This is a genomic window from Mesonia aestuariivivens (assembly GCF_019311235.1).
GTDB classification, from domain to species: Bacteria; Bacteroidota; Bacteroidia; order Flavobacteriales; family Flavobacteriaceae; genus Mesonia; species Mesonia aestuariivivens.
Genome location: NZ_JAHWDF010000001.1, coordinates 173,015 through 401,621, shown reverse-complemented (window position 1 = coordinate 401,621; position 228,607 = coordinate 173,015). Strand labels below are relative to the sequence as shown.

Here is a 228,607-nt window from a genome sequence, read left to right as displayed (position 1 = left end):
TTCAGCTGAATCCTTTAATGCCAAAGTAAAGGCTTTTAGATCACAATTTAGAGGAGTGAGGAATACCGAATACTTCTTATATCGATTGATTAAATTATATTCTTAAAATCGTAAAAACCCAGATTTTGGACTTGATCCAAAAAAAGCCTCTCCTTTAAACAGGAAAAGCTTCTCATTGGTTGAAACACATCAACATAAAATACCAAATACTTAAATTTAGTACTCACAACACAACTTCGTAAAAAAAGCTCCAATGTTTCCATTGAAGCTTTTAGCAATTTTGCGGTCTGGACGAGACTCGAACTCGCGACCCCCTGCGTGACAGGCAGGTATTCTAACCAACTGAACTACCAGACCGTTGCGTCATTGCGAGTGCAAATATAAGACTGATTTTCGTTTCTGCAAACTAATTTTAAACTTTTTTTTAGCCCAACAACACGGAGTAAAATCAACCAGCTGAAATTCAATAAAATAAGCATGAAAAAAATTTAATTATTTTTAAATAAAAAATTCAAATCGGATTTAAAAGGCATCAATTAAAATTGATATCATAGAAATAAATCAAAATAGCCACTTTAATTCTATCCATAATATCGGCTTTTCGAGACTTATTTTAGAATCTACTTCTCTCTACCATATAGGTAGTAAGTACATCATCAAAAGAACGATGAATTTCTACTGGAACGTATTTAATTTGGTACTGCATACATTTTAGTCTAAGCCGATTAAAATAATCGCTAACAGCTGCTTCATAATTTTCTTTAACCGTTTCAGAATACAAGTTGATTCCTTCACCGGTTTCTACATCGATAAAGCGTTTAGGAACGTTGTCAAAATTGAATTGAAACTCTTTATCGCCATCATAGGTATGAAACAATACAAGCTCATGTTTATTATATTTTAAATGCCTTAGTGATTCAAATAAGCGCTCTTCTTCTTCATCGTCTTGAAACATATCTGTAAATAGAAAAATTAACGAACGTCTTTTCATTTTTTGCGCAATTTGATGTAAAAACGTATAAGTTTTGGTTTTTTTATTAGTGGGTTTATGTAATACCAATTCTTCTAATGCATGTAATAACATATGATGATGTCGCTCACTCCCTTTTTCTGGAGCATAATATTCATAAGTATCGCTATAAACACTTAAACCTACCGCATCGCGCTGCTTTTTTAAAATTTGCATTAGTGAAGCTGAAGCTAAAGCGGCAAAACCTATTTTATTTAGCTGATTAAGGCTTTGTTGCTTTAAGTTAGGATAGTGCATCGACGAAGAGTTATCTATAATTAAATGGCATCGTAAATTGGTTTCTTCTTCATAGCGTTTGGTATAAAGTTTATCGGTCTTAGCATACAATTTCCAGTCTATATGCTTTGTACTTTCTCCATTATTATAAATTTTATGCTCGGCAAATTCTGCCGAAAAACCGTGAAACGGACTTTTGTGCATTCCAGAAATAAAACCTTCTACCACTTGCTTTGCCAATAATTCTATATTGGTAAATCCATTACTTTTATTGACTTCGTCTTGTAAATTCATTTGAATTTGGTTTATAACCTACTAAAAATAAAAAAGGTTTGACTTACGCCAAACCTTTTTACAAAATATATCTTTATAATATTACAATAAAGCATCAATAGCTTCTGTGTATGTATTTTTAGGTGAAACCCCAACTTGACGATTCACTAATTCTCCATCTTTAAAAACTAGTACTGTTGGAATGTTTCTCACCCCGTATTTAGCTGCAAATTCTTGGTTTGCATCTACGTCTAATTTACCAACTACTGCTTTACCATCGTATTCTTTACTTACTTCATCAATGATAGGTCCAACCATACGACAAGGCCCGCACCAAGCAGCCCAAAAATCTACCATTACTGGCTTATCACTTTTCAATACGGTTTCTTCAAAATTTTCGTCTGTTATCTCTAATGCCATAATTTTTTGTTTTTTATTGATATACAAAAGTAAGGAAATATTTTAGTCCTTCCATCGCTTTTAGCATTACATTAGACTATTAAAAGATTGAATAATTTTATTTTAATCACATCTTCACTAGAGTTAACAAGAAAATTAATGATATAAAAAAAGCTAAGATCATAAGACTTCGGCTTTTCAAAAATTAAAATAATTATATTACTTAAAATTTACTTTGGGTGTCGATAAATTGACCACTTACAGTACTATTTTGATGTCTATTTAAAGTGCCATGAACATTGGCAGTAGAAGAATTTCCTTGAAATTCTAACGTAGAGTTTGCTCCCATATTTACATTACCATAAACAGTCAAATCACCATTGATTTGAAGTGTACCTCCACTACTCATATTTAAATTTCCATAAATCGTCACGCTTCCTTCAATTTGCGCTAAGGCATTAGATTTAACTTCAAAAGATAATAATGGGTTTGTTGTAGTTCCTTGTACTAATGAGCCACTCATAAAAAAGTTACCATTACTTGTAATACTGATTGCTTGACTTACAGCAAGGTTACCACAATAAGTTAAGTCTCCCTTTACTTGAATTCCGCTAACACTTGTTGTACCACTATAAGCTTTTTCTTGATTAGAATTAATACTCATCCAAGTTAAACCTGTATACGGCGGAAAATTTTCGCAAGCAATGCTTCCATCTATTGCAGAAGGAACGGTAGTTAAACGTTTAATAATTTTTAAGCCTCCACCACCATTAGCTACAAATAAATATTCCCCTTCACCTTTTACATAATTGGCAGAATCGTCTAAATCTAATATTCCTACATTATTCACATCGGTTACATCATTTCCTACTTCAAATAAACTTACCCCTGCAGATCCTTGGGCTACAATAATATAATTATCTATGGTAGTCACGGCATTTGTTACTACCTCTGCTGGATCTATAGTAGAAGGCAGACTATTCAGGGCTGGCAATGGCAAAGTATTAATTTGATTGCCTGAGTTTAAATCATATATTCCTACTCCATCGGTTCCTTCTGCAGCTAATAATTGATTATTATAAAAAGCAATGGTACGTTTTGCCTCCGGAACATCTTGAAGCGTCGAAAAATTTAAAGTTTGAGATAAGTTATTGGCATTATAAACATACACGCCAGTAGTACCACTTAAAGCAACTAATTGGTTATTGTTAATACCTACAGCTCTTAAATCTGTGATAGAAATACTATTTTGTAAATTTCCATTTTGGTTGTAACGAGCCAACACGCCGTTATCTCCTGAAACTCCATAAATTCTATTTCCATCAACGGTTACATCTACACCAGAAAATCCAGGCATATCAATTAAAGTGAGATCATTAGTTACAGGTAAATCTTGCACTAAGCCTATTCTAAATAGAAGCGCTGGATCTGTACCTTCAATACTTAAAGAAGGATTGGCTCCTGCCACAAATAAATTGCCGTTACTATACACAATCGCATTTATATCTGTATTAGGAAATATAACCTGACTAGCCAATAATGGGTTTTCTGGATCTGAAATATCGATTACATCAATAGCTCCTTTATATTCATCACCTTCAACATTATAAGACACATAAGCGTAATTTTCATGAATAGCGACTTGGGTCGCTTTAAGCAAGGTACCACCTATAGAAGGAGGATTTACGCTAGCAATAGTTATTAAAGGAAGATCTGTACTTGAAACTTCTTCATTAGTACTTAAAGTTCTTATTCTAGGTATTTCTGTAGGTTGAACACCTACATTTTTAAATCCTACAACCCCTAGATTTTCTGTACTTAAACGAGTTGCATCTGCATCTTGAATAATTATTTCTTCATTTTCTAATTGTTCAGCTAAAGATTCTGTTTGATACTCAGTCTGACACGACTGTAATAAAAAAATGAACGCTGCAGCAGCGCTAAAAAATAAGTAGTTGTTTTTAAACATAACAAAAAGTTTAATGACCTAATTAATACTTCTCCTGTTTTTATTATTTAGTAAACCCCTTACGAGTCATTTTCCCCCAGCCTTTTTTTCTGCTAAACAAATCTATATTGCCTCTTACAGAATACCACATGACTAAAGGATGATAACATAAAGGCTCTAAAAAAGAGGCTAGAATAAGTTTAAAAATATCTTTTACATTTTTATATTGCTGAAAAGAATATTCTTCAAAAAAAATAGCTGTAATTGAAAATAATACCGAAAGAAAATATATCACTATAAAAAAACTAATGGAATACATCCAATTTACTTGCTCTGTAAAAATAAGATATAAAAAAAACAAAATTCCAATAAATTCGATGAGTGGGGCCAACCACTCGAAGAAGAACCAATAAGGTGTGCTTAACAGTCCTAAAGTTTTATAATAAGGATTAAATAACATACGCCTGTGAATCCATAAAGTTTCGGCACAGCCTCGAGCCCAACGATTTCTCTGTTTAGAAAGAATAGTTAAATCTTCAGGAACTTCTGTCCAACATAACGGATTTGGAATAAAACCTACCTCGTAAGGAATTTTTTGTTTAATCATCATTTTTCGCATACGCACCAATAGCTCCATATCTTCTCCCACCGTATCTGTATTGTAACCGCCTGCTTCAATTACCAAATTTTTATCGAACATGCCAAACGCTCCAGAAATAATTAACAGACCATCTATGCGTGACCAGGCCATTCTTCCCATTAAAAAAGCTCTAAAATATTCTAAGAGTTGTGCCCTCGCAATAAAACTTTTAGGAAGTTCTACTTTTACTAATTTACCATCTTCTATAACGCACGAATTAGCAATACGAATAACACCACCTGCTGCTATTACTTTACGTTTAGTAGCATTAAGAAATGGTTTTACCAACTTCACCAAGGCGTCTTGCTCTAATACACAATCTACATCTATACAGCAAACTAAATGGTGTTTTGCCAAGTTAACTCCGGCATTTAAAGCATCTGCTTTACCGCCATTTTCTTTATCTATAACCACCAAACTTGCAAAAGAAGATAATTTAGACTTGTAAACTGCCCTCACTTTTGCTGTGTGCATAAAATTATAACGAGGTGAGGTATCTAATTTTAATTGAAAAGTAGTAATTAATTTTTCTAAACTATCGTCTGTACTCCCATCATTAATAATAATAATTTCAAAAGCAGAATAATTAAGAGTTAATAAAGAACGTACATTTTCTATAATGGTAACAGACTCATTATAGGCTGGCGCTAAAATAGAAATTGCGGGAAGGTTAGATGTTTTTAAAAGCGGAACTTCATTTTCAATAGCGTTATTCTGTTTATAGTCTCGTAATTCTAAGAATGAAAAAAAAGACGCTAATAGATAGCCTACATAAACAATTACACTATATAGTATAAATAACCAACTGAATATAGAAAATAGAAGATCAACATTAATCATTAAGAAGTTGATTTTAAATTATATTTAGCATTTTGAAAAGCAAGTTCTAAATATGGATTATCTAAATTAAGATTCAGATTAATTAGCATTTGATAGTCTCCCATTTGAGAAATAGCTTTTATTATTTCTTTTTGCACTAAAAAACCATCATCTTTTAAATTTTGAAGTATAAAAGGCAACGCATTAGATACGTTTAAGGTAGTTAGTGTACGAATAACTTCTTTTTTTATAGCTTGATTACCTTCATTAAGTTTAGGCATTAACTGTTCTATACTTTCATACTGATTAAACAACCTAATCATGCGGATATTAAAAATGCTAACGCTGGTTAATTTATGATTAATATAAGTAGCAAAATTTGGCACTTCACCTATATAAGAATACCGTAAACTATGTTCTATATGAATTTGCTCCCATAAGGTTAACTCTTGGGTTAACTCTTCTAAAAATTCTAAAGGTTTATCATTAGCTGTTTTAATGAAGTAAAGAATGGCTTGTTCTTTTATTTTTTGCCGTTTATGTTTTAAAAAAGGAACCATCAATTCATCATTTTTTATTTTCAATTCAGATAATATATGAATTGCTTTTACTTGATCTACCCACTTTCCTTTTGCTAAAACGTTAAATAAATAATTAGCTAAGCCTACTTCTTCAAAAAAAAACTTTAATCGCTCTATATATTCTCCGGTAAAGTTTTCAGTAAAAATCAAAAACTGTTCTAACGCCACCTCTCGTGCTAGTTGATCTTTTTTAAGATATGTGATAAATGTACTACGCTGCTTTTCTGAATATTCGTCTAAAAACAAGTATTCGTTAATCATGTTAGCCAGTTCTTTTTCAAAACTTTTTCTTTTGACTACGATTAACAATTTTCGATAACGTAGGCTTACAATAAAAAATACTAAAAAAACAATCATGAAAAAAAACAGCAATCCTGCTGTTATATTAAATTTCACAAAAAATGGTAAACCATTAAAACTAGCCCATAATTCTTTTAGCAGAGAGACGATTTTCATTATTATTGCAAGACTCTTTTAACTCGCAAGATAAGTTCATTAGGGTTAAATGGCTTGGCTATAAAATCTTTTACGCCTAATTGAAAGGCGTTCATAATCATTTTTTCTTGATTAGCTACAGATAAAACAATGATAGGAATAGACTCATAGTTGTTTTTTACAAACTCAATAAGTTCTATGCCGTTCATATATGGTAACATAATATCTGTAATAATTAATTGAAATTGATGAGCTGCTAATTCTTTTTGCGCCTCTCTGCCATCTAAGGCTATAATTACCTCATAACCTTCTCTTTGTAATTTAAATGCTACAGCATTGGCAACCATCTCATTATCTTCGACTACTAAAACTTTACTCATTACACTACAAATTTGGGTATTCTTTATTTAACTGATTTAAAATTAAATCGTATTGTTCTTTTAATCTAAGTACATAATTTGAGATTTCTTCTTTATTGTTAGCGTCTACCTCATAACATAATTCTTGTGCTAAGTCTGCTCCTATTTCATTATTCAACATTTGAAAAGAAGGTTTTATTTGATGCGCAGTTTCTTTAATTTTTTTTATATTTTCATCGGTCAAATTTTCTTTCCAGCTTATAAGTTCTTGCACTCTTTCGCCTACAAAATACTTAAAAGAAGCCAATGATTTTTTTATAAAATCTTCGTTTCCACTAGCCACTTCATTTAAATATGAAAGATTAAAAATATTAGATTGATTTGATTTAACAAAAGAATTAAAATTATTTTCTTTAATAATTGTTTCTACTATATTTTTTAGATCTTTCTCTGCATTTATAAAAGGTTTTTTTACAAAAAATGTATTTTCTAGATATTCTTCTACCGTCACAGGTTCTATATATGTTACTACAAATGAAAACTGTAAATCATTAATGTTTTGAATATAATTTTGTATTTGTACAGAGTTTAATGGTATTGTTGTAGAAGAAACTAAAACTAACCAATAATCTTCTAAATTGCTTTTTAGAAAATTAAATGCCTCAAAACAATTAGAGAAATATTCTACCTTCCAATTATGTTTTTGAGCTAAAGTTTTAAATTCTAAAATGTCGGATTTAGTATCTTCAATAAGTAAAATTTTATAATCATGCATATTTAAATAGTATTGTAATTAAACTTTGCGATCATTTTTTTTATTTCATTAAATTTTAAAGGCTTAGTTAATACTGCATTCATCCCACTATCTATACATTCTTTTCGCTCTTCTGCTAATATTCTTGCGGTAAGTGCAAAAATAATGGTGTGTTGAAAATCCTCTAAGGTACGAATAGCTCTTGTAGCTTCTAACCCACTCATTACAGGCATCTGTACATCCATAAAAATTAAATTAAAAAAAGATTTGTTGCATTTTTCTATTGCTATTTTTCCATTTTTAGCAAAACTTAAATGCGCAGTTGGTAAAATTTGAGATATAACTTCTGTAATTAATAAAGTGTTTACAGGATTATCTTCTACAATTAGCACCTCTAAATCTTTAGGAAGTTTGATTTGAGAATCAATTTTAAAAGATTCTTCTTGAAAATCATTAACCACTTTTTCCGTAGGCTGAATAAATTTTGCAAGGTCTTTAAAACTTATAGGCTTTTCAAAACATTTTGTAATGTTAAGTTCTTTACGAGCTTTAATTATAACTTGATCTTCTGCTATACTATGCAATAGCATCATATCTACATTTTCTAGCTCTTCTTTAAAATTATTTCTAACATAGGTTAAAAATTCTACACCACTCATAAATGGCATATTATAATCTGATATAATTAAATCAAAATCTTTGGTTTGCATTAAGGTCTGGATTGCTTCTACCCCATTAGGTTCTCTTTTACATTCTATTTGAAGCTGTTGCAGCATTCCTTCTAAAATTTCTAAATTTTGGTCATTATCATCTACTAATAATACTTTTTTATAAATAGACTTTTTAGGTGTATCAATTTCATTTGCTGCTATCAAATTAAACTTAACATCAAAATAAAAAACACTCCCTATATTTAATTCACTTCTAACCTTCAACTCTGCCCCCATTAATTTCAACAAACGATTGCTAATGGTTAACCCTAAACCTGTGCCTCCATACTTTCTAGTAATAGAGTTGTCTTCTTGATCGAAGGCGTTAAATATTTTTGAAAGTTGACTTTTCGCTATTCCTTTTCCTGTATCTCTAATAGAGAATCTTAACAGAACAGCTTTTTCTTTTTCTAGATGTTCTAAAACTTTTATTTTTAATTCTATCTCTCCTTTTTCTGTAAACTTCACAGCATTGTTTAACAGGTTTGTGATAATTTGCTTTAGACGAATATCATCAACACTCATTAGCTGATGTATGTTAGTATCGATATTCAATAAAACTTCAATTTTCTTTTTTTCAGCTTGAAATTTTATAATATCTACGGCTTCTTTACACAAATCATAAATATCTACTGGCGATAAATTTAATTCTAGCTTTCCTGCTTCAATTTTTGAAAAATCTAAAATATCATTAATAACATCTAATAATAAATTAGCTGAACTATTTACCGTTTTTAAATACCCCATTTGATTGTTAGTTAATGAAGTTTTCATCAGTAAATCTGTAAACCCTATTACTCCGTTAAGCGGAGTTCTAATTTCATGACTCATATTAGCCAAAAAATCTGATTTTGATTTACTAGCTGCTTCGGCTTTTAATCGAGCTTGTACTAATGTTTTTTCATGATTTTTTGAATTGCTAATGTCCTGAAAAAGACCATATAGACGCTTATTTTTCCCCTCGATTGTTTCTATAAGCCCAATACTTCTTACCCACCTTAAATTATCTTTTAAAGTCATAATTTGAAATTCATCATCAAAGGGCTCACCATTACTTAGCATTTGTTCTATTAAATTGATGATTTTAAGTCGGTCTTCAGGGATATAAAAGCTAATTCCTTGCTGCAAATCAACCACATAATCTTCAGGGGCTTCATGAATTTCTTTTGTTATAGAACTCCAATACACAGTATTCTTCTCTAGATCTACTTCCCAAATACCTATACCAGCAACCTCATTAATTTTATGAAGCATATTTTGCAACCTCAAATTTTCTTGATAATTTTCTTTAAATGAGGTTAAATTAATAGTATACATAAGTAAGCCTCCAATTTCTCCTTCATCAACATACCAGGGTTTTACTTCCCAAGAAATCCACTGAATGGTTCCGTCTTCGCGCTCAAAAGCAGTCTCATCACTAACATCTTCACCGCCATTTAAGCATTTTTGATGGTGTTCTTTCCATTCTGCAGGAATTTCAGGAAATACTTCATAATGAGATTTACCTATAATATCTCCTTTAAGGTTATAATCTGTTATCCATTTTTTTGAGACCGCCAAATACCGCATATCATTATCTAACATAGCGATGGCAGAAGGTGCTTGTTCGATAAAAGCCCTATTCATCTCATAACTTCTTTTTAAATCAAGCTCATTTTCTCGCTCAGCGGTCACATCCCAATTTGTCCCTAACATGTGTAAGGCCTTACCAGATTTATTGTAAATTACTTTACCTCTCGTTTTAATGTAATGCATAGAACCATCGGGCCAAAAAATGCGAAAAGTTTCATCAAATGTCTCTCCATGCTTTATGGCATACTCAAAACTTTTATCTACTCTTTCTATGTCTTTCTGGTGAATACATTTTTTAAAAATTTCAAGAGAAATACCCTTATCATCATGGTTTAACTTATACAACTTCATCATATTCTCATCACATGTAAAGTTTTGAGTAAGAAAATCGTATTCCCATATTCCTATAATTGAAGAATCTAAAGCTACCTGTAACTTTTCAGAGACTTCTTTATAATTTTTTTTAACCCTTACTCTTTCAGAAATATTAGTAAATGAAATTAATACATATAATTCATTGTCTAATAGAATAGAACTTAAAGAGAATTCTACGGGAAAAGTTTTCCCTGACTGATGCACAATTCTATTTTTAAGCTTTATATAATTAGGTAAAAAACAAGATTTATCGCCGTTTAGGTCTTTAAGAAAATTATCTAAAATTGCAATAAACTTATTTCTTTGCTTAAATGACATTAACTGATTTAAAGGCTTCCCCTTAAGTTCTTTTTCTTGGTAACCCACTAAGTCTAGCAATAAATCGTTTGATGCTATAATTTTTTTTTGTTTATCTACGAGTAATAAACACTCAGGAATACAACCAAAGTACTTGCAAAATATTGACACATCACTTCCCATACAATGACAGATAATTTATTAAAAATCTAATTTTTTCTAGAAAAGATAAGACATTTGAACAAAAAAACTGTATTCATGTTGCCTTTTATTTTGTGAAAATTCTAAATTGTTATAATAAATTTTAGCTCCAACTAGGTATTTTTTTAGATATAAATGCTGGTAAGCAGCTCCAACATTATAACTTTCTAAACTCACACGTTCTCCTATTTGGTTTTGCACAATAGTATTATCTGGAGAAGTACCATACCCCAAAGAGGCCTCCCAATAATCAAAACGGCTATTGGTATAATAACGCGTTCTAAAAGCAAAAACGGGATAAAAAGAATGATCTTGATAGGTAGAAAAGCTCCTTAAGTTTAACCAAAAAGAACCAAAATATTTACTCCCACCAATAACCAAGGCATAAAAATCTTCGGAACGTGTTTGTGTATATCTTGCCCCTAACTCTGCCTCCCAACCTTTATTAAAGTTATGAAAAAAAGAGTATCTAGCTTGTAACTTGGGGAAAATAACATGATCGCTATAGGCTAATGCTAAAAATGAATAATCTGATTTGCTAGTAAAAAAATAAGATTGAAGGTCAAACTGCAACCCATCTATTAGTAATTCACCATTAGAACGCCGGTGGTTATAATTAATGTTTGCGACTAACGAACCCCAAGTTCGTTCTCTCACATATTGAAACGTACTTAAATGCCAAGGCCCTTGTCCTTCTCTATCTATCGTTGTATACGTATAGAGCGCTCCTAGCCTATCTGTTTTTAATTTTGAAGCGAGTAAATAATAGTTTTGCGAAATTTCTGAATTCTCTGGAAACTTCTTTCTTGCTAGCTCTAAAAACCTTAATTGTTCTTGTGCATTTAATACGTAAGGAATTACTTCTATTTTTTTTTGATAGAAAGAAACTTCTTCAGGAAATTCTTTAATAGCCAAGGTTAACACACTATCGGTAGCTTGGTAAGCTTTTTCTTTCATTTCTAAAGAATACCAATAATTGTAAGCATCTTTATAGTTTGGAGCTTGTGCAATCACTTGTTGGTAATAATGCCTTGCGCTATCTAGTTGTGTGGTAAGTTGATGAGCTCTCCCTAAAAAAAGTTTAAAATCTACATAATCGGGGGCTATCTTAAGCCCCCTTCTAGCTTGTTTTTTTGCAGTCTCGAAGTTAGAATGATTTACTTCTTCAATAGTTTTAATTAACAAACTATCCACATCTACTTGTTGCGAATAAACTTTATAGAAATTACTTATAAACAATAAAAAACAAACTATTAAAAAGTTTCTCATGGGTTATGTATATAGTTTGCTCCTTAACCGTAAAAGCAAATAAAATTAAATCATAAAAAATGGAATATACATAAATTGTAATTGTTATAAAACTTTCAACACTTCTTGATTAATATATCATTAGTTCACTTTATACTTTAATTTTTGCTCTGTTAGCTCATCTAGTAATTCACGGCAAATTTTGACTTTTTGCTTTCGGCTAGGCATATTCAATTTCAAGCGTTCTTTTAACTCGTAAACCACAAAATTAATAGCGTGATCTCCGGTATAAGTAATAAATAAATCTTTTAAAGCTTCTATTTGCTCTTCTTTTAATTCATTAATATCTAATTGTATGGTTAGTTTTCTAGCCATACTTTCCATGACATCTTGCAATTGTTTAAATGCGTTAAACTGAATACGAGGATCGCCCGCTTTACCTGTATCTTTATTTACCCAACCTTGCTTAACGTATATTTTAAAATGAACAAAATTATTGGGCATTAAGAAGTGACGGTATTTTAAATATTCTTCGCCAAAAATTCTAAATTCATAAGATTCAATATAATCTTCTACCGTAAATGCTGCCCAACCTTTTCCCATTTTACTGGTACGGTGTTGCACATCACTAATTACACCAGCAAAAGAAAGTTCTCGCCCAGTTTGACTATGCAAATCGGCAAGATTTTCGAGTGTACTGTTACAGAAATAATCGATTTCATAACGAAAATCGTCTAGCGGATGTCCCGAAATATAAATTCCTACCACTTCTCGTTCTTTCTTCAATTTTTCCATAGTCGCCCATTCTTCACAAGGTGGTACTTGGGGTTCTGGTATTTGCACATCGCTCGCTTCTCCAAACAAACTTACCTGAGAGGAGTTTTGATTCTCTTGAAACTTAGAAGCAAATTTCATCACTTTTTCTAAAAAGGTAATTCCATCACCTTCGTCTTGAAAATATTGTGCTCTATGTGTAGGTTGAAAACAATCGAAGCCTCCCGCTAAAACAAGATTTTCGAAAGCTTTTTTATTGGCTGCCCGTAAATCTATACGCTTGGCCATATCAAAAATTGATCGATAAGGGCCGCCTTCTTTACTTTTTCTATTTTTAACAATAGTTTCTACAGCTCCGCTTCCTACTCCTTTTATCGCTCCCATTCCAAAACGCACGGCATTATCTTTATTTACCGAGAATTTGTAATATGATTCATTTACATCTGGTCCTAAAACTGGCAATTTCATACGTTTACATTCTTCCATAAAGAAAGTAACGTTTTTAATATTGTTCATGTTATTAGATAATACTGCCGCCATATATTCTGCAGGATAATGTGCTTTTAAATAGGCCGTTTGGTAGGCGATCCAAGCATAACACGTCGAGTGCGACTTGTTGAATGCATAACTTGCAAAAGCTTCCCAGTCTTTCCAAATCTTTTCTAATTTCTCAGGATCGTGACCTTTAGCAGCTGCTTGAGAAACAAACTGTGGTTTCATTTTATCGAGTACCGCTCTTTGTTTTTTACCCATCGCTTTACGCAATACATCGGCTTCACCTTTGGTAAAATCGGCTAATTTTTGCGATAGCAACATCACCTGCTCTTGATAAACCGTAATACCGTAAGTTTCTTTTAGGTATTCTTCCATATCGTCAAGATCGTAAGTAATCTCTTCTTCGCCATGTTTACGGGCAATAAAACTTGGGATGTACTCCATAGGTCCGGGACGGTACAAAGCATTCATCGCAATTAAATCTTCAAACACCGTAGGTTTTAAAGCCTGCATATGTTTCTGCATTCCAGGAGATTCATATTGAAATATTCCTACAGTTTCTCCTCGCTGGAAGAGTTTATAGGTTTCTTCATCATCTAACGGAAAATTTTCTGGATCTAATTCTATCCCGTGGCGACCTTTCACAATCTTAATGGTATCTTTAATAAGGGTTAAGGTTTTTAACCCCAAGAAATCCATTTTTAATAAGCCAGCACTTTCTACCACAGAGTTATCAAACTGCGTGACATATAAATCTGAATCTTTAGCCACCGAAACCGGAACGTAATTGGTAATATCTCCTGGCGTAATAATTACCCCACAAGCGTGAATACCTGTATTTCTTACTGATCCTTCTAAAATTCGTGCCTGATTTACGGTTTGCGCCTCAAGGTCGTCACCTTCAGATATATTAAGGAGTTCGTTTACTTTATCTACTTCTTCACTTCTAAACTTCGCTTTAATTCCTTTTTCATCTAATGCAAAAATTTTATGCAATTTCGACATATCTGGAATTAGCTTTGCAATACGGTCGGCATCACTTAGCGGTAAATCTAACACTCTGGCGGTATCCCGAATTGAAGATTTGGCAGCCATTGTACCATAGGTGATAATTTGCGCTACTTGATTGGCTCCATATTTCTTGATAACATAATCCATTACCCGACTTCTTCCTTCATCATCAAAGTCAATATCAATATCAGGCATACTTACACGATCTGGATTTAAGAAACGCTCAAAAAGTAAATCGTATTTAATGGGATCGATATTGGTAATCTTTAAACAGTAGGCCACGGCACTTCCTGCTGCTGAGCCCCGACCAGGACCTACCGAGACATCCATATTTCTAGCTTCCCGAATAAAGTCTTCTACAATCAAAAAATAACCAGGATAACCTGTATTTTCAATAACCGAAAGTTCAAAATCTAATCGATCTTTAATAGAATCGGTAATCTCTTCATAACGAGCTTCTGCTCCTTTAAAGGTTAAATGACGCAAATAAGCATTTTCTCCTCGTTTGCCGCCATCTTCTTTGTCTTTTTCATCTAAAAATTCTTCAGGAATTGTAAAGGCTGGTAACAATACATCTCTTGCTAAAACAAAAGGCTCTACTTTCTCTACCACCTCTTGAATATTGGTAATGGCTTCTGGTAAATCTTTAAAGAGATCTTTCATCTCTGTTGCCGACTTAAAGTAATATTCTTGATTAGGTAGACCATAGCGATAACCACGACCTCTACCTATAGGCGTAGATTGTTTTTCTCCATCTTTTACACATAATAAAATGTCGTGTGCATTCGCATTTTCTTTATCGCAATAATAGGTATTATTAGAAGCTATTACTTTAACCTCATGCTCTTTTGCTAAACGAATTAACACTTCATTCACCCGATCTTCATCTTCTTGTCCGTGACGCATTAACTCTATATACAAATCGTCTCCAAACTCTTCTTTCCACCATAATAAAGCTTCTTCTGCTTGCTTCTCACCTACATTTAAAACCTTACTTGGCACTTCTCCGTATAAATTTCCGGTAAGTACCATCACATCTTCTTTGTACTGTTTAATTACTTCTTTATCTATACGCGGCACATAATAAAAGCCATCGGTGTAAGCCTTAGAAGACATTTTGGCAAGGTTATGATACCCTTTTTTGTTTTTAGCCAAAAGCACTACTTGATAACCGTTATCTTTTCTGGTTTTATCGGTGTGATTTTCACAGACAAAAAATTCACAACCTACAATACCGGTCATTTCTCTACCGTCGTAAGTCTCTCCGTTTTCTTCAGCTTCTGCTCGTTTCTGTTTAACTTCATCATTATGTTTAGCTACCGCAGTAACAAAATGAAAAGCCCCCATCATATTAGCATGATCTGTAAGTGCGACTGCAGGCATTCGTTTCTCTGCTGCGGCTTTCACTAAATCTTGTACGCTAATGGTGGACTGTAAAATGGAATACTGACTGTGATTGTGTAGATGAACGAAATCTTCATCTTGCAATACTTCTATATTCTCTTGTATCTCTTGAGCTGAAAGTTCACTTTGCGGCTCTTTCTTCGCCATTTTCTTCCGAATCGCTTCGGAAGCTTTTTTCAGGTTAATGTGCTTTAATCCGATTAGTGGAATAGGCTTCGGATTTGCTTCTGAATAGTTTTCAAAATAATCTGGCGCAACATCTAATTCTTCAATCGTATAAATTCGTTGCCTTACTAATTCTAAAAAACAGCGTGTGGTAGCCTCTACATCGGCGGTTGCATTATGTGCTTCTGCAAAAGGCTCTCCAAATAAATGCTGATGAAGCTCAGTTAATGTTGGCAACTTAAATTTACCGCCACGCCCACCAGGAATCTGACAAAGTTTTGCTGTTGTTTCTGTACATGTATCTAAGACCGGAAGCTCAGTAAGATTTGTCTCTATACCTTCTCTGTAGAATTCGGCTCCCATAATATTCACATCGAAACCTACGTTTTGACCTACAATGAACTTAGTTTTATCTAAGGCTTGCTGAAAGCGATCTAATCCTTCTCGAAGCCTAATACCCTCTTCAGCTGCTAATTCTGTAGAAATACCATGAATTTGTTCAGCATCATAAGGAATATTAAACCCATCGGGGTGAATTAAAAAGTCATCGTGCTCGATCATAACTCCCAACTCATCATGCAGCTGCCAAGCAATCTGTATGGCTCTTGGCCAATTCTCAGAATCACTAATAGGTGCATTCCAACGCTTTGGCAATCCAGTAGTTTCGGTATCAAAAATTAAATACATGAGCAGTGACTATTTTGGAAATTTGAACCCCTAAAATTAGAAAAAGCTAAGCTTACTAAAAAGGGAAGTTATCAACAAAAAAAAGTCACTTCTAAATAAGAAAGTGACTTAAAATATAAAGAAATAATATTCTTCTAATAAGCTACATCAAATGTACCTGAAACTTCATAGGTTATGCTAGTATCTTGACTATCTTCACAAGTAAATGCAAATTCGCCAGCAATTCTATCTTCAGTAGTATCGTGTGTTGTAATTTCTAAAACAACGGAAGAAGAAACTATTGTTGTTATCTCTCCTAGGGTAGCTTCAAAGACCCAATCATCTGTATTTCCCAATTCAGCAGCATCAAAATTTCCTACGACAATATCATTAGGGATAAAGATAGTAAGCTCATTCATATCTGTTTCAAAAGCACTAATTTTAATAGTATCTGCTAGTTCTTCCGCAGTCAATTCTACATATTCATATTGTTGAGTATTTACTTCTGCTGTAAATAAATTTTCTTCAACAGGAGTACAATCTACTCCTTGAAGAATGGTTGCAATATCACCATCTGGATCTCCACAAGCACTTTTCTTAGCTTCTAAAGCCGTTTTATAAGCCGTACAAATTTCTACAAAGTTATCATCTTCAATCGTCACTTGGTTATAGGCGGCCTCAGCAATTTCAACCCCTACTCTTGCACTTATACAAAGATATTCTTCATAGTTTGTGACTGGAACGTCGAAAAAAGATCCCTTACTCACATTAATCGTATCACCATTAATGGCATTAAAATAAAACTCTCCAGATAAATAAGGCCCTCGTATTCTCGTGATTTCAATTAAACCATCTCCTGTAGTTCCTGTAGCATAGCTTTTAGAAGCATCAAAATTATAATTAGCTTCACTTTCAGAGCCTAGGCCCAGGACGTAAGATCCTATTTCAAATTTCGAAGCTTTTAAAGTAATCTCATCTCCACCAGTTTCCCCTGTTAGGGTCACCGATAAATCGTCATTTATTAAAGCTGAAGAAACATTAGATCTAAAAAAATTATTATTTAATTGACCTTGAATAGATGGCGTATTACTTTCTATATCATCACTACAACTGGCGGCAAAAACAACTAATACCAACAACAGGGTTAATTTTTTCATAAATTCAGATCTATTTTAACTATTTGAGTGTTACAAATGTAAAATAAAAATTAATAATCTTTTGTGTAAAAATAAAAAATTATATACTACCTTTGCAGACTCATTAATAACAGGGGTCGAGAACCCCAAAATTTAATTTTTATGCCTGTAAAATTAAGATTACAAAGACACGGTAAGAAAGGTAAACCTTTTTATTGGATCGTAGCTGCAGATGCACGCTCAAAAAGAGACGGTAAATTCTTAGAAAAAGTAGGAATTTACAATCCAAACACTAACCCAGCAACTATCGAATTAGATGTTGATGGAGCTGTAAAATGGTTACAAAACGGTGCTCAACCAACAGACACTGCACGTGCCATTCTTTCTTACAAAGGAGCTTTACTTAAAAATCACCTTGCTGGTGGTGTTCGTAAAGGTGCTTTGACTGAAGAACAAGCTGAAGAAAAATTTAACGCTTGGGTTGAAGAAAAAGAAGGAAAAATTAACGCTAAGAAAGATAATCTTACGAAAGCAGAACAAGATGCTAGAGACAAGGCATTTGCTGCTGAGAAAGAAGTAAACGAAAAGCGTGAAGCGGAAGCTAAAGCCGCAGAAGCAGAAGCTGCTGCAGTAACTGAAGAAGGTGAACCTGAAGCAGATGCTGACAAACAAGTTGATGCTGAAACTGCTGAAGAAGCAAAAGCTGAAGAAAAAAAATCTTAATAAATTAAAAGGTAACGATGCAAAAAGAAGATTGTTTCTATCTTGGTAAGATCGTTAGCAAATTTAGTTTTAAAGGAGAAATCTTAGTCAAACTTGACACCGATGACCCTGAAAGTTTTTTAGAGATGGAATCGGTTTTTATTGATATGAATAAAAACCTGATTCCATTTTTTATTGAAAAAAGTTCGCTACAAAAATCAAATTTACTTCGCATTAAATTTGAAGAAATTACTTCTGAAGAAGACGCAGATCGTATTCTTAAAAAAGAACTTTACCTTCCTTTATCATTTCTACCTGATCTAGAAGAAGATCAATTTTATTTTCACGAAATTATCGGCTTTCACGTTATTGACAAACGCTTTGGCGAGGTTGGTCTTTTAAAAGGCATCAATGATAGCACACCGCAAGCCTTGTTCGAAATAGAACATCAAGGCAAAGAAATCTTGGTTCCTGTTAACGATGATTTTATAGAAAGACTAGATAAAACCAAGAAAGAATTACATCTTAATGTACCTGAAGGACTTATAGAAATGTACTTGGATTAGGTTTTTTTAGGTAACAGGTTTGAGGAAAGATGCTATATTCTAAGTGTTAAGCAATAAAATTTGTATGTCAAAAGCATTTCAATTTAAACAGTTTAAAGTTGAACAAGACCAATGTGCGATGAAAATTGGCACCGACGGTGTTTTACTTGGTGCTTGGGCATCACTTGAAAAGCATCCATTTTCTATCTTAGATATTGGTGCTGGCACAGGAGTTATTAGCTTAATGCTTGCACAACGAAGTACTGCTGAACTTATTGATGCTATTGAAATTGAAGAAAATGCTTACGAGCAATGTGTTGATAATTTTGAAAACAGCAATTGGGGCGACCGCCTATTTTGCTATCACGCAGGCTTAGATGAATTTGCTGAAGAAATGGAAGATGAAACTTACGACCTCATCGTGAGCAACCCTCCGTTTTATGATGAAAATTACACCTCAGGCGAAAAAAATCGCGATTTAGCTCGCTTTACTGAAGCGCTTCCGTTTAAAGATTTAGCAAAATATGCTGCGCAATTACTTGCTGAAGACGGTAAATTTTACACAATTATTCCGTTTAAAAATCAACAAGAATTTATTGAACTTGCTGAACAAGAAAAACTTTTTCCTCAAAAAATAACTCAAGTAAAAGGCAATGAAAATTCAGTAATTAAAAGAAGTTTACTTCAATTTGGTTTTGAAAAAACAACTCCAGAAATTACTGAATTAATCATAGAAATTGATCGTCATATTTATACAGAAGATTATAAAAATCTAGTGAAAGATTTTTACTTAAATCTCTAATTTGATTTTTTCTTATTTCTAGAATTTCCAGTTCTTCTAGTATTAGGCTGATAAGATCTACTTTTAGGTTTTGATGGCTTTGAACTCTCCTGCGCTACACTGGCCTCTTCTTCATTAAACTCATGCTCGACAACTGGTAGACGCTGTTCTATAAGTTTCTCGATAGATTTTAAGTAAGAACGCTCATCCTGATCACAAAAAGCTATTGCACTTCCACTGGCTTTTGCACGCCCAGTTCTCCCTATTCGGTGAACGTACGTTTCTGCTATATTCGGCAAATCAAATTGCACTACTAACGAAAGCTGAGAAACATCTATACCGCGAGCAGCAATATCGGTAGCCACCAATACATTTATCTTTCCGTCCTTAAATCCGTTCAACACTTTTTGACGTTGATTTTGAGATTTATTACCGTGAATGGCAGCCGACTGGATGCCGGCTTGGCTTAGTTTTTTTACTATTTTATTCGCTCCGTGTTTAGTACGGGAAAACACTAACACAGTCTCAAAAGGTTCTGTTTTTAATAAGTGAACCAAAAGCTTTGTTTTGTTTTTCTTGGGCACAAAATATATAGCTTGATCTACACGCTCAGCAGTGGTTTGCTGTGGAGCAATATTTACACGCTCAAAATTTCCTAAAATTTGTTTTGAAAGATCGATTATCGATTTAGGCATCGTTGCCGAAAAAAATAAGGATTGTCTTTCTTGAGGCAACTTCTTTAAGAGTTTTTTAATGTCGTGCACAAAACCCATATCCAACATTTGGTCGGCTTCATCGAGCACAAAATGATTCACATTTTTTAAAGAAACAAACCCTTGATTAATTAAATCTAATAATCTTCCGGGAGTTGCAGTAAGCACGTCTACTCCATTTTTTAAGGTTCGTACTTGTGAGGCTTGCTTTACACCTCCAAATATAACCGCACTTCTAATATCGGTATATTTAGCATATGCCTTTACATTATCATCAATCTGAATCGCCAATTCTCGTGTTGGCGTGATGATAAGCACCTGTATTTTTCTTTGCTTTTTAGGCGGTGCTCCTTCTGCTAAATGTTGTAAAATTGGTATGGTAAAAGCTGCTGTTTTACCTGTACCTGTCTGTGCTGACCCCAGCAAGTCTTTTCCTGCTAATAATACAGGGATAGCTTGCGCTTGAATAGGTGTGGGTTGTGTATATCCTTTTTCGGCTAATGCCTTTAATATAGGCTCTATAATGCCCAATTCTTTAAATGTCATATCTTATTATAAGTCGCAAAGGTAGGGTTATTTTAGCAATTTATATAAAGTTGATTATTGGTTAATACGTATTGAAGATCGACAAAGTAGTATTCATTTTTTGAGTAATAGCTATAACTACGAGCGCAGCTGTCTACATATTTAGTTATGATTTCTTTTTGCTTTTTTGTAGTGACTTGATTGGTTAGCCTAGGTCTGGAAGTTGTTTGCTTTTTCTTACAAGAATTTAGCCCAAGAAGAACTAATAGAATTATGAGGCAACACTTTATTAAGACCATAAATTTTGATTTAATTATTTTCTATTCTACGTGAAAATCATATAAAGATATTAAGCTTACCAAATAAGAAAATAAAATGAGATATTATTGCTACATTATTACGCTTTCGCTAAATTTAGCCATAAAATTTTAAGAATTTCAAAAATAGTTTATGGCAGATTTATTTCAAGCTCCAGATTATTACCATATAGACGACTTATTAACAGATGAGCATAAAATGGTGCGCGATGCAGCTCGCGATTGGGTAAAAAGAGAAGTTTCTCCTATTATAGAAGAAGCAGCACAAAAGGCAGAATTTCCGCAATCTATTGTAAAAGGTTTAGCCGAAATTGGTGCTTTTGGTCCTTATATTCCAGAAGAATATGGCGGTGCAGGTTTAGACCAAATCTCTTACGGCTTAATTATGCAAGAAATTGAACGAGGTGATAGCGGCGTTCGCTCTACCGCATCGGTTCAGTCTTCTTTGGTTATGTATCCCATTTACCAATACGGAAATGAAGAACAACGTAAAAAATACCTCCCTAAATTAGCTTCTGGTGAATTTATGGGAAGTTTTGGATTAACAGAGCCAGATCATGGTTCAAATCCTGGAGGAATGATCACTAATTTTAAAGATAAAGGCGATTATTATCTATTAAACGGTGCAAAAATGTGGATTTCTAATTCGCCTTTTTGTGATATTGCTGTAGTTTGGGCTAAAAATGAAGAAGGAAGAATACACGGACTTATTGTTGAGCGTGGTATGGAAGGATTCTCTACACCAGAAACGCATAACAAATGGTCGCTACGGGCTTCGGCTACGGGGGAGTTAATTTTTAACGATGTAAAAGTTCCTAAAGAAAATTTGTTACCAAATAAAAGTGGATTAGGCGCTCCATTAGGGTGTTTAGATTCTGCTCGTTACGGCATCGCTTGGGGAGCAATTGGCGCAGCGATGGATTGTTATGATACAGCCTTAAGATATGCTAAAGAACGTATTCAATTTGGCAAGCCTATTGCTGGTTTTCAACTTCAACAGAAAAAACTGGCAGAGATGATTACCGAAATTACTAAAGCACAATTATTAGCTTTACGCCTAGGACAGTTAAAAAATGAAGGCAAAGCAACTTCTGCACAAATTTCGATGGCCAAACGTAATAATGTAGAAATGGCGATAAAAATTGCTAGAGAAGCAAGACAAATCTTAGGCGGTATGGGAATTACTGGAGAATATAGTATTATGCGCCACATGATGAATTTAGAAAGTGTAATTACCTATGAAGGAACGCACGATATTCATTTATTAATTACAGGGCTCGATATTACCGGAATTTCAGCTTTTAAATAATTACACCAATGATGCGATCCTGTAACAAGTTCAGCATGAAAAAAAATCATAGGTTTCGACAGATTTAGTAGACCTAAATCAAGAAAGCAAATCAAAGCAAGGGCAGCGTTTACAGCGTTTGCCCTTTTTTATGTACTTTTCGCAACACTTTGTTTTCAACTTCACTTCTTTCTTTGGCAAAACACCTTCTACCCGCAAGTAATCTTTAGATTGATTGGAATAAAAAATAAGAATATTAATCACCACAGTAAAAAAAGATTTTGTTCAATCTAGATTTTCTAGATTATTTACGCATTAAACTTTCATTTGAATTTTAATATACAAGAATCACGCCTTACTTTTGCACAAAATTTGAGCTATGAATACTGCCCATATCGAAGATGCCACAGAAGAGCTACGTGAGCAATTACTGAATCATTCTTTATACGAAAAAATTCAGACGCCTAAAGATCTACAGGTTTTTATGGAGCATCACGTATTTGCCGTATGGGATTTTATGTCGTTACTCAAAGCACTTCAGTCTAAATTAACAAATACAAACTTTCCTTGGTACCCAATAGGGAATCCTGAGGTTCGTTATTTAATAAATGAAATTGTGTTAGCTGAAGAAACCGACATCAATTTAGACGGAAAACGCCAAAGCCACTACGAAATGTATTTAGAGGCGATGGAAAAAGGAGGCGCGAGCACCAAAGCTATTGGCAACTTTATGGAGCAAATACAACACGGCACCGATATTTATTTAATCATTACAGCATCAGATTTACCCATTAGTGTTAAGAAATTTTTGAAATTTACTTTTGAAACAATTTATGCGAATAAGCCTCACGCCATTGCTGCTGCTTTTACTTTTGGAAGAGAAGACTTGATTCCTGGAATGTTTAATTCTATTATCACTAAAATTCAACAAAAGTTCCCGAAAGAAGATTTAAGGCTATTTAAATATTACTTTGATCGTCATATAGAATTAGATGAAGATGAACACGGCCCGATGGCATTAAAAATGATTGAAGAACTTTGCGGCGATGATCAAGTAAAATGGCAAGAAGTAGAAGAAGCTTCCATCAAAGCTCTACAAAATAGAATTGAGTTATGGAACGGAATTGAAGAACAACTAAGCAAACAAGAAGTCGTTGGCTAGATTTCTTTCTTCAGTATTTATCACGCTCTACTTTTTAGCTATGCTCAAACCTGTTGAGCATATTTTAGAGTATTGTTTTAATTACAATTACATTGTAAACGTTCTTTGTGTAAACAAAGAGAAACCACGTCTTAATTGTAACGGTAAATGCTACCTTATAAAGCAACTGCAAAAACAAAGCAGTGAAAATTCTCATAGAAAACGGCAAAGCATTCAATTAGAAAATTACCCTATTGGTTTTGTAGAAATTATTACAATTCATCAACCTCAACCGTTCAATTTTTATCATCAAAAAAATCACTTTTATTTTAATCATTATGACTATTTAGGTAAAAACATCCCGTTTCAGCCCCCAAGGATATAATTCTGCTTCATTTATAAAAGTTGAATAAGCATTTAAAACTTCAACATAAATTTTAATTATAATCAAATGGTAATCTCCTGCTTCAACTTCAAACTAGACAGCACATTCATTACCGCTATTTAAAAATCAATTCATGAAAAACATTTTATGGTTAGCGATGGCATTATTTTGCCTTCACCTCAACGCGCAAGAACACAATAATAAAGAAGAAAATTTATGGGATGCTCACCGCACTAGCAGCCATGCACCCATTGGGGTGATGGGTGACCATACACACCAAAAAGGTGAATTTATGATTTCTTATCGTAATATGAGAATGCAAATGAAAGACCTTCGTTACAATAATAACGACGTAACTAATAATTTTGTTTATCAAAATTATATGGTATCACCACAAGAAATGACGATGGATATGCATATGCTTGGCGCTATGTATGCACCATCTGATAAGTTAACCTTAATGGTAATGGCTAATTACATTACCAATGATATGGACTTAACTATGCGAATGACGAACAATATGGGAATGAGTATGGATACCGATTTCTCTACTAAATCTTCTGGTTTTAGCGATGTAAGCATAAGTGCATTGGTACAATTAATAAACGAAAACCAACAAGCATTACATGCAGAGTTTGGAGTTGGCATCCCTACGGGCTCTATAGACCAAAAAGATGAGACTGCAATGTCTAACGGTAAGGAAGTTATTTTACCTTACCCTATGCAAATTGGTGCTGGTTCATTTTCTACAAAATTAGGAATGACTTATTTATGGCAAGCCGAAAAATTAAGCGGTGGTGCACAAGCCAATGCTAAATTTTATATAAATGAAAATGATAATGATTACCGCTTAGGAAATCAATATTTAGCAACTTCTTGGTTAGCATTAGACGCTACCAGTTTTTTTAGTTTTTCGGTAAGAGCAGAAGCTAATTATGTAGAACAAATTGAAGGTAACAATCCAAACTTAAACCCGATGATGGTCACTACTGCCAACACCAGTAACATTGGCGGAATGCAATTAAACTATGCCCTTGGTACAAATTATTACTTTACAGCTAAAACTTTAAAAGGTTTGCGTTTGGCTGCAGAAATAAAATTACCAGCATACCAAGAACCAAACGGAATACAATTAAAACAAAAATATACGCTTAGTCTAGGCACACAGTATTCGTTTTAATTTTCAACTCGTTTTATTAATAACAAAAGCCTTATCACGTGATAAGGCTTTTGTTTTTTTATATTGAATATGTTATTTATTCTTCTGGCGCCAATTGCACTTTCAACCCTTTTAAATCGTGAGTAATTGGTATTTGACAACCTAAGCGACTGTTATCTTCTACATGAAAAGCTTCTGCTAACATCGCTTCTTCTTCATCTTGCATTTCTGGTAATTCGGTATCACTTAATACATAACACTGGCAAGAAGCACACATTGCCATTCCGCCACAAATCCCGATAGTTCCTTCGGGAGCGATCTCATATGAACGAACTACTTCCATAAGATTCATATTCATATCGGTTGGCGCATCAATTTCGTGGGTTTCTCCTTCACGATCAATAATGGTGATTTTTACATCTTCTTCCATACCTAATTAATCAATTGCTTTTACGACCGCTTTTGGCGCTTCTTTTTTAGTACCATCAAAACCAGTTACTCCTCCTACAGTAGTATACTTCATGACGTATTTCTTATCGGGATGTATTCTTTTATACGCACTTTGACACATTAAGGTAGCTTCATGGAAGCCACAAAGAATCAACTTTAATTTTCCAGGATAAGTATTTACATCACCAATGGCATATATACCAGGAACGTTGGTTTGATAATCTAAAGTATTATCTACTTTAATGGCATTTTTTTCAATTTCTAAGCCCCAATCTGCGATAGGACCTAATTTTGGAGAAAGCCCAAATAAAGGAATAAAATGATCTACCGCTAACTGAATTTCTTCGGTAGCTTCGCTTTTCTTTTTAATACTTACCGAAGATAAATGTCCATTTTCATCTGCCTGCAAACCATCGACCTCTCCTGGTGTAATTAAATTAATTTTACCTAGGTCTTTTAATTCTTTTACTCGATCTACAGAATCTAAAGCTCCACGAAATTCATTTCTACGATGAACTAAAGTAACTTCTTCAGCAATATCTGCTAGAAAAATACTCCAATCTAATGCAGAGTCTCCACCTCCAGCAATAACCACTTTCTTGTTACGATAAACCTCTGGATCTTTCACCATATAGGCGACACCTTTATCCTCAAAATCAGCGATATTAGGGATAGGTGGTTTTCTAGGTTCAAAACTACCCAAACCACCTGCAATAGCTACCACCGGTGCATTATGCTGCGTTCCTTTATTGGTCGTTACTAAAAAACTCCCATCTTCTAGTTTCTCAATGGTTTGCGCTCGTTCTGCCAAAGTAAATCCTGGTTCAAAAGATTTAATTTGCTCCATTAAATTATTTACCAAATCGCCAGCTAATACTTCTGGAAAACCAGGAATATCGTAAATAGGCTTTTTAGGATATAATTCTGAACACTGACCGCCAGGTTGCGGAAGCGCGTCTATTAAATGACATTTTAGTTTTAGCAATCCTGCTTCAAAAACAGTAAAAAGGCCGGTGGGACCGGCTCCTATAATTAATATATCTGTCTTAATCATAAATTTATTTCTTAAGAGAAGTTGCGATATTAACTTTTAAGACTTAATTAAAAAATGACAATCATCATCTTTTTCTGAAAAAGTATAAAAAACCTAAGCTTCTATATTAATTACTTTTTCAATTTGAGGAGCATATTTTTTTATCGTCATTTCTACGCCAGACTTTAAGGTCATTTGGTTAACACTACAACCTACGCAAGCTCCTTCTAATCGTACACGAACGACATTTTCCTGCTCATCAATTTCAATGAGTGTAATATCTCCACCGTCGTTCTTTAAAAAAGGTCTAATTTCTTCTAGAGCCTTTTCTACGTTATGCTTTAAGTCTTTGTTAATCGTCGTCATATCTCTATTTTTTTACGGCACTACAACCTGCCATGGTAGTGATTTTTATAGCTTCTGTAGGCGGAATATTATCATTTCTTCTAACGGTCTCCTGAACTACATTCTTTGTAATTTCTTCCATTGCCGAGGCAATAGCTGTACCTTTTTGTAATGCAGCAGGTCTACCTATATCTCCTGCTTCTCTAATGCTTTGCTCTAAAGGCAACTCTCCTAAAAATGGAACTTGTAAGTCATCTGCTAAATTTTTAGCTCCCTTCTCTCCAAAAATATAATACTTATTCTCCGGCAACTCGGCTGGGGTAAAGTAGGCCATATTTTCAACGATCCCTAATACCGGTACATTAATGCTTTCTTGCTGAAACATTGCCACTCCTTTTTTAGCATCCGCTAAGGCAACATTTTGCGGAGTACTTACAATTACAGAACCTGTAATAGGTAATGATTGCATAATTGAAAGGTGAATATCTCCTGTTCCTGGAGGTAAATCTATTAATAAGAAATCTAGCTCTCCCCAGTCTGCATCAAATATCATTTGATTTAAAGCTTTTGCCGCCATAGGTCCTCGCCAAATTACGGCTTGGTTAGGTTTGGTAAAAAAGCCAATAGAAAGAAGTTTAACTCCGTAATTTTCTACTGGTTTCATTTTCGACTTTCCATCTACGGTAACTGATAATGGCTTTTCACGTTCTACATCAAACATAATTGTTGCTGAAGGTCCGTAAATATCTGCATCTAATAATCCTACTTTAAAGCCCATATTAGAAAGGGTAACCGCTAAATTTGCAGTTACAGTAGATTTTCCTACCCCACCTTTACCTGAAGCTACCGCTACTATATTTTTAATTCCTGGGATTGCTTTTCCTTTAATCTCTGGATTTTTATTTTGTGGTGCGTCTACCTTAATGTTGACTTTTACCTTAGCTTTATTATAAACGTGTTCATGAATAGCTTTCATCACATCTACCTCAGCTCTTTTTTTAATATGCATTGCTGGAGTTTTCAAGGTTAAATCTACCTCTACTTCATCTCCAAAAATATTGACGTTTTTTACAACGCCACTTTCTACCATGTTTTGTCCTTCTCCAGAAACAGTAACTGTCTCTAAAGCTTTTAAAATATCTTTCTTATCTAATTTCATATAGCTATGATACGTCTTTATTTTTACCTCTTAATTAGAATTAATCTAAAATACAAATATACAGGTTAAGAGCGTAATTAAGAAGATCATCGATTGAATTTATCAATGCTAAATATAAGCGAATTCAATTTTAACTTTCATCTCCTTTAGGTTCCCATAAAACCTGCTCTAAATTCTGAACTTGGTTATTTTTAACAACTACTCCTTCACTTTCCAAAAGTTGTTGCATAAGGTTAGTTCCTTGAAAATGATGCTTACCGGTGAGTAAACCTTTTCTATTCACTACACGATGAGCTGGCACTTCTTCTTTTTCGCTAGCACCGTTCATCGCATAACCTACCATTCTAGCACTTTTTTTTGCGCCAATCGCTTTAGCGATAGCTCCGTACGTAGTTACTTTACCATAAGGAATTTGTTTGGCGACCTCATAAACTTTTTCAAAGAAGCTAGCATCACTCATGAAAAAGGTTTAAATATTTTTATAAGCGTAATGACAACCAAAACAAACATTAACCCAGCCATGAAGTAATTAGAATATTTACTAAATGATTGAGTATGTTTTTCTATTTTAGTAAAACCTATTACATACCCATAAAGTGTTGCGAGTGTTCCTAAACATGCTGCCGAAGCAAAAATTACCATATCTACCATATCGTACTTACCATTTTGAGGAGCAAAAGCGGTACTTAAGGCAACAAAATAAGGGATTGGAAAAACGTTAAAAACCGCTACGGTCAATCCTTTAAAGTAACTTTTACCCGCTTTATTCTGCTTATTAGTATTTATTTTTTTATTTTTTTTAGCCTGAATGAAAAAATAAATCATCAAAATTAGAAATACCACCAAGCCTACCCGAAGTAGCATTTTATTTACATACGGGTGACTTAAGATATATTTTGATAATAAAATAGCAAAAAATGATTGAATCAATACAATAGTAGAAGCACCAATCGCTACAAACAAACCGCTACGCTTACCTCTTTCTACGCAAGATTTGGCGACGGTCATATTCACTAAACCAGGAGGAATTACTCCACCCAATGCTGCTAAAAATGTAAATAAAAAAAGTTTAGATTCTTCCAAGAGTAATTATTTTACACGAAATTTAATGTAGGTTATTTTTTTATTTTCTTCAAGATACTGTTTTTCGTAGAAAGTTTGTATACCTACCACTTCTTTTGGTGAATATTCGTTTTTATACACGTCGTGATTGGCATGTAAAATTTCGTGCCCTTCGCCATGTAATAAGCCTAAGGTATAACCGTGCATAAATTCGCTATCGGTTTTTAAATTCACCACACCATCAGTATGAAGTATTTTTTTATATTTCTGTAAAAACTCGGTATTGGTAAGCCTATGCTTGGTGCGCTTGTATTTTATTTGAGGATCTGGGAAAGTAATCCAAATTTCATCAATTTCATTTTCAGCAAAAACAAGATCTATTAATTCTATTTGTGTTCGTAAAAATCCCACGTTATTCATTTCTTCTTCTAAAGCCGTTTTTGCTCCGCGCCAGAAACGTGCCCCTTTAATATCTATACCTAAAAAGTTTTTTTCAGGATACATTTTAGCAAGACCAACACTATATTCACCTTTCCCACAACCTAACTCTAATACAATAGGCAAATCATTTTTAAAAAATTCTTTTGCCCATTTTCCTTTCAATTTGAAATCTTTATTCGTAATTTCTTCTCGGCTAGGCTGAAGAACATTTTTAAATGTTTCATTTTCCTTAAAGCGCTTTAATTTATTTTTACTTCCCACAGGTATTATTTAATATTTTGGTAAAATTAAATAAAATAAAGCAGAGCCTAATAAAGTTATTTTTGATTATGCCGAAAAAAAAGATTTTAGTCGCTCCATTAAATTGGGGATTGGGACATGCCACTAGATGCATCCCTATTATTAACGCATTAGAAGCAAATAATTTTGAACCGATTATTGCTTCTGACGGAAGCGCACTTGCTTTACTAAAAAAAGAATTTCCTCACTTGAAGTTTTACGAACTCCCCTCGTATGACATTAGGTATGCAAAAAAAGGGTATTTTTTTAAATCGAAAATACTTTTAAAGACATTCAAAATCTCCAAAACAATTACTGAAGAACGCAAAATAGCATTAGAAATTTACACTAAAGAAGATTTAAGCGGAATTATTTCTGACAATAGACTTGGGGTTAATTGCAAATTTATACCCTCGGTATTTATCACGCATCAGCTTAATGTTCTTTCTGGGAAGACTACCTACTTTAGCTCTAAATTACATCAACGTTACATTAAAAAGTTTAAAGAATGTTGGGTGCCAGATCTAGAACAAGAGCCTAATTTAAGTGGAAAACTAGGTCATTTAAAAGAAAAAAATGATTTTCAATTAAAATACATTGGACCCTTAAGCCGATTAAACAAAAGAGAGTTACCAATAATTTACGATTTAATGGTGATGCTCTCTGGGCCTGAACCTCAACGCACGCTTTTAGAAGAAAAGTTATTGCATGAATTAAAAGATGATCCGCGAAAAATAATTTTTATTAGAGGAGTAATGGATGAGGTACAAACTAAAGAAACTCGAGAAAATCTAACCATTTATAATTTCTTAATAGGTAAAGCTTTAGAAAATGCATTTAACCAAAGCGAAAACATACTTGCTAGGTCAGGTTACACTACTTTAATGGATTTAGCCAAATTGGAGAAGAAGGCATTTTTTATTCCCACACCTGGGCAAACAGAACAAATTTATCTTGCTAAACGCTTACAAGAAAACAACATTGCTCCTTACTGCAAGCAACATCATTTTACTATTGAAAAATTAGAAGAAATAAAACTCTATCAAGGTTTAAGATTTGGCAATAGCATTCCTGAGTGGAGTGACATGTTTTCCCTTTTCTAGCGTAAAAGAAAATTCACTACCTACGCCAAAGTCACTTTCTACATATATTTTTTCGTGATGAGCTTCGAGAATATGTTTTACTATAGAAAGTCCTAAACCAGAGCCGCCTTCTTTACGGGAACCACTCTTATCTACCCGATAGAAACGTTCAAAAAGTCTAGGGATATTTTTTTGCTGTATACCTTCGCCGTTATCTGTAGTTCTTACAATCACCTTATTTTTAATAAGGTTTTCTACACTTACTTCGGTAGTACCGCCAGATTTACCGTATTTAATAGAGTTTACCACTAAATTAGTTACTACTTGCTGTATTTTATCTTTATCTGCAAAAACATACACAGGCGTTTCATAATCGATATCGAACGTTAAAGAAATGTTTTTCTTCTGAGCTTTCATTTCTAACAAATCAAAAACACTCTCGACAACTTCAATAATATCAAATTCTTCTTCAACTAAATGCAAGTCACCAGTTTCTAATTTGGTAATCATATCTAAATCTTTAACGATATAGATAAGACGGTCTAAGCCTTTACTAGCTCTGTTTAAATATTTATCTCGAACATTCTTGTCTTTTATAGCACCATCAATAAGAGTTAGAATATAACCTTGTACGGTAAACAGAGGTGTTTTTAATTCATGAGAGACGTTACCCATAAATTCTTTACGGTAATTTTCTCTAATTTTCAGGGTTTCTATTTCTAGTTTCTTCCCTTCGGCAAATTTTTCTACTTCACGCGTAAGCGTTGCCATATCTGTAGTGACTTGCTGTTCTTGTAACGAGGAAGATTCTAATAACGAAACGTTATCGTAAACTGCTTTTACTCGTCTATAAATAAAATGCTCTATCCTTAGTTGAATAATTAAAAAAGCAAAGCAATAAACGGTAATTGCAAACCCTACTACATACGGTAAATAAAAAGTAGCAAATAACACCTCGTGAACTACCAATAATAGGGTTGTAAATATGGTAATGAATAAGGAGGTATAAAATGCAAATTTATAGGAACGTTTAAACTCTTTTGCCATTAAATTACAAACTTATAACCCACCCCTTTTACGGTCTTAAACTTATTATCTCCAATTTTTTCTCGAAGTTTTCTAATATGAACATCAATCGTTCTTCCACCAACGACTACTTCATTACCCCATACTTTATTTAAAATATCTTCTCTTTTAAATACTTTACCAGGGTTAGAAGCTAATAAAGATAACAGTTCAAATTCTTTTCTAGGTAAAATAATTTCTTCTTTACCTTTTACAATTTTATACTCATCTCTATTAATGGTTAGATCTCCTATTGTAGTAATATTTTCTTCGTTTTCTTCTGACTTTAAGCGTCTTAAAAGTGCTTTCACCTTACTAATTAAAAGTTTAGGTTTAATAGGTTTGGTAATATAGTCGTCTGCTCCTGCATCAAAACCAGCTACTTGAGAGTAATCTTCACCTCTAGCAGTTAAAAAGGTAATGATGGTATTCTGCAAATCTGGAATTTTTCTAATTTGCTCACAAGCCTCGATACCATCCATCTCTGGCATCATCACATCTAATATAATTAAATCTGGCTTTTTCTTTTTAGCTAATTTAACTGCTTTCAATCCATTCTCTGCAGTAATCACCGTATAGCCTTCCGCAGAAAGGTTATAACCTACAATTTCTAAGATATCTGGCTCATCATCTACTAATAGGATGGTAATGTTCTGGTTTTCCATAATTAAAAAGGTGGTATTTAATTGGGCGTAAAAGTAAAGATAATATTAAAATCTCTAAGTTAACAAATCTTTTAGATAGATAACATTAATAACTTTTTCGTAACAGTAAAACCATAGATTCTTAACAAACCAATAACATTTATCATACACGGCTTAACTTCCTTTGCACCGAAAAGAAAACGATCACATGAAAACAATTATCAACACACTAATTTGCCTTGTATCAGCATTTTCGTTTGCACAAGGTACAGGTTCAATTGCCGGTCTTCTCAACGATAAAGAAACCGGAAACCAGCCCCTACCATTTGCTAACGTCACCATTAAAGGTACAGGAAAAGGTACCACTACAGACTTTGACGGACTTTACCAAATTGAAAATATTGAACCTGGAAGTTATACTGTTGTCTTTAGTTTTGTGGGTTATGAAACCTTAGAAGTACCCAATGTTAAAGTTGTAGCCAATAAAGTTACGACCATAAACTCTGGTTTAGGAGCAAGTGCAGCCGCTTTAGACGAAGTTCTTATTCAAGTAGTAAACAGTAGAGAAAAAGAATCTGCCTTACTTCTTGAGCAAAAAAAAGCGGTTGAAATGAAACAATCTATAGGAACTCAAGAACTTGCTCGAAAAGGAGTTTCTGATGCTTCCACCGCAGTCACCAAAACTACAGGGATCTCAAAAGAGGAAGGCTCTAGTAATATTTACGTTCGTGGTCTAGGCGATCGCTATAATTCTACTATGTTTAACGGCTTACCTATTCCCTCTAACAACTCTTTAAATAAGAATATAGATCTAGGTATTTTTTCTACAGATATTATCGAAGCTATCGATATTGATAAAACCTACGTCACTAGAAATTACGGAGATTTTGGCGGTGCAAGTATAAATATTGCTGGAAAAGACTATAAAGGACCTGGTTTTTTTGAAGTTAATATCGGTACTGGTGTGAATACGAATGCTATTGGCGTTGATAAATTTAAACAACAAGACGGACCTAATTTTACAGGGTTTTATGACAAAAACCCACCAGCCAATGCCTTGTCTGGATACAATTTTGATACTAGTTGGGAATTAAAAGATAGAGACCCAATCAATACAAGTTTAGGGTTTACTGGAGGTAAAAGTTTCGATCTAGGTACAGAAAGTAGAATAAGTCTTTTTGGGCATGCTTCATTTGGAAACGATTTTACTTACAAAGAAGGAATTGCAAGAGGTGGTATTTCTACTCAAGGGGTAGCAAGAAAGAATTTTGATTACGAATCTTATGACTATACCACAGGGAGTACATTTATGCTAAATTCTACTTATAAAATTAACAATGATCACAACATCAAGTACAACGGTTTTTATATAAACTCTACCAATCAAGCGCACGAAGAATACTACGGAACTATAGATGTATTTGATGAAGCTGCTAATGGGGGTGGTATCGTAAGAAGATCAACTTTTAAAAGAACTCAGTTACTAGTTAATCAATTATTAGGTGAACATAAGATAAAAGAAAATTTAAGCATTGACTGGGGAGCAACTTACAATTCTATGATTAGCTCTATTCCAGACCGCATGCAAAACACACTTAGACCAATAGATGACGATGGAGACCTAAGTATCAAAACCTTATCCGAACTCTCTGATGCAAATAATCATAGGTTTTATCAAGAGTTAACTGAAGATGAAATTGCGGGTAGGTTAAGTGCTACTTTTCAATTTGCGAAAAAAGAAAATGATTATAAAGGAAAAATAACTGCAGGATATAATATAAGGACTAAAGATGTTGCTTTTGAAGCAACCCAATATAACTTTTCTTTAAAAACATACAACAATCCTAACGATTACCCAATCGTAGACTTTAATAACTTGGATGAATTTTTTACACAATCCTCATATGATCAGAGTTTATTTCAAATAAAAACTTTATTTGGCGGATCTACAGAAAAACCAGAAACATATGATGGAGATTTATTTATAAACGCAGGTTATATTAATCTTCAATATAACTTTGGAAAATTAATTTTAAATACTGGTGTAAGAGTAGAGAATATTGAACAAAATATTGAATGGATAACTGCTATTGCTCCAGTTGGTGGTGAAAGCACTTTAAAAGAAACTCAGGTACTACCTAGCTTATCTTTAAAATATGAATTAAATAAAAAACAAAATTTAAAATTTGCCGCGAGTAAAACCTATACGTTACCACAATTTATAGAAAGAGCTCCGTTTCAATATGTAGATATAACTAATACATATTTTGGTAATCCAGATTTATATTCATCTACCAATTATAATGCAGATTTAAAATGGGAATTTTTTCCAAAATCTGGTGAGCTCATTTCTTTTGGAATTTTTGGAAAAATTATTGAAAATCCAATTAATGAAACCACTATCGCTTCTGCCACTAACGATATCTCTTGGGTAAATTCTGGCGATCAAGCAAAAGGTGTAGGTGCAGAACTTGAAGTAAGAAAAGATATCTTTTCATTAAAATCTGAAAATGATAATTTAGAAGAAAAATTAAGTTTTGGAACCAATATCTCTTATTTAAATACAAAACAAGATTTTGATGCAGAGAAAGTAAGAAAAGAAACAAACTACAGCGTACAATTTACAGAAGAAAATGGTCCACTAACAGGAGCTTCTGACTGGTTAGTTAATGGAGATATTAGCTATAGCAAAGAATTTTCACAAAGTATGGACATTATGGCTACCGCAGCAGTAAATTATTTCTCCGACAGATTATATGCTATAGGAAACAACCAAAGAGGAGGTTTAGAAGATAAAGGTTTTGTGACATTAGATTTAATTATCAAATCTAATTTAACCAAAAACTTTGGAATAGGTATTTCTGCTAAAAACTTACTTAACCCCACTGTTGAACAATTACAACAAACTCAAAATGTTTTAACAAGATCTTTCAACAAAGGAAGAACCCTCAGCTTTTCAGCTAGTTATAAGTTTTAAATATTTAGAATTAAGCCAATGTTAAGAACCTCCTTAAAAAAGGAGGTTTTTTTAATATACACTTAATGTTTACATAAACTCTAATACAAAGTTGTATCGTTCTTTTGCATCAAACAATCAAATTAAACACTAAAACAATGAAAAAATTCTTTCTTTCGGTTTTTGCTTTATCTGCACTATTTGTAACCTCATGTTCAGATGATGATGACAACACAAACAACGATGGTGACGAAGTAACTATCGACCCTTCAGATTTTCAATTAACATTAAATGATGGTGACGAGGCTGAGTTAGATGCTTCAAAAACATACCAATTAACTGGACCTGTTGTGGTTCAAAGTGGTGCTTCACTTACAATTCCTGCAGGTACTAAAATTTCTGCTAGCGGAGGAACTAGCGCATATATTGCTGTTGCTCAAGGAGGTAAAATTTTTATTGAAGGAGAAGCTAACAACCCAGTTGTTATGACATCTGCAAACGAGACACCAGCTCCTGGAGATTGGGGTGGTCTTGTAGTTTGTGGTAAAGCACCAACCAACAAAGGTGGTGATGGTGGACAAACTGCAACTGCTGAGGTTTCTAATTTAACTTACGGCGGTTCTGAAGTTAGCGATAATTCTGGTTCTATTAAATACTTAAGATTAGAATATACTGGAGCTGAGTTTAATGGAGATAAGCAATTTAATGGACTTTCTTTATTTGGAGTAGGTAATGGTACAACTGTAGATTACGTTCAATCTTATATGGGTAAAGATGATGGTGTAGAATTTTTTGGAGGTACTGTAGAAGGTAATCATTTAGTTTCTATAGGAAGTGGAGATGATTCTATCGATTTTGCTGACGGATGGAACGGATCAGGAAACTACTGGTACATCAAAGGCGGTACTAAAGCAGGTATTGAAGGGTCTAATAATGGTGATAATGGCGCTGCCACACCTATGACAGACGCAACAATTTCTAACGTATCTATCGTTGGAGGTGGCTCTGAAGGAGGTTTCTTCATTAAAGAAGGAGGCGGAAAATGGGCTATATCAAATGTATACATCAATGGTTACGAAAAAGGAATCTACATCAAACCTGCAACAGATGATCCAGAAGCAAACAGCCAAGTAGCTGCTGGAGAAATTACTTTCACAAACATTCAGTTTGATGAAGTAGATAATGTAACAGATTATGCTGGAGACACTTCTTTCATTACTGAAGGAACTTCTACAGGTGCTGGTAACGGTGCTGATATGCCAAGCTGGGCTGCAGGATGGACTATAGATTAACTAGTAATTAATACTATAAAAAGGCCTGTGCTAAAATGCACAGGCCTTTTTTATTTATGCTTCAAGAAATTAAAGATTCGGTAACATTTAAAAATTAAACAAATGCTTATATTTGTGATTCAATAAAACACTTTTTATTATGAAGAAAATTACTTTATTATTTGCCCTTATGATTTCACTTATTTCATTTGGACAAACACCAATTATTACCATGATAGCTGATGGAGACTGTTCTGGAGGAAACCCAAAAGTAGTAGAAATTTATGCTGATGGTGCTGTAGATTTTTCATTATATTCTATAGAAAAACAATCTAACGGAGGTAGCTGGGGCACAACGACAAGCCTTTCCTCATTTGGAACTGTTACAGATGATTTCATATATGTGTATAGTGATAGTAGCTCTCCTGAACTCTTCCCTTCTGAATATCCTTCTGCATCTAACGTTTTAAATGATGGTGTTGTAAATGTTAATGGTGATGACGGAATTAGAATTATCTTAGACAGTGACTCCTCTGTAATAGATCAATACGGTGTAGATGCTGTAGATGGTACTGGAGAATTTTGGGAATACAAAGATGGGTATGCAAAAAGAAATACTGGAACCACTGCAAACGGATCTTTTAATCAAGGAGATTGGACTTTCTATAACTTAGCTTTAGATGGACAAGGTAGCTGTCAAGGCGGTAATACCTTCGAATCTATTATAGGAATTGCTAGTTTTACACCAGGCACCGTTTCTTGCCCTTTAACTCTTTCTATAACAGATGTTACCTGTGACAATGTAACCTCAGGAACTGACACCTATACGGTAACCGGTACTTTTCAAGGTGGAGGTACAGAAACTTACAATTTCGTTATAAATGAAGGAACTATCACAAGTACAGATGACCCTGATACAATGGCGAGTGGAAACATTGTAGTTACAGGAATACCAGAAGGTACAGATTTCACATATACAATTACTAGTACGAGTTGTAGTATTACTAACACGATTACTTCTCCTGAATGTGAGCCTTCTACAAATGTTAGCTCTATTGCAGATTTAAGAGCAGGTACTATTGGTGAAACCTACACATTAACTAGCGAAGCTGTCCTTACTTACCAACAAAGTAACAGAAATCAAAAATATATTGAAGATGCTACAGCTGCTATTTTAATTGATGATAGTGAAGGTAATATTACCACAACTTACAGCATTGGTGATGGTATCACAGGAGTAACTGGTGAATTAAGTTCTTATAATGGAGTACTTCAATTTGTTCCTGAAACAGATCCTGGTGCAGCAACCTCTACTGGCCTTACTGTTTCTCCACAAATAGTAACTATTGCAGAATTTACTAATAACTACGCAGATTACGAATCTGAAATGATTGCTTTTGAAAACGTAAGCTTTACTGATGCTGATGGTACTGTGACATTTGCTACCGCTTCAAACTATATGCTTTCAAACGGAACTGATCAAATTACTATGAGAACTAACTTCTGGGATGCAGATTATATAGATGAAGTAATTCCAACAAACACATTAAATGTAGTAGGTATTGCTGCGCAATTTGATAACGGAACTGATCCTGTAACTCCGCAAATTTTCGCGACAGATGTAAACGCTACTTTAGCAGCAGATAAGTTTACAACTTCTCAATTTTCACTTTACCCTAACCCAGCTTCAAATGGTTTTGTTTCAATTCAAACAAAAACTACAGGAGCGGTAAACGTAGAGGTTTATAATTTATTAGGTAAAAGAGTATTAGCCGCTAAAAACATTAACAGTCAATTAAATGTTTCTGCTTTAACTACAGGAGTATATTTAGTAAAAGTTTCTCAAGATGGAGTTTCTGCTACTAAAAAATTAATTGTAAAATAAGCTTAACTTTTTATAATATTGAAAGCGCCCTACTCGGGCGCTTTTTTATTTTCTTATTTTTGCTGAAATTTTTAAATTCAAATGAAATTAGAAGAACAAATTTTCGGCATTAAAAATGAAGCAGATTTTGTAAACACAAGTCTTCAGGTTTTTCAATTTCAATACCAAAACAATGAGGTATATCAAAAGTTCTGTAAGCTTTTAAATATTCAACCTCAACACGTAAAAACACTTCAAGACATTCCGTTTTTACCCATAGATTTTTTTAAAAATCATCAAATTCTATCTTCTTCAAAAAATATAGAAGAAACCTTTACCAGCAGTGGCACCACCGGTAACTTAACAAGCAAACATTTAGTCACCAACCTTAACCTCTATGAGAAAAGCTTTATCAAAGCTTTTGAGGGGTTTTATGGCGCAATAGAAGAGTATGTCACCTTAGCACTACTTCCTGCTTATTTAGAGCGTAAAGGCTCTTCATTAATTTACATGGCGAACCATTTTATTCATAAAAGTAAACACCCAGAAAGTGGTTTTTATTTAGATGAATTAGAAGAACTAGCCACATTACTCAAAAAATTAGAGCAAGAAGGGAAAAAGGTGTTGCTTATTGGGGTTTCTTTTGCTTTGCTAGATTTAGTAGAACGAGAACAGTTTCAATTAAAAAACACCATTGTTATGGAAACTGGCGGAATGAAAGGCAGACGCAAAGAAATGATTAGAACAGAACTTCATGAAATTTTAAAAGAAGGTTTTGGCGTAGACCAAATTCATTCGGAATATGGAATGACAGAATTACTCTCACAAGCCTATTCTAAAGGTGAAGGCGTTTTTAATTGCCCAAACACCATGAAGCTTCTTATAAGAGATACAGAAGATGCTTTAAGTTATGTAGCCGAAGGTAAAACTGGCGGTATTAATGTAATAGATCTCGCTAATTTAAATTCTTGCTCATTTATTGCGACGCAAGATTTAGGAAAAAAAATTGGAGAAAATAGCTATGAAATCTTGGGAAGGTTTGATCATAGTGATGTTAGAGGCTGTAACTTAATGGTGCTCTAATTTGAAAATTGTTATTCTTATGTTAAGATGAAGTTTTTCTGTAATTAGTAAAGCTTTGCTTCGTCTTATTATATGCTAAGATGAAAGTTTTTTCATAATAGATTGGTTAGTTATTTAGAAAGCCCGGTGTGATTACCGGGCTTTTGCTTTTCTATAATTTTAAATAACTAAACCGCTTTAATAATATAGGTGTTTTTCTTCCCTTTATTAATAATTACATATTTATCATTAATTAAATCTGCTGTGGTTATGGTAAAGTCTTCTTTTACCTTTTCTTTATTTACAGAAACCGAGTTTGCTTTTAACGCTCTTCTCGCCTCACCGTTACTGGGTAAAAAATTAGTTTCTGCAGCAAGCGCAGCAATCATATCTAAGCCAGCTTCAATTTTAGCTGTTGCAACTTCTGCTTGTGGCACGCCGTCGAAAACATCTAAAAAAGTTTTTTCATCAAGACCTTTTAAATCTTCTGCAGTACTTTTTCCAAATAACACATGAGAAGCTTTAATAGCATTTTCTAAATCTTCTTTAGAATGTACCATTTCTGTAATTTCTTCAGCCAAACGTTTTTGTAAAACACGCGTATGTGGAGCTTCTTGATGTTGTTTGACCAAACCTTCTACTTCTTCTTTTTCTAAGAAAGTGAAAATTTTAATAAACTTTTCGGCATCTTCATCGCTGGTATTAATCCAATACTGGTAAAACTTATAAGGTGAAGTTCGCTCTGGATCTAACCAAATATTCCCTCCTTCAGATTTTCCGAATTTAGTACCATCTGCTTTTGTTATTAAAGGAGAAGTTAGCGCATAGCCTTTTCCGCTAGCTATTCTTCTTATTAACTCTGTACCCGTCGTAATGTTTCCCCATTGGTCACTACCTCCCATTTCAAGTGTACAATTTTTTGTCTTATATAGATGAAGAAAATCATAACCTTGTAACAGTTGGTAAGTAAATTCTGTAAAACTCATGCCTTCACTAGATTCTGAAGAAAGGCGTTTTTTAACCGAATCTTTAGCCATCATGTAATTTACAGTAATGTGCTTCCCTACATGCCTCACAAATTCTAAAAATGAAAATTCTTTCATCCAGTCGTAATTGTTTACTAACACAGCACCGTTTTCTTCTGTACCAGAAAAATCTAGAAACTTAGAAAGTTGCTTTTTAACCCCTGCTTGGTTTTTTCTTAAATTTTCTTCATCTAGTAAGTTTCGCTCTTGTGATTTTCCGCTTGGGTCACCAATCATACCAGTAGCTCCACCAATAAGCGCGTAAGGTTTATGTCCGCATCTTTGAAAATGCGCTAACACCATAATTGGCACTAAACTACCTATATGTAAAGAATCAGAAGTAGGATCAAAGCCTATATAAGCAGAACGCATTTCTTCTTGCAAATGCTCTTCGGTTCCTGGCATTACATCGTGTAACATTCCTCTCCACGTTAATTCTTCAACAAAATTTTTAGACATTATTTTAGGTCTTTAATATTATTTTTCAATTTAAAATACAATTGTTTGCCACTAAAATTTTAGCACTTACAATTATAACTAAGATTTACAAAGATAGGAGAAACTCAAAATTTTCCTATTTACAAGAGCCTGAAACTCGCTAAAATAATTTTTCAGCTTTTTAAGTCACTTTTTCCTTCTATAAAATTTCATTTTTTAAGAATGAAGAAGAAGATATCTTAGTAAAACAAAGTAAAAAACTTAAACAGTTTCTTATCTTTACCTTATGATTTTAGTTACAGGTGCTACCGGTTTAGTGGGTTCTCATTTATTAGCAGATTTACTGCTGCAAGAAAGCCAAATTAGAGCTTTATATAGAACTAAAAGTAAAATTAAAGCCACAAAAGAAATTATAAAATTTAGGTTAGGAAATGAAGCTGAAACCCTATTAAAAAAAATTGAATGGGTGCAAGCTGATATTACCAAAGTACCCGAATTAGAAGATGCTTTTGAAGGAATTAAGTTTGTTTATCATTGCGCAGGGTATATTTCTTACAACCCTAAACACTACCAATTACTTCGGAAAATAAATATTGAAGGTACCGCCAATGTGGTAAATCTATCGCTCTATAAAAACATTAAAAAGTTTTGCCATGTAAGTTCTATTGCGGCATTAGGAAGTGAACTTGGCGGTAAGAAAATCACCGAAAATTCACCTAGAAATAATGAAGCAGAGCACAACAACTATTCTATCTCTAAGTACGGAGCCGAAATGGAAGTTTGGCGCGCTAGCCAAGAAGGCTTACCTGTAGTGATGGTAAATCCTGGCGTTATTATTGGTGCCGGAAATTTTAACACAGGTAGCGGTATACTTTTTAGTAAAATAAATAACAAACTTTCGTTTTACCCGCCATTAGTGACAGGCTTTGTCGCGGTAGAAGATGTTACGAGGGCCATGGTGCTATTAACCTACAGTTCTATTGTAAATGAACAATATACATTGGTGGCAGAAAGTTGCTCTTTTAAGCAGGTTTTAGAAAATATTGCAGAAGAACTTGACCGACCAGTTCCTGATAAAGAGCTAAAACCTTGGATGGTTTTTATAGGCTGGCTATTTCAATACGTAGGAAGAAAACTGTTCAACACGCATCAAGAAATTGCTAAAAACGCTATTAAAGGAGCTTTTAGCAAATCTTATTATGATCATTCTAAAATTAAAAAAGAGTTGGATTTTAAATTTACTCCAATTAAAAAAAGTATTTCAAAAACTGCTCACTATTTTAAACTTACGCACTAAAAATCAGGATTAGTTTATCGTATCTAATATTCTTCCCTCTTTTAGTCTTACTTTTCTTACTTCATCATTTATTTTTTGCAATTCTTTGTTGGTATCTTTTTCTACCTCAATGAGCGAATCGTAAATATTTTTTTGATGTTCTAATCGTTCTTGAACTCGATCATAAATACGTTCATTTAATTTAAAGTTTTCGGCGTAATAAGCTGTACTTTTTGCAAACTGTAAACTATCTACACTGTATTTTTTAAATATTAAATCTTTGGTAGTAACTTCTCTTTTTTCAAATTCTATAGTAGAGTACCCTTCTGCTGCATCTAAACGTAAAAGATCTGTGAGTACATTGACCATTTGATCTTCTGGAATTAAATTTTCGGGCTGATTTGCATTTTCTACGCTTTGGCAAGAAAATAAAAAGCCAATCGTTAAAATAAATATACTATTTAGAAAAAACTTTTTCATGACCTATCAAAAGTTAGTCGTTCTGCATTTCTCACTCCCAGAACTTTAAAGTTCTTATACACTAATTTACCATTCACAAACGTATGTGTGATTCTAGATCTAAAGGTGGTTTTTTCAAAAGGAGACCAACCACATTTATATAAAATATTATCACTTTGTACCGTCCAAGGGGCATTTAGATCTACTAAAACTAAATCTGCTTTATAGCCTTCTTTAATATAACCTCGCTTTTCAATTTCAAAAAGAATAGCAGGATTATGACACATTTTCTCTACTATTTTTTCTAAAGAGATTTTACCTTTATGATAAAACTCTAACATAGCTGGTAACGCATGTTGTACTAAAGGCCCGCCACTAGGTGCTTTAGTGTACACATTATTTTTTTCTTCTTTAGTATGTGGAGCGTGGTCTGTCGCGATCACATCTAATTTATCATCTAACAATGCTTTAAAAAGTGCTTCTTGATCTTTCTTCGTTTTTACTGCAGGGTTCCATTTAATATGGGTTCCTTTCTCGTTGTATTGTTCGTTGTTAAACCATAAGTGATGAATACAAACTTCTGCAGTAATCTTTTTATCTTTTAAAGGCTTTTTATTGCTAAAAAGGGCTAGTTCTTTTGCGGTAGAAAGATGAAATACATGAAGTCTAGCGCCAGTCTTTTTTGCTAAAGCTACCGCTCTTGAAGAAGAGATGTAACAAGCCTCTTCACTTCTAATCTCTGGATGATAAATGATAGGAATATCATCTCCAAATTCTTCTTTATACTTGGCTAGGTTATCTTTTATAGTTTGCTCATCTTCACAATGCGCCGCAATTAACAAGGGGGAATGTTTAAAAATTTGCTCTAAAACTTTTTCATCATCGACAAGCATATTTCCGGTAGAAGAGCCTAAAAACAACTTTAAAGCTGCTGTAGTTTTAGGGTTAACCTTTTTAATTTCCTCTAAATTATCGTTAGTACCGCCAAACATAAAAGAATAATTAGCATAAGCCTTTTCAGCTGCGATAGCGAATTTTTCTTCTAACTTTTCTATTGTAGTGGTTTGAGGTATTGTATTTGGCATTTCTATAAAAGAAGTAATTCCACCTGCAATAGCTGCTTTAGAACCGTGTTCTATATCTTCTTTATGCGTTAAACCAGGTTCTCTAAAATGAACTTGATCATCGATTACACCAGGAAGCAAATACTTGCCTTCTGCATCATATACTTGAACATCTTGAGACTTTGCACTAATGCTATCTGCAACCTCAACGATGATATCATTTTCGATATACACATCACCTTCAAATACTTTACCTTCATTAACAATATTAGCATTCTTAATTAAAATCTTTTTCATATCTCTTTGCCAAATAAACTTTTAATTTTCATTTTAATCACCCCAAAAACGGCTTCAGAAATAATATTACCGCTTAATTTTGATTCTCCTTTTGTACGATTCGTAAAAATAACAGGAACTTCTACAATTTTAAAATTTCTTAAGTAGGCTTTAAACTTCATTTCTATTTGAAACGCGTAGCCTATAAACTGTATGTTATCTAAATTAATAGCTTCTAAAACTTCTCTTTGGTAACACACAAAACCCGCGGTAGTATCTTGAATGTTCATTCTCGTAATTAATTTCACATATTTTGAAGCAAAATAAGACATCAAAACCCTATTCATGGGCCAATTAACAACATTTACTCCAGTTAAATATCGTGATCCAATAGCCACAGCTGCTTCTTGCTTTACACAAGCACTATAAAGCCTAATCAAATCATTAGGATTATGTGAAAAATCTGCATCCATTTCAAAAATATACGCATAATCTCTGGCTAATGCCCATTTAAAACCATGAATATAAGCAGTACCCAAACCTGATTTTTGGGTTCGAATTTCAAGAAATAACTGTGTTGAAAATTCTGCTTGAAGTTCTTTAACTTTTTCTGCCGTTTGATCGGGAGAATTATCATCTACCACAAGCACATCAAAAGACGCCCTTTGGGAAAAAACATTACGTAAAATACGTTCAATATTTTCAATTTCGTTATAAGTAGGTATAATTACGAGCCGCCTCGACATGGGTGCAATTTTTGAGCAAATGTAATTATTTTTAAACTCTCCTATTTCTAATTTTTTAGCTATTTAATTTTAAATTTGTCAAAAAAAATAATTTGGAAGCGATAACGCGTTCTTTTTCTTCTAATGACTGGGTAAGCATAGTGCTATTTACAATTTTGCTATTACTCACCTTTTCTAAAATATACTTCACAGAAGACTTTCGAGACTTTTTTAGAATTTTTATCTCTAATAAGTATTTCACCTCTCATAAAAGAACCATATCTGTGTTTAATCTATTCAGTTTTATTTTATTTATAGGGCATAGTCTAGTTATTTCTCTTGCTATTTTTTATTTTTTAAAACTAACACCTAATACTACTATTACTAAAAATTCTTATTTATTATATATCCAAATTTTAGTGGGTTACAACATTTTAATTGGGGTGAAATATTTAATTGAAAAAATTATAGGAGAGGTTTTCACGATACATCGAATTTTAGATAATTACATTTTTTATAAAATCACTTATAAAAATTTGCTGTCTTTCTTAATGTTACCCTTTTTAATTATGTTAATATATAAATGGCAAAATTCTATGATTTTTGCTTATATCATCTTCGCTATATGGGGCATAGCTAATATTTTAATACTGTTAAAGTATTATTCAAAACAGCAAAAGCTGGTTTTAGGTAATTGGTTTTATTTTATTTTGTACCTTTGCACTCTTGAAATCGCACCTTATTTCATTTTGTATAAAGTGTTTACGAGTGCACAATGATTTCGATCTAAAAACACAGCGCTATGAAAGTTAAAACTATTTTAATTTCTCAACCAGAACCTAAGGTAGAGAATAGTCCTTATTCCGATTTAGAACAAAAACAAAAAGTAAAGATCGATTTTATTCCATTTATTCACGTAGACGGAGTACCTTCTAAAGAAGTTAGACAGCAAAAGATCGATTTATCTAACTTCACCGCCATTATACTTACCAGTAGAAATGCAGTAGATCATTTCTTTAGAATTGCAGAAGAAATGCGTTTTAAGGTTCCTGATTCTTTAAAATACTTCTGCCAAAGCGAAGCTGTCGCCTATTATTTACAGAAATACGTGGTGTATCGAAAGCGTAAAATTTATGTAGGTAAAAGAACCTTTCCTGAGTTAATGCCTTTGGTTAAAAAGTATAAAAATGAAAAATTTTTACTTCCTTCTTCAGACATGTTAAAACCTGCTGTCCCAAAACAGTTAGATAAAATTGGTATTACTTGGAAGCGAGGAGTTTTCTACAGAACTGTAGTTAGCGATTTATCTCATTTAGAAAAAGTTTTCTATGATGTAGTTGTTTTCTTTAGCCCCAGTGGCATTAAATCTTTATTTGAAAACTTTCCAGACTTTGAGCAAAAGAATACCAGAATTGCTGTTTTTGGTAATTCTACCATCAAAGCCGCAAAAGAACACGGATTAACTGTAGACATTAAAGCACCAACACCAGAAACACCTTCTATGACTATGGCCTTAGAAAAATACATTAAAGAGCATAATAAGAAATAATACTTTAAAAAAAGGGCATTTAAAAATGCCCTTTTTTTATTTATAATTATTGAAAATCACCTAAACGACGGGGCCTCCTTTTAAAATTTCATCATTAGCGTTATCTTCATATTTTTTAAAGTTATCATTAAAGAAAGAGGCTAATAAATGAGCTTTCTTATGGTAAGCTTCTTCATTCTCCCAAGTTGATTTTGGATTTAATACCTCTTTAGGTACTTGTGGACATTCTTTGGGCATTTCGAGACCAAATACAGGGTGGGTATGGTAGCCTACTTCATTTAAATCGCCTTTCATCGCTGCAGTAATCATTGCTCGTGTATATGTTAACTTCATTCTAGAACCCGTACCATAAGGACCGCCAGTCCAACCTGTATTTACTAACCAAACATTTACCCCAGATGCTTTCATTTTTGAACTCAGCATTTCTGCATACTTCGTGGGATGTAATGGCATAAAAGGAGCACCAAAGCAAGCCGAAAAGCTAGGGACTGGCTCTGTAATTCCTTCTTCTGTTCCTGCTACTTTTGCCGTGTAACCACTTATAAAATGATAAGCTGCTTGCCCTGGGTTAAGTTTACTGATAGGAGGCAAAACGCCAAATGCATCTGCCGTTAAGAAAAAAATATTTTTAGTGTTTTCGCCTACAGATGGAATTTGAATATGATCGATATGATCTATAGGATAGCTTACACGAGTGTTTTGAGTAATAGAAACATTTTTAAAGTCTACCTTACCTTGTTCATTCACAATTACATTTTCGAGGATGGCGCCAGGTTTTATAGCCTTATAAATAGCTGGTTCTATTTCTTCTGAGAGGTTAATTACTTTAGCATAACAACCGCCTTCAAAATTAAAAACCTTATTATCTGGTGTCCAGCCGTGCTCATCATCACCAATAAGTTTACGGTTAGGGTCTGCAGATAAAGTTGTTTTTCCTGTTCCTGAAAGACCAAAGAAAATTGAGGTATCTCCCTCTTCTCCAACATTGGCAGAACAGTGCATGGGTAAAACATTTTTCGCTACGGGAAGTATAAAGTTTAATGCTGAAAAGATTCCTTTTTTAATTTCCCCAGTATATCCGGTACCGCCTATTAAAGCGATTCTTTTGCTAAAGTTTAAAATGGCAAAATTATGCTGACGAGTTCCATCTTTATCTGGATTAGCATGAAAGCCTGGAGCATTAACGATGAGCCAATCTTCTTGAAAATTCTCTAGCTCCTCTTCTTCTGGACGTAAAAACATGTTGTAAGCAAACATGTTACTCCATGGAAATTCATTAATCACACGAATATTTAATCGATAATCTTGATCTGCACAGGCATAAGCATCACGCACATACAATTCTTTTTCAGCTAAATAAGTAATCATTTTATGATAAAGTGCATCAAACTTATCTTCAGCAAAAGGAATATTTATATTCCCCCACCAAACTTTATCTTTAGTTACGTTATCTTTTACAATAAAACGATCTTGTGGTGATCTACCGGTAAATTCTCCAGTGTTCACAGCTAAAGCTCCAGAATCTGTTTCAACCCCCATATTTTTATTGATGGAAATTTGATGTAATTCTTGTGGAGACAATTGATAATGAACAGCTGCTTTTTTAATTCCGTACTTAGATAACGAAAACGATTTCGAAACTAGGCTATTTGAAGGCATATATAAATAATTTGTTGTGTTTGTCTAACAAAAATAGAAATAAAATCTATAATCCCTAACAACTTCAAAGGTTTATTTATTTCTCATTTTCAACAAGTTAAACAACAAAACTAACCACGACAAGATTAAAAGAACACCCCCAAGTGGAGTCAAAATTGCAATACTTTTAAAAGAAACCCCTGTTATACTAGAGGTCGTTAGTAAATAAATAGAACCTGAAAACAAAACTACCCCTGTTAAAATTGAATAAAATGAAATATTCTTAGTTTTATTTGAAAAAATCGAAGTATTCGCAATTATGAGCGCTAAAAGTGCATGATAAAATTGATATCGTATTCCTGTCTCATAACTATTTAGCTCTTCAAGCGTTAAATAATGCTTTAATCCGTGAGCCCCAAATGCACCTAAAATTACAGCTAAAACTCCAAGTACAACTCCTAATATTAATAACTTTCTCTGCATCTATAATTTTTTTTAATGGTATTTTATTTAGTACTTTGATAGAACCACAAAATTAACCAAGTAAACTTAAACATGCGAAATATATTATTAATAGGTGCAGGAAAATCTACCGCTTCACTTATCAAGTACCTTACAGACAAGTCTAAGGAAGAAAAAATTAAAATTATTATTGCAGATCTTTCGTTAGAAAATGCTAAAAGTTTTGCAGGAAAGCATGCACATACTCAAGCCATTCAGCTTGACATTTTTAACACTGAAGAGCGCCAAAAAGCCATTCAAGATGCCGACATTGTGATTTCGATGCTTCCCGCTCGATTTCATATTGAGGTGGCTAAAGATTGTGTAAAATTCAATAAAAACTTGGTCACCGCTTCTTATGTGAGTGACGAAATGCAAGCTCTTGACGAAGAGGTGAAGCAAAAAGGACTCACCTTTATGAACGAAATCGGTGTAGATCCTGGGATCGATCATATGAGTGCCATGCAAGTGATTGACCGTATTCGAGCAAAAGGCGGAAAAATGCTCTTGTTTGAATCGTTTACTGGCGGTCTTGTCGCACCAGAAAGCGACACCAACCTTTGGAATTACAAATTCACTTGGAATCCTAGAAACGTAGTCGTTGCTGGCCAAGGAGGAGCTGCTGTATTTATGCAAGAAGGCCAGTACAAATACATTCCTTATCACCGATTGTTTAGAAGAACAGAATTTTTAAAAGTTGAAAACTATGGAAAGTTTGAAGGTCTTGCTAATCGTGATTCTTTAAAATATAGAAGTATATACGGATTAGAAAATATAAAAACACTTTACAGAGGAACATTACGCCGTGTTGGTTTTAGCAAAGCTTGGAATATGTTTGTACAATTAGGAATGACCGATGACACCTACACGTTAGAAGATTCAGAAAATATGAGTTACCGAGATTTCGTCAATTCTTTTCTACCGTATTCTCCAACCGATTCTGTAGAATTAAAAACGCGCTACAACCTTAAAATAGATCAGGATGATGTAATGTGGGAAAAATTATTAGAACTCGATATTTTTAACCGAAATAAAAAAATTGGAATTAAAAATGCCACGCCTGCCCAAGCACTTCAAAAAATATTAGAAGAAAAATGGACGCTAGCTGTCGATGATAAAGATATGATTGTGATGTACCATAAATTTGGTTATGAACTTGATGGTAAAACCAATCAAATAGATTCAACAATGGCGCTAATTGGTGAAGATCAAACCTATACCGCTATGGCAAAAACCGTTGGTTTACCCGTGGCCATTGCGACCCTAAAAATTTTAAATAAAGAAATTACCACAACAGGAGTTTTGCGACCAATCACTAAAGAAATTTACGAACCTATTTTAAAAGAGCTTTCCGAAAACGGAATTGTCTTTAAAGAAAAAGAGCGTAAATATCTTGGTTATAATGAAGATAATGTAGTAGGGTAAACTAAAACTCAAGAAAGCCGTTTTAAAAATTTCTTTCCAAACGGCTTTCTTATTACATAGATCAATTTAATGTACTCAACAAGGATTTGGGCATACAAAACAATCGTATCTTTATCGCTTTTCATAAAAAACTTTATAGCATATTCTTAGCTAACCCACACTGCCTCCATACTCAATCCACACAGAAACCACACTTTGCCATAAAAACAGTGGTCTTACTATAGAGGTATTGTAAAGTGAGCTTACCTTAAACTTAGGATAAACAAACCTTTATTGATAGGCCTATAACTATGTATACCCCAAGAGAGTTATCCTTTTTATAAAATGAATTGGAGTTATTCCAGACGTTATCTTTCAGACAAATAAAAATGCTTCTCATTTTTTATGAAAAGCATTTTATATAAATCAAGTTCTTTAAAATAAATTTAATCCCTACTTCCTAAAAATATTCCAACGAAGTAAAGTAGCGTCGCTAAAGAACCTACTGCCGCAACCACATAAGTTCTCGCTGCCCATTTTAAAGCATCTTTAGAACCTTCATATTCTTGCGGAGTCACAATGTTTTCTGCTTTTAACCAGGCCAAAGCACGGTTACTCGCATCGTATTCTACGGGTAAAGTGATAAAACTAAACAAAGTTCCCATTCCGAAAAGAATAATTCCTGCCAATAAAACCATTTGCCCGACTCCAAAAGAAACCGCTGCCATTAAAATAATTCCGCCCATAATTACAAACTGACTAAAACGAGAAGCCACACTGACCACTGGCACCAATGTGCTTCGCATCTTTAACCAACCATAAGCTTTTGCGTGTTGTACTGCGTGACCACATTCGTGTGCAGCGACAGCTGCCGCTGCGGCATTACGCTGATTGTAGACGCTTTCGCTTAAATTTACCGTTTTCTTTTGTGGGTTGTAATGATCTGTTAATTGCCCAGGCGTAGAAATTACTTTTACGTCGTAAATTCCATTATCCTCTAACATTTTACGAGCTATTTCAGCTCCACTCATTCCATTTTGTAAATGAACCTTTGAGTATTCTTTAAATTTCGATTTCAGCTTATGGCTCACATACCAACTCATCAGCATAATAAGTCCGATAAGCACATAATATCCCATCATAATTTTTTCTTTTTCAGTTTTAACAATAAGAAATCAAAAATCTAGCCAATTTAAATAAGTGACGTTTTGTCTTCTTGGGCATATCCCTTCGGGTCGGGCTGTACGCTATATCTTTTTTATGCTGCTTACTACATAAGCAACCTAAAAAAGGATGCCGCTTCCATCCCTTATGCAAAAAAACTAGTGTTCATTTTAAAATTTTAACTTAACTCAGATAAAACCCTTCCGACTTATTTCACTATCGCTCCATAAGCCACCTTCCCTTGAAAGGGAAGGAAGTTTATAATGATTTAAATAAAGTAAGATGAGATTCTGGATGAAGTCCGGAATGATGCAAATACTTATTATTGTTGAGAAAAATCAATAACCTATATAAAAAGTTCCCCTCCTTTTAAAGGAGGAGTGCCCGATAGGCTGGGGAGGTTTTGCGTTAGGGATAGCAATGAAAATCCCGCAGTCGCGCGTTAGCGAGACGAGGAATTGAAATGAATAGCCCGACCCGCAGGGAAACGCCCTAATTACAAACTTCTTCCCAGCCAAAAGCTTCGGCAATGGGTTGATAAACCACTTTTCCGTGTATTAGGTTAAGTCCTTTATGTAAAGCTTCGTCTTCTTGACAGGCTTTCTCCCAACCTTTTTCTGCCAGTTGAATCACATAAGGCAGCGTGACATTGGTTAATGCAACCGTAGACGTATGCGGAACAGCGCCCGGCATATTGGCCACGCAATAATGAACTACCTCATCGATAATATACACAGGATCTTGGTGAGTAGTAGCTTTTGTCGTTTCTATACAACCGCCTTGATCTACGGCCACATCTACAATCACGGTACCCGGATCCATATCTTTAAGCATATCTCTGGTGATAAGTTTAGGCGCTTTGGCTCCGGGAATTAAAACACCACCAATTATTAAATCGTGGGTTTTTATATGTTTTCGAATATTGTATTCATTGGAAAATTCGGTGACGACATGGCTGGGCATAATATCGTTCACGTAACGCAGTCGATCCATATTAATATCTAGAATGGTGACGTGCGCGCCTAAACCGGCTGCCATTTTTGCGGCTTGAATGCCCACCACTCCGGCACCTAAGACCAATACTTTACCCGGAGAAACTCCCGGAACGCCACCCAATAATAAGCCTTTTCCTTTGACGGGTTTCTCAAGATATTTTGCGCCTTGCTGAATAGACATTCTTCCCGCAACTTCAGACATTGGAGTTAACAGCGGCAATCTACCGTTAGCATCTTGCACGGTTTCGTAGGCAATGCAAACCGATTTACTATCGAGCATCGCTTGGGTAAGTTCTTGATCGGCGGCGAAATGAAAATAAGTAAACACCACTTGATCTTCTTTAATGAGACTGTATTCTTCAGGAATAGGTTCTTTTACTTTTACAATCATATCGCTTTCTGCGTAAACGGCATCGATAGAAGGTAAAATTTGCGCTCCTACGTGTTGATAATCTTCATCTGAAAATCCGCTAGCCACACCTGCGGTGGTTTGTACGTAAACTCTGTGATTTCGTTTGGTAAGTTCTAAAACTCCGGCAGGAGTCATCCCTACTCTACTTTCGTTGTTTTTAATTTCTTTAGGAACACCTACAATCATAACTGTTAGTTTTGGTTTCCTAAAAATAGAATTAAAATAAAGAATAAGGGTGTTCAACTTAAAAAAGTTTAAAACACCCTTACCAACCCCTGAAATTATAGGGTTATTTTACAATATTTATAATTTTACCAGGAACAATGATTACTTTTTTAGGGGTTGCTCCGTCTAATTGTTTTTTAGTACGTTCATCATTCATCACGATTTCTTCTAATTCATCTTTGGAAAGGTCTAGTGATAAATCCATGGTGAAACGCATTTTCCCGTTGAAAGAAACCGGATAAGTTTTAGAGCTTTCTTTTAAATGTTTTTCTTCAAATTTTGGGTAAGCGGCAAACGCAACGCTGCCTTCATTTCCTAACTTACTCCATAATTCTTCAGCAATATGTGGCGCGTAAGGCGAAATTAAAACGGCTAAAGGTTCTAGAATGGCTTTAGAAGTACATTTTTGTGAAGTCAATTCATTTACACAAATCATAAAGGTAGAAACAGAAGTATTAAAACTGAAGTTCTCAATATCTTCGATTACTTTTTTGATGGTTTTATGCAAGGTTTTTAACGAGTCTTTACTTGGTTCTGCATTGGTTACTGCAAACGCTTCGTCATTATGGTATAACTTCCATAGTTTTTTTAAGAAGTTGTGTACACCGGTGATTCCTGCTGTATTCCAAGGTTTGGCTTGCTCTAACGGACCCAAAAACATCTCATACATCCGCAAGGTATCGGCGCCATAATCTACACAAATATCATCTGGATTGACGACGTTACCCCATCTTTTAGACATCTTCTCAACCTCTCTTAAAGACAGAAATTTTTGATCTTCACTTGTTATTGGTTGGCCATTTATATCCAAATATATTGCATCTTTTAGCTCTACATCTCCTGAGTTTTTCAATTTTTGAATATTTAACTCATCCGTAACTCCTACTAAAAATTCTAAATTTATTCTTGGATTGCTATATCCAGTATATTGAGCGTATACAGATTCTTCATCTATTTCAAGTTTTAATGAATTCTTAATGATATGTACAAATTCTTGAGTAATTGATTTTATAACATCCAAACTATTAAGACTGTCTTGTATAAACCTTGTTCCTTTTTTTAATAGGTCTGCTGATATAAAAACACTTTTAGAGTTTTCAACCAAATCAGCCTTAACTTCATAATAATCATCAGGCAAATCTTTTAGTCCATCTAAATTCGAAACTAATCTGAAAATTGCTCTTGGTGGAATTGAACTTTCTCCCAAAATCATTCCTTGGTTGATGAGCTTTTTAAAAGGTTCTTCTACGGGAGCAAAGCCACGATCTTTTAAAAATTTAGTCCAGAAACGTGCGTACAGTAAATGCCCGGTGGCGTGCTCGCTACCGCCAATATATAAATCTACATTTTGCCAATAGTTTAAAGCTTCCGGTGAAGCGAAAACCTCATCGCGTTTTTCATCTTCCATATAACGGAAGAAATACCAAGAGCTTCCTGCCCAACCCGGCATCGTATTCAATTCTAAAGGAAATACAGTTTTATCATCAATTAAGTCGTTGCTTACCACTTGGTTCTTTTGTGTATCCCAAGCCCAAACATCGGCACGACCTAATGGTGGTTCTCCTTCTTCGGTGGGTAGGTATTTTTCAACTTCTGGTAACTGAATAGGCAAATGAGCCGTATCGATCATTTTTGGCATTCCGTTTACGTAATAAACAGGGAAGGGTTCTCCCCAATAACGCTGACGGCTAAATACCGCATCACGTAGGCGATAATTGGTTTTCCCATTACCTTGACCCATTTTTTCCAATTCAACAACCGCTCGTTTTAAAGCTTTTTTATAAGAAAGATCGTTTAAGAAATCTGAATTTGCGATCACGGTTCCTTCTTTATCGGCGTGTGCAGCTTCCGTAATATCGACGTCTTTAAAAATGTTTTTAATTTTTGGCATCCCTGGTTTTCCTTCGAAATGTTTTGCAAAATCGAAATCACGCTGATCCCCACAAGGCACGGCCATTACCGCTCCGGTTCCGTAGCTTGCCAACACATAATCACCAATCCAAATTGGCACTGGTTCTTTGGTGAACGGATGCTCAGCATAAGCTCCGGTAAATACTCCTGAAATGGTTTTTACATCGGCCATTCGTTCTCGCTCGCTACGTTTGGCTGTTGCTTCAACATACGCTTCTACCGCTTCTTTTTGCACGGGAGTAGTAATTTCTGAAACCAGCTCGTGCTCTGGAGCTAGCGTCATAAATGTTACTCCGAAAATCGTATCAGGACGCGTAGTGAATACTTCAATTGTATCTTGATGATCGTTCACTTTAAAAGTTACCGACGCTCCTACCGATTTTCCGATCCAGTTGCGCTGACTTTCTTTTAGACTCTCAGTCCAATCGATATCATTTAACCCTTGGAGCAAACGTTCTGCATAAGCAGAAATTCGCATACTCCATTGTTTCATTTTTTTTCGAACTACCGGATAACCGCCACGTTCTGAAACGCCATTTACAATTTCATCATTAGCCAAAACAGTCCCTAATTGCGGACACCAGTTTACCTCGGTTTCCGCTAGGTAGGTTAATCTATATTTTAAAAGAATTTCTTCTTGTTCTTTTTCTGAAAATGCATTCCAGTCTTCCGTAGAAAATTCAGTTACATCCTCATCGCAAGCCGCGTTGATTTGGCTGTTCCCTTCCGTAGCAAAAATTGCTCTAAGTTCTGCAATTGGTCTAGCTTTGCCTTCTGCTACATCGTACCAACTTTCAAAAAGCTGAATGAAGATCCACTGCGTCCATTTGTAATAATTAGGATCGCTGGTACGCACTTCTCTGCTCCAATCAAACGAAAAGCCTATTTTATCGAGTTGATTACGGTAACCAGCAATTTTATTACCAGACTTATCAATTCCTCCTTGTATATTAACTTTGGTTGTGTCTGCCGGATGTTGACCTGTTTGAATGGCATATTGTTCTGCCGGTAATCCAAACGAATCGTAACCTTGCGGATGCAGCACATTAAAGCCTTGATGTCTTTTATAACGTGCATAAATATCACTAGCAATATACCCTAACGGATGCCCCACGTGTAAACCTGCTCCCGACGGATAAGGAAACATATCTAACACATAAAATTTTTCTTTATCGCTGTGGTTTGTCGCTTTAAAGGTTTGGTGTTCTGCCCAATGTTTTTGCCATTTGGCTTCGATCTCGTTAAAGTTGTAGCTCATTTTTATGATTTATCGTGTTTACGAATGCTGAATTATGAAAGACAAAAGTACCATTAATGTACGAAAATGAAAAGTTTAGACGTTTTAAAGACTAGCGTTTAATTTACTTTATTATTTTTACAAAAAACTTGTGCGGCATCTATGAGTTCATCTTTTGAAAAATACCAGAAAAGACGATTGATTTCGTCTTACTTTTCTGTAGTAATAAGCATCTCTTTGGTTCTATTTTTACTAGGCCTTTTAGGGATTTTAGTATTGAATACTAAAAAAGTTGCCGATCACTTTAAAGAGCAAATCGCACTTACCGTATTCTTAAAAGACACCGCTAAAGAAGTAGAAATTGATCAGCTTGAAAAAAGTTTAGCACTTGCAGATTATACCAAAAGCACTCGCTTTATCTCTAAAGAAGATGCTGCCCAACAACACAGCAAAGAGATTGGAGAAGATTTTATGGAATTTTTAGGCTATAATCCGCTACAAAATTCAATTGATGTATTTTTTAATGCCGATTATGTTTCTGAAACACAAATCGCTGAAATTTCTCGTGACCTTTCACAGAAAGATTTTGTAGACGATGTAGTGTATGACAAACCTTTAATTGCTTTATTAAATGATAATGTAAAACGAATTAGTTTCTGGATTTTAGTTATTAGCGGAATTTTCTTATTTATTGCAGTCTTATTAATCAATAGCTCGATACGCCTTTCTGTTTATGCCAAACGTTTTACCATTAAAACAATGCAAATGGTCGGAGCCACCAAAGGCTTTATACGCAGACCTTTTATATGGAAAAGTGTTCGCTTAGGAGTAATTGGCGCCATTATAGCCTTAGCAGGAATGGGCGGGGTACTTTATTATGTTAACCAAAGTTTTCCGCAACTTTATATCTTAGCCGATAGAAATTTATTAATTGGTTTATTTGCCGCTGTTTTTTTTATAGGAATAATTATTAGTTGGATAAGCACCTTCTTTGCTACTCAACGTTTCTTAAATCTACAAACAGACGAGCTATATTATTAAAATTTTACACTGAATTATAGTTCAGTTTTAAATTAAAAAAATGGGAGAACAAAAACGCAAACAAGAACAAAAACCAGAACCTTACTTTATTTTCGAAAAGAAAAACTACCAATATATGCTAATAGGTATCGCAGTAATTGTGTTAGGTTTTATCTTAATGTCTGGTGGTGGTAGTGATGATCCCGAAGTTTTTAATCCAGAGATTTATAACTGGCGAAGAATCAGGTTAGCGCCAACATTGGTTTTATTAGGCTTTGGTATTGAGGTTTATGCCATTCTTTTAAATCCGAAGAATAAATAATGGATGTTTTAGACTCTCTAATTCTTGGTGTAATTCAAGGATTAACAGAATTTTTACCCGTTTCTTCTAGCGGACATCTAGAATTAGGTAAAGCCATTTTAGGTGATAACAGTGTGCCTGAAGAATCTTTACTTTTTACTGTAGTGATGCATTTTGCAACCGCACTAAGTACGATCGTGATTTTCAGAAAAGATATTTGGGAAATTTTACGCGGTTTACTTCAATTTAAATGGAATGAAGAAACAAAATTCTCGCTAAAAATCATCATCTCCATGATTCCCGCAGCCTTAGTGGGTATTTTATTTGAAGAACAATTAGAGCAACTATTTGGTGGCAGCGTTTTACTGGTAGGTTTCATGCTTATTGTGACTGCTGTTTTACTTTGGCTCGCCGATAAAGCCAAAAACACAGGCAAACCTGTAAGTTTTTCCAACGCATTTATTATTGGTATAGCGCAAGCTATTGCATTACTTCCTGGTATTTCTAGAAGTGGCTCTACTATTTCTACTTCTGTATTATTAGGTAACGATAAAACTAAAGCTGCTCGCTTTTCTTTCTTAATGGTGGTACCTTTAATTCTAGGTAAGATCGCTAAAGATGTACTCGACGGAAATTTAACGCATACCGGAAATAGTACTGGCCTTATTGTAGGTTTTATCGCCGCATTTATCTCTGGACTTTTTGCTTGCACCTGGATGATTTCTTTAGTGAAGAAAAGCAAACTGAGTTATTTTGCCATTTACTGCTTAATAGTTGGAGTAATTGCGATTGTGGTGAGTTACACTTAGGGCATTCCCCACTCTTCGTTTCGGGCCGGGGCTATTCACTATATCTTTTTTATGTTTCAACTCTCAAAATTCAAAATAAAAAAGGATGCTGTTTCCTATCGCTAATGCATGTAATAAATTACGATTTCAGAAGCTATCCAAAGTAAAACTTCTAGGGCTATATCCAACACAACTATTATTCAAAACCAATTGACTTTGTTTTAAATTATCTTTTTAGGCTACTTGCATTATAAATATTCTAAAGTCAACACAAAGAATTCATTTTGTAAATAGCAGCGAAAAGTTCATCTTTGGCACGAAATTAAAAAGCTATGACCTCTTTTACTGCAGAAGATTTTAAAAACGGACAAATTTTATTATTCGACAAACCCCTAGAATGGACTTCCTTTCAGGTGGTGAATAAAGTGCGTTGGCTTATTAGAAAAAACTGTGGTATCAAAAAAATAAAAGTAGGACATGCAGGAACATTAGATCCTCTAGCGACAGGCTTATTAGTGATTTGCACAGGGAAATTCACCAAAAGAATTGAAGAATTTCAAGGCCAAGAAAAAGAGTACACAGGCACGTTTACGCTAGGCGCAACTACACCTTCCTATGACTTAGAAACAGAGATCGACGCTACTTTTGCTACCGATCATCTTTCCGAAGAAAAACTTGTGCAAGCAACAACACAATTTACTGGAGCTATAGAACAATTACCTCCCATATTTTCAGCTTTAAAAAAAGATGGCAAACGCTTATATGAATATGCTCGAAAAGGAGAAGAAGTAAAAATTAACGCTAGAACTGTAACTATTTCTTCATTCGAATTAACAAAAATTGACCTTCCTAAAGTTGATTTTAGAGTTTCTTGCAGCAAAGGAACTTACATTAGAAGTTTGGCCCACGATTTTGGAAGAGCAGTAGAAAGTGGTGCTCATTTATCTGTTTTACGAAGAACCAAAATTGGAGATTTTAAGGTTGAAAATGCTTACACCATTGACGAGTTTATCGAAACCTTACCAAAACCAGAAAAACTTACTTAAACTATTAAAAACGTTTCCCTAAACTTATGCCTAATCTAGGATAAACTTCATAGTCATTACTATCGCCAAACAATCTACCAGCTCCAGTAAAAATCTCTCCTACATAATTATTACGCGTTAATAACTTAAACCCAATAGCGGCTCCTAAACCAAAATTAGTGGTTTTCTCATCTATTGCTTCAACCTGTGTTCTGACATAGTCTCCAGATTCATCATAATAATAATTGTAGTAAGTGTATTTATCATGATAAGTTGCTACAGCGGCATTCGCTTCTATAAAAAAACCAGCGTTTTGCTTTTTACCAAAAAATATTCTGTAGTATGGAGTAACTAAAAGTCGCAAATCTAAATCTTCAGGAGAATCCAAACCTACCCCTACAGAAAGACCAACACTAGTATTATCTTCTATAAAGTATTCGTAAGTTAATTCTGGGATTCCTGCAATTGCCATTGCTAAGTTAAATTTTAATTCATGTTTTTTAACTGACAGAGAGTCTTGCTCTTGCTGAGCAAACCCAGCAATACCTATAAAAAACGATACGATAAATAATGATGTTTTCATGAAACCGTTATTAAGTTATACCTAAGCAATATACATATATAATGGTTATGTTTTTTTATTTTAAAAAAAATTAAACTAGCGCTGCTCTATCTTCTTTTTGGAGTTTTTTAATAAGTTTGGTTGCTTCTTCGATATCGTCACAAGATAGTACTACTAAGGAATCTTTCTTTGCATTTCTTACAGCGTAGGCAAGCGCTTCTCCTTCATCTGGAATAACTATTTGAGGATGGTTAGGGCTTACAGAGCATATGCCCCTTTCAACCATCTTCATTAAATCGTCTTCTTTTTGACCTCTTAAATCTTTATCGCTTCTGATGATGACCTCATCAAACATTTGAGCTGCAATTTTTCCAATTTCAATATTATCCTCTTCCCGGCGATCGCCTATTCCAGCTATTATTCCTACTTTTTTAGATACACTCAAAGCATCTGTAAATTTCTTTAACGCTTTTAAGCCTGCGCGGTTGTGAGCATAATCTAACAATACTTGAAACTCTCTAAAATTATATAGATTTAATCTTCCTGGTGTTTGTGAAGAAGAGGGAATAAAAGTTTGTAAAGCTGCTTTCATATCTTGAATACTTATGTTTTGAGCATCTGCTGCTATAATTGCTGGCAATATATTTTGAATCATAAAAATGGCTTTCCCACCGTGCGTTAACGGAATATTTTCTGCTTTCATAATTCGCATACGTTTTGTACCCCTAAATAGAGTCACATATCCATTTTCATAGACAGCTGTCACTCCGCCATTTTCTTGTAATTCCTTTATTCTAGGATTGTTTTCCTCTAAAGAGAATAAAGCGAGATGACTAACTATATTGGCTCTCATTTCATAAACCTGATCATCATCGGCATTAAGAATAGAACAACCGTTAGGCATGACCGATTCTACTATAACAGATTTTGCTCTTGCCAATTGTTCTATGGTACGAATACCCTTTAAGCCCAAATGATCTTCGCTTACGTTAGTTACAATACCTATATCGCACTTCGAAAACCCTAAGCCAGAACGAAGCAAACCTCCTCTAGCACATTCTAAAACAGCAATATTAATGGTTGGATCTCTAAGTACAAACTCCGCACTTTGAGGTCCTGTACAATCTCCCTTTTTAATTAAATGATTATGAATATAGATACCGTCACTTGTGGTATAACCTACTCGACAACCTCTCATTTTCGCCATATGCGCAAGTAGTCTTGTAGTTGTGGTTTTACCATTAGTTCCTGTTATGGCTATAATTGGAATTCTTCCTGTATCATCTTTTTGTGGAAACAATTTATCTACCACCATAGCTGCTACATTTCTTGGTTTTCCTAAGGTGGGCGCCAAGTGCATTCTAAAACCTGGCCCGGCATTGACCTCTAAAACGGCTCCTTCTGTATGATCTAAGGGTTTACTAATATCTTGTGTCATGACATCTATTCCGCAAATATCCAAGTCTATTATTCTTGAAATGCGTTCTGCCATCGTTACATTTTCTGGATGTACAATATCGGTAACATCTTCGGCAGTTCCTCCGGTGCTTAAATTAGCTGTATCTTTTAAAACAAGTGTTTCATCTTTTTCTAATACAGCTGTTAGTTCATAACCTTTAGCCGCAATAATAGTTTTTGTTAATTCATTTATCGTGACCATCGTTAATACATTCTCATGACCGTAACCTCTTCTAGGGTCTGCGTTTAATTGATTGATAAGTTGTTCAATCGTAGAAATCCCGTCACCTATCACATGAGCTGGAGTACGTTTGGCTGCAGCAACAAATTCATTATTAATCACCAGCAGTCGATAATCGTGACCAAAGATTTGTTTTTCAACAATGACAGTATTCGATACTTTTTGAGCAGCAATAAATGCTTTTTGCGCTTGCTTTAAATTATTTATATCGACCGTTATCCCACGTCCATGATTTCCGTCTATTGGTTTAATAACTAAGGGAAAGCCAATTTGCTCACAGGCTTCTTTAAGTTCTGCTTTGGTTGAAATAATTTCTCCCCTTGGAGTTCTAACCTCTGCTTGTTCTAATAAATATTTAGTTTCTTCTTTATCACCTGCTATTTCTACTCCAATACAACTTGTTTCACTCGTAACTGTTGCTTGTATCCTTTTTTGTTTATTACCGTAACCCAGCTGGCAAAGAGAATTTTCGTTTAATCTAATCCAAGGAATACCCCTTTTTTCTACTTCAGCAATAATAGAACCTGTACTTGGACCTAAACGATCGCGATCACGCAATTCTCGCATTCGTTGTACATCTGCTTCTAAGTCATACGGTTTAGCATCTATAATTGCTTCACAAATTTTCACAGCAGCTTCTGCAGCATACCTGCCCACGCTTTCTTCGACATAAGAAAATACTACATGATAAACCCCTTTTTCTCCATAATCACGCGTTCTACCAAAACCAGTATCCATGCCCGCTAAAGTTTGAATTTCCAAAGCGATATGCTCGATAACATGCCCCATCCAAGTACCATCTTTCACTCTTTCTAAAAATCCGCCTTCGTGACCCTCGGAGCAATGATGTATATATAAGCTAGGTAATAAATGCTGAAGACGATCGTAAAAGCCTTCTATTTTATCAGAAGGTCTCTCCTCTAGGTCTTCAAGATCCAGTATCATGACAATCAACTTTTCTCTTTTAATTGACCAATAATTTGGACCTCTTAACGCGTTTATTTCTCTAATTTTCATGAGCTGGTATAGGTAAATATTTCTTTTATCTAAAAGTAGCTCTTCTCATCTCCAATTGATTTAATTTAGCAAACAAATAACATGTGATGAGTGAAAAAGGAATTTTAATTATAATAGGCGGCAATGAAGATAAAGGAATGGGTATTGAAACCAGCGAGCAAGACCATTTAGAGTTTATTGAAGAAAGTATTCTTGCCAGAGTTGTACAAGAAACAGGAGGTACCGAATCTCATATCGTAGTCGTACCTACTGCTAGTAGAATCCCGGAGGAAGTGGCACAAAATTATTTAGAAGCTTTTAAAAAATTAAATTGCAGCAACATATCGATTGCAGATATTAGAAATCGTGAAGATGCTGAAGATAAAAAGAACATTCATTTAATTGAACAAGCTGACTGTGTTTTGTTCTCTGGCGGAGATCAATCTAAAATCACTCATAAAATTGGAGGTACAAAAATTCATCAAATACTCTTAGAACGTTACAAGAATGAGAAGTTTGTCATTGCAGGAACCAGTGCTGGCGCTATGTGTATGTCACAAGAGATGATTACCGGCGGTGGAGGCAAAGAACTGTTTAATAAAGGTTCTGTGTCTATGGGGCAAGGACTTGGTTTTATCCCCAACTTAACCATAGATTCTCATTTTATACGCCGTGGTAGATTTGGCCGTTTAGCAGAAGCGGTATCTAGATTTCCGGAATATATAGGAGTGGGGTTAGCTGAAAATACTGGATTGGTGGTTAAAAAATGTAAAACTTTTGAAGTAATTGGTTCTGGAATGATTATTCTTTTTGATGCCAGCGAATTGAAATATAGTAACCAAAATGATATAAAAGTGGGAGAGCAAATGACCATTGTCGATTTGAAAACCCACGTTTTAGCTAGCGGATGCCATTTTAATTTAGATAAAAAAAGAGTAAAGATTTTCTCTAGCTCTACAGATTCCAAACCTTCTTAATCTTGATAGATAGCGATATGCTCGACACCTTTAGATGTTTTACAAGCTCTGTACATCCCTTCGGTATTAAATTGCATAGAGATATTTGCTTGGGTATCAATCGCGACTAAACCTCCATCACCTCCAATTTCTAAAATTCTCTTTTGTATAACTTCTTGCGTAGCCTCCTCTAAGCTTAGGCCTTTCATTTCGATAAGGCAAGAAACATCGTAAGCTACTACCCCACGAATAAAATATTCACCGCTACCTGTGCAACTTACCGCACAGGTTTTATTATTTGCATAATTACCAGCACCTGCAATACCGCTATCTCCCAAGCGACCAACTTTTTTATTTGTCATTCCTCCTGTAGAAGTAGCCGCAGCTAAGTTACCGCTACTATCTAATGCTACGCAACCAACAGTACCCATCTTAGAATTTTTGATTGCTGAATGATCTAACTGAAATTTTTCTGAATCTTTAATTTTTTGCCATTGTTGATAGCGTAATTCATTATAAAAATACTCTGGTTTGGCAAAATCTAATTTTAACTCTTCAGCAAAGTTGATAGCTCCTTCTCCGGCTAAAAACACGTGCTGACTTTTATCCATCACAGCTCGCGCTAACAATATTGGATTTTTAACTCCAGTAACCAAAGCGACTGCTCCAGATTGTCTGGTTTTACCATCCATAATTGCCGCTTCCATTTCGTGGGTTCCGTCTGCTGTAAAAACGCTTCCTTTTCCTGCGTTAAATAAGTCTGAATTTTCCATGACTATAACTGCAGTTTGTACAGCATCGGTGGCGTTACCCTTTTTTTCTAATACTTTATAACCTTTCTTTAAGGCAAGAGAAAGTACATTTTTATATTCTTTCTCTTTTTCAGGTGTCATTTCACCATTAATTAATGTACCTGCTCCGCCGTGAAGCGCAATTGCTATTTCCTGCACTATTGTTCTATTTTATAACTAAATATAAGCAAAGAAAATAGTTCATGATTATATTTTAAATTAATAAGTTAGAAATTTCTTTAGCGATAGCCTGCCCTTTATCTTTATTATACCAAACTTGTAATTGCTCTTTAAATTCCGTGTCTAATGAACCGTGTTCTGCTTTATAAGCCTCTACCATTTTAGTAGCGATTTGTGGTCGTGGGCCCCAATCTGCAATTACTTCTTTTGTGGATGGTTTATACATCACCAATTTCGGAATCGATTTTCCGCCGTTAGTTAGAAACTCATTCATTAAGGCTTCGTTTTGATCTCGTAACACTACTTTCATCTCTATATTGGGATTTAATGCTGCCAATTGATTTATTACTGGTAAACTATGTGCTGCATCTCCACACCAACTTTCAGCAATAACTACCCAGATTAGTTTTTCATGATAAGCTTTTAGTTGCGCTTCTGCTTCAGGAGAAATCTTTAGAGTTTTATCCCAGCGTTTCATGCGACGTAAATTAAGTTTAGAATATTCAGCTAAGCCATCCTCTTTTTGAAACGAGGTAGATTTGCCTTCAGCTAACAATTCTTCAACAAGTTTTAAGTATTGCTCATAGCTATAAGCTTGTTGTAAACTTTCTTCTATGAACTGATTTTGTACAGAGGTTTCCATTTGGTATAATTTTACTACAAAGCTAAGGCAGCGCTCGTAATTTTTAAATTACTTTTGCTAATAAATCTAAGAAAATGACTAAAAAAAGATGCGGTTGGTGTGAAGGTGATGCGCTTTATGAAGCTTATCACGATCAAGAATGGGGCGTTCCTGTTTATGATGATCAAATCATTTTTGAATTTTTAGTCTTAGAGACGTTCCAAGCAGGTTTAAGTTGGATTACTATTTTACGAAAACGTGAAAACTTTAGAAAAGCTTTTGATGATTTTAATTATCAAAAAATAGCTCATTATTCTGAAAAGAAAATTCAGCAATTACTCCAAAACGCTGGGATTATAAGAAACAAGCTTAAAGTGAGATCTACGGTAACCAATGCTCAGCATTTTATAGAAATTAAGCAAGAGTTTGGAAGTTTCAGCAACTACATTTGGAGTTTTGTAGATCATCAGCCTATTCAGAATCAGGTTAAAGATTATAAAAAGGCACCCACCACCACCACTATCAGTGATCGTTTAAGTAAAGATCTAAAAAAGCGTGGTTTTAAATTTGTAGGCTCTACGGTAGTTTATGCATACATGCAAGCTACAGGAATGGTTAACGATCATGAAGTTTCCTGTTTTCGTCATCAAGAAATTATAGGTTAATTAATTGTTACTAAATAATTATTTTTTTAAGTGTTTATTTTAGTTAGATTACTTAGTATTGTACGCTCTAGAAAACCAGAAATCAACTGTTCATTTTACTAGAATTGTAGAAACAACACTTCTTAAGTTTCTTCTATGTACTTAAAAAATGTTATCTAGCTTATCTTTAAAATGAATATCACCCATTGATTTTGTAGGTCATTTCTGGTCGTTCGATAAAGAGAAGGGACAAGCAACACTTATGATTATCTTATTTTCTAAAAAATTTAGATATTTATTTTTCTTTCTAATTCTACTGTTTGGAAAGCTTTCGGCTCAAGAAAATTTTATTGGCTACATTAATCCTGCAATTTCATTAACGCTAAAAAATGAAAGTCCTTGGTCATATACTTTTGGGATTGCACAACGTAATATTGTATATACTGATCTAGAAAATAGTAGTAATTTTAAAAAAGAAACAAAATTTCAAGGTCAGTTTTTAGAATTAAATCATACTACAAGTAGAAGAATTGGCGTTCACGGAAAATTTACTGCAGGAATTAAGTATCGTTTTATTGAAATTTTCACACAAAAGCATAATGAGACCCGCATTAATGAACAATATAGCTACAGCAAAAAATATGAACATTTTTCTATAGCTCATCGCATACGTCTAGCTCAAAGGTTTAGAAACTATACAACTTACCGTACACGGTATCGCTTTTCTTTTCAGGTTCCTTTAGCACCTAAAGAAGCCAGTAGTAATCAATTAGATTTAGTAACAAGCTTAGAAGGAGTTTGGGAAATGGGAAAAATAGAAACGCCAAATTTTGGAGTGAGGTATAGCAACTATTTAAAATGTCGTATTTATAAAAATACTGAGCTAAATTTTGGTCTTGAATATCGCTATCGAAATTTTACCCAGAACCCTTATACACAACTTTTTCTAATTAGTAGTCTAAAAATTACCATGTAAGTGATCTATAAATAATTCACGATCAATTTCATAAGCTCCTAAACTTTCTAAATGCGGCGTGTAAACCTGACAATCTATTAATTTCACGCCTTCTTGCGCTAATTGTTTTACTAAAGATATAAATCCATATTTAGAAGCATTGCTCACTTTTGCGAACATACTTTCACCACAAAATATATGTTTATCTCTAAGATAGATACCATATAAACCTCCTACCAGTTCTTCATCTTGCCAAACCTCAACAGAAGTTGCAATTTTTTGCTGATGAAGTTGCATGTAAGCAGTTATCATTTCTTCAGTAATCCAAGTCCCTAATTGACCATCTCGTTTAATCACCGCACAATTTCTAATTACTTTTTCAAAACACTGATTATAAGTAACCGAAAAAGTTCCTTTTTTAATCAATTGACGCATACTTTTAGAGACTTTAAGCTGCTCTGGATACAAAACCATTCGCGGATCTGGACTCCACCATAAAATAGGCTGTCCTTTTTCATACCAAGGAAAAATACCCGACTGGTAGGCCAGCAATAATCGGGATGGTGATAAATCTCCGCCAACTGCTAGTAGACCTTCAATATCTGTATTTTCTACTGAAGGAAAAATATTTTCGTCTCCTAAAATATGCATCTAACTGATAAATAATGATTTAACAACAATTAAAACAGCAATCTAATTGTTATTTATAAAAATTTCGTCGATATTTGAATTAACCTTTTGGGATAGAACTTTGTTCATCATTGCTTTTTTGAATTTGCCTCAAAAGGTTAATTTAACACCACTAGACGAAAAACCGACCTTAAGGTCGGTTTTTCTAATTATTCCCTAAAATTTATTCTTTAGAATGGTAAATCGTCGTGATCTTCTTCGTTAAAATCTTGTGCAGGTTCAAAATGATCTGCTGGTGGTGGCGTATTTCCTCCTCCTTGTGGAGCTGCTGGTTGTAAAGTTTCAATTCTCCACCCTTGAATAGAGTTAAAGTACTTCGTTTCTCCTTGAGGGTTTACCCATTCTCTTCCGCGTAAGTTAATCCCTATTTTAACTTGTTGGCCGGTATTAAAGTTATTTAGCAAATCACATTTATCTTGAATAAACTCTACTAAAATATGCTGCGGGTATTGCTCTTCTGTGGTCACCACAACCTCACGCTTTCTAAAACCATTATTCCCAAATGTTTTAGTCTCGTCAATTTTTTTAATTCTTCCTTGTACTTCCATAGTTTATTTTAATTCTTACTTTTTGCTAATAATATTTTCCAAGCGTTAAGTACTTCTTCTTTTTTGAGGTATTCTTTTGCGATGGCATGAATTTTCTCTAAAGAACTTTCCGTAACATATTCATTTAATTTATTTTCAACTAAAAATGCTTTCACTTCGTTTGCAGAAGGAGTGGTTTGTATGGTTGCTAATTTTCCTAGATCGTTACCGGTTAAGATTTTACTGGTTCTTATTTCTTGTGGCAAAGCATCTACACCCATACCCATAGAAGATACAGGTTTAGGAATTTCAAACAAACCTTGATTGGCTCTAGAATAATAGCTCCCACCCATTCTAGCTACCTGATCGAGTTTAAATTGATCTATTTTTTGATCATCATCTAATACTTCATCTGCAATGTGCATTTTTAAAATTTCACAACACACCAAATTTCCGGCTCCACCTTCTTCTCCTAACTTTATAATTTGGGTTACTTTGCACTCAAACTGTACCGGAGATTCTTTTACTCTATAAGGAGTAACCGTTTCAGAATCTTGCATGGTCAATCCTACTTTTTCAAACTCATTTACACCTTCAGCATAAGCGGTACTAGCTAATGACATTTGCTGCACGATATTATAATTAACCACATTGATCACAACTTCTTTGTTATCTTCAACATTTTGTAGCGTATGCTTGCTCGACTGATCACTAATTTTCAATACGGGAGAAAACACCAAAACCGGCGGGTTGGCACTCATCATATTAAAAAAACTAAAGGGCGCTAAATTAGGCTTGCCTTTAGCATTTACAGTGCTTGCAAATGCAATTGGTCTGGGACCAACACTACTCACCATTAAACCATAAAGTTTTTGGGTGGCAATATCTTTAGGACTGATTGATAACATGAGTTTTTAATTTTTACAAAGGTAACTATTACTAAGAGGAATTTAAAACTGTAATAAAACAATAATTAAATAGAAAAACCATTATATTTAAAATTCTTAGTCCCTTTAATTTATGATATTTTCTGACGAACACCGCTTTACTCGATGGTTTATCACCATTTCTTCTATTGCTATTGTAAGCATTTTTTTGTGGAATGTTTCTATATTTTTTAATCGTTTAAAAAAAGAAGAACGTGAAAAGATGGAAATATGGGTAAAGGCTTATTCTGAAGTTCTTAATAGTGACCTCAACGAAGATATCCCGATAGAACTAGAAGTGATGTCTAAAAACACTTCTACTCCCATGATTATATATCACCGAAAAGAAGATCTTTATGAAACTAGAAATATCGCTAGAGAATTAGCCAATGACCATGATAAATTACAAGAACTCGTCACAGCGTTTGCCCTCGATTACCAACCTATTGAAATTGTTTATGAAAATGAAGTTTTTGGAACCCTGTATTACGGCAATTCAAGCTTAATTAATAAACTTAAGTATTTCCCTATAGGCATTGTTGTTATTGTATTGCTTTATTTAGCGATGCTTTATTATTTCTATTCTACGGCCAAATCTCATGACCAAAGCTTACTCTGGGCAGGAATGGCAAAAGAAACGGCTCACCAAATAGGCACTCCTTTATCTTCTCTAGTAGGGTGGACAGAAATTTTAAAACAAGAAAATGTAGATCCATCTTACATTGAAGAAATGGAAAAAGATATTGTAAGGTTGCAAATCATTACCGATCGTTTCTCTAAAATTGGCTCTCTTCCAAATCTTGAACCCACAGATATTGTAGAAGAAACTAGAGATTCTTACGAGTACCTAAAAGCCAGAAGCTCTAAGCTTATTCATTTCAATTTAAAATTGCCCAAAGAAAATATTCAAGTAAGTTTAAATAAGCAACTTTTTAGCTGGACCATAGAAAACATTGTAAAAAATGCTATCGATGCTTTAAAAGGAAAAGGAGATATTGATGTTGAAATTACACAAGACGCCAAATGGGTTCATATTCTGATTACCGACACCGGCAAAGGAATTCCAAAAATAAAATTTAAAAAAATATTTAAACCGGGATATACTTCTAAAAAACGTGGCTGGGGACTAGGCTTGTCTTTAGCTAAACGAATTATAGAAGAATATCACGATGGTAAGATTAAAGTTTTAAAAAGCGAATTAGGCAAAGGCACTACTTTTGAAATTAAACTTAAAAAAATAGCTTAAAAATTTGCGGCTACTTCTTCTGCTATTGCTTTAAACTCTTCTTCATTAAGTTTTGTTTTAGAACCAAACGTAGCATCTTTCATCTCATTTAAAGGGATAAGATGTACATGAACGTGAGGCACTTCTAAACCAATTACAGACATTCCTACACGCTTACAATCTATTGTTTTTCTTAAAGCTAAAGCTACTTTTCTTGAAAACTTCATTAAACCCAAGTAAGTTTCTTCATCTAAATCAAAGATTTTATTCACTTCTTTTTTTGGAACGCACAAAGTATGACCTTTTGCATTAGGATTAATATCTAAAAAAGCGAAGAAATCTTCTGTTTCTGCTACTTTGTAACTCGGTATCTCTCCACTAATAATTTTTGTAAAAATTGTTGCCATGGTATATTTTTTTAATTGTATTGTTTATCAATTTATGTTTTCACATCTAAAGCATCTCTTAAGGCATTACCAATTAACATAAATGCCATCACCAAGCCCATAATTGCCACCCCTGGAATAATCGCTAAATAGGGTTTTCCTAAAATAATATAACTATAATGATCTTTAATCATAGAGCCCCAACTTGGCATAGGAGGTTGCGCTCCAATACCTAAAAAACTTAAGCCGCTTTCTATTAAAATTGCTGCTGCAAAATTTGCTGCAGAAATAACGATTAAGGGCGCTAACACATTTGGTATAATATGTTTGATGATTATTCTAGTATGACCAAAACCTAAGGCTCTAGCTGCGGTAACATATTGCATTTTTTTCACCCCCATTACTTGTCCGCGTACTACCCTAGCTACTTCTACCCACATGGTTAACCCTACTGCAATAAACACCTGCCAAAAACCTTTACCTAAAGCTAAAGTTATAGCGATCACCAATAATAGTGTAGGTATAGACCAAGTAATATTAATAAGCCACATAATAGCGGCATCTGTTTTTCCGCCAAAATAACCAGCAATTGCACCTAAACTCATACCAATCACTAAAGAAATAAATACGGCTACAAAGCCAATAGATAATGATATACGAATACCCACTAGCATTCTGCTTAATAAATCTCTTCCGTATTTATCGGTACCTAATAAAAAGGTTTTTTGCTGAATATATTTTGCTTCAATTTTTTTTGTTGAATTTTCTTCTGGAAAAGTTTCAGCTATATTATAATTTTTTTCTAATCCTTCTATTGCTCCCTCATGATAAGTAGTAACTTTTAGTTGATCTTTTTCAAAAGCGTATGAATTGATAGGAATTTCATTATTCACCATTTTTTTTCCGAAGAAAAGTTGAGACCACCAAGATTTTTCATTTGTACGAACTGCCGAAGGAATTTCTAACATAGTTACTGTAAAGCCGGGAGACTTAGAGTGTATAGGCAAATGCATTTGATTCGCATTTTCTGAATCATCAGGAGCAATAAGATAAGCGCCCAACGCCAAGAAAAAGAAAAGTAACACAAACCAGAAACTGAAAACGCCCCAGAAGTTTTTTTTAAACCTCTGGAGCGCTAATTGACTTAATGAGTTTGAAGAAGTATTCAACAGCAAATTATTTTTTATTATTTGCTAATTTAGATTTTTTCTCTACACTTTCTTTTAAATCTTCTAATACATTTACAGCTTCTTCTACATAAACATCTTTGCTTAAATTTTTATGCCAACGTGTTCTTTTTTCTTGGAGTGTACTATCTTGTACAAACATTTCTTTTTCATTAGGTAGCGCTTCAAAACTCAAGTTGGTTTTGTAACTAGTTATAGAATCAAAGTGTTTCGCTAACTCTTCATTTTCATTTATTTGCTGCACGTAAGTAGTGTAGTTTAATGGGTAAACATCTTCATTTCTCTGTTCACTAATCCATTTTGCACTTTCATCAATAAGCTGAAGTTGCTTACTAGCTGCCATTCGTTGCTTGCTTTTTTCTAATGTTTTATCAAAATCTGCATAACCGTCCCATTCTTTATAATTTGCAGGCTCAATTTGATCCCAAGGTAATGGGTTTTCTGTATCTTTTTCACCTATATCAATATAACTATAACGATCTGGCACCACTACATCACTTTTTACACCTTCTAATTGTGTAGACCCACCGTTTACACGGTAAAACTTTTGGGTAGTCATTTTTAAGGCGCCCATGTCTCCTAAATCACTATTGCGCATCCAACGGTTAAGATCGATCACGTTCTGAACAGTCCCTTTACCATAAGTTTGTTTGCTTCCTATAATGATAGCTCGTTTATAATCTTGCATTGCCGCTGCTAAGATTTCTGAAGCAGAAGCAGAAAGCTCATTCACTAAGATTACTAATGGCCCATCCCATAAAATTTCTTTGTCTTTATCTTTTAACACTTCTCGTTCTCCATTTCCAGATTTTACCTGAACTACAGGGCCTTTTTCAATAAATAACCCGGCAATATCTATAACTGTTGCTAGCGAACCTCCGCCATTATTTCTCAAATCTATCACAAGACCATCCATATTTTGGTCTTTAAGCTCAATAATTTCTTTTTTGATATCTGAAGCTGCGGTTCTATTTTTGGCATCATCCATATCAAAATAGAATCGTGGTAAATTAATTAAGCCATAATTACGATTATTCTTACTCACCATCGCACTTTTAGCATAGGTTTCTTCTATTTCTACCACATCTCTTTCTAAGATAATATCCTGAACAGTACCATCTACTTTTTTAACTGTTAAAGTAACTTTGGTTCCTTTGGGGCCTTTAATTAAATCTACCGCATCATCTATTGGCATTCCTATAATATTTACAGGCTCCTTTTCTTCTTCTTGTTTCACTTTCTGAATTAAATCTCCTACCTCTAACTCTTCACTTCTCCAAGCAGGACCTCCAGAGATAATCTCTACTACTTTAATATTATCCATCTTTTTTTGAAGCCTTGCTCCAATACCTTCTAAGCTTCCTGACATTTGAATATCAAAGCGTTCTTTATCTCTTGGCGCAAAGTAAAACGTATGCGGATCAAATTCTTCTACAATAGAATTTATATAAACGCCAAACCAATCTTTACGCTCTATATCTTCATTTAGATCGTAAAATTCATCTAATGAACTTTTAGTAGTTTCTCTTGCCTCTTTTTCTAATTCAGCATCAGATTTAGTCGAATAGCTTTCATCTTCCTTTGCTTTTGCTTCTTCCTCTTTCTTTAAATCGTAATACGTACTTAAGGTAGAAAACTTTAATTGTTTTCTCCATCTTTCTTTTAATTCAGCTTTAGATCCGGCATAATCAATTTTATCATAATCTGTATCTATTTCTTCTTCCTCGTTAAAATTAAAAGGCTTTGATAAAATTTCAGGATAATAAGCTTTTGTTTCCTTTAGACGATTTTCTAATTTAGAATAAGTCAGGTTGAAAAAATCGATTTGATGTGCATTGATTTGATCATCAATCTTATCTTCAAACTTTTGAAACTCTTTAATATCTTCTTTTAAGAAATAGCGTTTTCTTGCATCAATTCTATTTAAAAAACTTTTATAAACACTTTTAGAGAACTCATCATCAATGTCTTTAGGGTCATAGTGCCCTTTGCTTAACACAAATGAGATCAACTCAATAAGCACTTCATCTTTATCTGAGTCTGGATCAAACTCTTTGGTGGTAAAACTACAAGAGGCAACTGCCAGTAATAGCCCTAACAAAAAAACTTTATAATTCCTTTTCATAAATCTATTTAGGTTCATTAGCAAATTTCTATAATATCACTTTAAAAACTATGCCAAAATTTTTTATTGTCAGTTTTAAATTTCAGAGAAATTTTGGCAAGACATAAAATTAATATTTTTTTTAGTACTAACCTTATAAAACAATCATAATACTATTTACTCTGCATTATAGGTAAAGATTATTTTCGTTGGGAAAGAATTGTTTATTTTAGCATAAAAAAACAGTTATGAGTAAAGATAAGCCATTAATTTTAGTCACCAATGACGATGGGATTACCGCCCCAGGAATTAGACATCTCATTAACATTATGAAAGAAATTGGCGACGTAGTTGTAGTTGCACCTGATAGTCCACAAAGCGGAATGGGGCATGCTATAACCATTAACGATAATTTATATTGCGACCCAGTACAGTTAAAAGAAACAGAAGACCACCAAGAGTTTAGTTGTTCTGGGACGCCAGCAGATTGTGTAAAAATTGCAACTCAAGAAGTTTTAAAAAGAAAACCAGATTTGTGTGTTAGTGGTATTAATCACGGCTCCAACTCTTCTATTAATGTAATTTACTCTGGCACAATGAGTGCGGCGGTTGAAGCCGGTACCGAAGGAATTCCTGCTATTGGTTTTTCTTTATTAGACTATTCTCTTACCGCAGATTTTAAACCTACGACTAAATTTATAAAAACGATCACAAAAAGAGTGTTAGACGAAGGTATGCCACAAGGAATGGTTTTAAATGTAAACTTTCCTAAATTAACCGAAAAAGAAATTAAAGGCATTAAAGTTTGTCGCCAAGCAAAAGCACACTGGGTAGAAGAATTTGATAAACGTACCAACCCTCAAGGCAGAGACTACTATTGGCTCACCGGTAAATTTGTAAATCAAGACGAAGGTGAAGATACAGATGAATGGGCTTTAGAAAATGGCTATGTATCTTTAGTGCCCGTACAATTTGATCTTACTGCACATCATTACTTAAAAGAACTTAACACCTGGAGCTTAAATGATTAAAAAAGAAATAGTTATTGGCTTACTGGTAGGACTCTTTGCTAACCTTGCAGGAATTTACCTATACATCACACTTTTTTCTCCAAACGGACTAGAAGAGACGATTATTAAAGCTAGAGAAGAAGATTTTTTAGGAAGCATTATTGCCCTTGGAGCAATTGCTAATTTCTTACCTTTTTTTGTCTTTTTAAAGAAAAACCAACCTTATCGTTCTCGCGGTGTACTCATTGCCACTTTAATAGCAGCAGTAAGCATTGCCATTTTAAAATTTAATTAAGATGAAATATTACCTCATTGCCGGTGAAGCATCGGGAGATTTACACGCTTCTAATTTAATGAAAGCGATAAAAAAAGAAGACCCAAATGCAGAATTTAGATTTTGGGGTGGCGATCTTATGCAAAAACAAGGAGGTAAACTTGTTAAACATTATCGAGATTTAGCCTTTATGGGATTTGTTGAAGTTTTATTCAACTTAAAAACGATTTTTAAAAACATTAAGATTTGCAAGCAAGATATAGAAAACTTTCAACCCGATGTTATTTTGTTTATCGACTATCCTGGGTTTAATTTTAGAATAGCAAAATGGGCTAAAGAGAAAGGTTACACTACACATTATTATATTTCTCCGCAAATTTGGGCTTGGAAAGAGAACCGCATCAAAGCTATTAAAAGGGATATTGATGAGATGTATGTTATTCTTCCCTTCGAAAAAGACTTTTATGAAGACAAACATCAGTTTCCTGTACATTTTGTGGGCCATCCGCTTTTAGATGCTATAGAAAATAGAAATGAAATTTCTTTTGAACAATTCACCCAAAAACACCAATTATCTTCTAAACCTATTATTGCACTTTTACCCGGAAGCAGAAAGCAAGAAATCGCTAAAATGCTAAGCAATATGCTTCAGGTTACTAAAGATTTTGAAGATTATCAATTTGTAATTGCTGGAGCACCAAGTCAAGATCAATCGTTTTACGAGCCTTTTTTAAAGAAAAGTAATGTTTTCTTGATTATGAATAAAACCTATGACTTGCTAAGTGTTTCTACCGCAGCCTTAGTTACTTCGGGCACAGCAACGCTAGAAACCGCTTTATTTAACGTACCAGAAGTTGTTTGTTATAAAGGGAGTAGAATTTCTTATGAAATTGCTAAACGCGTAATTAAACTTGATTATATTTCTTTGGTCAATTTAATTATGAATAAAGAAGTGGCAAAAGAGCTCATTCAGCATGAATTTAATGTGAAAAATTTAAAAACTGAATTATCAAAACTATTAACTCCTTCTTACCGAGAACAATTATTTAATGATTATAGAGTTTTAAAAGATAAATTAGGAGGGTCTGGAGCAAGCCAGGCTACCGCAAAGCTTATCTATAAAAAAATTAATAAGAATGAATAAATTACTGTTAGCCTTTATATTATCGTTTACACTTATCTCTTGCGGAAGTAAAAAAAGAATTGCTTCTCACTCCCCAGCAAGCGGGCCCGTGAAAAAAAGTAGTTCTTATCGTTATGATCCTGTGCCTACAGCTACGCGAGTTGCAGATTATGCCTTAGACTTTCAAGGAACTCGTTATAAATATGGCGGAACTACTAAAAAAGGAATGGATTGCAGCGGACTTATTTATACTTCTTTTTTAAGTGAAAATATTAGGTTACCGAGAGTATCACGAGATATGGCAAAAGAAGGAAGATCGCTACACGCTAATGAAATTAATGTTGGAGATTTACTTTTTTTCCAAACCAATAAAAATAAAAATGTGATTAATCACGTAGGCCTAGTGGTTGAACTTGTTCCTGGAAGTGTAAACTTTGTACATTCAACAACCTCAAGAGGAGTAATTGTTTCTTCATTGAATGAACATTATTGGAACGATGCTTTTATTATCGCGAAAAGAGTTTTTTAGAAAAATAAATTATTTTTTACTAACTTTAAGTGGTAATGAAGTTAGTAAACCATCCCATTTTATTCATTACCCCACTTTTTATTCTTGGTATTGTTTTAGGGTTTCAATTTTTAGTTCCATTAAAATATACCTTAGGGCTTTTATGGCTTATACTTTTCTTATTTTTTACTAACTATTACTACAGTAAATCTAAGTTATTTTTTAGCCCTTTTCATACCCTTTTGGTTGGTTTTACAATGCTTACCATTGGGTTTACTATAGCTCAATTGCAACGTGTTGAAAATAAAAAGCAACATTACATTCATCAAAATTTAAAAGAAGAGCTTTTAATAGAAGGCGTTATTACAGATAAACTTAAGCCAAATCGTTATTATTTTAATTACTTATTAGATGTAAAAACACTCCAAAAAAAACCAACTGAAGGTAAAGTTCTACTCTCTATTAAAAAAGATTCTACTCAAAAAGGATTAGCAATTGGAAGCTCTATTATTTTAAAAGAAAAACTAAACGATGTTTTTGCACCACTTAATCCGCATCAGTTTAACTACCAATTATACTTAAAGAAGCAACAAGTTTTTAAGCAGGTGAGTACTGAAATTAATGAGGTAAATATTTCAGAAAATGAAGGTTTTTATTTTAAGAAGACGGCAGAAAAATTTCGTCGACAAATTCTAGAAAGTCTACATCAAAGCGGTTTTACAAAAAACCAAATTAATTTAACTGCTGCATTACTTTTAGGCCAAAGAAAAGAATTAAGTAAAGATATTTATCATGATTTTACAGCTGCTGGAGTGGTTCATATATTAGCAGTTTCTGGTTTACATGTTGGTATTCTTTTAATTATACTTAATGTTTTATTTACACCTTTAAAGAAATTAAAAGCAGGAAAGTGGATTGCTTATGGATTGAGTGTGATTTGTATTTGGGCATTTGCTTTGATTGTAGGCTGCTCACCATCTGTGATTAGAGCGGCATTAATGTTTAGCTTTCTAAATGCTGGGCTCATCTTCAATAGAAAAGGTTCTACATTTAATATGCTTTGCCTGTCGGCCTTAGTAATGTTAATTTATGATGCTTATCTTATATTTTCTGTAGGTTTTCAAATGAGCTACTTGGCCGTCTTGGGGATTATTAGTTTTCAACCTTTACTAAAAAATAAATTTTACATTAAAAACTGGTTGGGCAGAAAGTCGATAGATTTAATTTTAGTGAGCTTCTGTGCACAATTGGGAGTACTACCGCTCAGCATATTCTACTTTCATCAATTTCCTGCTATGTTTCTAATAGCTAATTTATTGATTCTATCTTGGTTATTTATTCTATTAAGTTTGGGGATTATTGCCATTATAGCATCATCTCTTCAATTAGAAATTCCTTTAATCTATGAGGGTTATGCAATGTGCTTAGACCTCTTATTATGGATTATTCATAAGATTGCAAGTATGGACGGTCTACTTCTTGAAAATATCTTTTTTACAAAAAAAATGATGCTTTCTTTATACTTATTCATCCTTTTAGTATTTCTAGTTATAAAATACTACAAAAAGACTTTTATTTACGCTGTGCTCTTATCAATGCTTAACTTTCAGTTTTTCTTTATTTATGAATTCTACAGGATTTATAAAATTGATAAGTTTTATATTCTGCATCAAAACAGAAAAACTCTTTTAGCAGAAAAAGAAAATTACCAACTCAACATTTACTGTAACGACAGCTTACATGGCTATTCTTTAAACACAATCGATAATTTTAAAACCGAATTAGCTATCAAACAAGCTAAACAATTTCCGATAAAAAACATTTATGCGATTACTGAAAATAAAAAACTATTAGTGATTGATAGTTTAGGAATTTACAAATTACCGAAAAACGTCAAGGTCAATTATATATTATTAAGTAATTCTCCAAAAATTAATTTAGAGCATGTGATTGAAGAATTAAACCCTGATCAGGTTATTGCCGATGGAAATAATTACCGCTCTTATGTGCAACGTTGGAGAAAAACTTGTGTAAAAAAGAAGCTCCCTCTTCACTACACAGGTGAAAAGGGAGCTTTCATCATTGATCGTTGAACATCTTAGCACATTTTCAACATCAAAATTTATATATTACTAAAAAGAACCTTCAAAATTAGCTTCATATTCTTGCCAAGCCTCGTTAGTAGTTAATTCTTTATAATCATCACTAGCTATCATTTTTAAGTAAATCTCTAAGTCTTTAGGCGTATGATAACCGGTAATTGGTGCAATAACATCAGACTTTTCATCAAAGAAAACCATGCTAGGATAACCCGAAACTTTTAAGGCATGGGCAAATAAATGTTGTGCGTTTCTACCTTTTCTATTAGGATCGTGGTTAGGATTGGTATAAACAAAATCTTGATAATCTATCTTTTCGGTTCCTTCTGCGTCAAATTTAACGGCATAGAAATTTTCATTTATAAATTTCACTACATCTTTATTATGAAAAGTATTTTTATCTAACAATTTGCAAGGACCGCACCACTCTGTATAGACATCCATAAAAATTTTCTTAGGCTCTTTTTTCTGTGCTGCTAAAGCCTCATTCATATTCATCCATTCAATTTCTTGCGCACTAACAGCTAGCGTTAGGAGAAGAACTATAATTGTTAACAAACTCTTTTTCATATTCATTTTTAATTTCAAAAACTATTCCAAAGCATATTTTGTAAATAGCTTTTTATTTTACTCCGTGCATTAGTTTTTTGAGTATCGGGTGTAATAAAGAAACAAGTATTCCAGCTACAATAGGTATAATTGTGAATATTAAAAAGAAAGTAGACAAGTCATAGTCTTCTTTAATGCTATCTACCATTCCTCCCAGTGAACCTGCTAATTTGTTACCTATAGCGATCGCTAAATACCACATCCCGAACATTAGGGCAATCATTCTACCTGGCACTAATTTACTTACGTAAGAGAGCCCTACTGGTGATAGACAAAGTTCTCCTAAGGTGTGGAATAAATAGGCCAATATTAGCCAAATCATACTCACTTTAATTCCAGGGTTTACCCCATCTGAACCGTAGGCTAAAAATGCAAAACCAACACCTACCAATACTAAGCCAATTCCGTATTTTAAAGCTGCAGAAGGGTTGTATTTACTTTCCCACCATTTTGAAAACATAGAGGCAAAAGTAATTATGAAAAACGAGTTCAAAATACTAAACCAAGATACTGTAATTTCAATAGAATCTGAAGAAAACTCTCTTCCTAACATCCATAGTACTAAGGCCCAAACCCCTAAAAAGCAAACCATAAGTACAACATTTGAACCTAAGACTCTTTTATGCGTTTGTTTCCATAGTAAAATTAATACCCAAGTTATGATCCCTAATGGAATAATAGTAAGCAAAGAATTAATGATATTGTAAATAAGTGCTGCATTCCCTTCTAAAGTTCTATCTACATAATCTCTAGCAAATAACACCAAAGAAGAAGCTGCCTGCTCAAAACATAAGAAAAACACAACCGTAAAGAATGCAAATATCACTACAGCAATCATACGATCACGAACCACTTTGGTATATCTTGAAATTCTAGAAACGATGAGCACCAAAAATAAAACCAAGCCAATAATAGCGAAACCTATAGGTCCTGATATAGAATCTATTCCTATTTCAAAAGGCATTTTTTCAGGAAGTAAATTTACATCACCAATTTTAGAGGTAGGGTCGTTAATTAAATATAAGAGACCAAGTGCTGCACTTATAATAATTAAGACTTTATCGAAAATTGAAAATGGATTTGCTTTGTAGTCTTTCTTTTCTTCTTCAGAAACTTCTACTTCTCTTCCTTTCTCAGGCACTCCTCCAATCTTACCAAAAAGTGGTTTTGCTAACCAAAACTGAAGTGTTCCTAATAACATAAATATACCCGCAAGACCAAAGCCCCAGCTCCAACCTAATTTTTCTGCCAAATAACCGCAGAGCATCATTCCGAAGAAAGCGCCAGCATTTACCCCCATATAGAAAATGGTATAAGCACCATCTTTTTTCTCTGGCAAAAATCTATACATTTCAGAAATAATAGAGGTGATATTAGGCTTAAAAAAACCGGTTCCTAAAATTAAAAAACCTAAACCTACATAGAGCATAATTTCTGTCTCTACAGCCATGGCGGCATGCCCTATAGTCATTAAAATAGCTCCAACGACTACTGCCCATCTATAACCAATAAGTCTATCTGCGATAATTCCTCCTAGGATGGGAGTTAAATATAAGAGCCCGGCATAGGTACCATATAAAGCTCCAGCATTTGCTGTAGACCATCCCCAACCAGGAAAATCGACACCGACCACTGCCATAGTCAAGAAGTTAACCAATAATACACGCATTCCATAAAAAGAAAAACGCTCCCACATTTCTGTGAAAAATAAAACAAAAAGTCCCGCAGGATGCCCTAAAACTTTACTTTTAAAGAACTCGTTATGCTCTGCTGATGCTACTACTTCTGCCATCTTTTATATTTCGATATTAATTTAATTCTGTTGTAAATTTTCTTCTATTTCGTAAGGCTCGTTGTCTTCTACCTGATCTAACTTACGTTCTTTATCTTCTGCACCATGCGTTAGACGCTTTAGCGGTTTTAAGATAGCTATCACTAACAAGCCAAAAATAACCGTAAAAATGGTTATTCCTAAGAAAATAGTTTGTTCTCCTACTTCTTCTGAGCCTTCTCCCAACAATCCAGCAACTTTATTTCCTAAACCTGTAGCTGCAAAATAAACTCCCATCATTAAAGAAGCATAACGTAGTGGAGCTAATTTTGTGATAAATGAAAGTGCAACTGGCGAAGCACATAATTCTCCTATCGTATGAAATAAATACGCTAACACTAACCAATACATAGCTGAGCTACCTTCTTCATCAAATTCCATGGAAGCGAATACCATAAACACAAAACCGAGTCCCATGATAATCACACCAATCGCCATTTTGAATAAGGAAGATGCTTCATGACCTTTTAATTTTCTTTTAGCCCAGAAACCAGCAACTACTGTAGCAAATATAATAATGAAAGCTGCGTTTAACCCCTGAAACATCGCCGCAGGAATCTCGTAACCCAGTAATACGCGATCTGTTTTATCTTGTGTATAAATATTCATTAAACCACCCGCTTGCTCGAAAGCTCCCCAGAATACAATCACAATTAAAAAGGAAAGTAATAAAACTAAGTAACGGTCTTTATTTATTTTCAGTTCTAAATCTTTGTAAATCATCATCATTAAAGCTGTAATTGCTGAAAGAAAGATGAATAATAATCCATAAGACCAACCCAATACGTACCAACCGTAAGCTGATAAAACTAATAAAAGAGCAGTAACTCCTAACTGAATCGGAGAGCTAAAAAGATCTTTATATAAATCTGGAATTGAAACTTCATTCGGATCTTTTTCGGTTGCTTGATTACCAACGTGAGTCAGAAATTTTTGTCCCCAAATATAAACGACCAAGCCAATCAACATAGCGATTCCCGCTAAACCAAAACCATAATGCCATCCATATTGTTGAGCAACGATTGCTACAGATGTTGTTGCTAATAAAGAACCAAGGTTAATCCCGATATAAAATATACTAAACCCTTTATCTCTTCTTATGTCTCCTTCTTTATATAAACCTCCCACTAACGTAGAAACATTAGGTTTTAACAAACCAACCCCTAATATAACTAGACCTAGCCCTGTGTAAAATGCCCAATCTTGTTCAATCGCTAAAACACCGTGACCAAAACAAAGAATAATAGCCCCATAGAGCACTGATTTTTTCTGACCAATAAGTTTATCGGCAATCATCCCACCTGGGATAGACATCACATACACTAACATGGTGTACCAACCGTAAAGGGCTAATGCTTCACCTTTATCCCATCCTAATCCGGGGTTAGCCTCTGTGGTTTTAGCAACCATATAAAGCGTTAGAATTGCTCGCATTCCGTAATAACTAAAACGCTCCCACATTTCGGTTAAAAACAAAATATAAAGCCCTACCGGATGCCCTAAAAGTTCTTTTTTATGAGCAGGAACTGTATGTGAAGTCATATCTCTTATGTTATATTATTATAAGTTTTCTTTTATAAAGTTGGTCATTTTCGTATAAAGATGAAGTCTTGTATTGCCTCCATAAATACCGTGATTTTTATCAGGATAAATCGCCCAATCAAACTGTTTATTAGCTTGCACTAAAGCCTCTACCATTTGCATGGTATTTTGCACATGCACATTATCATCACCACTACCATGAATTAGTAAGAAATCTCCTTTTAAACCATCTACGTGATTAATAGGCGAATTATCATCATAGCCTGAAGCATTTTCTTGAGGTGTCGTCATGTATCGTTCTGTATAGATGCTATCATAAAATCTCCAGCTTGTTACTGGCGCTACTGCAATAGCCATCGTAAAAGTATCATTCCCTTGAAAAATACAGTTTGAGGCCATAAAGCCACCATAGCTCCAACCCCAAATTCCTATTCTTTCTGCATCTACATCTTCTCTTGCTCCAAGTTTTTTAGCAGCTTCTATCTGATCTTCTACTTCAAACTTTCCTAGTTCTTTTTGGGTCACTTTTTTAAAATCTGCTCCTTTAAAACCAGTACCACGACCATCTACACAAACAATCATGTAACCTTGCTGTGCTAACATTTGGTACCAATAATCGTTAGAACCATAAAATGTATTGCTTACCGATTGTGATCCTGGGCCTGAATATTGAAACATTAAAAGTGGATATTTCTTTGTCGCCTCATAATCTTTCGGTTTAATTGTCCACATATTAAGTTCATTACCGTTCACTTCTAGTGTAGAAAACTCTTTATTAGAAAGTTGATAAGGCTTCAATTTTTCTAACAAAGCTTTATTATCTTTAATATCTCTTATCTTTTTTCCGTTTCTAGCTTTGTGAAGGGTAAACTCGTAAGGCATTGTTGCACTTGTGTATGAGTTGATAAAATAGGTGAAGTCTGCACTAAAGTCTGCATCATTAGATCCGCGTTTTTGAGTTAGCTGAACTTTATTCTTTCCGTTAGAACGTACTGAAAAAACATCACGATTTATGCTTCCGTTTTCGGTACTTTGAAAATAAATTCTACCGGTCGTTGCATCAAAACCATAATATTGCGTTACCTCCCAATTTCCTTTCGTCACTTGGTCTAGAAGTTTTCCAGTTTTGCTGTAGTGGTAAATGTGATTCCATCCGTCTTTTTCACTAGTCCAAATAAAGCTGTTATCATTTAAGAACGTAAGGTTATCGGTGATCTCTACATAAGCATCGTCGGTTTCTTCTAAAATAATTTCCGCAGTATTTTTTTCAGCATTAACAAAAATTAAATCTAAATTGTTCTGATGTCTATTCATGGCTTGCACGCTTAGCACCTCGGGATTATTTGTCCATTTAATTCTTGGAATGTATTCGTAGTCTTTCTTTAAGTCAACTGCTGAAGTTTTTTTGGCATCTACATCATACAAATGCAACGTAACCTCAGAATTTTTCTCACCAGCTTTTGGGTATTTAAAAACCTCTTGGGTAGGATATAATTGTTGACCGTAAGTGCCATACATATCCATAGAAAATTCTGGCACTTCAGTTTCATCAAAACGCAAAAATGCAATTTCACTTCCCGTTTTGTTCCAATCAAAAGCTCTTACAAATGCAAATTCTTCTTCATAAACCCAATCGGTAACGCCATTTATAACTTCATTTTTTTTACCGTCTGTAGTTACCTGTATAGTTTCTCCTGAAGAAAGATTTTTTATGTAAATATTATTTTTAAACACATAAGCTACTTTAGTAGCATCTGGAGAAAAAGTTGGCTCTTGTATTCTGTTTTCTGAAATGGAAGTAAGTTTTTCAGTTTCAAAATCGTATACATAGAAAATTCCGGTGGTTGAATGTCTATAAATCGATTGCACTTGAGTGGAAAGAATTACTTTATTTTCATTGTCACTTAAGGTATAATCTTGAAAAAAATCTAAACCATCAATATCCGCCGAACTAATAAGTGTTCTCGTTTTCTCTCCAGTTTCATAACTATAAACATCAACGTTCATTGTATTGCTTGAGCGATCAAAGTTTTTTACGGCATATTCTTTCCCATTATTTAAAGAACGTAGCGATTGCAAATACTCTTGCCTAAACTCGCCTCCCCAAATTTCTTCTAGCGTAATCTCTTTATTTTGAGCATTTATAAAGCCAGTAACCACTAAAAAAGTAGTCACAAACAAGTGTTGTAATTTCATACAGATTAGAGAATTCAAATTTTGAAGCTCAAGTTTACTAAAAAATCATTAAAAAACAGGTAATTTACATGTTAAATACTAATGTTTTGTTAAGGATATGTATAGCTATAATTAAGCTGAAATTAGTTTCTGAGTACTAGCTTCAACTATTTTGAAAGCGAATTGTATCTTTGCCATTCAATTGAATTAGACAAAACTCATGCAGCAAATAAAAGGCTTTTCTAAACTTAGTAAAGAAGAAAAAATAACTTGGCTTACTAAAAATCATTTCAGCAATTCACAAAAAGCAAAAGAAACTTTACAACTCTATTGGAATAAAGATGAAAAGCTACAAAAACTACACGATGAGTTTACCGAAAACACGGTATCAAATTATTATTTACCATTTGGTGTAGCTCCTAATTTTTTAATTAACAACGAGCTTTACACGATCCCAATGGCGATTGAAGAAAGTTCTGTGGTGGCAGCTGCCAGTAACGCCGCAAAGTTTTGGTTAGACAAAGGCGGTTTTAAGGCGGAAGTACTTTCAACACAAAAAGTAGGTCAGGTACATTTTAATTTTGCAGCTGAGACTAAGAAATTAGAAACATTTTTTCATCATGTTAAGCCCCAACTTATTCAAGAAGTAAAGGCGATTACTAAAAATATGGAAAAACGTGGTGGCGGAATCACTTCTATAGAACTTCGCAATAAAACGGCCGAGATTGAAAACTACTACCAACTGCATTGCACCTTTGAAACCTTAGATGCAATGGGGGCTAATTTTATTAACACGTGTTTAGAACAAATTGCCAAAACTTTTACTCATGAAGCTAATTTGTACGCTAATTTTTCTGAGGAAGAACAGCCAGAAGTGATTATGAGTATTCTTTCTAATTACGTCCCTGAATGCCTGGTGAAAGCAGAAGTAAGCTGCCCCGTAGAACAATTATCACCAAACGTAGCTGATGCCAAAAAATTTGCTCACAAATTTGTAGAAGCGGTTAAAATTGCCAAAATAGAACCTTACCGCGCCGTTACGCACAACAAGGGAATCATGAACGGAATCGATGCCGTAGTTTTAGCAACAGGAAATGATTTTAGAGCCATAGAAGCTTGCGCTCACGCCTACGCTTCAAAAAGCGGAAGCTACAGCAGTTTAACCGATGCTTCTATAGAAAATGGAATCTTTAGATTCTGGATGGAAATTCCTTTAGCGTTAGGCACCGTAGGCGGCTTAACAAGTCTTCACCCTTTAGTAAGGTTAGCTTTAGAAATGCTACAAAAACCATCGGCTAAAGATTTAATGAAGATCGTTGCTGTTGCTGGTTTAGCGCAAAACTTTGCAGCTTTAAGATCGCTAACAACTACAGGGATTCAGCAGGGACATATGAAAATGCATTTAATGAATATTCTTAATCAGTTTGAAGCTAATGAAACTGAACGCCAACAGGTAGTTGAACATTTTAAAAGCAACACTGTAACGCATAGTGCAGTGGTTGAAATTATTAAAAGTCTAAGAAATGAAAACTAAGTTTTACAGCCACGGCAAACTTTTACTCACCGCTGAATATTTAATTTTAGACGGCGCAAAAGCTTTGGCGGTACCTACAAAAAAAGGTCAGTCGCTACGCGTTTCTGAAATTGAAAAAAACAGAATCTCTTGGAAAAGTATTGATTGCTTTGGAAATACTTGGTTTGAACAAGAATATGAAATCACCGCAGCAGAATTTCTTCCGAAGAAGAAACTAGCAACTTCTAATAAGAAAGAGATCTGCCAAACCTTAGTGAAAATTCTTTCTTACTTACGAGAATTACAACCAGAATTATTTAAAGAAACTGGATACTCATTGACTACTGAATTAGAATTCCCTCAAGATTGGGGATTGGGTTCTTCTTCAACGCTTATCAATAATTTAGCGACTTGGGCAAAAATAAATCCTTACGAACTATTAGCGAATACTTTTGGAGGGAGCGGTTACGATTTAGCCTGTGCGAAACATTCAAATCCTATTTTGTTTCAACTTCAAGAAAATAAAAATCCTTTAGTCGAAGGAGTAAGATTTGCTCCTAGCTTTAAAGATGAATTGTTTTTTGTTCATCTAAATCAAAAGCAAAATAGTCGAGAAGGCATTGAGCATTATCGAAAGCAAGATTTAGCTCGAAAGAAAGAATGGATTAAAAAGATAAATGAAATAACCACTAAAACCTTAAATACGAGTTCTATTTTAGGCTTTGAAAATTTAATAGAAACTCACGAAAATATCTTAGCTAATATCTTAGGAATGCCAACCGTTAAAGAACGTCTTTTTAAAGACTATCCTCGAAGCTTAAAAAGTTTAGGTGCTTGGGGAGGAGATTTTATAATAGCCACCGGTAAAGATAAAGAAAAAGCTTATTTTAAAGAAAAAGGATTCTCCACGGTAATCGATTTTTCTGAAATGGTATTTTAAAATAAAAAACCGCTCCAAAAAGGAACGGTTTTTTTTATTTTAAAAGAACTCTTTTCTAATAGAAGTCTGCTCTATGATCTTCTATTTCTGCCGAACTCTCTAAGGCTTCATTCACTCTAGATAATGCATTTGCAGCTCTAGTGTTGCTTTCTCTATTAGCAAAAGTTTTATAAGAATTTAACGGAGTAACTTCATTCTTTTTCACTAACTCTACTACATAAACTCCTTTCTTACCAGCTAAAGGTTCTGTTGTTTCACCACTTTTTAATGAAAAAGCAGCTCCTACAACTTCAGGTTCACTTGTAGCTCCTGGTAAAGTTGGGTTACTTAATGTGATTGCATTAGCGGTTTGGACTTTTGTATTTTCGCTAGCAGCAATTTCATCCATACTTTTTCCTGAAATTTTATCTTCAATAAGTTTCGCTTGTTTTTCTTTTCTTAGAATAGGCGTAACTTCTGGTGATGCTTCTTCTGGAGATTGTAAACCTTTTTTATTTTTACCTGTAAGTTTAGCAACAACGTAACCTGAAGGTAAATCGAAACGTTTTACATCACCTACTTTAGTTTCTTCGTTAAAAGTCCACTTTACAATTGATCTTTGATTCCCTAAAGCGGCATTAAGATTTTCTTGCATCGCTTTAATATTAGTCACCTTTTTAACTTGATAGCTACTTTCTTCTGCTAATTTATCAAAATCTCCATCAGCTGCTTGCATTTCAAACTTAGTAGTTTCTGTATATAGTTCACTAGAAGTATCTTCTGATGGCTCTATACTTTTTGCAATGGTTGCTACTTGTATCGCTTTTTGCTTATTGTTAGCTTGCTCTACCATCACTACATGAAAACCTAATTGATTTTCTACAACTTCTACAGAACCTTTTGTGTTATTGTAAGCAAAATCTTTTACTTCTGGAGTTAGACGAGCGTTAGAATAACGATTCCATCCTAAATCTCCACCATTATCTTTAGATCTTGGATCGTCTGAATATGTTGGCGCTAACTCATCAAATTTAGCAATATCAGCTTTCACTACTTCAGCAATACTATCTGCTAAATTTTTAGCTTGTTCTTTGGTTTGCGTAAAATCTCCTTGGTCTATTGCAGAACCTTGATACGAAACTAAAATTCTTCTTAATTTAACTGAATCTGCGATTTGCTTTACTCCGGTTATTTTAGCATATTTCCAAAAACCGTTTTCTTTATATGGGCCGTAAGTTTGACCTTCTTCTAAATTAAATATCTGATTAGCATTTTCTGAAGGCAATGCAGATTTGAATTTAAAAGTAGCATCGTAAGGCATGTCTGAGTTTGAAGCTATAAAACGCTCTACATCTTCAGCAGCGTTAAAATTACTGACTTCTGCTTCTAACTCTTCTCTAGCCTCTTTTTCGTCTTTAGCTGAAGCTTTTTCTTCAAAATAAACGTACTTAATATTTGTGTTCGCTTCTTTTTCAAAACGTGCTTTATGTTTTTTGATGTAGTCTTTAATTTCTTCTTTAGAAACTTCTACATTTTCTGCATTAGCGTAAGGAAGCATCACATATTTTAAATCTACACTTTCATTTTGCAGTAAGTAAGCTTGTTCACCTTCAACTAAAGTTGCACCTACACCTGCTCTAATCATATTGTAGTAAATTTGGTTTTTGGCTTGCAATACAATTTGCTCTTCCATAGACTCCCATTGTGCATAAGCTTGTGGGGAAGTTGCTTTTAAATTGGCAACATATTCTTCTAAAACAGCACGATCAAACATTCCTGCTTGATTTGTAAAATTAGGGTTACCTGCATATACTTGTTTAAGCATCATATTAAACTGGTCGTCACCTACTAAGATGCCTGTTTTTTCTATCTGCTCTTTTAGTAATTCTTCTTGCAATGTCATATCCCAAACTTGATTTACAGCTTGAGTACTTGATACATTTCTTCTGTTACGTTGAAATCCTTCTACTTTTCTAGCAAAATCTTCTCGTGTTACATCTTCACCATTAATGGTAGCTATTGTATTTTGATTTTTCTGCCCGGAAAGTCCACCACTTTTAAACAAGTCTGCCAATACAAAAGAGAATAGGGCAAGAGCGATAATTATAATTAAGAAAACAGAACGTTGTCTGATTTTATTTAATACTGCCATTTTATATGATTTTTAACTAAATAGTGGGCGAAAATAAGATATTAAAAGAAAATATAAAACATATATGTCTTAAAAAGTAAACAATTAATCTTCTTCTAATATTTCTAACTCAACCAACTCTATTTTGGTGTTTGAAACTTCTACAATTGTGATTCTAAAGTTCTCTATATAAACCTTCCCTCCTTGGTCAGGTATTTCTTCGGTATGATTGACAATCCAACCGCCGAGGGTTTCATAATTATCACCTTCGGGTAAATTAAATTTATAATTTTCATTAATGTAATCTACTTCTATACGGGCGGAGAAACGATATTTATTTTCCGCTAATTGCTCTTCTAACAACACGATAGGATCATGCTCATCTTCTATTTCTCCAAAAAGTTCTTCTACAATATCTTCTACCGTCATCATTCCACTGGTTCCGCCATATTCGTCGATTACGACTGCTATACTTTTACGCTTTTTAATGAGCATGTTTAACACATCATTCACCAACATGGTTTCAGGCACATTAAGCACAGGCATTAGTATAGATTGAATATCTTTAGGATTTTTAAACATCTCGAAACTATGCACATAACCAATTATATCGTCACTTGTCTCTTTAAAAACCAATACTTTAGAGAGACCTGTCTCTGTAAAAATCTTAATTAAATTTTTAGGAGACTCTGTACTATCTACAGCTACGATTTCGTTACGCGGGATCATCACTTCTCTAGATTTCACTTCTGAAAACTCTAAGGCATTTTTGAAAATCTGAATTTCAGAATCAATTTCATCATGTTCTTCTACCGTTTCCATCTGTTCTGAAATATAGTTTCCCAACTCTACTTTACTAAATGCCAATTGCACCTCGTCTCCTTCGGTTTTAAAAAAAAGTTTCAGCATTAAATCTGAAATCCAAATGATAAATGCAGAAATAAAGCTAAATATGATGTAAAAGAAATAGGCTGGTAAAGCAAATATTTTTAAGAGGGAATTGGCGTAAATCTGAAAGAAGACTTTCGGTAAAAATTCAGCTGTAAAAAGAATAACTAGCGTAGATATTAAAGTTTGGCTAAAAATAAGTCCGTCTCTAATCCAATAGTTTAAAAAACTATTTTCAAAAGGCCCCATTTGGGTAAGCCAGTCTACCAATAGATCACCCATATAGAAACCATAAATTACTAAAGCAATATTATTACCCACCAACATAGTGGCAATAAATTTAGAAGGCTTTCGGGTAAGTCTATCCAAGATTTTAGCTAAAAAGTCTCCTTGTTTTTTTTCTATTTCTATATGTATCTTATTGGAAGACACATAAGCGATCTCCATCCCTGAGAAAAAGGCTGACAAGATAAGAGAAAAAACAATAATTATGATTTCTGTATGCATTAGCGCTTAGTACGTTCTTCTAACTTTTTTCTAAACCTTCGCTTAAAGAAATACATAAAGGCGGCTACAAAACCTAAAAATATACACAGGTAACCTCTACTTTCAGATTCTCCCCATATACGATAAGATTCAAAAAAGAAAAGTAGCGCAAATACCAAATAAGCGTATTCAAAATATTTAAAAAACTTCATTATTTTTCAGATTCGTCTATATATTGCACTCCAACATTGGAGCGTGAAATGAATTTATCAAAATTTTCGTTAGCATCAAAACCCTCTCCATCGTTTAACGCTCCGTTTGTCATTTGTATATTATATTTTTCATCAGAAAAAATCCAACTATTAGATTGATCCCAATATAATTGTTTAGCATTTAAAATGGTGCTATCTGCAGTCACAATTTTTACATTTCCCCTCAGGTCTATTAAATTTGTAGTATTGTAAATAATACCATAATCTGCTATAATATTGGTTTTCTCTTGCTTTTCATTAAAAAAATCTACTTCTACTCCATCAGGAAACTCCCGATATGGAAATTGAAGATTAGTAAAATCTAACATTTTAGGACTTCTAAGATTAGCTCTTACTTTACCGCTATCGGTATAAAAAAGATTAATCCCTTCCCCCACAGTTAGCGGAGCTTGATAATCTACATCAAATTTTCGCGCTTCATTTAAACCATTTTGACATGAAAAAAGCATTGTTGCAAAAACTAATGCAACAATGCCTTTTAAAATATGATGATATGTGATATACATAAATACTTTACTAAAGTGCAGGTACTCTTACACTCTCTCCTACCCAACAGCTAAAAGAAATACGACTTCCAGGTTTGTAGTCTGAAGTGAAAATATCTTGCTTTTGCGGAGCAGTAGCTCTATAAGATGCTGCTGTTTTAGTAGCTACAGATTTTAATGAAGGATCTACCTTATTAGCTCTATCTGCATATTCCGCTGCTAACCAATACACCGCTCTTTTTTCAAATGATGTTCCTCCACAGTTATTTGCACTTCCTGCGTACATAGCAGCAATCTTTAAATATGCTACTCCTAGAGAAGGTTGAAATTTAAGTGCTTTTCTATAAAAATTCCTTGCTTGAGACAAGCTTCCTTTTGCTTTGTATTTATTAGCAATTTTATAATACACTTTAGCTTTAGCCAAAGGTTCTACCTCTAACTCTGCCGATTGATTATAATATTCTAATGCTTTAGCGTCGTTACCACCTTTATCCGCTAATTGACCTAAATAATAAGCTGTTTTAGCTGAAGGCTCTGCAGTATGTAACGCTTCTACTAACTGAAAAAATAATGGATCATCACAATCTTTAGCAGACAATCTTCTGGCTGCTCTTTTTAACCATTCTGTATCGGTTTTCTTAGCCTCAAAATCTTTTTGGTATAACGGAATTAAGTTCTCACAATCTGCCTTTTCCCCTAACATAGAGTTAATTGATCCTTTTATCTTCATAAAGTTAGTCAAGTAGATTTCAGAATTACCTAATACTCTTTTCTCTGTAGAAGTTAATTCTTCTCCTGCTTCTTGCTTTTCTATTAAAGGTTCAGCCTGCTCTGCACGAAAAATTTCTTGACGCTCTATTTTCTGAATTAGCTCATCGTATTTAGTAAATACATCTTGAAGATCTTTCTTCCCAGATTCTTGTAATTTCACTACTAAATTAAAATAAGCATATAAAGCCTTTGGACTATTAAAAGATTCTTTATCTAATTCCCAAGCCTTATCAAAAGCATTGTACTGGTCTTCTATAGAACCTAATTCACTATCAAACTTTACTTGAGCAATATCTGAATAAACTTCACCTTTTGCTGTCTTGCTTGGAAAGTTTTCTAATCGTAATTCGTAATTCTTGATTAAAGCTTGTGCATATTCTTTTTGTTTTGCAGCATCACCTTCAGTTTCTTTAATAAATTGTTTAAACATGCGCTCACCATACTGGTAAACTGCTAAATTAATTTTTGGACAACTTTCAATTAAACTTTTATAATTAGGCAAGGCAGACTTATAATCTTTAATTTTCGCACTTTGCGAAAAAAGATTTAAAGTTGTATTGCAATCTACCTCTTGGGCGTTTGCTATCCCAAAGCTAAAAAATACTGCGGATAATAAAGCTAACAATCTGGTTTTCATAGTTGATTTTTATGTATAATTAATTAAACTTTCTTTGCTGAAACCATCTATCATTTAAAGATAAACTGATATAAAAACTAACAAATTTTTCTTCTACTAAACCAGCATCTGTAGTTCCTCTTTTTCCAAACTCGACACCTATGTTGGTATTTGTTAGTAATCTTCCTGCAGGCAAGCCTACTCCAAAAGATATGCCAAACTCATCAACGTCTTCTCCGTTAATCGTTAATCCAGTACCTCCATATCTTGCTCCAGCTCTATATACAATTCGCTTAAAGTAACTTGTAATATCATTATAGTTAGGTATAAAGTAACCACCAATTTTGTAGGTTGAAGCATCGTTATAAGAAACATTATCCAACGTAAAAGAGCGATTAGTAAACTCACTAGCACTTAATTGCTGAAACTCTGCACCTACAAACCATTTTCTAGGCTGCCCAATACCCGCTCCTAAACTTAACTCAGAAGGTAATTTTAAATCATCATCTGCTACATTTACTTCTTCTACATCTGCAATTGCTTCGGTATCATTAAGAATTCTTATGGTTGCTAATTCTCTAAAGTTATCTGATTTTAGATTGCTAGATGGCGCAAAACTAGCAGAACCTGTTAACTGTAATTTTTGATTAATCATTTTTTCGTACTGCGCTCCAAACTTCACATTAAATCCGCTTAAATCTGAACGGTTTATCTCTCTGGTCGCAAATTGAATCCCTGATTGTCGAATAATATTTTTATTTTGAATGTTACCGAAATTATAACTTCCTTCTACCCCTATTCTAAGATTCTTATTAACTTCATAACCGGCAGCCAAGAAAAGTTTATTTAGACCTCCCCTACCTGTAAAATCACTAATGACACTTTCGTCCTGATTTCTTAATTCATACCCCACAGAACTATAAGGTACAACGCCAAAACCAAAACCAAGTTTCCCTGCAGGAATACCAATCGCTAAATAATCTATATTAGTACTGGAAAGTTTGTCTTCTGCGGAAGTAGAAGATATAGTTGTGCTTGTATGAGAACCTGCGATCGTGTAGGTAGTAAGCGCTAAAGCTCCATAACCAGCAGGGTTCTGAAGGTTAACATGTATACTATCTGATACGATACTCAAACCTCCCATAGATCTATTTTCGGCTGTGCCTTTAAATTTTTTCACTCCAATTCCATAAAATGAATAAGGTGAAGAAGTGATTTCTTGAGCACTCAAAGTGACCGTAAAAAGTAAAATTGCTATTGTAACTAACTGTTTAATCATTAACTTTTATTAAATTCTAAAATTTGATTCAAACCTTCAAGCAAGAAATTTGAGGGGGCAAATATGCTATTTTTTACGTTCTTAGACAAAGTTTGACTATCCCCACCCGTTAAAATTACTGTTAAATCTTCAAATTTATTTTTATATTCAGTAATAAATCCATCTATTTCTAAGGCTGTTGCTTTCAAAACTCCTATTTCTAAACATTGTTGTGTGTCTTGCCCTAAAATTCCTACATCGTTATTTTCTAACTTAACGAGTGGTAATTTTGCGGTAAACTGATGCATTGCTTTTGCTCGCATATTTAAGCCAGGAGAAATAATACCGCCAAGGTACTCATTTTTATTATTTTTAAAATCGTAAGTAATGCAAGTGCCTGCATCGATAATCAACACATTTTCATTTTTATATTGATAAGCTGCAGCTGCCACCAAAGCTAACCTATCTATACCTAACGTACTTTTAGATGAATACTTATTTTCGAAAAAGACAGGAGTACTTGAAGAAAGTTGCAAAAAAATAGATTTTTCTTTCAACAACAACTTCCACTTTTGCGATTGTTTTTGAACACTACATAAGATTGAAAATTTTATTTCTGGATATTTTCGAAAAAAATATTGAACTTTTTTTTCAAAAAGCTCAAGTTCAAAAAACAACTTCTCCAGCAATATATTATCCTGAAAAACAGCAAATTTAACTAAAGTATTCCCTACATCTATTACTAAATTCATGCTTACTATTTAGATTACAAACATACAAAAAATAGATTTTTTTTGATTTTTTCTTGTGAGATTGTAAAAAGGAATATATATTTGCAACCGCTTAACGCACTGGTGCCTTAGCTCAGTTGGTAGAGCAAAGGACTGAAAATCCTTGTGTCCCTGGTTCGATTCCTGGAGGCACCACCGCAGAAACCTCGATCTTTGATCGGGGTTTTTTGTTTTAAGCCTTGTTGTACTTGACTTCCGAGAGTTTTTTATAAGTGTTTCAAAAAGTTTAAAAATCTTTTAGGTACAAATAAGGGTACAATTAAGCACAAAAAAAACCGCCCCAATTTGAAGCGGTAATTTAGTACATATTTTAATTTCTAAGCAGCCGTACCAGATCCTAAATATATACTGTTCGATAATTCTGTTTCATCTTCTGAAATAAAAGCCATAAACAGCTCTAAATTATCTCCCGAATAAGAAGAAGGTATTGTAATTATTTCTGCACCTGCATCTCTCTGAGCACCATTTAAAAGTGAAATTGACTCTTTTTTCAATGGATTATATGCTAAAAGCATCGCCTTATCGGTTGCATTTGCATTACCTTCATCCGAATTATCGTCCCAACTAAACTCTATTTGACCAGGAGTAGTTAAATCTGTACCAGCATTTAAAGGTTCTGATAGAGTCCCTCTACTAACGCTCGCATTTTGATAGTCTACTACAAAGTTAGGTGCTATACCATCAATCGCATTGTTCAAAATATAAGACATTGCAGCGTTAAATTCGGTTTTCTTGATAGCTAGCTTTTTATAGCCTACTTTAATAAACGGCTTCACAGCTTGCAAAAATTCTAAAGTGACCGTAAACTTGTTTCTTTGATTTACTTGCCCTGTAGTTCGTGGATTTGCTACACTGGAAGGTTTAATTCTCAAGTAATCGATACCTTTCCAACTACCACCGATTACATTTCCTACTTTTCCAGACAAACCGCCTAAAATTCCTTGATTAATCTTTCCCATTTTATTTACATTTTTAAATTAATACGTGATTGATTTGGAATTGATACGGAGATAAAACGGCTTAGAAGTTATTTAACTGCACAAATATCGCTATAAGAAAGCTTATTTCCCGTTTTTGGTCGCTCCCGACGGCGATTTACTATAAACGACTTTTGAACAACAGAAAAAAACTCCCTATTTTCTTCAATATTTTTTTTCAGCTAAAAAATATGCCCTTATTATTGGCAGCGTTGGATTGCTGTCAAGGTTTTTCTGAAAAAATAGCCTGTAGGATTTTTAGAAAAGCAATTGCCTTCAATTGCTATTTTTTCCGAAAACCCGTAGGGCTTGACCTTTATAGCAAATTGCGGTTGGCTTGAGGTAAGCTGCCTATATTTGCCATATTTTATAGCTTATTTCTTTCTAACACTTCATCGATTTCTTTTTGTTTATAATAAACTCTACTACCCAAACCATAACTTTTTAATCTTCCCGACTTAGACCAATTCCATAATGTACCCTGACTAATTTGTAAGTAAGCAGCTGCTTCTTTCCTACTTAATAGTTTGTTTTCTTGTTCTATATTACTTTCCAAAACAGCTTTAATTTTTGAGAATAACTTATCAGCGATTTTTTCTGTAAGCTCATCTACTGTAATTTCATTGATAATGATTTTCCTTTCTTCCATTTTATTTAATTTTATTCGTTTAATCTAAGGTATTTCTTTCGGCAGGTAATCTAAAAGGCGCGAGCCGACTGCGAGTTGAACAACGGGTGTGCTGGCTTTTGGTATGGAATACCGCCAGCGCTATGTTTGTAACACGTGTTTGGCGCTGTAATTGGTTCGGTGGGAAAGGAAAGGGCTGTTTTTTATTGCACTTATTTATTGATATTCAATTCTGCATCCTATTATTATTCGGATTTTTTAGTACCTAATTTTAAAACAGCTCTTTTGCGCGGTTTGCAATAAGGCTTGTTTTTTTATGACCATCGGAAATAAAACAAATAAGCTTTATGCAAATATGGGTGTTCCAATTACTGTGACAAACTATACCGCCCGTTGTGATCGCAGGCTCGCACATCAATAAGTAGCGATTGCACCCAATATAATATACTTGCGTAGCAAAACTTTATGGGTTTGGGTGCAAGAGTAGCTACGGGTGCTGTAGGAATGACGTGTGTGAAATACTACAAATGAATAGCTTTTGAAGCCTGAGGATGGAAGGCGTAAAAAGCGTATGAATGGTAGATGCAAGAGATTTTAGGTGATAGGTTTTTAGCTTATTTTGTTATTTCATAAAGTTCCTGAAATTATAATTTTTATTATATGCTCTTGCAGCTATGTATTATGGAACAAAACAGAATGACGGAAGCTCTCCTTATTACCTGCCACGGATTTTGTTGGTTTGTAATACATATTATTTTGAAAACGAATTAAAAGCGCAAAGGCAAAAAGTAAGGGCTGAAATACTGTCATTTATGGAAGTATTTTAGCTTTTACTGCGCGGAAAGCAAATGGGTATAGCTGTAATGCAATGGAAGTTATACTTATTTGCTTGGGGATTCTTGTTCTTTGAGAAAAAAACTAAATGTTTAAAATATTGATATTAGGCTATTATTCTATTTTTTAATGTGATAACCACCAGTTTTAGAAGAACCTATATATTCAATAAAATCTTCATCTTTCAATTTCTTAAGATAACGTTCAGCAGTAGATAAACCTTTATCAATTAGATTAGCTATATCTTTAGCTTTTAAATCAGGATTTTTTTTAATTATACTATAAATATTAATAAGTTCTCTTTTTACACCTTCACTTTGATCATTAAAAACAGTATTAAGCTCACCATTTACACCCTCACTTACACCTTCATTTACACCTTCACTATTTTTAAGTGTAGCCTTAAGATCTGGAAAAATAACTGTAGTAATATTATTTTTTTGTTTCCAGGAAGGTTTTTTAAATTTATTCTTTCTACAATCATTTATCATTCTTAAAGTACCGCTTCCAAGCATTTCAATGTACTTTCTTATAAAACATATTTTAGCTAAATCAGGATTACGTAATATAGAATTATGTTCTTTACTTAAATCACTTAAGGTAATACCATCAGGTAAACCACCATAATTAGCAATTTCTGTTCTATCAGAGAAAATAGAAATCTGTAAAAAACCATTCACAGAATTATAATCCCTATGTACCATTGCATTTAATAAACCCTCTCTTAAAGCTAATAAAGGATAATTATGCTTTTCTTTTCTTACTACACCATCAATAACAATATTTTTACCAAAAGTAACATCTAAAAAACTTAATACACCAGAAATATTACTAAACACATTACCATCAAAAATACGGTCATTTAAAAAGCTATCGCCTATTGTATCTGAAGGATATACCGTTACTCTAATTTTTGATTGCGGAATAAAGCGTGTAGGGGATTTGGCAAATAAAACGATGCAAGCATTGGTAAAATGACCATTTTGCAACAAACCTGTTTGAATCAAAAAGTCTTCTTCGTCTACAAATGTTTTTTCAGAGTTGTAAACTTGATAGTGATTAATAGTCTTTTTGATCTCTTGTTTATCTAAATCATCTAAAGTAGCACCCAAAACTGCTCTTCTTTCCCAATGAAAATCTGCTGCTTTACGTTCACTAATTAGTTCTTTTAAAATATCTTGATCAGATAGTTTTGTTCTATCATTTTCACGAGTGAAAATTTGACCTTTATATTGATAAGGTTTATTAGCACCTTCCCAAACGCTAATTAAAATAAGTTCTTTGTTTTTATATGTGATAACCTGTGATGAAATAGGTGCATTGGGCTTAATACCCTCTATCAATTGTTGCTGTATTCTATCTCTTACCTTAGCTGCATTTTCTACCCCAACAATTTTTTTATTATCCTCTACACCTATTAACATATCACCGCCTTGGGTGTTTATAAAAGCGGTTATTGTTTTAGCAATGGATGTTATATGTGCATTTGTTTTCAATTCTAAACGCACACTTTCTTCTTTTTGCAACAAATTGTTTATGACAAAATCACTCTGCATCTTTAGTCTCTTTTACACTAATTATACTCTCTACAAAGTCTTTATCTGAAAATTGAGTATTTATATAGGTCATCATCTCATCCAAACGGTAAAACTCTTGTGCCCAATTGCCATTTCTTAATGTTACAGGAATATGGTTTTCAATAACATAATTATAAATCTCGATAGTTCTTTCATCAAAAAAACTATTTTTAGCCACACCAACACCTAATTTTTTATATAAATCATCGTTTTTTTCAATTAATCCACTCTCATTTTTTAGTCTTAATTTACCTAATAATAAGCGACCAAAAGTTACATCTCTATGTACTAAAAACCAATAGGGTTTCTTTAATTCTATTGCCTTTTTAATTTCTTCAAATGTAATGTTCTTTTCACCGATATTACCTGTACCATAATAAGGTCTTATAATACCTAAAAACAAATCACATTCCTCAACTGCCTTTAAACAATTCTCTAAACTAGATAATTTAGGGTTTACTTTTATACTGCCATTATGAGAATTTAAAACCGTATAACCTAATAATTGTAATTGAGCTACTATTTGTGATAATTGATCTTCAAAGCCATACACGGTTGAACCTACCATTATTTTTATATCTCTTTTCTTTTTAGCCATAATTCTCTTGTGGTTCTGCGGCTTTATTGATATGCTCTTGTGCTTCTTTAACCGTTACTTGCCCATTCATAAGCATTGGTAATAACCAATCTCTTAATTCTGCTAATTTTTGGTTTTCTCGTAAGTTTTTTTGCTTTTTGGCGTGTAATGGTTTAATTTTTTGATAAAACTTTTCAACTATATTTTTCTCAGGAAGTATTGTTTTATAATTATTTACAAAGTTTTCAAACAGTAAGTTTTTAATACCGCTTGTTTTGCCTTCCCAACCAAATAATACGCCTGCATCATATAAACTTTGCCATTGGTAAACAAAATTAAATAAATAAATTTCATCCTTCAATGTAAGAGCTTTACAGAAGTTTGAGCAAATTAATGGATTATCAAATCGCTCTTGTGTTTCTTTAGTTATAAATGCCATTCTTCCTGTAGACTGCGTTGGGCTACCTCCTGATATTTCAATAATTAAATCACCTTCTTCTAATAATTTATGGGTGTTTTTTTCTAAAATAAAACGCTCTGGGGCTTTTACTTCTCCATTACCGTTTAAGCCGTTTAAATCCGCACCACGAATACAAGACACTTTTTCTGTATAATTACCTTGTTTTGAATCCTTACCCCAATCACCACTTTTATCATTTTCTATCCAATTTGCAATGGTTTTATCTACCCAGCCCTCAGGAATCTCTCTTTTCAACTCTTCATTATACACCATTTTACCACCTGAAGCCTTGTATGGTTTGCCATTTTTATCTGGGAAATCGAATTGCACAAACCAATACTCGTAAATAAGCTTTGCCATTGCTTCTAATTCAGTATTGATTTTATTATTGATTTCTATCTTTTCATCTAAATCGGATAAGACTTTGGCTATTTCTTTTTGCGTAGTAATTGATTTGGGGATTTCAATTTCCATCAAATCAAAAGAGTTTAGATTTATGGTATCAAAAACAGAACCTTGGCTTCTTTTTATAATATTTTTTACATAATTTTTAAGTGAATAGTACAAGAAATCTGTATTTGCTATATCTTTCTTTCCTCTAATTCCAAAACAGGATTGATTAAAACACATTGGCTTACCAATTTGAGCTAAAGCACCAACTGTTCCTCTTGCAGAAATTATAATATCTCCTTTATTAAGAAACTTTGTATTACTCTCATCAACTCCTTTTTCTGTAATTTTCTTTTCTGTATCATAAACAAAGCGTAGATCATTATTAAAATCTGTTACAGAAAGCCAACCAATATTACCGTTCCAATATTCAGTAACCTTAGTCTTCGGTGTGCCACCACTAATAATATCAATAATTGAACTTAAAGAAACTTTAATCATACTTCAAAGTTTTTAAGTTATTCTTAATATCCCTTTCTAAACTTTTAGATTTCAAAAACAAACTTTCTAAACTATTATCAAAAGAATTCAATTTATTTATAAAATCATCCGCAGAAATATCGATATATTCGATTTTTATTTCAAAATATTGTCCTGCACTTAAACTGTAATTTTTCTTTTTAATCTCGTCATATTTTACCACTACTGAAAAATCATCTTCCTGCTTTTTATAATTAAATGTATCGATGATATATTGTTCTTCTTCGTGACTTAATACCGTTTTTTGGTTTTTCCCTTCTTTAACTTTAGTACCAAGTTTTGAAGCATCTATTAGCACTACATCTTCCTTATTACTTTTATCTAAAAAAACAATAGACACGTTAGTACCGGTAGTTGCAAAAATGTTTGAAGGCATACTTACCACCCCTGCAAGCATTTTATTTTCAATGAGTTTTTCTCTTATTTTTTTATCAATACCACTTTGTGCCGTTATAAAACCTGTAGGCACTACTACTGCTGCTTTACCGCTAGGTTTTAAGCTGTGTATTATATGCTGTAAAAACAGGCTATAAATAGCCATTCCGCTCTTTTTACTTTTAGGTGTTTTAGGAATACCCGCGAAAAAGCGGTCGTTATTTTCTTTAGTATCTAAATCGTCTCTATACTCGCTAAAATCTAATTTAAAGGGTGGGTTAGAAACTATGTAATTAAACTTTTCTAGCTCATTATTTTCGTCTTTATGATAAGGTGCTAAAATGGTATTCCCGCGTATAACGTTTTGAAGAGAATGTACTAGGTTATTTAAAATTAAATTTAAACGCAAAAGTTTAGATGATTTTTTTGAAACATCTTGTGAATAAATAGTACACCTATCTTCTCCTATGGCGTGGGCTAAATTCATTAATAAAGTACCCGAACCCGCACTTGGATCGTAACACGTTACATTATTAGGATTATCTTCTGGTTTTACTAAAATTGCCGCCATAATTTTAGCTACCGCGTGTGGGGTATAATATTCTGCGTAAGTACCGCCACTATCATTATTGTAATCTTTAATTAAGTACTCAAATATCGTAGCGTAAAAGTCATACTTTTCATTAAAAATATGCTCAAAACTAAATTCTACCAATTGGTTAATTAGGGCTCTACAAAACGCATTCCTTTCTGAGGTCTCCACAATTTCACTTATACGCTCAAATAAGGGTTCTTTTGCACCTCCTGTAGTTTTTACCGCAAAGATCTCGTTATTTAACCTTGCAATATCCATTAAGGTATCATCAAAAGTTTTGGCAAAGTCTTTTTGGTTTTGTTCGTTATAAAGATGTGATATTAAATGATGTGGTTGTAACACTGCGGTATCTGCATTAAGTTGCAGGGTGAGCATTTCATAATTTTCATCTGAATATTCTTCTAAAGTTTTTTGTAAGTCTTCAGCTTCAACTAAATCTGGATTGAGCTGTTTCACCTCGTAAGTAAATTTATCGTTTAAAAACTTATATAAAAAAACCTGTGTAATTACTTTATATTCATCGCCATCATTCCCTAAACCGTAATTGGCACAAATGCCTTTTAGATTATCGATTAGGGATTTTACTTGATTTTGAAATGCTACGGTTGTTGTCATTTTATGCTATGCGGTTGTGAAATTCGTTTGTATATTCTTGTACTACTAAGTTGTTGATGAACTTAGATGTTTCTGGGTTTAAAGGAATATTGTTTTGTTTTACAAATTGATTAATAACTAAACGTATCATCATTTTATCTAAATACCCCTCATTCTCTAGTAATTTGCTGTTCTGTAATACTTGTAAATCTGCTTCCGATTTTACTGATTGTAAGGCTTCAAACAATTGCGTTTCTCTTTTGGTTAAACCACCCTTTTCCCTTAAACGTTTATGTATTCTGCAATATTTAGGATCGTTATTGTATTTAGCCTGCAAAAGTCGGTTTTGACGGTTTAATTCTAAAATTTTTGCGTGAATATCTTTTAAGGCGCCAATGTTAGCTTTCATTTCTTCTTGGCTTACCTCTTCAAGTTTTTTCTTTTTAAATAGGCGTTCTAATTCTTCATAGAGACTAACAAACTCAGGATCTTTCTTATCAAAATTATTAGCTAGTTCCTCTCTTGTTTTGCGTAAAGTATCTTTTAACTGATCTGCTAAGATTAGCTCTTCTTCACCTATTTTATTAAATTTAAAGATGATATCTTCTAGCGCAACATTTAAAAGATTTGTTGTGTCTGTGCTATTTTCTACTGCATCTTTTTGATTGATTAACTGTAAATGATTACTTGCTTCTCGGTATAAAATTGAGAGTTTTTTGAAATCTATTTTTTCTAATAACTCATAGTGACCGAATAGACGAATTAAATTATACAGACTTTTTGCATTACCCAAGGCTTTGACAATTTCTGTCATTTTCTTTGGGTCTGAAATTTCTGAAACCTGTTGAGAAAATATTTCAGCATTTTGCGTATCGAAATGAAATAATACTTCTTTTATATCTGCTATTTCCTCCTGAATTTCTTCTTTCGATTTAAAAATATTTGAATAATGTTCAATTTCATTCCCTAATACCTCTTGCAACTCATTAAAATAATCTCGATTTGTTTTATTGAATTCTTCTCTTATATCTGCAAAATCTACCACATAACCGTAGCGATAGTTTTTATAGGTTCTATTTACTCTGGTTAAGGTTTGTAATAAATTATGCTTTTTAATTATTCTACCGATATATAGTTTCTTCAAACGCTTAGCATCAAAGCCTGTAAGTAACATATTATAGACAAAAAGAATGTCAATTTTTCCTGCTTTAAAATCTTCAACTTGATCTTTTCGTTCTTCTTTTGTACCAATGTCGTGCAGTATTAATGCTGCTGTTTTTACTTTATACCTTTTTCTTTTGTTATCTCCGTATGATTCAGGTTCTTCTGCGGCTTGTGTAACAAGCTCTGGTTGTTGTCTGTATTTTTTATTAAAAATTTCAAACATCATTTTGGCTTGGTCTGAACTATCACAAACCACCATACCGCCAATCGAATTATCTGCATAAGTAAGTCTAAACGCCTCAAAATCGTTAACAATATAATCTAACATTGGCTCTACAAACTTATGATGCGCATAAATTTCTTTTTTAGAAATATTACCTTGTTGAATTTCTATGGCTTTTAAGGCTTCTTCAAGTACCATTTTATAATTGGTCTCAATTTCTTCCCTAATAAGTCTTAAAGTATAACCATCGGCAATTGAAGCATTGTAATAATACTTATGAATATAATCACCAAACAAACTTCTAGAGTTGTAGTCGTCACCCAATAACGGAGTTCCTGTTAAACCTATTTTAACCGCTTGTTTGTCTGATTGTTCTAGGTTAGCTAAAAAACTACCTTCTGGATTATAACTGCGGTGAACCTCATCTAAAAAATAAATACGTTGAACATTAATATCGTAATCCTGTTCTTTAATGATTTGCGCATCATCTGAGAATTTTTGAATATTTACAACAGTAATTTCTGGATTTCCTCTATCGTTTTTAATTGCTGATTTTACTTTAATATCCTTAGCAAATTCACTTCTAGAGTTAACAATATTAACCGTTAATCCCCTTGCTGAAAATTCTCTCTTCGCTTGTAGTAGTAAATCTAATCTATCTACAATAAAATAGAATTTAGGTATTATGTTTTTCTCTTGATAATAATCGGTTAGGTGCTTAACATTATAATAAGCTAATGCAGTTTTACCACTTCCTTGTGTATGCCAAATTATACCTTTACGAATATCCTTATCTAAGGACTTAGCTATTGCTTTTGTTGCGAAAATTTGCGGATAACGCATAATATGCTTTTCTAAACCTTTCACTTCATTTACATAAGCTATAGCATATTGTAAAGTAAATTTTAATCTATCTCTCGAAAATAAAGAGGTAGAAATTCTGTTAGTGGGTGTCTTAGGGCTTTTATTAGTTAAAAACTCAGGACTTCTTTTAATAATAACTAAGTTGTTATCTTTTAAAATTTCATCTTCTATTGCCTCGTCTTCTGGTTTTAAAAGTTTTGATAAATCGAAATTTTCTTCTTCACGAAAGAAATTAAAAATAGGTTTATGATAAGAAGCGGAAGCATAAAAAGCACCTTGTATTTGATCTAGATCGTTAGGGTCGTACTCCATATTATTAGAGAACACCATTAATTGAGTTATATTTATAAACCTTCTAAATTTTTTATTTTGAAATCTTTGATTTATTCTTTTTCGTTCCGCTAAAATTCCTTCTTTATTATTTGGCTTTTTAACTTCAATAAAAACCAACGGCAACCCATTTATCAATAGAATAATATCAGGTCTAAATTCATCCTCTCCGTTCTTGTAGGTTAATTCTGTAACTACATTGAAGGTATTATTTCCAAAGTTTTCAAAATCTATAATTTTATGCCCTTCTTGCTGAATTAATCGCTCATAGAACTGTCTCCCTAAATCTTCATTATCTAACATTAACGATATATCTGAAAGCAACCTTTGAGCTTCATCTTTTTCAATATCGTGATTGATTCTCTGAACGCTTTCTAAAAATATATTGGTAAAAATATTGGTTTCTTTGTCCCACTTCTGGTTCTTTAATGATAGGTATTCATACCCTAATCTTACCAAATGTAATATTGAAGGAATTTTAACCCTAGAGTCTTCGTTAAATTTCATTATTGTTTTCTAGATTTTGAAAGGGTTATAAAAATAGTAATGTTTTTTGGAATACTATAATTTAGTTGTAGAACATCAATGTCTCAATTGGCACTTCAATAAAATAGCTTAAATTATACTTACTTAAAAAATTATATAAAAAAAGACCTACAAAAATTGTAAGCCTTTTGTGCTGTTATACGATTAAAATCACTTCTAAACCAATACTCTTAGTTTAGGTTGATTTCTATTATTATCACAATATCTTTTAATCATATCTACAGGTATTGAGAAACCACTAGCCAATTGAAAGTCTGAATATGCTAATTCATTTTTGTGCATTGCGTACCCTTTTCTAAATAATTCTGGACTATCAATAAAAACATTTACCCCTTCATTTTTTGTTAAGCCTTTACGACTAAATTCAATATATAAATACCTATAAGTATCTTTTGTAATACAACCTAAATCTTTTGCTCTTCTTACAATAGAAGCCATAGAGGTTAACCAGTATTTTTTTAAACCTGCCAAATAAGAGAGTTTTAAATTATACAAGGAAGCTTTAATTGCCTCGGCAGGCATTAGAAATTCTGATGCAAAATCGTTTGCTTCATTCTCTAATTTTTTTTCTCTGTAATCTGGTATTGCTGGATTATTTACAGAATGCATCAATAAATGACCTAACTCGTGTGCTATTGTAAATCTTTTTCTATCGTTACTAAAGTTTTTATTAATAACAATAAGTGGGTAGCCATTATCTGTTACCAAAGAAACCCCATCAAACTTTTCTATAGCATCTAACTCTACTATTACAATACCATTTACCTCTAACAAATTACAAATATCTCTTACAGGCTCATTAGGCTTTAAACCTAAAAACTTTCTTGTATGTTTTGCAACATATTGAGGTGTGTAACCCTCTTCTAAATCTAAAGTTTTAAAAGTAAAATCTGGCCACATCAAAGAATCCGCCATTTCATCTACCATATAGCCAATAAGCTTATAACTTTGTTCTATATCTATTCTGTCCTTTTTAGTAATAGTTGTTCTTTTTCTAAAGTGTGCAGTTTCTGATTCATTGGATATGTTTTTACTTAAAAACTCAAATGGAAAATCTAAAAAGGACATTACTTTAATTAGTAGTTCATCTGATAAAGTGTTTAATCCTTTTTCAAACTTTGATAAGTTTGGCTGTGACAATCCAACAATCTTAGAAGATAACTCAGTTTGAGAATACCCTCTATATTCTCTCGCAAATGTTAACTGTTTGTGATTGATTTTCATCTTAAGATTTTGTTTTAGTTTAAAATAATCGGTCGTACTCGATTAGATTAATAAATAATTAGCCAATTTTTTTGTTGCCGTTTCTTATTATAGGAGCAGCAACTTTTCGAGATTGAGTAGAAGTCTTTACTGATGTATCTACAGTGATATCATTAGGTGTAACTATCCACTTTACTCGTTCTTCATCTAAATAAACCAATTTAGGTTCTGCAATATTACCAACTTTATCCTTTTTATAACCGAAAAATAATATTGGTTCCTCAACAAAATTTGCTTCACTATATAATGGAAGTGAAAGCTGTTGAGAAATTGCTAAAACCGATTTGGTTTTCACATTCATTGGTCTATTGTAATTATCCAATTTCTTGAATAAAACAATATAACCATTGGTACGAAGCGTAAATCTCTTGTATTTTCCGAACCTCCAGTGATTAGGGAAATACTTCTGAATAGATTGAATCATTTTTGAGTTCAATAATGAAGCTTCAAAAGCTCTAGCTCTAGCTTGAGGTGGAGTATTAGAAATCTCCATTTCGTAAAGTTCATAAGCCTCTCGAAACGCCTTAAACATTAAAGGAAGCTCTTTTTCTAAATCAAACTTTGCACCCTGCAAAGTTGCTAATCGTCTTTTATTTTGACGATAATTGGTTTTTTTTTCGTAATTTTGTAACATAAAATAAAAAGTATTTGAAATCGGTACGACCGAATATTTAATATCTCTGTTGGCGCAGAGATATTTTTTTACCTTACAAATATATAAAAATAAAATTATATTGTATTTTTTACTATATAATTTTTAAAATAAATTGTATAAATAAAAAAGACCTACACAAATTGCAAGCCTTTATTTCCTAAATTCCTCAATTCCTATGTTTAAAGTTTAGATAGGTTTAGATATTTACCGTGTTCTGGTCTGGATAAGTAACCCTCTTTAATAAACTCTGTAATATATGCTTCTGCTGTTTTATATTTTATATCTAAAGAATTAGCAACCTTGATATAAATATTTCTATCAAAATTTTTCGGTAAAAGCTTCAAGAAATTCTTCTTTCTTCTCGCCTTACTCATTTGCAATGTTTGTGGAAGTTTATCGTGAATAGCATTAGCGTGGATTATTAATACTTTTACCATCTCTAATGCAGAATTAAAATCATCATTTTCACATTTCATTTCACTAGTAATTGTTTTATTTTCTGCTCTTCTAATACAAGTTAAAATCATCATTAGACGAAACGCTATTAAACCTAATCTCCTAATAGTCGCTACATAGTCCTCTTCTTTATTTATTAAATTCTCTTTTTGTAATTCTTTAAAAAACTGATTGAAATTTCTTCTTTGCTCCACGGTTAAGCTAAATAAAATTTCTTCTTTCAATTTCAAATCTTTGTAATAGGTTAAAAATTCTTCGCCTAACTCCTTAAAATCATCCTCGGAATTCTTATTTGCTGAACTTGAAAATACATCTATCCATTGTGTTTTAGCTTCCATTTTGTAAAACATAAAACGACTAAACAATCCATTTTCTGCGTTAGGGAATAAACTAAACACCTGTTTTGGTGTTCCCGTTAATACCGTTGAAAGTTTAGGTTTCTTAATTTCTACATATTCACTATCTGTTTTTCTGTAGTAACTTATAGTTTCGTGCTGAAAAGCTTTACGAAAGCCATCACTATAATCGCCATAATCCTGTTTAAAAGTACCTGTTAACGTATCAGCTTCAGTTTCAAAAATTAAACCTTTCCCCTCATTGTTTTCCAATAATTGAAACATCCCTGAAGAGCTGTTATTTGCAGGTAGGAATAACATCTTCTCAATAGGAGCCTTTGGTTTCTCTAGTATTTTCTCTTTATCAAACTCTTTTAAATCTTTCTGATAACTTTCTTTTGCTTTTTTAGATTCAGTTCTTAAAAGCTGATGAACAGGATTAACAATTTCTTTTGCATATTTTATTTTACCCTTACCTGATGATGCTTTACCAGTAATGAATAGGTATAAATTACTATAGATTTTATGACCATCATATATACCTACAACATTTTCTAAACAAGCACTAATAGAAGTTAAACTACTTAGTAAAAAAATATCATTTTCAATTTCACTACGTGCATTTTCTAATACTCTTTGTAAAAATTTAGGGAGCTTAGGAACTAAGGAACTTGGGAAATTTGGTAATTTATTAGGAGCTTCTATTTCATTTTCTAGCCTAATGTTATATTGATGTGCGATGTAGTAAAATGAAGCAATGGTTATTTCTCCTCTTTTACTTCGTAAGCATTCTGAAAACTGTTTATTGCATTCAGCTTCAGAATAGTTGTCGTGAAATTGACTAAGAGTTTGATAATAATCTCTCCCCTCTTCTCCAAATTCATCAGCTAATGCAAAGCCTATATTAACCCAATCTTGATATACCTCTGTGATATCTGTTTGAAACTCTTCAATAAGTTGTAGATAAGCTTCTACCTTAGTTTTATTCTCAGTTTTCGTTTCGGTATAAACGTAATTTACCTCTGATTTTGTCTTCATTTTTAAGTTGATTTTAAATATTTCTGAATTGATATTTTGATATAAATTAGGATCGTAAGAAAAGAAACACAATCGACAAACATCTTTACCAGACGGATCAACTTTCAAGTTTAGCAATTCTCCATAATACTTACTTACTTGTTCAAACGCTACTTTATGATTTTCTGCGGAAGTATCTGTTTTAACTAATATTTTAAACCCTTCATCACTTGGGGTTATAAAACTCGCATAGGTATATACAGAATCATTTGCTCTCTCAACAGAATGTTGAAGCTGTTCTTTATCTTTTATATTATCAAAATCAATAATTATATATTGATTGTAAGCTTCTAAATTAATCTCTGACCTTGTAGGATTGAAAGTTCCAGAAGGTGTAAAAGCTAGCAAAGATTTCTTAGCTTTTTTATACGCTGGCTTCCCTTCTAGTTTTAGAGTAGCTCTTAAACTTTCAACTTTTGATTTAAATTCATCACTTTTTATACTTTCTAATACCGATTGAATACTTACGTTTTCTGATACTGTATAAAAGCCATTAATTATACTTACTGCTGCTTTGCTCATTTTCTTTTATTTATTAATTGATTTACTTTACTTCGTGGCTGTTCATAGTATTCTTGGTAAAGATTCATTACGTCTTGCATTGTATAGAAAATATTACCACTAATTTTAGAATAACCGATAAGATTAAGATCTCGCCATCGTTGTGCGGTTCTTGAACTTATTTTAAAGATTTTCATTAACTCTGCATTATCAATAATGATAAGTGAAGGATCGTTTTGAATTGCATTTTTCAGTTTTTGCAATACATTTTCTAAGTCTGCTTTAATTTGCTTCCATTCGTTATTGGAAAATTCTTCTAACTTTCCCATACTATTGCTCTTGATTTATTTGAACCATAGCTTCTTCTAACTCGCTCTTTTTATAGCGAATTAAATTCCCTAAACGGTAAGGATTAAGAATTCCTTTTTTATTCCAATCGGTAATTGTAACTAAGGAAATTTTAAGCAATTTAGCTGCTTCTTTCCTTGTCAAAAATTCCTCCTGAGGCTTGTTAAAAAGGTTGAGTTTTTCGACTAGGTTTACTAGTTCTTTTTTTACATCTGTTAAGATGCTTTCTTTTAATTCTTCGGGAGAGATCCCGTGGATTTCTGTCATAATTTTCTGCGACATAGTTGTATGATTTTTAAATTCTATCGCAAGAAAATAAATTAGTTATATGCAGAAAATATGGAAGGTATGCGAGATGTGTGGAGAAATATGCGGTTTGTATGCGCTCTAAAAATAACTAAATAGAAGATAAATACTCATCAACTCTATTCGTGTATTTTTTACCAGAGGACATAGAACGTGTCTCAAACTCTGAGTTATAATTTTTATTTAAAAAAGCTAAATATTCTGGCTTTTCAGTATGTTTCAAAAATAGCTTTTGACCATTATTACTTTGCCATATACCATTGAGTTTTGCTTGGTTATTCCGTGCGTTGATATTATCTAATTTTATCTCCATAAACTCAGCAAGTGAAATAAATTTTTGATAGCATTCATAGGATTTAAAAATTGGAGGATACCCATTGTTTTCTAAATCTTGTTTTTGTGATTGGGATTGAGAAGTTTTTACATTATCACTTTCAGACTTATTTTGAAGTTTTTCTTTAAGAAAGTCTATTTTTTTATTTTGATGCAAATCAAGAATATGTGTATCACTCTCTAAATAATTATGATAGAAAATTTTATGGTTTTTGCTATTAAAAAAATACCTATTAGATTCTGGATTTTCGAAATAATTAATTTCTGATTTAAAAAAATCTTTCTCTTCAAAGCCAGGATATTTTTTAATAAACCTTTCTTTTTTAGCAACTAATTCTTTAGCATATAGATCAAAACGTAAGTCAAAATATTCTAGCTCAAATTTTTCGTAATCGTACATTTTAATCAAGCATTTAGTAACAGCAGATTTACTTTGTTTAAAAAGTTGTTTTTTTTTATATTCTCGATTTACAGAATCTACTCTTTTTTTTAAATTATTGGAAGGTATTTTTATTACTGCGCTATTACTCCTTTCTGTTACGTTGATTAATTTAGTTGCGTATTCAGAATTTTGATATCTTATAATTGCATTTAGAACACCTATTTTTAAGCCATTAATTAATTTCTGATCTGTCATAGAGTTATTTTAAACATTAAAAAAACCGCTTTTTAAGATATGCGTAGCTCGTTCTTCATCTTTAATTCTAATATACTTATAAAATTCCTTTTCGGTGGTATGTCCTGTAAAATGCATTATATCATATACTGGCATACCTACTTTATATTTGTTTGTCGCAAAGCTTCGTCTTGCCGTATGTGACTTAACTAAGTTGTATTTTTTAATGTAGTCTACCTCTTGTTTTCCAGCTTTAGTGTATTCACATTTAATTTTCACTTCTAAAGAATCTAGTTCTAGCATCTGCCCTATCTGCTTGATGTAGTCGTTTAAATCTTTATCGGGTATTCTTTTTGGTGGTTTGCCTTTATGACGGCTATTCATAATATGCTTGATTTCTTTTGTCATAGGACAGTACACTTTACGCCCTCTCTTTTTGTTTTTCTTTTGAACAATCACAAAATATTCTTGACCATTAATCGTTTGAATATCTTCTTCTTTAAAGCTATTGTAATCACTTACTCGTTGACCCGTGTAGCAACCAATAAGAAAAATATCTCTAGCGTGTGAAAGTTTAGGATATTTAGATAAATCTTTATTATAAAATGCCTGAATCTCTTCATCAGTTAAATAAACCTCTGTGGTAATTTCTTTAGTTACCTTGAAATCTGAAGATTTGAATTTTTGATTATTGGTGTAACCTTCACTTACTGCATAGTTCATAAAGGTCTTAATCGTTTTGAAATGCTTACCTATGGTGTTTTTACTAAACTGTTTTTCTTTCTGAAGGTATTCGGTAAACTTTTTATGAAATGAAGAGTCAATTTCATCTAGTTCTAATTTTCTACTTAATTGTTTTTCGAAGCTTAAAATATGAGACTTAGCTTGTTTATAGGAGCGCAAAGTAACCTCTGCAATATTGCCGTCTTTGTAATCAATAAATTTTTGAATTAATTCTGAAAATGTTAGTTTTTCTTGAGTTTTACCAGGAGCTTCTTCACCCCTTAATTTAAGTTCTAAGCGGTTTTTAAGAAACTGCGGAGAAATGCTATCACTTTCTTCTTGAAGCTCTTCATAAACTTCCGTAATAGCGTTTTCAAGCTTATTAAGTTTACTATTATAATGATCTTTAAACTTAACAGTATTCTTATTTTTTACTCTTTGCTTATTAAAATCCCAATCATTGAAAGTTACTTTAATTCCTGAAGAGTATTTTAGTCGTTTATTGCCATAAGTAAAAAATAGGTAAATAGTAAAATTTTCCTTTTTGTTTTCTTCTGCTTTTCGCTTACTTTTGAATGCAAATCTAACCGTACCCTTTGCTCTTTCTACTGCTATCATAATGATTACCTTTACTATAAAGATACAAAAAAGGGTACAATTTAGGGTACAAATAAGTGTTTATTTATACATTACTTAGTTAATTATTTCTAATTACAGAAATCAAAAAAACCCCTATAAGTAAAGGGTTATAATAAGATATAAGTAAATTTAATATGTTTTAGTTAAGACTTAAACAGTACTGGAGGCACCACCGCAGAAACCCCGATCTTTGATCGGGGTTTTTTGTTTTATAGCTTTTTTTAGAAAGCCACTTTAAATAAAGTGGTTTTCTATGATTTATCTTTTCAACGTAAAATGAGATTTAAATTGTCTTTTCTCTCCACGATTATCATAATCTACTAGAAACCAATAATCGTTTGAAGGCATGTTTTTACCATTATAGCTCCCATTCCAACCTAACCCTGAAGGAGAAATAGTCGTAAGTAATTTTCCGAAACGATCAAAAATTGAAATACTAGCGTTAGGGTCAAATTTTAAATCTTTAATATTCCAAGTATCATTAAATCCATCTTGATTAGGGGTAAAAAATTTAATGAACTTAATTACATCTACTTTTTGTACTGTAGACCCACAATTACCATATTCCCCTTTCACCTCTACGGTATGCACGCCAGAATCGACATTGTAAAAAGTAGGTTCTTTTTGAAAATTTACTCCATCTAGACTGTAAAGATAAGTTCCTAAACCATTTAAAATTTCTATATTAATATTTGCTTCATCTTTAAAAGGTTCTGTTACAGTTAATTTAATTTTCGGTATTGCAGACTCTTTCACTTCTACAACGGCTGGTAAATAATTACAGTCTGCCCCAACTTCCGGCGTTAATTTCTCTACTAATGCTTCATAAGTACCAGCTTCGAAAGCTTCATATTCTGGACCTGTAGCAACTAAATTACCATTTAAATACCAGTTCACCTGAAAATCTGAAGTCTCTAAACTTGTTGTAAGAAGCACTGGGGATTCAACATCTCCGGATTCTACATTTCTACACAAAGTCCCTCCTTCGACATAAAGCTGAGGACGTTCATAAATGGTAATTTGTATTTCTTTTTCTTCAAAACATTCTGGGTAATCTACGGAATAAGCATAGACAAAAACATTTTTCACTCCAGGTTGATCAAAATACAAGTCATCTTGATTAAGTTTATTTTGAGCTCCAGCCTCCCAATAATAATTGATTTCAATTTCATTATCGCTCAAACTTGGCAATGTATAATCTCCACATCTTTCTATATCTTCAAGTCCACTCAAATCTGGTTTAACAACATAAACTTTAAAGCTGACTTCTGTTTCACATATAAATCTATCACCAGTCTTACCGTAAATAAAAATTTCACGATCAGAAGTAACTGCATATCCAGGATTAAGTCGATTACCTTGCCCCCCACTTTGGGTGTAGTAATTTCCTTCATTTAACGATGGTAACACATAAGAATCACAAACGTAAATATCTTCTACCTCTTCTATAGTTAAGCCGTCAATATAAATTGTAAAAAAATCTTCATTGTAACATCCTTGTAAATCTTCGTATTCATTGTAAATAAAAATAATTTGTGTTTGCTCAATTAAATCACCTGAAAACAATTGTTCTCCTTGCGCTAAAGACTCGGTATAATATTCTCCATTTTGAAGTTGAGGCAACTCGTAAGAATGGCAAGCATGAATATCTGTAAAGCTTGGCACTTCTGGTAAATCTCTTATTTCTACCGCAAACGAAGTTTCATTTTCACAGCCATCTTCTTCATTATTAATAAATATTGTTTGAGAAGATGTAATTATAGACCCCTCTGCTAAAAGCTCTCCATTTCTTCCTGCTTGTGTAAAATAATCTCCATTAGCAATTTGTGGCAACGTATAATCTTCGTTTTCACACAACAATACATCTACTAAACTATCTACTAACGGAATTGGTTTAACCTCAAGGTTAAACGAAGTACTATTAGTACAATTTGGCATGGTGGTAGTTTCGGCATAATAATAAATGGTTTGACTTTCTTCTATAAAAGTACCAGGAAGCATAACTTCACCTAAACCACTAGCTTCTGTAAAAAAATCACCTATTGAAAGTTGCGGCAACTGATAGCCTCCACAAACTACCAAATCTTGAAATTCTGGTAAGATGGTTATATTAAATTGTGATTGATTCTCGCAGAAATTATCTTCATTATAAATATAATAAGTTTTAGATTGTGTTATTTGATCTCCACCAGAAAGCATTATACCTGCTCCATTTTCTTGTGTATAGTAATTACCATTTTCTAAAGCAGGCAAGACATACCCCGAACACGTAACAATATCTTGAAGTTCATCTACGGGAGGCAAAGGTAAGATTTCAATATCAAAAGATTTCTCTCTACAAAATTCGCCATCAATTTCTGCATAAAAATAAATAATCTGACTCTCATCGATAATGGTTCCAGAAGGAAGCAACTCTCCGCCTCCGTTTGCTCCGCCAGCATCATCGTAAAACTGTCCAGCTGGAGGAAAAGGAATTTTAAATGACTCACAATGCACTAATTCTATAGAATAATCTACTATTAAAGAAACTTTAAAACTACTTTGATTAGTACATCCATTTTCATCTGGACCGTTAAAAATATAAATGGTTTGTGATTCTGTAACTTCGTAACCTTCAGTATATTGCTGACCACCGCCATCTGGCAAAGAATAATAATCACCGTGTTCAATTTCTGGCAAAACAAAAGAGTCACATTCAATTACATCTTCCAATTCAGAAACTGGAGGAGGCTCGTTTAACTGAAAAGTTAATGGAACAAGTTCAAAACAAAATTCTGGCGCCAAGGCTTGGACTCTCACCCAAAATGTTTGTATAGACTGATCTAGAGCTAGTGAATAGTTTTCATAATTCATTATAGGATTTTCGTTTGCAAATGCTTCTTCTTCAGAAATAAAATAAGAAAAAGTATAATCCAAAGGATCTTGAGGAGAAACGATAGCCGAGTTCTCACCATTAAGCGATACTTGAAGATTATTATCTGAAACTATACAAATATCTATAGACTCAGGAATATTAACATCTATAGATTCACCAATAATCAAATTAAAATCACCCACACTAGTACAATAATTACCAGTAATAGTATTATAAAGTTTTATATATATTGTTTGATTTCCTTCACTTTCGTAAGATGATATTTCTGAATCAGGAATAGGATTTAAATTATCTAAATTTTCCTGAGAGGCAAAGTAGTGTAAAACATAATTCTCATTATTAACATCTAAAGATTCGACAGAATTAACAGTGAGATCAAAATTATTACCCTCATCCGCATTACAAAGTTTTATATCTTCTGGCTCCTGAAAACTTAACGCCATAACTTCAACCTGTTCAGTAATCATACAATTGTTTCCTGTTTTTGTAATAGAAACCTCATATGTACCCGATTGCGTAGCCTGTATATAACTCCCTGTTTCTCCATCAAGTATCTCTCCATTATACATCCAAATATGATTGTATTGATCTGGATCTAATTCTGTACTAATTATTTCAGAATCTCCATCACAAATACTCACATTTTCTCCAAGATCTATATTTGAATCAAAACTCCCAGCTTCTAAAAATATAGCAGAATCAAAATTTGCATCATTAGAGTCTGCTATCACTAACCTAATTCTATAAGGTGTCCCTGGATTTATGGTTGAGGAGGCAGTCAGAACCTTTGTAAAACCCCTCATATTTACTGTTGAATTATTTGGATCATCAACATTATAAACATCAAATAAGTTTGGGTAGTCTGAATCACATGAGCTATTATAGGTGTTATCTTTAATATTATTAACCGATATGTGAATATTAGTATTTGGAATCAATGCTAAATTTTGAGTCTCATTAGTTTCTAAGTTGGTTAACAAGAAAGCAAAAACATCACTAGACAAACATTGCCATTGACCGTACTCATTAGAAGCAAATAAAAAATTGAAATTAAAATCACTAGACAACGGAACAAAATCAAACTCTAAAAATGCCACATCAGTAAGTTCAGAAGACTGTCCTGCTTGAGTATTTATAGCAACTAAATTAGCATCAGAGTTATTGTTAATTTGACTACTCAAACCAATACCTGTATACTGGCCTTGAGAAAGCTGAGCGTTTCCTGATCTAATGATAACACCTTCATTTAAAGGAAAATTACTTCCGTTTCCATTAAAAATAGTTGCAGATTGAGCTGAAGAAAATCTTGCATTAGATATTTCTATGCAAGCATTGTTAAATAAAACATTAACTAGTTCTGTTGCTGTTTTTTGCTCAGCAGGGATAGTTACTGTTTGTGAAAAAACGGCAAAAGAAAAAAATAAAATTAAGCGAGGTAATATCTTTTTCATATTTATTTTGGGATTTTAACAATCAAAAATTAATCAATCATCTAAATTCAAAATTATTTTATATCTGCTTTCTGAATTTAAAATTTCGACCAAGTGTATTGTAATTACGACCAAATGCAAGTTATCGGTTTTGTTATTTTGTAATTTATTCACAAAAAACTATTGAAAATCAAAAACTTACTTGAAATAAGACACCTCAATACTTTTAATGATTACTTAGTAAACTTTGACAACTGAAGAAATAAATTTTTAACTGAAGAGAAGAATTCTTTTTATATGTGATGAAGAGCAAAAACAACCAAAAATTCAGAATGAAGCTTTAGCTGCCGTTAATTGATTTATTAATTTTTAGTCTATAAAAATTAAACCACTGTAATTTTTATACCTAGAGCTTTAATTCGGCCTACTACTTTAGAAGAAATGCCACTATCTGTGATGATATGATGAACACTTTTTAGACTACAAATTTTTCCAAAACTCTTTTTGCCGAATTTAGAAGAATCTGCTAAAACAATTATTTTCTGACAAGAGTTGATCATCTTCTGGTTTAATGCAGCTTCTTCTAAACTTGTAGTGGTGCACCCATAATCTAAATCTATACCATCAACCCCAATAAATAATTGGTTACAAGAGATATAATCTAGAATTAAGCTAGCGTAATGACCAATTACAGAAGAAGAACTATGCCTTACATTTCCTCCTAATTGAATAACTTTATATTCGTGATGATTCAACAACTCAATTGCAACATTTAAAGAAGAGGTTATAATATTTAATTTACCTTGAATATTTATAGCTTTTGCTAAAGCTTGTACCGTAGTACCAGAAGCAATTAAAAAAGAATCGTTTTCAGAAATTAAAGCAGCAGCAGCTTTGGCTATTCTACTTTTTTCTTCAATAAAAACTTTTTCTTTCTCGTTAACAGTTCTATCTTTCATATAAGGATTCTCTAAAGAAGCACCGCCATGAGTTCTAAACAAAAGATTTTCATCTTCTAAGCGTTTTAAATCTTTTCTTATAGTAACTGCAGAGACACCTAGTTTCTCACACAAAAAAGAAACTTCTACATATTTATCTTTTTGAAGAATCTCTAAAATTTCTTGATGCCTTTTCATAAATATGAACTTTTAGCAGCAAATATAAAAAATACAATAGCTAAATGTTTCAAATTTAAATAGTAAAAATGTTGTGATTACAAAAATTGAAACAAAACGAAATCAAATTCATAAAAAAAGTATAATAAATAGAATTTTTATTAAACTTTAAGTTTCTTTTAGTTTCGTTTTGATATATATTTATTAAATTCGAAACCTATTCGTAATATATCAAAAAAATGAGTGATCAACATACATATGCTAGAGAAACAATACTTAACCAGACTAATACTAACGAAGAGTGGGACGTCATTGTAATTGGCGGCGGAGCGACAGGCTTAGGTACTGCTTTAGATAGTGTTACTCGTGGTTATAAAACTTTACTATTAGAAATGGCAGATTATGCTAAAGGAACATCTAGTAGAAGTACAAAACTAGTTCATGGTGGAGTTAGGTATTTAGCTCAAGGTGATATAGATTTAGTTAAAGAAGCTTTACATGAAAGAGGTTTATTAGCTAGAAACGCACCACATTTAGTTAAAAACCAAAGCTTTGTAATTCCAAATTACAAATGGTGGGAAGGTTTCTATTATACCGTAGGCTTAAAAGTGTATGATTTTTTAGCAGGCAAATTAAGTTTAGGGAAATCTAAACATATTAAAACGAAAGAAACCGTAAGCAGGTTATCTACACTTAAACAAGATCATCTAAAAGGTGGTGTAGTTTATCAAGACGGTCAGTTTGATGATTCTAGATTAGCGATTAATGTTGCTCAATCATGTCTTGAAGAAGGGGCAACACTATTAAATTATTTCAGAGTAAATGATTTAACAAAAGATGAAAAAGGAAATATAAATGGTGTAAAAGCTACCGATAATGAAACAGGTGTTTCTTATACATTTAAAGGTAAAGCAGTAGTTAATGCTACGGGTATTTTTACCGATGATATTTTACAAATGGATAATCCTGAAGCTCGAAAAATGGTAAGACCAAGCCAAGGAGTACATTTAGTTTTCGATAAATCTTTTCTACCAGGAGAAGATGCAATCATGATCCCAAAAACAGATGATGGGCGTGTACTTTTTGCAGTACCATGGCATGATAAAGTAATTGTAGGAACTACCGACACTATGCTAGATGAGCATAGCTTAGAGCCAAAAGCTCAAGAACAAGAAATAGAGTTTATTCTTAATACGTTTAACAAATATATTTCTAAACCAGTTTCAAGGAAAGACGTACTAAGTATTTATGCAGGACTTCGTCCTTTAGCAGCACCAAAAGATGATTCAGAAAAAAGTAAAGAAATATCAAGAAGTCATAAAATAATTGTTTCTAAAACAGGCTTAGTAACTATAACTGGGGGTAAATGGACAACATTTAGAAAAATGGCTCAAGATACTGTGAACAAGATTATCAATATAGGAAAGTTACCAAATAAACCTTGTAAAACAGAAAAATTCGCTCTTCACGGCGCTCAAGAAACAACAAGCCACGAAAACCATCTCTATATTTATGGAAGTGATCAAGAAAAGATAAAAAAACTTATGCAAGAAGATCCTGAGTTAGCTCAGAAGCTTCACGAAAGACTCCCATTTTTTAAAGCTGAAGTAGTTTGGGCTGCTCGACAGGAAATGGCAAGAACTATTGATGATGTCTTAGCTCGAAGAGTAAGAGCTCTATTTTTAGATGCCAAAGCTGCTATAGAAAGTGCTCCAATAGTTGCAGATCTTTTAGCTAAAGAATTAGGTAAAGATGAAAGTTGGAAACAAAATCAAATTGAAACTTTTACCAAAATCGCTAAAAACTATACAATATAATCAATAATCTCAACAACCTAATCTCTAAATTTTAGAGATTAGGTTGTAACTAAACTAAATCTTATGAATAAATATATTCTCGCGATAGATCAGGGAACCACAAGTTCTCGAGCTATCTTATTCAACAAAAAAGGGCAAATTCACTCAGTAGCTCAAAAAGAATTCACACAATATTTCCCTAAACCAGGATGGGTAGAACACGATCCTGCAGAAATTTGGGCTACCCAAGCAGGGGTTGCTGCAGAAGCTACGACCAAAAAAGGATTAAATGGTAAAAATATTGAAGCCATAGGAATCACGAATCAACGCGAAACCGTTGTAGTTTGGGATAAAAATACAGGAGAAGCAGTTTACAATGCTATTGTTTGGCAAGATAAAAGAACTGCTAAATATTGTAATGAATTAAAAAATAGCGGAAAAGCTAAAATGATTCAAGAAAAAACAGGATTGGTTATCGATTCTTATTTCTCTGGAACAAAAGTAAAATGGATTTTAGATAACGTTGAAGGAGCACGCAAAAAAGCAGAAGCAGGAGATCTTCTATTAGGAACCATAGATACTTGGTTAATTTGGAATTTTACGAAAGGAGATCTTCACGTAACCGATGTCACCAACGCCTCTAGAACATTATTATTTAACATTAACACTATGGAATGGGATGACGAGCTGTTAGAGTTGTTCGAAATTCCAAAAAGCATGCTACCCGAAGTTAAAGATTCTAGTGAAGTTTACGGACATACTAAAACCACTATTTTTGCTTCTAAAGTACCTATCGCAGGAATTGCGGGAGACCAAATGGCTGCACTTTTCGGACAGATGTGTACCAAAAAAGGAATGGTAAAAAGTACCTATGGTACAGGTTGTTTTATGTTAATGAATATTGGAGAAAAACCAATTATCTCTAAAAACAACTTACTAACCTCAGTTGCTTGGAGGATTAATGGTAAAACCGAATACTGTTTAGAAGGTAGCATTTTTATAGGTGGTGCCGTTGTACAATGGCTACGTGATGGTCTTGGGATTATCAATAAATCATCTCAAGTAGAACAGTTGGCAAGTTCAGTAGAAAGTTCAGAAGGTGTTTATTTTATTCCAGCTTTTGCGGGTCTTGGAGCTCCATATTGGAACCAAGATGCCAAAGGAACCATGTTCGGAATCACAAGAGGAACTACAGACGCGCATATCGCTAGAGCATCTTTAGAAGCAATTGCGTATCAAACCATGGATATTTTAAAATCTATGAAAGCCGATTCTAAAATAGAAATTAAAGAACTTCGAGTAGATGGAGGGGCGTCGGTTAACGATATGCTCATGCAATTTCAATCTGATGTATTAAATACCACAACCGTTAGACCTAAAGTAACCGAAACAACCGCATTAGGAGCTGCGTATTTAGCAGGTTTAGCAGTTGGTTACTGGAAAGATACCGATGAAATTCAAAAAACTTGGGAAGAAGATATTAAATTTCAACCTACCGAAAATCAAGATGATGTAAAAAAAGGAGTTAACGGCTGGTATAGAGCTATTGAAGCTTTGCAACATTGGAGTGATAACAACGAAGAAAATCAATAAGAATGACACCATTTATAGCAGAAATTTTAGGAACAGCTATTCTTATTCTATTAGGGGGTGGTGTAGTTGCAAATGTAAATTTAAATAAAACAATTGGTCAAGGCAGTGATTGGATTGTGATTACTACAGGTTGGGCTTTAGCCGTTTTTGCAGGCGTTGTGGTTGCAGGCCCTTATAGTGGCGCTCACCTTAATCCAGCAGTAACTATTGGCTTAGCGGTTGGAGGAATATTTCCTTGGGCAGATGTGCCCACCTATTTAGCAGGAGAATTTATAGGGGCTATGTTAGGATCTTCTTTAGTCTACCTCATGTATAAAAATCATTTTGATGTCACAGAAGATGGGGCAACCAAAAGAGCCGTTTTTTGTACCGCTCCCGCAATACCAGATACATTTAGAAATTTAATAAGTGAAATTTTAGGAACTTTTGTATTAGTAATATGTGTATTTTATTTTGCAGAAGCTTCTTTTGAAATCGAAGCAGGAACCACTACTAAAGTTGGTTTAGGAGCTATTGGAGCTATCCCTGTAGCTTTTATTGTTTGGGCAATTGGACTTTCGTTAGGAGGAACAACTGGTTATGCTATAAACCCTGCACGAGATTTAGGACCAAGAATCGTTCATGCCCTATTACCTATTAAAGGCAAAACAGATAGTGGTTGGGGGTATGCTTGGATTCCTGTAGTTGGCCCTTTAATAGGTGGATTAGTTGCCGCGGTATTATTTTTAATTTTAGGTAAATAAATAAGTATGAAATCATTTAAATACATTGCAATATGCTTCGGAATTTTCTTTTGTCAATCCACTTTTGCTCAAGATCAAGACAATATTATTGAAGAAAGAAACGAAGAGAAATTGGAAAATGAAGAAAAGAAATTATTCAACTTTAATCTTCAAATTAAAAACATGCATTTATGGAGAGGTTTACATGTAAGCAATTCACCAGTAAGTGTGGCAGACATTAATTATACTTCTAAAAACGGTTTTTTTAAAGCTGGACTTTGGGGAGGAAGATCTTTTAATGGAGAATATACAGAATATGATTACTATGTAAGCTTTATGCATAAAGGCTTTACCTTAGCTATATGGGATATTAACAACACCACAGATTATCCAGACGTTGGTTTTTTTAATTACGACAGAGCAGAAACTTCACACTTTATAGATGTAAGTTTGGCTTATCAGTTTCAAAAAATTCCTTTAAAAGTTTCTTGGGCTACGGTTGTACAAGGTAGAGATACTTATGTAGATGATGATGGAGAATTAAAAAATGCGTTTACTAATTATGTAGAAGCTAGTTATATTTTCTTAACTAAAGAAAACTGGTCACTCGCAGGCTTTGTAGGTGGTTCTTTCTCATTTTTAAGTGAATCAAATTTTTATGGTGATCACCCTAACGTGAGTAATGTAGGAGTAATCTACAATAGAGATGTAGAAATTTTAACTTACACCTTACCTGTTTCGGCAACTGCTTCGTGGAATCCTTTACAAGAATATGGAGCAATTCAAGTTGCCGTTAACCTTTTTTAGGATTTTTTAAAAAGGCAATGATTTAAAGCATAGAAGTCGGCTAGTTAGTCGATTTCTATTCTTTATAAATATTCTATTTTTACTAGCTTTTCTGAAACCTCCCAGAGATGCTTTGCTTTTTTTTTATCTTTTGAAATAGAATTTGAACTGACCACCGCTGGCTTCCCCGAAAATTGTTTAAACCCTGAAGGACCAATAAATTCACCGCCACTTAATGTATGATCTTCAATTGCTTTCAACTCAGATTGCGCTCCTCTTTTTGCAGATTGCGTAAACGGATATACAAACGGAATCAATATTTTCATTATTCCATTAAGATGTCTAAAAAGATTAGTTCTAGAAACCCCAGGATGCACTGCAATTGATTTGATTGAATAATCTTTATTTTTCAACCTTCGGTCTAATTCGTAGGCAAACATTAGACACGCCAATTTACTTTGTCCGTAAGCTTTTTGTTTATCGTATTTTTTTTCAAATTGTAAATCATCAAAATAAATATCGCCCCATTGATGAGCCAAACTACTTAAACTTATTACTCTCGCATCTATTGTTGAATTTGTCAATTGCTCTAACAAAAGACCGGTTAATAGAAAATGTCCTAAGTAATTAATCCCAAATTGCAATTCAAAACCGTCTTTTGTTGTTCCATAAGGTGGCATCATTAAACCAGCATTATTTACTAAAATATCTAAATACTTATAATTGGCTTTAAACTCTTCAGCAAATCTTCTTACAGAATCTAAATGAGCTAAATCTAGTTTTATTAACTTCAACTTTGCCTTTGGGTTTACTTTTAATATTTCTTTTTTAGCCTGTTCTGCTTTAGATAAATCTCTACATCCCATAATCACTTCTGCACCTTTAGCTGCCATATATTTAGTGGTTTCAAAACCTAAACCTGCATTTGCACCGGTAACGATTACAATTTTGCCTAATAAATGTTTTGCTTTGCTCATGGTTGATTTGTGAAGAAATTTTATCCTATTTCATCTAAAATATGAAGAATACAGAATGATTTCTATGATAATCATTAAATTAAGAAAATTTTAAATATATCAATCGTTTAAGCTAGCAATATCAACACCTAAATTTCAAAAGTTTACCACGCTATTAACATCAAAACTAAAACTTACAGGCTAACTTTAAGTATTCAAAAAAAAAAACAGAAAAGATTATGTCAAAGAAGGTTGCAGATATATTAGTAGAAATGTTAGTGAATGCGGGCGTAAAAAGAGTTTATGCTGTAACTGGCGACAGCTTAAACCCTGTTAATGATGCTGTTCGTAGAGATGGCCGCTTAACTTGGATACACGTTAGACACGAAGAAGCGGGCGCTTATGCAGCTTCGATGGATGCTGAATTGGATGGTATTGGTTGCTGCATGGGAAGTAGCGGTCCTGGTCATGTTCATTTGGTGAATGGTTTGTATGATGCCAACAGAGCAGGAAATCCCGTGATTGCCATTGCATCTACCGTGACTACAGATAAATTAGGAACCGAAAACTTTCAAGAAACTAATGTCACCAAACTTTTTGACGATTGCAGTAAGTATTGCTTTATGGCAAATACTCCCGTTCAGGCCATTCACGGTTTTCAATCGGCTATTCAACATGCCATTCAAGATAAAGGAGTTGGCTTAGTAGGATTACCAGGAGATATAGCTTCTGCAGATGCTCAAGAAATAACTACCTCTCAACAAAATTATTATACTACGTCTAGAATTTTACCTTCTGAAGAAAAAATAGATGAGTTAGCTGAAGTGATTAATAGCAACAAAAAAGTCATGCTATTTGCTGGTCACGGATGCCGATACGCTCAGGAAGAAGTCATGGCACTATCGAAAAAATTAAATGCGCCTATGGGATTTAGTTTCCGCGGAAAAATTTTCTTCGATAAAGAAACCAACCCTTATGCGGTTGGTCTTAACGGACTTCTAGGTAGTAAATCTGGCTTTAAAGCAATGCACGAGGCTGATGCTTTAATTTTACTAGGAACAGATTTTCCATATACCGATTTTCTTCCAGAAAAAAACACCATCATTCAAATAGATACTAAGCCAGAACGTATAGGAAGACGCGCTAAAGTAGATTATGCATACCACGGAACCATAAAAGACACGCTTCAGGCCGTTCTCCCTAAAGTGGAAACAAAAACTGATGATGAGTTTCTAAAAGAAATGCGAAAAGTTCATCTCGATTTAGAAGAAAAATACCAAAGCTACGTAAAAGAAAAAGGCGACGATGAAAAAATTCATCCTGAATATGTAGCCGCACTTATCGATCAATTAGCCACAGACGATGCCATTTTTACTGTCGACACCGGAATGTCTGCCGTTTGGGCTGCTCGTTATTTAAAAGGAAGAAAAAACAGATACCTCACCGGTTCTTTTAACCACGGTTCTATGGCAAATGCTATGCCTATGGCAATTGGTGCAGGTTTAGGACATCCAGATAGACAAGTAATTGCCCTTTGTGGCGATGGCGGGCTTACGATGCTTTTGGGAGATTTAATGACCATTAGTCAATACCAAATTCCCGTTAAAATTATTGTTTTCAATAACCGTAGTTTAGGAATGGTAAAATTAGAAATGGAAGTAGAAGGCTATCCCGACTGGCAAACAGATATGGAAAATCCTGATTTTGTAAAAGTAGCTGAAGCAATGAATATAAAAGCTTGGGAAGCTAAAGAACCAAACCAAGTAAATGCTGCCATTCAAGAAGCTTTTTACCATGAAGGACCTGCATTAATTAATATTTATACAGATCCTGCTGCACTTGCCATGCCTCCAGAAATTAAATTTGAACAAATAAAAGGTTTTGCTAAAAGTATGAGTAAACTAATGCTTAACGGCAGAAGTGCAGAAGCAATAGACAATGCTAAATCTAATATTAAATATTTAAAAGAACTTTTTTAGCGTCTAACCACTAGATTTTTTAACCCAAGTTAAGTCATCAAGTTAAAAAAAGTTAAAGACTAATTTCAGTTATATATTTTAAACAAATAAAACTGTAAATTGAAAAAAAATATTAAAATGAATACAGTAGAAATTAAAGCATACGGCGCAAAAAGTAATGATGCCGATTTAAAACCATTAGATATTAATAGAAGGGAAGTTCTAGCAGGAGATGTAAAAATAGACATCTTGTATTGCGGGGTTTGCCATAGTGATATTCACCAAGTAAGAAACGATTGGGGCAACTCAAAATATCCCGTAGTTCCTGGTCACGAAATCATCGGTCGTGTTTTAGAAACTGGTACAGATGTGAGCAAATTTAAAGAAGGTGATCTGGTTGGTGTTGGTTGTTTAGTAGACTCTTGCCAAGAATGTTCTTCTTGTAAGGAAGGTTTAGAGCAATACTGTGAAAACGGAATGGTAGGAACCTATAACGGAAAAGACAAACATTTAGGAGGTCATACTTTTGGCGGCTATTCAGAAAGTGTTGTAGTTCGTGAAGAGTTTGTGCTTAAAGTACCAGAAAATATTGATGCTAAAGCTGCCGCTCCACTTTTATGTGCAGGAATAACCACTTGGTCTCCACTTCGCCATTGGAATGTTAAAAAAGGAGATAAAGTAGGCGTTATTGGCTTAGGAGGTTTGGGCCATATGGGCGTAAAATTTGCTAACGCTCTTGGCGCTAAAGTAGTGATGATTACTACTTCAAAAAACAAAAGCGAAGATGCCAAGCGACTAGGTGCAGATGAGGTACTTATTTCTAAAGATCAAGAACAAATGAAAGAACATGCTAATTCATTTGATTTCTTATTAAATACCGTTCCTGTGAAGCACGACCTTAATCCTTACATTAATCTTCTAAAAAGAGATGCTACTATGGTATTAGTTGGAGCAATTGAACCACTTGAAGAAATGCACGGTGGATTGCTTATCGGAAAGAGAAGAAGTGTAGCTGGTTCTGTAATTGGAGGAATTAAAGAAACTCAAGAAATGTTAGATTTCTGTGGTGAGCATAATGTAGTTTCAGATATTGAAATGATTAATATGCAAGACATCAACGAAGCTTTTGAACGCGTCACAAAATCTGATGTAAAATACCGTTTTGTAATTGACATGAAATCACTTAAAAATTAAATTTTTCATTTAACTAAAAACTATAGTGAGCCTAAGATCTTTAAAAGATGTTAGGCTTTTTTATGGGCGCAACCTAAAGGTCGGGCTGTACGCTAAATCTTTTCTTGTTTCAAAAAACAAGAAAAGGATATCGCTGCCATCCCTTGCGCAAAAAATCAATAAAATAGTTACCTTAGACCTTCATTAAAAAATAAACTATGGGAATTTTCTCTTCACTATTAGGCAATGCCGGAGCAATAGACAAAGAAACTATTCAGCAGAAATATGCTAAATTGCTTACCTCATCAGAAAAAATTGAAGTGGGTTTCAAAATTTTTAGAGATACATTTATTTTCACTAACAAGCGTCTTATTCTTATTGATGTTCAAGGACTCACTGGAAGTAAAACCTCTTACTTTTCTGTAAGCTATCGCAGCATCACCAGATTTAGCATTGAAACCGCCGGAAGTTTCGATTTAGATGCAGAATTGAAGATTTGGATTTCTGGAGAGCAACACCCTAGCATTGCTAAAAAGTTTGATAAAAGAGTAGATATCTACGAAGTACAAAAAATTCTGGCCGAGTACACACTTTAAGCTTCGAAGATTTATCTGAAAACAAAAAATCCCTGAAAGTTGAAACCTTCAGGGATTTTTTATACGATTTTCAAATTTATTCTACTGGCTCATTTTTTTGATAAGCATCACTATGTATATTTGCGACAGCTCTCCCTGACGGATCATTCATGTTTTTAAATGACTCATCCCATTCCAAAGCGGTTGGTGTACTACACGCAATAGAAGGCACAGATGGCACAGATAATGCAGCAGCATCACTAGGGAAATGTTCAGCAAAAATAGTTCGGTAATAATATTCTTCTTTGCTACTAGGTGGCTGTATTGGGAATTTAAAGTGTGCGTTGGACAATTGCTCATCGCTAACTTTTTCATTCACCATTTCCTTTAAGGTATCGATCCAGCTATAACCTACTCCGTCGGAAAATTGTTCTTTCTGGCGCCAAGCAACACTCTCTGGCAAGTAATCTTCAAAAGCTTTACGCAACACCCATTTTTCCATTCGCTCCCCGTTAATCATTTTATCTTTTGGGTTAATACGCATCGCAACATCCATAAATTCTTTATCTAAAAATGGCACACGCCCTTCAATTCCCCAAGCACAAAGTGATTTATTTGCTCTTAAGCAATCGTACATGTGTAACTTATCCAATTTCCGAACAGTTTCTTCGTGAAACTCTTTATCGTTTGGTGCTTTATGAAAGTAAAGATAACCTCCAAAAATCTCATCGGCACCCTCGCCTGAAAGTACCATTTTAATTCCCATAGATTTAATAGCACGCGACATTAAATACATAGGTGTAGAAGCTCTGACAGTTGTAACATCATAGGTTTCTAAATGATAGATTACATCTTTAATCGCATCTAAGCCTTCTTGAATGGTGAATTTAATTTCGTGATGCACAGTATCTAAATGATCGGCTACTTTTTGTGCTGCCGCCAAATCTGGAGAACCTTCTAAACCAATAGCAAAAGAATGTAAACGTGGCCACCAAGCCTCATCGGTATCTTGACTTTCAATACGTTTTTGTGCATATTTTTTTGCTAAAGCTGAAGTAATAGAAGAGTCTAAACCTCCCGATAATAACACTCCGTAAGGAACATCACTCATTAATTGACGATGGACGGCTTTTTCTAAAGCTTCTCTTAGTTCTTGAATATTAGTTTCATTGCCTTTTACATTTTCATAATCCATCCAATCTCGCTGATACCAACGCTGAAAACCTTCTTCTTTACTAGATAAATAATGCCCAGGAGGAAATAATTCAATTTTCATGCATTTACCTTCCAAAGCTTTTAATTCTGAAGCTACATAAAAGGTTCCGTTTTCATCCCAACCAATATAAAGTGGGATAATCCCCATATGGTCACGAGCGATAAAGTATTCATCGGTTTCAGCATTATAAAGTGCAAAACCAAATATCCCATTGAGATCATCTAGAAATTTAACCCCTTTTTCTTGATAAAGAGCTAATATAATTTCGCAGTCAGAATTGGTTTGAAAGTTATAATTACCATTTAGCTGATTTCGTAGTTCTAAGTGATTATATATTTCACCATTAGCAGCAAGTACCAAATTACCATCTTCAGACAACAAAGGTTGTTTCCCTGAAGTGGGATCTACAATCGCCAAGCGCTCATGCGCCATAATGGTATTCTCGTTACTGTAAACACCGCTCCAATCTGGCCCACGGTGACGAATACATTTCGCCATTTCCAGTAACTGAGGTCGTAACGTTTCAGAGGCTTCCTTTAAATCGAAAGCGCAAACAATTCCGCACATAAAGTTACATTTTAAAAAATTAGTAAATAATTAGCTCTATTAATTGAGCCTATTTTAATAGTCGAATTAGCTAATATAAAATAAAAAGTTTAGAAGAAAGTCTCGACAATAGCGGTTTTCTAAACATTTGCGGCATCCTCAAAAAATCATTCCATATAAAAAGAATAATTCATTAGAATCAATAGAAAATTGAAAAACTAAACATCCGAAATTAATTAATATAATTATAGCATTTCATTAAGACTCAAAAAGAAGCAATAATTGTAAATTTAAGCAAAATTAAATAGTATGAGTAAGTTCAAAGATAAAACAGTAATCATTACGGGTGGTTCAGGAAGTATAGGTTTTGTAACCGCTAAAGAATTAGCTCAACAAGGAGCTAAAGTTTTGTTAGTAGATATCGATGAAAAAGCTTTAAAAGAAAAAGAAGCTGAAGCAAAAAGGGAAAATTTAGAGATTTCTTATGTAGTAGCAGACGTTTCTAAACCTGAGCAGGTAAAGAATTATGTAGATACTTGTATTGAACGCTATGGAAAAATAGATTTCTTTTTTAATAATGCAGGTATAGAGGGAAAAGTTGCACCAATGAGTGAATATCCTGACGATGTATTTGACAAGGTGATGGAAGTGAATGTGAAAGGTACTTATTTGGGGATGAAATATGTAAGTCCTAAAATGGAAGATGGCGGTAGTATTGTTATTACATCATCTGTAGCTGGACTCCAAGGATCTCCAAAAATGGTTCCTTATGTAACCTCTAAGCACGCGGTTATTGGTATTATGCGGACTGCCGCTTTAGAATTAGCTGAACGTAAAATTCGTGTGAACACGGTGAATCCAGGATCTGTAGATAATCGTATGATGCGTTCTTTGGAAGATGGTGTAAATCCTGGTCACGGTAATGAAGTTAAAGAAGCTTATACCGCAACTATTCCGTTAGGAAGATATGCTACTCCAGAAGACATTTCTCATATGGTTTGTTACTTGTTTTCTGATGACAACACCTATGCAACTGGACAAACGTTTGTTGTAGATGGTGGAATGAAAGCTTAACTAGTAGTTATAATTTATATAAGGGGAATTTAGCATTCCCCTTTTTTTATTATCTTGAAATTATGAAAGCAATATTTATTACCAAGGCTGGAGGACCAGAAGTTCTTCAATTAAAAGAAACTGAAAAACCTTCTCCTAAAGCAAACGAAATTCTCATTAAAATTAAAGCTGCGGGAGTTAACCGAAGCGACATTCTTACCAGAGAAAATCCTGATGCTTACGGGAGTAATTTACCATCTGCTCAAATACCAGGTTTAGAAGTTGCAGGAACCGTAGAGGCTTTGGGCTCTAAGGTTACTAACTTTAATTTAAATGATCGTATTTGTGCTTTAGTTGCCGATGGTGCTTATGCAGAATATATTTGTGTAGATGAGCAGCTATGCTTAGAAATCCCTAAAAATCTTAGTTTTATCGAAGCTGCTTCTCTACCCGAAGTTATTTTTACCGTTTGGTTTAATTTATTTCAACAAGCAGAACTAAAAGAAGGGGAAAAATTACTGATTCATGGCGGCACCAGCGGCATTGGTGTTATGGGACTTCAGCTAGCCAAAGCTTTAAATATAAAAACTTACACAACTGCTGGTTCTACTGAAAAAATAGAATTTTTAAAAAATTTAGGCGTTACCAAAGCCATCAATTATAAGAAACAAGATTTTGCTGAAGTTTTAAAAGATGAAAAGATAGATGTGATTTTAGATATGGTTGGTGGAGATTATACTCAAAAAAATCTAAGCATACTTCAACCTAAAGGAAGACTAGTACATATTAACGCCATGAAATCTAAAGAAGTCACGATAGATTTATGGGATGTGATTTCTAAAAACTTAAAACTCACAGGAAGTTTATTAAAACCTCAACCGCTTGCGGTAAAAGCTAAAATTGCAAAAGAATTAAAAGAAAGCGTTTGGCCATTTTTAAATTCAGGAGAAATAAAACCAGTAATAGATCAAACTTTTCCACTTGATAAAGCGGGAGAAGCTCACAAGTTAATGGAAAGTAGTAGCCATGTAGGTAAAATTGTTTTAGAAATTAACCGCTAATTTTTTGTCGACTCGTCTTCGATTCCACATCACAGAAATACAGATAAGTGCGCCTAAGAAGGCGAGAACAGCTCCTACAGCTTGAGGTGAAGTATATCCTAATCCTTTTTCTATAGGGATACCTCCCAAAAAGGCTCCTAAAGCATTACCAATATTAAAACCAGCTTGCATACTAGCCGAAGCTAACATTTCTGCTCCTTTAGCAGATTTTATCATTAGCATTTGTATAGGAGCAATTACAGAAAAAGCCACCGCACCAGTTACAAAACTCATTATTAACAACAAAAGCTGATTTTCTGCTACCCAAATAATGGTAAGTAAACACGCTACCATCGTAAAAAGCAACACCATACCTGCTTTTACAGGAGAAATTTTATCGGCTAATTTTCCTCCTATAAAATTTCCTAAAGTCATTCCTAAACCAACACCCATTAGAATAAATGTCACCGTAGAGGTTTCAAAATCACCAACTTCTGTAAGCAATGGTTTTATATAACTAAACCAAGCGAAAAAACCTCCTGTACCTATTGCTGTGATTAAAAGTACCAACCAAGGTTCTACATGCTTAAATACTTTTAATCCTTGCTTTGGGTTGTCATTTTTATTTTTTTCAAGATTAGGCATCCAAAATACTAAAGCTACTATAGCTAACAAACCTATAATTGCTACAATTAAAAAACTATAGCGCCAAGACAAACTCTGCCCCACATAAGTACCTAACGGAATACCAACAATATTTGCAAATGCAAGACCACTAAACATCATAGCTACGGCGCTAGCTTCTTTACCTTTTTTGGCTAATTTACCTGCCACTACTGCTCCTACCCCAAAGAACGCACCATGTGGTAGTCCCGAAAGTAAACGAGTAACTAAAAATAAATTATAAGAAGGAACTATTACCGAAAGACCATTAAAAATGGTAAACAAAACCATTAAACCTATCAAAAGTTTTTTGGGCGGAAAGTTACCTGCCATAAGTATTAAAAGCGGCGCACCAATCACAACCCCTAAGGCGTAAGATGAAATAAGATAGCCTGCTTCGGGAATAGATACAGATAAGTCTGACGCAATTTCTGGTAATAATCCCATCATTACAAATTCTGTCATCCCGATACCAAAACCACCTATAGCTAAGGCGATTAAACTTTTTTGTAGATTCATTATTGCTTCAGTTTGAAGCTGCAAAAGTAACAGGAATTATTTCAAATTACATCATAAAGTTTTTGATTAATTTGACTCTATTTTAGTTAATTGAGTAATTTTTAATAATTTTTCTTTAGTAATAGGTTTAATGAGATAGCCTTTTAATGAATTATATTGTTTGGCTTTTTCTAGATCTGAATAAGCGATAGATGAAGTGGCTAAATATATATTAGCATTTTCAATCCCATCTTGCTCTAAATGCTCTAAAAACTCCCATCCATTCATCTTCGGCATATTAATGTCTAAAAGTAATACATTGCTTCTAGATTGGTTTTCGGAAAAATATTTATACGCATCTTCTCCATTAAAAAATGTTTTGATGGAAATATTTTCATCTATTCTTTGAATAAGCTTCTTTGTTAAAAGTTGATAAACTTTATCATCATCTACAATACAAATTTCCATAACTATTTTTTAAAATACAGTCTAAAAACTGAGCCTTTGTTTAATGTACTCTCTATTTCTATTTTACCGCCTAGTGCTTCCATTTGATTATTACTAACAAACAAGCCTATGCCTCTAGAGTTTTTAAAATCTGTAAAGGTTTCATACATACCGAAGATTTGATTTTTATTAGATTCTAAATCCATCCCTATTCCGTTATCTTTAATCTCTAGTATTTTATATTTTTCGTCTTCTTTATAATTTAATATTATTTCTGAATTTTTATTTGGATCTCTATATTTAATAGCATTTGAAACAATATTTAAGATAACACTTTCTAAATAAGCTGCATTAAAATGTAAGATAACCCCGCTTGGAATATGCTCTTTAATTGAAATATTGTGAGTTTTAATTTCTCTTCTTAAAATATTTTTAATTCTATTTAACACAAATTTCAGCTCAACATCTTCGCCTATACCTCCGTTGTTTTTTTGTATGTGAATTACCTCATTCAAATCTGTTAAAGTATCGTTTAAAGAGACGGCAACTTCAGCTAAAAGACCAAACATTTCTTGCTTCTCCTCGTAAGTTTCTAACTCTTTTATTAACTGTACTATTGATTGAATATTGCTTGAATGGGATCTTAAATTATGTGAAACGATATAAGAGAAATTAAGTAAACGTTCATTTTGTTCTACAACCGTTTGGTAAGAATGTTGTAGATTAATTAGAGTTTCTTTCTTTTGCGTAATGTCTAAAACTATTCCTTTTAAAATAAGATTTCCGTCTTTGTCTTGGTAACTTTCTGAGCGGTTTAATACGTGTAATTTTTCTCCGTTATCTTTTTTTAGCCGAACTTCAAAAGTTTTTCCTTTTTTAGTATTTAAACAGGTCTTCATAATTTTTTTATACTCTTCTACATCATCTTCGTGAATACGTTCTAAAGAAGTTTGTGAAGTAAGTTGGGTTGTTTTTGCAACACCAAAAATCTTATAGGTGTTTTCAGACCACACGATTTCGTTCGTATTAGTATTCCATTCCCAATACCCTAATCCAGAAAGTCTAATGGCCATTTCCATTCTTAGACTTAATTCTCGAAGTGAATTTTCAGATTCTTTTAAAGAAGTAATATCTTCTAGTAATAGTATATGAGTATTTTTATGATTAACCTTAAAACTAGATTTTGTAATTCTCACCTCTTTTTTTTCTAGATTCTTACAAATTAATTTTGCTTCAAACTTATTTAATGGTAATCTCTTTTCTTCTTTTCTATCACTTTGAATAATAATATCTGAAAATTTCAACTTTGCAATATCACAAAATCTATATCCTGAACTATTTAAAAATTCAGTATTAACTTCTAAAAAGTTTTCATGATCGTCTAAATAAATAATTCCCATGCCTGCTTCTTGAAAAATCGCTTTGTATTTAAGTTCAGAATCAAGTAATTTTCTAGCCTGAATTTTAATATATTTTTGAAGCTGCAAAGGTTTTTTAAGTAAAAAATAAGTTAGAATAGCGAATCCTAAAGCAAGAAAAAAACCGAAAATTATAAATGGAGATGAAGCAAGGTAGGGAATAGATAAGTTATTTTTATGCAAATAAAGCACCCAATCTGCATCTTCTATAACTAGTTTTTCTGCTTTAGAAATGTCAAAATTTTCTCCGCTTTTCACTAAATACTTACGCTCTTCGCTATTAGGTTTTGTCTTAGTGAAAGCATAAGAAAACTCTTCTTTTTTTAAATTATTGATTCCTGAAATTTCCAAAAAATTTTTAAAATCTATAATAATAGCAGAATAACCCCAAAATTTACCTTCAGTATAAATAGGTAATCTACCTATAATTACGTAGCCACCTTCTTTTAGATTAATTGGACCTGCAAAATATATTTTGGCCACATCAATAGCTTTAATGGACTCTTCTCTTGAAGATTCATGTTTTAAAACATCTAGCCCTAATGCATTTTTATTATTTTCATAAGGATAAATATATTTAACCACCCCACCAGGAAGAAGCTCTAAAGCGTCTATATTTTTATTAGCCTCAAACAATTTCTCTGCCACGTATTCAAAATTTTTAGGCTCTCCCTTATCATCTATAGTTAGGGCTAAAGAAAGTGTAGTGACGTAACTACTTTTAAAAACTTCATTAATTTTATCTTCTATTTCCGCTAATATTTTTTGTGATTCTTTATGCTCTTTTTCGGTATTAATAACCATCTCTTTCTCTGCAATTAGAATGGTTAGAGAAAAAATAACACTAAAAGATAATACTGCTAGTAAATATGGATGCCTGTAAAACCAATTACTTTTGTCTTGGCTATTTATTAAACTCATTTAGTTTAAAATATTATAAAAAAATACAGCTAATCTAATGAATACCATATATTTCTATAAAATATATTAACAAGTTAATTTAGTTTTTTTAATAAGTTTTTTTTTAATCCTATTTTTTTACCTTTAAACTTTAATCTTAATAAAATATCATGTCGAAAACATATTATGATCCGTCAGATTTAAGAAAATTTGGTGAAATTACAGAATGGAGTGAAGAACTAGGTAAAAAATTTTTTGATTACTATGGAAGCGTTTTTGAAGAAGGCGCACTTTCTGCTCGAGAAAAATCTTTAATCGCTTTAGCGGTAGCTCACGTTGTTAAATGCCCATATTGTATAGATGCCTATACAAAAGATGGTTTAGAACGTGGCATTACGAAAGAAGAAATGATGGAAGCCGTTCACGCAGGTGCCGCTATTGAAAGCGGAGCTACCTTAGTACATGGTGTACAAATGATGAATAAATATAAAAAACTATCTATGTAAATTAAAACTAAAGATACCCATTTTTCGTTATCTATAATAACCTAAAGATTCATCTAAATTTATGACAACTAAATCACTTTCAGCAAGAAACAACGAATTATCAGATGCTAAAAAACAATTAGAGTTTTTAAGCTCTGGCCTGTTTGCAGAAGGTGAATTACCTACATTTAGAGATCAATTAAAAAAGCAGTTTCCGCTTAAGCCTAAAGCTTTAGAAATTTTACAAATTAACTTGGGTTATATGTGTAACCAAGTTTGTTCACATTGCCACGTAGATGCTGGTCCAGATCGAAAAGAAATTATGACGATAGAAACGATGCAGCATTGTCTAGAAGCAATTCAAAAAACAGGAGCACACACGTTAGATTTAACGGGAGGCGCACCAGAAATGAATCCGAATTTTCGCTGGTTTGTAGAAGAAGCTGCTAAAGCAGGTATCAAAGATTTTATTGTAAGATCTAACCTTACCATCATTGTTGCCAATAAAAAATATTACGATTTACCAGAATTTTTTAAAAAACATAATGTACACGTCGTTTCATCACTACCATTTTACAAAAAAGAAAAAACCGACAAGCAACGGGGTAATGGAGTTTTTGATAAATCTATAGAAGCTTTACAAATGCTTAATGCAGCTGGCTATGGAATAGAAAACAGCAAGCTAAAGTTAGATTTGGTTTACAATCCTTCTGGAGCTTTTTTACCTAAAAATCAAAAAGCGATGGAAAGTGATTTTAAAAAAGCACTCAAAGAAGATTTCGACATAGAATTTAATTCCCTATTCGCTATTACCAATTTACCAATAAGCAGGTTTTTAGAATACTTAATTGCTTCAGAAAATTATGAAGACTATATGTATGAACTAATCAACGCTTATAATCCTGAAGCCGTACAAAATGTAATGTGCAGAAACACACTTTCTGTAAGTTGGGATGGTTGGCTTTACGACTGCGACTTTAATCAAATGTTAGAATTAAAAGTAAATAGCAACATAAAACACATTAGTGATTATGATGAAAAAGAAATACAGAATAGAAGTATAATTACATCTCAGCACTGCTATGGTTGCACTGCCGGAGCAGGAAGTAGTTGCCAAGGAAGCGTGGCGTAATGAAGATTTTAATCAACATCTTATTTTTTGTTAGTTTTGTTAGTTTTTCACAAAATTCAATAAGCTTTCTCCTCGAGCGCAATACCAAAAACACCATCCCTTTTATTTCTGTTGAACAATTAAAATCTAATCAAAAATCTTTTACTTTATTAGATAGCTGGAAAAAAGAAGAATACAACGTTAGTCATCTTGAAAATGCAATTTGGGTAGGTTATAAAAAATTTTCTGCTCAAGAAATTCAACAAAAAATTAAAGACAAAAGCACTGCTATTGTAATTTACTGTTCTTTAGGAATAAGGTCTGAAAAAATAGGAGCCAAACTTAAAGAATTAGGCTATACTAATGTTCAAAATTTATACGGTGGTATTTTTGAATGGAAAAATAAAGGATATCCTGTTTTTAATACTAAAAAAAAACAGAAAAAGTATACGCCTTCAATAAATGTTGGTCAAAATGGCTTCATAATGCTGAAAAAGTGTACCCATGAAAAATAAAGACGTTTTACTTATTTTTACCAAAAACCCAGAAATGGGCAAGTGTAAAACAAGGTTAGCAAAAAGCATTGGCAAAAAAGCCGCCTTATCTATTTACAAAAAATTATTACAACATACCGCTCAAGTTGCTCAAAAAGCAAACTCAGATAAACAAGTTTTTTATTCTAAAGAAATTATTCAGAAAGATCATTTCAAATCAAATTTATTTCAAAAAAAACTTCAAAATGGAGATCATTTAGGTGCAAAAATGAGCAATGCTATTGCTGATGCTTTTAAAGAAAATTACGAGAAAGTAATAATTATTGGTAGTGATTTATACGACCTTGAAGTTAATGATATTTATAAAGCTTTTCAACAATTAGAACAATCAGACTACGTGATAGGTCCAGCAAAAGATGGAGGCTATTATTTATTAGGAATGAAAAAATTTACTCCTGAAATTTTTCAAGACATCAATTGGAGTACCGCTACAGTTTTACAGGAAACTCTTCAATTATTACAAAATAAAAAAGTAGCTTTATTAACCGAAAAAAATGACATAGACACAATTGAAGATTTAAAAAATATTCGTGTCTTTCAGCAATATTTAAATTCATGAGACATATAGAACAAACCGTAAAATACCTTAAAAACAAAGGCTTTGAAGCCCCTGAAGTTGGTATTATTTTAGGAACAGGTTTAGGTAAACTTTTAGAAGAAGTAAATATTTTAGAAGAAGTAAGCTATAACCAAATCCCTAACTTTCCTACAGCTACCGTAGAGTTTCATAAAGGCCATTTAATTTACGGCGAATTAGAAGGTAAAAAAGTAGTAATCATGCAGGGTAGATTTCATTTATATGAAGGTTACAGTTTACAAGATGTTACTTTTCCTGTAAGAATTATGCATCACTTAGGCATTAAAAAACTATTAGTTTCTAATGCTTCTGGCTCCATTAATACAACATACAAAAAAGGTGAACTTATGCTTATTGATGATCACATTAATTTACTTGGCGGCTCTCCCCTAGCCTTTAAAGGAGTTTCTCAGCACGGAGAACGTTTCGTAGATATGAGTTGCCCTTACGACAAGAAAATGAGTGATAAAATTGAAAAAATTGCTCAACAACACTCGATCAAATTACATAAAGGCGTTTATGCTTCTGTTTTAGGACCTCAACTTGAAACACGTGCAGAATATAGAATGCTCAAAACCATTGGTGCAGATGCAGTAGGAATGAGCACCGTACCAGAGATTATTGTAGCCAACCATTTAAAGCTACCCGTTGCAGCTGTTTCAGTATTAACAGACGAAGGTGACCCTGATAATTTAGAACCAGTAGACATTAAAAGTATCATCGCGATGGCAGCTAAAGCAGAACCCGATATGATTATTTTGTTTAAAGAGTTAATCAAAGCAATAGAGGTATGAGCTATTTAGAAACCACCAAAAACGTTTATAAAGAAGCTGCACTTACTCCAGATGTTGGTCTTTGCTGTACCACAAACCCTATTTGGGAATTACCAGGATTGAAAATTCCTAAAATCATGCAAGAAATGAACTACGGTTGCGGCAGTACCGTTCATGCACGAGATTTAGTAAATAATCCCAAAACCTTGTATGTAGGTGTTGGTGGCGGAATGGAGTTATTACAATTTGCTTATTTCTCTAGACACAAAAATGGAGTAATTGGTATTGATGTGGTAGATGAAATGCTCGAAGCTTCTAGAAATAACTTTAAAGAAGCTGAAAAATTAAACCCTTGGTTTAAGTCTGAATTTGTAGCTCTTAAAAAAGGTGACGCGCTAAATCTTCCAGTTGAAGATAATAGCATTGATGTAGCTGCACAAAATTGTTTATTTAATATCTTTAAAACAGAAGAACTAAAAAAAGCAATTGCAGAAATGTATCGCGTACTCAAACCTCATGGCAGGTTAGTGATGAGCGATCCAATTTGTGAGCAAGAGATGAATAAAACCCTCCGTAACGACGATCGTTTACGCGCTTTATGTTTAAGTGGAAGTTTACCCTTAAATGAATATGTAAAAATGCTCACTGATGCTGGTTTTGGAACTATTGAAATTAGGGCAAAAAAACCTTACCGTATTTTAGATACTAAAAATTACCCTACCCAAGAACGCATTTATATTGAAAGTATAGAAGTTGCCGCCATTAAAGACCCTATGCCAGAAGATGGCCCTTGTATTTTCACAGGTAAAGCAGCTATCTATTATGGTGACAATAAATTTTTTGATGATCAAAAAGGTCATATTCTGCTCAAAAACCAACCCATTGCAATTTGCGACAAAACAGCTGGCGCACTAGCAAACTTAAATAGAGAAGATATATTTATTAGTGAATCTACTTATCATTATGATGGTGGTGGTTGCTGCTAAACTTTAACTAATACTTATAAAAAAAGCCTCTTCAAAATGAAGAGGCTTTTATACTTTTAACTTAAACTTAATCTCTTGAGATTTCTAAAATTTCAAAAGTTATTGTACCGTTAGGCACTTGTATATCGGCAGTATCACCTACCTTTTTACCCAATAATCCTTTACCAATAGGAGAATCTACAGAAATTTTCCCTGCTTTAAGATTAGCTTCACTTTGGGCTACCAACTTATATTTCACTTCCATTCCGTTAGTTGTGTTTTTAATTTTAACGGAACTGTGTATTAGTACTTTAGAGGTATCTAATTGCGACTCGTCTATCACTCTGGCATTGGCAAAAACTTCTTCTAGTTTAGAAATCTTCATTTCTAATAAACCTTGCGCTTCTTTAGCCGCATCGTATTCGGCATTCTCACTTAAATCTCCCTTATCTCTAGCATCAGCAATGGCTTGAGAAGCTGCAGGACGTTCAACATCTTTCAGATGATTTAATTCATCTCTTAATTTTTTAAGCCCTTCTTCGGTATAATAAGATACTTTACTCATAACTTCTTCGTTTATATATACAAAAAGAATCCCACTCTCATGGGATTCAATTAAAACAAAGATAATAAATTTTAACAAGCTTAGCAATTATGTTAACTTGCGCCACAAATTTTTATATGATGAAGAAGATTTTTATATTTTTATTTGCCGCTACTCTTTTAAATGCCTGTAGTAGTGATGATAACAACAGAAGAAACAATCCTAATTTATTAGATGTAAATGTAAATTTTACGGTAGATACCAGTTTACCACAATATAATAGTTTAAACTTCCCTAATGATCCTATTTATATTAGCAATTATGGAAACGGAGGCATCATTTTAATGAATACAGGAAGTGGTTACTTAGCTTGGGATAATAGCGACCCCAACCACCCCAGAAATAACAACTGTATCTCTATGCAAAGAGATGGATTAACTTTAGTTTGCGATTGCGAAGGAAATACCTACGATATATTTACAGGTAATTTTATCGAAGGTACAGATTTAGAGTATACACTCTATAATTACCGTGTTACAGAAACAAGTCCCGGAATTTTAAGAGTTTCAAACAATTAAGAAATAGCTCTCCACCATGGAGTTATTCGTAATTTCTTCTCTAAAAATAGCGGCTCCCCAATTTGTAGAGTCGCTATTTTTTATTTAATGCTTATGCTGTATGTAATTATCTATGACTGAAACCTGTTCTATTCCATACTCATTTGCACTTTCAAGGGCTCTCGTCAATAAAGTTATTAGAGACGTATAGCCACAAAAAGCAGGATCTACCAAAATATCGATGCCTTTACCATGAATCAAATAAGAAGAATAGCCAAAACTAAGTTGTTTTGGCTTAAGTTAAATTAAAATGAAATTCAAAAAAAAGGCTTTCCGTTTCCAGAAAGCCTTAACATTGGTTGGTTAGTTGGTAATATCTATTAGAATTTTAAAGTCATTCCAGCTAAAAAGTTGATGGTTGCTTGAGGATAGTAGCCTACATAACCACTATCATAATAACCATTAGAAATATATTTCTCATCAAAAACATTATTGACTAATCCTGTAAATAGAACTTCTTTAAAAAGAGGAGCGTTTTGCCAAACATACTGAATATTTATATCGTTTACTACGTATGCTTTTAATTTAGAACCTTCTAATTCTAGATTACTCATATATTGATCTCCCACAAACTTAGTTAGTAAATTTAATTTGAAATTTTTAAATGGTGTAATCTGGATCATGTTACCTGCGACAAGGTTAGGAGAAAATGTAATATCTGTATCTCCAAAATTTTTCTGCTCTCCCTCGTAATCTGCTACGAAATCTTGATTTTTATTTTGGCTTATTGCTATATTAGGTCTTAAGGTTAAATATTCATTTACATAAATATTAGCATCTATTTCTAACCCCAAACGATAGCTTTCTCCGCTATTCTTTCTAAGTGCTGCGCCTTCATCATCTATTTCTCCAGTTAATACCAACTGATCGTTGTAACTCATATAATAAAGGTTAGTATTTACTTGAGTTTTATTCGACTTAAAACGCCAACCCAACTCATAATCTATTAATTGCTCTTCAGTAGGAGCTTTTTCTCCACTTACAAATGCATCTTCATAATCAGATCTTGCAGGTTCACGATGAGCCACAGCCACAGAACCATACAGTTGATTTTCTCTATTAATTTGATAGGTTAAACCTCCCTTAGGGTTGAAAAAAGTAAAATTAGCATTTATAGGAAAGTTATCTATTTTTTGTGTTGGTCCATCTCCTTCATAATTAATAGTCCTTAGCTGCAAATCTCCGAACGCTGCTAATTTATCTGTTATTGAAACCGTAGCTTTGGCATATACATTAAAGTCTGTTTTTACTGCATTATTTTTATAAAATGGCTCGTATGGATCGTTGTTCTGAGCAAATCTTGTGTAGATTACTTCACCAAAATGATCGCCATCATAACGATTCCATCCTCCACCAAGTACCACATCTACATTTGAGTTTTGGTAGTTTGCACTAAAAGTGGTTCCGTAAAAATGATTATCTAACCAACTGGTATTTACTAAATCTGATTTGGTTACTTCTTCACCGTTTGCGGTAAATGGCTCTAAACCAAAGTTATTTAAAGCTTTATTTACCTCATATTCTTCATAATAACCTTTTCCTCTGGTATAATGAAAAGCTAGATTAGATGACCAATTTTTATTGTAGGTTTGATTCCACAGTAACTGGTAATGGTCTTGTTGGTAATTATCGGTTTGATTGTCATAGAACTTTTCATTACCATTTTCATCAGTATACTTTCCGGCAGGATTATAAGTTCTCCCGAGCGAATCAATTTCTTTTTGAGTCACACCATACCAAGCTTGGTAAGTTCTCTCTTTTCCGCCAAACATAACTGCCTTTACTAATGTACCGCCATCTATATAAGCTCCTTGTAAAAAGTAAGATTTTAATTCAGATGCTGCGCGATCTATATAACCATCGCTTTTAATTTGTGAAGCTCGCCCAGAAAATTCCCAATGATTATTAAATAGACCGGTACTAAATTTTGCCGTATGCTTTCTTGTGCTATAAGAACCGTAACTATTTGCTACCTCTGCATAAGCTTCTTCACGATAACGATCTGTTAATATATTAAGACTGGCTCCAAAAGCTCCAGCTCCGTTTGTAGAAGTACCTACCCCACGTTGCAACTGAATATTTTCTGTAGATGAAGCGATATCTCCCAAATTAACCCAAAATGAGCCTTGACTTTCAGAATCGTTGTAAGGAATACCGTTAATAGTTACATTCGTTCTTGTAGCATCGCTACCACGAACGCGTAAACTTGTATATCCCACTCCGTTTCCAGCATCTGTTGTGGTTACTACAGAAGGCAAATAATTCATCAATACAGGAATATCTTGCCCTAGATTACGCTCTTCAATTTCTTCATTACTTAAATTGCTAAATGTAATGGGAGAAGTGGCATCTACTCGAATAGAAGATAAGAATACCTCATCTAAAGCTTCGTGAGCATTGGTTAAATCGACATCTAAAGTTTGATCTTCTGTTAAAACTACTTCAATTTCTTTTTGATTTCCGTAGCTAAAAATTAGCGTGTAATTACCTTTGGGTAATTTTAATGAGTACTTACCTTCAAAATTTGTAAAGGTTGTTTCTTTACGATTTTTAAGGCCTACACTTGCACCAGGTAAAGGTTCCTTTTCTGAGGTCACAATTCCGCTCAACGTAAAGTTTTCTTGAGCCAATGCGGGTAGACTTATTAAACATAAGCCTAACACAAATAATACATGTTTCATTCGTAATAAAAATTTACGAATAAAAGGGGCTATTATTCTTAGGTTAATTAATAAAATAAAAAATCCTGAAAAAACTTCATCTTTTAAAAGTTCATTCAGGAGTTACATACTAAATTCTAGAAAAACCGCTAGCAAGTTTTTCTTATCCCTTGGCAGCATTACCTGCCCAGGTTCTTTGGGTATGATCTCAGCCTTTCGGCACCCCTTTGAGATTTACGGCAAACTTATAAGTTATTTTTTAATTTACCATAATTTTAAGGAGTTTTATCGGTGTAGAAATTATTTTTGTTTATTGTGAAAAATACGAAACAATCCATCACCTTTAAAGTACTATTTGGGTACATTTTACTCACTATTTTTGCCGTAGTGACTGTTTGGTTTATTTATGGGAAAGTTGAAAACCTTACCAAGACCAATAGAATTGGAAATATTAATAATAAACGGCTCATTTTAATTAGTGATGTGGTCACCAATTTATATAGTGCAGAAGGTATTAGCAGAAATATTGTACAAAATCAACATCCTGAAAAAATAGATGTTTTCAATAATCAATTAGATACGATTTCCGTTCTTTTAAATTCATTAAAAGCTACCTATCCCACTGAAGATTCTACGGTAGTAGATTTAGATAGTATTGGGCAACTACTTACCTTAAAAAAGCAAAACTTACTTGAGTTGCTTAACTTGAGGAAGAAAAATGGAAGCGAAAATTATTATGATCGTGTGTTAAATGAACTCGAAAAAACGAACTCTATTTTCGAAGACGACAATTATGATGAGCGATTAAAAAGCTACAAACCTCACGTAAGAGAAGTTTTGGTAAAGTATTTAGAATACGCCAAAAAAGATAACGCTAACCGACTTACACATCAATCTGCAGATTCATTAATTAATACGATGAAAAATGTGTTGAGCCGATTAGAAAATGAAGAGATAGCCTACCAAAACTCTGTGCTTTCTAAAGAGAATGATCTTTTAGAAACAGATCAAGACCTAAGCATACAAATAAGAAAATTACGTTCTCAAATAGAACAAGAAGAGGTTCAAAAATCTCTATCGCAAGTAGCCTCTGCACAAGAAATTTTAACAGAGACCTCTAATTTAATTATCATTTTAGGAGTTGCATGCGTACTCACCATTTTACTTTTTGTTTTTTTAATTTTAAAAGACACTAGTAGAAGTCAGAAATACAGAAGCGAATTAGAAGAGTCTAAAGCTTATGCCGAATTATTACTCAAGAGAAGAGAACAATTTATGGCAGCTGTCACGCACGATTTACGCTCTCCTCTAACCTCGATTAAAGGTTATTCTGATTTGCTATTAAAAACTGAAATTTCTGAAAAACAACAACATTATTTAGAGAAACTTCAAAAATCATCGCTCTACATTTTACACTTAGTTAATGATTTGCTAGATTTTTCTAAACTAGAATCCGGCAAAGTAAAAATTGAAAAATTACCATTTACCCCTGCTAATTTAATTAAAGACAGTATAGATGGTATTATTCCTTCAGAAGATACTAAAAACTTAAATGTAGAACTTAACTTAGAAGCTTCTCTTGAGCAAGCTTATTTATGTGATCCTTTTAGAATTCAACAAATATTAATGAATTTAATAGGCAATGCTTATAAATTTACAGAAAAAGGAAAAATTAGTATTATCGGGAGTTTAGATACCTCATCAATCACCACTAACAAGTTAAAAATTGTCATTAAAGACACTGGAATTGGAATTTCAAAAAAACAAGAACAAATTATTTTTGATGAATTTTCTCAAGCTAAATCTTCTATTGAAAAAAAATATGGCGGCTCAGGATTAGGATTAGCGATTACTAAAAAACTAGTAAATTTATTAGATGGAGAGATTTTTCTAGAAAGCAAATTAGGTAAAGGCAGCACTTTTACCTTACTTATTCCGGTAGAAAATGCAAAGCATACCGCCACAACTAACTCTACTAAAGATATTCACATTAAAGATACCCACGGGAGAAAAATTTTCATTTTAGATGATGATCCTACTCAGTTAGCTTTAACTGCTGAAATTGTGAGTCAAGCTGGTTTTGAGTTCAGTACTTCCAACTCACCTGAAAACGCACTCAAAGATCTTAAAAAAGACAATTACCATCTTATTTTGAGTGATATACAAATGCCAAACATGAATGGTTTTGAATTGATTAGAATTTTAAAAAAGAATAAAAAATTTAAACATATTCCTGTGATCGCATTATCGGGCAGAACAGAAATTAGAAGGAAATTTTATATCGAAAAAGGATTTACTACTAATATCATTAAACCGTATGAAGCTAGAGAGCTACTTATTAAAATTGTTAAAATTTTAAATTTACCTTATGAAGAAATAAATAACGTAAGCTTGTTGAAAGCTAATAAACAAGAGAAGACTTCAAATTCTACAGCGCTGTATGATCTTCATGATTTAAAAGTATTTACCGACGGTGATCAAGAATCTTTACGTGTACTTCTAAATACTTTTATAGAAAACACACAAGTAAATTTACAGGGACTTCAACAAGCTAAAGAAGAACAAGAGCTAAAGAAAATTGCATTTACAGCTCACAAAATGCTTCCTATGTTTCGACAAATTAAAGCTGAAAGTGTAATTAGTCTTATCGAAAAATTAGAGCAACAAAATAAGCTAAACCTTAACAAGTCAGAAATTTACCTATTGGCAGAAAAAGCCGTAGAGAAAACAGCTTTATTATTAACCGAATTGAAAAAAGAACTTACAGTTTAATATCGTATTGCTTCAATTTATTATAAAGTGTTTTCCTGTCAATATTTAGTATTCTCGCCGCTTTACTCTTATTACCATTAGCTTGTTCTAAAGCATCGAGAATGAGTTCTTGCTCATTTTTATTTTTAAATAAACTGTAACTTTCTTCTTCTTTAACATCGTTATGCATTTGCATAGGCAGCGCTTCTACTTCTATAATTTTCCCTGTAGAAAGTAAAACCGATCTTTTAATGGTATTTTGCATTTCACGTAAATTACCAGGCCAAGAATAGGTATTTAATAAAGCTAAGGCTTCATCTGAAAAACCAATAATCTCTTTATCTAATTCATCATTCGCTTTTTCTAAAAAGTAATCTGCAAACAGCATGAGGTCATCTTTTCGTTTTCTAAGAGCAGGAACCTGAATACTAAATTCATTTAACCGATGAAAAAGATCTTCTCGAAATTCCCCTTCAGCTACAGCTTTCTTGAGGTCTTCATTAGTAGCGGTAATTACTCGAATATCTACCTCTATTTCTTGATTACTGCCTACAGGTTTAATTTTACGCTCTTGTAAAGCGCGGAGTAATTGTACTTGCAATTCGTAATTTAGATTTCCTATTTCATCTAAAAATAACGTACCACCGTTGGCAGCTTGAAAGTGACCCGTTTTATTATTGACCGCCCCAGTAAAAGAACCTTTTATATGACCAAAAAATTCGCTCGATGCAATTTCTTTAGGAATAGCCCCACAGTCTACCGCAATAAAAGGCTTATTAGCTCTTTTGCTCTGATCGTGAATATTTTTAGCTACATACTCTTTTCCGGTACCGCTATCTCCAATAATTAAAACTGACATATTGGTGGGTGCGACCAATTTAATATAATCAGTTAGTTTTTTTGAAGCATCGCTTACGCCAGAAACATAACTTTTAATGGTTTTCTTTTTTTCTTTAGCAGGTTTTGGCTTCTCTTCAACTTTTGAAGGCTCTTCTTTTTCACTTTCTAAAGCTTTATGAATTACCTGAAGCATTTTTTCAGGATTAATAGGCTTAGAGATATAATCAAAAGCTCCCATTTTCATAGCGTTAACCGCTAAATCTACTTCTGCATAACCTGTCATTAAAATTACTTTTGTTGCCGGAAAATTATGCTTTAGTATTTCTAAAATCTCATTACCATCTTTATCTGGCAGTCTCACATCTGTAAGTACAATCTGAAATTTTTGTGCATTAATTTTGGCGACAGCATCGTTACCAGTATGAGATATATATACATCAAAACCTTTCTTTTTTAAAAAAGTTTCGAGCATTTGACAAAATGCAACGTCATCTTCAACAATAAGTATTTTCGCCATAATTAAAATATGCTTGTAGCCGCAAAATTAGAAAATATGAGCACTTCCATTAGTAAAATAATCATAAAAAAAAGCGGTCTTTAAAAGACCGCTTTTTAAATAAATGCAAAATCACTAATTGCGGGATATAAAAAATTTAAAATTCCCATGAAAAACTACTATAATCCACCTCTACTCAATTCAATTAAGATTTGCATTCTATTACTTTTAGTAAACGTAACATTAAAAGTGTTTTTTTGCAGCTATTCTGTGGGTTTTATCCAAGCTCCTTCTGCATTAGCATAGACTGTTCTTGTAGTAGCTTCTGTAGTTCTAATTTGTAATTTGAATTCTTCATACTGATTAACTTGTGCGCTAATTACCTCTGCGCTAAAATCATTTTTAACAGCAGAGATTACAGGTTGTGGCAATTGACTCACATCTACAGGTTGATAGATAACTTTATCTTTTCTGAATTCAAATTCTACATTTTGTTCAGTTTTTTTTTGTGCGTTAACCGATGTACCTATAAAAATTGTAAAAATAACTGCTAAAACTGTAGTAAACTTTTTCATAACTAAGTGTTTTCTATAATATTAGAAAAAGTTATACCAAAAGAACAAAAAAACATTCAAAACACTATATACCAAAATGTTACATTTTTAAATATCGTTTAAAACTTGTAGAAAAAAAATAAGTCTACAGTAAAACTGTAGACTTAATACACATATTTAATACCTAAATACATTACAAGAGCGGACTCTTTCTATTAGTCTTTTTATCTGATTGTATTTTTTTATTTTTTAATCGTTTTAATTTTGCAGCCTTTGAAGGTTTAGTTTTTTTTCGTGGTTTAGAAGATCTCAACGCTTCTTCTAAGGCATTAAAAAACCTTCCAATGACAATTTCTTTGTTTTTGTGCTGACTTCTAGTATGGTCTGCACTTAGCTGTAGAACGTTATTCTTAGTTAATCTATTTTGAAGTTTAAATAACAACCGCTCCTTTTGCTCTTCAGAAAAACATTCAGAATTAATCAAACTCCAATTTAAGACTACTTTTGTACTTGTTTTATTGGCGTGTTGACCTCCTGGACCAGAGCTTAAAACAGCTTTAAAATTTACTTCTTTTAAAACATGATTTCTATTAAACATCTAATTATACTTGGTGATTTTCGCTAAGTAAATCTACCACATTTTTTACAGGATTAAACGTAATTACAGGCACTTCTATAAATATAGTATTCCAATAAGCCATTCCGCCATTCCATAATCCTGGCAATTCTAATGCTTTTAAATTTCTCCCGAATTTAGATTTTTTTGTAATAAAACCTTTCTTAGGATTTACGTATTGGGTTAAATCGAATTTCTCTCCTTTATAATTTCTCACAGAACAAACTAAATCTACTGGATTAAAGTGTGTTGCATTTTTAGATATTTTGTACTGCTCTGGATTTTCATTATCCATTTGCGCACCTTCTACAATTTGTAAAGAGATATTATCTTCCCCATCTTTTACCCAAAATGGACCACCACCAGGAGCTCCCTGATTTACTACCATACCGCAAACCCTAATTGGCCTGTCTAAAAACAGTCTTACATCTTCTTCAGATTCTAAGGTAGTTTTAACACTAAGCTTTTCATTTAAAAGATTATTAGCAGCGGCTAAAATGTGCTTATTGAAACCATCGATATCGATTCTCTTTAGAATCTCAAATATTTTTTCTTGCACATTTATTAATTCTCCAGCTAATGCTTTTTTATGTTTAGCGATTAAATCTACATGTTCTTGCTTAATTACATTATCAATATTTTTAATGAATATAAGATCCGTATCTAGATCGTTTAAATTTTCAATTAACGCACCATGTCCACCAGGTCTAAATAAAATTTCTCCTTGGTCATTTCTAAAAGGCTGGTTTTTAAAATCTACTGCTATAGTGTCTGTTGCTTTTTTCTGAAAAGAATACTCAACCTCAAACTTAGTAGATGTTGCTTTCTCTACACGTTCTTTAATTTTTTCAAATTCAATTTTAAATTTTTCTAGATGTTCTTCTGTAACTGTAAAATGAAGCTTAGCGATTCCCTTTCTTTTAGAATATTTAGAAGCTTCAAATAAATGTTCTTCAAAAGCGGTTAATGTATGATTTTCATATTTATGAAAAGGAACTAAGCCTTTAGGAAGATTACTAAAATTAAGTCCTTGTTCATCGAGTAAGGTTTGAACAAAGATGTGATTTTGCTCATCACTAGATAATTGAGAGTAATTTTGATGGTTTTTCTTTGCTTCCTTTACAACATCGTTATAAAAAGGAAAATTTTCTTTTTGATGAAAAAAATCTCTTAGTAAATTAGATTCTTGAGCTGCGATAAATTCTGAAAGTGAGCTCTCTTGCGCATCAAAATCTTTTAAGAATTGGTGCAAAACTTTAAACATACGTGTAGCTGCACCACTAGCTGGTATAAATTTTATTACATCTAACTTCGAGTCTTCATATTTTCTAGAAAAGAGTTCTATTTCTGCTTCGCTAAAAGACTGTATTCCGTCACTAACACTCGCAGCACTAACCAACTCTACTTTAGGAATACCTTCTTGAAAAGTTGCTAATTGATTTTTCACAGTGTTTACCTCTAAACCGTGCTTTTTTATTTGAGCTATATCATCATTATTTAAAACTGCTTCCTCTATCATTTAGGCTGAATTATATTATTACTAAAACTAAAATACACTTAGACTTTAAAATAAAAAATGTTATCAAAATCTAACTATATTTAATATAACTTTATTACAATTAACCTTAATTATTGTAATATGTACATTTAATTATTTTCTATATAATGGATTTTAAAAATACAATTTCTTTAGAAAATGAATTTTACTTTATCAAAACATTAATAATATGGGGGTAAGTTTTGACATTATTTTAATAGTTACCACTATTAAAAAATTACGTTAAGTTTTCTACGGGTTTGTAAAGCAACTTTTTCCACGAAAAATACCCATAAAAAGCGATTACCGTAAGAACTAAATACAAAACGGCACTAAACATTAAGCCTTTATAAAAGTATAGTGGCACTGAAATAATATCTCCGATAATCCAATAGATCCAATTTTCAATTTTCTTTTTTGCCATTAACCACATTCCTACAAAGAAAATAGCGGTGGTGAAAATATCTGTATAAGAATACCAGGCCTCCCATTTATCGAAGCTTTCATACAGCAGAGTAATTCCTAAAACGGTTGCTATAAAAATTAAAACTGTTTGTTTTTGTTCGCTTTTTGTTGTTTTGGTAATTGGAGTATGATGCTGACCATCTACTTTTCGTGTCCAAACATACCAGCCATAAATGCTCATTAAAAAATAATAGGCATTTATCAACATATCTCCTAATAACCCATAATATTGAAGAATATAAACATATAAAAAAGTGCTTACCAACCCCGTTGGATAAACCCATATATTATTCATTTTAGAAAAAATAACACTTAAAATCCCGAAGACTACTCCAGCTATCTCTAAAACCACTAAATAAGTAGGGATGTCTTGGTATTGTGCAAAAAGCCAATCAAAAATTTCGGTCATAAGTTCAGTAAAATTTTAACGGCAATAAATGTCTTGAATTTATTTTAAACTTTCTAAAATTTCACCCTGTGAATTTAAAACTTATTAAATTATAAAGAGTAACCCCTTCAATTACTAAAAAATTTAAAATAATTCTACAAGTAAATCTCATTCACTCCCTATGAATTAACAAGTTATCTAAAATAAAGCTTGACTGAAAAATTTCAGAACCAACAAAAATCATTCAGCTAAAAGCGTGTAAACGCAAGTAAAGCCTTCAAATTCTAAGTATTTTAAGTTGAAGTTTGTTTGTTCACCTTTATAGTTTAATCGTGCAGAAAGCTCTTCATCTCCAAAAGAGAAATCTTCTACATACATATGGTGCAAAAATAATAAACCAGAAATTCCCATTAATTTATAAATTCCTTCTTTAGCTCCCCACACAATGGTAAGTTTTCTAATTATTGCTTCTTCATTCGCGAGCGTGTGGTACTCTTCTAAAGGTGTAAATTTAGGTGCAATTTTTAAAATTTTATGGCGTTGCTTTTCAATATCAATCCCGATGGGTTTTTTGCTTACAATTATTCCAGAAAATTCAAATGAATGGGTGATGGAAATATATTTACCATCTTTTAAATGTGGTTTTCCTTGCTCGTCATAATACAAATCAAAATCAGTATATCCGGCTTCTGCTAATAAATGTCGAATACTCATAAAACCACGTTGATGAATTTCAGACTTCATCTTATCTACTCGATTCTGACAATTTTCAGTTAACTTAATATCTTTTGATAACCATTCTAGCGACTCTTCAATCTTCCAAATGAAGACGTTAGTATGTTCATTAACTGTTATAGTTTTATAAAGAGCCATAAAATTTATTAGATATTATGTATTTTTGTACCAGAAAAATTGCGAATTAACAAATATAAGAATATGAGTACGAAAACAGTGCCTTACACGGCGTATAAAGTAAAAGATATTTCCCTTGCAGATTGGGGTCGTAAAGAAATAGAACTTGCTGAAGCAGAAATGCCTGGACTAATGTCTTTACGTGAAGAATATAAAGATGAACAACCGTTAAAAGGCGCTCGTATTGCAGGATGTTTACACATGACTATCCAAACTGCAGTTCTTATCGAAACCTTAACAGCTTTGGGTGCAGAAGTTACTTGGAGTTCTTGTAATATATTCTCTACCCAAGATCAAGCTGCCGCTGCTATTGCTGCTAGCGGAGTGCCTGTTTACGCTTGGAAAGGGATGAATGAAAAAGAATTTAACTGGTGTATCGAGCAAACCCTTTTCTTTGGAGAAGATCGCAAACCACTAAATATGATTTTAGATGACGGCGGAGATTTAACCAATATGGTTTTTGATAAGTATCCGGAATTAGCCGAAGGCATTCGCGGGTTATCTGAAGAAACCACTACCGGCGTTCACCGTTTATACGAACGTATGAAAAATGGGACTTTAGTAATGCCAGCCATTAACGTAAATGACTCAGTTACTAAATCTAAATTCGATAACAAATACGGATGTCGAGAAAGTGCTGTAGATGCTATTAGACGTGCTACAGACGTGATGTTAGCCGGAAAACGCGTAGTTGTTTGTGGTTATGGTGATGTTGGTAAAGGTACTGCTCAATCTTTTAAAGGTGCAGGATCTATCGTTACCGTAACAGAAATTGACCCAATTTGTGCATTACAAGCTGCTATGGACGGTTTTGAAGTAAAAAAATTAGAAAATGTACTTGATAAAGCAGATATCGTTATTACCACTACTGGTAATAAAGATATAGTTCGTGGAGAGCATTTTGAAGCGATGAAAGACAAAACCATCGTTTGTAATATTGGGCATTTTGATAACGAAATCGCTGTTGCTTGGTTAAATGATAATCACGGTGATACTAAAGTTGAAATTAAACCACAAGTAGATAAATATACCATTAATGGTAAAGATATTATCTTATTAGCTGAAGGCCGTTTAGTGAATCTTGGTTGTGCAACTGGTCACCCTAGTTTTGTGATGAGTAACTCATTCACCAACCAAACCTTAGCGCAAATCGAACTTTGGAATCGTCCTGAACAATACGAGAACAAAGTGTATATGCTACCTAAACATTTAGATGAAAAAGTGGCTGCTTTACACTTAGAAAAAATTGGAGTTGAATTAACTGAACTTTCTAAAGAACAAGCTGAATATATCGGTGTTGAAGTACAAGGGCCGTTTAAACCTGAATACTACAGATACTAATTATTTATTAGTAATTCACAATAGAAAAAGCCCGCTAATTGCGGGCTTTTTCATTGAAAGAAAACGTATTTAAGACTTATTATTTGGGTATCTCACATCTATAAGTTACTTCACCTTTCCAATTTACAGCTTGCACCAACATCTTATTGGGTAATAAGCTTACAATTAAAAATCCTTGTTCAGATTTCGAGAACTTCGTAAAATCTGATATTCCTGTTGGCCTCACTTCAGACCCTGCACCAGAAACAAAATGATGTGTTTTTACATCTTTCGGTTTTAAATGCTGGATGTCGTGTTCGTGCCCTGCAAAGTAAGCAGGAACATTGTATTTTTCAAATAAACTTTCTAAATGATGTCTTACATAAGGTTCATCATCCACCCTCTTTCCTGAGGTGTATAATGGATGATGACCAATTACAATATTCCAATCTGCAGTAGAGTTTTTCAAGGTTTTCTCTAGCCATTTTTTCTGCTTCGAAGAATCTTGTGTTTTTACTTGTGCATATTTTTCAGCATTATAATAATCGTCCTCAAACGGATTGGTATCTAGAAAAATAAACTTTGCTTTAGATTTATCATCTTCTAGCGTTTTTTCAACCTCATAATAATGCGAAGGCATTTTCCAACGCTGACTTATATTGGTATAATCTATTTGCGCTTGAATATTACCACGGTAACCGTGATTACCTAAAACTACGTACCAAGGGCAAAACAAATTAGAACCGTAATAAATATCTTCATAACTACTTTTCAAAAAAGGATCATCTACAGAAGCAATCCCATCGGGATAAAAATTATCTCCCACAGAAATGATAAACTCAGGCTCTAAAATAAAACCAGCTTGCTGCATAATACTGGCAACTTCGGCTTGTTTAAAATGTCCGTTTCTTCCCCAATCACCAATTACATAAAAATGATAACCGTCTTCTTCAACCTGAAGGTTTTTTAAATTTTCATTTTCGTTTTGATTGTAGTATTTTTTTTGCGCGCTAACATTAAGCGTACTTAGGAGTATGCAAAAAATAATTAAACTACTTAGCGTCAATAATCTTCGATAAGTCATAGAAATAGAAATTTTTATTATCATTCATAGCTACGAAAAGTCCGTTAGGAAACTTTTCATTTAAATATCCTGTGTAAACTTCACAACCATCGGTTTCTGTGGTACCTAAGTTTTTAGCGAATAAAAATTCGTTGGTTTTTCGATCGAAGAAATTAAAGGTATGTTCTTGTTGATCTGAAACAATAATATAACCTTCCCTGTTTTTATAAGTAGCAATCGCAATCCCTTCTATATCTCTGTTAAACGTTTCTGCTCCAAAACAAGAAAGCTCTGTATTATTAACATTTGGTTCTGCTTGGTATTTGCGAACACAAACTTTTTCATCTGCATAATAAATGTAGCCCAACTCTTCATCTACTGCAATAGCTTCAATTTCTTTTTCACCACTAAAGTTACCGAATTCTCTCACTAGCTTAAATTCAATATAGTCTCCTGCAGGCACCAATTCAAACTGATGTAAGTAATTGGTTTTAGGTCCGTTTTTTCTTCCTACTATTGCGTAAGTTTTATTGGTTTTTGGGGATTTATAAATTGAAATTCCCATAGGAAGGCTCCACTCATTCTCACGTTTCTCTTGAAAAACTTTAAAACCACCTTGATCTAAAGGTTTCATATCTGGTACAGAAAATAAACGTATTTGCTCGCGTTCTCTTTCGGTAAACATCAGAATATCGGTAGTTACAGAATCGTTGATTTTCACATTGTATGCTACATCTACATTATTGGGGCGTTTCATCCCACGAAGGGTTTTCGCTTCAATAATTTTTCCGTCTAAATCAAAGGCATAAATTGCCCCATCCGTATCTTTATCGGTACCAAAAACAATACTTTCTTCTGTATTATTTTTATTCACCCAAATGGCAGGATCGTCGGTATCGTGTAAAGTAGATTCGGTAATAAGATCTGGTTTAATTTCTGGTAATTCTGGTCCGCAAGATGCGAAAGCGATACTAGCAATTGCTATTAGTATTTTTTTCATAAGTAAATATTTAGGGTATAAATTAGTTATTGCTCAAAGTTTCTAATCGAGCAGTAACTAATTATTCTAATGTTTAATATAAATTGAATTTTAGACCTACGGTTAGTCTTCTTTCATAATATTCCATTTGCATTGTTCTACTGCTTACACCTTGGTAATAACGTAAAGGTTGATTGGTAATATTATTTAAACTTGCGTAAAGGCTTAAGTTTTTAGTGAATGAATAATTTACATTAAAATCTAAGAAGAACTGATGATCATAGTAACGATCTTCAAAATCATTGCCTCCTAATTCATCTAAATATGCATCAGAGAAATTACCTGAAAGTCTTGCGCTAAATTTTTTATCTGAATATGATAAGGACGCATTAAACATATTTGGAGAAGAACCTGGCAAATCTAACTCTCCACGCTCGTCGCCATCTTCGTTTCTAATTCCGTTTGCGGTAGAATGTAAATATGTATAGTTGGTATAAATGCTAAAGTTTTTTGCAAAACCTGGCAAGAAATCTAATTGCCGCTGAAACGATAACTCTACACCGAAAATACTTGCATCATCGCCATTTAAAGGCTGGTATTTATCGTAACCCGTTGCTTGATCTTCAACAACATAAGTATAAACAAAATCATTAATATCTTTATAAAAAACACCTCCCGAAAGTAAACCTACACGTCCAAAATAGTGTTCTGCCATAAAATCGAAGTTCATCGAGGTTGTGGGATTTAAGTTTGTGTTTCCTAAAGTAATTTCTTCATCTTCATTATTTATAGATTCGTAAGGCACCAAATCTAAATAGTTAGGTCTAGAAAGTGTATTGGTCCACGCTAAACGCAACACAGTTTTTTCATTTAAATCGTACTTAAAATGTAAGCCTGGTAAAATATTAGTATAATCACTTTTTGCTTTAATTTTCATAGCTCCTGTAAACTCACCTTCTTCATTATAATTCACTTCGTTTCCGGTACTTTCTATTTGAGTAGCTTCTACACGTACACCAGCTAGAAGACTTAATTTATCTGATAGCTTTTGGTTAGCCATCACATAACCAGCATAGACATTTTCTTTTACATCAAAGTTTTCACTTAAATATTCATCTTTAACATCTTCTTTATCAAAAAGATCTGAATTATTTAAATCTAAACTTCCTAAAAATTCAGGTGAAGCAAATACTCCTGGCTGATATTGACTACCAGCTAAGAATCCGTCTCCTGCATAAGTTTTAGTTCTAACGTCCCCTAAAGAATTAATATTATCTGCTAGCGGACTGTATTCAAAGAAATTGTTGTCTCTATTTTTATTTTTAAACCTTCCACGAATTCCAAATTTGATGATGCCATCTCCGTTTCCAAAAAAGTCTGAAGCCAATTCTGCATTTGCAAAAACATTAATATCTTCTTCTTCGGTATATTGATATTCTTCGGTTAATTCGTCTAATTGAAAATTGCCTAAATCTGGGCTTTCTACTGCAGAATGCAATGGTTTTCTTGTATTAACTCCATTATTCACCTGATATTCTGAAGCATAAACCACGTAACGTTCATTTGGACGTTCTTCTGAAGCTTTTGCATAAGCTCCCATCCAATCTACTTTTACGTTTCCAAAAATATGATCTCCGCCCAAGGTGTAGTTTTGCATACGCTGATCTTCTAACCTACGGTTTTGGGTTCTTCCGCCAGGAATGCCACCTTTTGTTTCTCTGGTAATTTCTGCAGGAAAACGAGTTAAATTTCCATTGGTTACTTCAAAATCTCCTGCTTCAATATCTTCACCATCTAAAATTTCTGAAGTCATCGCAAATCTATTTTCACGATCATCTCTCCAGTTATACATCGATTTGAAATAAATAGAATTATTAACATTAAAACGGTAATCAAAATTGGCAGAAAAACTACGTCTTACTCGTTGCACCAAATATTTTCTAGTTTCAAACTTTTCAGCATAAGGGGTTACTGCCACCTCTTCTAAATTATCTGGATCGCCAGCATTATATTCAAATTCATTATTCCAATCTGCTTCTACGTTATCAGATCCAAAATCATTGTCATTAATAGATGCTGAAAGCATATAACCAAACTTGCCGTTTTTAGTACGATCTCCCACTAAAAAAGATCCGTTTAAAATACGCTTGTTGGTAATAAAATTCATCCCTGAACCAACGGTAGCTGAAAGTCTAAAACTTTCTGGAGAAGATCGAGTTACTAAATTTACAGAACCTCCCAAAGCATCTGCATCCATATCTGGAGTTACTGCTTTACTCACTTCTATTGTTTGAATCATATCTGATGGAATTAAATCCATCTGAACATTACGATTATCACCTTCTGCTGAAGGAATTCTGCTTCCGTTTAAAGTAACCGAATTAAGTTGTGGTGCTAAACCTCTAATAATAATATTTCTAGCTTCTCCTTGATCTACTTGCATGGTAATACCAGGAATACGTTTGGCGGCATCACCAATATTAGCGTCTGGAAATTTCCCTATTTGATCTGTTGAAACAATATTGGTAATGTTTGTTTTGTTCTTCTGCGAGTTTAAAGCTTTGGCTTGAGCGCTTAAACCGTTCCCAATAATTTGAACCGTTCCTAAAGTAGTTTCCGCAGCATTTAAAACAAACTTTACAGATAGTGTCTTATTTTTTTCTACAATTACTTCTTGCGATAGGGTTTCGTATCCTAAATATTTTACGTCTAATTCATACGTTCCTACAGGAATATCTAACAAGGTAAATTCTCCGTCAAAATTAGTGACCGTCCCTTTTTTGAGTTCTTGAATCATCACCGATGCGCCAGGAACATAAATTCCGTTTTCATCTGTAATTGTACCTCTTACTACGCCTTCTTGAGCAAGTAAAAAGCTAAAATTGAAAGCAACAAATAATGTTACAAGTGTAATTTTTAAGTTCATTGGTAGTTAAATTAAGTTGACTATTAGAAACAGTACAAATCTATATTTATCAGTAGATTAAGAGTTCTTTTAGATAGCAACAAATGATGAACAAACAGATAAATGTATAGCTACTTTAAGGCAACAATTAAGATTTATTTACATTACACTAACAATTAATAAAGAGAGGGTGAAATTTTTACAAATTCATAAGAAAATGTACCAATTCTTGTTTGGAATTTATAGGAAGTTTTTTTCTTAAACGGTACCTCGCTACTCGAACACTATCTGGAGTGACTCTTAAAATTGAAGAAATTTCTTTTGAAGAAAGATTTAACCGAAGTAGCATCGCCAAACGTAATTCTGAAGAGGTTAGTTTAGATGTCGCCACTTTAGCAAGATCTTTAAAAAATTGCGGATGCACATCTTCAAAAAAGTTCATAAACTCATCCCATTCATCTTCTTGCTGTAGGGCAAAATCTAATTCTTTAGCTAGTTCTTTAATTTTAGTTTGGGTATCCATTTTTGAGCGATTACTCATCTTTTTTAGGGTAGCGGAAAGATCTGACAGTAACTTATTCTTCTGCGCAATATTTAAACTGTATTTTGAAAGTGAAGCCGTTTTTAATTTAATTTCATCTTGCAACTTTTTCTCTTCTATAGCTTTTTTATCTAACTCTGCTTGTAAAACAAGCTGCTCATAAGCTTGCAGCTTAGATTTTTCTTTTCGTTTTCTATTAATAAATAAAAATGAGAGTCCAGAAAAAAACAAAACTGCTCCTCCGCCCAATAATATTAAATTTTGATTGGCTTCGTTTATTTTATTTTGTTCGGTAAGCAACTCGATTTGAGTTTCCTTCTTTTCTGTCTCGTAAAGGGTTTGGAGTACATTTAATTGCCTAAAATTTTGCGTATAAAATTCACGCTCTTGAATTTGATTATATGCATATAAATGTTCATAAGCCTTTTGATGGTCTTTTAGCAAAACATAGGTTTTAGCTAAATCTTTATGAGCACTTCCTATTTGGTGCTTATCTTCAAAATTTTCAGCTAATTGAAGTGCTTTTTGCGTATAACTTAAAGCTTGGGGGTAACGCTGTGTTTTACGATATACATCACCTATATTATTAATCACGTTAACTTGCTGAACATTTTTTACATTTTGATAATAGTCATTAGCTTTTAAAAAATAACTCAGCGCATCGTCATATTGGTTTAAATCTTCATAAACACTTCCTATATTTTCGTAAACTATAGCTATGCCTTCGGCATCTTCTAATTCTTCAAACAATTCTAAACTTCGCTGCTGATGCTGCAAAGCTTTTAAGTAATCTCTTTTTTTTTCAAAACAAGTTCCTAAAATCTCTTCTGCAATAGCTTCAGCCCTAAAAAATTGATATTGCTGCGCACTCGCTATACTTTGCAATAAAAAATTTTCTGCCTTCTTATAGTTTTTGAGAGATAGATAAATATAACCTATACGATTTTTCAATATTATTTGAAGGGAATCCTTTTTATCTTGCTCGGCAACTTTTAAAGCAGAAGTATATTGAGCTATAGCTTCTGTAAAAACTTCAGATTCTTTAAAAAAATCGCCTAACTGAAGATGCTTTTTTGCTAATACATTTAAAGCACCGTCTTTTTTTAAAACCTCTAATTCTTGTGTTAAACGAGTTAAAGTTGAGTCTTTAAATCTAGAATTCTCGTCTAGATTAATTTGTTCTTTGGCTTGAAGATTTACACCGACAATAAGAATAAAAAAAAAAGAAAAATAAACATTCATCTTCAGAAGCATTAGTCTCGAATTTTATAATTTGATAAAATTATAATGATTGTATTAATTGTATATTAAACAAATATTAACTTATGTTTATTAAAATTAAAAACACAAGCGTAACTAATTGATATACAAACACTTAACATATTGTTAATAACCTCTTTAAATCTTTTTCTTCTTTTAAGAAAATAAAATATAATCATCCTGTAATTTAGTGAACCCGTTTTTATTCAATTGATTTTTCGCAGTAGTCTGAGAACAAAAACGTTAACAATTTAGGGATAAAAAATAATCTAAATTCTACATAAAGTTATGGCCATTTTTGACAAAAGAGTTAACTACAAACCGTTCGAGTATCCAGAAGTTTTAACATTTACTGAAGCTATCAATAAGACCTATTGGGTACATAGTGAAATAGATTTTACCGCAGATACACAAGATTTTCATTCACATTTAAATCTTGGCGAAAGAACCGCAATAAAAAATAGTTTATTAGCTATTGCGCAAATTGAAGTTGCTGTCAAATCGTTTTGGGGTAAAATTTACGATCATTTTCCAAAACCAGAATTTAATGGTTTAGGAAGCACTTTTGCTGAATGTGAATTTAGACATTCTGAAGCGTATTCCCGTCTTTTAGAAGTACTGGGTTATAATGATGAGTTTAGAGACCTATTAGAGGTTCCAGTAATTAAAGAGCGTGTAGATTATCTTTCTAAAGCACTTAAAGACGCCAATTCTCAAGATGAGAAAAAATATGTAGTTTCTCTTATCTTGTTTTCGATCTTAATTGAGAACGTCTCGTTATTTAGTCAATTTGCGATTATTTTATCTTTTACCCGTTTTAAAGGATTAATGAAAAATGTAAGTAACATAATTGCATGGACTTCTGTAGACGAACAAATTCATGCCAATGGTGGTATCTATATCATTAATAAAATTAAAGAAGAATATCCAGATTTCTTTGATGAAGCTACTATTACTCACATTAAAGAAACCGTTAAACATTCTTTAGAAGTAGAAAGCAAAATTTTAGATTGGATTTTTGAAAATGGCGAATTAGAAAATGTAAAGAAAAATGACCTTCTCAACTTTATGAAATTCCGTATTGACGATAGTATGGAAAAAATTGGGATGGATAAAATTTACCATATAACTGCAGAACAATATGCGCCAATGCGCTGGTTTGAAGAAGAAGTTTTCGCGAATAGCCTAGATGATTTCTTTGCCAAGCGACCTGTAGATTACACCAAACACGATAAAAGTATTACTGCCGAAGACTTATTTTAAATTTTTTAAAAACTGACAACTCCTATGTTCACAAGCGAATTACCTTTAATAAACGATAATGATTCCCTAAGAAAGAAACTTTGGTGGAAAAATGAAGAGAGCGAACAAATACTAAACCGTGGTTACCTTTTAAAGGGAGAAACGGTAGAAGGCGCGATCGACAGAATTACTACTGCCGCAGCTAAAAGACTATACAAACCAGAATTAAAAGAGTCTTTTCAAGAAATGATTGAACGCGGTTGGATGAGTTTAAGCTCACCAATTTGGGCAAATATGGGAACCGAAAGAGGCTTACCTATTTCTTGTTTTAACGTACATATTCCAGATAATATAGAAGGTATTACTCATAAGCTTGGTGAGGTGATTATGCAGACTAAAATTGGCGGAGGTACTTCTGGTTATTTTGGGGGGTTAAGAGCACGTGGGAGTGCAGTTACAGATAACGGTAAAAGTAGTGGAGCGGTAAGTTTTATGAAGCTTTTTGATACCGCTATGGATACCATTTCACAAGGAGGAGTTCGTCGCGGAGCATTTGCCACCTATTTAGATATAGACCACCCAGATATTGAAGAGTTTTTAAAAATAAAGAATATAGGTAATCCTATTCAAAACCTTTTTAATGCCGTTTGCGTTCCAGATTACTGGATGCAAGAAATGATTGATGGAGATCCAGATAAACGTAAAGTTTGGGCTAAAGTATTAGAAAGTAGACAACAAAAAGGTTTACCATATATTTTCTTTTCAGACAATGTAAACAGAAATAAACCTCAAGTATACAAAGATTTAGGCATGCAAATTAATGCCAGTAATCTATGTTCTGAGATTATGCTTCCTTCTTCTGAAGAAGAATCTTTTATCTGCTGTTTATCTTCTATGAATCTAGAGTTATATGATGAATGGAAAGACACAGAAGCTGTTAAATTAGCTACCTTTTTCTTAGATGCTGTTTTAGAAGAATTTATTCAAAAAACTGAAGACAACTATTACCTATCTTCTGCTAATCGTTTTGCAAAACGTCACAGAGCATTAGGATTAGGAGTATTAGGATGGCACTCATATTTACAAAAAATGAACATTCCGTTTGAAGGGATGGAAGCAAAAGCAAAAACCACAGAAATTTTTAAACATATTCGCGCTAAAGCAGACAAAGCTACAGAAGAATTAGCAAGAATTTACGGAGAACCTGAGGTTTTAAAGGGTTACGGAAGAAGAAACACCACTACATTAGCGGTTGCTCCTACCACCTCATCATCTGCTATTTTAGGACAAACTTCTCCAGGAATTGAACCTTTTAGTAGTAATTATTATAAGGCTGGTCTTTCTAAAGGGAATTTCATTAGAAAGAACAAATACTTAAAACAATTGCTTCAAGAAAAAGGAATTGATAATGAAGATACTTGGAGAAACATCATGCTAGACAATGGTAGTGTTCAGAAACTTAATGAACTTACTGACCATGAAAAAGCTGTATTTAAAACTTTTAAAGAAATTAGTCAGTTAGAAATTATCCAACAAGCTTCTATTCGTCAAAAGTATATCGACCAGTCACAAAGTTTAAATATTAATATTCCTTCAGCTGTACCAATTAAAGAAGTAAATAACTTATTAATTGAAGCTTGGAAGTTAGGAGTAAAAACACTTTACTACCAAAGAAGCCAAAGTGTTTCTAAAGAAATGGTAAACAACCTAGTAAATTGTAGTAGTTGCGAATCTTAATTGTTCAATACTTATAAAGTTATGAAAAAGGTTGTCCTGTTGGACAGCCTTTTTACTTATTTGCCCATATACTTAGCATAAATATGCATTTAAAATTTGTTTCTTCATATTCCTTAACATTTATCTTTATAACCATTATAAATAATGATATTCAACTAACGCACTTAAACTTAGCTTAAAGATTTCTTCACGTAAGCTAGAAATACAATTAACACTAGCAGAAACATTTATAGGTAGTTTTAACAAATCAAAAAAACTAAAACCTATTAAACATGATTACTTTTAAACGATTGCTTTTAAATTTTATGCTGCTTACTGCTACAGCTACATTTGTTACTTCTTGTGAAGTAGAAGACGGAGTTGACGGTACCGATGGAGTTAACGGTTCAGATGGTGCAAACGGCTCAGACGGTGAAGATTTTACACCAGAACCAGCAATGTTTTCTAATAAGTCTAACTTAGAACCTCTAGTGGCAATGATGCCACAATTTAACTATGTAAATGCCTATTCTATTCTTAGTTCATCAGACACACTCAGTAATGATTTCAAACTAGTTGGTGCTCAAGATGGAGCAGGACTTTTAAAAGATCCTAATAGTGATGGCTATATGTACATCGTTAATGCAGAAGATACCTATGCGGTTTCAAGAATTATGCTTGATAAGTACTTAACACCAGTTAGTGGCGAGTGGTTATTAAACTCTAGTGTTGCAGATTATGCAAGACAGTGTAGCGGTACAATGTGGGAAGCAGAAATACACGGCGGTTCTCAAGATTTATTTCTATCTGCTTCAGAAAGTATAAATTACGATGTTAAAGGTATAGATCCTTATATGACACCAGAACCTGGTGCAGATTTTGGCTTAGATGCTTTAGGTGAGTTTTCTTGGGAAAATGCAGTACCATTACCCAAAGTTGCATATCCAGGAAAAACCGTAATTATTGGCGGTGATGATGATTCTAGCGGCTCTGAAGGGCAAGTAGCACTTTACTTATCAGAAAATGGAGATGCAGATTTAGAAAACGGTAAAATTTATGTACTTCGTTTTAAAGAAATTTCTGATGGAAACAATGGAAAAACAACGGTAAATACAGGCGAAATATACAATGAAAGTAACCTTGATTTTCAACAAACTTATGCAGTTGAATTTGTAGAAATTGCGAACGGAAAAGATTTCACTAAAGATGAAATGGAAGATGCATGCGTTGCTGTTCAAGCTTCAGCTTTTATGCGTGTAGAAGATGTAGATTATCAAAAAGGATCTGCGTCTAACAACCGTAACGTGTATTTTGCAGTAACAGGCCGCGGCCCAGGCAGAGGAACTTATAATGACTGGGGAACCGTTTACAAGCTAGAGTTAGATGAAAACAATCCGCTTGAAGGACAGTTAACACAAGTTGTTAGTGGTAACACCAGTAGCAATAATGCAGACGGTAATGTATCTGTATTACAAAGTCCTGATAACATTTGTGTGACAGAAAACTTTGTCTACTTTCAAGAAGACCCTAACTCTTTTGACAGAGGTCATTCGGCATATATTTATCAATCTGATTTGAATGGAAACAACGTTAACCCTGTACTCGAATTTGTAGTAAGACAAGATCTTGCAGAAAATGGTAGCACAGGCTTAAGTGGTGAATACGGAGCTTTAACAGATATATCAGAAAAAGTTGGCGTACCAGGTACATTTATGCTTAACCTGCAACCACACTATTGGAAAGATGAAAGTTTTAAAGGTAGAGACGGACATACATTTACCGATGGAACTTACGAAGACAACCAAGGCGGTCAAATAGTTTTACTACAAGGTTTACCTAGATAATACGTTTTATAAAATAAATTAAACCTCCGTTTTTAACGGGGGTTTTTCTATAGAATTAAACTTACAAATAATGAAAATTCCATTGAAAGTCAAACTACTTAAAGTTATGGTTGTTTTCAGTGTAATAGCTGCGTGCAAAAATGAACAGAAAAACAAAAAGACCGAAGCTTCACTAACAAAAGTAAACTGGTCTTCTGCACAAAACTATTATCTAGAAAACAGCACCAAAACACTAAAATATTTAGATAGCTTGAATAACACCTCTGTAAAATCAGCTAAAGCAAAAGCTTATTTTATAAAAACTCGTGAAGCATTTAAAGAAGCAGAACCTTACGCATCATACTTAAAACCAGAAGTAGGTCATCAAGCAAATGGTCCAGCTTTACCTAGGCTAACAGAAGATACCCAACGCGTACTTTTACCCATAGGGCTTCAAAAAATTGAAGAATCAATTTATGAAGGCGGTGTTTCTGAAAATGATTTTAAACGCGAAATAGAATTAACGCGTGGTCTTATGCAAGTCTTACACGATGCCATCGAAAAAAGAGAACTAAATGCTCAACGTTTTTTTATTGCCACTCATCAGCAACTCATGAGAATCGTAAGTTTTGGAATTACTGGTTTTGACACCCCAGTAAGCGGTTTAGGCCTTAAAGAAACAAAAGCATCCTTAAAAAATTTACTTACCGTCTATAAGCTAAGTATTCAAAAAACCATAAAGATTAAAGAACCTAAACTTGATGAAAAGTTTCAGCAACAAATAAGTCATGCAATAGGTTTTATAGGTAAAAATCCAGATTTTAACAGCTTCGATCGATATACATTTCTAAGAGATTATTTTAATCCTGTTATGCGTAGTTGGGTTGACATTAGAAAAACTTCAGCAATTTGGGAACCCGTAAACAACAAGCCTTTTAATTTTGACGCGCCTACTTTTTTTGAAGACAAATCATTTAATGTAGATTACTTTCGTAAAGCAACAAATAAAGCTCCGTCACAAGCAAAGATAACATTAGGAAAGCGACTTTTCTTTGATAAGAATTTATCGCATTCAGCAAACATGGCTTGTGTAACCTGTCATCAACCGTCAATGGGCTATGCAGATGGTTTAGTTGCCAATGTTAATAATATAGGAAACCCTTTAAAACGCAACTCTCCAACCTTAATTAATTCTATTTTTCAAAAAGGCTTTTTTTGGGATGGCAGAGCGGGGAGTTTACTGGCTCAAATTTCAGGAGTTTTTACTAATAAGGAAGAATTTAATAGTTCTGTACATGAATTTTCAGACAAAATAGCTAAAGATTCTAGCTACATTAAAGACTTCGAAAAAGCTTTTGGCAAGAAAGTGAAATGGACAAATACAGAAACCATTAAAGCACTTTCTGCATACATTTCTACCCTTAACGGATTTAGCTCTAAATTTGACAAAAACATAAGAGGAGAAGAAAAAAATTTCACGCCACAAGAGCAATTAGGTATGAATTTATTTATGGGGAAAGCTTTATGCGCAACGTGTCATTTTATGCCCTTAACTAGCGGAACAGTACCTCCTTTTTTCTCTGAAACAGAAAAAGAAGTTATTGGAGTGCCAGAAACTGCATCAAATAAAAAGCTCGATAACGACACAGGTTTCTATTTTATGTATAAAGAACCTATACAGAAAGGAATGTTTAAAACTCCCACGGTCCGAAATGTTGCTTTTACAGCCCCGTACATGCATAACGGAGTTTATGAAAGTTTAGAAGAAGTTATTAATTTTTACAACAAAGGTGGCGGCGCAGGATTAGGTTTTAACTTACCTCATCAGACTCTTCCGTTTGATAACTTAGACCTTTCAGAAAAAGAGCAACAAGCTTTAGTTGCTTTTATGAAAACGCTGACTGATCTTCCTGAATAAAAAACATCTTGATAGATTATCGTCATAAAAAAAGCGTTTGAAAACTTCAAACGCTTTTTTTATTGATAAATATGAATTACTTAACAGCTGCAAGCGCTTCACATTCATTAGCATACATATGACTTTCTAACATAGCTAAACCAGTTTCTCTAGAAGTTGTAGGGTCTACTTGCACATCTTTGTTTGGCAAGTGAACAATATACATTCCATCTTTAAATGAAGATAGTTTAATTTCTTCTCCATTTTCTTTAATAGCTGTCCAAGATTTTTCAGAAGGGTTATAAACTAAATCTACTTTTTTACCTTGTTTAGGTCCGTCAAGAACTTCAATATTCATTTTATTCTTAGTTGCAGTTAACCTTACTTGATTACCTTCATGCTCGATGATTTGAGTTTCAACTTCACCTTCAGACATTGCAATTGGATTAGAACCAGACCAAAATTCAATTACATTAAAAATAATGGTATCTCCTAAGAAGAAAAGTCCATAAACAGGTACAATATTTAGTCCCCAAAATAATAAGTTATTCACAAATTTACTATCACTCACCCCCATGTTCCAGTCTTTTAAGTTATTAAAAGCACTAAAAGAACCTAAACAGCTTGAACACAATAAACTAAGCGATAATGTTGAACAAATTAGAAATTTTTTCATAATTAAAATATATTTGATTAGTTTTTAAATGTAACAAATACTTTCTAGCTAAAATGTTTAAAACTTGTTAAATAGATTTTAGCTATAAAAAAAGCTGCAATCAAATAATGATTACAGCTTTTTTTATAGGACTAAAAAAGTATCTTAAGCTTCGAAAGGCTCGATAGATACATAAGATTTATTATCTTTTTTCTTAGTGAATTTTACAAGACCATCTACTTTGGCGTGCAAAGTATGATCTTTTCCTGCATAAACATTTTCACCTGGATTGTGTGCAGTACCTCTTTGTCTTACGATGATATTTCCAGCAATAGCAGCTTGACCACCAAAAATCTTAACTCCTAATCGTTTTGATTCTGATTCTCTACCATTCTTAGAACTACCAACTCCTTTCTTATGTGCCATCTTATTTTAGGTTTTTAGTAGATTAATATTATTTACTTAAAGCTTCAACTAATTCCGCTTTTTTCATTGAAGAATAACCTTCAACTCCTTTTTCTTTAGCCATTTCTCTAAGTTCAGCAACAGTATGCTTGCTTAAATCATCAGAAGATTCTGATTTGGCTTCAGATTTTGGCGCTTCTTTTTTAGCTGAAGTAGATTTTTTTCCTCCTTCTAAAGTAATATCACCAATAACTATTTCTGTTAAAGATTGACGGTGACCGTTTTTCTTGCGGTAACCTTTACGTCTTTTCTTTTTGAAGACAATAACTTTATCTCCTTTAAGGTGACGTGAAATTTTTGCTCCAACAAGAGCTCCTTTTATAGCCGGGGCGCCTAAAGTAATGTCATCACCTTCACTAGTAAGAAGAACTTTATCAAAAGAGATGCTATCTCCTTCTTCTCCTGCTAAACGGTTAACAAAAACCTTTTGGTCTTTTGCAACTTTAAATTGCTGCCCTGCTATCTCTACAATTGCGTACATAGCGTAACGTTTATAAATTAATTATTAAAAAATGTTTGCAAATATACTTCTAAATAATTAAAATACAAATGTTAGAGCTAAATAAAACTAGTATTTAGTATCTCTACCATGATCAGAAACAGTATACTTTCTTCCTTGAGAGGTGTTCCAGGTGTCTTTCATAATTTGCATTAATGACAAACTTAACACTACTGTAGTTGCCAATCCCATTAAAAATACAATAAAACTGGTTGTCCCTACACCTACTTCATAGCCAGCATTCCAATTCACCAGCATTTTATCTATAAAACCAGGCTCTATATTACTGGCATAAATCGCAAAAAATACACTAAAAATAATAGTTGAAATAAAACCGGTGACTACTCCAACACTAAATCCTTTTTGGTAAGTAAACGATTTTAATTGATCTTTTTGAAATTCATTTTTACAAACCCTTATCGCTAAATAAAGACCTATTCCCATAACAGCAATATTTATCGCACTATAGAATGGTTTTAAATGTAAATTAAATATTGAAAGTATGAGAAAAACAATAATTAACAAAACTCCAATGCCTAAGCCATATTTTACTGAAATTGATTTCATTTTCATAATTTTTTAATTTTTCAACAATAAATTTCTGTAAAAGGAATTAAAATTCATAATAACAAGTTGTTAATTTTATAATTTATAAATATTTTTATTTATATAATGTAACAAATCTTTACTTTTGATGTCAAACACATAGAACAATCACTAAAATCTAATTAAAAATGATAAAAAAAATTAGCTTAGCTGCTTTCACTCTTCTTTCTGGCTACTTGGGATTTTCTCAAGAAGTAGAATTTACAGAGTATGAATTAGATAATGGCCTAGATGTTATTTTGCATCAAGACAATACTGCTCCAGTAGTAACTGTTGGTGTAATGTATCACGTTGGGGCTAAAGATGAAGAAGCGGGAAGAACAGGATTTGCTCACTTCTTTGAACATCTTTTATTTGAAGGTACAGAAAACATAGCACGAGGAGAATGGTTTAATATCGTTGCCGCCAATGGTGGTAGTAATAATGCAAACACAACTCAAGATCGTACCTATTATTATGAAACTTTCCCGTCTAATAATCTAGAATTAGGTTTATGGATGGAATCTGAACGTATGGTACACCCAGTAATTAATAAAATTGGAGTAGATACGCAAAACGAAGTCGTGAAAGAAGAAAAAAGAACACGTATCGATAATGCTCCTTACGGAAAAATTATATACAGTACAGGCATAAGCCCATATATGTTTGATAAACACCCTTATAAAAATTCGGTTATCGGAACAATGGAAGATTTAGATGCCGCTCAATTAGAGGAGTTTAAATCGTTTTTCGATAAATACTATGGACCTAATAATGCAACACTAGTGGTAACTGGAGATATTGAAGTAGACCAAACTAAAAAATGGATTAAAAACTATTTTTCTACCATTCCTTCAAAACCAGAAGTTGAACGTGTAAATATTAAAGAAAGTCCTATTACAGAAGAAATTATAGCGAAAGAATACGATAACAACATTCAAATTCCTGCGAAGCTTTATGTATATAGAACGCCCTCTATGAAAGAAAGAGACGCCTATGTTTTAGATATGATTTCTTCCATCTTAACAGACGGAAAAAGCTCACGTATGTATAAAAAAATGGTAGATGAAGACAAAGAAGCACTTCAAGTTCTTGCCTTCCCAAGATCTCAAGAAGATTATGGCACTTATGTAATGGGAGCCTTAGCAATGGGAGAAACTCCATTAGCTCAATTAGGAGAATCTATGGATGAAGAGATTAAAAAGTTACAAACAACATTAATTTCTGAAAAAGAATACCAAAAACTACAAAACAAATTTGAAAACAGATTTGTAAATTCTAACAGCAGTGTTGAAGGGATTGCTTCTTCTCTTGCTACTTACCATACACTTTATGGAAATACAGATTTAATTAATGATGAAATCGAAATTTATAGAAATATAACTCGAGAAGACATTAAAGAAGTAGCTAATAAATATCTTAAAAAGAATCAACGTTTAAATTTAGATTATTTACCAACACCAGAATCTAAATAATAACAGTAAAAAGCTTTAAAAATGAAAATTAAAATATTATCAATTTTTATCATGTGCTTCATGGTTATTGGTGCTCAAGCACAGGTAGACAGATCTAAACAACCAGAAGCTGGGCCAGCACCTAAAATTAATTTAGGGAAACCAAGAATGTTTAAGTTAAAAAACGGCTTACAAGTAATGGTCGTTGAAAATCATAAACTCCCAAGAGTAAGAGCAAGCCTGATGATAGATAACATGCCTCATGCTGAAGGTAAAAAATTAGGCGTAAAATCTCTTTACAGCGCGATGATGGGCAACGGAACCCAGTCGATGAGTAAAGATGAATACAATGAAAAAATAGATTTCTTAGGTGCCAATGTAGGCTTCGGAACAGAAAGTGCTTATGCAAGCTCACTTTCTAAGTTCTTCCCAGAAGTTTTAGAACTAATGGCAGACGGTCTTTTAAATCCAAACTTTAGTGAGGATGAATTTAAAGATCAGAAAGACAGAATCATCGAAGGACTTAAAGCCGGAGAAAAAAGTGCTTCATATATAGTTGGCAACGTAAGTGATGAATTAGCCTATGGTAAAAATCATCCCTACGGAGAGTTTGAAACAGAAGAAACTGTAAATAAAGTAACCTTAAACGATGTTAAGGCTTACTACAATAATTTTATTTCACCTAAAAACGCTTATTTAGTTGTCGTAGGTGATGTTAATGATTCTGATGTAAAAAAATTGACTAAAAAATATTTAGGTAATTGGAAAGAAAGCACTCCTCCTTCTGCAGCTTTACCTGCAGTACCAAAAGTACAGTATACACAAGTTAACTTTATAGATGTGCCAAGTGCCGTGCAAAGTGAATTACGTGTACAAAACACTGTAGATCTTAAAATGTCAGATGACGATTACTTCCCAATTTTAGTTGCCAACCAAATATTAGGTGGTAGCTTCGGGAGTTATTTAAATATGAATCTACGTGAAGAACATGGTTATACTTACGGAGCTCGTTCTTACACAGGAACAGATAAATATGTAAGTAAATTTACAGCTAGTGCAAGCGTAAGAAACGCAGTAACCGATAGTGCTATTGTTGAAACCTTAAAAGAGATTAACCGAATCAAAACTGAAAAAGTTGATTTTGAAGATTTAAACAACGCTAAAAACAAATTTGCAGGAGATTTCGTTTTAAAATTAGAAAACCCTTCAACTATCGCTAACTATGCTTTGAACATTGAAACCAACGATCTTCCTAAAGATTTCTACGAAACATTCTTAAAAAGAATTAATGCAGTTACTCAAGAAGATATTTTAAGAGTAGCTAATAAATATTTTAAAACAGACGCAATGCAAATTGTTGTTGCTGGTAAAGGAAGTGAAGTAGCAGAAAATCTCGAGAACATTACTTACAAAGGAAAAACTATTCCTGTTTTTTACTTTAACAAAGAAGGTGAAAAAGTAGAAAAACCAGAATATAATAAAGAAGTGCCAGAAGGCATGACTGTAAATAATGTTTATAACGCTTACATCAAAGCTGTAGGCGGAAATGAAGCCGTGAACAAAATTAATAGCATCGCTATGACAGGTAGTGCGTCTGTTCAAGGAATGAATATTTCTTTTAATATGAAACAAACTAAAGCTGGAAAAAGCGCACAAGTAGTTTCTATGAACGGAATGACGTTAAGCAAAAATGTTTTCGACGGTAAAACAGGTTATACTGAAGCACAAGGACAAAAAATAGATTATACCGAAGAGCAAATTGCAGACGCTAAAGCCAGCGGTGGTTTATTTCCAGAATTAACCGTTGCTGAAGGTGCAAAACTTACTGGTATAGAAAAAGTAAACGGTAAAGATGCTTATGTAGTACAATCTTCTGAAAAGACAAAAGATTTTTACGACACAGAATCTGGTTTAAAAGTGCAAACCGCAACTACCGTTAGCCAAGCAGGTCAGACAATGACTAACACAACTGGTTTAGAAGATTACCAAGAAGTAAACGGAGTTAAATTTCCTCACGTGATGAAAGTAAGCTTCGGACCACAAGAAGTTGAAATGAAAGTCAATGAAATTAAAGTAAATGAAGGAGTGTCTGACGCAGACTTTGAGTAATTTAATTTTAAAATAATTATTATAAAGCCGATTCTTTTAGGGTCGGCTTTTTTATTTTCTTTTTTCGGTTAGACATATAAACACCAAATAAGATAACCATACCCGAAATCACTTGTAAAAATCCGAATTTCTCTCCATCTAAAATCCCCCAAGATAATGCCACAATAGGAATTAAATAGGTTACTGATGTCGAAAAAACTGGATTTGAAATTTGCACCAATTTGTTAAATAAAACTTTAGCAATACCAGTACCTACCACAGAGAGAATAGCAATATAAACAATTGCGGTTCGCGTGGAAGCTTCATTTAAATTTTCAGAGGTGAAAAAATCAGCAAAATAGAGCACTATCGTAGCAGGAATCATTAAAACACTAAAACAGCCTACTGTAATACTAAGCGCAGGAACATCTTGCAAGTAACGTTTAATTACGTGTACATTAATAGCATACATAGTTGTCGCCACTAAAGGAAGAAAAGCATAAATTAAGTCTTGAGAACTATTTATATTAGCGCCGCTACCAATTAACAATACAGACCCTAACAAACCAATTACGACCCCGATAACTTGCTTTTTAGTAGATTTAATTTTAAATATTAAAAAACCAAAAATAATCGAAAGTATAGGTACGGTAGAATTTAATATAGATACGATAGCACTGTTTATTTTCAATTCAGCAAAAGCAAATAAAAATGCAGGAAAGAAAGTCCCCAATAAAGCAGAAACTACAATCCATCGCCACTGATGTTTTTTTATTTTCCTTAAACTCTTAGCACCTATTAAGAGCAAAAATATTCCAGCTAAAAATGTACGCAGTGCACCTAATTGCAAAGGCGTTAAACCTAAAAGTCCTTTTTTTATTAAGATAAACGAGCTTCCCCAAACTAAAGAAAGCGCCACCAAATAAAACCATTTAAGTTTTTGATTATCCATAGCTAGCTTTTTTTTGCAAAAGTCTAACTATTTATTGGAACGCAAAATATTAAGATTTTTAATTTTTAGAATCTGCCCATTTAACGGTTTCCATAATGTGCCGAATATCATTTGCAAGATAATCTGCCGCTGGAATAATACTATCATAATTAGGCTGTGTTTTAAAATAAATTGAACCCGTTAAAAAATGATGAACGCTGTCTGTGAGGTAAAATTGAGCCTGAGAAGCGGCATCACCTTTTACCTCGTAAAATGTACCATAAGTATGATTTTTAGCATTTACATAAGTATCTCCTTCAATCTCATCGGCTTTAATAGTATGCTGTAGAGGTAGTTTTTGACCATCCATTAATAGAGCTTGTAGATTATTATGGACAGGCCTGTATGTGATAAAGATTGTACCTTTTAAATCTGGATATTCTAGATCTACCCAACAAGGATTATTAGTCTTAGAAGCTTTTACCTGTACTTGCTTATTAATTTCAAAAGTATAAGGGCAGGGCAACTGAATCTTTTTATAAGTAGCTTCTGGATACTCTAATGCTAAATAAGCTTTAGGTTTAGGTTGGTAACTTTTTTCACAGCTTACTAATAGAAGAAGAAAAATTACATTAACTATTATTAGCCTCATACCCAATATTCAATTTAACTTGTTTAATACGCTTATTTTCTATAGCCTCGATGGTAAACGTATAATTTTCAAAAATTAATTTCTGATTTTTCTGCGGAAACTCTCCCGATATTTCTAAAAGAAAACCTGCTAGTGTTTCTGCCTCTCCTTTTTTCTCTTCAAAATATACAGGATCTTCTAGTTTAATTACTTTATAAAAATTTTTTAAAGGAGTTTTTCCCTCAAAAACATAATTATATTCGTCTAATTTAGAAAATATTAAATCTTCATCATCAAACTCATCACTTATATCTCCAACAATCTCTTCAATGATATCTTCCAAAGAAATGAGTCCGCTAGTGCCGCCATACTCATCAACCACAATTGCTAAATGATTTTTCTTATCTTTAAAATCGTTTAGCAAATCGTCTAGTTTCTTATTCTCAGGCACAAAATAAGGTTCTCTCAACAAACTTTGCCATTCAAACTTTTTCGTATCAATATATGGCAATAGGTCTTTAACATACAGAATACCTTTCACATTATCTATATTCTCCTGATAAACAGGAATTCTAGAATACCCGTTTTCTGTCACTTCAGCAATTACCTCTTTAAAATCTTGCTCAATGTTTAAGGCAAAAACATCTATTCTAGGCTTCATTACCTGTTTGGTTTCAGTATTTCCAAAAGAGACAATTCCTTTTAAAATCTTTTGTTCTTCTTTTGTAGTATCTTCTTCAGAAGTTAGCTCTAAAGCCTGAGAAAGTTGATCTATACTTAAAGCAGAACGCTGTTTACCTAATCTATTATGAATTAACATCGTTACTTGACGCATAGGAATACTAAATACACTTAATAATTTATCAAGCATAGATAAAGGATAAGCCATAAAATTAGAAAAAATCACTTTATTTCTATTGGCGTATATTTTAGGAAGAATTTCTCCAAACAGCAAAATAAGAAAGGTAACAACAATTACTTTTAGAAAAAAGACTACATCTAACTGAAAATAATATAAATCTATAGAAGAATTAATATTTTTAAACCAAATATCACTAAGCGACTCAAACAGTAACACTACGGCAATATTCACAAAGTTATTAGCCACTAAAATGGTTGCTAATAACTTTTTAGGGCGGTCTAACAAGCGTATTAAAATTTGCTGTTTTGCAGAGACATTACCGTCTTTTACATCAAAGTCTGAAGGTGTTAACGAAAATAACGCAACCTCTGAACCAGAGATCATAGCCGAACAGACCAAAAGCAACATAAGCATGATTACTCCAAAAATATGAGAGAAATCAATTACAGAAAAATAGATAAATAAACTGGAAGGGTCAGGGTCCAAATTTTTAGATTTAGTTTAACTTAAAATGGAAGATCATCTTCTTCCTCTTCATCCATCTGGGGTGGATTTACAGCTGCCGAACTTGGAGCTTGATGCGCCTGCTGTGGTCTTGCTGAATTCATCTGGCCTTGCGGCTGAGCTCCTGCGCCTTGGCTTTGCTCTTTAGGAGTTAAAAATGTGAACTCTAAGCATTGAACCTCTGTAGAATAACGATCCATACCTTTGTCATCGGTCCATTTTCTAGTTCTTATTCTACCTTCAATATAAACCTTATCACCTTTACTCAGGTATTTTTCACAAACTTCTGCCGCTTTATTACGCACTACAATATTATGCCACTCGGTATTGCTCACACGCTCACCAGTAGTTTTATTTACATAATCTTCATTAGTAGCTAAAGGAAAGCGACCTATACAACCGCCACCTTCAAAATAATGCATTTTTACTTCATCTCCCGTATGCCCAATAAGCATTACTTTATTTAACGTTCCTGATGCCATTTTTTTGCTTTTAGTAAATGTAAGAAAAAAGTCTTATTTTGTAAAATTGAAATTCTCTATAAAATTTTCTATTAATACCGGAACCGGATATAGCGTTATATCTGGGTAAGCTATTACTTTAAAAGTTTTAGTTGAAACTGCTTGCGGCAGTTCATTTACAGTAACTACCCAAAACTTGACCATTAATTTACGATGCGAAAGTACGTGTTTTATAGGTTTTTTATTGAATAAATTTATTTTTTTGAAATTATCTCCCAGCAACTCTCTCACCTCTGGTAATTCTTCAAATTCTTTCTCACTCACCTCTTTCGGTGTTTCTAAAAGCGGAAATTGATATAAATTTTTCCAAATCCCGTTTCCTTTTCTCTGCTGAATCACGGTTTTCCCTTCTTTTAAAATCACCAAATAATTAAAATATTTAGTAAGCACTTTTGTTTTTTTCAACTTCACTGGAAGCTCATTTATTTTTCCCTGCTGAAATGCCTGACACTCTAATTGAAAAGGACAAGTTATACAATATGGACTTTTAGGCTTGCAATGTAAAGCTCCAAATTCCATAATGGCTTGATTGTACAAATCTGGCTGAGATTTGTCTAATAGTTTTTCGGCTAAAATTTTAAACTCTTTAATCCCTTCTGTAGAATTAATAGGTGTATCTATACCAAAAACACGCGATAAAACCCTGTAAACATTTCCATCTACCACAGCAACAGGTTCTTTAAAACAAATAGAAGCTATAGCACTTGCTGTATAATCTCCCACTCCTTTTAGCTTTTTCAATTCTTTATAAGTATTAGGGAATTCACCATTTAACTCTTGCGCTACATGTTTTGCGGTAAAATGAAGGTTTCTTGCTCTAGAATAATACCCTAAGCCTTGCCATAGTTTTAGCACTTTTTCTTCTGAAGCTTTGGCAAGATCAAAAACCGTAGGAAATGCCTCTACAAATTTTAAATAATAAGGTAAACCTTGCGCTACTCGAGTTTGCTGTAGCATAATTTCACTAATCCAAATGTTATAGGGATTCTTTGTTACTCTCCACGGCAGTTCTCGCTGATTTAATAAATACCATTCAATCAATAATTTACAAAAATTCATTCCCATAATTGTTAAAATACAATGATAAAAGTTTATTTCGTTACTATTTAAATCTTTAGGCTTGATTAATTGAATATTAAATTAGTATATTTGCGCCCTTGAAAAATGTAACCCTATTTATAACAAAAATAATTGTAAAATGACGAAAGCAGATATCGTAGCGAATATTTCAGAGAAATTAGGAATGGAAAAAGGTGATGTTCAAGCTACAATTGAGACTTTTATGGAAGAAGTGAAAACTTCTTTAGAAAGCGGAGATAATGTTTATTTAAGAGGTTTCGGAAGTTTTATTATCAAAACTCGCGCAGAGAAAACCGGAAGAAACATCTCTAAGAACACTACAATTAAAATACCTGCACATAATATCCCTGCATTTAAACCTGCAAAAGTTTTTGTTGAAGGAGTAAAAACAAACGTAGAAGTAAAATAAAACGAATTATTAATTTTTAAAATCTTTATTTATGCCAAGTGGTAAAAAGAGAAAAAGACATAAGGTAGCAACGCATAAGCGTAAGAAAAGAAGAAGAGCTAACCGTCACAAGAAAAAGTAGTTTCTAACTACTTTTTTTATTTGAAAAAAGTTCATTGACATTGAAGTGTTGTTCACACTTCTCCAGGAAATCAAAATCCTGTGAAAATTATTGTTTAATCCATCTATACTTACCTTATTTAGGTTAGGTATGGATAAAAATCTAATATGCATGAATGATGAATAAGGAATTAATTATTAGATCCAATTCCTCTGCTATTGATTTTGCCTTATTAAAAGATGGAAAACTAATTGAATTACACAAAGAAGAAAATGACAGAAATTTTTCTGTAGGCGATATTTATTTAGCCAAAATCAGAAAAGCTGTTCCTGGCCTTAACGCAGCCTTCGTAAATGTTGGCTATGAGAAAGATGGTTTTTTACACTATCATGACTTAGGGCCGCAAATTTCTTCTTTGCAAAAATTCGTAAAACGTGTAAGCACAGGTAAATTAAAAGATTATTCGCTTAAGAATTATTCTTTTGAAAATGAGATTGATAAAGACGGAACTATTAGTGATGTCTTAAAATCAAATCAATCGATTTTGGTACAAATCGTTAAAGAACCTATTTCTACCAAAGGCCCTAGAATAAGCAGCGAGCTTTCCTTAGCAGGAAGGTACGTGGTACTTGTTCCTTTTTCTAACCGTATTTCAGTTTCGCAAAAAATTGAAGACAAAGAAGAGAAAGACCGTCTAAAAAGACTTGTTAAAAGTATTAGACCAAAAGGCTTTGGTGTTATAATTCGTACCGTTGCAGAAGGCAAAAAAGTAGCAGACCTCGACAAAGATCTTCAAAATTTGATGAATCGTTGGACGGGGATGTGTAAAAAACTGTATAAAGCCAGCACTCCCTCTAAAGTATTAGGAGAACTTAACAGAGCAAACTCTCTTTTAAGAGATTTGTTTAATGAAAGTTTTACTTCTATTTGCACAGATGAAGAAGCACTCTATACGCAAATTAAAGATTACGTTACTGAAATTTCGCCAGACAAAGAGTCTATCGTAAAACAGTATCAATCTAATGTTCCTATTTTTGAAAAATTTGGTATCGAAAGACAAATAAAAACAGGCTTTGGCAAAACCGTCTCGATGAGCAAAGGTGCCTATCTCGTTATCGAGCATACAGAAGCTATGCACGTTATTGACGTAAACAGTGGTAACCGCAGCAATAAAGCCAAGAACCAAGAAGAAACTGCTCTTGAAGTTAACTTAATTAGCGCAACAGAAGTTGCCAGACAATTACGCCTAAGAGATATGGGCGGTATAATTGTGGTTGATTTTATAGATATGAATAAAGCAGATAACAGAAAAGCGCTATATAATCATTTAAGAGATGAGATGAGCGATGATAGAGCAAAACACAAAATTCTACCCCCCACAAAATTTGGATTGATACAAATTACAAGACAACGTGTAAGGCCAGAGATGAATATTAAAACCCGAGAGAAAAATCCTAACGGAAATGGAGAAATAGAAGCTCCAATCGTGGTGATTAATAAGATTAACGCAGACTTACAGAAATTAATTAAAAAAGGTCATAAAAAGATGTCTATAACAGCACATCCTTTTGTGGCAGCCTACTTAACAAGAGGCATTCCATCACCCAGAAGTAAATGGTTTTTTGATCATAAACGATGGGTAAAAATTTTACCAAGAGATGCTTACACGTATTTAGAGTATCACTTTCACGATCATAATGGGGAAGAGATCATTTAAAATTTTAAACGCCTTTCAGTTGATACTGTTAGGCGTTTTTTTATTGATTATACTACACATAATACTTATATTCTATTTATTTTTGTTGGTGATGAATAAGAAAGAAAAACAAACGACTTATACTGTAAAAGAAGCCACGTTAAAAATGATGAAGTTTTGCGCCTACCAAGAACGCTGTCATCAAGAAATAGAAAAAAAACTAACCGAAATGCGCATGATTCCAGAAGCGCGTCAACAAATTATCTACACTCTTATTCAAGAAAATTTTCTAAATGAAGAGCGTTTCTCACAAAGTTTTGCTAGAGGCAAATTCAACCAAAAGAAATGGGGGAAAATTAGAATCGTTAGAGAATTAAAACTCAGAAAGATTTCTAGATTTAATATCGATACCGCACTAAAAGAAATACCTGAAGCTGCCTATTTTGATACATTTGAAAAACTCTGTACTAAAAAATGGGAAAATACCAAAGAAACCAATCTGCTAAAGAAAAAAAAGAAAGTTGCCGATTACCTTTTCTACCGAGGTTGGGAAAGTAATTTGGTTTATGAAAGACTGAGAGAGCTTGCGCAAGAAGAATGATAGATTTTATATTACTAAAAAAATTACTATTAATGAAATTTATTTTTTTCTATTGCCATAGCATTCTTATGATCTATCCAAGCTTGTCCTTTGAGCTTACGCATTAAATTATCGAAATTTCTCATTACAGCAATATTATATATTGCCTTGGATAAATTTTTAGGGTTTCTTGCAACGGCACGCAAACTCATCGAAAAACCAGGAGTGATATATTGCATATAATGCCAATAGCCTTCTGGCATATAAAGTACCTCTCCATGATTTAAATTAGCTTCAAAACCTTCTGCATATCGCAAAGCTGGCCATTTTTTATAATCTGGATCTGAGAAATCTATATCTTCCCTAGTAATTAACGAATGAGGGACTTTATACAAATACTTACTTTGTTTTTGATCAAATAAAATTACACGCTTTTTCCCTTCAAAATGAAAATGAAATATATTAGCTAAATCAATATCATAATGCATAAATGTATATGAATTTTCACCACCAAAAAAGAGCATCGGTAAACTTTTCATTAATTTCACTCCAAAGTCAGGGTAATTAAAATCTTCTTGTAATGAGGGTACTTCTTTTAAAATATTCCACAAAAAAATTCTATATTTTGTAGGCTTCGTTTTTAGCAAATCTACATAATTCGCCATTTTCATTTTAGCATGAGCTTCATTAAAACCTTCGTCATGACGTACTGGTCTATCGTCATACAGCGGCACGGTTTTATCTCCGGCAACTTCTTTCATATAATCTAGCGACCACTTAGAGTATGCAGGCCAGTCTTCTATAAAATTCTTTATAATAACTGGTTGCTGAGGTTTAAAATATTGTTTCTGGAATTCTTCTTTGGTGATTCGGCTGAATCGATCTATAGATTTAAGCTTCATTCTCTTTCATTATAATTCTCAGTCTTTCATCAATTAGATTGCAAAATTAGCTCTAATCCTATAGATGTAAAAAAAATTATATATATTTTAAATAAATATGAATTCATGATTATAAAGTTGTCATTAAGATCAATTTTAATCAATAAAAAAGAGACCAATTGGTCTCTTTTTTATCTATAATGTTCACGAAAAAATTAAGCTTTAACTTTTTTATTTTGAGCTTCTAGGTTTCGATCGATCTGATGACCCGGTCTTGTCCATTTTGGTTTTTCGCCAAGCGCACCTATCTTAGAATCTTCTTTTTCTACCGTTTTTCGCTGTTCGTGTTTTTCGAAAGGTTTTTGAACATTTAAGCCTAATTCTTTAAACATTAACATATCTTCATTAACGTCTGGGTTAGGCGTAGTTAATAACTTATCTCCCGCAAATATTGAATTAGCACCGGCAAGAAAACACATGGCTTGTCCTTCTCTACTCATATCTGTTCTTCCCGCAGATAATCTAACTTGAGTTTGCGGCATTACGATTCTAGTAGTCGCAACCATTCTTACCATTTCCCAGATAGAAACTTTTTGCTGCTCTTCTAGCGGTGTTCCTTCTACAGGAACCAGTGCATTAATAGGTACAGATTCTGGTTGAGGACTTAATCTTGCTAAAGAAACCAACATTCCTGCACGATCTTCAGCCTTCTCTCCCATTCCTATAATCCCACCACTACAAACGGTAACATTTGTTTTTCTAACATTATCTAAGGTTTCAAGTCTATCTTCATAACCACGCGTAGAAATTACTTCTTTATAATATTCTTCAGAAGTATCTAAATTGTGATTATACGCATACAAACCTGCTTCTTCTAAACGTTTGGCTTGATTTTCTGTAAGCATTCCTAGCGTACAACAAACTTCCATATCTAGTTTATTAATAGTTCTCACCATCTCTAAAACATTGTCAAATTCAGGTCCATCTTTTACATTACGCCATGCTGCTCCCATGCAAACACGAGAACTCCCAGAAGATTTAGCTCTTAAGGCCTGTGCTTTTACTTGATTTACACTCATGAGCTCGTTACCTTCTAAATCTGTATGGTAACGTGCTGCTTGTGGGCAATAGCCACAATCTTCAGGACAGCCACCTGTTTTTATTGAAAGTAAAGTAGAAACTTGTACGGTATTAGGGTCATGAAATTCTCTATGTACTGTAGCAGCATCATAAAGTAATTGCATTAAAGGTTTATTATATATTTCTAGAATTTCTTCTTTTGTCCAGTTGTGTTTTGTTGCCATAAAAATCTAAATTGATATTCAAAAGTACTAAATCAATAGGTTTATATCATCGTTTCATTAAAAATTTAGCATTGTTTAAATCTTGCTAATTATTAATTATCTAATTTACTTATAATTACACTTACCGCATTACCTCCAAAACCCACAGCATTCACCATCACTGTATTTATGTTTTCTGAAATAGACTCTTCATTTAAAAAAAACGGATTCGGAATAAATTGTTGATGCTGAATCATTAAAATAGCCATTTCTAAACTCATCCCTCCAGAAGCTCCAAACGTATGCCCTATTAAAAATTTATTTGAAGTTATTAATGGAATCTTTTCTGGAAAAACTGCTTTTATAGCGTTAATTTCTGCCCAATCTCCCTTGCGTGTTCCAGGTGCATGAGCAACAATTGCATCTACAGTTTTTAAATTTGCCTCTTTTAGAGCCTTTTGCATTGATTGCTGTAAACATTTTGCCTCTTTAGAAATAGATATATTATGTGTTAGTTTTTCTGAGGCATAACCGAGTCCTAAAATTTGAACAATCGCATCTTCTTTGCTTTTACTCACAAAAAATGAAGCCGAAGCTTCTCCCAAAATCATTGTGTTTTTTTGCTTATCAATTTCTAAACTTCTGTTGGGCCAAATTTCACGTTCATTATAAAGAGCATATAATTTAACGGCTTTCATTTGAGCAATTGTAAATTTTGTTAATGGCGCTTCACTACCCCCAACAATAAACTGTTTTGCCATACCACTTTTTAACCAAGCGGCTGCATTTAATAAACCATGAAGCGCTGTAGAACAGGTTATAGAATGACTAATTTCTGGACCACTACTTCCCAGATCTTGTAAGACCCAAGAAGATATATTTCCTAATGTCGTGGTTGGCGATGCTAAGGGAGAGGTTTTACCTTCTTGTAAATACTGTTGATGGTATTTCTCAAACAAACCTGTAGCCCCGCGAGAAGAACCAATATTGACTCCAATATCTGTGTTTTTTTCTAAATTATGACCAACTTGCCTCGCAGTTATAATGGCATATAATACCGAGGGGTCTAAATTTTCATAACGAGTACTTTCTTCTTGCAGTTGTTTTACTAAAACTTTCCCTGCTTGATTGAGTTGAGAAACATAAGTTTTTTCATCTTCAAAATCTTCAGCAGTAAATAGAGGCAAAGCCTGCAAGTAACTTCTCCAAATTTCTTCTGGATGATTACCCAATGCAGAAATAGATGAAAATGAATTAATATATAAATTATTTTTCAAGAGCTAACTTTCTTTTTGACGCAAATATCTAAACAACTAAACGCATAAAAAAAAACTTCGAACATTAAATGCCCGAAGTTTTAAAATTAGGATACCCCAAACCTAATTTAATATAACTCTTTTAAATAAAAATTATACTGTAAATATGATACATTTTTAAATAAAAACAAAATAATTTAAAATAATCTCACTAATTAGTCATAAATAAAATTAATATCCCTAAATATTTTTTAAAATATCGAGTAAACCTATAATTGCAATGTAAATTTTATTTAATTGAATTTCTGTAATCACATACGGGCAAGCAATATAAACCGTATTACCCAATGGCCTTAGGTAAATACCTTTACTCATAAAAAAGTTATAAATTCTATCTCGTAAATTACCATACCTAGAATTTTCAACCGCTAAATCCATCGCAAAGATAGTCCCTAAACATCTGGTGTTTTTAACTAAGGGATTTAAATTCATTTTTTTTGCGAAAGCTAAATGTTGCTGATGAATTCTTTCAATATTACTTTGTATTTTTTCTGAAGTTAACAACTCGATACCTGCCAAAGCCGCCGCACAAGCTAACGGATTTGCCGTATAGGTATGCCCGTGAAATAAGCCTTTCGCAATATCTTCATCATAAAAAGCATCGAATACTTTTTGCGTACAAGAAGTGGCTCCCATCGGCAACAAACCAGCAGTTAAAGCTTTTGACATACAAACAATATCGGGTTTTGTTTCAATATAATAAGAAGCGAAGTTCTTTCCTGTTTTTCCGAAACCGGTCATCACTTCATCGGCAACCATAACTATATCTCGTTGTTTGCAAAACCTCAATATTTCATTTAAACCTTCAGCATCGTGGATTTTCATCGCTGCGGCACCTTGTACTAGAGGTTCATAAATAAATCCAGCTAATGGGGTTTGCTGATGAATTTCTTCGATTTGCTTTAAAATTTCATCGGTATTTTTTCCATTTGGCACAGGAATGCGTTTTACCGCTATAAAATGATCTTGAAAAGCGCCATTGTAAACCGAAAGATCTGAAACCGACATTGCCCCAAAAGTATCGCCGTGAAAACCTTCTTCGAAAGCTAACATTACTTTACGATCGTTTTGCTGATTATAATGATATTGCAAAGCCATTTTAATTCCAATCTCAGTCGCAGTAGAGCCATTATCGTTGAAGAAAATTTTCTGCTGCCCATCTGGTAAAATTTCAATAAGCGCTTCAGAAAGTTCTACAGCAGGTTGATGTGTAAATCCGCTAAAAACTACCTGATCTAAATTTTTCATTTGCGCAGACACTTTCTCTGTAATGTATTCATTACAATGACCGTATACAGCCGTATACCATGAAGATATACCATCTATGTATTCTTTCCCATCATGATCGGTTAACATAACTCCTTTTGCGCTTTTGATAGGCAGCATCTCTTTTTTCACTTTATGCTGTGTAAGCGGATGCCATATATGTTGCTGATCTCTTTCAATTAGATTACTCATAGGTTTTGTAAGTTTTCGCGAAATAAATTAGCGTATTCTCTTATTACATTTTTATCAAAATAAGGTTCTTGTTCTATTCTACCAATTATTGGTACGCCAGCCATTTTTGTTATAATGTTTTCGGTACTTGCCTGTTTTTCACCACTAAAAATAATACCTGCACAAGTAAGCCCTCTTGTTTTTAATGCCTCTATTGTGAGTAATGTATGATTAATACTGCCTAAATAATGGCGAGAAACCACAATTATTTTATCGTCTTGGTGCATTAAATCTGCAATTGTTTCTGTATTATTTAATGGGACTAATAAACCGCCAGCTCCTTCAATCACTAAATTATCATTTGTAGAAATTGGACGTTCTATGGTTTCAGCTTTAATTTGAACATGATCCTTCTCTGCAGCTGCATGCGGACTCATAGGGGTTTTTAGCGCATAAGCATTAGGAAAAAATTGAGTGATTTTATTACTAACCAATTGCTGAACTTTATGAGTATCTGAGTTTTCTAAATCACCAGCTTGAATAGGCTTAAAATAATCGGCTTTTAAAGCTTCTGTAACTATTGAAGAAGCTACAGTTTTACCAACTTCGGTACCAATTCCGGTTACAAAAATATGTTTCATTCTAAATTATATTAATTTATAAAAGTTCATTTTTTAGACATTGCAAAACTGAGGTGATTTCTGCTGAAGTATTATAACTATGCAAACAAAATCTTAATCGCTCTTGCCCCTTTTTTACCGTTGGCGATAAAATAGGCTTTACTAAAAAGTGCTGTTCTTGAAGCGTATTGGCTATTTGTTTTACACGGTCATTACCACTTATTACACTACATTGAATAGCAGAATTGCTTTGAATAAAATTTGATTCTAATTTTAGTTCTTTTAATTGTTGCTTAAAAAAATCTATATTTTGATGAAGTTTTTTTATGGCTGAAGTGCTTAATAATTCTTGATAAGCAGAAGAAATAGTAGCCACCGCATGTGGAGAGTTTGCTGTCGTATAAATAAAGCTTCGTGTAAAATTAACAATGAAGTCTTTGAGTTCTAAGCTTCCTAAAACGACCGCTCCGTGTGCACCAAGACCTTTTCCGAAGGTAACAATTCTAGCAAAAACCTGATGATGTAAATTTTGTTGTTGAAGTAAACCTTCACCGTTTTCGCCAAAAACTCCTAATGCGTGAGCTTCATCTACTATCAAAAAGAACTGCTTTTGATCACAAAACTCTAAAAACGATTTTAAGTTAGGACTATCACCATCCATTGAAAAAACAGATTCTGTCACTACAAAAACAGCTCCTGAGGCATTTATTTTTTCAGCTTTATTTTTTAAATCTCTTAAATCATTATGCTTAAACTTATATGATTTTGCTAAACTTAGCTGCAGCCCATCACGGATGGAGGCATGAATAAACTCATCGTAAAAAACCACATCGCCACGCTGAGGCACGCTAGAGAAAAATCCTAAATTAGCATCATAACCAGAATTAAATAAAATAGCACTCTCAGCTTCATGAAATTTAGCAATCTGTGCTTCTGTATTTATATGAATTTTAAGATTTCCAGATAATAATCGGGAACCTGTAGCATTATTTTGTTGTAGCTGATGTAGCGCTAGAAAAGCTAAGGATTGCTGGTAAATTTGATCGTTTTTAGAAAAACCTAAATAATCATTAGAAAAAAAATCTACTCCCTCGGCTGAATAGGAAAGTGTTCTAAACGAATGATTAGCTTTTCGCTGCTGAAGTTTTTTACGTATTCCTTGAGGATGATTTGACACTTATAAAAGATCTCGTTCTCGAATTTTTTTCTTTCGTTTTTCATCTTCATCTTCATACTCTTCACCACTAGATAAGCGGTGTGAGTTGGGTTGATATTTACCTTCTAACTCGTCTGTAATAGATTTTTCCCAAAGTTTATTACCAGAGAAGTAAGAAGCTCTCCCTATTAAATGCGCACCTACGGGTGAAGTTAAGATGATAAATAAGATAATAGCCAATACTCTAGAGGTAACCGAGAGATTATCAAAGTATATAGCTGCACTGGCTAAAATTAAACCTACACCTAAGGTTACAGCTTTTGTGGTTACCGAAATTCTTAGGTAACTATCTGGCATTCGTACAAAGCCTACGGCTGCTAAGAGAATAAACAACGCTCCTAAACTCGATAATATTACAATAAAAACATCACTCATCTCCCTTGCTTTTTTCTCTTTTTTTACGATTTCTTTTCTCTAAATAATAAGAAAATGCCACCGTACTTAAAAAGGCGATTAATCCCAAAATCATTGCAATATCTAGAAATGTAGATTGGTTGTATACAATACTATAAATAGCAATAAGTGTGATACCTATAGTTATTAGTAAGTCTAAAGCCACTACTCGGTCTGCTATACTTGGCCCTATCACAAATCGGCAAAACACCAACAATACAGAAATGGCTAATACAGGTAAAATTATATAATATAGATACTCTTCTATCGTCATCTTAAAATCTCTAATAAACGTTTTTCAAATCCGTTTTTAATATCATCAATAAATGCTTGCTTATCTTTTAAATACATAGCATGCACATACAGCACCTTTCTATCGTCGGAAACATCTAAGCTTAATGTACCTGGAGTTAAAGTAATTAAGTTTGCCAATAAGGTTATCTCTAAATTAGTTTCAGCTTCTAAAGGTACTCTTACAATACCTGGCGTCATGTAAAACTTTGGTGTAACTACATCATAAGCAACTTGCAAATTGGCCTTTAATAATTCCCAAAGGAAAAATAAAATAAAAGAAATAAGCTTAGGGATTATTTTAAAATACTTGGCATTACCTCTTCCTTTAGTGATTACGTACATAATTATAAAACTAAGTACAAAACCAAACACATAGTTTAGAAAAGCAAAGTCTCCCGTAATGGCAACCCAGATAAAGGTGAGTAATATGTTAGATAAAAATCTGTTTTTCATCTTATTTATTTTGCGGCATTACAGCTTCTATATAAGAAGTATTATCAAATAATTCTGAAGCTATTCTGCTTGATAGTTGCTGAATATGTTCTGCTCCAAAACCAATATATAGAGAAACTCCAGTCAACATAATGATTGGTGCAATAAATTGCACTTTCTTTAGGTTTGTCATTTTTTGATAATAAAGAAAGTGCTTTCTTACAGGTAGCTCTTCTCCTTTTTTCCAAAAAACTTCAGACCAAAGTCTAGCAATAATAATTAAAGTAAGTAAACTTCCAAAAATAATTGCTCCCAATAAAATATAATTCTTTTGTTCTAAAGTAGCTAAAATCAATGAAATTTTTGGCCAAAAACCAGAAAATGGTGGCACCCCGATTAAAGACAGAAAAGGAATAAACATTAAAAAGCTAAGCTTAGGAAATTTATCATATAGATCTCCTAGATACTTCATATTATTAGTTCCTTTAATACGATAGATTAAGCCACTAATCATGAATAGATTGGTTTTCACCATAATATCATGAATCAAGTAAAATACCATTCCCGTTAATGCAACTTTTGTAAACATAGCTAAACCTCCAATCATAAAACCAATATGACAAATAATTAGGTATGAAAATGCTTTTCTCACGTTTCTCTGAACCAATGAACCAATAGCTCCGCTAAACAGCGTTAAGACTGCTATCACCATAAGTATTTCATCTAAAAATACATCTTTCAAGAAGATAAGACTGAAAATTCTTATCAATGCATAAACTCCTACTTTCGTTAGCAAACCACCAAAGATAGCAGCGACCGCAGAAGGTGGCGTATGATAAGATGCCGGCAACCAAAAGTAAAGTGGGAATACAGCCGATTTAATTCCGAAGCCTACTAAAAATAAAATAGCAGCTACTTCTACTAATCTTCGATTTTCTAATTGCGGCACTAAAACCGCTAAATCTGCCATATTTAAAGAACCTGCAAGTCCGTAAAGCACAGCTATTGCTGTTAAGAATATGATTGATGCTAAAATATTTAATGTAAAATACTTCACGGCGCCTTCAATCTGTGCTTTTTCTCCTCCTAGGGTGATTAATACAAAAGAGGAAATAATAATAATTTCAAACCAAACATATAAGTTAAAAATATCTCCAGTTAAGAAAGCTCCCGTTAACCCTAATAATAAAAAATGGTAAATAGAAAAATAGCCAAACCTTAATCTTGCGGGTATTACTGAAGCTGAAGAGTATAAAGAAACCGCTAATCCTGCGATAGAGGTTAACAGTACCAAAGTTGCCGAAAGTGTATCTGCAACAAAGGTGATGCCGTAAGGGGCTTCCCAATTTGCTGCTTGTACGGTTTGCGTTCCAAAATTCCAAACTTCATAAAATAATAAAGCTGAAAGAAACACCGCAATGCAACTTCCCACGATGCTAATTACTTTTTGAGTTTCTATTTTTGTCCAAAAGAACATCAAGAGAATACTCAAAAATAATTGAAACAATAGCGGATATAATAAGAGTTGTTGCGTCATTTATCTAATATCTTCTTCAATAGTATTCATCTCATCTAAATCGTCTGTTTTCACCGCTTGATAAGCTCTTTTTATCAAGATAATGGCAAAAGACTGCAAACCAAAACTAATCACAATAGCAGTTAATATTAAAGCTTGCGGCACTGGATCTGCATAAATTTCAGTAAAAACTTCAGAGCCTTTTGGTATAATTGGCGGATGTCCCTTGGTTATTCTCCCTAATAAGAAAATAAGAAGATTAGCTCCGTTACTAATAATAATTAAGCCAATAATCAGTTTTACCAAGCTTCTGCGCAGCATCATATACAAACCTGCGGCATAAAGTAAACCTGTTATTATCGCTAAGAGAAACTCCATATTAAGCTGATTCTGAAATTGTAAAAATAATAGTTAATGTAACTCCCTGCACTACAATATACACGCCTATATCGAAAAATAAAGCGGTGCCTAATTTTCCTAAAACAGGAATAGCGTCGTGCATCCAAAGGCCCGTCATAAAAGGTTCATCAAAAACCAATACAGGTAAAGCTCCGCTTAAAAAAGAAATCGCTAAACCAACAGGCATTAAAAAACCTGGATGAAATTTCAATAACTTCTTGGTATCTTTTAGTCCGTTTGCAAAAGCATGTAATACAAAAGCAATAGACGCTATTAAACCCCCAACAAAACCACCTCCTGGCAAGTAATGCCCTCTTAATAAAATAAATATAGAGAACAACAATAATATTGGTAATAGATAATTAGAAGCTGTTCTTAGAATAAGTGTTTTCATAATCTTAAAAGGTTATTTTTGATAACGTTCAACACTTTTTAATCTTAGTTTTAACAAACCGAAAACGCCAATCGCAGAAATAGCTAATACTGAAATCTCTACCATCGTATCTGCCCCTCTAAAATCTACCAAAATTACATTGACAACATTTTTTCCATGAGCTAATAAATATGAATTTTTTGCATAAAAATCGCTAATTTCTGAATTTACAGGCTGTGCAAGTACTTCTAATGCTAAAATAGTAATTAAAGCACCAAAAGCAATTGATAATACGCCATCTCTAATTCTAACTTTAAAATCTGATAATTTTAAATATTTAGGTAATCTATACAATACTAACACAAACAAAATTACGGTTAATGTGTCTATCGCAAACTGAGTCATCGCTAAATCTGGCGCGCTATAGAACACAAACAATAAACAAATTGAATACCCCATGATTCCCGTAGCCACAACCGCTGCCAATCTAGACTTCGCAAATACAATTAAACCTATAGCAAAAACTAATACAAATAGAATCACTATTTCATAGATCGTTAACTTTGCAAATGAAGCATAATCAATGTGATAAGTAGTACCACCAATTAAGGTGAAACCCATCAACATAATTAAAAATAAAATTATTGTTGAAACATAATTTCTTAAATATCCATTCTGAAAAGTTCTTGTCCAAAATGCAGAAAACATCATAAAAACAGTATTTACACCTTCCATAATAGACTTAGGTGAAATCTTTTCAAAACGTGTTATTGAATGTTCTAATTTCTGAGAAGGCTTCAGTAGAAAATAAAGTAAAATACCAGCTCCAATCGTTAAAGCACTCAACCCTAAAATTGGGGTAAACCCATGCCAAAGTTTCAAATGTACTTCAGCAGCATCTTGCCCTATAGACCATAAAATAGGCTTCACTAAAGCATCTTGAATGAGTACCGGAAATAAACCGAATATAAAACCTAAACTTCCTAACAAAACTGGGGGTAACCATAAAAAAATAGATGGAAATTTCACCTTTTCAAATTTCTCAGGAAGTTTACCTACAAAAGGCTTAATACCCGCCACATAACCCGCATAAGAAATAAAAACGTTGGTTAGTACCGCTAATATGGTTAATAAAATAGCTGAATGTTCAAAATGAAAAGTACCTTCGTAGATTAAATCTTTACCTACAAAACCTACACTTGGCGGAATGCCAGCATTAGAAATTGCAGCTAAAATTCCGGCTATTGCTACTGGCAACATGACTTTTCTCAACCCAGCAAGCTCTGTCACATTTCTGGTTTTTGCTTGATGATCTACTACTCCAGTCATCATAAAAAATGTAGCTTTATATAAAGCATGCACAATAATAAACACTCCCGCTGCCAAATAAGATTCTTGTGTACCTAAACCAATTAGAAACACTAATATCCCTAAAGCAGAAATTGTAGTATATGCTAAAATACCCTTCATATCTGTTCTAAATATAGAATGAAAAGCTGCATACAACATAGTGATACCTCCAACAATCATTAACGTAGTATTCCAAAATTGAGTATCACCCATTAATGGACTTAGCCTAAACAATAAATAAATTCCTGCTTTTACCATTGTTGCAGAGTGCAAGTAAGTAGAAACTGGAGTTGGCGCCTTCATAGCTCCTGGTAACCAAAAATGAAATGGAAATTGAGCAGATTTTGTAAACGCAGCTCCAAAAATTAAACATGCGGCTAAAATATAATGTTCATGACCTTGAATAAGATCTTTCTGACCAAGCATTTCTGCAATACTAAAACTGCCAGATATATTCCCTAAAACCAAACCTCCAGCAAGCAATAATAATCCACCAACTCCTGTTATACCTAAAGCTGTTAATGCAGATTTCCTTGAGGCTTCACTGTCATTGTTAAAACCTATAAGAAAGAAAGAACTGATACTCGTTAATTCCCAAAAAACAAATATAGAAATAAGATTATCAGATAACACGAGCCCAAGCATAGCCGCCATAAATACACTCAAGTAAGCATAAAAACGATCTAGATAAGGATGTCCTTTTAAGTAACTTGAAGTATAAGCAAAAACGAGCGTTCCTATACCTGTAATTAATAAAGTAAACAATAGAGACAATCCGTCTAAAGTAAAGCTAAGATTTACTCCTAGTGATGGTATCCACTCATAGGTTTTATAGATGAAATTCTGATTTGAAATATCGCCGATAAATCGAATAAAATAAATAAATAAACCTAAAGGGATTAGGGTAGGCAGTAAAGCAAGTTTATTAATCACTAATCTCTTCCCTCCAAAAAATAGAAGAATAGCAAAAATAAAACCTGTTAAAATGGCTATCAGCATATTTTTTTTTAAAAACTAGAACAACAAATATACAGTTTATATTCGATTTTTAAACACCTAAAGCCTTTTCTAAATAAGGGTTTAACAAGTTCATAACATTGTTGGGTTTACGGTAAAGTTAGAAACAATCCAAAAATAAAATCTAAAAAAATTATTGATAAACAATAATTTACTTTTTATGCGAATTACAAAAATTCTTAAAATCATTATTAGTTTTCTAGAGCTTATATTAGCGCTAAACTTTTATAGTTTTATCCTAATATTAATTATTTCACTTTTCACATTAAGCACCGACATTATTCAACATATTGTCACTTCTCCTGAAAACAGAACAACAGCATCTATCGTAATTGGATTAGTTAATTATGTTGGTGTTGCTGGTTTTTATTTTGCGGTGGTTTATTTAAAAAGAGTAGTAAAATAACCTTCTTAAAGAAAGAATATTTATAAACGAAAATATAAAATCTTTAAAGCACTCAGGTATTTACGCTACCGCAAGTTCTCTAATAGCTTTAATAGCAGTTTTTTCAACAAAAATTATTTCAACTGAACATCAAATTTCACCAGAAAAATGGCAAATGCATTTGATCATTTTCACGCTTGTAACTGGCATAAGCTTTATTGTAATGAGTAAAATCTTAGCTGAATCTACAAAACTGAAAGAAGAGAATGAACTTACCATCTAAATAAAACACATCAAATGTCTATTACTATTAATTTAGATGAAGTTTTGCAGCAGCTTAAAATGAAATCTAAAGATTTAGCAGATAAAATTGGGATTACCACTGCCAACCTTTCGATTTTAAAAACAGGAAAAGCGAAAGCAATTCGGTTTTCTACGTTAGAAGTAATTTGCGAAGCATTAGATTGCCAACCAGCAGATATTTTAAGCTACGAACCTGATTAGAACCAAGCTGCCCAAGGAATCATTGCCAACATTGCAATAAGCGCTAAAGGATAAAATATAGCTAGCATCTTAAATTTAGGAGCCGAAGACAATTTCTTTTTATGCTTAGAATATCCTATTGTAATAAAAGTAATTGCAATAATCATCATTAACGGGTGCTCTACATTATACAGCCTTAACGTACTATCACTCATGATATCTTTTACAGGCACACCTTCGGTAAACCAAACTATTTTATCGGAGACAAAAAATAAAACGATCCCTATTAATAATTGAATATGCGTACAAATAAGAGCAAATAACGACACTCTAAAATCTTTAGGACCATATGACCGTTTAGAAATCACTCCAGTTATCGCGTTAATCGTTGCCAAGATTACAACTAACAATACTAAATATGCCCAGTAAGAATGAAGGTAATAAATTGCTCTATACATAATTTTTATTTTGAATTGTAAAGGTAATTTTTTTGCATAAAAAAACCGCTACAAATCGTAGCGGTTTTTTTGTACTTAACTAAATTTATTAAAAACTATATTTTGCAGAAAAATTCCAAGTAGTTCCATTTCCGTAGAAATAACCATAGTTATCACTCTGACTAATATATTCATGATCCAAAATATTATAAACGTTTCCTGTAAGAATGAATCTTTGATCACCAAAATCAAAACTATAAGAAGCTCCCAAATCAAATAAAGAGTAAGAATTTAACTCTTCTGACTTATAAACTTCATTATTTAAACTTGCAAAAGCTACATCTTCTACATCTACGAAACCATATAAATCTGTATAATAATTCCAATCTAAACTAACTGATAATTTATTTGGGATAGCCTGAAAGTTTGCACCTAAACCAGCTGAGGTCTGTGGAGCTTGCCCAACTTTAACGTCTTTTAAATCTACATTTGTAGTCTCTACTAGACTATTATCGTTATCATCAATAATTCTAACAGGAGTTGAGCCATCGTATACCCAATCACCAACAGTTGCATAACCTCTAACCATCCATCTGTTACCAAGATTGTACTTAGCATCAAGCTCTAAACCTTGATGAACTTGAGCTATGTCTGTAAATATAAACCTTGCGTTTTGAATATCTTGATATTCTCCTGTAGCTCCTAAAAATCTATTTTCCCAACTTGTATAGTAAGCATTTAGGTTTACCTGAAACCCATTTGTTTGAAAACGATAACCCGCTTCAAAACCAACGATTTTTTCATTATCTACTTCTGGCTTAGCTATTTCAGTATTATCATCATAATTATTGAAGATATTATCTAAAAATGGTTGTCTAGAGTAATCTCCGGCGTTTGCAAAGATTGTATGTCCTTCAGAAAACATCCAAGAAGCTCCAGCTTTTATATTATATCCTGCTTTATTTAAAGTTTCAGATTTTTTTGTTCCCTCAAAGTTACCTCTATCTTCTCTCTTATAAGATTGATTTGAATAAGCTCCTTGAACAAAAGCAGATACTACATCATTTGCCCATTCAACTTGAGCAAACCCTCCTTGATAATTAATATTTTCTGAATAATCATAATCTATTCTATCACCTTCATCTGCATAATTAAATAAAGAAGACCATGGACCTGGATTAAAAGTTTTGGTTACAATATTATTTTCATTTCCTCCAAAATTTTCCTGAACACCGTCAAGACCTAACAAATCTGTAATTTGTCTAAAGTGATCTCCTTTATAGAATCTAATATCTGCACCTACATTAACAGTAAGTTCATCAGTTAGAATATTCTCATAATTAATTACAGAACCATACCAAGCATGATTATTAACAGATCCTCTCATTACTGTACCCTCACGATCACCAGGTCTTGCATATCTCTTCCCATTAGCATCGGTAGAAAGTGAAGCATTGTAAACATTTTGAACATAAGACCAATCAATTAAACCATTACTTGCAGAATAAGCACCTCTTTGTAAATCTTGATCTCCGTTAGGGTAACCATTTATGTAACCAGGTCCATTACCGTAGGTTCCTGTTCCCCCTCCTCTACCAAAAGAAGCATATAACACAGTAGAAAGATTTGATTTCTCAGAAATATCCCAATCCCAATTTAAATTAACGATTGGTTTATGGTAATAATTTCTTCTTGAACTTAAATAATCTCCATTATTAAATCCATAATTATTATTGTATTTAAGCCCGTATCTATCATATAAGGCTGCCCCTTTAGAATAGTTTTGATCATGCCATTGGGGAGCACCCGTCAATAAGAAATTGAAATTATGATTTCCTGCTTTTTTACCTACAGAAAAGAAATAATTTTGTCCTTGACCTTTAGTTCCATTAGCCCACTTGCTATGTGCCTGCCAGTAATCAAGTAAAAATGAAAAGCCCCAACCATTGTCATTAAGACCTGTATCATAAGAAACAGTACCTTTCATATAACTACCATTTCCAACCATAAACCTAGCAAATCCACCTTCGGTTTTATTAGTTGCTTTAGTAACAATATTTACTGTTCCTCCTACAGAAGATATCGCTAATTTTGAAGATCCAAGCCCCCTTTGTACTTGCACAGCACTAGCAATATCAGCTAAACCTGACCAATTAGACCAATACATATTCCCATCTTCCATACCGTTTATTGGCTGACCGTTTAGCAAAAATGCTGTATTAGATTGACCAAAACCCCTAACAAACATTTGAGAATCTCCAAAACCACCTGAAGCGTTAGAAACATAAACGTTAGGAGTGTTCTTTAAAATTTGAGGAAACTCAACATTACCCACAGCTTTTCTTTGAATTTCTTCGCTAGTAACCGTAGAAGCAGCGATTGGTGTTTTTCTTCCTTGCTCTAAATCAATCACACCTCTTCCTACTAAAACAATTTCACCTAAAGCATTTTGATCTGCTTCTAAACTAATAGCTCCAAGATCTAATACTTCTCCATTTTGAATAGAAAATTTAATTCTTTTTTGAGAAAATCCCACATAAGACACTACTAAAGTACCTTGTTCTTTCTCTACTTCTAGCGAAAACATTCCATTGAAGTCTGTTGTGGTTCCGTTAGATGTACCCGCAATCATAACATTTGCTCCGGGCATAGGTAAATTTGAATCAGGGTCTGTTACCACCCCCTTAATTGTACCTTGAGCAAAAATTATACTCGTTGCAAAGAGCAACATCATTGTAAATAATTTTTTCATTTTGCAGTTCGAATTTAATTAATTGTTTGCGATGCAAAAGAAACAACAAATGTTCTTTTGCGCTTTAACTTGTTATTAAAAACCTTATCTTCAATGTTAAAGAATTGTTAAGCAAATATACTACGTGAAAATGTTTTAATGAAATTTTATAAAATTTTCTTAGGTATTTTTTTAAACGGCACACTATCTAACTCTTCTTTAAGTCTCTCTATATGAAGGTAATAACTAGGTTTCAACTCTTCTTTTAATGGCTCTGAACTCGGAAGGTTCTGCTTGTAAGGATCTACTTGTCTACCATTTACCCAAAAGCGATAACATACATGAGGACCAGTAGCCAAACCAGTTTGACCTACAAACCCAATAACATCTCCTTGTTTTACGCGCTGTCCTACTTTAGCATTTCGTTTAGACATATGTAGGTATTGAGTAGTGTACTTATCGTTATGTCTTACTTTTACATAGTTTCCATTTCCTCTGGTGTAACTGGATTTGATAACTATACCATCTGCAGTAGACCAAATTGGGGTTCCAGTAGGTGCAGCATAATCTGTCCCCTTGTGAGCTTTCCATCTTTTTTGTACAGGATGAAATCTTCTTTTAGTATATCTAGAAGAGATTCTAGAAAATTTTAAAGGTGCTTTTAAGAAGAAACTTTGTAGAGAATTAGCTTCATTATCATAATATTTAGCAAAACCACTTACACTATCTTTCCCGAACTCGAAAGCGTAGTAAGGATTATCGTAATGCGTTAATACAGCAGCTTCAATATTTTCAACTCCTGCATAAACAGTATCATTTATATATTTTTCGTTATAAATAAGCTTAAATTGATCGCCTTTTTGAATTTTAAAAAAGTCTATTTTCCACCTATAGATATCGGCAATTTTATCAGCTAAAAGTATGCTTAGCCCCTCATGATCCATCGCTCCAGAAAGTGATGAAGTAATCACACCAGAGGCAGTTTTCCTTTTAACTGTAACTGGCTTTTTTGCAGTAAAAGCTTTTATAGTATCTTCTAAATCAACAACCGTATAATTGATGCGATCATTTTCATAAATAAATGCTTTGATAGCGGCCGAAGAATCTTTTGCTTTTAAAATGGTATAAGGCTTACCTGCAACAATTCTTGCTGGATTAAAGGTATCTTTCACCGTTTCTGAAATTCTAAACACTTCACCTCTAGTTACCCCATTAGCATCCATAATAGCTCCAAAACTATCACCTAAACGAATGGTATCTCTTACAACTCTATAATCATTTAAAAGGTAACCATATTCTCTAATCTGTGGAGGAACTTTTTTTACAGGCCTATTCTCTTCAGGTCTACTTTCGTTAGTTTTTTTCTTTTCGCAAGAAAAAATAATTGTAGAAAGAATAAGCGCTGCAACCAAATATATGTTTCTCAAAGTACCATCATTTTTTAAAACCGCAAAAATATTTAAAGCTATAGACGTACACAACTATAATTTTTTTGAATTTATTAGGAAGAAAACTAATCTACAATTACTTTAAAAGAATGCCTTAGCCCTTTAAACTCCTCTAAATCTGCCTCTAAAGAACCTACTGCTAGGTTAGCTTTTATTTTTAAAGGGATTTTGTTATGGTCATCACTTACCCAAAAAGTAAGACTTTCTTCTTCTTTAAAAATACGATCTGCTTGAACATAGGGTCTAAATTTTAGTGAATTAATTTTACCAAATTTAGTTTTTAGTACTTCCCGACCTAGAAAGACTGTTTTAAATTTATGGATTTCATCGTCAAAAAATAAATCTACAAACAACTCATCACCTTCTTTTAAGTGATTTACATCTATTTTATTTCTTAAGAAATAAAAAACAGAGAGCATATCTTGTACATTAGCTTTAGTCTCAAATGTGTTTTCTGTATCTTTTTTAAGATCTTTTACTTTTGCTTTTTTTAATTTTTGATCAAAATAGATAAGTCTATTCTTCTCATAGCCGCCTTCATTTATATTTCTCACAAATTTTAAAGGCAGATTACTCGATTTATCTATGTAAGTTTCATAAGTATCATCTACTCCAAAAAACACGTGCATTAACCCAGTAGATTTTCCTTTACCAATTACGTGATAAACTTGATTAGAATTATAATTCTCTTCATTCACCTCTAAAGTGGCATAACTAGCATTAAACCAACCGTAATGAATTCTAAATTTAAACCATTCTCCACCTTGGTAAGATTTTTCTTGTGCATTTGCCAAAGAACCCCATAGCATTAATAAAGCAAGTAAATAAAATGTTTTTTTCATACTCTAAGTTTAAGTTTATGTGTGGTTTATGACTCTAATTTCAAATACTATTCCAAAGGTATCAAAAAAGAAAAAGCCTCATCAAAAAAATTGATGAGGCTTGTCCTTATTAACCAACTAAAACTTAAATTTATGAAAAAAATCTTTTTTCAAAGCATTTTTGGTAACCACTCCGAAAATGCTGTGCAAAAATATCACAGTTCTAACTACCCCACAACCCTTTTTTTTCTTTTAACTATTTACCATGCAAATAATTACAAATATTTAAATTTATTTGATGATTATTTAATGTTTTCTTAAAATCACAACGTTCCTCGCAAGCTTTGCTCTCGTTCTATAGATTCAAACAAGGCTTTAAAATTACCCGCTCCAAAGCCTCTAGCTCCCATTCTCTGAATAATTTCAAAGAAAAGTGTTGGTCTATCTTCTACTGGTTTAGTAAATATTTGTAACAAATAGCCTTCTTCATCTGCATCGATCATAATACCAAGACTTTTTAACTTTTCGATATCTTCGTGTAATTCGTGACTAAATTCTGCTAACCTTTTAGGTACGTCTTTATAATAAGCTTCTGGCGGAATGGATAGAAATTCAACCCCACGAGCGCGTAAATCTGCCACGGTTTTAATAATATCGTCTGTGGCTACAGCAATATGCTGTACTCCCGGTCCTTCATAAAAATCTAGATATTCTTCAATTTGAGACCTTTTAATTCCTTCCGCAGGTTCATTTATAGGAAATTTTATTCTCCCGTTACCATTACTCATCACTTTACTCATTAAAGCAGAATAATCGGTATGTATTTGTTTATCATCGAATGATAAGAAATTCACAAAACCCATAACATCTTCATACCACTTTACCCAAGTATTCATTTCATTCCAACCCACATTTCCTACCATATGGTCTATGTATTTCAACCCTACTGGTTCAGGGTTAAAATCTGTTTTCCATTCTCTAAAGCCTGGCAAAAAAGCACCGTTGTAGTTTTTACGCTCTACAAACATATGTACAGTTTCTCCATACGTATAAATACCTGCTCTTACCACTTCGCCGTGTTCATCTTTTTCAACAGTAGGTTCCATAAAAGATTTTGCACCTCTAGATGTGGTTTCTTCCCAAGATTTCTTAGCATCTTCTACCCAAAGCGCAACTACTTTTACCCCATCTCCATGTTTTACGATATGGCTGTTTGCTGGATGCTCAGAGTTTAGGGGAGTCGTAAGCACTAATCGTATTTTATCTTGCTGAAGCACATAAGAGACGGTGTCCCTACTTCCGGTTTCTAATCCTTTATACGCTTTAGATTGAAAGCCGAAAGCGGTCTTATAAAAGTGTGCTGCTTGTTTTGCATTTCCTACATAAAATTCTACGTAATCTGTTCCTAGAAGCGGCAAAAAATCTTGTGCATCTTCAAATATTTTTTCTAGACCGTAGTCTACATTCTTTATTTCTTTACTCATTTTTCTAAGTTTTAAGGTATTTAATAATTAAAATTCTAAAGAGTCCAATACTAAAGTGTCTTCCAAATTTGTTGACTCATCATACTCTTCTACTTCATACTTATAAGTTTCATCTTGATAAATAGAATCTTGATCCCAATTATCAAATTCTCCTAACTCTTGATAATTATCATATAGGCCAAATAACATCGTAGAAAATAATGCTCCGTAAATTATAAAATAGATACTGTAGCTCAGCGAAATAATTCCGCTCAAAACAATCGCTACCATATTTACAATTTTAGCGTTATTAACATTACTCACGCTAATTGGATCATAAATTTCTGGCTGCAATCGATAAAGACTCAGACTTTTATTTGCTGAAATTAAACCTATGATCGATAGTATTAAAGCAACATAAGTTAATAACCCACAACAGCAACCTACAACTACGATTACCAATGCAATAATGCCCAAAGTCATTGCAGAAGAGTCTGCAGGAAGTTTATTATTATTCATTAACTACTCGTGTTTATGATCTAACCAAGATTTATGATAAAAATCATCGGCAATTTTCATTCCCTCTTCGGTTACTTGTAGAGGTCTAAAAGTATCTACCATTACAGCTAACTCTTCGGTTTCGGTTTGCCCAATACTACGTTCTACTGCTCCTGGGTGGGGTCCGTGAGGAATTCCCGCTGGATGCAATGAAATATGACCAGCTTCAATATCGTTTCTACTCATAAAATCTCCATCTACATAGTATAAAACCTCATCACTATCTATATTGCTATGGCTGTAAGGGGCTGGGATAGATTCTGGATGATAATCGTATAAACGCGGACAAAATGAACACACCACAAAAGCATCGGTTTCAAAAGTTTGATGCACTGGTGGCGGTTGGTGTATTCTACCTGTTATGGGTTCGAAATCGTGAATAGAAAACGCATACGGATAGTTGTATCCATCATAACCAACTACATCAAAAGGATGAGTTGCATAAACGGTATCAAAAATTTCTTTATTCTTTTTAATTTTAATTAGAAAATCTCCTTTCTCATCGTTGGTTTCTAATTCATAAGGTTGGCGCAAATCTCGCTCACAAAAAGGCGAATGCTCCAACAACTGTCCAAAATGATTTCTATATCTTTTTGGCGTGTAAATAGGTCGATGCGATTCTACAATAAACAATCGGTTATTCTCATCGTCAAAATCGATTTTATAAATTGTACCTCTAGGGATTAACAAATAATCACCGTACTTAAAATCTAAATTCCCTAAATGAGTTCTAAGTTTACCACTTCCTTTATGAATAAAAATCAGCTCATCACAATCAGCATTTTTATAAAAATACTCTTGCGTTGTATTTTGTGGCGAAGCTAAAATTATAGTACAATCTTGATTGGTAAGTACAGCCTTTCTGCTTTCTAAATAATCTGGGGCTGGCACGACTTGAAAACCTTTAAATCGATACGACTTAAGGTTATTTTCGATAGCAATTTTTGGAGCTACATTATAACTTCCTTTAATTTCTTTTACCTGAGTAGGTCGATGTTCGTGATACAGGTTAGACGACATTCCATCAAAACCAATGGTACCAAACAGTTGTTCGTAGTAGAGGCTTCCATCGGGTTTTTTAAAAATTGTGTGCCGCTTATGGGGTATCTTTCCTAATTTATGATAAAATGGCATAATTTACTTGTGGTTTTTACAAATATCGCAATTTTTTTTCGTTTAATTCAAACGTTTAAAACACTTGTTCCTAAAATTTTTCGATACTTAAAATCTATTCCCTCATTAATAAAATTGAAGCCTATTTCTGTAATGAAAGGAACACTATTTCGATTAATGTATGGAACTGAATTTTAGATAAAATCTATTTACTTTTTCACTGAAAGGGAAATTAAGGGTTTTATCACTTCACCTGAACCAATTTAAAATGAAAGATATAAAAGTAGGCATTCTCGATCAATCTATTGTTCGGCACGGCGCCACCGCCCGTGAAGCTTTATTAGAAACCATTGAAACCGTAAAACTTGCTGAAGACTTAGGTTATAATCGCTTCTGGGTTTCAGAACATCATAACTCGCCTTCCATCGCCGGTTCTGCCCCAGAAGTGCTGATGGTGAAATTGGCAGATGCCACACAACATATAAAAATTGGTAGTGGCGGTATTATGCTACCTAACCACAGCGCTTTTAAAATGGCTGAGAATTTTAGAATGTTGGAAGCTCTTTTTCCCGGGCGTATTGAAATGGGAATGGGTCGCGCACCCGGCGGCGACCGCATAAGTGCGATGTTACTGAATCCTTCCAATACTTTCAAAGAAGAAGATTATCTGAAGCAACTCGACCATTTACAGCATTTTTTTAGAGATACTGCAGCAACAGAAAACGGTAGGATTTATGCTATTCCGCAGGCAGAAAGTGTTCCCGACCAATGGATTTTAAGCTCTAGTGGGGGAAGTGCCAAAGTAGCGGCTGAAAAAGGATTAGGTTTAGCCATTGCCAAGTTTATTAATGGAAATGTCCCGCCTGAAGTAGTCAAAATTTATCGGGATAATTTTAAACCTTCAGAAAGTTTACAAGAACCTAAGGTATTGCTTTCTTCTTTTGTAATGTGTGGAGAAACCGAACAAATTGCGGCCAATATGCGAAAGTATATGGATTACACTTTGGTACAGTTTGAAAAAGGGAATTTCGGAAAACGTCCGGCGTTTAAAGAGGTCGAACAATATGAATTTTCTGCCTACGAGCAACAACGCATTGAAGCCAATAGCAACCGAATCATCTCTGGAACGCAAAACCAAGTAAAAGCAGAATTAGAAATGCTTGCCGAAACTTACGATGTGGATGAACTGGTCATCACCACGATGAGCTACGATAAACAACTTCGGTTAAAATCTTTTAAGCTAATTGCGGAAGCGATGGGGTTGAAGCCTTAAATTTTTAAAAACAAGCTTACTTAATATAAAACGTCCGGCAATTGCCGGACGCTATTTAAGAGTGATTCCTTATTTATTCTTAAAAGGTAAATTCAACCCAAGGAATACCTTGCCAAACTATACTTATATCTAACCTATAACGATTGCAATTCTCTCTTCCGATTACATAAATACTCGCATCAGTAAGAAAAGCATATGAGCAGTTTTTTTCCAATGTGATGTTAATTATCAGTTCATAGATTCCAATTTCTTGATTATAACCCATATAATACCTATTTGATGAATCCCCTTTCTTTCCCTTATTAATTAACACTTCATTCGCTGAGAATAATTCTTCAAAATGAAACACCAATAGTGGTGATTTATCATGGGTCTCCATATAAAAATCTACTTCATCCTCTAAATAGGTGTTATTCGAAAATAAACTTAGGGATAAAGTTAATTCATCCCCTACTTCATATACTTCTTGTTCCGGTGAAAGGGTAATTAAGCCATCGACTAAAGCGCTTGCGCCCATATCGTCACAGTTTTCTCCTCCTGGGCAAACACCATTCATAAAAAACATAGGCTTATTATCCCGAAAAGTCTACAAGAGTTTTTAAAGTTGTGGAATAGCTGCTAAATAATTATTCTTCAACTGTAAACTCAATAATTACATATTCGCTCCATTCTATATTTGTAGCTATCAGATATTCATTGCAATCACTTTTACCTTTAAAAATTATATAATCATCACTAACGATGGAATAAAAAGCTATTCTATCTAAAATAATTAATATTTATAATTATCTTCCGACTCATCTTTATCCAATGTTAACCAATTATCAAATTCACCCTGATTTCCCGAAATAAATTCTAACCTATTATCTTTAGATAGTTGCTTAAAACCTATCATTGTTAATTTAGGACTATCGCCTTCTATTACATTGTGAATATTCAATTGATCTCCAAAATAATTATTAACCACTGGTATCGTTAGCTTTAGCGTAATAGTATCTGACTTTTGATAAACTTTTTTTCAGGTATTAATTTAATTCAGACCATCAATTCTTACACTATTACCCATATCGTCACAGTTTTCTTCTCCGGGGCAAGCCATACATAAAAAACATAGGCTAATTACCCCGAAAAGTCTAAACAAGTTTTTAAAGTTGGGGAACACAGTATCCATAGCTATTAAATGATTGATGAAGACCATTGATCATTGTAGGATTGTTGTTTAGCAAACGATTTTTAAGGTCGCAAACATCATGTGTATTGCTCCCCAATACGTTAAAGATAGCTGAAAGGTCAAAATCATTACTCCCCGGTAAATTAACATTATCATTTATATTATTAATAAAGTCACCACTTCCATCTAATCTTTGTGAAAAGGTGAAATTTCCTACACTAATTTCATTTCTGTTATCTAACAAATCCCAAAACAATCCATGTAAAAACCAACTTCTATCGTCTCTTCTTTCATCCTGCATGGGTCTATCATATACATCAAAATTTTCCATGTATCCTTCAATACTGTTGGTGTTTCCTGGGGCATCGGCAGGAAAAAAAGCAGAAAGGTTATTTTGTGATGTGTAAAAAGATTTATTATAATAAAAATTGGTTATCTTAAATTCAGTAAAATTCCCCGAACCTTCTACTAGAGCAATTCTCGCGCCGGCTTGATAAGAAGGCTGGCTTCCATCGCTATAAGGGTCACCTATACCATTGGCTATCGTAGCCCCAAAGTTTTTTGCCCAGAACAATCTTCCTGCCCTACGGGCGTGAGAATAATGTCCTGATTCATGAAAAACCAATTGATGTACACGAACGGTATTACTCTTTCCCGCACTACCAACTTTCTTGTTTTTTAGACCTTGAAATACAATATCTGGTCTTAAATGTGGCGGCACCAAATTGATAGCAGAAGTAGTGGCTCCTGCAGTTATATTTTGCCACACATTAGCCTGCCCAACATTAGCGAACAGCGCTATATCTGCCAGGTTTTTATATCGGTATAACATTGGGGTAGAAGATGCTCCTCCACGAGCCCAAGCCCAAACATTAGCTTTACTAATAGATAGGTTGATCGCATTTTGGTTACAATAGTCTATATATTTTTTTAATCCATTATGTACAGTTCCTTTAAACCAAAGATGCCCTCCTCTCAAGTATATCCCGAATAATTCAGAATTAGGTTCGGTATAAGCTATTGTTTTGGTACGATTATTTCCTCCGCGTGTAAGCGTCATAAGGTGATCGAATACTTGGATACCCAAAACCTCATTCCAAGTTTTTCGGATGGTTGCCGTATAGCCTCGCCATTTAAGACGAATCCTTACTTTGCCTCTATATTTTTAGAAGCTGTAAAATTTCCTGAATTATCAGTATAGGTATATCTCCACCAAATTCCTCTTCCTGTACTCACCTTCACTTTCATTAAATCTTCCGGCATATTAGTATTTGTATTTTCAACACGTATGCGTCCTTTTGGAGTATAACGTTTACCAAATAGCCTTGCAGCTTGCTGTTGTTGCCTAGATTCATTCAAATATCTTGGTAAAGTCTCTTTGGTTAGCTCAATTTCATCTGCTCTTAAATCTTCTTCCCATCCGGCAAAAAACAAAGCAACTGTTTCTACATCATATTCTTCTTCATCCTCAGGATAATATACAGGGTCAATAACCTCGTAAGGTAAGCTTTGTGGCAATTGGTAATCTACAGGAATAACTGTAAAAATTGGATGATAAAGATCGTCTTCTGAAGTAGGCTCGACATAATAATCACCTTCTTGTAAGACTTCATAGTCTAATGGGAAATCATGTAATACAGGTATATTTTCTAAATCACTTTTATCTAAACTACCTAATAAAACGAGTTCTTTTTCTTGTGGAAGAATTTGTATATAATAGTGCGTAGCTACTACTCTTTTTATCTTAAATGGAGAATCTGATACGTACAGGTTATAATAATCAAAAGCTGCCTGCATATTCTTTACTGTATAAGGGTTTATTAATTTTTCACCCAATTTAATCTTGGTGTGTACATCGGGTTTATCTTTTAATTCTTCAAGCGAAAAATTAGCTTCTGTAGGAGCGAAAGAATTTTCCTCTAAACCCTCATGATCCTCGCTACATGCATAGCATAGCCACTTAAAATTATAACTAAGCCAAGTAATAATTTGTTTTTCATCTGTTCTTTTATTTTTTTAAACATATTTTAATTATGACCTAATTTTGGCTTCTCTTTTTGCTTTGAAGATTTTGGCTTGATTTTAATTTACTTACAATCAAAAAGTTAAAGCTAATATAGTTTAAAAATCAATATGCAAAACATTGGTCTTTATTCTTTTAATAAATAAAACTATGATTTAAAAAAGATTGCAAAAACGGGTTGTTATGAGGCTTTAGAAAAGTTTTAGAGTATATTTTCTAACTATAAACAACAGGGCATCGAAGCGAAAAATAAACAAATCATCTAGAAAACACAAGACCAAGTAAAAACTGAATTAGAGCAAGTCGCAGCAACTTACGATGTGGATGAACTGGTCATCACCACGATGACCTACGATAAACAACTTCGGTTAAAATCTTTTAAGCTAATTGCGGAAGCGATGGATTTATAGCCAGAATTTGCATCAACAAGTCAATACTTTAAAAGAAGAATTTTATGAGTTTTTCTTGTGAAGTAATTTTTCTACAAGTAATATTGTCATAAAAGCAAAGGTGTAGGCAGCCATATCTTTCCAATCGAAAGATGAGCCAACCAATATGGCTGTAGATCTAGATTTTGTAATATTCAATAGCTGTAAAACATTTAAATATTGCCCTATTTCGATAAGGTAAGCTAAAATTAATACGGCTATTGCTACGTATAATTTTTTCAACTTTAAAAATGAACAAATAAAACTGTAGATCACAAAGACAATAATATAATCTCCAAAGACACCACGTATAAAGCCACTGCTAAAAAATCTTTCGATCATTACTTCAACTAAAAAGAAAAAAATATTTGTAGTTGAATTTCATCCTATTAAAACCAAAACCCTAAACTAAAAAACCATTGACTTTCTGAAAGTTCTGGAGCGTAAGAATATTTCACTTCTATTGGCCCCAACAACGTTTCTATACCATAACCTAAAGCTACCCCTGTATAATCTGGCAAAGAAAAAACATTACCAGAACTATATAGACCGTCTTCTACATTGGCAACATTATAACTCGCGATGATATGATTTTTAGAAAAAACCTCATAATCTATCTCTACTAAACTTTTTACGTAGCTATCACCAGATATCGACAAAAAATCATAACCAAGCAAAGGTTTCACATTGTTAATAAAGCGATTACCATAGCCGCCTAAAAAGAAATCTAAACCATTCATTTTTGAATCGCCAAATCGAATTCCGGTCTCAGATTGTATACGTAAAGAAAATTTATGTAAAGGAGAAAAAGCATAACCCGCAGAGCCTTTTAAAATTGAAAAAGGCTCAAAACCAAAGGAAGATTTTGAATCTAACAAATACCAGTGAAAATCTCCTTTAAAATGAGCGCCATGGGCAGGAAAATAGGCATTATCATATTTATCGTATTCTAAATATCCAAAGGCGCTAAAAAGGTTGCTTTGCTCAAGAATCGTAACTGGAAACTCTTGATTGTTTTCATTCTCTACGATGGTTTCTGTTTCTAGTTTGGTGTATTTATGCTCGCCGCCCAATCCAAATTTAAATTCTTTAACAAAATAGGTTTCCACATAAAATTGATTGGTGAGATCTGAATATTCCACCTCTACCTTGTTCACATTAAAATCTCCTAAATTAAAATTATCCTCTACAAAATTAAAAGGCACACCTTGCTTAAATTCATTATACCTTGAATTTAAACCTATACTCCAATAACTTCCTTTATCAATATAATAACTAAAATTATACCTAAAATTATCACCAGCTACTAGGTCTACCGACGTAATATCATTTTTAAGGAATAAACTTTTTTGAGTGAAATTTACTAAAGCTGCACTCTTATATAATTCATCATAATGCAAAGCTCCTCTCACCCAAGTATTAATTTCATTTTCATGAATGGTTAAAACAAGGTTTGATTTTCCTCCTCTTTTAGGCGATAATTTATATTCTATCTTTTTAAAATTTCCAGTGGCCGATAAATTATTAATTCCTCTATTTAATTCTCGGTAAGAAATTTTAGTATCGGAGTCTATTTTTAGTTTTCCGCGAATATAATTTCTAGGATAGTTATTATTCCCGTTAATATGAATTTGCCCAATATAGATTGAATCAGTAAGCATAAGTTTTTCCTTCTCTACCGAACTTTTAAGTTGACGCTGAGTTATTTTTTTTAATTCATCTAAAAATTTTTCTGTTTCTAGCTCACCTTCTTTAATAATAGCACTGCCTTGATCAAAAGATAAAATAGAAAAATCTTTTATATTAGGTTTAATATAGAGATCGGTCTTTTGACGCTTACCCTCCATAGCATGAATGGTTCTAAAATTATTAATTTGGGTAAGAATTTCAAAAGCCGTTTGCAATTGTGTTCTATCTGCTAAACTATCTTGAACATCTACTCCTATCACATAATCTATACCTCTTTTTTTTATTTCATCTATCGGATAATTATTGGTGACGCCTCCATCGGTAATTAATTGTCCGTTTATTTCTACCGGGCTAAAAAGTGAAGGAATTGAGCCGCTGGCTGCCACCGAACGCGCCAAAGAACCATGATCTAAAACTACCTCTTTTCCTGTTTCTATATTGGTGCCTATACAAAAAAAAGGGATTGGCAATTTGCTGAAATCTTCAATTTGAGCTACAGGAGTGGTTAACTGCATCATCAAATTATATAAGTTTTGACCTTTAGATAATCCCGAAGGGAAACTGAGTTTGAAATTTTTAAAAGGTAAGGCAATGGCATAACGTTCTGCGTCTTTTTTTTCGTTAAAAGACTTTACTTCCCTTGGTAATTCATCTTGAATTAATTTATTGAAATTAGTAAGTTTAAAAATAGAATCTAATTGTTCTGGTGAATACCCCGAAGCATATAACGAACCTATTATGGCTCCCATGCTAGTGCCACCAATATAATCGATGCGCACTCCAGATTCTTTAATTATTTTTAAAGCACCAATATGTGCCAAGCCTTTAGCTCCACCACCACTTAATACTAACCCGACTTTTAAATCTTCAGACTGAGCTTTAGCCTGACTAAACGCAAGCATACCCAACAACAAAAATAAAAGCCTGAAAATTTTCTTCATAATATATTTAAGAATGGTAATGGTTGTAAATTATGGTTGCTTTTGCATTGCCTATAATTTCTACTAGTTCTTTTTTCTCTACAGTTTTTATGCGTTTTACAGACCTAAAATGTTTTAATAATTCTACCGCGGTTTTCTCTCCTATCCCAGCAATACTTTCTAATTCTGTCCCTAAAGCTGCACTACTTCTTTTATTACGATGAAATGTAATTCCGAATCTGTGCGCCTCATTACGTAATTGTTGAATAATTTTTAGCGACTCTGATCTTTTATCTAAATATAACGGAATAGAGTCTCCCGGATAAAACAATTCTTCTAAACGTTTTGCAATCCCTATAATGGCTATTTTACCTCGCAAGCCTAAATCGTTTAAGGCTTTTACTGCTGAAGAAAGCTGACCTTTCCCCCCATCAATAATAATAAGCTGCGGCAAAGGTTGTTCTTCCATTAATAACCTTCTATACCTCCTAAACACCACTTCTTCCATCGAAGCAAAATCATCTGGACCTTCTACGGTTTTAATATTAAATTTACGATAGTCTTTTTTGCTGGGCTTTCCGTTTTTAAAAACTACACAAGCGGCAACAGGATTTGTGCCCTGAATATTAGAATTATCAAAACATTCTATATGTCTTGGTTCTACCGATAGTCGTAAATCTTTTTTCATCTGCGCCATTAAGCGATTTACGTGACGGTCTGGATCTACAATCTTCATTTGCTTAAAACGCTCTTGCCTAAAGTATTTTGCATTTCGCAATGATAAATCTACAATGGCTTTTTTATCCCCAAGTTTAGGAACCGTTACTTTTACCTCTTCACCAGCATTTATAGAAAAAGGTACAAATATTTCTTTAGAAGTAGAATTAAATCGCTGTCTAATTTCTATCACACCTAATTCTAATAAATCTCTATCAGATTCATCTAATTTTTTCTTCATCTCGATGGTATGTGATCTAATAATACTTCCATGAGAAAGTTGAAGGAAATTTACATAACCATACCCTTCATCACTTACAATACTAAAGACATCTACATTATTAATTTTAGGATTTACAACGGTAGATTTACTCTGGTATTTTTCTAAAACATCTATTTTTTCTTTTATTTGCTGTGCTTCTTCAAACTCCATATTTTCAGCGTGCAGTTTCATTTGCTCTCTAAATTGCTGAAGGGAATCTTTAAAGTTTCCTTTTACAATTTGCCGAATATGCTCTATATTTTTGGTATATTCTGTTTCTAATTGATAACCTTCACAAGGACCTTTACAATTACCTAAATGATATTCTAAACAGACTTTGTATTTACCATCTTGAATTTTTTCTTCGGAAAGATCGTAGTTGCATGTTCTTAGTTTATATAAACCTTTAATTAGCTCTAATAAGGTGTTTACGGTTTTAAAACTGGTGAAAGGTCCATAATATTCGCTCCCATCTTTAATGATTCTTCGAGTTGGGAACACACGCGGAAAGCGTTCATTCTTAATGCAAATCCACGGGTAGGTCTTATCATCTTTCAGCATCACGTTAAAACGCGGCTGGTATTTTTTAATTAAATTATTCTCTAACAGTAGCGCATCAGTCTCAGAATTAACCACAATATGTTTAATGGTGACGATCTTTTTTACCATTACCTCTATACGGTGGCTATCGTGCTTTTTATTGAAATAAGATGAGACTCTTTTCTTTAGGTTTTTAGCTTTGCCTACGTATAAAATCTTATCATTTTTATCAAAATATTGATAAACGCCAGGACTATTGGGCAACGTTTTAATTTGTATTTCTACAGAAGGTGTATCCATACTTCAAATATAATTGATGTTTTTGTGGTATAAATAAGAGTTGAATTATAATTCATAAAAAAAATAGCTTTTTGTTTTTCACATAAAATTAAAGAAGTCTTTTTTAAAATTGTTTAGATTTGTTAACATGACGAATAAAACTAAAAAAATTATTGGGAGAGTTGATAAAGCTAATTTCCCAGAACTTAATCTCAATGATATTGCTATTAAAATAGATAGCGGAGCTTATACTTCATCTATACACTGTGAAGATATTCATGAGAAAGATGGTGTTTTGTATTGTAATTTCTTAGATAAAGAACATCCAGATTACAACCATAAGCCTCTAGTTTTTAAAGAATTCAATACCATTCGAGTAAAAAGCAGTAATGGGATTGCTCAGAAAAGATACGAAATAAAATCTACCTTAAAAATTTTCGGTAAAGTTTATAAAATATCGCTTTCTTTGAGCGACCGAAAAGAAATGAAATTTCCTGTTCTTATTGGCAGAAAGTTTTTAAATGGTAAATTTATAGTAGATCCACAATTAAAAGATATATCCTTCAACTTACAAGAACATTAAATTATGAATATTAAAATCTTATCTAGAAACCAAAACCTATATTCTACGCAACGTCTTGTAGAAGCAGCCAAAAAACGCAAACATGAGGTTGAAGTGATTGATCCTTTAAAATGTGATATCGTTATTGAAAAAAGAAAACCTAACGTATATTACAAAGGTGGTTATATAGAAAATGTAGATGCGATAATCCCAAGAATTGGCTCATCGGTTACCTTTTACGGTACTGCCGTTGTTCGTCAGTTTGAAATGATGGGAGCTTTTACTACTACAGATTCCGAAGCTTTAGTACGCAGTAGAGATAAATTAAGAAGCTTACAAGTCTTATCTAGAGCAAGAATAGGTTTACCTAAAACGGTTTTCACCAATTATTCTAGAGATGTTGAAGGCGTAATTAAACAAGTTGGCGGCACTCCTCTTGTCATAAAGTTACTTGAAGGAACACAAGGATTAGGAGTGGTTTTAGCTGAAACAAAAAATGCAGCACAATCTGTGATCGAAGCTTTTAATGGTTTACAAGCTCGCGTCATTGTACAAGAATTTATTAAAGAAGCCAAAGGTGCAGATATTAGAGCTTTTGTAGTTGATGGTCATGTGGTAGGTGCCATGAAAAGACAGGGTAAAGAAGGAGAGTTTAGATCTAATTTACACCGTGGTGGTACTGCAGATGTTATTCAACTTACCGATGAAGAAGAAATTGCAGCCGTAAAAGCAGCAAAATCTATGGGATTAGGGGTTGCTGGAGTAGATTTATTACAAAGTAGTCGCGGACCTTTAATTTTAGAGGTTAACTCTTCTCCAGGGCTTGAAGGTATAGAAAAAGCTACTGGTAAAGATATCGCAAAAACGATTATTAGATATATAGAAAAAAACGTTTAGGCTATGGCTAGCATAGATGAACAAAATGTTCTTACCTTATTAAACCGAGAAATAAAACCCGGACAAAGTGCTAAAGTTAACTTTAACACGGCTAAGTTATATACGCAAACTACAGTAGAAGTCCCTATTATTATAGAGCGTTCTATGCAACCAGGCCCTGTAGTTTTAATTACTTCAGGCATTCACGGCGATGAAATTAATGGAGTAGAGATTGTAAGACAAGTTATCGCTAAAGGCATTAATAAACCAGCTAAAGGAACCATTATTTGCATTCCAGTGGTTAATGTTTTTGGCTTTTTAAATATGCAACGTGAGTTTCCTGATGGGCGTGATTTAAATCGTATGTTTCCCGGTTCTAAATCTGGACCTCTTGCTAGCAAAGTAGCTTACCAATTTGTAGAAGAGATTTTACCTATAGCAGATTACTGCTTAGATTTTCATACTGGAGGATCTAGCAGGTTTAATGCTGCACAAATTAGAATTGATAAAAGTGACAATGAGCTTATAAAATTGGCACATATTTTCAATGCTCCTTTTATTGTCTTTTCTAAAACCATTGCCAAATCTTACCGTAAATCTTGTATGCAATTAGGCAAACCCGTATTGTTATTTGAAGGCGGAAAATCTTCTGATAGCAATAAAGAGATTGCAGAAATCGGGGTTCAAGGCATTCAACGAGTACTATCACATTTAGAAATGTTACGGGAGGAGTTTACTCCGTTTCAACCTAAACAAAAATCGATCATTATAGAAGATAGCGCCTGGATGCGTGCTAAATATAGCGGGTTACTTCATGTAAAAATTCCTATTGGTAAGAGAGTTGAAAAGGGTGAATACATTGCCATTATTACTGATCCTTACGGAAGTTTTAGACATAAGGTAAAATCTACTCAATCTGGTTATATTATTAATGTAAACCAATCACCTATTGTATATCAAGGAGACGCAATTTTTCATATTTCAAAAGATAAATGATACTAAAAAAGGATATACGTATTGCTTATAAAAAGAAAAGAGAACAACTTTCTGATGCCGAAATAGAAGAAAAAAGTTTAACCATTGCCAATCAAGTGTTAGAGCTGTCTATTTGGGACTATTCTTTTTTTCATCTTTTTCTTTCAATTCAACATTTAAAAGAAATAAATACCGAATTCATACTTCATATTCTTAGCGGAAAAGACAAAAACATCGTCGTCGCCAAAACCGATTTTTCTAATTTGGCGATGAAGCACTTTTTACTTACCGATTCTACACCTTTAAAAATTAATAAATACGGAATTCCTGAACCTACCGATGGAATTGAAATTTCAGATCAACAAATTCAAGTTGTATTTATTCCGCTTCTAGCTTTTGATGAAAAAGGAAATAGAATTGGCTACGGAAAAGGTTTTTACGATCGTTTTTTGAATGAATGTAAAAAAGATGTTGTCAAAATTGGTCTATCGTTTTTTGAAGCTATTGAACATATTGAAGACACTAACGCTAATGATATTCCATTAGATTATTGCGTGACGCCAGAAAAAGTGTATCAGTTTAGTTAAGCTACTTTTTTTCTTCTTCTTTAGGAAAAGCCTTTTTATTGAAGATAATTAATAAAGCTACCCCAACAGTAATAGCAGAATCTGCGATATTAAAAACAGGTTCAAAAAAAGTAAAATACTGACCGCCCCATACAGGAATCCATTCAGGTAAATAGCCACTCCATAATGGGAAATAAAGCATATCTACTACTTTACCGTGAAAAATAGTACCATATGCTCCTGCTTCTGGTAAAAATGTAGCTAGTTGACCGTGACTATCGTTAAATAAAATTCCGTAGAAAACAGAATCTATAATATTACCAAAAGCTCCAGCAAAGATTAATGCGATCGCTGTGACCAAAATAGCAGAGCCCTTTTTTCTTACAGAATCCCAAAGCCAATATCCAATACCGCAAATTGCTACGAGCCTAAAAAGAGTAAGAATAAGTTTACCATATTCCCCAGGTATTTTTGCTCCCCAAGCCATGCCTTCATTTTCGACAAATAGTATTTTAAACCAATTAAAAACCTCAACTTCTTCTCCTAAAACAAAATGAGTTTTTATGTAGATCTTAGATACCTGATCGATGATAAGAATAAGTATAATAAAAAGAGTAGCTTTCTTTAACGACATTTACATTGCTTTTTGGTGGTAAAAATACATTTTTTATTGAATTTTTCTCACTTCAATATCTCCATAAATAGATTTCACTTCAATTAAATTTCCAAAATCTAAAGATGGGCTCATATATAGTTGTCCATGATTGGTGTTTGCTTCTAGATTAGCTTGAGTAGTTTCTATGTGAACGTTACCCGTAAAAGTGTTTATTAGAGCCTTACCAGTAAACGCTTTTAACTGCACATCTCCAGATTTTAGTTCGGCTTCAAAATGTTCAAATTTTCCTGCAGCATAAACATTAGCTATGTTAGAAATTACCATAAATTTTAATCCTTCAGGAAGGATAATTTTTAAATTCACCGCATAAACTTTATGGGCACTGAGTTTATCATAACCACTTGTGAGTCTTTCTTTATAGGTCGATGCAATTTTTAAGGTTTTTAAATCTCTTTTTACAATTACTGCTATATCATTAAAATATTCACCTTCAGAAAATGTAAATATTTGTACCTGTTTAACAGCAGGTATAGTTTTTACTTCTATTTTAAAGATTTCATCTGCAGCAAACTCAATCTTTTGTAACCCTTTAGCCGAGAAGGTTTTTAAAGCTTCACGCTGAGCATTAGATATAAACCCAGATAGAACAATAACTATTAAGAATATGTATTTAAAATTCATCTTAAATTTAAAACAAAAAACGCTCCAACTTTGGAGCGTTTTCATTTCTATATTAAGCAGAAAATTATTTCTGCATATTCTTAGCTTCTATACTAAGTGTAGCGTGAGGCACTAACATTAATCGCTCTTTCTTAATTAACTTACCCGTTACACGACAAATACCGTAGGTTTTATTCTCAATACGAATCAATGCATTTTTAAGGTCTCTAATAAACTTTTCTTGACGAATAGCTAATTGTGAATTAGATTCTTTACTCATCGTTTCACTACCTTCATCAAAAGCCTTAAATGTAGGAGATGTATCATCTGTACCGTTATTGCTATCGTTCATATAAGCACTTTTATATAAATCTAACTGCGCGGTAGCCTTTTGAATTTTATCTAAAATTAGATTTTTAAATTCTTCTAACTCTTTATCTGAGTAATGTTCTTTAGCACTTATCTCTGTTGCCATAATTTTAATGTTTATTAATCGATAACTGGGTATTTACATCATCAAAACTAATTACTGTCCCGTTATCTAACTCTTCTGCTAGTTCGAGATTAGCAGCCAAAGTTTCATTTTTAATATATTCTATATTATCTTGAACAGCGCTCTCGACCACCCCGTCCTTTTTTATTAAAATATCTATTTTATCTGTCACTTCGAAGCCAGAATCTTTACGCAAATTTTGGATTCTATTGACCAATTCTCGTGCTATCCCTTCTTTCTTTAAATCTTCATTTATAGTAACATCTAAAGCTACGGTTAATCCACTGTTGCTGGCTACTAACCAACCTTCAATATCTTGTGAGGTAATTTCGACATCGTCGAGCCGCAAAGTAGTCATTTTTCCATTAACGGCAATGCTTATTTCCCCATCTCGCTCAATAGCAGTAATGTCACTCGGTTCAAGTTTATTTACAGCTACAACAACGTGTTTCATCTCTTTACCAAACTTAGGACCTAAGGTTCTAAAATTAGGCTTGATATTCTTCACTAAAATCCCTGAAGCATCATCAATCATTTCAATTTCTTTCACATTCACTTCAGACTTAATTAAATCTGCTACTTGTAAAATTTGCTCTTTAACGCTATCTTCTAAAACAGGAATCATAATACGTTGCAAAGGTTGTCTTACTTTAATCATTTCTTTCTTTCGCAGTGATAATACTAGCGAAGAAATAATTTGAGCCATTTCCATCTTACGCTCAAGAGGTTTATCTATATAAGACTCATCTTGAACTGGGAAGGCGGCCAAATGTACACTTTCAAAATCTTCTTTTTGTGTAGCTTTCGTTAAATCTTTGTAAAGTCTATCCATATAAAAAGGAGCAATAGGTGCACCCAATTTAGCTATGGTTTCTAGACAGGTATAAAGGGTTTGATAGGCAGAAATTTTATCTTGCTCATAATCGCCTTTCCAAAAGCGTCTTCTACTTAAACGCACAAACCAGTTACTTAAATTTTCTTGAGCAAATTCTGAAATAGCTCTGGCTGCTTTTGTAGGCTCGTAAGTATTATAAAAATCGTCTACTTTACCAATTAGCGTATGTAATTCTGAAAGTATCCAGCGGTCTATTTCTGGTCTTTCTGCCAACTTCACATCTTCTTCTGCGTAAGTAAACTCATCTATATTCGCATATAGTGAGAAAAACGAATAGGTATTATATAAAGTACCAAAGAACTTTCTACGAACTTCAGCAATACCTTCAATATCAAATTTTAAATTATCCCATGGGTTAGCATTGGCAATCATATACCAACGAGTAGCATCTGGACCAAATGCCGCTAGGGTTTCAAAAGGATCTGCTGCGTTGCCTAAACGTTTAGACATTTTTTGTCCGTGTTTATCTAACACCAATCCGTTAGAAACTACATTTTTGTAAGCAACATCATCAAAAATCATAGTTGCTATTGCGTGTAGTGTATAAAACCAGCCACGGGTTTGATCTACTCCTTCTGCAATAAAATCTGCTTTTTTATCTCCCGCCTCTACTTGTTCTTTATTTTCGAACGGGTAATGCCATTGTGCATACGGCATAGAACCAGAATCAAACCAAACATCTATTAAATCGGCTTCACGTTTCATAGGTTTTCCTTCCGCAGAAACTAAGGTAATTTGATCGACTACATTTTTATGAAGGTCTACTTTTTCGTAGTTTTCTTCACTCATATTGCCGACTTCAAATTCTGCAAAAACATCAGCTTTCATCAATCCAGCATCGACTGCCTTTTGCATTTCGGTTTTCAATTCAGCAATAGAGCCAATTATTTTTTCTTCTTTTCCGTCTTCAGTTCTCCAAATTGGAAGCGGAATACCCCAGAAGCGAGAACGTGACAAATTCCAATCGTTTGCATTGGCTAACCAATTACCAAAACGACCTTCTCCAGTAGATTTTGGTTTCCAATTGATCTCTTTATTTAACTCATGCATACGATCTTTTACCTCGGTCACTTTTATAAACCAAGAATCTAACGGATAGTATAAAATAGGCTTATCGGTACGCCAGCAATTTGGGTAACTGTGTACATATTTTTCAACATTAAAAGCTCTATTTTCTTCTTTTAATTTAATAGCAATTTCTACATCTACCGATTTTTCTGGCGCGTCTTCTTCATCATAATATTCATTTTTCACATATTTACCAGCAAGCTCATCCATTTCTGGTCTAAATTTACCTTGTAGATCTACCAGCGGTACTAAGTTACCGTTTTCATCTTCTACCAACATTGGTGGAATTTCGGGAGTTGCCTGTTTGGCAACCATAGCATCGTCTGCTCCAAAAGTTGGTGCTGTGTGAACAATACCGGTACCGTCTTCTGTAGTTACAAAATCTCCAGAAATAATTCTAAAAGCATCTTCAGGATTACTATGTGGCTGTGCATATGGCAATAATTGCTCATACTTTATACCTACTAAATCTTTTCCTTTAAAATCATTCAATACTTGGTAAGGAATTTTTTTATCTCCCTGCTTGTAAGCTTTTAAAGCTTCTTCATTTTCAACTAAATGAAACTTTTTATTGAAATTTTTGCTCACTAAGCTTTTCGCCAACACAATATTAATTGGCTCGAAGGTGTATTGATTATAGGTTTTTACCAATACATAATCAATTTTTGGACCTACGGTTAATGCCGTGTTGCTTGGTAACGTCCAAGGAGTGGTTGTCCAGGCGATAAAGTAAACCGGCTCATCTTGAATTTCGTCAATTTCACCTAACACTGAATTTTCAAAAGCTTCGTTTTTAGATGCTTTAAATTGCGCTGTAATGGTGGTATCGGTAACATCTTGATAAGTTCCTGGCTGATTTAATTCGTGAGAGCTTAAACCTGTTCCTGCTTTTGGAGAATACGGTTGTATGGTGTAGCCTTTATAGATTAAATTTTTCTTATAAATTTCAGAAAGCAACCACCAAACGGTTTCCATATACTTAGCCTTATAGGTAATATAGGGATCTTCCATATTTACCCAATAGCCCATCTTCTCTGTAAGGTTAGACCAAACATCTGTATAACGCATCACTGCATTTTTACAGGCGTCGTTATATTCTTCTACAGATATTTTTTTTCCAATATCTTCTTTTGTGATGCCCAATTCTTTCTCTACGCCAAGTTCTACAGGTAGACCGTGAGTATCCCAACCAGCTTTACGTTTTACTTGATAGCCTTTTTGAGTTTTATAACGGCAGAAAATGTCTTTAATACTTCTTGCCATCACATGATGAATACCCGGTAAACCGTTGGCAGAAGGCGGACCTTCAAAAAAAACAAACGGTTCTTTACCTTCACGGGTAGTTATACTTTTTTCAAAAATATCTTCTTGCTTCCAAAAATCTAGAACTTCTTCTGCTAATTTAGGTAGGTCAAGTGCTTTATATTCAGTAAACTTCTTACTCATCTGTACTCATTTTCTAATGACTCGCGAAATTAATGATTTTTAAGAAATAGCCTTTAAATTATGTATAAAAAATAGCTAGATTAATATGAACATTAAAGTATGCTGAAAAAAAACTTAATATTTCATAAATATGAAAATAAAAGCTACAATTTATTTAAGCATTATATATATTTGCGCCTTAAAATTGTAAATTATGTCATTTTCAGATTTATTTGGTACAGGAGAACACACAAAAAATCTTGGCCATTTTGCAGCTATTGTTAACTTAGCAGCGGTTGATGGAGAGATTAACGATGAAGAAAAAGTGGTCTTAGAAAGTTTAGCTAGAAAGCTTGACATTCATGATAGTGAGGTAAAAGAAGTGATGAAAAGTCCAGAGAAATTTCCAATTACTCCTCCTCACACTACAGAAAAGAGACTTGAGCGGTTATACGATCTACTCACAATTATTTTTGCCGACCATGATATGGATGAGCAAGAAGAATTTCTTTTAAAAAGATATGCTGTTGGTTTAGGTTTCTCTTCGCAAACCTCTAAACAGATTATTGAACGATCTATCAAAATTTTAGGGAAAAGACTAAGTTTTGACGATTACCAATATTTATTAGACAGAAAGTAAGTTTTCACTTACTTTCTGCTTTTTTATTTTGTTTTAGCGTTTTGCAAAAACTCTTCAGCTTTCTCTACCATATTTTTGCTTCCGCAATAAAATGGAGATCGCTCGTGAAGTTCTTCAGGTTTTATATCCATAATTCTTCGCTCCCCATCACTAGCCTTACCTCCGGCTTGTTCCGCTAAAAACGCCATAGGATTGCATTCATACAATAGTCTTAATTTTCCGTTAGGGTATTTAGAACTACTGGGGTAAATATAAATTCCGCCTTTAATCATATTTCTATGAATATCAGAAACTAATGAGCCTATATACCTAGAGGTGTAAGGCCTATCACCTTCTTCTGCTTGACAATATTTAATATAATCTTTTACACCTTTTGGAAATTGCGCATAATTCCCTTCATTCACAGAATAAATATTTCCATCTTCAGAAAATTTCATATCAGGATGAGAAAGGTAATATGTACCAATAGCAGGGTTTAATGTAAAGCCATTTACACCATGCCCAGTTGTATATACTAACATCGTTGAAGTTCCGTAAACAATATACCCAGCAGCAACTTGCAAATTACCTGGTTGCAGAAAATCTTCCATGGTTACTGGTGTTCCTATTGGAGTCACACGACGGTAAATAGAAAAAATAGTTCCTACAGAAACATTTACATCAATGTTTGAGCTACCATCTAACGGATCCATTAAAACTACATATTTATTTTTATGATCGTTATTGTGTCCTTGAATGGTGATATACTCATCGTTTTCTTCAGAAGCTATCCCGCAAACGATTTCGCGATTTGTTAAAGTTTGAATAAAACGCTCGTTTGCATAAACGTCTAATTTCTGTTGTTGTTCTCCTTGTATATTCGTGTCTCCAGCAGCTCCAGTTATATCAACCAAGCCTGCTTTATTCACCTCATGGTTAACTACTTTCGCCGCTAAACGAATAGAATTAATCAATCTAGAAAGCTCTCCCGATGAATACGGAAAAGCTTGCTGGTTTTCTATAATAAATTCACCCAGCGTTTGGTTTTTTTTTGCCATTTTGTTTTGTTTCTCTAACAAAAATAGAAAAAAAGTGATTGGATTGCTATTTTTGTTGACAAACTAAAAAATAATGGAGATTCAAGTTAGAAAGGCCACAAAAAGTGATATGCCTTCAGTTTTAAAATTAATTAATGAATTGGCGGTTTATGAACGTGAACCAAATGCTGTTCAAGTAACCTTAGAAGATTTAGAAAGAGATGGCTTTGGAGAAATACCGCTTTTTAACTGTTATGTAGCCGAAACCAGTACTGAAATTGCAGGAATGGCTTTATTTTATAACAGGTATTCTACCTGGAAAGGTAAAACAATTCATTTAGAAGATTTAATTGTTAATAAAGAATATAGAGGCAAAGGTATTGGAATGAAACTTTATAAACAGTTAATGAAGTTTGCTTTAGAACAAGATATACAACGGGTAGAATGGGTGGTTTCAGATTGGAATACACCGGCAGTAAACTTTTATGAAAGTACTGGCGCGACTATATTTTCAGATTGGAACACCGTGCAGTTTGATCAAGAATCGATTAAAAAGTTTCTAAACAGTTAGTGATTTATGAAAATTTTCAAATTTGGAGGTGCGTCTATAAAAGATGCTAAAGGTGTAAAAAACGTAGCCACAGTTTTGCAGGAAACAGGAATAAGCCATAAAGTGGTTATTATTTCTGCGATGGGAAAAACGACTAACGCTTTAGAGAAAGTAATTTATAATTATTTTGAAAACACTTCACTTTTAACAACAAGCATTCAAGAAGTAAAAGCTTATCACCTCCAAATTTCTCAAGAATTATTTCAAAATCAACAGCATCCAGTTTTTCAAAAGATTATTCATTTCTTTGAAGAATTAGAAACTTTTTTAAACCGAAACAAATCCCCCAATTACGATTTTGTGTATGATCAAGTAATTTGTTTTGGTGAATTAATAAGCACCACCATTGTTAGTGAATATTTAAATTTCATAAGCATTGAAAATAATTGGTTGGATGCCAGAAATTTAATTAAAACCGACGCCACCTATCGAGATGCAAAAGTAAATTGGACTTCTACTGAAGATAAAATTCAGAAGAAAATAAACAAAGACAAACTCTATATTACACAAGGTTTTATTGCTTCAGATGCTCATAATTTCACCACCACTTTAGGACGGGAAGGAAGTGACTATACTGCCGGTATTTTCGCATATTGCCTTAAAGCAGTAGATGTAACAATTTGGAAAGATGTGGCTGGAGTTCTTAACGCAGATCCTAGAGTTTTTAAAAACACCCAGCTTTTAGAAGAAATAAGTTATGAAGAAGCAATAGAATTGGCTTTTTATGGCGCTTCAGTAATTCATCCTAAAACGCTTCAGCCTTTACAAAAAAGAGAAATTCCACTTTTCGTAAAATCATTTTATCAGCCAAAAAATAAAGGCACCGTGGTTGGTAAAGGAAAAATCATTAAACCTTACATACCTTGTTTTATTGTAAAAAAAGATTTGGTTTTGTTATCCTTGTCTGCGTTAGATTTTTCATTTTTTGTAGAAGAAAATATTAGTGAAATTTTTGCGCTATTTCATAAATACCAAATTAAAGTAGACCTTATTCAAAATTCTGCAATTAGTTTTTCGGTATGTGTAGATAATAAATTCAACAATGTAGACAAATTAATCACCCACTTAAAAGCGAAATTTAAAGTGAAATATCATAAAGGTGTGTCGCTATATACTATTAGGCATTTTACAGAAGAAGCTATTAATCTGTTAGAACAAGACAAAACAATTTTATTAAAACAGCTTACTCGCCAAACCTTACAATTGGTTACTAAAGCGTAAAAACATTGATTGGTTAAAATTACTATCTTTGCCTTAAAACGTTTACTCAATATGGGGTTTATCTCTGCGAAGGAAGTGGCCAAAGGGCTAAGTTTAGAAAAGTTTGGTTTTTTAGGGACAGTACTTGGTGCTAGCCTTATGAAACTAACCAAACTTAGTCATTTTAACAAGGTATATGAAGATAGAAAGCATTTAGATGCACCGCAATTTATAGATTCGATTTTAAATTACTTAGAGGTAGATTTTGAAATCCCTGAAAAAGATTTAAAAAGAATTCCTAAAACAGGTTCTTTTATAGCAATTTCTAATCATCCGCTTGGCGCTATAGACGGAATGATTTTAATGAAAATTTTAATCGAAAAGCGCCCAGACTTTAAAATTATAGCTAATTTTTTATTACATCGTTTAGATCCATTAGCGCCTTATATATTACCCGTTAATCCTTTTGAAGATAGAAAAGATGCTCAATCTAGCGTAAAAGGTTTAAAAGAATCTATTTTGCACCTTCGCAACGGTTACCCATTAGGTATTTTTCCGGCAGGAGAAGTTTCTACGCATAAAGAAGATAAGATTATTGTAGATCGCCCTTGGTTACCAGAAGCGATGAAGTTGGTTCAAAAATCTGAAGTTCCTGTAGTTCCTATTTATTTCCATGCCAAAAATAGCGCTGCATTTTATCGTATTGCTAAACTGAATGATTCTTTAAGAACAGCCAAGCTGCCTAGCGAAATGCTATCTCAAAAAAACAGAAAAATAAAAGTAAGAATAGGTAATCCTATCTCTGTTAGCGATCAAAAAGATCATCAAGAATTAGATGATTACACTAACTTTATTAGAAGAAAAACGTACATGCTTTCTAGCGGCTTTAATAAAAAGAGTTTGCTTAAAAATATTCCTACACAAATTAAAATACCTCGTTCTCCGAAAGAAATTGCCGGAGAAACCGAAGAATATTTAATGGAAGCCGAAATTGAGTTTTGTAGAGAACACGACAAAAGGCTTCTACAAAGCAAAAACTACGAGGTATTCTTAGCCAAAAGAGAGCACATTCCTAATATCGTAACCGAAATTGGGCGTCTACGTGAAATCACCTTTAGAGCGATTGGGGAGGGAACAAATAAATCTACAGATTTAGATGAATTTGATGATTATTACCATCATCTATTTCTCTATGATAATGAAGCACGTAAAATCGTAGGTGCCTACCGAATGGGATTTGGTAAAGAAATTTTTCCTGCTCACGGAATTGATGGGTTTTATATGCAACAGCTTTTTAGATTCGAGCCAGAATTACATAAACTAATGAGCGAATCTATTGAGATGGGAAGGGCTTTTGTGGTTAAAGAATATCAGCAAAGACCAATGCCTTTATTCTTATTATGGAAAGGGATTATTCATTGTACACTACGTTTTCCTGAACATAACTACCTAATTGGCGGAGTAAGTATAAGCAATAAATTTTCAGATTTCTCAAAATCAATGATGATTGAATTTATGAAATCTCATTATTACGATCCCTACGTGGCGCAATACATTCGACCTAAGAAAGAATATAAAGTCAAATTAAAAGATGCCGATAAAGACTTTGTGTTCGATGAAACGGAAGCAGATCTTAATAAATTTGACAAGATTATAGACGAGTTAGAACCCGACAGCTTAAGAATGCCAGTTTTACTTAAGAAATACATCAAGCAAAATGCAAAAGTGGTGGCCTTTAACGTAGATCCTTTATTTAACAATTCTGTCGACGGTTTAATGTATATTAGAATTGCCGATTTACCAGAATCTACCGTTAAACCTGTTATGGAAGAGTTACAAGAAGAGCTTGAAAAAAAACTAAGTAACAACAGCAATTAAAAAAAGCAGTGATTGACTAATTTTCACATTAACATTTGAAGTTATAGAAAATATAGGCAATCTGTTAATCCTTTGTTATTTAAGCTTTCTTTGAGATAGCCTTTCCTGTTTCCTTCTTAACTTAGAAATAAAAAATTATGGAAACTATTTTAATAGCCGGGGCTAACGGTAAAACAGGAAGAGAAATTGTAAATATTTTACAAGATCATCCAAGTTATGAACCTGTTGCTATGGTTAGAAACGAAGAACAAAAAGCTTACTTTGAAAACCAAAATGTAAAAGTAGAATTAGGAGATTTAGAAGGAAACCTCACAGAAGTTGTAAAAGGCAAAGATCGTGTCATATTTGCTGCAGGAAGTGGTGGTAATACAGGTAAAGAAAAAACAACCGCAGTAGATCAAGAAGGAGCAATAAATCTTATTGACAGAGCTAAAGCCGCGGGAGTTAAAAAATTAGTAATGTTAAGCTCTATGGGCGCAGACAATCCTTCTCAAAATGAGGATTTACAACATTACCTAGAAGCTAAACAAACCGCAGACAATCACCTAAAAGCTAGTTTTCTAGATTACAGCATCGTAAGACCTGGAGCTTTAACAGATGGAGAAAAAACCAACAGAATTAAAGCTAAAGAGAAATTAAATGAATACGGAGAAATTTCTCGTAAAGACGTCGCACAGGTAATGGTAGACTGTCTTTCTCCAAATACACTTCAAAATAAAACTTTCGAAATTCTGAAAGGAAGTTTAGCAACAGAACTTGCACTGCAAGAAGTATAATTAATCTTTGCTAAAATGTCTAACCACCAACTCGCTTTCTTACTCGCCAGAATCACGTTAGGAATCAATTTTTTCTTACACGGTTTGGTGAGGACTCCTAAAATAAATGCATTTACAAGCGGACTCACAAAAGGTTTTGAAAGCACAATGTTACCTTTAAGTTTAGTGAGATCTATAGCGTATGCGATCCCTTTTATAGAGATTTTTCTAGGAGCTTTTATCATTCTAAAGTTAGCGAGTAAAAAAACATTAGCAGCAACCGCAATTTTCATTATGATGTTAATTGCAGGTTGTGCTTTTAAAGAAGACTGGAGTGCAGTAAGTACTCAAATGCTTTATGCGCTTTTTGTATTTCTTTTATTGAATAATTTAAAATACGAAGTTTGGACAGTAAAGACGAGCAGTTAGTAGATACAATTGATTATCAAGATGGTAGTTTTGAGAAGTGACGTAAGAGAATATAAAATACAGATAAAGAATTTAGAAAATAAACTATAAACTTCAGTTTAAAAGCGAAGCGGTCTAAGTTCTTATATCTAATAAAATAAAAAAATGGATTATCAATTAAAAAATAAAAAAGTATTTATTTCTGGTTCAACCAAAGGTATTGGCTTTGCAACAGCAAAAACCTTAGCTCAAGAGGGTGCCGAGGTAATTATAAACGGAAGGTCTCAAAAACGAATTGATGAAGCAATTTTAAAGCTTAAAAATGAAGTTAAAAACGCAAAAATAGCTGGGATAGCTTGCGATTTTTCTAAAAAAGATGAAATTGATTCTTTAATAAAAGAAATTGGGCAAGTAGATATTCTTATTAATAATGTGGGAGTTTTCAACCCAAAAGATTTCTTTGAAATACCAGATGAAGAATGGCAATCGTTTTATGAAATTAACGTCTTGAGCGGAGTTAGACTTTCAAGAGCCTTTTTGCCGAAAATGATTTCAAATGATTGGGGAAGAATTATTTTTATTTCGAGTGAAAGTGCTTTAAATATCCCTACGGAAATGATTCATTATGGTATGACTAAAACCGCACAATTATCAATTTCACGAGGAATTGCCGAACTAACCAAAGGAACAAATGTGACCGTGAACAGCGTATTACCTGGACCAACATTTTCTGAAGGTGTGAAAGAAATGGTTAATGGGAATGAGAATAACAAAAAAGAAATAGAAGAAGAATTTTTTAAATCAGAACGCCCTAGTTCCATTATTCAACGTTTTGCAGATCCGCAAGAAGTGGCAAATATGGTAGCGTATGTTGCAAGTCCGTTATCTTCAGCAACAAATGGCGCTAGTCTGAGAGTTGAAGGTGGCGTAGTGAAGTATATATAGTAGTTAAAATTGAAAAAATAGAGCCTAGAGAATAGACTGAGTTAAAGGTCTAGCATCTAGATGCTAAAAGCAAAGCTACCTAAAATCTAAAATAATATGGGAATAGAAGAATTTGATGTTTTTGTAATTGGGACCGGAACTGCCGGAAAAGGCGTAGCTAAAGATTGTGCCGAAGCCGGTTGGAAAGTTGCCATTGCCGATAATCGTGAATATGGTGGCACTTGCCCCAATCGGGGTTGCGACCCTAAAAAAGTTTTGGTAGGAATTACAGAAATTATCGAACGTTCTCAAAATTTAATGGGTTTAGGGATTTCTAAAATGCCTGAAGTAAGCTGGGAAGATTTACAGAAATTCAAGTATAAATTTACTGGGGCTATTCCTGCAGCGACCGAAAAAGATTTGGCAGCACTCGATATAAAAATGTATCATCAATCTCCTAAATTTTTAGATAAAAACACTTTATCTGTAGAAGGGAAAACGGTAAAAGCAAAAAAGATCGTCATTGCTACTGGAAATAAACCAATGCCTCTTCCTATTCCTGGGAAAGAATTATTACTAACTAGTGATGATTTTTTAGATTTAGAAAAACTTCCAACATCAATGATTTTTATTGGTGCTGGTTATATTGGGATGGAGTTCGCACACATTGCTGCTCGTCTTGGCGTTGAAGTAACTATGATAGATACTCAACCACGCCCATTATCTAATTTTGATGAAGATATGGTGGCTCATCTTACCGAAGCTTCCGAAGCTATTGGTATTAAATTTATTTTCAACGCCAAAGCCTCTAAAGTAGAAAAACTTAGAAAATATACAGAAGTAACGGCTGAACTGAAAAACGGAGATAAAGTTTCAGCAAAAGCAGAGTTGGTATTTAATACTGCTGGGCGTGTACCTTCAATAGATGAGTTAGATCTTGAAAAAGGAAATGTTGCTTACACCAATAAAGGGATTACAGTAAACGAACATTTACAGAATTCAACCAATAAAGATGTTTACGCCTGTGGCGATGTTTCTAACAGTGAAGGTTTGCCGCTAACGCCTCTCTCTTCGCAAGAATCTCGCGTCGTTTCAACTAACCTCTTAGGAAAATATAATAAAACCGAAGCTCATTATCCTCCACAACCTTCAGTGGTTTTTACGTTGCCGAATGTAGCTTCCGTAGGGCTTTCAGAACAACAAGTAAATGAACAAGGTTTAGATTATGTAATTAAGTATAAATCTGTACCTAGCTGGTTTAATTCTAAGCGAATTGCCAATCAACACTACGCCTTTAAAGTTATTAAAGACAAAAAAACAGAGAAAATTCTTGGTGCTCATCTAGTTGGTCCCGATGCCGGAGAAATGATTAATATGTTTGTCATGGCAATGGGTGGCGATCTTTCTTGCCAAGATCTTAAATCAATGATTTTCGCTTACCCAACTTGGAGTAACGATATTAAGGGTATGACTT

General features: G+C 33.3%; 198 protein-coding genes and 2 tRNA genes (1 of these 200 only partly in view). 75 read left to right on the top strand and 125 right to left on the bottom strand.

Annotated features, from left to right (window positions below; translation table 11 throughout):
• Nucleotides 1-283 precede the first annotated feature (283 nt).
• From KW502_RS01675 to KW502_RS01620, 12 genes are all read right to left on the bottom strand, one after another.
• A tRNA-Asp gene (locus KW502_RS01675) sits at nucleotides 284-357 on the bottom strand.
• 256 nt (nucleotides 358-613) lie between these two features.
• Complete coding sequence (locus tag KW502_RS01670) at nucleotides 614-1,540, bottom strand: DUF58 domain-containing protein (protein ID WP_219038790.1); 927 nt, start codon at nucleotides 1,538-1,540, stop codon at nucleotides 614-616.
• A gap of 81 nt (nucleotides 1,541-1,621) precedes the next feature.
• Nucleotides 1,622-1,939 carry a thioredoxin gene (trxA, locus tag KW502_RS01665; protein WP_219038789.1) on the bottom strand — a complete coding sequence of 106 codons (318 nt, stop codon included), beginning with the start codon at nucleotides 1,937-1,939 and terminating at the stop codon, nucleotides 1,622-1,624.
• Nucleotides 1,940-2,141: 202 nt separating this feature from the next.
• Nucleotides 2,142-3,887, bottom strand: coding sequence for an LVIVD repeat-containing protein (locus KW502_RS01660; protein ID WP_219038788.1), 1,746 nt, complete (start codon nucleotides 3,885-3,887; stop codon nucleotides 2,142-2,144).
• A gap of 43 nt (nucleotides 3,888-3,930) precedes the next feature.
• A complete protein-coding gene (locus tag KW502_RS01655; RefSeq protein ID WP_219038787.1) occupies nucleotides 3,931-5,346 on the bottom strand; it encodes a glycosyltransferase family 2 protein in 1,416 nt (471 codons plus the stop codon).
• Nucleotides 5,346-6,362, bottom strand: coding sequence for a HEAT repeat domain-containing protein (locus KW502_RS01650; RefSeq protein WP_219038786.1), 1,017 nt, complete (start codon nucleotides 6,360-6,362; stop codon nucleotides 5,346-5,348). The genes KW502_RS01655 and KW502_RS01650 overlap by 1 nt, the downstream gene beginning before the upstream one ends.
• A 2-nt stretch (nucleotides 6,363-6,364) precedes the next feature.
• The gene (locus KW502_RS01645) at nucleotides 6,365-6,721 is read right to left on the bottom strand and encodes a response regulator transcription factor (RefSeq protein WP_219038785.1); all 357 of its coding nucleotides are present in this window, start codon (nucleotides 6,719-6,721) and stop codon (nucleotides 6,365-6,367) included.
• A gap of 4 nt (nucleotides 6,722-6,725) precedes the next feature.
• Entirely contained in the window at nucleotides 6,726-7,475 is a 750-nt protein-coding gene (locus KW502_RS01640; protein WP_219038784.1) for an Hpt domain-containing protein, read from the bottom strand.
• A gap of 2 nt (nucleotides 7,476-7,477) precedes the next feature.
• Entirely contained in the window at nucleotides 7,478-10,591 is a 3,114-nt protein-coding gene (locus tag KW502_RS01635; protein WP_219038783.1) for a response regulator, read from the bottom strand.
• 36 nt (nucleotides 10,592-10,627) lie between these two features.
• A complete protein-coding gene (locus KW502_RS01630; RefSeq protein ID WP_219038782.1) occupies nucleotides 10,628-11,878 on the bottom strand; it encodes a YaiO family outer membrane beta-barrel protein in 1,251 nt (416 codons plus the stop codon).
• A gap of 120 nt (nucleotides 11,879-11,998) precedes the next feature.
• The gene (gene dnaE / locus KW502_RS01625) at nucleotides 11,999-16,393 is read right to left on the bottom strand and encodes a DNA polymerase III subunit alpha (RefSeq protein WP_219038781.1); all 4,395 of its coding nucleotides are present in this window, start codon (nucleotides 16,391-16,393) and stop codon (nucleotides 11,999-12,001) included.
• Nucleotides 16,394-16,527: 134 nt separating this feature from the next.
• Complete coding sequence (locus KW502_RS01620; protein WP_219038780.1) at nucleotides 16,528-17,529, bottom strand: DUF6252 domain-containing protein; 1,002 nt, start codon at nucleotides 17,527-17,529, stop codon at nucleotides 16,528-16,530.
• Between the two features lie 141 nt (nucleotides 17,530-17,670).
• Between KW502_RS01620 and KW502_RS01615 the strand changes: the two genes are divergently transcribed.
• The 3 genes from KW502_RS01615 (at nucleotide 17,671) to KW502_RS01605 (ending at nucleotide 19,557) form a co-directional block, all read left to right on the top strand.
• Nucleotides 17,671-18,231, top strand: coding sequence for a 30S ribosomal protein S16 (locus KW502_RS01615; RefSeq protein WP_219038779.1), 561 nt, complete (start codon nucleotides 17,671-17,673; stop codon nucleotides 18,229-18,231).
• A 17-nt stretch (nucleotides 18,232-18,248) separates the two neighbouring features.
• Nucleotides 18,249-18,776 carry a ribosome maturation factor RimM gene (gene rimM, locus KW502_RS01610; protein WP_219038778.1) on the top strand — a complete coding sequence of 176 codons (528 nt, stop codon included), beginning with the start codon at nucleotides 18,249-18,251 and terminating at the stop codon, nucleotides 18,774-18,776.
• 64 nt (nucleotides 18,777-18,840) lie between these two features.
• On the top strand, nucleotides 18,841-19,557 hold the full coding sequence (locus KW502_RS01605; protein WP_219038777.1) for a tRNA1(Val) (adenine(37)-N6)-methyltransferase: 717 nt from the start codon (nucleotides 18,841-18,843) through the stop codon (nucleotides 19,555-19,557).
• Here the strand turns inward: KW502_RS01605 and KW502_RS01600 are convergent.
• Nucleotides 19,554-20,795 carry a DEAD/DEAH box helicase gene (locus KW502_RS01600; protein ID WP_219038776.1) on the bottom strand — a complete coding sequence of 414 codons (1,242 nt, stop codon included), beginning with the start codon at nucleotides 20,793-20,795 and terminating at the stop codon, nucleotides 19,554-19,556. The genes KW502_RS01605 and KW502_RS01600 overlap by 4 nt on opposite strands.
• 429 nt (nucleotides 20,796-21,224) lie before the next feature.
• Between KW502_RS01600 and KW502_RS01595 the strand changes: the two genes are divergently transcribed.
• The 4 genes from KW502_RS01595 to KW502_RS01580 all read left to right on the top strand — a co-directional run bounded on the left by KW502_RS01595 (nucleotide 21,225) and on the right by KW502_RS01580 (nucleotide 25,085).
• Nucleotides 21,225-22,400, top strand: a complete 1,176-nt coding sequence (locus tag KW502_RS01595; protein WP_219038775.1) for an acyl-CoA dehydrogenase family protein — start codon at nucleotides 21,225-21,227, stop codon at nucleotides 22,398-22,400.
• Between the two features lie 358 nt (nucleotides 22,401-22,758).
• On the top strand, nucleotides 22,759-23,541 hold the full coding sequence (locus KW502_RS01590; RefSeq protein WP_219038774.1) for a DUF3050 domain-containing protein: 783 nt from the start codon (nucleotides 22,759-22,761) through the stop codon (nucleotides 23,539-23,541).
• Nucleotides 23,534-23,905: a hypothetical protein gene (locus KW502_RS01585; protein WP_219038773.1), complete on the top strand. Its 372-nt coding sequence runs from the start codon at nucleotides 23,534-23,536 to the stop codon at nucleotides 23,903-23,905. The genes KW502_RS01590 and KW502_RS01585 overlap by 8 nt, the downstream gene beginning before the upstream one ends.
• A 133-nt stretch (nucleotides 23,906-24,038) precedes the next feature.
• Complete coding sequence (locus KW502_RS01580; protein WP_219038772.1) at nucleotides 24,039-25,085, top strand: transporter; 1,047 nt, start codon at nucleotides 24,039-24,041, stop codon at nucleotides 25,083-25,085.
• A gap of 76 nt (nucleotides 25,086-25,161) precedes the next feature.
• Here the strand turns inward: KW502_RS01580 and KW502_RS01575 are convergent, their stop codons facing one another.
• The 7 genes from KW502_RS01575 to trmB all read right to left on the bottom strand — a co-directional run bounded on the left by KW502_RS01575 (nucleotide 25,162) and on the right by trmB (nucleotide 29,815).
• Complete coding sequence (locus tag KW502_RS01575) at nucleotides 25,162-25,494, bottom strand: 2Fe-2S iron-sulfur cluster-binding protein (protein WP_219038771.1); 333 nt, start codon at nucleotides 25,492-25,494, stop codon at nucleotides 25,162-25,164.
• Nucleotides 25,495-25,500: 6 nt separating this feature from the next.
• A complete protein-coding gene (locus tag KW502_RS01570; protein ID WP_219038770.1) occupies nucleotides 25,501-26,568 on the bottom strand; it encodes an NAD(P)/FAD-dependent oxidoreductase in 1,068 nt (355 codons plus the stop codon).
• Between the two features lie 93 nt (nucleotides 26,569-26,661).
• The gene (locus tag KW502_RS01565) at nucleotides 26,662-26,913 is read right to left on the bottom strand and encodes a NifU family protein (RefSeq protein ID WP_219038769.1); all 252 of its coding nucleotides are present in this window, start codon (nucleotides 26,911-26,913) and stop codon (nucleotides 26,662-26,664) included.
• Nucleotides 26,914-26,917: 4 nt separating this feature from the next.
• Nucleotides 26,918-28,051 carry an Mrp/NBP35 family ATP-binding protein gene (locus KW502_RS01560; protein WP_219038768.1) on the bottom strand — a complete coding sequence of 378 codons (1,134 nt, stop codon included), beginning with the start codon at nucleotides 28,049-28,051 and terminating at the stop codon, nucleotides 26,918-26,920.
• A gap of 130 nt (nucleotides 28,052-28,181) precedes the next feature.
• On the bottom strand, nucleotides 28,182-28,511 hold the full coding sequence (locus KW502_RS01555; RefSeq protein ID WP_219038767.1) for an MGMT family protein: 330 nt from the start codon (nucleotides 28,509-28,511) through the stop codon (nucleotides 28,182-28,184).
• Nucleotides 28,508-29,134 (bottom strand): LysE family translocator, encoded by a 627-nt coding sequence (locus KW502_RS01550; RefSeq protein ID WP_219038766.1) that lies wholly within the window; start codon nucleotides 29,132-29,134, stop codon nucleotides 28,508-28,510. Before KW502_RS01550 ends, KW502_RS01555 begins: the two co-directional genes overlap by 4 nt.
• A 6-nt stretch (nucleotides 29,135-29,140) precedes the next feature.
• Nucleotides 29,141-29,815: a tRNA (guanosine(46)-N7)-methyltransferase TrmB gene (trmB, locus tag KW502_RS01545; RefSeq protein ID WP_219038765.1), complete on the bottom strand. Its 675-nt coding sequence runs from the start codon at nucleotides 29,813-29,815 to the stop codon at nucleotides 29,141-29,143.
• Nucleotides 29,816-29,883: 68 nt separating this feature from the next.
• On the opposite strand from trmB, the gene KW502_RS01540 reads away from it, so the two are divergent.
• Nucleotides 29,884-30,936, top strand: a complete 1,053-nt coding sequence (locus KW502_RS01540) for a glycosyltransferase (protein WP_219038764.1) — start codon at nucleotides 29,884-29,886, stop codon at nucleotides 30,934-30,936.
• Here the strand turns inward: KW502_RS01540 and KW502_RS01535 are convergent.
• Both KW502_RS01535 and KW502_RS01530 read right to left on the bottom strand, forming a co-directional pair.
• The gene (locus tag KW502_RS01535; protein WP_219038763.1) at nucleotides 30,883-31,962 is read right to left on the bottom strand and encodes a sensor histidine kinase; all 1,080 of its coding nucleotides are present in this window, start codon (nucleotides 31,960-31,962) and stop codon (nucleotides 30,883-30,885) included. The genes KW502_RS01540 and KW502_RS01535 overlap by 54 nt on opposite strands.
• Nucleotides 31,962-32,645, bottom strand: a complete 684-nt coding sequence (locus KW502_RS01530) for a response regulator transcription factor (RefSeq protein WP_219038762.1) — start codon at nucleotides 32,643-32,645, stop codon at nucleotides 31,962-31,964. The genes KW502_RS01535 and KW502_RS01530 overlap by 1 nt, the downstream gene beginning before the upstream one ends.
• A gap of 187 nt (nucleotides 32,646-32,832) precedes the next feature.
• Here KW502_RS01530 and KW502_RS01525 point away from each other — a divergent pair, with 187 nt between their 5' ends.
• The 4 genes from KW502_RS01525 to KW502_RS01510 all read left to right on the top strand — a co-directional run bounded on the left by KW502_RS01525 (nucleotide 32,833) and on the right by KW502_RS01510 (nucleotide 39,798).
• Nucleotides 32,833-35,601 (top strand): TonB-dependent receptor, encoded by a 2,769-nt coding sequence (locus KW502_RS01525; RefSeq protein WP_219038761.1) that lies wholly within the window; start codon nucleotides 32,833-32,835, stop codon nucleotides 35,599-35,601.
• Between the two features lie 137 nt (nucleotides 35,602-35,738).
• Complete coding sequence (locus tag KW502_RS01520; protein ID WP_219038760.1) at nucleotides 35,739-36,872, top strand: beta-helix domain-containing protein; 1,134 nt, start codon at nucleotides 35,739-35,741, stop codon at nucleotides 36,870-36,872.
• A gap of 139 nt (nucleotides 36,873-37,011) precedes the next feature.
• Nucleotides 37,012-38,736 carry a T9SS type A sorting domain-containing protein gene (locus KW502_RS01515; RefSeq protein WP_219038759.1) on the top strand — a complete coding sequence of 575 codons (1,725 nt, stop codon included), beginning with the start codon at nucleotides 37,012-37,014 and terminating at the stop codon, nucleotides 38,734-38,736.
• Between the two features lie 81 nt (nucleotides 38,737-38,817).
• The gene (locus KW502_RS01510; protein WP_219038758.1) at nucleotides 38,818-39,798 is read left to right on the top strand and encodes a LuxE/PaaK family acyltransferase; all 981 of its coding nucleotides are present in this window, start codon (nucleotides 38,818-38,820) and stop codon (nucleotides 39,796-39,798) included.
• A gap of 167 nt (nucleotides 39,799-39,965) precedes the next feature.
• Here KW502_RS01510 and tyrS read toward each other — a convergent pair whose 3' ends face one another.
• Nucleotides 39,966-41,261 carry a tyrosine--tRNA ligase gene (gene tyrS / locus KW502_RS01505; RefSeq protein WP_219038757.1) on the bottom strand — a complete coding sequence of 432 codons (1,296 nt, stop codon included), beginning with the start codon at nucleotides 41,259-41,261 and terminating at the stop codon, nucleotides 39,966-39,968.
• A 265-nt stretch (nucleotides 41,262-41,526) separates the two neighbouring features.
• Here tyrS and KW502_RS01500 point away from each other — a divergent pair, with 265 nt between their 5' ends.
• Nucleotides 41,527-42,537 (top strand): SDR family oxidoreductase, encoded by a 1,011-nt coding sequence (locus tag KW502_RS01500; RefSeq protein WP_219038756.1) that lies wholly within the window; start codon nucleotides 41,527-41,529, stop codon nucleotides 42,535-42,537.
• A 9-nt stretch (nucleotides 42,538-42,546) separates the two neighbouring features.
• On the opposite strand, the gene KW502_RS01495 is transcribed toward KW502_RS01500, so the two are convergent.
• Genes KW502_RS01495 through KW502_RS01485 form a run of 3 tightly spaced genes read right to left on the bottom strand, consistent with a single transcriptional unit; the run spans nucleotide 42,547 to nucleotide 45,061 of the window.
• The gene (locus tag KW502_RS01495; RefSeq protein ID WP_219038755.1) at nucleotides 42,547-42,996 is read right to left on the bottom strand and encodes a DUF4296 domain-containing protein; all 450 of its coding nucleotides are present in this window, start codon (nucleotides 42,994-42,996) and stop codon (nucleotides 42,547-42,549) included.
• Nucleotides 42,993-44,336 carry a dihydroorotase gene (locus tag KW502_RS01490; RefSeq protein WP_219038754.1) on the bottom strand — a complete coding sequence of 448 codons (1,344 nt, stop codon included), beginning with the start codon at nucleotides 44,334-44,336 and terminating at the stop codon, nucleotides 42,993-42,995. Before KW502_RS01490 ends, KW502_RS01495 begins: the two co-directional genes overlap by 4 nt.
• Nucleotides 44,333-45,061 (bottom strand): polyprenol monophosphomannose synthase, encoded by a 729-nt coding sequence (locus KW502_RS01485; RefSeq protein ID WP_219038753.1) that lies wholly within the window; start codon nucleotides 45,059-45,061, stop codon nucleotides 44,333-44,335. The genes KW502_RS01490 and KW502_RS01485 overlap by 4 nt, the downstream gene beginning before the upstream one ends.
• 140 nt (nucleotides 45,062-45,201) lie before the next feature.
• On the opposite strand from KW502_RS01485, the gene KW502_RS15570 reads away from it, so the two are divergent.
• Both KW502_RS15570 and KW502_RS01475 read left to right on the top strand, forming a co-directional pair.
• Complete coding sequence (locus tag KW502_RS15570) at nucleotides 45,202-45,819, top strand: DUF4271 domain-containing protein (protein WP_369412503.1); 618 nt, start codon at nucleotides 45,202-45,204, stop codon at nucleotides 45,817-45,819.
• A gap of 23 nt (nucleotides 45,820-45,842) precedes the next feature.
• Entirely contained in the window at nucleotides 45,843-46,589 is a 747-nt protein-coding gene (locus KW502_RS01475; protein WP_219038751.1) for a uroporphyrinogen-III synthase, read from the top strand.
• 60 nt (nucleotides 46,590-46,649) lie between these two features.
• On the opposite strand, the gene pckA is transcribed toward KW502_RS01475, so the two are convergent.
• Both pckA and KW502_RS01465 read right to left on the bottom strand, forming a co-directional pair.
• A complete protein-coding gene (gene pckA / locus KW502_RS01470; RefSeq protein WP_219038750.1) occupies nucleotides 46,650-48,248 on the bottom strand; it encodes a phosphoenolpyruvate carboxykinase (ATP) in 1,599 nt (532 codons plus the stop codon).
• 72 nt (nucleotides 48,249-48,320) lie between these two features.
• Nucleotides 48,321-48,710, bottom strand: a complete 390-nt coding sequence (locus KW502_RS01465) for a DUF423 domain-containing protein (RefSeq protein ID WP_219038749.1) — start codon at nucleotides 48,708-48,710, stop codon at nucleotides 48,321-48,323.
• A 51-nt stretch (nucleotides 48,711-48,761) separates the two neighbouring features.
• Here KW502_RS01465 and KW502_RS01460 point away from each other — a divergent pair, with 51 nt between their 5' ends.
• Complete coding sequence (locus tag KW502_RS01460; protein WP_369412502.1) at nucleotides 48,762-50,153, top strand: saccharopine dehydrogenase family protein; 1,392 nt, start codon at nucleotides 48,762-48,764, stop codon at nucleotides 50,151-50,153.
• 425 nt (nucleotides 50,154-50,578) lie between these two features.
• Here the strand turns inward: KW502_RS01460 and KW502_RS01455 are convergent, their stop codons facing one another.
• The 3 genes from KW502_RS01455 to KW502_RS01445 form a co-directional block, all read right to left on the bottom strand.
• On the bottom strand, nucleotides 50,579-51,274 hold the full coding sequence (locus KW502_RS01455) for a zinc metallopeptidase (RefSeq protein WP_219038747.1): 696 nt from the start codon (nucleotides 51,272-51,274) through the stop codon (nucleotides 50,579-50,581).
• Between the two features lie 514 nt (nucleotides 51,275-51,788).
• Complete coding sequence (ald, locus tag KW502_RS01450; RefSeq protein ID WP_219038746.1) at nucleotides 51,789-52,889, bottom strand: alanine dehydrogenase; 1,101 nt, start codon at nucleotides 52,887-52,889, stop codon at nucleotides 51,789-51,791.
• 103 nt (nucleotides 52,890-52,992) lie between these two features.
• A complete protein-coding gene (locus tag KW502_RS01445; RefSeq protein WP_219038745.1) occupies nucleotides 52,993-56,097 on the bottom strand; it encodes a leucine--tRNA ligase in 3,105 nt (1,034 codons plus the stop codon).
• A gap of 141 nt (nucleotides 56,098-56,238) precedes the next feature.
• Between KW502_RS01445 and KW502_RS01440 the strand changes: the two genes are divergently transcribed.
• The 4 genes from KW502_RS01440 to truB all read left to right on the top strand — a co-directional run bounded on the left by KW502_RS01440 (nucleotide 56,239) and on the right by truB (nucleotide 59,231).
• Nucleotides 56,239-57,117, top strand: coding sequence for a cell division protein FtsX (locus tag KW502_RS01440; RefSeq protein WP_219038744.1), 879 nt, complete (start codon nucleotides 56,239-56,241; stop codon nucleotides 57,115-57,117).
• 40 nt (nucleotides 57,118-57,157) lie between these two features.
• The gene (locus KW502_RS01435) at nucleotides 57,158-57,418 is read left to right on the top strand and encodes a DUF3098 domain-containing protein (protein WP_219038743.1); all 261 of its coding nucleotides are present in this window, start codon (nucleotides 57,158-57,160) and stop codon (nucleotides 57,416-57,418) included.
• On the top strand, nucleotides 57,418-58,206 hold the full coding sequence (locus tag KW502_RS01430) for an undecaprenyl-diphosphate phosphatase (protein WP_219038742.1): 789 nt from the start codon (nucleotides 57,418-57,420) through the stop codon (nucleotides 58,204-58,206). The genes KW502_RS01435 and KW502_RS01430 overlap by 1 nt, the downstream gene beginning before the upstream one ends.
• Before the next feature lie 311 nt (nucleotides 58,207-58,517).
• Nucleotides 58,518-59,231 (top strand): tRNA pseudouridine(55) synthase TruB, encoded by a 714-nt coding sequence (gene truB / locus KW502_RS01425; RefSeq protein WP_219038741.1) that lies wholly within the window; start codon nucleotides 58,518-58,520, stop codon nucleotides 59,229-59,231.
• Between the two features lie 4 nt (nucleotides 59,232-59,235).
• Here truB and KW502_RS01420 read toward each other — a convergent pair whose 3' ends face one another.
• On the bottom strand, nucleotides 59,236-59,793 hold the full coding sequence (locus tag KW502_RS01420) for a hypothetical protein (protein WP_219038740.1): 558 nt from the start codon (nucleotides 59,791-59,793) through the stop codon (nucleotides 59,236-59,238).
• A gap of 70 nt (nucleotides 59,794-59,863) precedes the next feature.
• Nucleotides 59,864-62,488: a cyanophycin synthetase gene (gene cphA / locus KW502_RS01415; protein ID WP_219038739.1), complete on the bottom strand. Its 2,625-nt coding sequence runs from the start codon at nucleotides 62,486-62,488 to the stop codon at nucleotides 59,864-59,866.
• Nucleotides 62,489-62,574: 86 nt separating this feature from the next.
• Between cphA and KW502_RS01410 the strand changes: the two genes are divergently transcribed.
• Nucleotides 62,575-63,444: a cyanophycinase gene (locus KW502_RS01410; RefSeq protein WP_219038738.1), complete on the top strand. Its 870-nt coding sequence runs from the start codon at nucleotides 62,575-62,577 to the stop codon at nucleotides 63,442-63,444.
• On the opposite strand, the gene KW502_RS01405 is transcribed toward KW502_RS01410, so the two are convergent.
• Both KW502_RS01405 and KW502_RS01400 read right to left on the bottom strand, forming a co-directional pair.
• A complete protein-coding gene (locus tag KW502_RS01405) occupies nucleotides 63,441-64,373 on the bottom strand; it encodes an isoaspartyl peptidase/L-asparaginase family protein (RefSeq protein ID WP_219038737.1) in 933 nt (310 codons plus the stop codon). The genes KW502_RS01410 and KW502_RS01405 overlap by 4 nt on opposite strands.
• 55 nt (nucleotides 64,374-64,428) lie before the next feature.
• Nucleotides 64,429-65,037 carry a thioredoxin family protein gene (locus KW502_RS01400; RefSeq protein WP_219038736.1) on the bottom strand — a complete coding sequence of 203 codons (609 nt, stop codon included), beginning with the start codon at nucleotides 65,035-65,037 and terminating at the stop codon, nucleotides 64,429-64,431.
• Nucleotides 65,038-65,111: 74 nt separating this feature from the next.
• On the opposite strand from KW502_RS01400, the gene KW502_RS01395 reads away from it, so the two are divergent.
• Both KW502_RS01395 and KW502_RS01390 read left to right on the top strand, forming a co-directional pair.
• The gene (locus KW502_RS01395) at nucleotides 65,112-65,681 is read left to right on the top strand and encodes a DNA-3-methyladenine glycosylase I (RefSeq protein WP_219038735.1); all 570 of its coding nucleotides are present in this window, start codon (nucleotides 65,112-65,114) and stop codon (nucleotides 65,679-65,681) included.
• A gap of 241 nt (nucleotides 65,682-65,922) precedes the next feature.
• Complete coding sequence (locus KW502_RS01390; protein ID WP_219038734.1) at nucleotides 65,923-66,636, top strand: DUF2490 domain-containing protein; 714 nt, start codon at nucleotides 65,923-65,925, stop codon at nucleotides 66,634-66,636.
• Here KW502_RS01390 and aat read toward each other — a convergent pair.
• From aat to KW502_RS01375, 3 genes are all read right to left on the bottom strand, one after another.
• Nucleotides 66,619-67,266 carry a leucyl/phenylalanyl-tRNA--protein transferase gene (gene aat / locus KW502_RS01385; protein WP_219038733.1) on the bottom strand — a complete coding sequence of 216 codons (648 nt, stop codon included), beginning with the start codon at nucleotides 67,264-67,266 and terminating at the stop codon, nucleotides 66,619-66,621. The genes KW502_RS01390 and aat overlap by 18 nt on opposite strands.
• Before the next feature lie 209 nt (nucleotides 67,267-67,475).
• Entirely contained in the window at nucleotides 67,476-67,853 is a 378-nt protein-coding gene (locus KW502_RS01380) for a DUF3127 domain-containing protein (RefSeq protein ID WP_219038732.1), read from the bottom strand.
• Between the two features lie 8 nt (nucleotides 67,854-67,861).
• Nucleotides 67,862-68,740, bottom strand: a complete 879-nt coding sequence (locus KW502_RS01375) for a flavin reductase family protein (protein WP_219038731.1) — start codon at nucleotides 68,738-68,740, stop codon at nucleotides 67,862-67,864.
• Between the two features lie 112 nt (nucleotides 68,741-68,852).
• On the opposite strand from KW502_RS01375, the gene KW502_RS01370 reads away from it, so the two are divergent.
• Nucleotides 68,853-70,004: a sensor histidine kinase gene (locus KW502_RS01370; protein ID WP_219038730.1), complete on the top strand. Its 1,152-nt coding sequence runs from the start codon at nucleotides 68,853-68,855 to the stop codon at nucleotides 70,002-70,004.
• Here KW502_RS01370 and KW502_RS01365 read toward each other — a convergent pair.
• Genes KW502_RS01365 through KW502_RS01355 form a run of 3 tightly spaced genes read right to left on the bottom strand, consistent with a single transcriptional unit; the run spans nucleotide 70,001 to nucleotide 73,681 of the window.
• Nucleotides 70,001-70,390 carry an HIT family protein gene (locus KW502_RS01365; protein ID WP_219038729.1) on the bottom strand — a complete coding sequence of 130 codons (390 nt, stop codon included), beginning with the start codon at nucleotides 70,388-70,390 and terminating at the stop codon, nucleotides 70,001-70,003. The genes KW502_RS01370 and KW502_RS01365 overlap by 4 nt on opposite strands.
• 32 nt (nucleotides 70,391-70,422) lie before the next feature.
• Nucleotides 70,423-71,538: an ABC transporter permease gene (locus tag KW502_RS01360; RefSeq protein ID WP_219038728.1), complete on the bottom strand. Its 1,116-nt coding sequence runs from the start codon at nucleotides 71,536-71,538 to the stop codon at nucleotides 70,423-70,425.
• A 7-nt stretch (nucleotides 71,539-71,545) separates the two neighbouring features.
• Nucleotides 71,546-73,681, bottom strand: a complete 2,136-nt coding sequence (locus KW502_RS01355; RefSeq protein ID WP_219038727.1) for a carboxy terminal-processing peptidase — start codon at nucleotides 73,679-73,681, stop codon at nucleotides 71,546-71,548.
• A 227-nt stretch (nucleotides 73,682-73,908) separates the two neighbouring features.
• On the opposite strand from KW502_RS01355, the gene surE reads away from it, so the two are divergent.
• From surE to KW502_RS01330, 5 genes are read left to right on the top strand one after another with little or no spacing between them, the layout of a single operon-like run.
• Nucleotides 73,909-74,691 carry a 5'/3'-nucleotidase SurE gene (gene surE / locus KW502_RS01350; protein ID WP_219038726.1) on the top strand — a complete coding sequence of 261 codons (783 nt, stop codon included), beginning with the start codon at nucleotides 73,909-73,911 and terminating at the stop codon, nucleotides 74,689-74,691.
• Nucleotides 74,684-74,965 (top strand): hypothetical protein, encoded by a 282-nt coding sequence (locus KW502_RS01345; protein WP_219038725.1) that lies wholly within the window; start codon nucleotides 74,684-74,686, stop codon nucleotides 74,963-74,965. Before surE ends, KW502_RS01345 begins: the two co-directional genes overlap by 8 nt.
• A 1-nt stretch (nucleotide 74,966) precedes the next feature.
• Entirely contained in the window at nucleotides 74,967-76,088 is a 1,122-nt protein-coding gene (lpxB, locus tag KW502_RS01340) for a lipid-A-disaccharide synthase (protein ID WP_219038724.1), read from the top strand.
• Nucleotides 76,081-76,596 carry a C40 family peptidase gene (locus tag KW502_RS01335; protein ID WP_219038723.1) on the top strand — a complete coding sequence of 172 codons (516 nt, stop codon included), beginning with the start codon at nucleotides 76,081-76,083 and terminating at the stop codon, nucleotides 76,594-76,596. The genes lpxB and KW502_RS01335 overlap by 8 nt, the downstream gene beginning before the upstream one ends.
• Before the next feature lie 35 nt (nucleotides 76,597-76,631).
• Complete coding sequence (locus KW502_RS01330) at nucleotides 76,632-78,668, top strand: ComEC/Rec2 family competence protein (RefSeq protein WP_219038722.1); 2,037 nt, start codon at nucleotides 76,632-76,634, stop codon at nucleotides 78,666-78,668.
• A gap of 39 nt (nucleotides 78,669-78,707) precedes the next feature.
• Here the strand turns inward: KW502_RS01330 and KW502_RS01325 are convergent, their stop codons facing one another.
• From KW502_RS01325 to KW502_RS01310, 4 genes are read right to left on the bottom strand one after another with little or no spacing between them, the layout of a single operon-like run.
• Nucleotides 78,708-79,244 carry a thioredoxin family protein gene (locus KW502_RS01325; RefSeq protein WP_219038721.1) on the bottom strand — a complete coding sequence of 179 codons (537 nt, stop codon included), beginning with the start codon at nucleotides 79,242-79,244 and terminating at the stop codon, nucleotides 78,708-78,710.
• A 52-nt stretch (nucleotides 79,245-79,296) separates the two neighbouring features.
• A complete protein-coding gene (locus tag KW502_RS01320; protein ID WP_219038720.1) occupies nucleotides 79,297-81,075 on the bottom strand; it encodes a peptide MFS transporter in 1,779 nt (592 codons plus the stop codon).
• Nucleotides 81,076-81,096: 21 nt separating this feature from the next.
• Entirely contained in the window at nucleotides 81,097-82,656 is a 1,560-nt protein-coding gene (locus KW502_RS01315) for a peptide MFS transporter (RefSeq protein WP_219038719.1), read from the bottom strand.
• Nucleotides 82,657-82,674: 18 nt separating this feature from the next.
• Entirely contained in the window at nucleotides 82,675-84,852 is a 2,178-nt protein-coding gene (locus KW502_RS01310) for a S9 family peptidase (protein ID WP_219038718.1), read from the bottom strand.
• Nucleotides 84,853-85,051: 199 nt separating this feature from the next.
• On the opposite strand from KW502_RS01310, the gene KW502_RS01305 reads away from it, so the two are divergent.
• Together KW502_RS01305 and KW502_RS01300 are read left to right on the top strand one after the other, a co-directional pair.
• A complete protein-coding gene (locus KW502_RS01305) occupies nucleotides 85,052-86,365 on the top strand; it encodes a hydroxymethylglutaryl-CoA reductase, degradative (RefSeq protein ID WP_219038717.1) in 1,314 nt (437 codons plus the stop codon).
• Complete coding sequence (locus KW502_RS01300) at nucleotides 86,355-87,284, top strand: GYDIA family GHMP kinase (RefSeq protein ID WP_219038716.1); 930 nt, start codon at nucleotides 86,355-86,357, stop codon at nucleotides 87,282-87,284. The genes KW502_RS01305 and KW502_RS01300 overlap by 11 nt, the downstream gene beginning before the upstream one ends.
• Before the next feature lie 55 nt (nucleotides 87,285-87,339).
• On the opposite strand, the gene KW502_RS01295 is transcribed toward KW502_RS01300, so the two are convergent.
• The 7 genes from KW502_RS01295 to KW502_RS01265 all read right to left on the bottom strand — a co-directional run bounded on the left by KW502_RS01295 (nucleotide 87,340) and on the right by KW502_RS01265 (nucleotide 94,922).
• The gene (locus KW502_RS01295; RefSeq protein WP_219038715.1) at nucleotides 87,340-89,415 is read right to left on the bottom strand and encodes a peptidylprolyl isomerase; all 2,076 of its coding nucleotides are present in this window, start codon (nucleotides 89,413-89,415) and stop codon (nucleotides 87,340-87,342) included.
• Between the two features lie 84 nt (nucleotides 89,416-89,499).
• The gene (locus tag KW502_RS01290) at nucleotides 89,500-90,789 is read right to left on the bottom strand and encodes a hemolysin family protein (RefSeq protein WP_219038714.1); all 1,290 of its coding nucleotides are present in this window, start codon (nucleotides 90,787-90,789) and stop codon (nucleotides 89,500-89,502) included.
• A complete protein-coding gene (locus KW502_RS01285) occupies nucleotides 90,789-90,980 on the bottom strand; it encodes a hypothetical protein (RefSeq protein WP_219038713.1) in 192 nt (63 codons plus the stop codon). The genes KW502_RS01290 and KW502_RS01285 overlap by 1 nt, the downstream gene beginning before the upstream one ends.
• Complete coding sequence (lptC, locus tag KW502_RS01280) at nucleotides 90,980-91,546, bottom strand: LPS export ABC transporter periplasmic protein LptC (protein ID WP_219038712.1); 567 nt, start codon at nucleotides 91,544-91,546, stop codon at nucleotides 90,980-90,982. Before lptC ends, KW502_RS01285 begins: the two co-directional genes overlap by 1 nt.
• 10 nt (nucleotides 91,547-91,556) lie before the next feature.
• Nucleotides 91,557-92,933 (bottom strand): hypothetical protein, encoded by a 1,377-nt coding sequence (locus tag KW502_RS01275; protein ID WP_219038711.1) that lies wholly within the window; start codon nucleotides 92,931-92,933, stop codon nucleotides 91,557-91,559.
• Nucleotides 92,934-92,952: 19 nt separating this feature from the next.
• Entirely contained in the window at nucleotides 92,953-94,191 is a 1,239-nt protein-coding gene (gene bamG, locus KW502_RS01270; RefSeq protein ID WP_219038710.1) for a BamG family beta-barrel-assembly machinery protein, read from the bottom strand.
• A complete protein-coding gene (locus tag KW502_RS01265) occupies nucleotides 94,191-94,922 on the bottom strand; it encodes a type III pantothenate kinase (RefSeq protein WP_219038709.1) in 732 nt (243 codons plus the stop codon). Before KW502_RS01265 ends, bamG begins: the two co-directional genes overlap by 1 nt.
• Before the next feature lie 101 nt (nucleotides 94,923-95,023).
• Here KW502_RS01265 and KW502_RS01260 point away from each other — a divergent pair.
• Nucleotides 95,024-95,096, top strand: a tRNA-Phe gene (locus KW502_RS01260).
• Nucleotides 95,097-95,278: 182 nt separating this feature from the next.
• On the opposite strand, the gene KW502_RS01255 is transcribed toward KW502_RS01260, so the two are convergent.
• From KW502_RS01255 to KW502_RS01180, 16 genes are all read right to left on the bottom strand, one after another.
• Nucleotides 95,279-95,920 (bottom strand): DUF6266 family protein, encoded by a 642-nt coding sequence (locus tag KW502_RS01255; protein WP_219038708.1) that lies wholly within the window; start codon nucleotides 95,918-95,920, stop codon nucleotides 95,279-95,281.
• Between the two features lie 385 nt (nucleotides 95,921-96,305).
• Nucleotides 96,306-96,587 carry a helix-turn-helix domain-containing protein gene (locus KW502_RS01250; protein WP_219038707.1) on the bottom strand — a complete coding sequence of 94 codons (282 nt, stop codon included), beginning with the start codon at nucleotides 96,585-96,587 and terminating at the stop codon, nucleotides 96,306-96,308.
• Between the two features lie 932 nt (nucleotides 96,588-97,519).
• The gene (locus tag KW502_RS01245) at nucleotides 97,520-98,926 is read right to left on the bottom strand and encodes an RNA-binding domain-containing protein (RefSeq protein ID WP_219038706.1); all 1,407 of its coding nucleotides are present in this window, start codon (nucleotides 98,924-98,926) and stop codon (nucleotides 97,520-97,522) included.
• A gap of 19 nt (nucleotides 98,927-98,945) precedes the next feature.
• On the bottom strand, nucleotides 98,946-99,575 hold the full coding sequence (locus KW502_RS01240; RefSeq protein ID WP_219038705.1) for a DUF4062 domain-containing protein: 630 nt from the start codon (nucleotides 99,573-99,575) through the stop codon (nucleotides 98,946-98,948).
• Nucleotides 99,568-100,905: a restriction endonuclease subunit S gene (locus tag KW502_RS01235; RefSeq protein WP_219038704.1), complete on the bottom strand. Its 1,338-nt coding sequence runs from the start codon at nucleotides 100,903-100,905 to the stop codon at nucleotides 99,568-99,570. Before KW502_RS01235 ends, KW502_RS01240 begins: the two co-directional genes overlap by 8 nt.
• On the bottom strand, nucleotides 100,898-102,529 hold the full coding sequence (locus KW502_RS01230; RefSeq protein WP_219038703.1) for an HsdM family class I SAM-dependent methyltransferase: 1,632 nt from the start codon (nucleotides 102,527-102,529) through the stop codon (nucleotides 100,898-100,900). Before KW502_RS01230 ends, KW502_RS01235 begins: the two co-directional genes overlap by 8 nt.
• Before the next feature lies 1 nt (nucleotide 102,530).
• Nucleotides 102,531-105,596, bottom strand: coding sequence for a type I restriction endonuclease subunit R (locus tag KW502_RS01225; RefSeq protein WP_219038702.1), 3,066 nt, complete (start codon nucleotides 105,594-105,596; stop codon nucleotides 102,531-102,533).
• A 195-nt stretch (nucleotides 105,597-105,791) separates the two neighbouring features.
• Nucleotides 105,792-106,859 (bottom strand): helix-turn-helix domain-containing protein, encoded by a 1,068-nt coding sequence (locus KW502_RS01220; RefSeq protein WP_219038701.1) that lies wholly within the window; start codon nucleotides 106,857-106,859, stop codon nucleotides 105,792-105,794.
• Nucleotides 106,860-106,917: 58 nt separating this feature from the next.
• Nucleotides 106,918-107,532 (bottom strand): hypothetical protein, encoded by a 615-nt coding sequence (locus KW502_RS01215; RefSeq protein ID WP_219038700.1) that lies wholly within the window; start codon nucleotides 107,530-107,532, stop codon nucleotides 106,918-106,920.
• A gap of 200 nt (nucleotides 107,533-107,732) precedes the next feature.
• On the bottom strand, nucleotides 107,733-109,943 hold the full coding sequence (locus KW502_RS01210) for a DUF3987 domain-containing protein (protein WP_219038699.1): 2,211 nt from the start codon (nucleotides 109,941-109,943) through the stop codon (nucleotides 107,733-107,735).
• The gene (locus KW502_RS01205) at nucleotides 109,940-110,251 is read right to left on the bottom strand and encodes a helix-turn-helix domain-containing protein (protein ID WP_219038698.1); all 312 of its coding nucleotides are present in this window, start codon (nucleotides 110,249-110,251) and stop codon (nucleotides 109,940-109,942) included. The genes KW502_RS01210 and KW502_RS01205 overlap by 4 nt, the downstream gene beginning before the upstream one ends.
• A gap of 1 nt (nucleotide 110,252) precedes the next feature.
• Complete coding sequence (locus KW502_RS01200; RefSeq protein ID WP_219038697.1) at nucleotides 110,253-110,552, bottom strand: helix-turn-helix domain-containing protein; 300 nt, start codon at nucleotides 110,550-110,552, stop codon at nucleotides 110,253-110,255.
• Nucleotides 110,553-110,667: 115 nt separating this feature from the next.
• On the bottom strand, nucleotides 110,668-111,546 hold the full coding sequence (locus KW502_RS01195; protein ID WP_219038696.1) for a hypothetical protein: 879 nt from the start codon (nucleotides 111,544-111,546) through the stop codon (nucleotides 110,668-110,670).
• Between the two features lie 9 nt (nucleotides 111,547-111,555).
• On the bottom strand, nucleotides 111,556-112,866 hold the full coding sequence (locus tag KW502_RS01190) for a site-specific integrase (protein WP_219038695.1): 1,311 nt from the start codon (nucleotides 112,864-112,866) through the stop codon (nucleotides 111,556-111,558).
• 279 nt (nucleotides 112,867-113,145) lie between these two features.
• Entirely contained in the window at nucleotides 113,146-117,213 is a 4,068-nt protein-coding gene (locus tag KW502_RS01185; protein ID WP_219038694.1) for a T9SS type B sorting domain-containing protein, read from the bottom strand.
• Nucleotides 117,214-117,575: 362 nt separating this feature from the next.
• Nucleotides 117,576-118,328 carry a DeoR/GlpR family DNA-binding transcription regulator gene (locus KW502_RS01180; RefSeq protein WP_219038693.1) on the bottom strand — a complete coding sequence of 251 codons (753 nt, stop codon included), beginning with the start codon at nucleotides 118,326-118,328 and terminating at the stop codon, nucleotides 117,576-117,578.
• 218 nt (nucleotides 118,329-118,546) lie between these two features.
• On the opposite strand from KW502_RS01180, the gene KW502_RS01175 reads away from it, so the two are divergent.
• The 4 genes from KW502_RS01175 (at nucleotide 118,547) to KW502_RS01160 (ending at nucleotide 123,225) form a co-directional block, all read left to right on the top strand.
• Complete coding sequence (locus tag KW502_RS01175; protein ID WP_219038692.1) at nucleotides 118,547-120,124, top strand: glycerol-3-phosphate dehydrogenase/oxidase; 1,578 nt, start codon at nucleotides 118,547-118,549, stop codon at nucleotides 120,122-120,124.
• 63 nt (nucleotides 120,125-120,187) lie between these two features.
• A complete protein-coding gene (glpK, locus tag KW502_RS01170; RefSeq protein ID WP_219038691.1) occupies nucleotides 120,188-121,696 on the top strand; it encodes a glycerol kinase GlpK in 1,509 nt (502 codons plus the stop codon).
• A gap of 2 nt (nucleotides 121,697-121,698) precedes the next feature.
• On the top strand, nucleotides 121,699-122,439 hold the full coding sequence (locus KW502_RS01165; protein ID WP_219038690.1) for an MIP/aquaporin family protein: 741 nt from the start codon (nucleotides 121,699-121,701) through the stop codon (nucleotides 122,437-122,439).
• Nucleotides 122,440-122,445: 6 nt separating this feature from the next.
• Nucleotides 122,446-123,225: a hypothetical protein gene (locus tag KW502_RS01160; protein WP_219038689.1), complete on the top strand. Its 780-nt coding sequence runs from the start codon at nucleotides 122,446-122,448 to the stop codon at nucleotides 123,223-123,225.
• 62 nt (nucleotides 123,226-123,287) lie between these two features.
• On the opposite strand, the gene KW502_RS01155 is transcribed toward KW502_RS01160, so the two are convergent.
• The gene (locus KW502_RS01155) at nucleotides 123,288-124,181 is read right to left on the bottom strand and encodes an oxidoreductase (protein WP_219038688.1); all 894 of its coding nucleotides are present in this window, start codon (nucleotides 124,179-124,181) and stop codon (nucleotides 123,288-123,290) included.
• Nucleotides 124,182-124,399: 218 nt separating this feature from the next.
• Here KW502_RS01155 and KW502_RS01150 point away from each other — a divergent pair, with 218 nt between their 5' ends.
• The 3 genes from KW502_RS01150 (at nucleotide 124,400) to KW502_RS01140 (ending at nucleotide 127,887) form a co-directional block, all read left to right on the top strand.
• Nucleotides 124,400-126,139 (top strand): thiamine pyrophosphate-dependent enzyme, encoded by a 1,740-nt coding sequence (locus tag KW502_RS01150; RefSeq protein WP_219038687.1) that lies wholly within the window; start codon nucleotides 124,400-124,402, stop codon nucleotides 126,137-126,139.
• A 117-nt stretch (nucleotides 126,140-126,256) separates the two neighbouring features.
• Entirely contained in the window at nucleotides 126,257-127,312 is a 1,056-nt protein-coding gene (locus KW502_RS01145; RefSeq protein WP_219038686.1) for an NAD(P)-dependent alcohol dehydrogenase, read from the top strand.
• A 197-nt stretch (nucleotides 127,313-127,509) separates the two neighbouring features.
• Nucleotides 127,510-127,887 (top strand): PH domain-containing protein, encoded by a 378-nt coding sequence (locus KW502_RS01140; protein WP_219038685.1) that lies wholly within the window; start codon nucleotides 127,510-127,512, stop codon nucleotides 127,885-127,887.
• Between the two features lie 76 nt (nucleotides 127,888-127,963).
• Here KW502_RS01140 and asnB read toward each other — a convergent pair whose 3' ends face one another.
• Nucleotides 127,964-129,649 (bottom strand): asparagine synthase B, encoded by a 1,686-nt coding sequence (asnB, locus tag KW502_RS01135; RefSeq protein WP_219038684.1) that lies wholly within the window; start codon nucleotides 129,647-129,649, stop codon nucleotides 127,964-127,966.
• A 288-nt stretch (nucleotides 129,650-129,937) separates the two neighbouring features.
• Here asnB and KW502_RS01130 point away from each other — a divergent pair, with 288 nt between their 5' ends.
• Both KW502_RS01130 and KW502_RS01125 read left to right on the top strand, forming a co-directional pair.
• A complete protein-coding gene (locus tag KW502_RS01130) occupies nucleotides 129,938-130,702 on the top strand; it encodes an SDR family NAD(P)-dependent oxidoreductase (RefSeq protein WP_219038683.1) in 765 nt (254 codons plus the stop codon).
• Between the two features lie 62 nt (nucleotides 130,703-130,764).
• Entirely contained in the window at nucleotides 130,765-131,742 is a 978-nt protein-coding gene (locus KW502_RS01125) for an NAD(P)H-quinone oxidoreductase (RefSeq protein ID WP_219038682.1), read from the top strand.
• On the opposite strand, the gene KW502_RS01120 is transcribed toward KW502_RS01125, so the two are convergent.
• From KW502_RS01120 to KW502_RS01110, 3 genes are all read right to left on the bottom strand, one after another.
• The gene (locus KW502_RS01120; RefSeq protein ID WP_219038681.1) at nucleotides 131,725-132,903 is read right to left on the bottom strand and encodes an MFS transporter; all 1,179 of its coding nucleotides are present in this window, start codon (nucleotides 132,901-132,903) and stop codon (nucleotides 131,725-131,727) included. The two genes, KW502_RS01125 and KW502_RS01120, sit on opposite strands and share 18 nt — an antisense overlap.
• A 66-nt stretch (nucleotides 132,904-132,969) precedes the next feature.
• Nucleotides 132,970-133,350, bottom strand: coding sequence for a response regulator (locus KW502_RS01115; RefSeq protein ID WP_219038680.1), 381 nt, complete (start codon nucleotides 133,348-133,350; stop codon nucleotides 132,970-132,972).
• A 2-nt stretch (nucleotides 133,351-133,352) separates the two neighbouring features.
• Nucleotides 133,353-135,668, bottom strand: a complete 2,316-nt coding sequence (locus KW502_RS01110; RefSeq protein ID WP_219038679.1) for a PAS domain S-box protein — start codon at nucleotides 135,666-135,668, stop codon at nucleotides 133,353-133,355.
• Between the two features lie 149 nt (nucleotides 135,669-135,817).
• Here KW502_RS01110 and KW502_RS01105 point away from each other — a divergent pair, with 149 nt between their 5' ends.
• The 6 genes from KW502_RS01105 (at nucleotide 135,818) to arsM (ending at nucleotide 140,133) form a co-directional block, all read left to right on the top strand.
• A complete protein-coding gene (locus KW502_RS01105) occupies nucleotides 135,818-136,153 on the top strand; it encodes an arsenosugar biosynthesis-associated peroxidase-like protein (protein ID WP_219038678.1) in 336 nt (111 codons plus the stop codon).
• Nucleotides 136,154-136,214: 61 nt separating this feature from the next.
• The gene (gene arsS, locus KW502_RS01100; protein WP_219038677.1) at nucleotides 136,215-137,264 is read left to right on the top strand and encodes an arsenosugar biosynthesis radical SAM (seleno)protein ArsS; all 1,050 of its coding nucleotides are present in this window, start codon (nucleotides 136,215-136,217) and stop codon (nucleotides 137,262-137,264) included.
• Complete coding sequence (locus tag KW502_RS01095) at nucleotides 137,264-137,758, top strand: rhodanese-like domain-containing protein (protein ID WP_369412501.1); 495 nt, start codon at nucleotides 137,264-137,266, stop codon at nucleotides 137,756-137,758. Before arsS ends, KW502_RS01095 begins: the two co-directional genes overlap by 1 nt.
• Nucleotides 137,748-138,356 (top strand): TIGR04282 family arsenosugar biosynthesis glycosyltransferase, encoded by a 609-nt coding sequence (locus KW502_RS01090; RefSeq protein WP_219038676.1) that lies wholly within the window; start codon nucleotides 137,748-137,750, stop codon nucleotides 138,354-138,356. The genes KW502_RS01095 and KW502_RS01090 overlap by 11 nt, the downstream gene beginning before the upstream one ends.
• Nucleotides 138,353-139,168 carry a purine-nucleoside phosphorylase gene (locus tag KW502_RS01085; RefSeq protein ID WP_219038675.1) on the top strand — a complete coding sequence of 272 codons (816 nt, stop codon included), beginning with the start codon at nucleotides 138,353-138,355 and terminating at the stop codon, nucleotides 139,166-139,168. The genes KW502_RS01090 and KW502_RS01085 overlap by 4 nt, the downstream gene beginning before the upstream one ends.
• On the top strand, nucleotides 139,165-140,133 hold the full coding sequence (gene arsM, locus KW502_RS01080; protein WP_219038674.1) for an arsenosugar biosynthesis arsenite methyltransferase ArsM: 969 nt from the start codon (nucleotides 139,165-139,167) through the stop codon (nucleotides 140,131-140,133). Before KW502_RS01085 ends, arsM begins: the two co-directional genes overlap by 4 nt.
• A 67-nt stretch (nucleotides 140,134-140,200) precedes the next feature.
• On the opposite strand, the gene greA is transcribed toward arsM, so the two are convergent.
• Nucleotides 140,201-140,677, bottom strand: coding sequence for a transcription elongation factor GreA (greA, locus tag KW502_RS01075; RefSeq protein WP_219038673.1), 477 nt, complete (start codon nucleotides 140,675-140,677; stop codon nucleotides 140,201-140,203).
• Nucleotides 140,678-140,793: 116 nt separating this feature from the next.
• Between greA and KW502_RS01070 the strand changes: the two genes are divergently transcribed.
• Nucleotides 140,794-141,234 (top strand): hypothetical protein, encoded by a 441-nt coding sequence (locus KW502_RS01070; RefSeq protein WP_255553935.1) that lies wholly within the window; start codon nucleotides 140,794-140,796, stop codon nucleotides 141,232-141,234.
• Between the two features lie 359 nt (nucleotides 141,235-141,593).
• On the opposite strand, the gene KW502_RS01065 is transcribed toward KW502_RS01070, so the two are convergent.
• On the bottom strand, nucleotides 141,594-143,954 hold the full coding sequence (locus tag KW502_RS01065) for a TonB-dependent receptor (protein WP_219038672.1): 2,361 nt from the start codon (nucleotides 143,952-143,954) through the stop codon (nucleotides 141,594-141,596).
• A gap of 294 nt (nucleotides 143,955-144,248) precedes the next feature.
• On the opposite strand from KW502_RS01065, the gene KW502_RS15565 reads away from it, so the two are divergent.
• Nucleotides 144,249-146,705 (top strand): hybrid sensor histidine kinase/response regulator, encoded by a 2,457-nt coding sequence (locus tag KW502_RS15565; RefSeq protein WP_219038671.1) that lies wholly within the window; start codon nucleotides 144,249-144,251, stop codon nucleotides 146,703-146,705.
• Here KW502_RS15565 and KW502_RS01055 read toward each other — a convergent pair.
• From KW502_RS01055 to KW502_RS01030, 6 genes are all read right to left on the bottom strand, one after another.
• Complete coding sequence (locus KW502_RS01055) at nucleotides 146,695-148,041, bottom strand: sigma-54-dependent transcriptional regulator (RefSeq protein ID WP_219038670.1); 1,347 nt, start codon at nucleotides 148,039-148,041, stop codon at nucleotides 146,695-146,697. The two genes, KW502_RS15565 and KW502_RS01055, sit on opposite strands and share 11 nt — an antisense overlap.
• A 242-nt stretch (nucleotides 148,042-148,283) precedes the next feature.
• Nucleotides 148,284-148,595 carry a hypothetical protein gene (locus tag KW502_RS01050; RefSeq protein ID WP_219038669.1) on the bottom strand — a complete coding sequence of 104 codons (312 nt, stop codon included), beginning with the start codon at nucleotides 148,593-148,595 and terminating at the stop codon, nucleotides 148,284-148,286.
• Nucleotides 148,596-148,767: 172 nt separating this feature from the next.
• The gene (gene arfB, locus KW502_RS01045; protein ID WP_219038668.1) at nucleotides 148,768-149,172 is read right to left on the bottom strand and encodes an alternative ribosome rescue aminoacyl-tRNA hydrolase ArfB; all 405 of its coding nucleotides are present in this window, start codon (nucleotides 149,170-149,172) and stop codon (nucleotides 148,768-148,770) included.
• A gap of 4 nt (nucleotides 149,173-149,176) precedes the next feature.
• Complete coding sequence (locus KW502_RS01040; RefSeq protein ID WP_219038667.1) at nucleotides 149,177-150,709, bottom strand: DUF4301 family protein; 1,533 nt, start codon at nucleotides 150,707-150,709, stop codon at nucleotides 149,177-149,179.
• Nucleotides 150,710-150,965: 256 nt separating this feature from the next.
• A complete protein-coding gene (gene pnuC / locus KW502_RS01035; RefSeq protein WP_219038666.1) occupies nucleotides 150,966-151,601 on the bottom strand; it encodes a nicotinamide riboside transporter PnuC in 636 nt (211 codons plus the stop codon).
• Nucleotides 151,602-151,820: 219 nt separating this feature from the next.
• Entirely contained in the window at nucleotides 151,821-152,453 is a 633-nt protein-coding gene (locus KW502_RS01030) for a 4'-phosphopantetheinyl transferase family protein (protein ID WP_219038665.1), read from the bottom strand.
• Between the two features lie 63 nt (nucleotides 152,454-152,516).
• On the opposite strand from KW502_RS01030, the gene ahcY reads away from it, so the two are divergent.
• Complete coding sequence (gene ahcY, locus KW502_RS01025) at nucleotides 152,517-153,833, top strand: adenosylhomocysteinase (protein ID WP_219038664.1); 1,317 nt, start codon at nucleotides 152,517-152,519, stop codon at nucleotides 153,831-153,833.
• Between the two features lie 79 nt (nucleotides 153,834-153,912).
• On the opposite strand, the gene KW502_RS01020 is transcribed toward ahcY, so the two are convergent.
• The 4 genes from KW502_RS01020 to KW502_RS01005 all read right to left on the bottom strand — a co-directional run bounded on the left by KW502_RS01020 (nucleotide 153,913) and on the right by KW502_RS01005 (nucleotide 160,554).
• The gene (locus tag KW502_RS01020) at nucleotides 153,913-154,896 is read right to left on the bottom strand and encodes a metallophosphoesterase (RefSeq protein ID WP_219038663.1); all 984 of its coding nucleotides are present in this window, start codon (nucleotides 154,894-154,896) and stop codon (nucleotides 153,913-153,915) included.
• Nucleotides 154,865-155,875, bottom strand: a complete 1,011-nt coding sequence (locus KW502_RS01015) for a phytase (RefSeq protein WP_219038662.1) — start codon at nucleotides 155,873-155,875, stop codon at nucleotides 154,865-154,867. Before KW502_RS01015 ends, KW502_RS01020 begins: the two co-directional genes overlap by 32 nt.
• A gap of 73 nt (nucleotides 155,876-155,948) precedes the next feature.
• Nucleotides 155,949-158,780 carry a TonB-dependent receptor gene (locus KW502_RS01010; protein WP_219038661.1) on the bottom strand — a complete coding sequence of 944 codons (2,832 nt, stop codon included), beginning with the start codon at nucleotides 158,778-158,780 and terminating at the stop codon, nucleotides 155,949-155,951.
• 178 nt (nucleotides 158,781-158,958) lie between these two features.
• Entirely contained in the window at nucleotides 158,959-160,554 is a 1,596-nt protein-coding gene (locus KW502_RS01005; protein WP_219038660.1) for a tetratricopeptide repeat protein, read from the bottom strand.
• Between the two features lie 294 nt (nucleotides 160,555-160,848).
• On the opposite strand from KW502_RS01005, the gene KW502_RS01000 reads away from it, so the two are divergent.
• From KW502_RS01000 to KW502_RS00985, 4 genes are all read left to right on the top strand, one after another.
• Entirely contained in the window at nucleotides 160,849-161,823 is a 975-nt protein-coding gene (locus tag KW502_RS01000; protein WP_219038659.1) for a ribonucleotide-diphosphate reductase subunit beta, read from the top strand.
• 24 nt (nucleotides 161,824-161,847) lie between these two features.
• A complete protein-coding gene (locus tag KW502_RS00995; protein ID WP_219038658.1) occupies nucleotides 161,848-163,539 on the top strand; it encodes a ribonucleoside-diphosphate reductase subunit alpha in 1,692 nt (563 codons plus the stop codon).
• 272 nt (nucleotides 163,540-163,811) lie between these two features.
• Complete coding sequence (locus KW502_RS00990) at nucleotides 163,812-165,362, top strand: PhoX family protein (RefSeq protein WP_255553933.1); 1,551 nt, start codon at nucleotides 163,812-163,814, stop codon at nucleotides 165,360-165,362.
• Nucleotides 165,363-165,432: 70 nt separating this feature from the next.
• Nucleotides 165,433-167,259, top strand: a complete 1,827-nt coding sequence (locus tag KW502_RS00985; RefSeq protein ID WP_219038657.1) for a cytochrome-c peroxidase — start codon at nucleotides 165,433-165,435, stop codon at nucleotides 167,257-167,259.
• 76 nt (nucleotides 167,260-167,335) lie between these two features.
• On the opposite strand, the gene KW502_RS00980 is transcribed toward KW502_RS00985, so the two are convergent.
• From KW502_RS00980 to KW502_RS00965, 4 genes are all read right to left on the bottom strand, one after another.
• Nucleotides 167,336-167,914, bottom strand: coding sequence for a DUF3332 domain-containing protein (locus tag KW502_RS00980; RefSeq protein ID WP_219038656.1), 579 nt, complete (start codon nucleotides 167,912-167,914; stop codon nucleotides 167,336-167,338).
• Between the two features lie 144 nt (nucleotides 167,915-168,058).
• The gene (rpmA, locus tag KW502_RS00975; protein ID WP_073148896.1) at nucleotides 168,059-168,319 is read right to left on the bottom strand and encodes a 50S ribosomal protein L27; all 261 of its coding nucleotides are present in this window, start codon (nucleotides 168,317-168,319) and stop codon (nucleotides 168,059-168,061) included.
• Nucleotides 168,320-168,347: 28 nt separating this feature from the next.
• Complete coding sequence (gene rplU, locus KW502_RS00970; protein ID WP_219038655.1) at nucleotides 168,348-168,839, bottom strand: 50S ribosomal protein L21; 492 nt, start codon at nucleotides 168,837-168,839, stop codon at nucleotides 168,348-168,350.
• A gap of 87 nt (nucleotides 168,840-168,926) precedes the next feature.
• Nucleotides 168,927-169,424, bottom strand: a complete 498-nt coding sequence (locus KW502_RS00965) for a DUF4199 domain-containing protein (RefSeq protein ID WP_219038654.1) — start codon at nucleotides 169,422-169,424, stop codon at nucleotides 168,927-168,929.
• A gap of 167 nt (nucleotides 169,425-169,591) precedes the next feature.
• Between KW502_RS00965 and KW502_RS00960 the strand changes: the two genes are divergently transcribed.
• Nucleotides 169,592-170,917, top strand: a complete 1,326-nt coding sequence (locus KW502_RS00960; protein ID WP_219038653.1) for a M16 family metallopeptidase — start codon at nucleotides 169,592-169,594, stop codon at nucleotides 170,915-170,917.
• A 21-nt stretch (nucleotides 170,918-170,938) separates the two neighbouring features.
• Entirely contained in the window at nucleotides 170,939-173,005 is a 2,067-nt protein-coding gene (locus KW502_RS00955) for an insulinase family protein (RefSeq protein ID WP_219038652.1), read from the top strand.
• Between the two features lie 19 nt (nucleotides 173,006-173,024).
• On the opposite strand, the gene KW502_RS00950 is transcribed toward KW502_RS00955, so the two are convergent.
• The 5 genes from KW502_RS00950 to mutY are packed head-to-tail and all read right to left on the bottom strand — an operon-like array spanning nucleotide 173,025 to nucleotide 177,492.
• Nucleotides 173,025-173,936 (bottom strand): DMT family transporter, encoded by a 912-nt coding sequence (locus tag KW502_RS00950; RefSeq protein ID WP_219038651.1) that lies wholly within the window; start codon nucleotides 173,934-173,936, stop codon nucleotides 173,025-173,027.
• A 58-nt stretch (nucleotides 173,937-173,994) separates the two neighbouring features.
• Nucleotides 173,995-174,567 (bottom strand): gliding motility lipoprotein GldD, encoded by a 573-nt coding sequence (gldD, locus tag KW502_RS00945; protein WP_219038650.1) that lies wholly within the window; start codon nucleotides 174,565-174,567, stop codon nucleotides 173,995-173,997.
• The gene (locus KW502_RS00940; RefSeq protein ID WP_219038649.1) at nucleotides 174,548-175,894 is read right to left on the bottom strand and encodes a gliding motility-associated protein GldE; all 1,347 of its coding nucleotides are present in this window, start codon (nucleotides 175,892-175,894) and stop codon (nucleotides 174,548-174,550) included. Before KW502_RS00940 ends, gldD begins: the two co-directional genes overlap by 20 nt.
• Before the next feature lie 20 nt (nucleotides 175,895-175,914).
• Entirely contained in the window at nucleotides 175,915-176,394 is a 480-nt protein-coding gene (locus tag KW502_RS00935; protein ID WP_219038648.1) for a single-stranded DNA-binding protein, read from the bottom strand.
• Between the two features lie 33 nt (nucleotides 176,395-176,427).
• Nucleotides 176,428-177,492 (bottom strand): A/G-specific adenine glycosylase, encoded by a 1,065-nt coding sequence (mutY, locus tag KW502_RS00930; RefSeq protein WP_219038647.1) that lies wholly within the window; start codon nucleotides 177,490-177,492, stop codon nucleotides 176,428-176,430.
• Between the two features lie 139 nt (nucleotides 177,493-177,631).
• Here mutY and KW502_RS00925 point away from each other — a divergent pair, with 139 nt between their 5' ends.
• The 3 genes from KW502_RS00925 to KW502_RS00915 all read left to right on the top strand — a co-directional run bounded on the left by KW502_RS00925 (nucleotide 177,632) and on the right by KW502_RS00915 (nucleotide 180,319).
• Entirely contained in the window at nucleotides 177,632-177,922 is a 291-nt protein-coding gene (locus KW502_RS00925) for an HU family DNA-binding protein (protein WP_027885039.1), read from the top strand.
• Nucleotides 177,923-178,200: 278 nt separating this feature from the next.
• The gene (locus KW502_RS00920) at nucleotides 178,201-179,739 is read left to right on the top strand and encodes an Rne/Rng family ribonuclease (RefSeq protein WP_219038797.1); all 1,539 of its coding nucleotides are present in this window, start codon (nucleotides 178,201-178,203) and stop codon (nucleotides 179,737-179,739) included.
• A 91-nt stretch (nucleotides 179,740-179,830) separates the two neighbouring features.
• Nucleotides 179,831-180,319 carry a regulatory protein RecX gene (locus tag KW502_RS00915; RefSeq protein WP_219038646.1) on the top strand — a complete coding sequence of 163 codons (489 nt, stop codon included), beginning with the start codon at nucleotides 179,831-179,833 and terminating at the stop codon, nucleotides 180,317-180,319.
• A 29-nt stretch (nucleotides 180,320-180,348) separates the two neighbouring features.
• On the opposite strand, the gene KW502_RS00910 is transcribed toward KW502_RS00915, so the two are convergent.
• The 13 genes from KW502_RS00910 to KW502_RS00850 all read right to left on the bottom strand — a co-directional run bounded on the left by KW502_RS00910 (nucleotide 180,349) and on the right by KW502_RS00850 (nucleotide 192,807).
• Nucleotides 180,349-181,200 (bottom strand): cupin-like domain-containing protein, encoded by an 852-nt coding sequence (locus tag KW502_RS00910; RefSeq protein ID WP_219038645.1) that lies wholly within the window; start codon nucleotides 181,198-181,200, stop codon nucleotides 180,349-180,351.
• A 194-nt stretch (nucleotides 181,201-181,394) separates the two neighbouring features.
• Nucleotides 181,395-182,483 carry a biotin synthase BioB gene (gene bioB / locus KW502_RS00905; protein WP_219038644.1) on the bottom strand — a complete coding sequence of 363 codons (1,089 nt, stop codon included), beginning with the start codon at nucleotides 182,481-182,483 and terminating at the stop codon, nucleotides 181,395-181,397.
• Between the two features lie 92 nt (nucleotides 182,484-182,575).
• Nucleotides 182,576-183,739: a beta-ketoacyl synthase N-terminal-like domain-containing protein gene (locus KW502_RS00900; RefSeq protein ID WP_219038643.1), complete on the bottom strand. Its 1,164-nt coding sequence runs from the start codon at nucleotides 183,737-183,739 to the stop codon at nucleotides 182,576-182,578.
• A 219-nt stretch (nucleotides 183,740-183,958) separates the two neighbouring features.
• Nucleotides 183,959-185,236: an adenosylmethionine--8-amino-7-oxononanoate transaminase gene (gene bioA, locus KW502_RS00895; RefSeq protein WP_219038642.1), complete on the bottom strand. Its 1,278-nt coding sequence runs from the start codon at nucleotides 185,234-185,236 to the stop codon at nucleotides 183,959-183,961.
• Entirely contained in the window at nucleotides 185,233-185,856 is a 624-nt protein-coding gene (gene bioD, locus KW502_RS00890) for a dethiobiotin synthase (RefSeq protein ID WP_219038641.1), read from the bottom strand. Before bioD ends, bioA begins: the two co-directional genes overlap by 4 nt.
• Before the next feature lie 16 nt (nucleotides 185,857-185,872).
• Nucleotides 185,873-187,012, bottom strand: a complete 1,140-nt coding sequence (locus KW502_RS00885) for an aminotransferase class I/II-fold pyridoxal phosphate-dependent enzyme (RefSeq protein ID WP_219038640.1) — start codon at nucleotides 187,010-187,012, stop codon at nucleotides 185,873-185,875.
• On the bottom strand, nucleotides 187,013-187,426 hold the full coding sequence (gene mnhG / locus KW502_RS00880; RefSeq protein WP_219038639.1) for a monovalent cation/H(+) antiporter subunit G: 414 nt from the start codon (nucleotides 187,424-187,426) through the stop codon (nucleotides 187,013-187,015).
• A complete protein-coding gene (locus KW502_RS00875) occupies nucleotides 187,419-187,718 on the bottom strand; it encodes a cation:proton antiporter (RefSeq protein ID WP_219038638.1) in 300 nt (99 codons plus the stop codon). Before KW502_RS00875 ends, mnhG begins: the two co-directional genes overlap by 8 nt.
• Entirely contained in the window at nucleotides 187,715-188,191 is a 477-nt protein-coding gene (locus KW502_RS00870) for a Na+/H+ antiporter subunit E (RefSeq protein ID WP_219038637.1), read from the bottom strand. The genes KW502_RS00875 and KW502_RS00870 overlap by 4 nt, the downstream gene beginning before the upstream one ends.
• Nucleotide 188,192: 1 nt before the next feature.
• Nucleotides 188,193-189,707: a proton-conducting transporter transmembrane domain-containing protein gene (locus tag KW502_RS00865; RefSeq protein ID WP_219038636.1), complete on the bottom strand. Its 1,515-nt coding sequence runs from the start codon at nucleotides 189,705-189,707 to the stop codon at nucleotides 188,193-188,195.
• Entirely contained in the window at nucleotides 189,708-190,064 is a 357-nt protein-coding gene (locus KW502_RS00860; protein ID WP_219038635.1) for a Na+/H+ antiporter subunit C, read from the bottom strand.
• Between the two features lies 1 nt (nucleotide 190,065).
• Nucleotides 190,066-190,479, bottom strand: coding sequence for a Na+/H+ antiporter subunit B (locus KW502_RS00855; RefSeq protein ID WP_219038634.1), 414 nt, complete (start codon nucleotides 190,477-190,479; stop codon nucleotides 190,066-190,068).
• Between the two features lie 12 nt (nucleotides 190,480-190,491).
• Entirely contained in the window at nucleotides 190,492-192,807 is a 2,316-nt protein-coding gene (locus KW502_RS00850) for a putative monovalent cation/H+ antiporter subunit A (protein WP_219038633.1), read from the bottom strand.
• Nucleotides 192,808-192,985: 178 nt separating this feature from the next.
• Between KW502_RS00850 and KW502_RS00845 the strand changes: the two genes are divergently transcribed.
• Genes KW502_RS00845 through KW502_RS00835 form a run of 3 tightly spaced genes read left to right on the top strand, consistent with a single transcriptional unit; the run spans nucleotide 192,986 to nucleotide 193,714 of the window.
• Entirely contained in the window at nucleotides 192,986-193,231 is a 246-nt protein-coding gene (locus KW502_RS00845) for a hypothetical protein (protein WP_219038632.1), read from the top strand.
• 16 nt (nucleotides 193,232-193,247) lie between these two features.
• On the top strand, nucleotides 193,248-193,493 hold the full coding sequence (locus tag KW502_RS00840) for a DUF2975 domain-containing protein (protein ID WP_219038796.1): 246 nt from the start codon (nucleotides 193,248-193,250) through the stop codon (nucleotides 193,491-193,493).
• 14 nt (nucleotides 193,494-193,507) lie between these two features.
• Nucleotides 193,508-193,714, top strand: coding sequence for a helix-turn-helix domain-containing protein (locus tag KW502_RS00835; protein WP_219038631.1), 207 nt, complete (start codon nucleotides 193,508-193,510; stop codon nucleotides 193,712-193,714).
• On the opposite strand, the gene KW502_RS00830 is transcribed toward KW502_RS00835, so the two are convergent.
• The 7 genes from KW502_RS00830 to KW502_RS00800 all read right to left on the bottom strand — a co-directional run bounded on the left by KW502_RS00830 (nucleotide 193,711) and on the right by KW502_RS00800 (nucleotide 202,285).
• Nucleotides 193,711-194,151 carry a hypothetical protein gene (locus KW502_RS00830; protein WP_219038630.1) on the bottom strand — a complete coding sequence of 147 codons (441 nt, stop codon included), beginning with the start codon at nucleotides 194,149-194,151 and terminating at the stop codon, nucleotides 193,711-193,713. The genes KW502_RS00835 and KW502_RS00830 overlap by 4 nt on opposite strands.
• Before the next feature lie 88 nt (nucleotides 194,152-194,239).
• Nucleotides 194,240-196,882, bottom strand: coding sequence for a TonB-dependent receptor (locus KW502_RS00825; protein WP_219038629.1), 2,643 nt, complete (start codon nucleotides 196,880-196,882; stop codon nucleotides 194,240-194,242).
• Between the two features lie 146 nt (nucleotides 196,883-197,028).
• Nucleotides 197,029-198,288: a peptidoglycan DD-metalloendopeptidase family protein gene (locus tag KW502_RS00820; RefSeq protein WP_219038628.1), complete on the bottom strand. Its 1,260-nt coding sequence runs from the start codon at nucleotides 198,286-198,288 to the stop codon at nucleotides 197,029-197,031.
• An 86-nt stretch (nucleotides 198,289-198,374) separates the two neighbouring features.
• Nucleotides 198,375-199,151, bottom strand: coding sequence for a DUF3108 domain-containing protein (locus KW502_RS00815; protein WP_219038627.1), 777 nt, complete (start codon nucleotides 199,149-199,151; stop codon nucleotides 198,375-198,377).
• 302 nt (nucleotides 199,152-199,453) lie between these two features.
• The gene (gene hppD / locus KW502_RS00810) at nucleotides 199,454-200,614 is read right to left on the bottom strand and encodes a 4-hydroxyphenylpyruvate dioxygenase (protein WP_219038626.1); all 1,161 of its coding nucleotides are present in this window, start codon (nucleotides 200,612-200,614) and stop codon (nucleotides 199,454-199,456) included.
• A gap of 27 nt (nucleotides 200,615-200,641) precedes the next feature.
• Complete coding sequence (locus tag KW502_RS00805; RefSeq protein ID WP_219038625.1) at nucleotides 200,642-201,112, bottom strand: CCC motif membrane protein; 471 nt, start codon at nucleotides 201,110-201,112, stop codon at nucleotides 200,642-200,644.
• 3 nt (nucleotides 201,113-201,115) lie between these two features.
• A complete protein-coding gene (locus tag KW502_RS00800; RefSeq protein WP_219038624.1) occupies nucleotides 201,116-202,285 on the bottom strand; it encodes a homogentisate 1,2-dioxygenase in 1,170 nt (389 codons plus the stop codon).
• Between the two features lie 247 nt (nucleotides 202,286-202,532).
• Between KW502_RS00800 and KW502_RS00795 the strand changes: the two genes are divergently transcribed.
• Nucleotides 202,533-203,537 carry an LLM class flavin-dependent oxidoreductase gene (locus KW502_RS00795; RefSeq protein WP_219038623.1) on the top strand — a complete coding sequence of 335 codons (1,005 nt, stop codon included), beginning with the start codon at nucleotides 202,533-202,535 and terminating at the stop codon, nucleotides 203,535-203,537.
• Nucleotides 203,538-203,616: 79 nt separating this feature from the next.
• Here KW502_RS00795 and KW502_RS00790 read toward each other — a convergent pair whose 3' ends face one another.
• The 6 genes from KW502_RS00790 to uvrC all read right to left on the bottom strand — a co-directional run bounded on the left by KW502_RS00790 (nucleotide 203,617) and on the right by uvrC (nucleotide 211,587).
• Entirely contained in the window at nucleotides 203,617-204,054 is a 438-nt protein-coding gene (locus KW502_RS00790) for a hypothetical protein (protein ID WP_219038622.1), read from the bottom strand.
• 628 nt (nucleotides 204,055-204,682) lie between these two features.
• Complete coding sequence (locus KW502_RS00785) at nucleotides 204,683-205,795, bottom strand: hypothetical protein (RefSeq protein WP_219038621.1); 1,113 nt, start codon at nucleotides 205,793-205,795, stop codon at nucleotides 204,683-204,685.
• A gap of 59 nt (nucleotides 205,796-205,854) precedes the next feature.
• Nucleotides 205,855-206,505, bottom strand: coding sequence for a hypothetical protein (locus tag KW502_RS00780; protein ID WP_219038620.1), 651 nt, complete (start codon nucleotides 206,503-206,505; stop codon nucleotides 205,855-205,857).
• Between the two features lie 678 nt (nucleotides 206,506-207,183).
• Complete coding sequence (locus tag KW502_RS00775; RefSeq protein ID WP_219038619.1) at nucleotides 207,184-207,501, bottom strand: ribosomal maturation YjgA family protein; 318 nt, start codon at nucleotides 207,499-207,501, stop codon at nucleotides 207,184-207,186.
• Nucleotides 207,502-207,548: 47 nt separating this feature from the next.
• Complete coding sequence (locus KW502_RS00770) at nucleotides 207,549-209,789, bottom strand: patatin-like phospholipase family protein (protein ID WP_219038618.1); 2,241 nt, start codon at nucleotides 209,787-209,789, stop codon at nucleotides 207,549-207,551.
• A gap of 7 nt (nucleotides 209,790-209,796) precedes the next feature.
• The gene (gene uvrC, locus KW502_RS00765) at nucleotides 209,797-211,587 is read right to left on the bottom strand and encodes an excinuclease ABC subunit UvrC (protein ID WP_219038617.1); all 1,791 of its coding nucleotides are present in this window, start codon (nucleotides 211,585-211,587) and stop codon (nucleotides 209,797-209,799) included.
• Between the two features lie 127 nt (nucleotides 211,588-211,714).
• Between uvrC and KW502_RS00760 the strand changes: the two genes are divergently transcribed.
• Genes KW502_RS00760 through KW502_RS00745 form a run of 4 tightly spaced genes read left to right on the top strand, consistent with a single transcriptional unit; the run spans nucleotide 211,715 to nucleotide 214,566 of the window.
• Nucleotides 211,715-212,149, top strand: a complete 435-nt coding sequence (locus tag KW502_RS00760; protein WP_219038616.1) for an ATP-dependent zinc protease family protein — start codon at nucleotides 211,715-211,717, stop codon at nucleotides 212,147-212,149.
• 3 nt (nucleotides 212,150-212,152) lie between these two features.
• Complete coding sequence (rimK, locus tag KW502_RS00755; protein WP_219038615.1) at nucleotides 212,153-213,025, top strand: 30S ribosomal protein S6--L-glutamate ligase; 873 nt, start codon at nucleotides 212,153-212,155, stop codon at nucleotides 213,023-213,025.
• A 3-nt stretch (nucleotides 213,026-213,028) separates the two neighbouring features.
• Nucleotides 213,029-214,000, top strand: a complete 972-nt coding sequence (locus KW502_RS00750; protein ID WP_219038614.1) for a succinylglutamate desuccinylase/aspartoacylase family protein — start codon at nucleotides 213,029-213,031, stop codon at nucleotides 213,998-214,000.
• Nucleotides 214,000-214,566 (top strand): 5-formyltetrahydrofolate cyclo-ligase, encoded by a 567-nt coding sequence (locus tag KW502_RS00745; RefSeq protein WP_219038795.1) that lies wholly within the window; start codon nucleotides 214,000-214,002, stop codon nucleotides 214,564-214,566. Before KW502_RS00750 ends, KW502_RS00745 begins: the two co-directional genes overlap by 1 nt.
• A 1-nt stretch (nucleotide 214,567) precedes the next feature.
• Here the strand turns inward: KW502_RS00745 and KW502_RS00740 are convergent, their stop codons facing one another.
• The 4 genes from KW502_RS00740 to ileS all read right to left on the bottom strand — a co-directional run bounded on the left by KW502_RS00740 (nucleotide 214,568) and on the right by ileS (nucleotide 219,723).
• Nucleotides 214,568-215,179, bottom strand: coding sequence for a lipoprotein signal peptidase (locus tag KW502_RS00740; protein WP_219038613.1), 612 nt, complete (start codon nucleotides 215,177-215,179; stop codon nucleotides 214,568-214,570).
• Nucleotides 215,180-215,212: 33 nt separating this feature from the next.
• On the bottom strand, nucleotides 215,213-215,842 hold the full coding sequence (locus KW502_RS00735) for a DUF4097 family beta strand repeat-containing protein (RefSeq protein ID WP_219038612.1): 630 nt from the start codon (nucleotides 215,840-215,842) through the stop codon (nucleotides 215,213-215,215).
• A gap of 64 nt (nucleotides 215,843-215,906) precedes the next feature.
• Nucleotides 215,907-216,296 (bottom strand): TraR/DksA family transcriptional regulator, encoded by a 390-nt coding sequence (locus KW502_RS00730; RefSeq protein WP_219038611.1) that lies wholly within the window; start codon nucleotides 216,294-216,296, stop codon nucleotides 215,907-215,909.
• A gap of 4 nt (nucleotides 216,297-216,300) precedes the next feature.
• On the bottom strand, nucleotides 216,301-219,723 hold the full coding sequence (ileS, locus tag KW502_RS00725; RefSeq protein WP_219038610.1) for an isoleucine--tRNA ligase: 3,423 nt from the start codon (nucleotides 219,721-219,723) through the stop codon (nucleotides 216,301-216,303).
• 193 nt (nucleotides 219,724-219,916) lie between these two features.
• Here ileS and KW502_RS00720 point away from each other — a divergent pair, with 193 nt between their 5' ends.
• Nucleotides 219,917-220,342, top strand: a complete 426-nt coding sequence (locus tag KW502_RS00720; protein WP_219038609.1) for a tellurite resistance TerB family protein — start codon at nucleotides 219,917-219,919, stop codon at nucleotides 220,340-220,342.
• A 23-nt stretch (nucleotides 220,343-220,365) separates the two neighbouring features.
• On the opposite strand, the gene fbp is transcribed toward KW502_RS00720, so the two are convergent.
• Nucleotides 220,366-221,379: a class 1 fructose-bisphosphatase gene (gene fbp, locus KW502_RS00715; protein WP_219038608.1), complete on the bottom strand. Its 1,014-nt coding sequence runs from the start codon at nucleotides 221,377-221,379 to the stop codon at nucleotides 220,366-220,368.
• A 73-nt stretch (nucleotides 221,380-221,452) separates the two neighbouring features.
• On the opposite strand from fbp, the gene KW502_RS00710 reads away from it, so the two are divergent.
• From KW502_RS00710 to KW502_RS00680, 7 genes are all read left to right on the top strand, one after another.
• Nucleotides 221,453-221,929, top strand: coding sequence for a GNAT family N-acetyltransferase (locus KW502_RS00710; RefSeq protein ID WP_219038607.1), 477 nt, complete (start codon nucleotides 221,453-221,455; stop codon nucleotides 221,927-221,929).
• Between the two features lie 6 nt (nucleotides 221,930-221,935).
• The gene (locus tag KW502_RS00705) at nucleotides 221,936-223,189 is read left to right on the top strand and encodes an aspartate kinase (protein ID WP_219038606.1); all 1,254 of its coding nucleotides are present in this window, start codon (nucleotides 221,936-221,938) and stop codon (nucleotides 223,187-223,189) included.
• A 51-nt stretch (nucleotides 223,190-223,240) separates the two neighbouring features.
• Complete coding sequence (locus tag KW502_RS00700) at nucleotides 223,241-225,046, top strand: GNAT family N-acyltransferase (RefSeq protein WP_219038605.1); 1,806 nt, start codon at nucleotides 223,241-223,243, stop codon at nucleotides 225,044-225,046.
• A 137-nt stretch (nucleotides 225,047-225,183) separates the two neighbouring features.
• On the top strand, nucleotides 225,184-225,822 hold the full coding sequence (locus KW502_RS00695; RefSeq protein ID WP_219038604.1) for an SDR family oxidoreductase: 639 nt from the start codon (nucleotides 225,184-225,186) through the stop codon (nucleotides 225,820-225,822).
• A 15-nt stretch (nucleotides 225,823-225,837) separates the two neighbouring features.
• The gene (locus tag KW502_RS00690; RefSeq protein WP_219038603.1) at nucleotides 225,838-226,230 is read left to right on the top strand and encodes a DoxX family protein; all 393 of its coding nucleotides are present in this window, start codon (nucleotides 225,838-225,840) and stop codon (nucleotides 226,228-226,230) included.
• Between the two features lie 144 nt (nucleotides 226,231-226,374).
• A complete protein-coding gene (locus KW502_RS00685) occupies nucleotides 226,375-227,154 on the top strand; it encodes an SDR family NAD(P)-dependent oxidoreductase (protein WP_219038602.1) in 780 nt (259 codons plus the stop codon).
• A gap of 96 nt (nucleotides 227,155-227,250) precedes the next feature.
• On the top strand, nucleotides 227,251-228,607 hold the 5' portion of the coding sequence (locus tag KW502_RS00680; protein ID WP_219038601.1) for a dihydrolipoyl dehydrogenase family protein. Its footprint extends 2 nt past the window's final position; 1,357 of the gene's 1,359 nt are visible here — the first part of the coding sequence; it begins with the start codon at nucleotides 227,251-227,253; its stop codon straddles the right edge of the window (only 1 of its three bases is visible, at nucleotide 228,607).

Coding starts and splice junctions, on each gene's coding strand:
- KW502_RS01670 (WP_219038790.1), bottom strand. CDS start 1,540: ATGAATTTACAAGACGAAGTCAATAAAAGTAATGGATTTACCAATATA.
- trxA (WP_219038789.1), bottom strand. CDS start 1,939: ATGGCATTAGAGATAACAGACGAAAATTTTGAAGAAACCGTATTGAAA.
- KW502_RS01660 (WP_219038788.1), bottom strand. CDS start 3,887: ATGTTTAAAAACAACTACTTATTTTTTAGCGCTGCTGCAGCGTTCATT.
- KW502_RS01655 (WP_219038787.1), bottom strand. CDS start 5,346: ATGATTAATGTTGATCTTCTATTTTCTATATTCAGTTGGTTATTTATA.
- KW502_RS01650 (WP_219038786.1), bottom strand. CDS start 6,362: ATGAAAATCGTCTCTCTGCTAAAAGAATTATGGGCTAGTTTTAATGGT.
- KW502_RS01645 (WP_219038785.1), bottom strand. CDS start 6,721: ATGAGTAAAGTTTTAGTAGTCGAAGATAATGAGATGGTTGCCAATGCT.
- KW502_RS01640 (WP_219038784.1), bottom strand. CDS start 7,475: ATGCATGATTATAAAATTTTACTTATTGAAGATACTAAATCCGACATT.
- KW502_RS01635 (WP_219038783.1), bottom strand. CDS start 10,591: ATGGGAAGTGATGTGTCAATATTTTGCAAGTACTTTGGTTGTATTCCT.
- KW502_RS01630 (WP_219038782.1), bottom strand. CDS start 11,878: ATGAGAAACTTTTTAATAGTTTGTTTTTTATTGTTTATAAGTAATTTC.
- dnaE (WP_219038781.1), bottom strand. CDS start 16,393: ATGTATTTAATTTTTGATACCGAAACTACTGGATTGCCAAAGCGTTGG.
- KW502_RS01620 (WP_219038780.1), bottom strand. CDS start 17,529: ATGAAAAAATTAACCCTGTTGTTGGTATTAGTTGTTTTTGCCGCCAGT.
- KW502_RS01615 (WP_219038779.1), top strand. CDS start 17,671: ATGCCTGTAAAATTAAGATTACAAAGACACGGTAAGAAAGGTAAACCT.
- rimM (WP_219038778.1), top strand. CDS start 18,249: ATGCAAAAAGAAGATTGTTTCTATCTTGGTAAGATCGTTAGCAAATTT.
- KW502_RS01605 (WP_219038777.1), top strand. CDS start 18,841: ATGTCAAAAGCATTTCAATTTAAACAGTTTAAAGTTGAACAAGACCAA.
- KW502_RS01600 (WP_219038776.1), bottom strand. CDS start 20,795: ATGACATTTAAAGAATTGGGCATTATAGAGCCTATATTAAAGGCATTA.
- KW502_RS01595 (WP_219038775.1), top strand. CDS start 21,225: ATGGCAGATTTATTTCAAGCTCCAGATTATTACCATATAGACGACTTA.
- KW502_RS01590 (WP_219038774.1), top strand. CDS start 22,759: ATGAATACTGCCCATATCGAAGATGCCACAGAAGAGCTACGTGAGCAA.
- KW502_RS01580 (WP_219038772.1), top strand. CDS start 24,039: ATGAAAAACATTTTATGGTTAGCGATGGCATTATTTTGCCTTCACCTC.
- KW502_RS01575 (WP_219038771.1), bottom strand. CDS start 25,494: ATGGAAGAAGATGTAAAAATCACCATTATTGATCGTGAAGGAGAAACC.
- KW502_RS01570 (WP_219038770.1), bottom strand. CDS start 26,568: ATGATTAAGACAGATATATTAATTATAGGAGCCGGTCCCACCGGCCTT.
- KW502_RS01565 (WP_219038769.1), bottom strand. CDS start 26,913: ATGACGACGATTAACAAAGACTTAAAGCATAACGTAGAAAAGGCTCTA.
- KW502_RS01560 (WP_219038768.1), bottom strand. CDS start 28,051: ATGAAATTAGATAAGAAAGATATTTTAAAAGCTTTAGAGACAGTTACT.
- KW502_RS01555 (WP_219038767.1), bottom strand. CDS start 28,511: ATGAGTGATGCTAGCTTCTTTGAAAAAGTTTATGAGGTCGCCAAACAA.
- KW502_RS01540 (WP_219038764.1), top strand. CDS start 29,884: ATGCCGAAAAAAAAGATTTTAGTCGCTCCATTAAATTGGGGATTGGGA.
- KW502_RS01535 (WP_219038763.1), bottom strand. CDS start 31,962: ATGGCAAAAGAGTTTAAACGTTCCTATAAATTTGCATTTTATACCTCC.
- KW502_RS01530 (WP_219038762.1), bottom strand. CDS start 32,645: ATGGAAAACCAGAACATTACCATCCTATTAGTAGATGATGAGCCAGAT.
- KW502_RS01525 (WP_219038761.1), top strand. CDS start 32,833: ATGAAAACAATTATCAACACACTAATTTGCCTTGTATCAGCATTTTCG.
- KW502_RS01520 (WP_219038760.1), top strand. CDS start 35,739: ATGAAAAAATTCTTTCTTTCGGTTTTTGCTTTATCTGCACTATTTGTA.
- KW502_RS01515 (WP_219038759.1), top strand. CDS start 37,012: ATGAAGAAAATTACTTTATTATTTGCCCTTATGATTTCACTTATTTCA.
- KW502_RS01510 (WP_219038758.1), top strand. CDS start 38,818: ATGAAATTAGAAGAACAAATTTTCGGCATTAAAAATGAAGCAGATTTT.
- tyrS (WP_219038757.1), bottom strand. CDS start 41,261: ATGTCTAAAAATTTTGTTGAAGAATTAACGTGGAGAGGAATGTTACAC.
- KW502_RS01500 (WP_219038756.1), top strand. CDS start 41,527: ATGATTTTAGTTACAGGTGCTACCGGTTTAGTGGGTTCTCATTTATTA.
- KW502_RS01495 (WP_219038755.1), bottom strand. CDS start 42,996: ATGAAAAAGTTTTTTCTAAATAGTATATTTATTTTAACGATTGGCTTT.
- KW502_RS01490 (WP_219038754.1), bottom strand. CDS start 44,336: ATGAAAAAGATTTTAATTAAGAATGCTAATATTGTTAATGAAGGTAAA.
- KW502_RS01485 (WP_219038753.1), bottom strand. CDS start 45,061: ATGTCGAGGCGGCTCGTAATTATACCTACTTATAACGAAATTGAAAAT.
- KW502_RS01475 (WP_219038751.1), top strand. CDS start 45,843: ATGAAAGTTAAAACTATTTTAATTTCTCAACCAGAACCTAAGGTAGAG.
- pckA (WP_219038750.1), bottom strand. CDS start 48,248: ATGCCTTCAAATAGCCTAGTTTCGAAATCGTTTTCGTTATCTAAGTAC.
- KW502_RS01465 (WP_219038749.1), bottom strand. CDS start 48,710: ATGCAGAGAAAGTTATTAATATTAGGAGTTGTACTTGGAGTTTTAGCT.
- KW502_RS01455 (WP_219038747.1), bottom strand. CDS start 51,274: ATGATGGGATATTATGTGCTTATCGGACTTATTATGCTGATGAGTTGG.
- ald (WP_219038746.1), bottom strand. CDS start 52,889: ATGATTGTAGGTGTTCCTAAAGAAATTAAAAACAACGAAAGTAGAGTA.
- KW502_RS01445 (WP_219038745.1), bottom strand. CDS start 56,097: ATGAGCTACAACTTTAACGAGATCGAAGCCAAATGGCAAAAACATTGG.
- KW502_RS01440 (WP_219038744.1), top strand. CDS start 56,239: ATGAGTTCATCTTTTGAAAAATACCAGAAAAGACGATTGATTTCGTCT.
- KW502_RS01435 (WP_219038743.1), top strand. CDS start 57,158: ATGGGAGAACAAAAACGCAAACAAGAACAAAAACCAGAACCTTACTTT.
- KW502_RS01430 (WP_219038742.1), top strand. CDS start 57,418: ATGGATGTTTTAGACTCTCTAATTCTTGGTGTAATTCAAGGATTAACA.
- truB (WP_219038741.1), top strand. CDS start 58,518: ATGACCTCTTTTACTGCAGAAGATTTTAAAAACGGACAAATTTTATTA.
- KW502_RS01420 (WP_219038740.1), bottom strand. CDS start 59,793: ATGAAAACATCATTATTTATCGTATCGTTTTTTATAGGTATTGCTGGG.
- cphA (WP_219038739.1), bottom strand. CDS start 62,488: ATGAAAATTAGAGAAATAAACGCGTTAAGAGGTCCAAATTATTGGTCA.
- KW502_RS01410 (WP_219038738.1), top strand. CDS start 62,575: ATGAGTGAAAAAGGAATTTTAATTATAATAGGCGGCAATGAAGATAAA.
- KW502_RS01400 (WP_219038736.1), bottom strand. CDS start 65,037: ATGGAAACCTCTGTACAAAATCAGTTCATAGAAGAAAGTTTACAACAA.
- KW502_RS01395 (WP_219038735.1), top strand. CDS start 65,112: ATGACTAAAAAAAGATGCGGTTGGTGTGAAGGTGATGCGCTTTATGAA.
- KW502_RS01390 (WP_219038734.1), top strand. CDS start 65,923: ATGATTATCTTATTTTCTAAAAAATTTAGATATTTATTTTTCTTTCTA.
- aat (WP_219038733.1), bottom strand. CDS start 67,266: ATGCATATTTTAGGAGACGAAAATATTTTTCCTTCAGTAGAAAATACA.
- KW502_RS01380 (WP_219038732.1), bottom strand. CDS start 67,853: ATGGAAGTACAAGGAAGAATTAAAAAAATTGACGAGACTAAAACATTT.
- KW502_RS01375 (WP_219038731.1), bottom strand. CDS start 68,740: ATGTTATCAATCAGTCCTAAAGATATTGCCACCCAAAAACTTTATGGT.
- KW502_RS01370 (WP_219038730.1), top strand. CDS start 68,853: ATGATATTTTCTGACGAACACCGCTTTACTCGATGGTTTATCACCATT.
- KW502_RS01365 (WP_219038729.1), bottom strand. CDS start 70,390: ATGGCAACAATTTTTACAAAAATTATTAGTGGAGAGATACCGAGTTAC.
- KW502_RS01355 (WP_219038727.1), bottom strand. CDS start 73,681: ATGAAAAGGAATTATAAAGTTTTTTTGTTAGGGCTATTACTGGCAGTT.
- surE (WP_219038726.1), top strand. CDS start 73,909: ATGAGTAAAGATAAGCCATTAATTTTAGTCACCAATGACGATGGGATT.
- KW502_RS01345 (WP_219038725.1), top strand. CDS start 74,684: ATGATTAAAAAAGAAATAGTTATTGGCTTACTGGTAGGACTCTTTGCT.
- lpxB (WP_219038724.1), top strand. CDS start 74,967: ATGAAATATTACCTCATTGCCGGTGAAGCATCGGGAGATTTACACGCT.
- KW502_RS01335 (WP_219038723.1), top strand. CDS start 76,081: ATGAATAAATTACTGTTAGCCTTTATATTATCGTTTACACTTATCTCT.
- KW502_RS01330 (WP_219038722.1), top strand. CDS start 76,632: ATGAAGTTAGTAAACCATCCCATTTTATTCATTACCCCACTTTTTATT.
- KW502_RS01325 (WP_219038721.1), bottom strand. CDS start 79,244: ATGAAAAAGAGTTTGTTAACAATTATAGTTCTTCTCCTAACGCTAGCT.
- KW502_RS01320 (WP_219038720.1), bottom strand. CDS start 81,075: ATGGCAGAAGTAGTAGCATCAGCAGAGCATAACGAGTTCTTTAAAAGT.
- KW502_RS01315 (WP_219038719.1), bottom strand. CDS start 82,656: ATGACTTCACATACAGTTCCTGCTCATAAAAAAGAACTTTTAGGGCAT.
- KW502_RS01310 (WP_219038718.1), bottom strand. CDS start 84,852: ATGAAATTACAACACTTGTTTGTGACTACTTTTTTAGTGGTTACTGGC.
- KW502_RS01305 (WP_219038717.1), top strand. CDS start 85,052: ATGCAGCAAATAAAAGGCTTTTCTAAACTTAGTAAAGAAGAAAAAATA.
- KW502_RS01300 (WP_219038716.1), top strand. CDS start 86,355: ATGAAAACTAAGTTTTACAGCCACGGCAAACTTTTACTCACCGCTGAA.
- KW502_RS01295 (WP_219038715.1), bottom strand. CDS start 89,415: ATGGCAGTATTAAATAAAATCAGACAACGTTCTGTTTTCTTAATTATA.
- KW502_RS01290 (WP_219038714.1), bottom strand. CDS start 90,789: ATGCATACAGAAATCATAATTATTGTTTTTTCTCTTATCTTGTCAGCC.
- KW502_RS01285 (WP_219038713.1), bottom strand. CDS start 90,980: ATGAAGTTTTTTAAATATTTTGAATACGCTTATTTGGTATTTGCGCTA.
- lptC (WP_219038712.1), bottom strand. CDS start 91,546: ATGTATATCACATATCATCATATTTTAAAAGGCATTGTTGCATTAGTT.
- KW502_RS01275 (WP_219038711.1), bottom strand. CDS start 92,933: ATGAAAACCAGATTGTTAGCTTTATTATCCGCAGTATTTTTTAGCTTT.
- bamG (WP_219038710.1), bottom strand. CDS start 94,191: ATGATTAAACAGTTAGTTACAATAGCAATTTTACTTTTTACGGTCACT.
- KW502_RS01265 (WP_219038709.1), bottom strand. CDS start 94,922: ATGAATTTAGTAATAGATGTAGGGAATACTTTAGTTAAATTTGCTGTT.
- KW502_RS01255 (WP_219038708.1), bottom strand. CDS start 95,920: ATGGGAAAGATTAATCAAGGAATTTTAGGCGGTTTGTCTGGAAAAGTA.
- KW502_RS01250 (WP_219038707.1), bottom strand. CDS start 96,587: ATGGAAGAAAGGAAAATCATTATCAATGAAATTACAGTAGATGAGCTT.
- KW502_RS01240 (WP_219038705.1), bottom strand. CDS start 99,575: ATGGCTAAAAAGAAAAGAGATATAAAAATAATGGTAGGTTCAACCGTG.
- KW502_RS01235 (WP_219038704.1), bottom strand. CDS start 100,905: ATGATTAAAGTTTCTTTAAGTTCAATTATTGATATTATTAGTGGTGGC.
- KW502_RS01230 (WP_219038703.1), bottom strand. CDS start 102,529: ATGACAACAACCGTAGCATTTCAAAATCAAGTAAAATCCCTAATCGAT.
- KW502_RS01225 (WP_219038702.1), bottom strand. CDS start 105,596: ATGAAATTTAACGAAGACTCTAGGGTTAAAATTCCTTCAATATTACAT.
- KW502_RS01220 (WP_219038701.1), bottom strand. CDS start 106,859: ATGAAAATCAATCACAAACAGTTAACATTTGCGAGAGAATATAGAGGG.
- KW502_RS01215 (WP_219038700.1), bottom strand. CDS start 107,532: ATGTTACAAAATTACGAAAAAAAAACCAATTATCGTCAAAATAAAAGA.
- KW502_RS01210 (WP_219038699.1), bottom strand. CDS start 109,943: ATGAGCAAAGCAGCAGTAAGTATAATTAATGGCTTTTATACAGTATCA.
- KW502_RS01205 (WP_219038698.1), bottom strand. CDS start 110,251: ATGGGAAAGTTAGAAGAATTTTCCAATAACGAATGGAAGCAAATTAAA.
- KW502_RS01200 (WP_219038697.1), bottom strand. CDS start 110,552: ATGTCGCAGAAAATTATGACAGAAATCCACGGGATCTCTCCCGAAGAA.
- KW502_RS01195 (WP_219038696.1), bottom strand. CDS start 111,546: ATGACAGATCAGAAATTAATTAATGGCTTAAAAATAGGTGTTCTAAAT.
- KW502_RS01190 (WP_219038695.1), bottom strand. CDS start 112,866: ATGATAGCAGTAGAAAGAGCAAAGGGTACGGTTAGATTTGCATTCAAA.
- KW502_RS01185 (WP_219038694.1), bottom strand. CDS start 117,213: ATGAAAAAGATATTACCTCGCTTAATTTTATTTTTTTCTTTTGCCGTT.
- KW502_RS01180 (WP_219038693.1), bottom strand. CDS start 118,328: ATGAAAAGGCATCAAGAAATTTTAGAGATTCTTCAAAAAGATAAATAT.
- KW502_RS01175 (WP_219038692.1), top strand. CDS start 118,547: ATGAGTGATCAACATACATATGCTAGAGAAACAATACTTAACCAGACT.
- glpK (WP_219038691.1), top strand. CDS start 120,188: ATGAATAAATATATTCTCGCGATAGATCAGGGAACCACAAGTTCTCGA.
- KW502_RS01165 (WP_219038690.1), top strand. CDS start 121,699: ATGACACCATTTATAGCAGAAATTTTAGGAACAGCTATTCTTATTCTA.
- KW502_RS01160 (WP_219038689.1), top strand. CDS start 122,446: ATGAAATCATTTAAATACATTGCAATATGCTTCGGAATTTTCTTTTGT.
- KW502_RS01155 (WP_219038688.1), bottom strand. CDS start 124,181: ATGAGCAAAGCAAAACATTTATTAGGCAAAATTGTAATCGTTACCGGT.
- KW502_RS01150 (WP_219038687.1), top strand. CDS start 124,400: ATGTCAAAGAAGGTTGCAGATATATTAGTAGAAATGTTAGTGAATGCG.
- KW502_RS01145 (WP_219038686.1), top strand. CDS start 126,257: ATGAATACAGTAGAAATTAAAGCATACGGCGCAAAAAGTAATGATGCC.
- KW502_RS01140 (WP_219038685.1), top strand. CDS start 127,510: ATGGGAATTTTCTCTTCACTATTAGGCAATGCCGGAGCAATAGACAAA.
- asnB (WP_219038684.1), bottom strand. CDS start 129,649: ATGTGCGGAATTGTTTGCGCTTTCGATTTAAAGGAAGCCTCTGAAACG.
- KW502_RS01130 (WP_219038683.1), top strand. CDS start 129,938: ATGAGTAAGTTCAAAGATAAAACAGTAATCATTACGGGTGGTTCAGGA.
- KW502_RS01125 (WP_219038682.1), top strand. CDS start 130,765: ATGAAAGCAATATTTATTACCAAGGCTGGAGGACCAGAAGTTCTTCAA.
- KW502_RS01120 (WP_219038681.1), bottom strand. CDS start 132,903: ATGAATCTACAAAAAAGTTTAATCGCCTTAGCTATAGGTGGTTTTGGT.
- KW502_RS01115 (WP_219038680.1), bottom strand. CDS start 133,350: ATGGAAATTTGTATTGTAGATGATGATAAAGTTTATCAACTTTTAACA.
- KW502_RS01110 (WP_219038679.1), bottom strand. CDS start 135,668: ATGAGTTTAATAAATAGCCAAGACAAAAGTAATTGGTTTTACAGGCAT.
- KW502_RS01105 (WP_219038678.1), top strand. CDS start 135,818: ATGTCGAAAACATATTATGATCCGTCAGATTTAAGAAAATTTGGTGAA.
- arsS (WP_219038677.1), top strand. CDS start 136,215: ATGACAACTAAATCACTTTCAGCAAGAAACAACGAATTATCAGATGCT.
- KW502_RS01095 (WP_369412501.1), top strand. CDS start 137,264: ATGAAGATTTTAATCAACATCTTATTTTTTGTTAGTTTTGTTAGTTTT.
- KW502_RS01090 (WP_219038676.1), top strand. CDS start 137,748: ATGAAAAATAAAGACGTTTTACTTATTTTTACCAAAAACCCAGAAATG.
- KW502_RS01085 (WP_219038675.1), top strand. CDS start 138,353: ATGAGACATATAGAACAAACCGTAAAATACCTTAAAAACAAAGGCTTT.
- arsM (WP_219038674.1), top strand. CDS start 139,165: ATGAGCTATTTAGAAACCACCAAAAACGTTTATAAAGAAGCTGCACTT.
- greA (WP_219038673.1), bottom strand. CDS start 140,677: ATGAGTAAAGTATCTTATTATACCGAAGAAGGGCTTAAAAAATTAAGA.
- KW502_RS01070 (WP_255553935.1), top strand. CDS start 140,794: ATGATGAAGAAGATTTTTATATTTTTATTTGCCGCTACTCTTTTAAAT.
- KW502_RS01065 (WP_219038672.1), bottom strand. CDS start 143,954: ATGAAACATGTATTATTTGTGTTAGGCTTATGTTTAATAAGTCTACCC.
- KW502_RS01055 (WP_219038670.1), bottom strand. CDS start 148,041: ATGGCGAAAATACTTATTGTTGAAGATGACGTTGCATTTTGTCAAATG.
- KW502_RS01050 (WP_219038669.1), bottom strand. CDS start 148,595: ATGAAAAAGTTTACTACAGTTTTAGCAGTTATTTTTACAATTTTTATA.
- arfB (WP_219038668.1), bottom strand. CDS start 149,172: ATGTTTAATAGAAATCATGTTTTAAAAGAAGTAAATTTTAAAGCTGTT.
- KW502_RS01040 (WP_219038667.1), bottom strand. CDS start 150,709: ATGATAGAGGAAGCAGTTTTAAATAATGATGATATAGCTCAAATAAAA.
- pnuC (WP_219038666.1), bottom strand. CDS start 151,601: ATGACCGAAATTTTTGATTGGCTTTTTGCACAATACCAAGACATCCCT.
- KW502_RS01030 (WP_219038665.1), bottom strand. CDS start 152,453: ATGGCTCTTTATAAAACTATAACAGTTAATGAACATACTAACGTCTTC.
- ahcY (WP_219038664.1), top strand. CDS start 152,517: ATGAGTACGAAAACAGTGCCTTACACGGCGTATAAAGTAAAAGATATT.
- KW502_RS01020 (WP_219038663.1), bottom strand. CDS start 154,896: ATGACTTATCGAAGATTATTGACGCTAAGTAGTTTAATTATTTTTTGC.
- KW502_RS01015 (WP_219038662.1), bottom strand. CDS start 155,875: ATGAAAAAAATACTAATAGCAATTGCTAGTATCGCTTTCGCATCTTGC.
- KW502_RS01010 (WP_219038661.1), bottom strand. CDS start 158,780: ATGAACTTAAAAATTACACTTGTAACATTATTTGTTGCTTTCAATTTT.
- KW502_RS01005 (WP_219038660.1), bottom strand. CDS start 160,554: ATGCTTCTGAAGATGAATGTTTATTTTTCTTTTTTTTTTATTCTTATT.
- KW502_RS01000 (WP_219038659.1), top strand. CDS start 160,849: ATGGCCATTTTTGACAAAAGAGTTAACTACAAACCGTTCGAGTATCCA.
- KW502_RS00995 (WP_219038658.1), top strand. CDS start 161,848: ATGTTCACAAGCGAATTACCTTTAATAAACGATAATGATTCCCTAAGA.
- KW502_RS00990 (WP_255553933.1), top strand. CDS start 163,812: ATGATTACTTTTAAACGATTGCTTTTAAATTTTATGCTGCTTACTGCT.
- KW502_RS00985 (WP_219038657.1), top strand. CDS start 165,433: ATGAAAATTCCATTGAAAGTCAAACTACTTAAAGTTATGGTTGTTTTC.
- KW502_RS00980 (WP_219038656.1), bottom strand. CDS start 167,914: ATGAAAAAATTTCTAATTTGTTCAACATTATCGCTTAGTTTATTGTGT.
- rpmA (WP_073148896.1), bottom strand. CDS start 168,319: ATGGCACATAAGAAAGGAGTTGGTAGTTCTAAGAATGGTAGAGAATCA.
- rplU (WP_219038655.1), bottom strand. CDS start 168,839: ATGTACGCAATTGTAGAGATAGCAGGGCAGCAATTTAAAGTTGCAAAA.
- KW502_RS00965 (WP_219038654.1), bottom strand. CDS start 169,424: ATGAAATCAATTTCAGTAAAATATGGCTTAGGCATTGGAGTTTTGTTA.
- KW502_RS00960 (WP_219038653.1), top strand. CDS start 169,592: ATGATAAAAAAAATTAGCTTAGCTGCTTTCACTCTTCTTTCTGGCTAC.
- KW502_RS00955 (WP_219038652.1), top strand. CDS start 170,939: ATGAAAATTAAAATATTATCAATTTTTATCATGTGCTTCATGGTTATT.
- KW502_RS00950 (WP_219038651.1), bottom strand. CDS start 173,936: ATGGATAATCAAAAACTTAAATGGTTTTATTTGGTGGCGCTTTCTTTA.
- gldD (WP_219038650.1), bottom strand. CDS start 174,567: ATGAGGCTAATAATAGTTAATGTAATTTTTCTTCTTCTATTAGTAAGC.
- KW502_RS00935 (WP_219038648.1), bottom strand. CDS start 176,394: ATGGCATCAGGAACGTTAAATAAAGTAATGCTTATTGGGCATACGGGA.
- mutY (WP_219038647.1), bottom strand. CDS start 177,492: ATGAATTTTTGTAAATTATTGATTGAATGGTATTTATTAAATCAGCGA.
- KW502_RS00925 (WP_027885039.1), top strand. CDS start 177,632: ATGACGAAAGCAGATATCGTAGCGAATATTTCAGAGAAATTAGGAATG.
- KW502_RS00920 (WP_219038797.1), top strand. CDS start 178,201: ATGAATAAGGAATTAATTATTAGATCCAATTCCTCTGCTATTGATTTT.
- KW502_RS00915 (WP_219038646.1), top strand. CDS start 179,831: ATGAATAAGAAAGAAAAACAAACGACTTATACTGTAAAAGAAGCCACG.
- KW502_RS00910 (WP_219038645.1), bottom strand. CDS start 181,200: ATGAAGCTTAAATCTATAGATCGATTCAGCCGAATCACCAAAGAAGAA.
- bioB (WP_219038644.1), bottom strand. CDS start 182,483: ATGGCAACAAAACACAACTGGACAAAAGAAGAAATTCTAGAAATATAT.
- bioA (WP_219038642.1), bottom strand. CDS start 185,236: ATGAGTAATCTAATTGAAAGAGATCAGCAACATATATGGCATCCGCTT.
- bioD (WP_219038641.1), bottom strand. CDS start 185,856: ATGAAACATATTTTTGTAACCGGAATTGGTACCGAAGTTGGTAAAACT.
- mnhG (WP_219038639.1), bottom strand. CDS start 187,426: ATGAGTGATGTTTTTATTGTAATATTATCGAGTTTAGGAGCGTTGTTT.
- KW502_RS00875 (WP_219038638.1), bottom strand. CDS start 187,718: ATGACGATAGAAGAGTATCTATATTATATAATTTTACCTGTATTAGCC.
- KW502_RS00870 (WP_219038637.1), bottom strand. CDS start 188,191: ATGAAAAACAGATTTTTATCTAACATATTACTCACCTTTATCTGGGTT.
- KW502_RS00865 (WP_219038636.1), bottom strand. CDS start 189,707: ATGACGCAACAACTCTTATTATATCCGCTATTGTTTCAATTATTTTTG.
- KW502_RS00860 (WP_219038635.1), bottom strand. CDS start 190,064: ATGGAGTTTCTCTTAGCGATAATAACAGGTTTACTTTATGCCGCAGGT.
- KW502_RS00855 (WP_219038634.1), bottom strand. CDS start 190,479: ATGAAAACACTTATTCTAAGAACAGCTTCTAATTATCTATTACCAATA.
- KW502_RS00850 (WP_219038633.1), bottom strand. CDS start 192,807: ATGCTGATAGCCATTTTAACAGGTTTTATTTTTGCTATTCTTCTATTT.
- KW502_RS00845 (WP_219038632.1), top strand. CDS start 192,986: ATGCGAATTACAAAAATTCTTAAAATCATTATTAGTTTTCTAGAGCTT.
- KW502_RS00835 (WP_219038631.1), top strand. CDS start 193,508: ATGTCTATTACTATTAATTTAGATGAAGTTTTGCAGCAGCTTAAAATG.
- KW502_RS00830 (WP_219038630.1), bottom strand. CDS start 194,151: ATGTATAGAGCAATTTATTACCTTCATTCTTACTGGGCATATTTAGTA.
- KW502_RS00825 (WP_219038629.1), bottom strand. CDS start 196,882: ATGAAAAAATTATTTACAATGATGTTGCTCTTTGCAACGAGTATAATT.
- KW502_RS00815 (WP_219038627.1), bottom strand. CDS start 199,151: ATGAAAAAAACATTTTATTTACTTGCTTTATTAATGCTATGGGGTTCT.
- hppD (WP_219038626.1), bottom strand. CDS start 200,614: ATGAGTAAAGAAATAAAGAATGTAGACTACGGTCTAGAAAAAATATTT.
- KW502_RS00805 (WP_219038625.1), bottom strand. CDS start 201,112: ATGAATAATAATAAACTTCCTGCAGACTCTTCTGCAATGACTTTGGGC.
- KW502_RS00800 (WP_219038624.1), bottom strand. CDS start 202,285: ATGCCATTTTATCATAAATTAGGAAAGATACCCCATAAGCGGCACACA.
- KW502_RS00795 (WP_219038623.1), top strand. CDS start 202,533: ATGAAAGATATAAAAGTAGGCATTCTCGATCAATCTATTGTTCGGCAC.
- KW502_RS00790 (WP_219038622.1), bottom strand. CDS start 204,054: ATGGGCGCAAGCGCTTTAGTCGATGGCTTAATTACCCTTTCACCGGAA.
- KW502_RS00780 (WP_219038620.1), bottom strand. CDS start 206,505: ATGCAGGCAGCTTTTGATTATTATAACCTGTACGTATCAGATTCTCCA.
- KW502_RS00775 (WP_219038619.1), bottom strand. CDS start 207,501: ATGATCGAAAGATTTTTTAGCAGTGGCTTTATACGTGGTGTCTTTGGA.
- KW502_RS00770 (WP_219038618.1), bottom strand. CDS start 209,789: ATGAAGAAAATTTTCAGGCTTTTATTTTTGTTGTTGGGTATGCTTGCG.
- uvrC (WP_219038617.1), bottom strand. CDS start 211,587: ATGGATACACCTTCTGTAGAAATACAAATTAAAACGTTGCCCAATAGT.
- KW502_RS00760 (WP_219038616.1), top strand. CDS start 211,715: ATGACGAATAAAACTAAAAAAATTATTGGGAGAGTTGATAAAGCTAAT.
- rimK (WP_219038615.1), top strand. CDS start 212,153: ATGAATATTAAAATCTTATCTAGAAACCAAAACCTATATTCTACGCAA.
- KW502_RS00750 (WP_219038614.1), top strand. CDS start 213,029: ATGGCTAGCATAGATGAACAAAATGTTCTTACCTTATTAAACCGAGAA.
- KW502_RS00740 (WP_219038613.1), bottom strand. CDS start 215,179: ATGTCGTTAAAGAAAGCTACTCTTTTTATTATACTTATTCTTATCATC.
- KW502_RS00735 (WP_219038612.1), bottom strand. CDS start 215,842: ATGAATTTTAAATACATATTCTTAATAGTTATTGTTCTATCTGGGTTT.
- KW502_RS00730 (WP_219038611.1), bottom strand. CDS start 216,296: ATGGCAACAGAGATAAGTGCTAAAGAACATTACTCAGATAAAGAGTTA.
- ileS (WP_219038610.1), bottom strand. CDS start 219,723: ATGAGTAAGAAGTTTACTGAATATAAAGCACTTGACCTACCTAAATTA.
- KW502_RS00720 (WP_219038609.1), top strand. CDS start 219,917: ATGTCATTTTCAGATTTATTTGGTACAGGAGAACACACAAAAAATCTT.
- fbp (WP_219038608.1), bottom strand. CDS start 221,379: ATGGCAAAAAAAAACCAAACGCTGGGTGAATTTATTATAGAAAACCAG.
- KW502_RS00710 (WP_219038607.1), top strand. CDS start 221,453: ATGGAGATTCAAGTTAGAAAGGCCACAAAAAGTGATATGCCTTCAGTT.
- KW502_RS00705 (WP_219038606.1), top strand. CDS start 221,936: ATGAAAATTTTCAAATTTGGAGGTGCGTCTATAAAAGATGCTAAAGGT.
- KW502_RS00700 (WP_219038605.1), top strand. CDS start 223,241: ATGGGGTTTATCTCTGCGAAGGAAGTGGCCAAAGGGCTAAGTTTAGAA.
- KW502_RS00695 (WP_219038604.1), top strand. CDS start 225,184: ATGGAAACTATTTTAATAGCCGGGGCTAACGGTAAAACAGGAAGAGAA.
- KW502_RS00690 (WP_219038603.1), top strand. CDS start 225,838: ATGTCTAACCACCAACTCGCTTTCTTACTCGCCAGAATCACGTTAGGA.
- KW502_RS00685 (WP_219038602.1), top strand. CDS start 226,375: ATGGATTATCAATTAAAAAATAAAAAAGTATTTATTTCTGGTTCAACC.